At 30.2% G+C, this 230,686-nt stretch carries 185 protein-coding genes, 1 tRNA gene, 3 riboswitches and 1 other annotated feature (2 of these 190 running past the window's edge); of the genes, 150 read left to right on the forward strand and 36 right to left on the reverse strand.

Annotated elements, in window-relative coordinates:
• Positions 1-1,095 carry the 3' portion of a hemolysin family protein gene (locus L6653_RS06100; RefSeq protein WP_236785974.1) on the forward strand. Its footprint begins 273 nt before the window's first position, so only the last 1,095 of its 1,368 coding nucleotides appear in the window; the start codon falls outside the window, past its left edge; it ends in the stop codon at positions 1,093-1,095.
• A gap of 21 nt (positions 1,096-1,116) precedes the next feature.
• Here L6653_RS06100 and L6653_RS06105 read toward each other — a convergent pair whose 3' ends face one another.
• Positions 1,117-2,769, reverse strand: coding sequence for an FAD-dependent oxidoreductase (locus tag L6653_RS06105; protein ID WP_236785975.1), 1,653 nt, complete (start codon positions 2,767-2,769; stop codon positions 1,117-1,119).
• Between the two features lie 120 nt (positions 2,770-2,889).
• Here L6653_RS06105 and L6653_RS06110 point away from each other — a divergent pair, with 120 nt between their 5' ends.
• The 5 genes from L6653_RS06110 (at position 2,890) to L6653_RS06130 (ending at position 7,494) form a co-directional block, all read left to right on the forward strand.
• A complete protein-coding gene (locus L6653_RS06110; RefSeq protein WP_236785976.1) occupies positions 2,890-3,051 on the forward strand; it encodes an NAD-dependent epimerase/dehydratase family protein in 162 nt (53 codons plus the stop codon).
• 146 nt (positions 3,052-3,197) lie between these two features.
• Complete coding sequence (locus tag L6653_RS06115; RefSeq protein ID WP_236785977.1) at positions 3,198-4,118, forward strand: sugar phosphate nucleotidyltransferase; 921 nt, start codon at positions 3,198-3,200, stop codon at positions 4,116-4,118.
• 662 nt (positions 4,119-4,780) lie between these two features.
• Positions 4,781-5,506, forward strand: coding sequence for a putative ABC transporter permease (locus L6653_RS06120; RefSeq protein ID WP_236785978.1), 726 nt, complete (start codon positions 4,781-4,783; stop codon positions 5,504-5,506).
• Between the two features lie 50 nt (positions 5,507-5,556).
• Positions 5,557-6,684 carry an N-acetylglucosamine-6-phosphate deacetylase gene (gene nagA / locus L6653_RS06125; RefSeq protein WP_236785979.1) on the forward strand — a complete coding sequence of 376 codons (1,128 nt, stop codon included), beginning with the start codon at positions 5,557-5,559 and terminating at the stop codon, positions 6,682-6,684.
• A 183-nt stretch (positions 6,685-6,867) separates the two neighbouring features.
• Positions 6,868-7,494 carry a PepSY domain-containing protein gene (locus L6653_RS06130; protein WP_236785980.1) on the forward strand — a complete coding sequence of 209 codons (627 nt, stop codon included), beginning with the start codon at positions 6,868-6,870 and terminating at the stop codon, positions 7,492-7,494.
• Between the two features lie 322 nt (positions 7,495-7,816).
• Here L6653_RS06130 and L6653_RS06135 read toward each other — a convergent pair whose 3' ends face one another.
• The 6 genes from L6653_RS06135 to L6653_RS06160 form a co-directional block, all read right to left on the reverse strand.
• Positions 7,817-8,032 carry a DUF3784 domain-containing protein gene (locus L6653_RS06135; protein WP_236785981.1) on the reverse strand — a complete coding sequence of 72 codons (216 nt, stop codon included), beginning with the start codon at positions 8,030-8,032 and terminating at the stop codon, positions 7,817-7,819.
• A gap of 9 nt (positions 8,033-8,041) precedes the next feature.
• Positions 8,042-8,590, reverse strand: coding sequence for a folate family ECF transporter S component (locus L6653_RS06140; RefSeq protein WP_236785982.1), 549 nt, complete (start codon positions 8,588-8,590; stop codon positions 8,042-8,044).
• A gap of 40 nt (positions 8,591-8,630) precedes the next feature.
• Positions 8,631-8,711: riboswitch (THF riboswitch) on the reverse strand.
• Between the two features lie 53 nt (positions 8,712-8,764).
• Positions 8,765-9,694 carry a 2-keto-3-deoxygluconate permease gene (locus tag L6653_RS06145; protein ID WP_236785983.1) on the reverse strand — a complete coding sequence of 310 codons (930 nt, stop codon included), beginning with the start codon at positions 9,692-9,694 and terminating at the stop codon, positions 8,765-8,767.
• Between the two features lie 58 nt (positions 9,695-9,752).
• The gene (locus L6653_RS06150) at positions 9,753-10,013 is read right to left on the reverse strand and encodes a type II toxin-antitoxin system Phd/YefM family antitoxin (protein WP_236785984.1); all 261 of its coding nucleotides are present in this window, start codon (positions 10,011-10,013) and stop codon (positions 9,753-9,755) included.
• Positions 10,014-10,116: 103 nt separating this feature from the next.
• On the reverse strand, positions 10,117-11,667 hold the full coding sequence (locus L6653_RS06155) for an AbgT family transporter (protein ID WP_236785985.1): 1,551 nt from the start codon (positions 11,665-11,667) through the stop codon (positions 10,117-10,119).
• A 256-nt stretch (positions 11,668-11,923) separates the two neighbouring features.
• The gene (locus tag L6653_RS06160; protein ID WP_236785986.1) at positions 11,924-12,610 is read right to left on the reverse strand and encodes a GntR family transcriptional regulator; all 687 of its coding nucleotides are present in this window, start codon (positions 12,608-12,610) and stop codon (positions 11,924-11,926) included.
• Positions 12,611-12,814: 204 nt separating this feature from the next.
• Positions 12,815-13,001 (forward strand) — a binding site (T-box leader).
• Positions 13,002-13,085: 84 nt separating this feature from the next.
• On the opposite strand from L6653_RS06160, the gene thrS reads away from it, so the two are divergent.
• From thrS to L6653_RS06175, 3 genes are all read left to right on the forward strand, one after another.
• Complete coding sequence (thrS, locus tag L6653_RS06165) at positions 13,086-15,011, forward strand: threonine--tRNA ligase (protein WP_236785987.1); 1,926 nt, start codon at positions 13,086-13,088, stop codon at positions 15,009-15,011.
• 234 nt (positions 15,012-15,245) lie between these two features.
• Positions 15,246-16,430, forward strand: a complete 1,185-nt coding sequence (locus L6653_RS06170; protein ID WP_236785988.1) for a peptidoglycan bridge formation glycyltransferase FemA/FemB family protein — start codon at positions 15,246-15,248, stop codon at positions 16,428-16,430.
• A 124-nt stretch (positions 16,431-16,554) separates the two neighbouring features.
• A complete protein-coding gene (locus L6653_RS06175) occupies positions 16,555-17,913 on the forward strand; it encodes an MATE family efflux transporter (protein WP_236785989.1) in 1,359 nt (452 codons plus the stop codon).
• A gap of 10 nt (positions 17,914-17,923) precedes the next feature.
• Here the strand turns inward: L6653_RS06175 and L6653_RS06180 are convergent, their stop codons facing one another.
• Positions 17,924-18,781: a hypothetical protein gene (locus L6653_RS06180; RefSeq protein ID WP_236785990.1), complete on the reverse strand. Its 858-nt coding sequence runs from the start codon at positions 18,779-18,781 to the stop codon at positions 17,924-17,926.
• Positions 18,782-18,842: 61 nt separating this feature from the next.
• On the opposite strand from L6653_RS06180, the gene L6653_RS06185 reads away from it, so the two are divergent.
• Positions 18,843-19,499, forward strand: a complete 657-nt coding sequence (locus tag L6653_RS06185; protein WP_236785991.1) for a hypothetical protein — start codon at positions 18,843-18,845, stop codon at positions 19,497-19,499.
• Between the two features lie 67 nt (positions 19,500-19,566).
• Here the strand turns inward: L6653_RS06185 and L6653_RS06190 are convergent, their stop codons facing one another.
• Positions 19,567-20,841 (reverse strand): glucose-6-phosphate isomerase, encoded by a 1,275-nt coding sequence (locus L6653_RS06190; protein ID WP_236785992.1) that lies wholly within the window; start codon positions 20,839-20,841, stop codon positions 19,567-19,569.
• A 296-nt stretch (positions 20,842-21,137) separates the two neighbouring features.
• On the opposite strand from L6653_RS06190, the gene rbr reads away from it, so the two are divergent.
• The 4 genes from rbr to nagB all read left to right on the forward strand — a co-directional run bounded on the left by rbr (position 21,138) and on the right by nagB (position 24,314).
• Positions 21,138-21,731: a rubrerythrin gene (rbr, locus tag L6653_RS06195; protein WP_236785993.1), complete on the forward strand. Its 594-nt coding sequence runs from the start codon at positions 21,138-21,140 to the stop codon at positions 21,729-21,731.
• 161 nt (positions 21,732-21,892) lie between these two features.
• A complete protein-coding gene (locus L6653_RS06200) occupies positions 21,893-22,162 on the forward strand; it encodes an ACT domain-containing protein (RefSeq protein ID WP_236785994.1) in 270 nt (89 codons plus the stop codon).
• A 1-nt stretch (position 22,163) separates the two neighbouring features.
• Positions 22,164-23,519 (forward strand): PFL family protein, encoded by a 1,356-nt coding sequence (locus L6653_RS06205; RefSeq protein WP_236785995.1) that lies wholly within the window; start codon positions 22,164-22,166, stop codon positions 23,517-23,519.
• A gap of 72 nt (positions 23,520-23,591) precedes the next feature.
• On the forward strand, positions 23,592-24,314 hold the full coding sequence (nagB, locus tag L6653_RS06210; protein ID WP_236785996.1) for a glucosamine-6-phosphate deaminase: 723 nt from the start codon (positions 23,592-23,594) through the stop codon (positions 24,312-24,314).
• Positions 24,315-24,390: 76 nt separating this feature from the next.
• Here nagB and L6653_RS06215 read toward each other — a convergent pair whose 3' ends face one another.
• From L6653_RS06215 to L6653_RS06230, 4 genes are all read right to left on the reverse strand, one after another.
• Positions 24,391-24,867: a hypothetical protein gene (locus L6653_RS06215; RefSeq protein WP_236785997.1), complete on the reverse strand. Its 477-nt coding sequence runs from the start codon at positions 24,865-24,867 to the stop codon at positions 24,391-24,393.
• A 79-nt stretch (positions 24,868-24,946) separates the two neighbouring features.
• Positions 24,947-25,468, reverse strand: a complete 522-nt coding sequence (locus L6653_RS06220; protein ID WP_236785998.1) for a sigma-70 family RNA polymerase sigma factor — start codon at positions 25,466-25,468, stop codon at positions 24,947-24,949.
• Between the two features lie 503 nt (positions 25,469-25,971).
• The gene (locus tag L6653_RS06225) at positions 25,972-26,193 is read right to left on the reverse strand and encodes a DUF2922 domain-containing protein (RefSeq protein ID WP_236785999.1); all 222 of its coding nucleotides are present in this window, start codon (positions 26,191-26,193) and stop codon (positions 25,972-25,974) included.
• Between the two features lie 15 nt (positions 26,194-26,208).
• Complete coding sequence (locus tag L6653_RS06230; RefSeq protein ID WP_236786000.1) at positions 26,209-26,394, reverse strand: DUF1659 domain-containing protein; 186 nt, start codon at positions 26,392-26,394, stop codon at positions 26,209-26,211.
• A 207-nt stretch (positions 26,395-26,601) separates the two neighbouring features.
• Between L6653_RS06230 and L6653_RS06235 the strand changes: the two genes are divergently transcribed.
• The 9 genes from L6653_RS06235 (at position 26,602) to L6653_RS06275 (ending at position 51,579) form a co-directional block, all read left to right on the forward strand.
• A complete protein-coding gene (locus tag L6653_RS06235) occupies positions 26,602-27,453 on the forward strand; it encodes a class C sortase (RefSeq protein ID WP_369806170.1) in 852 nt (283 codons plus the stop codon).
• Positions 27,437-28,318, forward strand: a complete 882-nt coding sequence (locus L6653_RS06240) for a class C sortase (RefSeq protein ID WP_236786001.1) — start codon at positions 27,437-27,439, stop codon at positions 28,316-28,318. Before L6653_RS06235 ends, L6653_RS06240 begins: the two co-directional genes overlap by 17 nt.
• Positions 28,287-29,123, forward strand: a complete 837-nt coding sequence (locus L6653_RS06245) for a class C sortase (protein WP_236786002.1) — start codon at positions 28,287-28,289, stop codon at positions 29,121-29,123. Before L6653_RS06240 ends, L6653_RS06245 begins: the two co-directional genes overlap by 32 nt.
• A gap of 1,444 nt (positions 29,124-30,567) precedes the next feature.
• Positions 30,568-45,642, forward strand: a complete 15,075-nt coding sequence (locus L6653_RS06250) for a SpaA isopeptide-forming pilin-related protein (RefSeq protein ID WP_236786003.1) — start codon at positions 30,568-30,570, stop codon at positions 45,640-45,642.
• 192 nt (positions 45,643-45,834) lie between these two features.
• A complete protein-coding gene (locus tag L6653_RS06255; RefSeq protein WP_236786004.1) occupies positions 45,835-47,943 on the forward strand; it encodes an isopeptide-forming domain-containing fimbrial protein in 2,109 nt (702 codons plus the stop codon).
• Positions 47,944-47,966: 23 nt separating this feature from the next.
• The gene (locus L6653_RS06260; RefSeq protein WP_236786005.1) at positions 47,967-49,214 is read left to right on the forward strand and encodes an MSCRAMM family protein; all 1,248 of its coding nucleotides are present in this window, start codon (positions 47,967-47,969) and stop codon (positions 49,212-49,214) included.
• Positions 49,215-49,403: 189 nt separating this feature from the next.
• The gene (locus L6653_RS06265) at positions 49,404-49,991 is read left to right on the forward strand and encodes a hypothetical protein (RefSeq protein WP_236786006.1); all 588 of its coding nucleotides are present in this window, start codon (positions 49,404-49,406) and stop codon (positions 49,989-49,991) included.
• 126 nt (positions 49,992-50,117) lie between these two features.
• Positions 50,118-50,459 carry a hypothetical protein gene (locus L6653_RS06270; protein WP_236786007.1) on the forward strand — a complete coding sequence of 114 codons (342 nt, stop codon included), beginning with the start codon at positions 50,118-50,120 and terminating at the stop codon, positions 50,457-50,459.
• On the forward strand, positions 50,452-51,579 hold the full coding sequence (locus L6653_RS06275; protein WP_236786008.1) for a HigA family addiction module antitoxin: 1,128 nt from the start codon (positions 50,452-50,454) through the stop codon (positions 51,577-51,579). Before L6653_RS06270 ends, L6653_RS06275 begins: the two co-directional genes overlap by 8 nt.
• 84 nt (positions 51,580-51,663) lie before the next feature.
• Here the strand turns inward: L6653_RS06275 and L6653_RS06280 are convergent, their stop codons facing one another.
• Entirely contained in the window at positions 51,664-52,380 is a 717-nt protein-coding gene (locus tag L6653_RS06280) for a TraX family protein (protein WP_236786009.1), read from the reverse strand.
• A 408-nt stretch (positions 52,381-52,788) separates the two neighbouring features.
• Here L6653_RS06280 and L6653_RS06285 point away from each other — a divergent pair, with 408 nt between their 5' ends.
• From L6653_RS06285 to L6653_RS06295, 3 genes are all read left to right on the forward strand, one after another.
• On the forward strand, positions 52,789-53,448 hold the full coding sequence (locus L6653_RS06285) for a DUF6198 family protein (RefSeq protein WP_236786010.1): 660 nt from the start codon (positions 52,789-52,791) through the stop codon (positions 53,446-53,448).
• Positions 53,449-54,289: 841 nt separating this feature from the next.
• Positions 54,290-56,251, forward strand: a complete 1,962-nt coding sequence (locus L6653_RS06290) for a sodium-translocating pyrophosphatase (protein ID WP_236786011.1) — start codon at positions 54,290-54,292, stop codon at positions 56,249-56,251.
• An 885-nt stretch (positions 56,252-57,136) separates the two neighbouring features.
• On the forward strand, positions 57,137-57,478 hold the full coding sequence (locus tag L6653_RS06295) for a hypothetical protein (RefSeq protein ID WP_236786012.1): 342 nt from the start codon (positions 57,137-57,139) through the stop codon (positions 57,476-57,478).
• Positions 57,479-57,556: 78 nt separating this feature from the next.
• On the opposite strand, the gene L6653_RS06300 is transcribed toward L6653_RS06295, so the two are convergent.
• The gene (locus L6653_RS06300) at positions 57,557-57,718 is read right to left on the reverse strand and encodes a hypothetical protein (protein WP_236786013.1); all 162 of its coding nucleotides are present in this window, start codon (positions 57,716-57,718) and stop codon (positions 57,557-57,559) included.
• Between the two features lie 280 nt (positions 57,719-57,998).
• Here L6653_RS06300 and L6653_RS06305 point away from each other — a divergent pair, with 280 nt between their 5' ends.
• Positions 57,999-58,652 (forward strand): hypothetical protein, encoded by a 654-nt coding sequence (locus L6653_RS06305; protein WP_236786014.1) that lies wholly within the window; start codon positions 57,999-58,001, stop codon positions 58,650-58,652.
• 385 nt (positions 58,653-59,037) lie between these two features.
• Here L6653_RS06305 and L6653_RS06310 read toward each other — a convergent pair whose 3' ends face one another.
• Complete coding sequence (locus tag L6653_RS06310; RefSeq protein ID WP_256444850.1) at positions 59,038-59,523, reverse strand: type III toxin-antitoxin system ToxN/AbiQ family toxin; 486 nt, start codon at positions 59,521-59,523, stop codon at positions 59,038-59,040.
• 139 nt (positions 59,524-59,662) lie between these two features.
• Between L6653_RS06310 and L6653_RS06315 the strand changes: the two genes are divergently transcribed.
• Positions 59,663-59,986 (forward strand): hypothetical protein, encoded by a 324-nt coding sequence (locus L6653_RS06315; RefSeq protein ID WP_236786015.1) that lies wholly within the window; start codon positions 59,663-59,665, stop codon positions 59,984-59,986.
• Between the two features lie 907 nt (positions 59,987-60,893).
• Here the strand turns inward: L6653_RS06315 and L6653_RS06320 are convergent.
• The gene (locus tag L6653_RS06320; RefSeq protein WP_236786016.1) at positions 60,894-62,132 is read right to left on the reverse strand and encodes an aminopeptidase; all 1,239 of its coding nucleotides are present in this window, start codon (positions 62,130-62,132) and stop codon (positions 60,894-60,896) included.
• 68 nt (positions 62,133-62,200) lie between these two features.
• On the opposite strand from L6653_RS06320, the gene pepF reads away from it, so the two are divergent.
• Together pepF and L6653_RS06330 are read left to right on the forward strand one after the other, a co-directional pair.
• Positions 62,201-64,000 (forward strand): oligoendopeptidase F, encoded by a 1,800-nt coding sequence (gene pepF, locus L6653_RS06325; RefSeq protein ID WP_236786017.1) that lies wholly within the window; start codon positions 62,201-62,203, stop codon positions 63,998-64,000.
• Positions 64,001-64,436: 436 nt separating this feature from the next.
• Positions 64,437-65,114, forward strand: coding sequence for a CPBP family intramembrane glutamic endopeptidase (locus tag L6653_RS06330; RefSeq protein WP_236786018.1), 678 nt, complete (start codon positions 64,437-64,439; stop codon positions 65,112-65,114).
• A gap of 47 nt (positions 65,115-65,161) precedes the next feature.
• On the opposite strand, the gene L6653_RS06335 is transcribed toward L6653_RS06330, so the two are convergent.
• Positions 65,162-67,126 (reverse strand): hypothetical protein, encoded by a 1,965-nt coding sequence (locus tag L6653_RS06335; RefSeq protein ID WP_236786019.1) that lies wholly within the window; start codon positions 67,124-67,126, stop codon positions 65,162-65,164.
• Positions 67,127-67,480: 354 nt separating this feature from the next.
• Positions 67,481-69,484 carry a hypothetical protein gene (locus L6653_RS06340; RefSeq protein ID WP_236786020.1) on the reverse strand — a complete coding sequence of 668 codons (2,004 nt, stop codon included), beginning with the start codon at positions 69,482-69,484 and terminating at the stop codon, positions 67,481-67,483.
• A gap of 177 nt (positions 69,485-69,661) precedes the next feature.
• Between L6653_RS06340 and L6653_RS06345 the strand changes: the two genes are divergently transcribed.
• The 16 genes from L6653_RS06345 to hemL all read left to right on the forward strand — a co-directional run bounded on the left by L6653_RS06345 (position 69,662) and on the right by hemL (position 85,809).
• Positions 69,662-70,879 (forward strand): hypothetical protein, encoded by a 1,218-nt coding sequence (locus L6653_RS06345; protein ID WP_236786021.1) that lies wholly within the window; start codon positions 69,662-69,664, stop codon positions 70,877-70,879.
• Between the two features lie 88 nt (positions 70,880-70,967).
• Complete coding sequence (locus L6653_RS06350) at positions 70,968-71,798, forward strand: restriction endonuclease subunit S (RefSeq protein ID WP_236786022.1); 831 nt, start codon at positions 70,968-70,970, stop codon at positions 71,796-71,798.
• Between the two features lie 150 nt (positions 71,799-71,948).
• A complete protein-coding gene (locus tag L6653_RS06355) occupies positions 71,949-72,614 on the forward strand; it encodes a winged helix-turn-helix domain-containing protein (RefSeq protein WP_236786023.1) in 666 nt (221 codons plus the stop codon).
• Positions 72,615-72,672: 58 nt separating this feature from the next.
• Positions 72,673-72,785: riboswitch (FMN riboswitch) on the forward strand.
• 64 nt (positions 72,786-72,849) lie between these two features.
• Entirely contained in the window at positions 72,850-73,446 is a 597-nt protein-coding gene (locus L6653_RS06360) for an ECF transporter S component (RefSeq protein WP_236786024.1), read from the forward strand.
• A gap of 494 nt (positions 73,447-73,940) precedes the next feature.
• Entirely contained in the window at positions 73,941-74,366 is a 426-nt protein-coding gene (gene tsaE / locus L6653_RS06365) for a tRNA (adenosine(37)-N6)-threonylcarbamoyltransferase complex ATPase subunit type 1 TsaE (protein WP_236786025.1), read from the forward strand.
• Positions 74,367-74,374: 8 nt separating this feature from the next.
• Positions 74,375-75,043, forward strand: a complete 669-nt coding sequence (tsaB, locus tag L6653_RS06370) for a tRNA (adenosine(37)-N6)-threonylcarbamoyltransferase complex dimerization subunit type 1 TsaB (protein WP_236786026.1) — start codon at positions 74,375-74,377, stop codon at positions 75,041-75,043.
• The gene (gene rimI / locus L6653_RS06375; protein WP_236786027.1) at positions 75,036-75,473 is read left to right on the forward strand and encodes a ribosomal protein S18-alanine N-acetyltransferase; all 438 of its coding nucleotides are present in this window, start codon (positions 75,036-75,038) and stop codon (positions 75,471-75,473) included. Before tsaB ends, rimI begins: the two co-directional genes overlap by 8 nt.
• Positions 75,474-76,484, forward strand: a complete 1,011-nt coding sequence (gene tsaD / locus L6653_RS06380; protein WP_236786028.1) for a tRNA (adenosine(37)-N6)-threonylcarbamoyltransferase complex transferase subunit TsaD — start codon at positions 75,474-75,476, stop codon at positions 76,482-76,484. It begins immediately after the preceding gene.
• A gap of 15 nt (positions 76,485-76,499) precedes the next feature.
• Positions 76,500-76,847, forward strand: coding sequence for a hypothetical protein (locus tag L6653_RS06385; RefSeq protein ID WP_236786029.1), 348 nt, complete (start codon positions 76,500-76,502; stop codon positions 76,845-76,847).
• On the forward strand, positions 76,831-78,225 hold the full coding sequence (locus L6653_RS06390) for a S41 family peptidase (RefSeq protein ID WP_236786030.1): 1,395 nt from the start codon (positions 76,831-76,833) through the stop codon (positions 78,223-78,225). The genes L6653_RS06385 and L6653_RS06390 overlap by 17 nt, the downstream gene beginning before the upstream one ends.
• Position 78,226: 1 nt before the next feature.
• Positions 78,227-79,078 (forward strand): ROK family protein, encoded by an 852-nt coding sequence (locus tag L6653_RS06395; protein ID WP_236786031.1) that lies wholly within the window; start codon positions 78,227-78,229, stop codon positions 79,076-79,078.
• Between the two features lie 349 nt (positions 79,079-79,427).
• Positions 79,428-80,654: a glutamyl-tRNA reductase gene (gene hemA / locus L6653_RS06400; RefSeq protein ID WP_236786032.1), complete on the forward strand. Its 1,227-nt coding sequence runs from the start codon at positions 79,428-79,430 to the stop codon at positions 80,652-80,654.
• Positions 80,651-81,244 carry a precorrin-2 dehydrogenase/sirohydrochlorin ferrochelatase family protein gene (locus L6653_RS06405; protein WP_236786033.1) on the forward strand — a complete coding sequence of 198 codons (594 nt, stop codon included), beginning with the start codon at positions 80,651-80,653 and terminating at the stop codon, positions 81,242-81,244. The genes hemA and L6653_RS06405 overlap by 4 nt, the downstream gene beginning before the upstream one ends.
• Positions 81,244-83,583 carry a hydroxymethylbilane synthase gene (hemC, locus tag L6653_RS06410; protein WP_236786034.1) on the forward strand — a complete coding sequence of 780 codons (2,340 nt, stop codon included), beginning with the start codon at positions 81,244-81,246 and terminating at the stop codon, positions 83,581-83,583. The genes L6653_RS06405 and hemC overlap by 1 nt, the downstream gene beginning before the upstream one ends.
• A complete protein-coding gene (hemB, locus tag L6653_RS06415; RefSeq protein ID WP_256444848.1) occupies positions 83,570-84,529 on the forward strand; it encodes a porphobilinogen synthase in 960 nt (319 codons plus the stop codon). Before hemC ends, hemB begins: the two co-directional genes overlap by 14 nt.
• Complete coding sequence (gene hemL / locus L6653_RS06420) at positions 84,529-85,809, forward strand: glutamate-1-semialdehyde 2,1-aminomutase (RefSeq protein WP_236786036.1); 1,281 nt, start codon at positions 84,529-84,531, stop codon at positions 85,807-85,809. Before hemB ends, hemL begins: the two co-directional genes overlap by 1 nt.
• Positions 85,810-86,501: 692 nt before the next feature.
• Here hemL and L6653_RS06425 read toward each other — a convergent pair.
• On the reverse strand, positions 86,502-87,821 hold the full coding sequence (locus L6653_RS06425; RefSeq protein WP_236786037.1) for a C1 family peptidase: 1,320 nt from the start codon (positions 87,819-87,821) through the stop codon (positions 86,502-86,504).
• A gap of 168 nt (positions 87,822-87,989) precedes the next feature.
• Here L6653_RS06425 and L6653_RS06430 point away from each other — a divergent pair, with 168 nt between their 5' ends.
• From L6653_RS06430 to L6653_RS06510, 17 genes are all read left to right on the forward strand, one after another.
• Positions 87,990-88,682, forward strand: a complete 693-nt coding sequence (locus L6653_RS06430; RefSeq protein WP_236786038.1) for a YveK family protein — start codon at positions 87,990-87,992, stop codon at positions 88,680-88,682.
• A 1-nt stretch (position 88,683) separates the two neighbouring features.
• Positions 88,684-89,340, forward strand: coding sequence for a CpsD/CapB family tyrosine-protein kinase (locus tag L6653_RS06435; RefSeq protein ID WP_236786039.1), 657 nt, complete (start codon positions 88,684-88,686; stop codon positions 89,338-89,340).
• Complete coding sequence (locus L6653_RS06440) at positions 89,340-90,128, forward strand: tyrosine-protein phosphatase (RefSeq protein ID WP_236786040.1); 789 nt, start codon at positions 89,340-89,342, stop codon at positions 90,126-90,128. Before L6653_RS06435 ends, L6653_RS06440 begins: the two co-directional genes overlap by 1 nt.
• A complete protein-coding gene (locus L6653_RS06445; protein ID WP_236786041.1) occupies positions 90,125-90,544 on the forward strand; it encodes an SH3 domain-containing protein in 420 nt (139 codons plus the stop codon). Before L6653_RS06440 ends, L6653_RS06445 begins: the two co-directional genes overlap by 4 nt.
• A 278-nt stretch (positions 90,545-90,822) precedes the next feature.
• Positions 90,823-92,268 (forward strand): LCP family protein, encoded by a 1,446-nt coding sequence (locus L6653_RS06450; RefSeq protein WP_256444849.1) that lies wholly within the window; start codon positions 90,823-90,825, stop codon positions 92,266-92,268.
• Between the two features lie 192 nt (positions 92,269-92,460).
• The gene (locus L6653_RS06455) at positions 92,461-94,422 is read left to right on the forward strand and encodes a polysaccharide biosynthesis protein (protein WP_236786043.1); all 1,962 of its coding nucleotides are present in this window, start codon (positions 92,461-92,463) and stop codon (positions 94,420-94,422) included.
• 11 nt (positions 94,423-94,433) lie between these two features.
• Positions 94,434-95,636, forward strand: coding sequence for a DegT/DnrJ/EryC1/StrS family aminotransferase (locus tag L6653_RS06460; RefSeq protein ID WP_236786290.1), 1,203 nt, complete (start codon positions 94,434-94,436; stop codon positions 95,634-95,636).
• Between the two features lie 15 nt (positions 95,637-95,651).
• Positions 95,652-96,851 carry an ATP-grasp domain-containing protein gene (locus L6653_RS06465; protein WP_236786044.1) on the forward strand — a complete coding sequence of 400 codons (1,200 nt, stop codon included), beginning with the start codon at positions 95,652-95,654 and terminating at the stop codon, positions 96,849-96,851.
• An 8-nt stretch (positions 96,852-96,859) separates the two neighbouring features.
• A complete protein-coding gene (locus L6653_RS06470) occupies positions 96,860-97,453 on the forward strand; it encodes a sugar transferase (RefSeq protein WP_236786045.1) in 594 nt (197 codons plus the stop codon).
• 20 nt (positions 97,454-97,473) lie between these two features.
• Positions 97,474-98,748 carry an ATP-grasp domain-containing protein gene (locus L6653_RS06475; RefSeq protein ID WP_236786046.1) on the forward strand — a complete coding sequence of 425 codons (1,275 nt, stop codon included), beginning with the start codon at positions 97,474-97,476 and terminating at the stop codon, positions 98,746-98,748.
• An 18-nt stretch (positions 98,749-98,766) separates the two neighbouring features.
• On the forward strand, positions 98,767-99,756 hold the full coding sequence (locus L6653_RS06480) for an ornithine cyclodeaminase family protein (RefSeq protein ID WP_236786047.1): 990 nt from the start codon (positions 98,767-98,769) through the stop codon (positions 99,754-99,756).
• Positions 99,757-99,770: 14 nt separating this feature from the next.
• Entirely contained in the window at positions 99,771-100,802 is a 1,032-nt protein-coding gene (locus tag L6653_RS06485; protein WP_236786048.1) for a sugar-transfer associated ATP-grasp domain-containing protein, read from the forward strand.
• Positions 100,803-100,812: 10 nt separating this feature from the next.
• Positions 100,813-101,979, forward strand: a complete 1,167-nt coding sequence (locus L6653_RS06490; RefSeq protein ID WP_236786049.1) for a CapA family protein — start codon at positions 100,813-100,815, stop codon at positions 101,977-101,979.
• Positions 101,979-103,046 carry a glycosyltransferase gene (locus L6653_RS06495; RefSeq protein ID WP_236786050.1) on the forward strand — a complete coding sequence of 356 codons (1,068 nt, stop codon included), beginning with the start codon at positions 101,979-101,981 and terminating at the stop codon, positions 103,044-103,046. The genes L6653_RS06490 and L6653_RS06495 overlap by 1 nt, the downstream gene beginning before the upstream one ends.
• Positions 103,047-103,094: 48 nt before the next feature.
• Positions 103,095-104,312, forward strand: coding sequence for an O-antigen ligase family protein (locus L6653_RS06500; RefSeq protein WP_236786051.1), 1,218 nt, complete (start codon positions 103,095-103,097; stop codon positions 104,310-104,312).
• A gap of 14 nt (positions 104,313-104,326) precedes the next feature.
• Complete coding sequence (locus tag L6653_RS06505; RefSeq protein WP_236786053.1) at positions 104,327-105,844, forward strand: polysaccharide biosynthesis C-terminal domain-containing protein; 1,518 nt, start codon at positions 104,327-104,329, stop codon at positions 105,842-105,844.
• A 28-nt stretch (positions 105,845-105,872) separates the two neighbouring features.
• The gene (locus L6653_RS06510; RefSeq protein ID WP_236786055.1) at positions 105,873-106,889 is read left to right on the forward strand and encodes an ATP-grasp fold amidoligase family protein; all 1,017 of its coding nucleotides are present in this window, start codon (positions 105,873-105,875) and stop codon (positions 106,887-106,889) included.
• A 52-nt stretch (positions 106,890-106,941) separates the two neighbouring features.
• Here the strand turns inward: L6653_RS06510 and L6653_RS06515 are convergent, their stop codons facing one another.
• On the reverse strand, positions 106,942-108,420 hold the full coding sequence (locus tag L6653_RS06515) for a nucleotide sugar dehydrogenase (protein ID WP_236786057.1): 1,479 nt from the start codon (positions 108,418-108,420) through the stop codon (positions 106,942-106,944).
• 269 nt (positions 108,421-108,689) lie between these two features.
• Between L6653_RS06515 and L6653_RS06520 the strand changes: the two genes are divergently transcribed.
• The 14 genes from L6653_RS06520 (at position 108,690) to L6653_RS06585 (ending at position 120,219) form a co-directional block, all read left to right on the forward strand.
• On the forward strand, positions 108,690-109,328 hold the full coding sequence (locus tag L6653_RS06520) for a YveK family protein (RefSeq protein WP_236786058.1): 639 nt from the start codon (positions 108,690-108,692) through the stop codon (positions 109,326-109,328).
• Position 109,329: 1 nt separating this feature from the next.
• On the forward strand, positions 109,330-109,992 hold the full coding sequence (locus tag L6653_RS06525; RefSeq protein WP_236786060.1) for a CpsD/CapB family tyrosine-protein kinase: 663 nt from the start codon (positions 109,330-109,332) through the stop codon (positions 109,990-109,992).
• Positions 109,993-110,021: 29 nt separating this feature from the next.
• On the forward strand, positions 110,022-110,465 hold the full coding sequence (locus tag L6653_RS06530; RefSeq protein WP_236786062.1) for an SH3 domain-containing protein: 444 nt from the start codon (positions 110,022-110,024) through the stop codon (positions 110,463-110,465).
• A gap of 239 nt (positions 110,466-110,704) precedes the next feature.
• Positions 110,705-111,859 (forward strand): iron-containing alcohol dehydrogenase, encoded by a 1,155-nt coding sequence (locus L6653_RS06535; protein ID WP_305854536.1) that lies wholly within the window; start codon positions 110,705-110,707, stop codon positions 111,857-111,859.
• A gap of 535 nt (positions 111,860-112,394) precedes the next feature.
• Positions 112,395-112,598: a helix-turn-helix transcriptional regulator gene (locus L6653_RS06540; RefSeq protein WP_058991104.1), complete on the forward strand. Its 204-nt coding sequence runs from the start codon at positions 112,395-112,397 to the stop codon at positions 112,596-112,598.
• A 9-nt stretch (positions 112,599-112,607) separates the two neighbouring features.
• Positions 112,608-113,024, forward strand: coding sequence for a histidine kinase (locus L6653_RS06545; protein ID WP_236786064.1), 417 nt, complete (start codon positions 112,608-112,610; stop codon positions 113,022-113,024).
• Positions 113,025-113,257: 233 nt separating this feature from the next.
• Complete coding sequence (gene tyrS, locus L6653_RS06550) at positions 113,258-114,523, forward strand: tyrosine--tRNA ligase (protein WP_236786066.1); 1,266 nt, start codon at positions 113,258-113,260, stop codon at positions 114,521-114,523.
• A 138-nt stretch (positions 114,524-114,661) separates the two neighbouring features.
• Positions 114,662-114,871, forward strand: coding sequence for a TOBE domain-containing protein (locus L6653_RS06555; protein ID WP_004839451.1), 210 nt, complete (start codon positions 114,662-114,664; stop codon positions 114,869-114,871).
• 307 nt (positions 114,872-115,178) lie between these two features.
• On the forward strand, positions 115,179-117,119 hold the full coding sequence (gene metG, locus L6653_RS06560) for a methionine--tRNA ligase (RefSeq protein WP_236786068.1): 1,941 nt from the start codon (positions 115,179-115,181) through the stop codon (positions 117,117-117,119).
• Positions 117,119-117,883: a TatD family hydrolase gene (locus L6653_RS06565; protein WP_236786070.1), complete on the forward strand. Its 765-nt coding sequence runs from the start codon at positions 117,119-117,121 to the stop codon at positions 117,881-117,883. The genes metG and L6653_RS06565 overlap by 1 nt, the downstream gene beginning before the upstream one ends.
• Positions 117,884-117,888: 5 nt before the next feature.
• Positions 117,889-118,419, forward strand: a complete 531-nt coding sequence (gene rnmV, locus L6653_RS06570) for a ribonuclease M5 (protein ID WP_236786072.1) — start codon at positions 117,889-117,891, stop codon at positions 118,417-118,419.
• On the forward strand, positions 118,416-119,264 hold the full coding sequence (rsmA, locus tag L6653_RS06575) for a 16S rRNA (adenine(1518)-N(6)/adenine(1519)-N(6))-dimethyltransferase RsmA (RefSeq protein ID WP_236786074.1): 849 nt from the start codon (positions 118,416-118,418) through the stop codon (positions 119,262-119,264). The genes rnmV and rsmA overlap by 4 nt, the downstream gene beginning before the upstream one ends.
• A gap of 77 nt (positions 119,265-119,341) precedes the next feature.
• Positions 119,342-119,572, forward strand: coding sequence for a glutaredoxin family protein (locus L6653_RS06580; protein WP_049690234.1), 231 nt, complete (start codon positions 119,342-119,344; stop codon positions 119,570-119,572).
• 407 nt (positions 119,573-119,979) lie between these two features.
• Positions 119,980-120,219, forward strand: a complete 240-nt coding sequence (locus L6653_RS06585) for a hypothetical protein (protein ID WP_236786075.1) — start codon at positions 119,980-119,982, stop codon at positions 120,217-120,219.
• A gap of 24 nt (positions 120,220-120,243) precedes the next feature.
• Here the strand turns inward: L6653_RS06585 and L6653_RS06590 are convergent, their stop codons facing one another.
• Complete coding sequence (locus L6653_RS06590; protein WP_236786078.1) at positions 120,244-121,749, reverse strand: PTS transporter subunit EIIC; 1,506 nt, start codon at positions 121,747-121,749, stop codon at positions 120,244-120,246.
• 355 nt (positions 121,750-122,104) lie between these two features.
• Here L6653_RS06590 and ilvA point away from each other — a divergent pair, with 355 nt between their 5' ends.
• The 11 genes from ilvA (at position 122,105) to L6653_RS06645 (ending at position 135,964) form a co-directional block, all read left to right on the forward strand.
• Positions 122,105-123,289, forward strand: a complete 1,185-nt coding sequence (gene ilvA / locus L6653_RS06595; protein ID WP_236786079.1) for a threonine ammonia-lyase — start codon at positions 122,105-122,107, stop codon at positions 123,287-123,289.
• Positions 123,290-124,720 (forward strand): UDP-N-acetylmuramoyl-L-alanyl-D-glutamate--2,6-diaminopimelate ligase, encoded by a 1,431-nt coding sequence (locus tag L6653_RS06600; RefSeq protein ID WP_236786081.1) that lies wholly within the window; start codon positions 123,290-123,292, stop codon positions 124,718-124,720.
• A complete protein-coding gene (locus L6653_RS06605) occupies positions 124,717-125,919 on the forward strand; it encodes an aminoacetone oxidase family FAD-binding enzyme (protein ID WP_236786083.1) in 1,203 nt (400 codons plus the stop codon). The genes L6653_RS06600 and L6653_RS06605 overlap by 4 nt, the downstream gene beginning before the upstream one ends.
• Positions 125,912-127,204 carry an NAD(P)H-dependent oxidoreductase gene (locus tag L6653_RS06610; protein WP_236786085.1) on the forward strand — a complete coding sequence of 431 codons (1,293 nt, stop codon included), beginning with the start codon at positions 125,912-125,914 and terminating at the stop codon, positions 127,202-127,204. Before L6653_RS06605 ends, L6653_RS06610 begins: the two co-directional genes overlap by 8 nt.
• Before the next feature lie 446 nt (positions 127,205-127,650).
• Positions 127,651-128,727 (forward strand): NAD(P)-dependent alcohol dehydrogenase, encoded by a 1,077-nt coding sequence (locus L6653_RS06615; RefSeq protein WP_236786086.1) that lies wholly within the window; start codon positions 127,651-127,653, stop codon positions 128,725-128,727.
• Entirely contained in the window at positions 128,728-129,609 is an 882-nt protein-coding gene (locus L6653_RS06620; RefSeq protein WP_236786088.1) for a GTP-binding protein, read from the forward strand.
• Between the two features lie 261 nt (positions 129,610-129,870).
• The gene (locus L6653_RS06625; RefSeq protein WP_236786090.1) at positions 129,871-130,539 is read left to right on the forward strand and encodes a response regulator transcription factor; all 669 of its coding nucleotides are present in this window, start codon (positions 129,871-129,873) and stop codon (positions 130,537-130,539) included.
• A gap of 239 nt (positions 130,540-130,778) precedes the next feature.
• Entirely contained in the window at positions 130,779-131,480 is a 702-nt protein-coding gene (locus tag L6653_RS06630; protein ID WP_236786092.1) for a sensor histidine kinase, read from the forward strand.
• Positions 131,481-131,977: 497 nt separating this feature from the next.
• Entirely contained in the window at positions 131,978-132,751 is a 774-nt protein-coding gene (locus L6653_RS06635; protein WP_236786094.1) for an ABC transporter ATP-binding protein, read from the forward strand.
• A complete protein-coding gene (locus L6653_RS06640) occupies positions 132,729-134,741 on the forward strand; it encodes an ABC transporter permease (protein WP_236786096.1) in 2,013 nt (670 codons plus the stop codon). The genes L6653_RS06635 and L6653_RS06640 overlap by 23 nt, the downstream gene beginning before the upstream one ends.
• Before the next feature lie 2 nt (positions 134,742-134,743).
• Entirely contained in the window at positions 134,744-135,964 is a 1,221-nt protein-coding gene (locus L6653_RS06645) for an erythromycin esterase family protein (protein WP_236786098.1), read from the forward strand.
• A 57-nt stretch (positions 135,965-136,021) separates the two neighbouring features.
• Here the strand turns inward: L6653_RS06645 and L6653_RS06650 are convergent, their stop codons facing one another.
• Both L6653_RS06650 and L6653_RS06655 read right to left on the reverse strand, forming a co-directional pair.
• On the reverse strand, positions 136,022-137,041 hold the full coding sequence (locus L6653_RS06650; protein ID WP_236786100.1) for a DmpA family aminopeptidase: 1,020 nt from the start codon (positions 137,039-137,041) through the stop codon (positions 136,022-136,024).
• Positions 137,031-137,849, reverse strand: a complete 819-nt coding sequence (locus L6653_RS06655) for a MurR/RpiR family transcriptional regulator (protein WP_236786101.1) — start codon at positions 137,847-137,849, stop codon at positions 137,031-137,033. Before L6653_RS06655 ends, L6653_RS06650 begins: the two co-directional genes overlap by 11 nt.
• A 183-nt stretch (positions 137,850-138,032) precedes the next feature.
• Here L6653_RS06655 and nhaC point away from each other — a divergent pair, with 183 nt between their 5' ends.
• Both nhaC and L6653_RS06665 read left to right on the forward strand, forming a co-directional pair.
• Complete coding sequence (gene nhaC, locus L6653_RS06660) at positions 138,033-139,481, forward strand: Na+/H+ antiporter NhaC (RefSeq protein ID WP_236786103.1); 1,449 nt, start codon at positions 138,033-138,035, stop codon at positions 139,479-139,481.
• 2 nt (positions 139,482-139,483) lie between these two features.
• Positions 139,484-140,485 carry an asparaginase gene (locus L6653_RS06665; RefSeq protein WP_236786105.1) on the forward strand — a complete coding sequence of 334 codons (1,002 nt, stop codon included), beginning with the start codon at positions 139,484-139,486 and terminating at the stop codon, positions 140,483-140,485.
• A gap of 54 nt (positions 140,486-140,539) precedes the next feature.
• On the opposite strand, the gene L6653_RS06670 is transcribed toward L6653_RS06665, so the two are convergent.
• Positions 140,540-141,721: an NAD(P)/FAD-dependent oxidoreductase gene (locus L6653_RS06670; RefSeq protein ID WP_236786107.1), complete on the reverse strand. Its 1,182-nt coding sequence runs from the start codon at positions 141,719-141,721 to the stop codon at positions 140,540-140,542.
• Between the two features lie 128 nt (positions 141,722-141,849).
• Here L6653_RS06670 and L6653_RS06675 point away from each other — a divergent pair, with 128 nt between their 5' ends.
• The 10 genes from L6653_RS06675 (at position 141,850) to L6653_RS06720 (ending at position 152,455) form a co-directional block, all read left to right on the forward strand.
• On the forward strand, positions 141,850-142,320 hold the full coding sequence (locus L6653_RS06675) for a glutathione peroxidase (protein ID WP_236786109.1): 471 nt from the start codon (positions 141,850-141,852) through the stop codon (positions 142,318-142,320).
• Complete coding sequence (locus L6653_RS06680; RefSeq protein ID WP_236786110.1) at positions 142,320-142,811, forward strand: AMMECR1 domain-containing protein; 492 nt, start codon at positions 142,320-142,322, stop codon at positions 142,809-142,811. The genes L6653_RS06675 and L6653_RS06680 overlap by 1 nt, the downstream gene beginning before the upstream one ends.
• A gap of 10 nt (positions 142,812-142,821) precedes the next feature.
• Positions 142,822-143,235, forward strand: a complete 414-nt coding sequence (locus tag L6653_RS06685) for an EamA family transporter (RefSeq protein ID WP_236786112.1) — start codon at positions 142,822-142,824, stop codon at positions 143,233-143,235.
• Between the two features lie 375 nt (positions 143,236-143,610).
• The gene (gene ileS / locus L6653_RS06690; protein ID WP_236786114.1) at positions 143,611-146,721 is read left to right on the forward strand and encodes an isoleucine--tRNA ligase; all 3,111 of its coding nucleotides are present in this window, start codon (positions 143,611-143,613) and stop codon (positions 146,719-146,721) included.
• 53 nt (positions 146,722-146,774) lie between these two features.
• Positions 146,775-147,233: an NUDIX domain-containing protein gene (locus L6653_RS06695; protein WP_236786116.1), complete on the forward strand. Its 459-nt coding sequence runs from the start codon at positions 146,775-146,777 to the stop codon at positions 147,231-147,233.
• Between the two features lie 148 nt (positions 147,234-147,381).
• Positions 147,382-148,494, forward strand: a complete 1,113-nt coding sequence (locus L6653_RS06700) for an ABC transporter ATP-binding protein (RefSeq protein ID WP_236786118.1) — start codon at positions 147,382-147,384, stop codon at positions 148,492-148,494.
• Positions 148,487-149,284 carry an ABC transporter permease gene (locus L6653_RS06705; protein ID WP_236786120.1) on the forward strand — a complete coding sequence of 266 codons (798 nt, stop codon included), beginning with the start codon at positions 148,487-148,489 and terminating at the stop codon, positions 149,282-149,284. The genes L6653_RS06700 and L6653_RS06705 overlap by 8 nt, the downstream gene beginning before the upstream one ends.
• Positions 149,274-150,071 (forward strand): ABC transporter permease, encoded by a 798-nt coding sequence (locus L6653_RS06710; protein ID WP_236786122.1) that lies wholly within the window; start codon positions 149,274-149,276, stop codon positions 150,069-150,071. The genes L6653_RS06705 and L6653_RS06710 overlap by 11 nt, the downstream gene beginning before the upstream one ends.
• Positions 150,068-151,147: an ABC transporter substrate-binding protein gene (locus L6653_RS06715; RefSeq protein WP_236786124.1), complete on the forward strand. Its 1,080-nt coding sequence runs from the start codon at positions 150,068-150,070 to the stop codon at positions 151,145-151,147. Before L6653_RS06710 ends, L6653_RS06715 begins: the two co-directional genes overlap by 4 nt.
• A 126-nt stretch (positions 151,148-151,273) precedes the next feature.
• Positions 151,274-152,455 carry a diaminopimelate decarboxylase family protein gene (locus L6653_RS06720; RefSeq protein ID WP_236786126.1) on the forward strand — a complete coding sequence of 394 codons (1,182 nt, stop codon included), beginning with the start codon at positions 151,274-151,276 and terminating at the stop codon, positions 152,453-152,455.
• Between the two features lie 34 nt (positions 152,456-152,489).
• On the opposite strand, the gene L6653_RS06725 is transcribed toward L6653_RS06720, so the two are convergent.
• On the reverse strand, positions 152,490-153,203 hold the full coding sequence (locus L6653_RS06725; protein ID WP_236786128.1) for a GntR family transcriptional regulator: 714 nt from the start codon (positions 153,201-153,203) through the stop codon (positions 152,490-152,492).
• Positions 153,204-153,327: 124 nt separating this feature from the next.
• Between L6653_RS06725 and L6653_RS06730 the strand changes: the two genes are divergently transcribed.
• The 9 genes from L6653_RS06730 to L6653_RS06770 all read left to right on the forward strand — a co-directional run bounded on the left by L6653_RS06730 (position 153,328) and on the right by L6653_RS06770 (position 159,784).
• Complete coding sequence (locus L6653_RS06730) at positions 153,328-153,549, forward strand: putative Se/S carrier protein (RefSeq protein WP_236786130.1); 222 nt, start codon at positions 153,328-153,330, stop codon at positions 153,547-153,549.
• Between the two features lie 36 nt (positions 153,550-153,585).
• Positions 153,586-154,731: a double-cubane-cluster-containing anaerobic reductase gene (locus L6653_RS06735; RefSeq protein ID WP_236786132.1), complete on the forward strand. Its 1,146-nt coding sequence runs from the start codon at positions 153,586-153,588 to the stop codon at positions 154,729-154,731.
• Between the two features lie 172 nt (positions 154,732-154,903).
• A complete protein-coding gene (gene moaA, locus L6653_RS06740) occupies positions 154,904-155,851 on the forward strand; it encodes a GTP 3',8-cyclase MoaA (protein ID WP_236786134.1) in 948 nt (315 codons plus the stop codon).
• The gene (moaC, locus tag L6653_RS06745; RefSeq protein ID WP_236786136.1) at positions 155,852-156,322 is read left to right on the forward strand and encodes a cyclic pyranopterin monophosphate synthase MoaC; all 471 of its coding nucleotides are present in this window, start codon (positions 155,852-155,854) and stop codon (positions 156,320-156,322) included.
• Positions 156,303-156,794, forward strand: coding sequence for a MogA/MoaB family molybdenum cofactor biosynthesis protein (locus tag L6653_RS06750; protein ID WP_236786138.1), 492 nt, complete (start codon positions 156,303-156,305; stop codon positions 156,792-156,794). Before moaC ends, L6653_RS06750 begins: the two co-directional genes overlap by 20 nt.
• The gene (locus L6653_RS06755) at positions 156,781-157,239 is read left to right on the forward strand and encodes an MOSC domain-containing protein (RefSeq protein ID WP_369806172.1); all 459 of its coding nucleotides are present in this window, start codon (positions 156,781-156,783) and stop codon (positions 157,237-157,239) included. The genes L6653_RS06750 and L6653_RS06755 overlap by 14 nt, the downstream gene beginning before the upstream one ends.
• The gene (gene modA, locus L6653_RS06760) at positions 157,229-158,080 is read left to right on the forward strand and encodes a molybdate ABC transporter substrate-binding protein (RefSeq protein ID WP_236786140.1); all 852 of its coding nucleotides are present in this window, start codon (positions 157,229-157,231) and stop codon (positions 158,078-158,080) included. Before L6653_RS06755 ends, modA begins: the two co-directional genes overlap by 11 nt.
• 2 nt (positions 158,081-158,082) lie before the next feature.
• Complete coding sequence (gene modB / locus L6653_RS06765) at positions 158,083-158,757, forward strand: molybdate ABC transporter permease subunit (RefSeq protein ID WP_236786142.1); 675 nt, start codon at positions 158,083-158,085, stop codon at positions 158,755-158,757.
• The gene (locus tag L6653_RS06770) at positions 158,750-159,784 is read left to right on the forward strand and encodes a sulfate/molybdate ABC transporter ATP-binding protein (RefSeq protein ID WP_236786143.1); all 1,035 of its coding nucleotides are present in this window, start codon (positions 158,750-158,752) and stop codon (positions 159,782-159,784) included. Before modB ends, L6653_RS06770 begins: the two co-directional genes overlap by 8 nt.
• A gap of 528 nt (positions 159,785-160,312) precedes the next feature.
• Here L6653_RS06770 and L6653_RS06775 read toward each other — a convergent pair.
• From L6653_RS06775 to selD, 4 genes are read right to left on the reverse strand one after another with little or no spacing between them, the layout of a single operon-like run.
• The gene (locus tag L6653_RS06775) at positions 160,313-161,446 is read right to left on the reverse strand and encodes an aminotransferase class V-fold PLP-dependent enzyme (RefSeq protein ID WP_236786145.1); all 1,134 of its coding nucleotides are present in this window, start codon (positions 161,444-161,446) and stop codon (positions 160,313-160,315) included.
• Positions 161,433-161,702: a putative Se/S carrier protein gene (locus L6653_RS06780; protein ID WP_236786147.1), complete on the reverse strand. Its 270-nt coding sequence runs from the start codon at positions 161,700-161,702 to the stop codon at positions 161,433-161,435. The genes L6653_RS06775 and L6653_RS06780 overlap by 14 nt, the downstream gene beginning before the upstream one ends.
• Positions 161,702-162,286, reverse strand: a complete 585-nt coding sequence (gene yedF, locus L6653_RS06785) for a sulfurtransferase-like selenium metabolism protein YedF (RefSeq protein ID WP_236786149.1) — start codon at positions 162,284-162,286, stop codon at positions 161,702-161,704. Before yedF ends, L6653_RS06780 begins: the two co-directional genes overlap by 1 nt.
• Positions 162,287-162,298: 12 nt before the next feature.
• The gene (gene selD, locus L6653_RS06790) at positions 162,299-163,318 is read right to left on the reverse strand and encodes a selenide, water dikinase SelD (RefSeq protein ID WP_236786151.1); all 1,020 of its coding nucleotides are present in this window, start codon (positions 163,316-163,318) and stop codon (positions 162,299-162,301) included.
• 285 nt (positions 163,319-163,603) lie between these two features.
• Here selD and dpaL point away from each other — a divergent pair, with 285 nt between their 5' ends.
• The 18 genes from dpaL to L6653_RS06880 all read left to right on the forward strand — a co-directional run bounded on the left by dpaL (position 163,604) and on the right by L6653_RS06880 (position 188,645).
• Positions 163,604-164,848 carry a diaminopropionate ammonia-lyase gene (dpaL, locus tag L6653_RS06795; RefSeq protein ID WP_236786153.1) on the forward strand — a complete coding sequence of 415 codons (1,245 nt, stop codon included), beginning with the start codon at positions 163,604-163,606 and terminating at the stop codon, positions 164,846-164,848.
• Positions 164,849-164,868: 20 nt separating this feature from the next.
• Positions 164,869-166,080, forward strand: a complete 1,212-nt coding sequence (gene ygeW, locus L6653_RS06800; protein ID WP_236786155.1) for a knotted carbamoyltransferase YgeW — start codon at positions 164,869-164,871, stop codon at positions 166,078-166,080.
• A 28-nt stretch (positions 166,081-166,108) separates the two neighbouring features.
• Positions 166,109-167,428 (forward strand): YgeY family selenium metabolism-linked hydrolase, encoded by a 1,320-nt coding sequence (locus tag L6653_RS06805; protein WP_236786157.1) that lies wholly within the window; start codon positions 166,109-166,111, stop codon positions 167,426-167,428.
• Positions 167,429-167,703: 275 nt separating this feature from the next.
• The gene (gene ygfK, locus L6653_RS06810; protein WP_236786159.1) at positions 167,704-170,739 is read left to right on the forward strand and encodes a putative selenate reductase subunit YgfK; all 3,036 of its coding nucleotides are present in this window, start codon (positions 167,704-167,706) and stop codon (positions 170,737-170,739) included.
• 9 nt (positions 170,740-170,748) lie between these two features.
• A complete protein-coding gene (gene ssnA, locus L6653_RS06815) occupies positions 170,749-172,071 on the forward strand; it encodes a putative aminohydrolase SsnA (protein WP_236786161.1) in 1,323 nt (440 codons plus the stop codon).
• Between the two features lie 191 nt (positions 172,072-172,262).
• Entirely contained in the window at positions 172,263-173,633 is a 1,371-nt protein-coding gene (locus L6653_RS06820; RefSeq protein ID WP_236786162.1) for a uracil-xanthine permease family protein, read from the forward strand.
• 129 nt (positions 173,634-173,762) lie between these two features.
• On the forward strand, positions 173,763-175,169 hold the full coding sequence (locus L6653_RS06825) for a uracil-xanthine permease family protein (RefSeq protein ID WP_236786164.1): 1,407 nt from the start codon (positions 173,763-173,765) through the stop codon (positions 175,167-175,169).
• Between the two features lie 335 nt (positions 175,170-175,504).
• Positions 175,505-177,820, forward strand: a complete 2,316-nt coding sequence (xdhA, locus tag L6653_RS06830) for a xanthine dehydrogenase subunit XdhA (protein ID WP_236786167.1) — start codon at positions 175,505-175,507, stop codon at positions 177,818-177,820.
• 12 nt (positions 177,821-177,832) lie between these two features.
• On the forward strand, positions 177,833-178,717 hold the full coding sequence (gene xdhB, locus L6653_RS06835; protein WP_236786169.1) for a xanthine dehydrogenase subunit XdhB: 885 nt from the start codon (positions 177,833-177,835) through the stop codon (positions 178,715-178,717).
• Complete coding sequence (xdhC, locus tag L6653_RS06840) at positions 178,710-179,309, forward strand: xanthine dehydrogenase subunit XdhC (RefSeq protein WP_236786171.1); 600 nt, start codon at positions 178,710-178,712, stop codon at positions 179,307-179,309. Before xdhB ends, xdhC begins: the two co-directional genes overlap by 8 nt.
• Before the next feature lie 12 nt (positions 179,310-179,321).
• Positions 179,322-180,695 (forward strand): dihydropyrimidinase, encoded by a 1,374-nt coding sequence (gene hydA / locus L6653_RS06845; RefSeq protein WP_236786173.1) that lies wholly within the window; start codon positions 179,322-179,324, stop codon positions 180,693-180,695.
• 10 nt (positions 180,696-180,705) lie between these two features.
• Positions 180,706-183,342: a selenium-dependent xanthine dehydrogenase gene (gene xdh, locus L6653_RS06850; RefSeq protein ID WP_236786175.1), complete on the forward strand. Its 2,637-nt coding sequence runs from the start codon at positions 180,706-180,708 to the stop codon at positions 183,340-183,342.
• A gap of 254 nt (positions 183,343-183,596) precedes the next feature.
• Positions 183,597-184,304, forward strand: a complete 708-nt coding sequence (gene yqeC, locus L6653_RS06855) for a selenium cofactor biosynthesis protein YqeC (protein ID WP_236786177.1) — start codon at positions 183,597-183,599, stop codon at positions 184,302-184,304.
• On the forward strand, positions 184,294-184,866 hold the full coding sequence (locus L6653_RS06860; protein WP_058991042.1) for a nucleotidyltransferase family protein: 573 nt from the start codon (positions 184,294-184,296) through the stop codon (positions 184,864-184,866). The genes yqeC and L6653_RS06860 overlap by 11 nt, the downstream gene beginning before the upstream one ends.
• Positions 184,853-185,674: a selenium-dependent molybdenum cofactor biosynthesis protein YqeB gene (gene yqeB / locus L6653_RS06865; RefSeq protein ID WP_236786179.1), complete on the forward strand. Its 822-nt coding sequence runs from the start codon at positions 184,853-184,855 to the stop codon at positions 185,672-185,674. The genes L6653_RS06860 and yqeB overlap by 14 nt, the downstream gene beginning before the upstream one ends.
• On the forward strand, positions 185,655-186,431 hold the full coding sequence (locus L6653_RS06870) for an XdhC family protein (protein WP_236786181.1): 777 nt from the start codon (positions 185,655-185,657) through the stop codon (positions 186,429-186,431). Before yqeB ends, L6653_RS06870 begins: the two co-directional genes overlap by 20 nt.
• Positions 186,432-186,498: 67 nt before the next feature.
• Positions 186,499-187,485, forward strand: a complete 987-nt coding sequence (locus L6653_RS06875; protein ID WP_236786183.1) for a molybdopterin-binding protein — start codon at positions 186,499-186,501, stop codon at positions 187,483-187,485.
• Entirely contained in the window at positions 187,482-188,645 is a 1,164-nt protein-coding gene (locus L6653_RS06880; protein ID WP_236786185.1) for a M20 metallopeptidase family protein, read from the forward strand. The genes L6653_RS06875 and L6653_RS06880 overlap by 4 nt, the downstream gene beginning before the upstream one ends.
• A gap of 208 nt (positions 188,646-188,853) precedes the next feature.
• Here L6653_RS06880 and L6653_RS06885 read toward each other — a convergent pair whose 3' ends face one another.
• The 5 genes from L6653_RS06885 to L6653_RS06905 form a co-directional block, all read right to left on the reverse strand.
• Positions 188,854-189,600: a TRM11 family SAM-dependent methyltransferase gene (locus tag L6653_RS06885; RefSeq protein ID WP_236786186.1), complete on the reverse strand. Its 747-nt coding sequence runs from the start codon at positions 189,598-189,600 to the stop codon at positions 188,854-188,856.
• Positions 189,600-190,460: a type II restriction endonuclease gene (locus L6653_RS06890; RefSeq protein WP_236786188.1), complete on the reverse strand. Its 861-nt coding sequence runs from the start codon at positions 190,458-190,460 to the stop codon at positions 189,600-189,602. The genes L6653_RS06885 and L6653_RS06890 overlap by 1 nt, the downstream gene beginning before the upstream one ends.
• Before the next feature lie 3 nt (positions 190,461-190,463).
• Entirely contained in the window at positions 190,464-191,003 is a 540-nt protein-coding gene (locus L6653_RS06895; protein WP_236786190.1) for a PD-(D/E)XK nuclease superfamily protein, read from the reverse strand.
• Between the two features lie 15 nt (positions 191,004-191,018).
• Positions 191,019-192,089 (reverse strand): DNA adenine methylase, encoded by a 1,071-nt coding sequence (locus L6653_RS06900; RefSeq protein WP_236786193.1) that lies wholly within the window; start codon positions 192,087-192,089, stop codon positions 191,019-191,021.
• 93 nt (positions 192,090-192,182) lie between these two features.
• Positions 192,183-192,587, reverse strand: a complete 405-nt coding sequence (locus L6653_RS06905) for a hypothetical protein (RefSeq protein ID WP_236786195.1) — start codon at positions 192,585-192,587, stop codon at positions 192,183-192,185.
• Positions 192,588-192,683: 96 nt separating this feature from the next.
• Here L6653_RS06905 and L6653_RS06910 point away from each other — a divergent pair, with 96 nt between their 5' ends.
• Complete coding sequence (locus L6653_RS06910; protein WP_236786196.1) at positions 192,684-192,905, forward strand: hypothetical protein; 222 nt, start codon at positions 192,684-192,686, stop codon at positions 192,903-192,905.
• Positions 192,906-192,958: 53 nt separating this feature from the next.
• Positions 192,959-194,260 carry a pyrimidine-nucleoside phosphorylase gene (locus L6653_RS06915; RefSeq protein WP_236786198.1) on the forward strand — a complete coding sequence of 434 codons (1,302 nt, stop codon included), beginning with the start codon at positions 192,959-192,961 and terminating at the stop codon, positions 194,258-194,260.
• Positions 194,261-194,603: 343 nt separating this feature from the next.
• Here the strand turns inward: L6653_RS06915 and L6653_RS06920 are convergent, their stop codons facing one another.
• A complete protein-coding gene (locus L6653_RS06920) occupies positions 194,604-195,392 on the reverse strand; it encodes a TspO-related membrane protein (protein WP_236786199.1) in 789 nt (262 codons plus the stop codon).
• A 189-nt stretch (positions 195,393-195,581) separates the two neighbouring features.
• Positions 195,582-195,679, forward strand: a riboswitch (purine riboswitch).
• A 57-nt stretch (positions 195,680-195,736) separates the two neighbouring features.
• On the opposite strand from L6653_RS06920, the gene L6653_RS06925 reads away from it, so the two are divergent.
• The 21 genes from L6653_RS06925 to proC all read left to right on the forward strand — a co-directional run.
• Entirely contained in the window at positions 195,737-197,158 is a 1,422-nt protein-coding gene (locus tag L6653_RS06925; RefSeq protein ID WP_236786201.1) for an NCS2 family permease, read from the forward strand.
• Positions 197,159-197,166: 8 nt separating this feature from the next.
• Positions 197,167-198,441, forward strand: coding sequence for an amidohydrolase family protein (locus L6653_RS06930; protein WP_236786203.1), 1,275 nt, complete (start codon positions 197,167-197,169; stop codon positions 198,439-198,441).
• A 446-nt stretch (positions 198,442-198,887) separates the two neighbouring features.
• On the forward strand, positions 198,888-200,531 hold the full coding sequence (locus L6653_RS06935) for a tryptophanase (protein WP_236786205.1): 1,644 nt from the start codon (positions 198,888-198,890) through the stop codon (positions 200,529-200,531).
• Positions 200,532-200,590: 59 nt separating this feature from the next.
• Positions 200,591-201,931: a sodium-dependent transporter gene (locus L6653_RS06940; RefSeq protein ID WP_236786207.1), complete on the forward strand. Its 1,341-nt coding sequence runs from the start codon at positions 200,591-200,593 to the stop codon at positions 201,929-201,931.
• Between the two features lie 725 nt (positions 201,932-202,656).
• Positions 202,657-203,361, forward strand: a complete 705-nt coding sequence (locus L6653_RS06945; protein WP_236786208.1) for an N-acetylmannosamine-6-phosphate 2-epimerase — start codon at positions 202,657-202,659, stop codon at positions 203,359-203,361.
• Between the two features lie 29 nt (positions 203,362-203,390).
• Positions 203,391-204,311, forward strand: a complete 921-nt coding sequence (locus L6653_RS06950; RefSeq protein WP_236786210.1) for a dihydrodipicolinate synthase family protein — start codon at positions 203,391-203,393, stop codon at positions 204,309-204,311.
• A gap of 10 nt (positions 204,312-204,321) precedes the next feature.
• On the forward strand, positions 204,322-205,833 hold the full coding sequence (locus L6653_RS06955) for a sodium:solute symporter family protein (RefSeq protein WP_236786213.1): 1,512 nt from the start codon (positions 204,322-204,324) through the stop codon (positions 205,831-205,833).
• A gap of 8 nt (positions 205,834-205,841) precedes the next feature.
• Positions 205,842-206,291 (forward strand): NanQ anomerase/TabA/YiaL family protein, encoded by a 450-nt coding sequence (locus L6653_RS06960; RefSeq protein WP_236786215.1) that lies wholly within the window; start codon positions 205,842-205,844, stop codon positions 206,289-206,291.
• Between the two features lie 56 nt (positions 206,292-206,347).
• A complete protein-coding gene (locus L6653_RS06965) occupies positions 206,348-207,244 on the forward strand; it encodes an ROK family protein (protein ID WP_236786217.1) in 897 nt (298 codons plus the stop codon).
• Positions 207,245-207,253: 9 nt separating this feature from the next.
• Positions 207,254-208,069: a MurR/RpiR family transcriptional regulator gene (locus tag L6653_RS06970; RefSeq protein WP_236786218.1), complete on the forward strand. Its 816-nt coding sequence runs from the start codon at positions 207,254-207,256 to the stop codon at positions 208,067-208,069.
• 73 nt (positions 208,070-208,142) lie between these two features.
• Positions 208,143-209,201, forward strand: a complete 1,059-nt coding sequence (locus L6653_RS06975) for an enoyl-CoA hydratase/isomerase family protein (protein ID WP_236786220.1) — start codon at positions 208,143-208,145, stop codon at positions 209,199-209,201.
• A gap of 244 nt (positions 209,202-209,445) precedes the next feature.
• Positions 209,446-209,970, forward strand: coding sequence for a cysteine hydrolase family protein (locus L6653_RS06980; RefSeq protein WP_236786222.1), 525 nt, complete (start codon positions 209,446-209,448; stop codon positions 209,968-209,970).
• Positions 209,971-210,148: 178 nt separating this feature from the next.
• Positions 210,149-210,224 (forward strand) — tRNA-Ala (locus tag L6653_RS06985).
• A gap of 760 nt (positions 210,225-210,984) precedes the next feature.
• A complete protein-coding gene (locus L6653_RS06990) occupies positions 210,985-211,953 on the forward strand; it encodes an alpha/beta hydrolase (RefSeq protein ID WP_236786224.1) in 969 nt (322 codons plus the stop codon).
• A 311-nt stretch (positions 211,954-212,264) separates the two neighbouring features.
• Positions 212,265-225,605, forward strand: coding sequence for a SpaA isopeptide-forming pilin-related protein (locus L6653_RS06995; RefSeq protein ID WP_236786226.1), 13,341 nt, complete (start codon positions 212,265-212,267; stop codon positions 225,603-225,605).
• Between the two features lie 139 nt (positions 225,606-225,744).
• On the forward strand, positions 225,745-226,920 hold the full coding sequence (locus L6653_RS07000; protein ID WP_236786228.1) for an iron-containing alcohol dehydrogenase: 1,176 nt from the start codon (positions 225,745-225,747) through the stop codon (positions 226,918-226,920).
• A 102-nt stretch (positions 226,921-227,022) separates the two neighbouring features.
• Positions 227,023-227,295, forward strand: a complete 273-nt coding sequence (locus L6653_RS07005) for a type II toxin-antitoxin system RelB/DinJ family antitoxin (protein ID WP_236786230.1) — start codon at positions 227,023-227,025, stop codon at positions 227,293-227,295.
• Positions 227,292-227,570, forward strand: coding sequence for a type II toxin-antitoxin system YafQ family toxin (locus L6653_RS07010; RefSeq protein WP_019118594.1), 279 nt, complete (start codon positions 227,292-227,294; stop codon positions 227,568-227,570). The genes L6653_RS07005 and L6653_RS07010 overlap by 4 nt, the downstream gene beginning before the upstream one ends.
• Before the next feature lie 262 nt (positions 227,571-227,832).
• Complete coding sequence (gene proB, locus L6653_RS07015; protein ID WP_236786232.1) at positions 227,833-228,627, forward strand: glutamate 5-kinase; 795 nt, start codon at positions 227,833-227,835, stop codon at positions 228,625-228,627.
• The gene (locus tag L6653_RS07020; RefSeq protein WP_236786233.1) at positions 228,596-229,858 is read left to right on the forward strand and encodes a glutamate-5-semialdehyde dehydrogenase; all 1,263 of its coding nucleotides are present in this window, start codon (positions 228,596-228,598) and stop codon (positions 229,856-229,858) included. The genes proB and L6653_RS07020 overlap by 32 nt, the downstream gene beginning before the upstream one ends.
• 693 nt (positions 229,859-230,551) lie before the next feature.
• Positions 230,552-230,686: the beginning of a pyrroline-5-carboxylate reductase gene (gene proC, locus L6653_RS07025; RefSeq protein ID WP_236786234.1), read on the forward strand. Its footprint extends 633 nt past the window's final position; the window shows 135 of its 768 coding nt (coding positions 1-135); its start codon is at positions 230,552-230,554; the stop codon falls past the right edge of the window.

Consider the following 230,686-nt stretch of genomic DNA (forward strand, 5'->3'; position numbering starts at 1 on the left):
TTGGAAAAATTTCTAAACAGAGAATCCGATTTTATGCAAATGCTTATAATGATTTTTATGGTTGTAGTTTTTGTTGTAATCAAGAGGGTTTTTGCAAATATGATTCCTCAAAGAATAGGAATTAAAAATCCCTACACGATTTCCAAAAAAACTACAGGTTTTGCAAAAATTATATTATTTTTTACCAAGCCTTTTGTAAGTTTTGTAAATAAAGTTACCAATCTTATTATGAATATTTTTGGAATTGAGTCTAAGGCTATTGAAAAAGAAGTTACGGCAGAACAAATTAAATCCATAGTCCAAGTTGGAGAAGACCAAGGAGTTTTAAGGCCTTTGGAATCGAAAATGATTAGATCAATTATGGAATTTGATGACGTTTGGGCAGAAGAGATAATGACCGCAAGGCCTGAAGTATTTATGATTGATATAAAAGATAGGGAAAGAAAATATTTGGATGAATTTATTAAATTAAAACATTCAAGAATTCCAGTCTACGACGAGGAAGTTGATAATATCTTGGGAATTATCTATACAAAAGACTATCTTTTGGAGGCAATTGATGTTGGAATTGCAAGTGTTGATATTAGAAAATTAATAAAACCAGCATTTTTTGTTCCAGAAAAAATAGAAACCGACAAATTATTTTCTCAAATGCAAAAAGACCATATTCATATGGCAATTTTGATAGATGAATATGGTGGATTTTCGGGAATTGTTACCATGGAAGATCTGGTAGAAGAAATTGTTGGAGATATGGATGATACATTTGACAAGGACCTTCCAGACATTAGAACCTCAACCAAGGGATCATATATAGTAAAGGGTTCAACCTCAATAAAAGATTTAAATGATATTTTGGGTCTTGATATTGACGAAGAAAACGACCAATACGATACGGTTGCAGGCTTTATGATAGATAGGCTAGGATTTGTCCCAGACGAAGGCTTCGAAAAAGCGGTAGTTTACAAAGATTACGAATTTAAAATCCTCTATATAGAAGAAACCCGAATTAAAATTGTAAGAATAAAAAAGTTAAATAAAGCTCAAGAAGATTTGGGTGAAGAGATGGAAAAAGAAGAAAACACTACTAATTAACACATAGTAGTGTTTTCTTTTTTACTCTAAAATTTCAATCCCCATAGTTTTTTGGTATTTTTCTAGATAATTCATTGAGCCTTCTAGGTAGTAAATATTTTCTAGTCCTTGTTTTTGTAGGGTTTTTACTACGGATTTTGCCCTGTTGCCGCTTCGACAATATATTAGGTATTTATTTTTGTTTTTGAAATCTTCTGGATTAATTTTTCCTACTGGTATATTTATGGCGTTTTTTATGTGGGATTTTTCAAATTCTTCTTTTTCTCTTACGTCAACTATGATAAATTCATCTTTTCTTTCCCCAAGTTCTGGAATTTCTATATTTTTTATTTTTCCTTCAAAAATATCTATAGCTTGACTTGCAAGAGTATTTAGGGAATCTTCTGGGGTGGAATAAATTGGTTGGTAGGATATTTCTGTATCGTATAGGTCGTAAATATCTGCCCCCATGCCAATTAGTCCTGCCACTATGTCAACTCTTTTTACTACATCGCCTTTTCCAACCGCTTGGAAGCCATAAATTTGTCCGGTGTAGGGATCAAAGGAAATTTTCATATTCATAGGCTTTGAATAGGGAAGGATATTTACTGAATCGTTGTGGGTGATTAGGGTTGATTTGTAGGGGATTTTTGCCGCATCTAATTGTTTTTTGCTAAGTCCAGTTGCTGCCACGTTCATATCAAATGATCTTAGGGCAAAAGATCCTATAAAAGATGGGGATTTTTTTGCTTTTCCCATTATGTGATTTGCTACAAATTTTGCTTGTCTGTGGGCAGGCCAAGCTAGGTTTAATTTCCCCTTGGTTTTTGTAAGTGGATTATAGACTTCTATTACATCACCAATAGCGTAGATATCTGGATCATTTGTTAATAAATTTCTGTCGGTTTCTATGGCACCAGATTTTGTAATTTTAAGTCCTGCATCTTTTGCGATTTTTGAATTTGGCTTAACTCCAATGGCGTTTATCAAAAGATCATAGGAAATTTCTTTTCCGCTTTTTAAAAGTAGACTTTCATCTTTTACTTCAACTATCTCGTCGTTTTTTATTAAATTTATGTGGTCAGAAATATTTTCTTCAACAAAGCCAGCCAGTTCTTCGTCAATATTTCCCAAAACTCTGCTTCTTACAACAAGAGACACATCAAGGTCAAGCTCGTTTAGGTTTTCTGCACTTTCAATTCCTATAAAACCAGCCCCGTTTACTATAACTTTTTTTGCCTTGTTTTCTTTTATATATTTTCTAATATTTTCAACATCAACAACATTTTCAACCTTAAAGACATTTTTTCTTTCTTTTTCCAAACCCTTGATTGAATCTGGAACAAAAGGAGAAGCTCCTGTTGCTATTATTAATTTATCGTAAGTTTCTTTGTAGATTTTTCCTGTTTTTAGGTTTTTAATTTCAACATATTTTTCATGGCGATTGATTGAGACAGCCTCGCTAAAGTTTCTTGCATCTATATTATTTTTCTTTTTAAATTCATCTGGTCTTCTTGCAATTAAATCCTCTTTATCTTCTACCATATAGGAAAGATAATAGGGAATTTCACAATTTTTAAAAGATGTGTCCCTGCCTTTTTCAATTAAAATTATTTCATTTTCATCAGAAAGTTTTCTAAGATTTGTTGCACAAGTAGCACCTGCTGCAACGCCTCCAATTATTAGTATTTTCATAATTCACCTCTTTATACTTCTACCCAATTCTTGATTGAAGTTTATATTTTATATATAATGAAAGAAAGTACAGAAAAATTGTTTATGAAAAATAAAAATTCTTAAATTCGAGGAGAAAAAATGAAAAATATAATGATTACTGGTGGGGCGGGTTTTATTGGATCTCACATTGCAGTAGAGCTTTTGGATAAGGATTTCAATGTTATAATTTATGACAACTTATCAAACGCCTCAGTAGAATCTTTAAAAAGAGTAGAAAAAATTAAAATTTTAAGAGGCTGATGTTCTTGTTGGTGCAAAATTAAGGTGATTAAAATATAAGATTTTTAACCTTGCAACAGGATGTGGATATTCAGTTTTAGAAATGGTAAAGGCCTTTGAAAAGGCAAGTGGCAAAAAAACAATCCGAATGGATATGAGGGGGAATAATGACTACAAGTTTAGTAATTCTTGCAGCAGGAATTGGCTCAAGATATGGGGCAGGTGTTAAGCAACTTGCCAAAATGGACGAATATGGCCATACAATTATGGACTATTCAATTTATGATGCAAAAAAAGCTGGCTTTGACAAGGTGGTTTTTATAATTAGAGAAGAAATTGAAAAAGATTTTAAAGAAATTTTGGGAAAAAGAATTGAAAAAGTGATAGATGTGGAATATGCCTATCAAAAAAATGAACTTCCACAAGGCTTTACCGTTCCAAAAGAAAGAAAAAAACCTTGGGGCACAGTTCCAGCAATTCTTTCAGCCAAAAAATTTATAAATGAACCATTTTTAATAATTAATGCAGATGATTATTATGGTAGGGAAGTTTTTGAATTGATGTATAAATATTTAAATAATCCAGAAAATTTAAATAAAAATGAAATTCAAATAGCCATGGCAGGTTACAAATTAAAAAATACCCTATCAGACAATGGAGCTGTAAACAGGGGAGTTTGTCTTGAAAATGAAAAGCATGAACTTATAAGTATAAAAGAAACCCACGGAATTGAAAATAAGGATGGAAAAATACTATCAAAAGAAAACCATCCGGCAGATTTTCTAAATTTAGAATCCTTGGTTTCTATGAATGTTTGGGCATCTTTCCCAGAATTTGTGGAAATAAGCGAGAAATATTTTGAAAAATACCTAGAAAAAAACAAAGATGATTTGATGAGTGCTGAATATATTTTGGCAGATATGGTAGAAGAGTTGTTGGAAGATAAAAAAGCAAAAGTAAAAGTAATCCCAACCGACGATGAATGGATTGGAATCACTTACAAAGAAGACTTAAAACCTGCCCAAGAAGAATTCGAAAAAATGTTTGAAAAAGGAATCTATTCACCAAATTTGTGGGAAGAAAAATAAGATTTAGCAAATTAAAATTTTTTCTATTTTGAAAATTTACTTGTAAATATATTTAGGTAAATTTGAAAAATAATACCCATCTCGAGCCGATAAATATGCCTTGATTTGGTATATTTATCCCTAAAACTAGTGCAGATTTATAACCGTTGATTTCGGTTATAAATCCTGAAAACTAGTGCGAGAGCACGGAAAAATTTGCGAAGCGAATGAGTTTTCATAAGCACGGAAAAATTTGCGAAGTAAACGGGTTTTAGTGCCGAGAGATCTCAAGGTTTAAGTTTATATTTAAGATAAAGCAAATTAAAGAGATCCATCCACTGCGGTCGGGATGGGTATTTCTTTGTTTTGGTATTTTGTTTGTGCTAAGTTTTTGAGGAGATTTTATATTTTGATTAGTGTTCGATTGTTAGTACTATATATTTTAAATTTTAAAATATAAAAATTAAATATATGAATATATAACAACGTAGAGTCAAGTTAAGATAATAATCACCCATCTTGAGCTTGCCGAGAGATCTCTTTTATTAAATTTTGCTTTTCAAATATTATTTAAAACTTTACACCATTATATATATTTCAAAACATTTCTTTTATTTTATATTTTCCCAAAATCGCTTATAATATAAATAATAATACGAAAAGAAAGAAAAAATAGGTGGTTTATGGTAATCAATAGGTATATAATTTTTTATTTTTTATTTGCCCTTTTGGGCTGGGTTTGGGAGAGTATTTATTGTACAGCTCAAAATCAAAAATGGCAAAATAGGGGGTTTTTGTATGGGCCTCTTTGTCCGATTTATGGATTTGGTTCGATTTTTGCCCTTTTTGCCTATGATTTAATAAATGAGGGAATTTTGGAAAAACTTTCTCTTTTACAGATTTTTATTGTTGGATTTTTTGTTTCTATGGTTTTGGAATATCCAACTTCATATATTCTTGAAAAATTATTTCATGCCAGATGGTGGGATTATACGGATGTGCCTTTAAATTTAAATGGAAGAACTTCTGTGCCGACTTCTGTTGGATTTGGTCTTGCTGCAATTTTGGTTATGGATTATTTGATTCCAAAGGCTGAAGATTTTTATTATATTTTACCGGAAATTTTGGCTATAATTTTGCCCTTTATATTAATCGCTATCCATTCTTCAGACATAACCCTAACAGTTGTGAACTTAACCAACTTCCAAAAAGAACTTGATGAAATTGAAGAAAATTTCCAAGAAAGAATGACCCAAAGAGTTGATAATTTTTATAGGAAAAAGAAATCTTTCAATCCAAAGGCTTTAAAAAGGGTTGTTTCATTTAGGATGAGCGAGAAAAGAAATCAAATAGCTGAAAGAATTATAAAAAGTATAGAAAAAATCGAAGAGGAAAGACAAGAAAAATAAAATTGAAAAATCCTCCGATTTTAGTATCGTAAAAGTATAAAGGAGATTTTATGATTTATAAAGCAGATTATGTAATATTAGAAGACAAAATTGAAAAAGATTTATTTGTAGAAGTAGAAAATGGGAAAATAAAGTCCCTTTCCAAAAATGAGCCAGAAGAATTTGAATATTTAGAAGGAATTTTAGCTCCAGGACTTGTAGATACCCACATTCACGGATACAAAAACGAAGATATAATGAATGGGAAAAAAGGAGCCTTGGATATAATTTCAAAAGGCTTGCTTGAAACAGGAGTCACATCATTTTTGCCAACAACTTTGACCGACTCAACAGAAAAATTAAACCAAGCTGTAAAAGTTGTTGGAGAAGAATACAAGGATGTAAAGGGAGCAAAGGTTAGAGGAATATTTTTGGAAGGCCCATTTTTTACAGAAAAATATAAGGGCGCCCAAAATGAAAAATATATGTCAGATCCTGATATAGAAAAATTAAAAAAATGGAAAGAATTGTCAGATGGACTTGTAAATAAAATTGCCATTGCACCAGAAAGAGCTGGCACAGAAGAATTTATAAAAAAAGCAAATGCCATGGGAGTTTACGTTGCCCTTGGCCACTCCGATGCATCATATGATGAGGCGATGAAAGCGGTAGATGATGGGGCAAATATTTTTGTTCACACCTATAATGCCATGAGCGGCCTTCACCACAGAAATCCTGGTATGGTTGGAGCTGCCATGAATTCAGATGCAATTTCAGAATTAATTTGCGACGGCCACCATGTAAATCCAGCTGCAGCAGAAGTTTTAATAAACAAAAAAGGCTATGATAAAATCGCCCTAATCACAGATTGTATGATGGCAGGAGGCATGCCAGATGGATCATACAAGTTGGGAGAGTTTCCAGTAAAAGTAGAAAATGGAACAGCAAGGCTAGAATCAGGAAACCTTGCAGGATCAATTTTAAAACTAAAAGAAGCTGTTCAAAATGTGGTTGATTGGGATATAGTAGATATCTTTGAAGCAGTCCAAATGGCATCCTTAATCCCAGCAAAATCCGTAGGAATAGATGATGTTTGCGGAAAAATAAAAGTAGGCTACGATGCAGATTTTATCCTTTTAGATTATGAATTAAATTTAAAAGCTACTTATTTGAATGGGGAAGAAAAATATCATAGTTAAGTTAATAAAAATAAAGAAATATTTTAAAAAACAGGCTTTTTAAATTAGCTTGTTTTTTTTATTTTGTAAATTAAATATAAATATAATTTAAATTTTCAAATATTTATTTAGATAAATCTTAACACTTGATTAATTTATTTAAAGAAGTATATTAAAAACGTAAAAAGAAAGATGGAGGAAATTATGAAATTAAATAAAAATTTAAAATACGGTGCATCAGCTCTTGCATTAGCACTTTTACTTTCAGCTTGTTCTGGAGAAAATGCTAATAAGGCTAAAGAAGATGCAAAAGATGCAGCAAGCAATGCAGAAATTGCAATTTCACAAGAAGTGTCTTCAGCAAAAGATAAGGCTGAAGAAAAAGTCGATGAGGCTACAAAAGGAATTGAAGGAAAAGAATTTAAAGTTTCTCTTGATGATGCTGTTAATAAATTCAAAGAAGCTTTCAAAGTAGATGGAATTGAGGTTTCATCACTTGAATTTGATGAAGATGATGGAAAATATGTTTATGACATCAAAGGTTTCAAAGATGGTGAAGAGTTTGAAGCAAAAATCGATGCTGAAAGCGGAGAAGTTTTATCAAAAGAACAAGATAAAGACGATGATACAAAAGATGATATGGCAATTGACTTTACAAAGGTTAAAGCTCCAAAAGAAGCCATGGAAAAAGCTTTAGAAAATAACAAAGGCTATGTAAAATCATATGAATTAGATTTCAATGACCAAGGAAAATTAGTTTACGAAATTGATGTTGAAAACGGAGACGACGTAGAACTTGACGCTGAAACATTGGATATAATTCAAAAATAGGAAATTTATAATTTAAATTAAAGGCAGGATTTGTTCCTGCTTTTTATTTATTTTTTAAGTATATTGATTTTAAATTTTTAGCTTGTATAATGAAAGTGTAAAGAAACTAATGTATAAGATGCATTAAAAAAGACAGGAGTTGCAGCTCCTGTCTTTTTTTTCTTAATGTTTTGCATTATTCCCATCGTTTTTGCAAATAATATCATAGATAAAATTTGCTATTAAACTAAGAATAATAGAAACTAATATATTTCTAAGATGCATTTTTACCACCTCCCTACAAAAAGTATAGAGATGTTTGCAAAACATCAAGTATATTTTATCATAAAGAAATTTTTAAAAAAATTAGAAGAAATAAAATTCCTAGTATTAATTCTATTAATCCCACTTTTTTTGCATATTCTTCATCTTTTAATCCATTTTTATAATCTTTTTCAAAATTATTTATTAGACTATATTTTTTCTTAAAATATATATTGTATCCAAAAAATGTAAAAGCTAGAGCTAAAATTAAACTTATTATTTTTAATATTTTCATAAATTTCTCCTAATAAGGAGCATTTTCTGGTTGAGCTCCCAATTTTTTTATCTCTCCCCTCAAAATTTTTGCAAGCTTTGGCAAAATTATTAATAAAATTATGGTATGAAATACAAAATTTATTGCCATTGTTGGAATTCTCATTGCAAATTGGACTTTAAAAGGATTGCCAGTCAGTTGGCTTGTCCAAAGAGTGTTTAAAAATAAACTTGTGACTAGTGAATTTGAAATCGTACATAAGACTATGTTTTTCCTTGTTATTTCTTTTCTATAGAAAAAGAAAGTATAAATTAGGGCTGAGGAGATTTTTGTTGTCACAAAGGGCAAATAAAATCCTCCAGCTGTTGGGAAAATTAGGTTAGATATCAAATCAATTATTATTGATGCAAGAACAGCAAGAGATGGGTTAAAAATTGAGCACATAGCTGCTGTTACTATAAAACCTAGACCGATTTTTCGACTTACTGTAGTTATAGAAAAAAATCTTGAAACTACAATTGATAATGCTATAAAAAATGATAGCAAAATCAAGGTTCTGATGTTTTTTAAATTTTTCATTTTTTCCTCCTATTTGGTAGTCTGCCATCATAGGAAATGATGTAGCGGATGCGGACTAAAATCTTTCGTCTAGAAACAACATCCCATTTTCTAGCACTTAACGCCTTAGTCCTACTCTACCTATTTATTTTTCTCTATAATTATAACATTTCTCTATATAATATTGAAATTAAACTATTTATTTCTTTTTTTCATAAATTTTCCCACAAGAATAGGTGTAATTATACTGGTAATTAAAACTCCCATAGCAAGTTGGCTTGTGGCACTTTGTGAAAATCCTACAAGACTTTGGTCGCTAGATGCCAAAATTTCTGGTACAGATGTAGAAACACCAGCAATTGACGATATGCCCAAGCTGGTCATGCCATTTTCTTTAAGAATTTTTCTCTCATAAAAAAATAAAATGGGAAGGGTTAAGAGATAAAATAAAATGCTTAAAAAAATCCCTTGGAAACTCGCCTCAAAAGCATTAATTATATTTATCCCTGACCCAAAAGACCATCCCATGATTGGAGTTATGATTGTAATAGCTGGATAAAAAAATTCAGCAATTTGACGGTCAAGATTTCCAATTATAAGACCAAAAATTAAAGGAATTAAAATTGAAAAAAGGAGAGTCCAATCAATTGATGAGCTTTTTGAAAGAGAAAAAATTAAAATTGAAAAAGCAGGCATGCACAAGATTTCCGCAAGTCCAAAAGCAGCAACATCATCCTCATCCCCATAATCTTGGGCAAAAGCTAGGTAGAGGGCGGGGTTTAAAGAAGAAATACCTGTTATAAAGGAAAGTGCAGAAATTCCAAAAATCCCATCAAGGCCAAAAAATCTTACAAATAAAATTCCAAGGATAAGAGAAAGAGTAAATTTTATCAAAAGAATTGATCCTTGCTTTCTAATGATTTTTTTAATATTTCTCAAATCAAGAGAAGTTGCGGATAAAAAACAAATTAGGCCAAGCATATAATTTATCCCTTTTTTTGTAAAAAAAGCCCCAGAAACAGGACCAATATCAAAAAAGTTCGGTGAAAAAGTGTAAAAGATGGCGGAAATCAGCATAGGAATTAACAAAAGTCCACCTGGGATTTTTTTCATAAATTTTAACATAAAAGCTCCTTTTATAAAAAAAGAATTTTCCTAAAAACTTAAGAAAATTCTAATTTTTTCAGTTATTTTCAATATCAAGTTTTAACTGGATATTGTATTCATCCTTTATTTTCTCAATAAGCCTTTGGGCTATTTCTTCAACATTTTCATCAGAAAAAATTTCCTCTTTTTTGATCTTCTTGTAAGGAAGAAGGACATAAGAAATTTTGTTATTTTTTAAAATCACAGCCGAACCTTTTTTATCAGCAAGCCTTGCGATTTTTGAAAAATTTTCATTAGCCTTGGAAATAGAAACTATATTATCACCATTAATTTTCATACAAGCCTCCTATCCTATTTATAGCCATTTTACAAAAATTTAAAACAAAAAGACCCCAGAGGGTCTGATTGAATTTTAATATAAAATTATATATACATAAACTTTAGATTAAAAGTGGAGCTCCTGGTCCTAGTGGAAGTCCCAATAAATACCAAACAACCATAAGGCCTGACCAAGAAATCAAAAATGCAAAAGAATAAGGAAGCATCATTGAAGTCAAAGTTCCAAGGCCAGCGTCCTTGTCATATTTTTGCATGAAAACAACAATCATTGCAAAATAAGACATAAGAGGAGTGATAATATTTGTTGATGAATCGCCAATTCTGTAGGCAACTTGAGTAAGAGCAGGAGAAAGTCCAAGCTCTGCCATCATTGGAACAAAAATTGGGGCCATTATTGCCCATTTTGCTGAAGCAGATCCCATAAATAAATTTAAAAATGCAGTAAGCAAAATAAACATCAACAATAAAGGAAGTCCACTTAGGTGAATTGATTTCAAAAATTCCGCACCATTTTTTGCTAAAATCAAAGCTAAATTTGATTTTGAAAAATATTCAACAAATTGAGCCGCAAAAAATGCTAAAACCAAAAATCCACCCATACCAGCCATAGACTTACTCATAGCATCAATCAAATCATGGCTTGTTTTTATGACACCAACAGTTTTTCCATAAACAAGGCCAGGAATTAAAAACAAAAGCATCATAGCAGGAATAAGTCCGAAAGCTAAAAATTCATCCAAATTAACAAGGCCTGTCTTTTCATCAAAACTTTTTAAGGGAGCATTTTTAGGAAACATCAATAAAGCCATGATTATTACAAAGATAATCAAAGAAATTAGGGCGTTTTTAAGTCCTTTTTTTTCCAAAGCAGTCAAAGGTTTGTGATTTGCCTTATAAGATCCCTTGTATTCGCCCAAATTTTTTTCAACAATTTTTGTAGTAACCAAAGTTCCAACTAAAGTTATCAAAAATGTTGAAATAAATAGAAAATAAAGGTTACAAGTTGCAGAAATTTGAATATCCATCCCTACAGCTTTTAAGGCTTCATTTGTAATATTTGTCAAAAGAGGATCAGTTGTTCCCAAAAGTAAATTTGCAGAAAATCCTCCAGAAACTCCAGCAAATGCCGCCGCAATACCAGCCAAGGGATTTCTTCCTGCTGCTGCAAAAATCATAGCACCCAAAGGAACAACTACAACATAGCCCGCATCAGATGCAATATTTGACATAATTCCTGCAAAAATTACAGCAACTGTTAAGAGTGTTGGAGAAACATCAGAAAGTAAATTTTTCAAAGTAGCATCAAAAAGACCACTGTTTTCAGCAACCCCAACTCCAAGCATGGCAACCAAAACAGTTCCGATTGGAGCAAAATTCATGAAATTATCAGTAGCAGAATTGAAAATATATCTTAAACCTTCAAGATTTAGAAGAGAAATAGCTTTTTTTGTAACTTCCTCACCAGCCTTTGCATCAAAATAAGTAACGCTAAGACCAGCCTTGGCTGCAAAATGAGAAATAATTACAACAAAAATACTTAAAAATAAAAATATTATAGCAGGATGAGGCATCTTGTTACCAATTTTTTCAACGGATTTTAAAAATCCACCAACATCATTGGCATCCCTCATTTTTTTATCTTTTTTAGCCATAAAAACCTCCTTAGTAAAAAAATAAAAAATTGCCTTTCAATTTTATCAAAAAAAGAAAATAATTACAAATTTTAATAAAAAAATTAAAATAAAAAGAAAGATTGCAAATAAAAAACAAAAAAGACCCCTACAAAACCTATCACTTAAGAAAAGATTTCAAAAAATCGAATAGTAAATATCCAAACAAAATATTTAAAATCTTTAAAATATTGATAAGTTTAAAATTGTAGGAGCCTATAGAGATTAAAATTAAAATCTAGAAAAAATCTTCAATATCTTCACTTTGAAAGTCAATTTCTTCAAGACTTGACATAGTAGTAGCCCAATTTTTTTCAATAGCAAAAAGAGCCTTGTCCAAATTTCTTTCTTTCAAATATTTAATAATTTCACCATGTTCATCAAAACTTGACATTTTGTGACAGTCATTTTCAAAAAAATAAATATCAACCCTAGAAACTTTTCTTTTTAGGCCATCAAGGATAGATTCAATCTCCCCGTTATCACAAAGCCCAATTATTTCTTTGTGAAAAGCCTGGTCGAGTTCCAAAATTTTAATATGATTTTTTTTACTTTGAATTTTTTTGATTTTTCCGTTAATATATTCAAGATTTTCAATTACTTCATCATCAATATTTGAAAACCCAAGTTTTAAAGCAAGTTGTTCAAGACTAGAAATAATCGGATAAATATTTAAAGTTTCCTCAACATTTATAGGAGCAACCATAGTCCACCTATTAGCCTTAGACAAAATAAGCCCCTCATCTTCAAGCCTTAAAATCGCTTCCCTAACAGGAGTACGAGAAATTCCCAAGGCTTCAGACATTTCATTTATCCTAATTCTGGTTTTTGGTTTTAATTCGCCTGAAATAATTTTTGTAGAAATCAAATCATAAGCTTCATCTTTTATAAATTTCCTTTTAATTGGAGAAGGTGTAAAATCCATAATAAATCCTTTCGTGTTTCTTAATATGTATTATATCACATATTAAAAATTTTTTCCACTAAGAATTGAATAATAAATTTTTGAAATTATTTTTTAAAAATTTCAAATTGTGAAACAAAATATAATCAAAAATTTAAAAAAAATTTGCAAAAAAATATTTTGCTAGTAACATAGATTTATAAGAAAAAATAGATAGAAAGAAAAAATAGATAGATGATGGGAAGAGTAAGGATTTTACTTTTTTTACAGAGAAAAAGCATTTGCTGAGAGCTTTTGATTAAGTTTATCCCCAAGACCACCCCTGATATTTTCGGTAATACGGAAGGCATGACCTGCCTTAAAACATTAATGAGTATAAATTAAGGTGGAACCACGACACATCGTCCTTTGGGATGGTGTGTTTTTTTAATTTAAAATGTTACGAAATTTTCTTAATTTTTTAGGAAAGTGTGGATAAAATTATAAGGAGAGAAAAATGATAAAAATCAAATTACCTGATGAAAGTGTAAAGGAATATGAAAATGGTGTAAGTGTTGGAGATGTTACAAAAGACATTTCTGAAGGCCTATTTAGGTCAGCTCTTGGAGCTGTTGTTAATGGAAAAGTTATGGGTTATGCTGAACCTATAAATGAAGATTCAGATTTTAAAGTTGTAAAATTTGAAGACAAAGAAGGAAAAGAAATTTTCTGGCATACAACAAGTCATGTTATGGCTGCTGCTATTAAGGAAATTTGGCCTGATGCAAAATTTGCAATTGGACCTGCAATTGATGGCGGATTTTATTATGATATAGATCTTGAACACAGATTTGTTCCAGAAGACCTTCCAAAAATCGAAGAAAAAATGAAAGAAATTGCCAAAAAAGATTTGAAAATGGTAAGAAAAGAAATTTCAAGAAATGAAGCTTTGGAATATTTCAAAAAAGAAAATCAAGAATACAAGGTTGAATTAATTGAAGATCTTCCAGAAGATGAAATTATTACTATTTATGAAATGGGTGATAATGTATTTGTTGACCTATGCAAGGGACCTCATCTTCTTTCAACAAAAGCTATAAAAGCAATCAAATTAAATTCTATTGCTGGTGCTTATTGGAGAGGCGATTCTGATAGAAAAATGCTTCAAAGAATTTATGGTATAAGCTTTGAAAAGAAAAAACAATTAGATGAATACATTGAACTTCAAGAAGAAGCTAAAAGACGTGACCACAGAAAAATTGGTAAGGAAATGAACCTCTTCTCCTTCCACGAAGAAGCTCCAGGATTCCCATTCTTCAAAGAAAATGGAATGATTTTAAGACATGAGCTTTTAAATTGGTGGACCGATGTTTTGGCTGAAAATGGTTATGGTGAAATCCAAACTCCACTTATAATGAATGAAGAATTGTGGCATAGATCAGGTCACTGGGATCATTACAAGGAAAATATGTATTTTACAAAAATTGATGGGGAAAATTATGCTGTAAAACCAATGAACTGCCCTGGATCAGTTTTAGTTTATGGAGAAGAACCACATTCATACAGAGATCTTCCAATTAGACTTGCAGAATACGGTCAAGTTCATAGACACGAATTATCAGGAGCCCTTCACGGACTTTTCAGAGTAAGAACATTTACTCAAGATGATGCCCACGTTTATTGTTTGCCAAGTCAAGTAAAAGATGAAGTATTTAAAATGATCGACCTTGCAGACCTTTTATATTCAACATTTGGCTTTAAATATAAAATAGAATTATCAACAAGACCAGATGATTTTATGGGAAAAATTGAAGAATGGGATTTTGCAGAAAAAGCCCTAGAAGATGCTTTGATTGAAAGAGGAATTGATTATACAATAAATCCAAAAGACGGAGCATTCTACGGACCAAAAATAGACTTCCACTTGGAAGATGCAGCAAAAAGAACATGGCAATGTGGAACAATCCAACTAGATTTCCAATTACCACAAAACTTTGACCTAACATATATAGACGAAAACGGCGAAAAGAAAAGACCAGTAATGCTTCACAGAGCTTTACTTGGATCAATCGAAAGATTTATCGGTTCAGTTACAGAACAATTTGCAGGAAGATTCCCACTTTGGATTAATCCAAAACAAATTGCAATCATTCCAGTATCAGATAAATTCGCAGATTTCGCAGACGATTTAGCTAAAAAAATCAAAGAAGCAGGCTACAGAGTAGATGTTGATCACAGAAGTGAGGGAGTAGGATATAAGATCAGACAAGCTCAACTTATGAGAACAAATTACATGCTAGTAGTAGGCGAAAACGAAGAAAATTCTGGTAAATTAACAGTAAGAAATAGAGACGGAGAAGAAACAAAAGACGTATCTTTCGAAGAATTTATTGAAAAATTAAACCAAGAAAGAGATTCTAAGGCTTTAAAATCTATATTTTAAAAAATGTTAAAAAATTATTAAAAAAACTAAGATTAGTTAAAAATAAAATCTTTCAAATATTATAAAATAAAGCGTAATTAAGGGCTGGTGGCAATTATTATTCATAATTTGTACCAGCCCCTTATTTTATTAAAAATATAAAATTTTATAGAAAAGATTAATTAATTTATAAAATTTTCAAATAAATATCATATATGTGGTATGATAGTGTAAGAAAATAAAGGGAAGGTAATTATGGAAATCAAAGAAATTTCAAGAAAAGAATATGATAATTTTTTAGAAAAGATAGATTCTTATTCGTTTTTGCAAACAAGTAAAATGAATGAGGTTTTCAAAAGTGCAAATAGGGACACAAGGCTTTTTTCCTTAGTTGATAATAAAGAAGTCCTTGCAGTAGGCCTTGCTTTTTTTAGAAATATTTTTGGGGGGGGGAGAATAGATTTTATGGTCGGTGCAAATGCACTTGATGAAAAATATGAATATATATTTTATGATAAGCTAAAAGATTATGTAAAAAAGCTAGGCTGCTTAAAATTGGTAATAAAACTGGATTATACTTATTGTAAATATGATCAAGATGGTAATTTAATTTCTGAAAAAAATGATTATTTTCTTAATAAGATGAAAGAAGTAGGATATATGAAAAATGATGGCTCTATATCTACTTATGATGGTTTGCCAGATTATCAATTTGTTAAAGACTTAAATGAGTTTTCGCTTGATGATGATAGTCTTTTAAAATCTTTAAATAATAATGCCCAAAGAAAAATAAAAAAAGCTAAAGAATTGGGAATCAAGGTAAGAAGTATTGGCAAGGATGAATTGGAAGAATTTAAAACTTTGACTTTTGATGCTGCTAAAAGGCAAGGCTTTAATGATAAGTCTTTGGAATATTATAAAACTTTTTATGATGAATTTGACAAGGATTGTGATTTTTTAGTATCTGAAATAAATTTGGACGAATCAATTTCTAACTTGGAGGAGCTTCTTTCTTCTATAACAGAAAGTTCAAAAAACAAACAAAGAAGACAGTCATTAAAAAATGAAATAGACAGTTTGATAAAACTTAGAAAAAAGTCAAAATCTTCAAGCTTATCCCTAGCAAATATGATTCTTATTTATTCAAAAGACCAAGCCATATATTTTCTGGGAGGTTCATCAACAAAATATCAAAAACTTCCAGGTGCTTTTATTCTACAATACCAAGCTATGAGAAAAGTAATGGAAAAAAATATTCCAATTTATAATTTTTTTGGAGTAGATGGTTTGTTTGATGGTAGTGATGGAGTTTTGAGATTTAAACAAAATTTCAATGGGTACATTTTAAGAAAGACAGGAGCTTTTATATATTATCCAAATCCAGGCAAATATAAAAGACTTGAAATTATAAAAAAAATAAAGAAAAAACTTAATAAATAATTATTTTCAAAAAGATTTGATTTTTTAGAAAAAAGAATTAGAATAATTAAGTAAATAGTAGATTTTTAAAAAATAGCGGCTTTTGCCGTTATTTTTCTGTTCTTATATAAAGAAAGGAGTTTTGATGGCAGAAGTAAAATCAGAAAAACTTGGGACTATGCCTGAGGGGAAATTGTTGTTTCAAATGAGTCTTCCCATTATAATTTCAATGATGGTTCAAGCGATTTATAATATTGTTGACTCAATTTTTGTAGCGAGATTATCGGAAAAAGCCCTTACGGCCGTAACAATTTCCTTTCCTATTCAAAATATAATTATTGCCTTTAGTGTTGGCTTATCTATTGGTGTTTCGGCACTTTTGTCTAGGTATTTGGGAATGAAAAATGAGAAAAAGGCAAGTAGCGTTGCGGTTCATGGAATAATTCTTGCAGGGGTTTTATCATTTGTTTTTCTTCTTATTTCAATATTTTTTGTTGAACCTTTTATAAAAATGCAGACAGATGATCCGACAATTATCTCTTACGGAATTGATTATCTTCACATTGTTTGCTCATTATCCTTGGGGGTATTTTTCCAAATATTTTTTGAAAAACTTCTCCAATCAACAGGACTTACAGTTTATACCATGGTTACCCAAGTTATTGGGGCGGTTATAAATATAATTTTAGATCCAATATTTATCTTTGGACTTTTTGGATTTCCAAGACTTGAAGTGAAGGGTGCAGCAATTGCAACAGTTACTGGACAAATTTTGGGAGCTTTGATAGGACTTTTATTAAATTTAGTAAAAAATAAGGAAGTAAAACTATCTTTCAAAGGCTTTTCCATGTCCCATTTGATTTTTAAAGAAATTTTTTCAATTGGACTTCCAGCTGCTCTTATGAATGCAATTACATCCTTTGCAACATTTTTTATAAATACAATTCTAAGAGATTTTGGCCAATCAGCCATAGCTGTTTATGGAGTATTGTTTAAGCTCCAAAGTTTTGAATTTATGCCGGTTTTGGGTATTTCAAATGCTATAGTGCCAATAATTTCTTATAATTATGGGGCAAAAAACAAGGAAAGAATAAAAAAATCAATCAAATTGTCAATCACATGGGCAACTTTAATGATAATTTTTGGAATGATAATATTTATGGCATTTCCAGAGGCAATTTTAAATTTATTTTCAGCTACACCAAAAATGAAAGAAATAGGAATTCCAATGATAAGAATCGTTGCTATTTCATATTTGCCAGTAGGATTTTCTATTGTATGTGCATCAATTTTCCAATCCCTATCAAGTGCAGGAATAGCACTTTTTGAACCATTTTTAAGGCAATTTATAATATTGTTACCTTTGATGTATTTCATTGGACAAAAAACTGGGGATATTGATAAAATTTGGTATTCATTTATAATAGCAGAATTTTTGGCAGGACTTTACTGTGTGTATTTTTTAAGAAGAGATTACAAGGAAAAAATAGAAAAAGTTATGTAAAAAAAGGGAATCAGCCCTTTTTTTTGTCTTTATGGATGCCCAAAAATATATAATCCAAAAATCCTAGCCTTATTTGGAAAAATATTATTGCAAGGAAAAACACCACAAGCCCTGTTGCTACATATAAAATTGGCCTTGAAAGTTTTAAAAAATTCTCCAAAATTATTTTTACAAAAGGAAAGAGGTATAATAGTCCGCTTAAAAAATATTTTTCAAACTCTACCGGATATATATTTGTTTTTAAAATTAAATAAATTATCAAAATCACAGAAACGTGAAAGCCGATAAATATTTTGTACTTGTCTATAGCAAGAATTTCTATAAAAAATATTAAAACCGTGATTATGTAAAGGTAATTGTTTACTTCTTTTGCAGGCAAAATTCTTGCAAAGGAGAAATAAATAAAAATATAAAACAGGTAATTTTTGTATTCTTCAATTTCTTGCAAATATTTTGTATTGTAGATTACTAAATATAAGATTAGACAAATAATCCCAAGACCCATTGAAAAATAAGAACCAAAAACCTTTGTTGAAAATCTTTCTCCTATATATAAAAGGAAAATTCCCATTAAAAGTAAATAATTTTTAGAAATTATGGAAATAAAATTATCTTTTACTATATTTATATTGTAAATATCTACTTTATTTAATAAAATAAGTATAAGACTTAAAGATATAAGGGGAATAAAAAAATAAAAAACTTTTATATCCCTTTGATTTGAAAAAATTACCGCAAAATATGCACACAAATATACAAAATAAAATTTCGTAAGGGTTACTTTATTAGTAAATAAGGGTAAATATATTATAATCAGTGTAAATATTATTGCTAAAAAATCTGCTATTATTAATTTTTGTTTTTTCATAGTATCACCACTTTGATTATATAATAATATCAGTTTAAAATAAAATTATTTAGGGGAAATTATGGCAAGGAAAAAAAGAAGCGAGCGTTTTGCTGAAAAAAATCAAATACAAAGGCAAGAAAGAAAAGAAAATAGGGGCGAAAGAATAAAAAAATCAAAAAAACCACTTGCTAGGAAAAAGCGCAAGAAAATCAATATTTTTACTCTTGTTCTTATTGTACTAATAATTCTAAGTCCTCTACTAATCTATCAAAAATTTATAAATACACCACAAAGGACAATAAACAAAGCAGTTGAGTCAATACAAAAATTAGATTATGAAGAACAAGAAAAGTACTTTGACAAATTGGTCAAGGTAGAAGATGTATTGAAAGAATCATATTCAACAGATAAAAAAGAACAAGAAGAATTTTTGAAGGCGAATTTTTCTAATTTAAAAATTGACATAATAGATCAAAAAAAGACCAAGGACGGTCTAGAAGTAATTGTTGATGTGACAAATATTTGTTATGTAGATATTTACGATAAATTAGAACACAAAGACGAAGACATACACAAAGAATATGTAAAAAAATTAGAAAATCAAAATCAAGACAAGCTCACCACAACAGCCAAATTAATATTGGACAAAAAATTCACCTACTATAAAATCTACGAATCTAGAGATTTTGTAAATGGAATCTTAGGTGGAGCTTTGAAATATTCAGATAATGATTAAAAATAAAAAGCTGTAGCATCCCTACAGCTTTTTTTGTAAAACACATATATATTATAAAAATTTAATTTTAATATCCAGGTTTACCCAATAATTTAAACATTTGAGATTTATATTCTTCAACTCCAGGTTGGTTGAAAGGATTTACACCTTGCATGTATCCACTTACACCAACAACAATTTCAAAGAAATAGAATAATTCTCCCAAACTTTTTGCAGAAACATCATCAAGTGTTAATAAAATATTTGGAACATTTCCCTTAACGTGGGCAATAATTGTTCCCTCCATTGCCTTTTCATTGACAAAGGACATTTTTTTGCCAGCAAGATAATTCAAACCATCAAGATTTTCCTCATCTTCCATAATAGTAAGGTCCTTACAGGCATTTTCAACCTTTATAACAGTTTCAAATAAATTTCTCTTACCATCTTGAATCATTTGACCAACAGAGTGAAGGTCAGTTGTATTATTTACAGAAACTGGGAAAATTCCCTTACCATCTTTTCCTTCACTTTCAGCAAATAATTGCTTCCACCATTCAGAAACATATTTTAATTTTGGCTCATAATTTACCAAAACCTCAATATCTTTTCCACTTTCATTTAACATATTTCTAATAGCTGCATATTGAATTGCCACGTTTTCATCAAAAGAATCTTTAGTATAATTTTCAATACCATTTCTAAATCCTTGGACAAATTCATCAATATCAATTCCAGCAACACATAAAGGCAAAAGACCAACTGCAGAAATTACAGAAAATCTTCCCCCGATATCATCAGGAACAACAAAAGTTTCATAGCCTTCCTTTGTAGCCAAATCTTTTAAAGCTCCCTTTTTTCTATCAGTTGTAACAAATATCCTTTCCCTAGCTTCTTCTTTTCCATATTTTTCTTCTAATAATTCTTTTACAAATCTAAAGGCAATAGCAGGTTCAGTAGTAGTACCAGATTTTGAAATTACATTAATAGAAAATTCCTTTTCCTTTAGATAATCCAAAAGATCGTGCAAATATTCCCCAGAAATTTGATGACCAGCATAAACTAATTCAGTCTTATCATTTTTTGGAAAATATCCTTTCATAGCATAATCTACAGCTTTTGTACCAAGATAAGATCCACCAATTCCGATAGTAACTAAACAATCAGAATTATTTTGGATTTTTTTGCTAGCTTTTTTAATTCTTTCATATTCTTCAACGTCTAGGTTATTAGGCCTATCAATCCAACCCAAAAAGTCATTTCCTTCTCCATCTTTGTTCATCAAAGTAGAAAAAGCATCAAGACTTTTTTCTTTATAAGAGTCAAGATTTGATAAGTCAACATTATTAAAGTTAATTTTCATTACAAATCCTCCTTTGAATAAATTATACCCAAAAAAAATAATATGGGAAATTTATTTTGCTAATGCATTTTATAAATAAAGTAAAAAATCAAGTCTTATATAAGACAATTCAATAAATTTTTAACATAAAACAAGATATTTAAATAGAAAACATTTACAAATTGATAATGATAATAAAAATCACTATTTAGAATGATTAAAACTTTAGAATGATTCTTGACAAATAAAAAAAATAGTATATACTAATAATTGTAGAGATGACTACGGAAACATATTAAAACAGAAAGGACTTACATATGCCAGAATTAAAAGGAACAAAAACAGCTAGCAATTTAATTACATCTTTTGCAGGTGAATCTCAAGCAACAATGAGATACAACATTGCAGCAAAAATTGCTAAAAAAGAAGGATACGTTCAAATTCAAGAAATATTTGAAGAAACAGCAAGAAATGAACAAGAACACGCAAAAGTATTCTACAAATATTTAAAAGAAGAATTCAAATTAGATGCAATTGAATTAAATCCAGACTATACAGCTTTTCCAGTTGTATATCATGATACATTAACAAACCTTGAAGGTGCAATCGGCGGAGAAAATGAAGAAGCTGAAGATATGTATCCATCATTTGCAAAAGTTGCAAGAGAAGAAGGATTTGAAGAAATCGCAAGAAGCTGGGAACACATTGCTCATGTAGAAGCTGGTCACAGAGATAGATATCAAAAATTACATGACAATATCGAAGCTGGTAAAGTATTCGAAAAAGAAGAAACAATTACATGGAAATGTCTAAACTGTGGATACCTTTACGAAGGTAAAAAAGCTCCAAAGATTTGTCCAGCTTGTAAACATCCACAAGACTTCTTTGAAGTTGCAAACTTTAACTATTAATAAGTAAACATATACACGAAATAAAAAAATAAAAAATAAAAATTAGAATCTTTCAAAAAAAATCCTGCTTATTGCGGGATTTTTTTTGCTCAAAATTATAAAATATTTCAATATTTGCTCTAATGTGCTAAAATATTTGTAAGAAAACAAAAGGAGATAATATGAAAGCTATTTTAACAATAATTGGAAATGATAAACCGGGAATAGTTTATAAGGTGAGCGAATTACTTTATAAATTTAACATGAATATTTTAGATTTTAATCAAACTATAATGGAGAAAAATTTTGTTGGTATTATTAACGTTGATTTGACTAATGCCAATGAATCTTTTGAAACTATAAAAGATGAACTTACAAAATTGGGTGAAGAAATCGGTCTTGAACTAAGACTTCAAAATGAAGATCTTTTTGATAAGATGGCAAGGATTTAGTATGGATACAAAGCAAATTATTGAAACCATAAAAATGCTCGACCAAGAACACCTTGATATTAGAACTATAACCATGGGCATATCTCTTCTTGATTGTGCTGATAGCGATTATAAAAAATCTTGCCAAAAAATTTATGACAAGATGATGAAAGAAACTGAAAATTTTATTAAAACCACAAAACTTGTCCAAGAAATTTATGGGGTCCCTATAATCAATAATAGAATTTCTGTAACACCAATTTCTCTTGTTGCAGCAAGCTCAAAAATTGATGATTATACACCTTATGCAGAAGTTTTGGACAAGGTTGCAAAGGAAGTTGGCGTAGATTTTATAGGAGGATTTTCTGCCCTAGTTCATAAATCTATGACAAAATCTGATAAAATTTTGATAAATTCTATTCCTCATGCTCTTGCTACTACTGATTATGTTTGTTCATCTGTAAATGTTGGTTCAACAAGGTCAGGCATAAACCTTGATGCTGTAAAACTTTTGGGTGAAAAAATAAAAGAGTTGGCAAAATTAACCAAGGACCAAGACTCACTCGGTTGTGCAAAATTTGTTGCCTTTGCAAATGCAGTTGAAGATAATCCTTTTATGGCAGGATCTTTCCTTGGAGTAGGTGAAGGCGATACAGTTATAAACGTTGGAGTTTCAGGACCTGGAGTTGTAAAATCTGCCCTTGAAAAAGATAGGGGAAAACCAATCAACGAAGTTTATGAAACAATCAAAAAAACAGCCTTCAAAATCACAAGAATGGGTGATTTAATTGGACGTGATGTTGCAAAAAGACTTGGCAAAGAATTTGGAATTTTAGATCTTTCTCTTGCCCCAACACCTGCAATTGGCGATAGTGTTGGAAGAATTTTGGAAGAAATTGGAGTTGAAAATGTTGGAGGCCACGGAACAACTGCTGCCCTTGCAATGCTAAATGATGCAGTAAAAAAAGGAGGCCTTATGGCTTCATCATCAGTCGGAGGACTTTCTGGAGCATTTATCCCAGTAAGTGAAGACGAAGGCATGATAAAAGCGGCAGAAGCTGGACATTTAACTTTTGATAAACTTGAAGCCATGACTTCAGTTTGCTCGGTTGGACTTGATATGATTGCAATTCCTGGCGATACACCAGAATCAACAATTTCTGCCATGATTTTAGATGAAGCAGCAATTGGAGTTATAAATCAAAAAACAACAGCCGTTAGGGTTATACCAGTTTATGGCAAGAAAAAAGGAGAATTTGCAGAATTTGGTGGACTTTTGGGCTATGCACCAATTATGGAAATAAATAATTCAAGTGCAGAAAAATTTGTAAACAGGGGAGGAAGAATCCCAGCTCCAGTCCATTCATTTAAAAATTAAACTCTATAAATCTTTCAAAAAAATAAAATTCTAGTAAAATACTAGTATTAATAAAAAGATAAAGGAGAAAAAATGAAAGTAATAGTTTCAGATTCATACGAAGAATTATCAAAAAAAGCAGCTGACCTTTTTATAAGTATATTACAAGAAAAACCCCAATCAAAATTGGGACTTGCAACAGGTTCATCACCAATAGGTTTATATAAAAACCTAATCAAGGCTCAAAAAGAAGGAGAAATTTCCTTTCATTGGGCAAAAACAATAAATTTAGATGAATATGTAGGAATAGATCCAAAAGATGACCAATCATACCAAACATTTATGAACGAAAATTTATTTGACCATGTAAATATCAAAAAAGAAAATACCCACCTACCAAAAGCAGACACAAATGACGAAAAATTTGCAGAAGAATACAATAAATTATTAGATGATTTTGGAACAAGAGATCTACAAGTTCTAGGCCTTGGACCAAACGGACACATAGCCTTCAACGAACCAGGAGAATTTTTAAACAAAAGAACCTCAATAGTAAAACTTGCAGATGCAACAATCGAAGCAAACTCAAGATTTTTTGAAAAAAAAGAAGACGTTCCAAAATACGCCATATCAATGGGAATGGCAGATGCCTTCAATGCAAAAACATTAATAGTAATTGCAAGTGGTAAAAATAAAAAAGAAGTAGTAAAAAAATTAATAGAAGGAAAAGAAATCTCCCCAGATTTCCCAGCATCCTTCCTATCACTTCACCCAAATTGCTATCTCTTCGTAGATAAAGAAGCAATGGGAGAATAAAAAAATGCTCTTGTAGGAAATATTTTCTACAAGAGCATTTTTAATTCAATTTCCAAAAGGATTCAATTAAAAGAAATCACAGAGCAATTTCATCAAAAAAGTCCACAGACTTTCTCATTTTAGACAAATCTCTGGCAAATTTCATATACATAATCTTACTAGCATTGTTAAAATTGTTTTTAAGTGCCCTATCCCTGTTAAGACTTGAAAGAGTCATCCCATTTTTGAGGATAATTGTAGAATTTTCAATATTTTTCACATAATAACAATTTACAAAACCACGCCTTAAATCGTCAATTTCAGTTTGGTTGATTTTAAAAGGAAAAAACACATTAAAAGCATCAATACAATAAGGCAAATTTCTAGAAACTTTGAGAATTTCTCTCATATTTTTGTGCATGAGCTTAATAGAAATTGACCTTTTACCAGCCATATGTTTCAAAAAAACAGTGCAAGTTCTCCTATCAACGTAAACTTTCGAATTTGTATAAATTTCACATCCTATACCAAAACCTTTGATTTCAGTAGGAAGAATTGCTACAATCCTGTCCATAAATCCTCCTTTCCTTAAAGAAGAAAGACTTCTCTAGACATTAAGTGTATAATAAAATAGAAAATAAGTCAATAAAAGACTAAATCAAATCATTATTTTCAAAATATTTTCTAAGTTTTTTAACAATATTGTAATGATAATTAGTAATAGACTTTGTAGAAAGATTTAAAAGTCTGGCAATTTCCTTGTGAGGCAAATTTTTGTCATATTTTAAATACAAAATTTCCCTTTCCTGTTTTTTTAAAGTTTTTATAGCCTTAAAAAGTTCTTCAATTTCAATACTTTTAACAAAATCATTATCAAAAGAACTATCATCTTCGATTTTTTCAATAATTTCAACACCCTTCATATCCCTATCATTCAAAGAATCTACCCTTTCCTTTTTGCATTCATTCAAAAAATAAAAATAAAGCCTATACTTCAAATATCCACCAAAAGATCCCTTTTCAGAATCAAAATCCAAAACAATATCAAAAACCATATCCCTTGCCATAATATAAGCCTCATTTTTATCAAAAATCGGAAACCTATTAGCCATAGAAATCAAAAGAGGTTGGTATTTTTCAATAATCGCATTCAAATTTTCTATACATATCTTCATAAAATTTTCCTAACTGCGATCGCTTAAATTTGTCGACACCATAATTCTAGTAAAAATTTTAAAAAAAGTTTAATCAGATAAAAGCCAATAAAAAGGAAAAAATAAGGCTAAAAGGGTTTTGGCAAGGTGGAAAATAAAATAAATGAGATTTAAGGTGAAAACTTGATATTAAAAGTCACATAGAAAAAAGAAAGTAAAATTTACAAGAGATCTCTCGGCTAAGCTCGAGATGGGTAGCTGACTTATGTATTAAAAAGCTCCAAACAGATTTAATATTCTATTTATTAATTTTAAAGTTAGCAAATATGAAAATAAAAAATAAAAAAAATAAGCAGATTAAATAATTATAAGCTTTAGTAAAAAAATCAAGCATATCACAAACCCATCTCGAGCGTAGTCGAGAGATCTCATAGAAAAATTAAGTTAAAAAGAAAAATCTAAACGAAGCTATTAAAAATATTAAAAAATCACACAAAAAAACCGGGGATTTCCCCGGTTTTCCTTTATCCTATATTAAAATCTTCTCTTGATACACTTTCCATATAGGCCTTGTTTATTGTGCTTACTTTTCCTTCTTTTGTTTGGAGAACTTTTGAATTTATCATTTCCTCCATTTGTGCTTTTACTACTTGATCGTTTAAATCTGCCTTTGGATGGTCGATACTTACCATCTTTGTTTTTCCTTTTGCATCTTTAAATGATAATTTTAGGGTTTTAATTTGCATATTTTCTCCTTTCTATTAATTAATTTTCTCTTCTGTTATTTTTTCAAAACTGTATGATTCAACTTCGCTTAGGGCAATGTATGCACTGGCAAAGTTTTTTAGCTCTTCGTTTGTAAGAGCCTTGTCAAGGTTTGAAAAAGTTCTAGATAATTTTTTTACCTCTTGTCCATTGTTTACTTCAAATTTAATTTTTAGTTTCATATTATCGCTCCTTTCATATATAGATAAGGAAAATCCAGAAAATGTCCATAAAATTTTTATAATTTTTTCGTTTTTATAAAAAATCCTTTATTTATAAGTATTTTTGGTGTAAGATTAATTCTAGTAAGAAATATTAAATTATGGTGATAAAATGAAAAATAAAAGAAAAAATCAAAAAAATCTAATATTTTGTGGAAACTTATATTTTTGGTTGGAATTATCGTTCTTTTGTACCCAATAATATCAAGATTTTACTACAGAATTGATTCAAATAACCAAGTTGAAGTCTTCAACCAAGGTAAATCAAAACTTGATAAGGAAGAAATCCAAAGAAGAATGGGCCTTGCCAAAGCTTACAACGATTCTTTGTCAGGCGGACCTACAAATGATCCTTTTACTGAAAAAAGATATAAGGAAGGTAGGAAAGAATATGCGAGGATGCTTGAAGTTGAGGAAATGATTGGTCATATAGAAATTCCAAAAATAAACCAAGATTTGCCAATTTATGCAGGAACAAGCGAAGACGTTTTGCAAAAAGGCGTGGGCCATTTGGAAGGAACATCTCTTCCAATCGGTGGAAACAATACCCACACAGTTTTAACAGCCCACAGGGGTCTTCCAGAAAAAACCTTATTTACAAATTTGAACGAACTTGAAGTCGGAGATAAATTTTATATTCATAATATTGAAAAGACTTTGGCATATCAAGTTGATCAAATAAAAGTTATAGAACCAAGCAATTTTGAAGATTTGATGATTGCACCAGGTCACGACTATGCAACCCTTTTGACTTGCACACCTTTTATGATAAATTCTCACAGACTTTTAGTAAGAGGTCACAGGGTAGAATATGTAGAAAGTGTAGATGAAGAATTGATTAAAGAAAATAAAACAAATTGGATATTTAGAATATTATTCTTCCTAGCCTTGATTATAATTCTTATCCTTCTTTGGAGAATTAGAAAATTGAGGAAAGAAAACAAAAAAACATCAAGTAAAATTGATCAAATAAAAGAAAAACTAGATAAATTAGGTGAAAATAATGATAAAGAAGACTAATCTAAAGAAAAATCTTCCTTTTATCCTAATATTTTTAGTGGGATTTTTGATTTTTTCCTATCCTTTTATAAGCCAAAAATTTTACGAAATTAAGGCTAATGATGAAATAGTAGTTTTTAATAAAGAAAAAGAAAAAATTGATAAAAAAGAATTAGAAAGAAGGATGGAGCTTGCAAGAATTTATAATCAGACTCTTGACCCATCAAAACTTGTAGATCCATATGATAAAAAAGTAAAAGATGCCAGGGCAGAATATGCAAAAATGCTAGAAGTTCACGAAATGTTGGGTCATGTAGAAATTCCAAAAATTGCGGTCGATCTTCCGATTTATGCAGGAACAAGTGATGATGTTTTGGAAAAAGGAGCGGGCCATTTGGAAGGAACTTCCCTTCCAATTGGGGGCGAGTCAACCCATACGGTTATAACCGCCCACAGGGGACTTCCAAATGCTCTTTTGTTTAGAAACCTAAATCAAATGGTTGAAGGCGATATATTTTATATTCACAATATTAAAGAAACTTTGGCATATAAGGTAGATAAAATTCAGGTTGTAGAACCATCAAATTTTGAGCCGGTTTTGGTTGTAGAAAAAAAAGACTACGCAACCCTTTTGACCTGTACACCATATATGATAAATTCCCACAGACTTTTGGTAAGAGGATACAGGATTCCTTATACCCAAGCCATAGACGATGGAACAGCAAATACACCAAGACTAAAACCAAACTTTTTCCAATTGTTTTTAGTTCTATTGCCAATACTTTTATTTACAATAATGGTATATATAAGAGAAAAAAGAAATTCAAAAATAATGAAAATGGAGGTATTAAAAATTGAAAAGCAAATCCAAGAAAAAGAAATTTAAAATTTTAGGCTTCATTTTGATACTTTTTGGACTAATAACCTTAGCCTTTCCATTTTCAAAAAGAATTTACTCAAATATAGAAAATAAATACAAGATTCAAAGAGTTATAGAAGCCCAAAAAAAAGACGAAAAATTTGATCAAGTCGAAGAAAAAGCCAAAGAATATAACGAGTTAGTAAAAAAATCCGACATATCTATGGTAGATCCCTTTACAAGCAAAAATTTGGGTTCAGTAAATATACTAGAAAATCAAGACGATATATTTGCCTACTTGGTCATACCAAAAATAAACGTAAACTTACCAATATTTTTAGATGCAAGCTATGATCACATGCTAAAAGGAGTAGGACAAGTTTCAGGAACATCAATCCCCGTAGGAGGAAAATCAACTAGAAGTGTCTTGGCAGGACACAGAGGTTGGTGGACAGATATATTTTTACTCTACGCAAATGATTTGGTAGAAGGAGATAGGTTTTATATAAAAAGAGGAGAAAAAACCCTAACATATGAAGTTTTTTCAAAAGAAACAATAAGTCCATATGATTGGGAAAAATTAAGAGTAGTAGAAGGAGAAGATATAGTAACAATCTTAACCTGTACCCCATACCCAGCCTTCACCCACAGACTTTTGATAAATGCAAAAAGAGTAGAAGAAAAAGAAGAAGTCGCAACAAATAAAATCGAAACTACAGAAATAAGCAAAAACGTAAAAATCACAAACTATCTTTATATAGGATTTTTAATAATAGACTTTATTTTGATTATCTTTGTTATAGTAAAACTAATAAAAACAATAATAAAATAAGTGGAAATTATTTAAAAATACAAAAATAGCCTAGCTTAAATAAAGCTAGGTTTATTTTGTTTAAATATTAGTATTTTATATATTAGAAATCAACCCTCCTTATCAAAATAGAATTTTTAAACTTTAGAAATTAAACACCTACACTCACAACCCATCTCGACTAGATAAATATGCCTTGATTTGGCATATTTATCCCTAAAACTAGTGCGAGAGCACGGAGGAATTTGCGTAGCAAATGAGTTTTCATAAGCACGAAGAAGTTTGCGTAGCAAATATGTTTTAGTGTGAGCTAAGCGACTGCATGGAGAGATCTCATTGAAAAATTTGAGGAAAATAAAACAAAACGTAGAAATCACAATGAAAAGAAAAAACAAACATCCAAATAAAATCAGGAGATCTCTCGACAATCTCGAGATGGTATTAACTTCGCTTATTTAATTGTAAATATAACTTATAAAAAAATTATTAATAAAAACTTTATCAACTAAAATAAAGACACCCTAACCCATCCCGACCAGATAAATATGCCTTGATTTGGCATATTTATCCCTAAAACTAGTGCAGATTTATAACCGTTGATTTCGGTTATAAATCCTGAAAGCTAGTGCGAGAGCACGGAGGAATTTGCGTAGCAAATGAGTTTTCATAAGCACGGAAGAATTTACGTAGTAAATGAGTTTTAGTAGTGGAGGGATCTCCTTGGATTAGTAAGTAAAAAGAAAAAGTTTGGAATAAAAAAAAGCAGTATAAAACAAGGGAAGAATAAACTACTATACAAATTTAATAAAAGAGATCTCTCGATTCGCCTTGCTCACTCGAGATGGTATTGCTTTGTTTTCATATCTTGAAAATATTTTTTCTTTTAGAAAGTAAAAATTTAATAATAAAAACCTATAAAAACAAAACTTTAGCAATAAAAAAAGTCAACCATTACCCATCTCGACCTGATAAATATGCCTTGATTTGGCATATTTATCCCTAAAACTAGTGCGAGAGCATGGAAGAATTTTCAAAGCAAATAGATTTTAGTGTGGATAGATCTCTTACTATACTAAGAAAATATAAAATTCAATTTAAATTATCCTAATAAAAATTCAAAAAAAATTAAAAATTTGCAATATATTGAGATTATAAGAAATTTTAAATATATCTTAAAAACTTAAAAATATGTAAAAATTTTGTTGACGAAAAAATTTTTAGGTTATATAATTAAATAAACTTAGAATAAAAAAATTCTAAATAGATACTAATTTTTAAAGAAAACGATAATTTTTAGCCACGCACTTTAGCTGAGTATATGGAAAAAATATTAGGAAAAAATATTATACTTTTCCATACACCCATATATTTTCTAAAGAATGTACAAGTGCACACCAAAGGTCAGTGTTATTTAGTTAATTTTAAAAAAACCAAAATTAACTAAAACAATAATGAAGGAGTTATTATGAAAAAAACACTTAGAAAATTGATGTCATTTTTTATGGCACTTTTTATGGTTTTGCAGGTTATGTTACCAGCCTTTGCAACTAGGTCGAAGGCAGAAGAAGAAAATCCAAATTCAATAAAAAATATTGAAAATCTTAATCCAGATGATGAATCTTATTTTTCGATTACTGATTCCCAAAAAATTTTTGATAAAAAGAAAATAAAAAAGGATGATAACAAATTTTCAATAGCACTTGGTCTTCCTGATACAAGTTCTAATTTTAAACTTGTAAAAAGAAATGACCTAAAACTTTATGATGATGGAATCTTCCCTACAAATGAAGATGCAAGTAAGGAATATTGGCGCATAAAAGATATGCTAAATGATCAAGGCCTTGACCTAGATCTTGAAATAATCAAAGAAGATCAAGGATACAGAATCATCAATAAAGAAGATTTAGAAAATTTGGAAAATGAAAAAGAAGACGAAAAATACGGAAAAAATTATTCCTACATAAACTTTAAAATTTTGGATGATTTTGATTTTAATGAAAAAGGAAATCAAAAAATCCTAGACCAAGACAAATTAGTATTTAATTTAGAATTTATTACAAATATATCACCTGATCCAAACTACAACCTTTTCGAAAAAGACGAAGAAGGAAAATGGAAAGTAAAAAACGAGGGAGATATATTTGCGCTTGTTAATGGTGACAAGGTGAGTGTGTATGATACAAGCTTATTGAGAAATGACTTAAATAGCCTTGAATCATATGAAGAAGAAAAAACACAGGCCGAAGAAAAGGCAAAAAAAGAAGCCGAAGAGAAACAAAGGGCCGAAGAAGAAAAGAAGGCTCAAGAGGAAAAGGAAAAAGCAGAAGCAGCCAAAAAAGCTGAAGAAGAAAAAAAGGCTGAGGAAGAGAAAAAACTTCAAGAAGAAAAAGCTGAAGAAGAAAAAAAGGCTCAAGAGGAAAAAGAAAAGGCAGAAAAAAAGGCTGAAGAAGAGAAAGAAGCTCAAGAAAAATCTAAAGCCGAAAATAAAGAAAATCCAGAAGAAGAAAAATCTGTACTAGAAACAGACAAGAAAGAAAATAAAGACGAAAAATCTTCTGATCAAAAATCTATAATAGAGAAAAAACAAGATAAAAAGCCAGAAGAAAATTTAAACCTAACAAATCTTGAAAAAGCAGACAAAGAATTAAAAGAAGCTTTAAAAGATGAAAATAATTCAATAGGAGATATACAAAAACTTCTTACAGAACTTGGGGAAAAATATAAACTATCAAGATTAGACCAAGAAAAATTAATGTCAGACAACGACAAGGCAATAAAGGATCTTGTAGAAAAAGATAGGGAAGAAAATTTTAGACCAAATATGCTTAGAGCCCTTCAAGGAACTGAATCTAATTCATTTAAAGATAAAATTTTCCATTTACGAGCCAAAATGAACGTTAAGGCAACTGACATAAATCCTATACCAACAGGCTGGTATTTTGATGTAAAAGTTGGTCCATATTTATATTATAGCGAAAACCAACCCCTAAATGACCTTTACTTTACAGGTTTAGGCTTGGTAGCAACAGCTCAATATATCGAAGATGGAAAAGATCATTATATTAGATACACCTTTATAAAACCTGTAACTAAAGATATATCATTAGATATAGATCAAAACCTAAAATTTGATACAGTAAATATTGGTGAAAAACAATCAGTAGACATAAATATAAAAGTTGCACCAAAGAACAACCCTGTTCAATCTATGCCGACAAAAACTGTAAATATAAATGACCCATCACTAGTTGAGTCAAGCTTTACAGTAGAAGACCAAGGTGAAACCCAATCAGGAACTTACCCTTATCAATTAAATTGGAAAACAACATCTCAAAAACTAAGAAATTCAAACGGTAATATTATACAAGACCCAACAAGGGAAAACACCCTAGAAGGTGCCTATGTAGAATGGGATATAGAAGTTGATACATCTACCTTGGTCGATGAAAACAACAAATTAGATTTTGAAAAATTAAATCTAACAGTTTTTGGATCTTCTAAACAAGGACTTAAAAATATTTCTTATAGGTTTGCAAATAAAGAAACTGACCTTGCAACAAAACCATCCAATCCAACATCTGACATAGGCGAATTGCGTAGTGGTAATTCATCTATTGCTAAAAAAGATCTTGGGGAAAAACTATATATCAAAGTCAGAGGAGATATTGATCCTAACCAGCTTCACGAATCTTACTCAATTGGTTTTAGGATTAACCCAGATAAAAATTATATTGATAAGTTACTACAAGAATATAAGGATAAATTTGATAGGCTACCTACTCCAATCAAATGGATCAAGGGAATAGAAGATGCAAAAAGATTTGCAGAAGTTCCATTCAATTTGGTAGAAACAAATATACCCGCAACCTTCAACGGATTAAACGACAGGTTCAATAACGAAAGATTTTACTATGACAACACCAGAACTATTGTTGCAAAAAGAATTGACGATAAAAATGTAGATTGGTACGCCCTAGACCTTATAAGACGTGGCGAAACTCAAGATACAAGTCTTGACAATCCTACTTTCTACAAAAATAGAATAAACCTAGAACAAAAAAATGTTAATACAACCAAAGTTTATTATGTACCATTAAAAGACGGCGGCTACAGAAAAACTTACCAACCAACAGACGTTATTCTTTCAAATGGTCAGTATTATCCAGGAACAATAATTTCCTATGAATATAAAACTCAAAAGGCAGGCAGAAACGACACTTACTACCTAAGAGCAGACCTAAAAGATAAAAAGAAATATAACGTTGACGAGGCTTACCAAACTGAGGGTGGAAGAGTTGATCTTTTCACAGAAAAGATATCCGACCAAGCCTTAGCAAATGGATATCTTGCCTACACAGAAAATCCATATCCAATCATGCGTATTAATAGAAACTTTGATATGGTTTCATGTTTCAATGATAATGTAGCAGCTCCAGTCTATGAAGGAAACAAGGGAGTCTTCCTAGATATTCACGAAGACCCATCAGGTACCTACTTAATTTCCAGACTAAACGAATCTATAGCAAAAGATCATACTGGCTATAAATTAAAAACCTATTTAAATGGAAACAATCCTTATGACGGAGTAAACCTAAACCATGGTGGTTTGACTGAAAGCCAAGCCATGGAAGAATTAATGAAAAAAATCTATTTCTATGGTGAAGAAGTCAAAAAAGAATACGCTAACCAAAATAATGGAAAAGAAATGCATAGACTTATCGAATCATCTATGTACCAAAGAGTCATCCACCATTTCACAGACAATAAGCCTTTGACTAAAGATTACTTTGATGTTCCATCAGACTACAACGTAGATGAATGGAAGGTTGATTATACCCTAACAGGTTCAAGAATATCAACCACAGATGGTAGCGTTAAGTTCGAAGGGGCTTTTGATGGAACAAAAAGAAAACATCCTAGTGGAGCAAGATGGCTAAAAGATAATGAAACTAGGATAAAAGACTATCCACCAGTTCAAAGAACCCAACTTGAAATGGCGAACGAACTTTACAAGAAAGTAATAGATTCTTATAAAACTGGAAATGATTGGGACGAAAATAAGGCTGATTCAGTAAAATTAGTATTTTACTCTCACACCGATGAAGGAAAATACCAAGAGCTAATCGCAGGACGTGTAATGGCTCCAATCGAAATTGATAAATACAAAAAAGTTGGAGATAAGCTTGAAAAACTTCCAGGTGCAGAATTTACTTTCACAAATATCAACACAGGTCAAAGTAAAAAATGGAAATCAACCGATGGCACAGATAGCCACAAACTTTATCTAAGACCAGGTACCTACAGAGTTCAAGAAACAAAAACCCCAGCTGGCTACGAAAAAATCAAAGATTTTGACATCACAGTACAAAGAGAAGAAATAAATGGAGACGATGGATCATATAAGTTCAAAAAATTGCCAAAAATCCACGTCAATGATGGATTTAAAACAAAAGTAAAACTTGGCGAAAATCTTCCAAAGTCATCTGACCGCACAGATTTAGTAACCATCGATGATGGCAATATCAAAGTAAGCGTAACAAACCTCGAAGATAATCTTGGAAAATTAGAATTTACCAAGAAAAACAAGTTTGTAAAACTTTTTGATGCAGAATTTAGACTAAGAAAATTAAAAACCGAAAGCGTTGAAAAAGCTAAAAATAATATAAATAATCTAACAGATGATGACTACGACAAGACCTACGACCAAACATCAACTGGTCACTACGGAGATTACAAATTTGAACAAATCCCAGTAGGTTTCTATGTACTTGAAGAAACAAAAGTACCAGTTGGATACGAAAAAGCTCCTCTCTACCTACTTCATGCAGAAGAAAAAATAGATTCTAAGAATAAGAAAAAAGTTGAAGTAAACTTTGTTGGAGATAAGAAACCAGAAACAGAAAATGGCAAAACAATTGTCAGAAATAAAACCAAAAAAACAGAGATCAAATTTAGGAAAGTAAGAAGCGAACACGTTACTGATACAAAAAACGAACACCTAGGTCTAGCTGATGCAAGATTTAGGCTAATGTCTATAAAATTGTTAGATGGAGACTTCTACATCAAAGACGACTACACTGACAGGACTAAACCAACATCAGGTGATGATAAAGTTGATGGTCAAAACGCCAGAGGCGGCGGTTATATAACATTTGATAACCTAAAAGTCGGAGAATATTTGCTCCAAGAACTCCAAGCTCCAAAGGGCTACGCCAAGACAAAACTTTATGGTTGGAAGCTAATTGTAAGCGAGCTAGAAGCAGATGATGAAAAGACAGGAAAGAAAAAAGGCGACCTTATTTACAAACTTTATGAAATAGATAAAGAAAAAGACATCAATAAAATTGATCCAACTAAGGAAGTCCCTTTAGAGAAGATTATCAATGGAAGAGATAATAAGGTAGAAGCCTTCCAAATAGGAAACGAATCGAGAAAGATTTCAATTCCATTTGATAAGTACCTATCAGATGGTAAAACACCATCAGTAAAGCTGGATGGAACACCAAATCTTCCACTACCAGATAAAATCTTAACAAATGATGGTAAAGAATATAATGGTAACAATGCCATTTCATTCAACCTCTACAAGGCAGACTACTACGGTGCAATTTTAAAAGATAAAGAAGGAAACCCAATCAAGGTCAACAAGCACCCAATAGTTCAAAATGCGGCGAAAAAAAATGACAATCCAAAAGTATTCCCAGAGGATAAATATAAATACTCTTTTGAACTCCACGATTTGGAATTTGGTGGCTACTATGTCCTAGAAGAAGTTGCTCCACCAAAAGTAGATGGAGTTGAATACAAAAAGGCAAGCAGAATCTTATTAAAAGTTGAAGCAGAAGCCATTGCCAACGAAGGACACATGAAGGTAATAGTTAGAGACCCTAACCCTAACGCCATGACCAATGAGCACTCAGTATTTGGTGGTGTAATCAACTTTGAAAAGCAAGCTAAACTTGGAGAATTTTCAATCAAAAAAATTGGTAAAGCTATACCACCATATAAAGGAAATGTTGGTCTAAGACGTGCATACTTTAGACTCTATACTGCAGATGAAGACTTCAATATCTTATACAAGGATTCGGATAAAAAATATCCAAAAGAATATATCCAAAAGGTAACCCCTGGAGAACCAATCACAGAAGATGATGGCAAGGGAGGACAAAAAGGAAAAGATCCAAAAGATCTTCCAAAAAACCAAGGTATTGTAACTTTTGACCAACTAAAACCAGGCAACTATGTCCTAGAAGAATACAGAGGACCAGCAGGATACGAAAAAGATCCAAACCCTTGGTATATAACAGTTGACCCATATGGTAATGTTAAAAAATATAGGGAAAAACCAGGCACAAGCTCAAGGCAAGTCCTTTATTCAATGCAAAACCCAAGATATGAAATGGCAGATCTTGATATTTCAGAAAGACTACCACTAGATAGGGTGATGTCTCCACAAGCAATTGATCCAAAGCTTGGCGAGATTAAATATGATGTCGATTCATCAAATGCCAATATTACAGTAAGTGCTGGAGTGGTTGATACAAACGATGGATCTCGTGATATTACAGTTAAAATTACACCAAAAACTGAAAAAATTGGAAAAAACAAATCGCATTGGGTTCTTTTGCTTGATAGGTCAAGAGATTTTTCTGGAAAAAATAATTTAGATAACAATATAAATAAATTTATCACAGACCTTAGAGCAAAAGCAGATACACCAGGAGCGGAAGTTTATATTTCAATTATCGAGTATTCTGGAACTAAAAATATGAATAAGGTCTTACTATCAAAGACTAACATCAAAGACCTAGACGATGCCAATGCATATCAATATACTATGGGAACTTTATCAGATGCTGGAAATAGTCAATATAATCTTGATGAAACAAATGTAAGCGTTAAAGATTATTTGTCAAAAGTAGGTATTGATAAAAGAAATAATGATACCCAAGACGGTGCATTTAATTTAAAACCTATAGTTGATGCGAATTTAGCAAATTTAACAAGTGATAATTATGATAATAAATATATAATAAACTTTGCAAGCTTTAATGCTAATAATGCAAAAAGAAATTTCACCACTAGCCCTAAATTTTATCAATTTGAATCTATGTGGGCATTCTATGAAAAAGGATATAAGAGAGTTTATACCCATGTAGATCAAGAGAATACGTCATTGGCAAGTAATTCAACAGGAAATGCATATCAAACTTATTTAAGGAATAACTCTGATATAAATAGTTTCAACCTAACCAATTCCTACGTTCTTAAAAATCAAGGATTTAAAAAAGCCAGAGGATTTGGTCCTTATGTACAAAAAGGAATTTTAGATGGCATCTTAAACAATAAATCTAATTTTGAATCTGAAGGAAAAGACGAATCCTTACTAAAAAATGCAAGTGTAAATATAGTTACAAAAGACAGTATAAAAATAGATTCCTATACTATAAAGAAAAATGGAAATATTGAAGAAAATCAAACAAATCCTACAGGAAATTCTATAAATAAAGAAAATTTCAGCTTAGGAGTTGGAGATAATTTAGAAATAAATTATAAGATTTCTTTAAAAGCAACTGCAAGTAGTGATATGGATTATTATATCCATGAATTTATGGATTATATTCCAGTTGATAAAGGTATTTCAGTAAATCTTGATCCTAAGAGTTTAGTAACACAAAAAGAAAGCACAACACCTCAACCAAAAGGATACAATGTTATAGTTAATCCTACAACAAACGGAAGTGTAAGTGCGAATCCAAATAAAAATGTTCCTCAAGGAACAATTGTAAATTTAACACTCAAACCAAATGAGGGTTATAAATTTAAAAGCGTAGATGTTAAAAAAACAAATGGAGATTCAATACCTTTTAAAGAATCTTCCAAAGAAATGGCAAGTGTTCTATCAACAAGGGCTGCCAATGGAAATCCAGTATACAGAAGCTTTAAAATGCCAGCTTCTGATGTAACAGTAGATGCAAAATTTGAGCAGATTTCAAAAGGAGATATAGACCTTAAAACAGTCTTCACCTATTCTAACCAAGAAAATGGCGAAGATAACAGCGATCCTGCTCCAAATGGTAAAGCTGGTACAATAATGCTCCTTGAAAAAGATGAAACGGCTACAGACCCATTAAACCAATGGAAACAAGTAAGTGTTAAGGATGCTCCTTACCAAGGTGATTTAATTTTTGAAAATCTTGACTCAAGTAAAACTTACAAGCTTGAATACACAAGAGAAGACGGAAATGATAGCAAATGGGGAACTGAAACCACAAGCAGTATTGATGTTGATTTCTCAAATCTAGAAAAAATAGAAGGTCAAAACGACCAAAAAATTATTACTATAAAAAATGGTAACCTAATGGAAATCTTCAACAAGGATGAAACAGGATTTAGAATTCCTCTAAGAATTACCAAGGTTAACGAAAACAAGGGTGCTCTTACAGGTTCTCAATTCAAGGCTCGTAAAATCTTAAACGGTGACAAATCCCTATATAAAGAAATAAATAAAAAAATAGTAAAAACGGGAGAATCAAAAGATTATCCTATTTACCATGACGAAAAATTTGATGGAGTATCAGAGGCTACAGGAGAACCAGGAGATAACTACTTCAGAGAACTAACCCCTGGTATCTATGAACTTACTGAAATAAAAGCTCCAGATGGAACTTATAGGATTCCAAAAGATGAAAATGGCGATCCAATGAAGTGGTACTTCCAAGTATTTGTCTATGAAGGCAGAGACCCAAGAGGTGCTGACTACATGGGTATCAATTTCAACTTTACCCACAAATTTGTAGAAACCGATGACTTTAATAAAGAAAATGTAAATGATGCAGAAAAAGCAAAATTAATTGGTACTACAATCGAAGGACTTGGCTCATCTAATACTAAATTTAATAAGTATATAAAAGTTATCCCAGATGATGGACGTTCAAACCCAGCAAGGCCAGACGCTCCATACCAAGGAATTAACGATGCTCAAGTAACAAACTATAAGAGCAAAACAAGTCTAAGCTTTTTCAAAAAAGATTTTGAAACAAACAACAATCTAAAAGATGCTGAGTTTACTTTAAGAAAAGTTCAGACTGAAACTGTCACAGAAGCTGGCAAAAAAGTCGAAAAACCAAAAGTAGATAACAATAACAAACCAATCTACGCTGAGGTAAAAACCACAGATGATAAGGGCAATCCATATACTGATGAACAGTTGGATGAATTAATGGTTCAACCTTATAATAAGCAAAAGAATTATGCCCTAGCCAACTCAACTGAAAACCTAGGTGTAGAATTTACCAATATCGAAGAAGGAACCTATATCCTTGAAGAAACAAAACCAGCCGAAGGCTACAAACCGACAGATTCCTTCTTGACCATTACCTTTACCGAATCTGATAAGGGTGCTTGGAAACAAGTTATAAAAGCCTACAAGAGAGATTCAAATGGAAAATATGTAGAAATGGGAAATACCAATAATTTCTTCACCAAGGATGAGAATGGAAATTTAGCAAGTATTTCTAACCAAAAGAAATACATCAACCTCAAATTCCAAAAAATCAGAGCTAAAAAAGGTGCAAACAATGAGGAAATTCCTGTAAATACAGCAAGTTTCAAACTTACTCAAGTTGATGATAAAGGAAATCCAGTTCCTGGAGCCAAACAATGGGATGTTCAAAGTAACTTCTTAAGCAATGAATTTAACTTCAAAAATCTTGGTGTGGGTCGTTACAAACTCCAAGAAACCAAGGTAATAGAGGAATTTGAAAAGCCAGACCCATGGTACTTTAGGGTAAAGGATGATGAAAAAGAGCCGGGCAAGCTAAAGATAGAATTTGAAACACCAAAGGGACACCCTTACAATTCTATAAGCTTTACACCATATGACGATTCTGGTGTAAGACCTAAGATAGATGATGAAGGCAATCCAGAAAACTTGAAGGTTAAAAACTTCAGTAGGATTAAATTTAAATTCCAAAAATTATCAGATCAAAAAGAAGATGGAAAACAACTTCCACTAAAAGATGCAGGTTTTAGTCTTAAAAAATTGAGATATTCAATGAAAGACGACGCCAAAGCCTACGAATACTACGAAAATAATGAAAACGGAGAAGAAAACTTCAAATACGGAGCCTTGAAGAAATATTCTCACGGTGACCAAGTAACCGAATTCTATAATTCAGGTGTAAGGAAGAAATTCACAAAAGGCAGTAATGTTTATGAATTTGATGATAAGGGAGACTTAATTAAGGTTAATGGTCAAGCTGCTACTCAACAAGACAAGGATGACCTAACAAATAGAAAAGTCATACCAGATTCAGTATCAGCCGCTACTGGTAAGTATTATTCAAACATGCGTTCCCAATCTGACGGTGGTGTAACATTTGAGGAATTGGGAGAAGGTATCTACGAACTAAGAGAAACAAAAATCCCAGAAGGCTACCAAAGTGAAAATAAACAATTTAGCTGGATATTCGAAGTTAAAAAGACACCAGATGGTTTGGTAGTAGAACATAATAAAGATTTAGAAAAAGAATACTACCAAAAATTTGGAACAGAAGAGTCTAAAAAATATTATAAAGAAGACTACACTACAAATTCAAACGTTAAAGAGTCTACAGATAATGAATTCTCCTACGAGATAACAAATACCAAGACTACAACCGACCTTAAATGGAAGAAGATTACAAATTACGACAAAGGTACGTTGATTAATCAAAGAACTCAATTCTGGTTGTTCAAAGTTTCAGACGATCCTACAAATCCAAAAGTTGCAGAATCAGGGCAATCAAGCTTCGCTCCTTACCAGGTAGAAAGCTCAGAAGGTAACTTTAAAATCGAAGACCTATCAAAAGGTATCTACACCCTTGTAGAAACTGTCGCTCCAGATGGCTACAAAAAGATGGAAAGACAGATTGTAATTCAAATTTACGAAGATGCAAATGAAAATTACAAACTAAAACAAAACTTCTACGAGATGAAGAGGAAAAAGGTTGAGGGCAAAAACGAATATAAGAATGTCGTAATAGAAAAACCTCAACAATTCACAAACCTCTTAACCCGTAAGAATAAAACAGAAGTTGATGTAGATAAAGATACGGAAGGAAATAAAACCTTCTATGTAAATAACGAAGCCAAACCACAATTCTTCTACCTATCAAAAGGCTTTATGAAAAATGAAAAAGGTAAGGACGTATTTACAGATATCACCAAGGGCGAGCTAAAAATAAAAATTTACGCCGACCCTGCTGATGAAAATAATAAAGATACAAAAGTCTATGAGAGAACAATCAAACTCTCCGATGCTAAATCCTACAAGATTGACGTAGATGGAATTCAAACTGGCGTGAACTATCTCCTAGAAGAAGTTCAGTCTCCAGACGGTTTTGCAAAGACTAAGTATAAGTATAGACTTCAATTCAATGAAGATAGTGAAACTAACAAATTTGTTGCAATCCTAAAGGCAGTCCTAAAGGAAGGCGAAAAGGAAGTCGAAGAGGATGGCGTAAAGAAAGTCGTAAAGACCTGGACACCACTTACAAATTCTAATGGTAAAAATATCACAGACTCTGGTCAATTTCTAGGAGATGGGAAAGCTATAAACTCTGGATTCCAATTCCAAATCGTAAACAAGAAAACTGAAATCGAGTTTACAAAATATGGAAAAGATGGAAATACAGAAACCAAATTAGAAGGTGTAGAATTCTACCTAGAAAAACAAAATCCAGAAGATCAAAAATATTACAGTTTAACTAAAAATATGGAAATGATCTTGCCAGCTATAAATAAATTAGGCCAACAATATTGGTACTATATAAGCAATGAAACTGGCAAACCAGTAACTGCGAAAAATTCTGAACTAGTAACACCGGAAACATACAGAGGAATCTATAAATCTGATGTGAACGGTAAATTCAAAATCACCGACTTAACCGACGGCTACTACAGAATAATGGAACCAAAGGCACCAATTGACAAGGCTGATAACAAACCATACATGAAAGTAAACGGCCCAGTCAAAACCTTTAGGGTTGTAAACGGTGAGGTATTAATCGCAGACAAGGATGAAAAAACCGGAAAGATTTCCGAAACCCTAGTCACAGACGAAAACATTGGAAAACTAGGAAAAATCATCAACGAAAAACCAGGCAAGGGCGAATTTACTATAACCAAGGTTGACGAAAAAGACAATCCTATGGCAGATGTAAAATATACCCTTCACAAAACAGATGCTGATGAAACCCGAGTTGGAGATGAATACAAAACAAACTCTGAAGGTAAAATAGTATTCAAAGGTCTACCTTACGGCTACTACTGGCTCAAGGAAACAGAAACCAAAGACGGTTATATACTTGACACCAAGAAAAAACTAATAGCCCTAGGCGGTGGAGATTGGAAAGTTCCAGAAAAACAAAAAGATGATGTTTCAAAAGCAATAACCTTTGAAGAAAAACAAGATGAGCTTGTATCAACAGAAGACTCAAAGAGAAAATCCGTTGTTTATCCAAACAAGGCAGAAGGAATGTTTGCCAAATTCAAATTCAAGATTGATGAAAAAACAACTATAAAACCGGGAGATTATTTCACAATCAAATTCTCCGACAATGTCGACCTTGATGGTATCAATAAAGACAACGATGATTTTGGCAAAAAGATAGACGCTCAATATGACATCATAGGTCCAGCAGGAGTTCTTGCAAAGGCCAAGGTAAATGATGACAGAAGATCAATAACCTACACCTTTACCGACTATGTAGAAAACTACAAACCGGAAACCATGTCAATGTATCTTCAACTTTTCGCAAACAGAAGAAAAATTGACCATACACAAGACATCACGGTCACAGCAGATATAGGAAATAATATTGATACAAATAACAGAGCTTATCATTATTCAGACTCTATAAATATTAACTATAGAGGAGAAAACACACACAAGGATGGAGACAAAATCGTAAGATATGATGGTTACCAAAATCCAAATTCAGATGTATCATCCTACATGCTAAGACTTGATCCAGATGGCAAGACTTTCACAGCGATTTTATATCTAAACCCTTGGAACAGAAAAATGCTAGGCAAGACACTAACATTTACAACAGATGAAGATATCCTAGTAAATGAAAACCTAACAGTAAACACATATATCAAAACTGGCTTAGGAAGCCACCCAAGTGAAAATAATCAAGGATGGCAAGAAGGAGACCTACCAGATTCATATGATATATATGAAAAAGATTCAAATGGTGATCTCAAGGTACGTTCTGACTTAAGTTTAATAAGCGATAATGGTGATAAATACAACTGGTATCCAACCAAAACTTGGACAGAGGTAGAAGAAGTTAATCCAAATTATGGATATGACTATTACAAATATGATAACAATTCTGGTACTTATAAGTATTACAGATATGTTACCAAAAATAATAGTAGTGAAATGATCACCAGACAAATAGATATACCAACAAGATATCTAAATAGACAATCTGACTCAAGTACTTCAACCTATGTTATAGAAATTAAGGGTCAGTTGAAAGACAGTGCAAAATCTCTAAAAACTTGGTCAGAAGAAACTCATTACAATTACAGGACAGTAAATGGTATTACCTACAAAGATTCTTATAACTCTCATTTCGAAACTTGGTCACAATTCTTCAACCCAGGTGGAGAAGGAAATGTTAATAAGGAAATCAAACTTGTAAACTTCAAAAACAAAATCGAATTTGCAAAAGTAGATGGAGGTGTCCTATCAAATGTAGTCGATAAGGAAGCAGAAAATCCTAATACCATAAAAGATTTGGGAATAGGAAATCCTCTAAAGGGAGCAGAATTTAAACTTGTAAAAGATGGAACAGATGTAGCTGATTCAAAAAGAACATCAGACGACAATGGAATATTTTCTTGGGAAGAACTAGCAACTGGTAAGTACCAAGTCATAGAAACAAAAACACCAGATAATGACAAATACGACTTGCCAACCAAGCCACTTGCAAGCTTTGAAGTAGATGAAAATGGTAATATAGTCAACATCATACCAGAAAACTATATACTAGAAAACTACAGAAAAGCAGAAATCAAAGTAAGAAAGACTGACGAAAAAGGTAAGGCTTTAGCTGGAGCAGAATTCACTCTTACTCCAACAAGCGGACAAAAGAATCCAGAAAAACCAACCGATAACTTCCCAGTTAGAACATTGGCAACAGATGACAAGGGAATTGTTACATTCGATAAATTACCAGCAGGCAAGTACGACTTACAAGAAATGAAAGCCCCACAAGGCTACACCAAATCTGACACAGTTTGGAAACTTTTAGTCACAAGAGATGGTAAAGTCAAATGGCTAAACTCATTTGATGATTCAAATGATCAAATGAAGAAAGTTTCTGATATAACCTACACAGGTGAAGATAAAGACAATTTCAGATCAGAAATCCTAGGAATAAATACAGAAACAAAAACCTTCAGACAAAAAATAACCATCAAAGCTAAACCAAGCGAACTTGAAAAAGCAAGATTAGTTTTAGATTCAACAAATGCTGACCTAAAATTAAGCCAAGCTAATACAAAAGTAAGATTGGTACAAGCAAAAGGTTCTACTATAGAAAAACCAGATAACACATCTTACACAGTCGAAATCAACAACGGAGATTCTCCAAACTTGACCCTAAGAATTACTCCTCCATACAGAGAGGAAAAGAAAAACAATCCTGTAGGATCAAGCGAGGGTGGACAACAAACTGACCTCGACGCTGAAAGAGAATACCAATTTATAGTAGATATGCCATACAAAGACGATGCGAGAATTGGTGCCAAGGCAACCTATGATGTAGGCACAGTCGGAGCAGATGGTAAAGTCACATTTGGTGATAAAGACATCAAAACAGAAATAGATAAATATCTATCAAAAGGAAACTACACAATTGGAACAACCAAAGTAAATATGGATACCTATAAAGACAAATATCTAGCCCGTGACATCAACCTAATCACAACCGATATAGGCAACATCAAACAACCATCAATCTACTTCGAAAAGGTAGACGCAGATAATAATGCAACCAAGCTTAAAGATGCAGTCTTCGAACTACAAAAGAAATTCGATGAAGGATATGCACCAGTTAAAAAAGATGGTACAAAAGATACCTTATTAACTGCAAAATGGACAGAAACCTCTGACGAGAACGGTCATTTTGGATTTAGTGATATTCCTGATGGCAAATATCAAATTGTTGAAACAAAAGCTCCGGATGGATACGCACTTGTTCAAAATATAGTCTTCAAATTTGTTGTAGAAAATGGTAAAATAAAATATATAGTAGATAAACAAAATAACATTCCTAAAAATGGTTTGAAATTTGAAAATGAAAAAGAATACGGAAAAGTAAATTCAGAAGATAATAGAATTTTAATCACAAACAAAAAGGCCCAATATCCTTCTACAGGTGGACCGGGAGTTTGGATTGGATTTACAATCTTAGGACTTGTTTTAATGTTTATCGCAGTATTGACCTATTGGAAAAGAAAAGATAAACTAGTAGTATAGAAGGTCTGTAAATTTAGGTAATTAACTCAATATGACTTGCAAGAAAAATTAAATTTCTTGCAAGCTAGGGTTATTATATAAATGTAGGAACGTTTCTAGTATAAATCTTGAAATACAGATTATACATAATTGATAAGGCGAAAGCCAAAACATATCAAGGCAAATTGACAAAAAAATAAAAAGGAGAAAATTATGAAACACAAAATTTTGTCATTTTTAACAGCATTCGCAATGGTGTTCGGAATAGTTGCAGCACCTTTTGTAAATGCTAGTGCGGCTGGAGATGAAACAAATCCAGAAAACATTACTGTTAATGTTCACAAAATCTTAATGAACAAAACAGACTTAGATGCTTTCAAAGAGGCTAATGGTGATACTCCAAAAGAGTATAAACCTACTGAAGGAATCGAAAGTCTAAAAGAATTCTTTGGTAATTCTGCAGAAGAAATTGATAAAGTTTATTTTGTAGCTATCAAAGAAGGTGAAGATGGATATGACGATTTCAATACTAAAACAGTAGAAGAAAAAGATGCTATTATCAATGCATTACCTGAAACTCAAAAAGGTACAACTACTAAAAATGGTGTTGGATTAACATTAGCTAATGGTACAGTTGATAATCCTATAAGTTACAAAATTTATGAAGTTAAACATAAATCAAATTATAAGGGTGCAAAAGGAGAATTGTTAAGTGAAAGCATGGCAGTTCCAACAACAGTAACTTTACCAAATCATGCACAAACAGAAACAGGTGTTGCAGACACAATCAATATTTATCCAAAAAATACAGAAAATAAACCAAGGATAGATAAAAACTTTGATTCACAAGCTGAAAACAATGCTATAACAAAAAAAGACTTGATTGGTACTAACGATGATCTTACAGTTGATGTTACACCAGAAGCAAACAACAAAAGGGAAAAACCTACTGCTACAAAAAAAGTAGGAGATATAGTTCCTTATAGAGTTGAGAATATAATTCCTGTAGGCGCAGAATACAAAAAGTTAACTTGGAACGATAACATGTCAGAAGGATTGACATATCAAAAAGATTTGAAAATCGCATATAATGGCACTGCTTTAACTAAAGGTACTGACTATACTATTACAGAAACTGATAGAGGATTTACACTTGCTCTAACAAATGCTGGTTTAGGAAAAATTGAAACTGCAGCAAAAACTGCTGAAGTACAAATCAAATTAACTTATACAGCAAAAGTTAACAAAGATGCTGAAGTTGATACAGACCAAATCAATGATATCTCATTAAATTATTCTAACAAACCAGGAAATGATAGTGAACCAAAAGAATTTACACCTGGTAAAAAAGAAATCACAGTTAAGAAAACTTGGGACATTACAGGAGACCAAGAAATTACTGATGCAGATGAAGGTGTAACAGCTTACTTTACACTACAAAAGAAAGTTGGAGATGAATGGGAAGATGTAGAAACTCAAACAAGCACATCTAAAGAAGAATTTACATTAACATTTACTAATCTTGATGAAAATGAGACTTATAGAGTTGTAGAATCTGTTAAAGGATATGAAGCAGATTATCAAGAATATAACTCTGAAACAGGACAATTAGAAATCAAAAACCACAAAGATAAAGAAAATCCAGATAGAATAGATCCATCTGAACCAAAAGTTAGACTTGGTGGAAGAAAATTTGTAAAAGTTAACGATGAAGAAGAAAGACTTGAAGGTGCTGAATTCTACGTTAAAAACAGTGAAGGTAAATATTTAGTAATTGCACCTAAAAACACAAAGGCTGTAACTAAAGCTAAAGAAACATTAGATGAAAAACAAAAAGCTTACAATGATATGGATGCTGAACAACAAAAAAGCGAAGAAGGTAAAGCAGCTAAAAAAGCATTTGATGAAGCACAAGAAGCTTATAACAAAGCAGTTATTGAGAACGCAAGTGAATATACTTGGGGAAATAAAGATGATGCAATAACAATAAAATCTGATGAAGAAGGTAGACTTGAAATTAAAGGTTTAGCTTATGCAAAAGGTTACAAATTAGAAGAAAAAACTGCTCCAGAAGGATATGCAAAACTTACTTCAGAAGTAACATTTAACGTTGAAGATGGATCTTATGCTAGTAAAGCAGGTGAAACAGAACTTCAATACAATAAAGATAATACAGACAATGGATATGGTAAGAAAATTGTCAATAAGAAAGTAACAATCCCACAAACAGGTGGAATTGGTTCTATCATCTTTGTAATAGCTGGTCTTATGATTATGGGACTTGCAGCTTACAAAATGAAAGCTAACAAAGAACAAGCATAATATTAACTAACAGAGGAGTTACTATGAAAAAGTTCAATAAAAATTTAATATCTGTAGTAGTCCTTGCGATTTTTCTACAGCTAGTTACTCCTCTTTTAGCTTTCGCTAAAAGCGGAAATAATAGCCTAATAATTAATACAAATTACAATGATGAAGATTCTAAAAAAGAAATTGTAGTTGATTATGTAGATTATTGGAAAATCCCAGATGAAAAGACAGAAGATTTGAAAGATCCTCAAAGTCAACTTGATTTTGTTAATCTTTATAAAGAAAAGACAAACGAGGAAATTTCAAAAGATTTGGGAGAGATGAAATCTTCTAATAAGTCAGAAGAAAATAATGGTATGTATTTTGCAACAATTGAAGGCCTAGAAAAAGGGGCGTATTTGTTAAGATACAGATCAAATGATCAATCAAAACTATACATTCCTTTCCTTGCATTAATTGATGAAAATACAGAAAATCCCCTCATAATTTATCCAAAAAAAGCCCCAGATGAATTGACCCTAACCAAAAGGGACAAAAATTCTAATGAAGTTTTAAAAGACGTAGGCTTTGAAGTGGTAAATGAAAAAGGCGAAACTCTTACTTTTGAAAAAATAAAAGATGATCAAGGAAAAGAAAAATTAACCTACAAAAAAGACGGGGAAATCAAAGAAATTTTCACTGACGAAAAGGGACAAATTAAAATCTATGGTCTAGAAGAAAAGGTAAAGTTCAAAGAAACTAAACCTTTAAAAGGATACGAGTCACAAGTTGGAAAAGAAAGTGAACTAGCTCAAACTGGTAGCATCGAAATGCTAAATGAAAAAGATAATCCAGAAAATCACTTCTCTTTCCAAAAAATAGACGGAACCAACAACAATCCTCTAGAAAAAGCAGTCTTCAAAGTACAAGAAAAAACCAAAGACGGCTACAAAGACATGGAAGAAAACGGCAAAGTCTACACATTGACAAGTGAAAAAAACGGAGAATTTAAAACAAAAAATCTCCCATACGGTGACTACAGATTAATAGAAACCAAAGCCCCACAAGGCTACGTCCCAGAATTAGAATCAATAAATTTCACTATTTCAGAAAATTCCCACACCAAAAAAATAAAAGTAAAAAACTACAAACCAACAACCCCAGGCCCAAACGGAGGAAACAACAGATTAAGCAAAAGAGTAGACGCAATGGCGAAAACTGGCGATGCTACAATCTATTTAATCCTACTAATAGGACTTGTGATGATTGGATGTGGTGTGAAATTTGTAAGGGCTAAAGAATAAAATATAATAAGAAAAAAACAAAAGTGCGTAAAGATTAATTTCTTTAGGCACTTTTTTTTAAAAAAAAATTATTATAGATATAGAGAACATATAGTAATCAAATTATTTATTAAATGGATATCATTTTAAATGATTTAAAACTACTAATAAATTTAATTTGCTAAAAAAATTTTTATGTAGGTGAACAATATGAGATTTAATTTAGAGATAACAACTGATGATGTATTTAGGTTTCTTAGTATTATTTCTATTATTGTAAGTATAATTAGTGTAAAATATGCTAATGATGCTAATAAAATAGCTAAAGAGGCTAATGATACAAGCAAAAAAATAGCAATTGCAGAGATTGAGTCACAGAAATCAGAAGCTATGTTGGATAATTTAAAAACTTGTGTTATAAATTTAGAAAATATAAGATCTAAAATAAATATTATCAACAAAAAGAAAGATTTAAGTAGTAAGGATTATAGCAATGAAGACTATAAAAAAGATATTGAAAATCTAGATTTAATTTACAATAGCATAAGGACTAATCTTAATAATAAAAATAAATTTGCTAGTAAATTAGAAGAGAAATTCAATTCTGAAATAGATTTATTAAAATTGGAAATCAATAGTATTGATTTCAATATACGTAGTAAAGATAACGGTGGGCTAACAAAAAAAATAGATCGCATTGCAAATACAGGATCAATATCTAGTTTGGAAGATATTTTTAATGATTATAAAAAAGAAGAAAAAGATTTAATACTAAAAGAATTACAAAAAAATAAATAATTTTATATGATTAATTTGCCATATTAAAGTTATTCAAGTATTTAAAATTATATAGTTGACTAAGAAGCCTTATCATGTATAATATAATTATAAATTACCTTTAAGGTAATTTAAAAGGAGAGAGATTTGAATGTAGAATATTCTAGTAAAAAAGTAGAAAAATTATGCACTAATTTTAAACATGCTAGAAAAAAGATTGGTAATAAAGAGGCTATAAACCTACACAAGATGATTAACTTTATTTTAAATATTGATAGTATAAAAGATTTAAGAAATATGAGTAAGTACAGATTACATAAGCTTAGTGGAGAAAAAGGTATATATTCTCTGTCGCCGGGTGGTGCTAAGATGAGCATTAGGGTTGAAGTATTCTTTAAGGATATATCTTCTAATATAGTATATGATATTAGTAATATTGATATTATAAAAATTGTAAGTATTGAAGAGGTGAACAAACATTATGAGTAATAATTTAATAAGTTATGAGGAGTTGATAGCATTTCATCCTGGCTCTTATATTGAGGATATTATTGATGAATTAAACATTACTCAGGATGAATTTGCTAAGAGAATGGGAGTGTCATCTAAAACTATTTCTAAAATTGTAAATGGGAAGGCTAATATTACAGAAGTTTTAGCTGAAAAGTTGAGTAGGTTTACTGGTATTAGTTTTAAGACATGGATGAATTTACAAGCATCCTATAATAAAAAAGTTATTGAAATTAAAAACAAGATGGCATTAGATGAAGAGAAGGAAATAGCTAAAGAGATAGATTTTAACTATTTCAAAAAAGAATTGCAAATTATTGAAGATAAAACTTATAGAATTAATGAAAAAATAGAATTTCTTAGAAGATTTTTAAATATTTCTAGTTTATCTTATTTAAAAGATTTTAATTCTAATGTGAGTTATAGAAATAATAAGTTCTCTTCTGATATTAATGAAAAATCTATAATTAAATCTAATGTGATGCTTGAAATAGCTATAAATGAGGCTAGAAAAAAAGCTGATAAAAGTTTAGATATAAATAAATTAAAATCAAAATTAAATGATTTAAAGAGTTTAATTAATAGTAATGATACGGTATATGAAAAATTGGAAGAAATTTTGCTTGAATGTGGAATTATCTTAGTGACTTTACCATATTTTAAGGGTTCAAATTTAAATGGAGCAGTATATAAGTTTAATAATGGAAGTGTTTTAATACTTATAACTGATAAACAAAAAAGATCAGATATTTTCTGGTTTACTTTAATGCATGAAATAGGACATATTGTTAATAAGGATTTTAATTCCAACCTAGATAAAAATGAATATGATTGCAATGAGAATAAGGCAGATAAATTTGCACAAGATTTTCTTATAAATCCTATTTCTTACAAGAAGTTTGTAGAAGCTCACGAGTTTGATCGAGAGTCTTTAGAAAATTTTGCAAAAGACAACTTTATAACATCTGATATAGTTGTTGGTAGACTTAAAAATGATGGTTATATTAGACAAGAATTATACAATGATTATAATAAGTTTATGAAAATACCAAAGAAAAATATTGATATCTTAGAAGATATAGCTTACTATATAAATTAAATTGATAATGGCTATCTTAATTAAAATAATTAAGATAGCTATTTTTTTACAAGATATTATAAAAGATTTCTTAAATTTATTAATCTACAAGCCAAAAATAAACCTACAAATCCCAAGTATCAACAAATGCACCGGATAGAACAAATAATTGAACCATTTATTTTGTTTTCCTTTTTCTCCATTATAAAAATTAATTACAGCAAAGCCCAAAATTGCATAAACTTCTTTTATTATCACAAGGTATGACAATAAACTTCCTACAAGTCTTTTATCGTAAAAAAGATATAGGATAAAAATTATTATTATGGAATAATAATCGTAGTCGAAGGATAGAAGTGTTGCCACTCCTGCATTTATTGCAACTATTAGTATGGAAACAGCAAGCCATGCGTATTTGTTTTTGATTTTTTCTTTTAATTTATCAACAATAATTAGGGTCAAAAGTCCAAGGGCAAGTGCCCACATTATATTTTGGGACCTGTTGTTTATAAAAACTTTTGATTGGAACATATCGTATGGGATTTCTGAAATTATGGCGAAAACCAAAAGATTTCTTAGATATTTAAATCTTGATTTTGTTTTATAAAATCCTTCTACAATCATAAAGGCAAAAATCGGAAAGGCAATCCTGCCTAGTATATCGAAAATTGATGATATTGTAACTAGTGGTTGTTGATAATTTAGTTTTGGTGTAATGATTGCCTTGTTAAAATGGTCAATAAACATTGAAACAAAGGCAATATATTTTAATTCTGCTCCGTTTATTTGATATTTTTCTTGTATTTGTTTAAATTTTTCCATGTTTTCCTCTTTTGTTTTTTATTTATTATACTATATTTTGATTTTTGATATTTGTTTTTGTCTTTAATTTAGATTGACTTAATTGAAACTTAAAAAAACATTTACTTTATTAAAAAACTTTACAAATCACAAAAACAAGGTATCATAATATTCGAAGAACTGTTGTAAAACGGTGGTTGCCGATTTTTATCGGTAGTTTTTATCTGATTCGTGGAAGTTGAACCCGCCTAATAAGTGCCTGATGTGGGATTTATTTGGCCTTAAATTCTTCTATAAGCTCAGAGTTTTTACAAGAAAAAATAATCTAAACAAAAAAGCATCAACACCAGCCGAAGATTGCGCGATTAGTTATTACTAAGACAGCAGTCTTTTTTGTTTTGCTAATCGCCAGATTAGGAGTGAAAATTTATGCTCAGAAAATTTCTGAGAAGTTTAGAAGTTACGAAAAAAGAATTTTTGATTATTTCCCTTGGTTGTGCAATTATGGCATTTGGAGTAATAAACGTCCATGAACAAGCACAAATAACCGAGGGTGGAGTTTTGGGATTGGGCTTGTTTTTGAAAAAGGCCCTAAATATGAATCTTGCCTACACAACACCAATTTTGGATGGGCTATGCTATATTTTAGGATTTTCAATGCTTGGAAGAATATTTTTAAAAAAATCAATTGTAGCAACAATAATGTTTGCAGTATTTTATTGGATTTTTAATTTTATTGGACCAGTAATCCCAAGTCTTTACGATATGCCAATACTAGCAGCCATATTTGGTGGAATATTTATAGGATGCGGCTGTGGAATAGCAGTTACAGCCGGTGGATGTGCAGGAGGCGATGATGCCTTGGCAATGACAATTTCCAAAAAAACATCATGGCCAATATCAAGAGCCTACTTGTTTACAGATTATATTGTCCTAGGCTTATCATTAATTTATATCCCATTTGGCCACTTAATATATTCATTTTTAACCACAATTATCTCATCATTTTTGATAGGACAATTTGAATTAAAAATGGAAATACCAGCATGGCAAGTATGCCAAGGAAATTTAAATCACGCAAAATCTTAAATTTAAAAAGGATATTTCAAAGTATCAAGTATTTTGAAATATCCTTTTTTGTTTGTCATATTTTTGAATTTTTTAATTTATTTATTCTTAGATTATCTCGGAATATTTCTATAAATATTTACATTTTCTTTAGTTAAATTTAATCCATGAGATCTCTCCACACTAAAACCTATTTGCTTTGCAAATTTTCCATGATTATAAAAACTTATTTACTACGTAAATGCTTCTGTTCTCTCGCACTAGTTTTTAGGATTTATAACCGAAATCAACGTTTATAAAGCTGTACTAGTTTTAGGGATAAATATGCCAAATCAAGGCATATTTATCAGGTCGAGATGGGTGAGTATTTGAGTTTTTTTATTACTGAAGTTCTTATTTTTATATTTATTTTGATAAATGAAATTTTGCTTTTTATAATTAAATATATTTTCCAATTTTAAATAATTTATAAAAAAAATCGAGTAGCGCATAAATGCACTACTCGCAAAACATGTGTTTTCAATTCGTAATAATATTATAGTTCCTAGACTCTAAAATGTCAATTATTTCTTATAAAAATCTATAAGTCTGATTTAAAACTGGGAATGATTTATATAAATTACAATTTTTAATAATCCTTCCATCAAATAATTTCTTAATACTTTCTATATTTTTATACCTTAATTATATATATTTTTTTGAAAATAAATAACTAAATATACTTTTTTCCATAAAATTTGTAATTTTCCCAATTATTCCTATAATTTTCTTCATTTTTCCTAAGATTCTATCAAAAACAATTGTTTATATCTATATTATGTTATATAATAGTAAGAGTAAAAATTAAAAATAGGAGGAATATATGTTATCTGATTTACTACCTGTAATAGTAGCAATTATCGCAATTTGTTTTATGGCTTTGCAAATTAAAACAAATATACTTCCAGTTAGCGAAGGAAACGATAAAATGAGAACTATATCAGGAAATATTAAAGAAGGAGCAATGGCATTTATATCTCGTGAGTATAAATACGTTATTATCTTTGTAATTATTGTTTCAATTCTTATAGCAATTTTTATTAACGTAAATACCATGATTTGTTATATCCTTGGTTCCTTATTATCAATGGCAGCAGGTTATGTAGGTATGAGAATTTCTACAGCCTCAAATGCTAGATGTACAAACGAAGCTATGGAAAGTGGACTTCCATCTGCTCTTAAAGTTGCCTTTGCTGGTGGATCTGTAATGGGATTTGCAGTAACAGGATTTGGACTTTTGGGAGTTGGAATTGTTTACTTAATCTTTAGAGATCCAGCAATCCTTATGGGATATTCATTTGGAGCAAGTTCAGTAGCACTTTTTGCAAGAGTTGGTGGAGGAATCTACACAAAAGCAGCAGACGTTGGAGCTGACCTTGTAGGAAAAGTTGAAAAAGGAATTCCAGAAGATGACCCAAGAAACCCAGCAGTTATCGCTGATAACGTTGGAGATAACGTAGGTGACGTTGCAGGAATGGGAGCTGACCTTTTCGAATCATATGCAGGAGCAATCCTTTCATCAATGGTTCTAGGTTTTTCAATCTTTGGAGATGCAGGAATTAGATTTCCACTTGTACTTTCATCAATAGGAATCATCGCATCAATCCTTGCAGCTTTCTTGTTCTTAAGAAAAAAACAAAAATCACCACAATCAGCACTAATGATGACAATTTATTTATCAGGAGCAATTGTTCTTGTAGCATCATTTATCCTTTCACCAATATTCTTTGGAAATTTGAAAGCAGCAATCTGTATAGTTGTGGGAATACTTGTAGGAATTGCAATAGGATTTTTATCAGAAGTATTTACATCTGAAAAATATAGCCAAGTAAAAAGAATAGCTGAAGAAAGTCAAACAGGAGCAGCTACAAACATAATCGCAGGATTATCAAGCGGAATGCTTTCAACAGTTGGACCAATCATTCTTATAGCTATTGGAATTTTGGTTTCATTCCACACAATGCAAATGTACGGAATTGCCCTTGCAGCAGTAGGAATGCTATCAATCACAGCAACAACAGTAACAGTTGACGCTTACGGACCAATTTCAGACAATGCCGGTGGAATCGCAGAAATGAGTGGACTAGACGAATCAGTTCGTGAAATCACAGACAGCCTTGATTCAGTAGGAAACACAACAGCAGCAATCGGTAAAGGATTTGCAATTGGATCTGCAGCTCTAACAGCACTTTCATTGTTCGTAACTTATACTGACACATTAAACCTTGACAACCTTTCATTACTTGATTCAAAAGTAGTAGCAGGAATGTTCGTAGGAGGAATGTTACCATTTTTATTCTCAGCATTGACAATGAATTCAGTAGGAAAAGCTGCAACAGAAATGATCAATGAAGTAAGAAGACAATTTAAAGAAAAACCAGGAATCCTAGAAGGAACAGACGATCCAGACTATGCATCATGTGTAGATATCTCAACAAAAGCTTCCCTAAAAGAAATGGTAATACCAGGAGCATTAGCAATCGTAGTACCATTATTTATAGGAAAAGCATTTGGACCAGAAACTCTAGGAGGACTATTAGCAGGAGCCCTAGTTACAGGCGTATTAATGGCAATATTTATGTCAAACGCTGGAGGAGCTTGGGACAATGCTAAGAAATATATAGAATCTGGAGCAGAAGGTGGAAAGAATTCACCATCCCACCACGCTGCAGTAGTAGGTGATACAGTAGGAGATCCATTCAAAGATACATCCGGCCCATCACTAAATATCCTTGTAAAACTTATAACAGTAGTATCTGTTGTATGTGCAGGATTATTTATCTAATATAAAAATAAAAGCTATTACAAAATAATTGTTTTGTAATAGCTTATTTTTTTGATATTTTTATTAGATCTGATGGATTTTTGAATTTTAAATCTTTAATTTCTTAAGTTCCTAAAAATCGAAGAATTCCCCATCTAGAGTGAGCAAAGCGAGTCGAGAGATCTCTTTATTAAATTTATTAAATTTTGAATATAATTAAAAAATCCCCTTGTGAAATCTGTGACCGTTTTTAAATGCATACTTTTTATCTTGCTTCACTTCTTGCATGAGATCTCTCCACAATGTCGAGATGTGTTATTTTTGGATTTTTTTAATTATTAAAGTATCTGTTTTACTCTTTTATTATTCCATTTAATTTATATTTCTTTGTTGCTAAAGTTTTTATTTTTTTAATTTAAATATTAATTTTTAATGAATCACATTTTGCACTTTCTAATAAATTCAAACGAAGCAACACCCATCTCGAGCTTGTCGAGAGATCTCTTTATTAAATTCATCTAATAATTCTCTATTCCTTAAATTTTCTTCTAAATTAAAATCAAATTACCTGTACCAATCCAAAGATAAATCTCTCCACTTTGGATTTATTGAATTTATTAATCTATTTTTCTTTTTCATACTCCATCTTTTTAATTGTTTTTTCCTAGACAATGCCTCGTATCTATCGTCTAGATGTTCATATAATCTTTTTTCAAGATTATAAGTATAGCCCAAAGATCACATACTGAAAATAACACAGATATGGTTATGACAGAAAAATCGATATATTCTTATGAATAATCACTTAATTTACTAATAGCTAATATTTATAAGGATGGTGTAAAATTTGAAGTCACTTCTTTCTTTAGTGTTAAGAATCCTAATAGTATAGAAGATTATAAAAAATTGGGTTACACAAATATACAATATAGTGATTGGTCAGAAACACATATGGTTGTAAGTCGTACAAAGGCTGATAGAGTTGCAAAAGTAGTTGTTAGTAATGGAATTGGTTTTGCTGTAAAATCAAAATTTCTAAGTGGTTTAATTGCATTGTATGATGTAAGCCAAGCTCTTAAAGATCAAAAAGCTGATATTTTTCTTACTGTTAATGCTAGAAATATAATAGCTACAGCTCCTAATGGCGTAGAAACTTTAATTGGAGAAGAAAGTATAGTTAAGTATTATACTGATAATAAAAGAACTAATCTAATTAAAACAATTCATAGAACAAATTTTGTAGGATAAAATTAATAAATAAAATAACAATTAATATATAAATACCAGAGTTTAAATTAACTCTGGTATTTAAAAATTAAAAATAATTTAATCATTATTTTTAATTTTTAAAATTATGGAAATAAATATCATAATTGCAAAAGTTATATAAAAATATTTAGCATAAAGATATGAATTATCAACAGTTAATTCAAATATTATATATATTAATATTAAAGACACAATAACTATATTAATTTTTTTCTTCATATAACCTCTTTTCAAAATTCAAATAAATTAAAGTTGCTTCTATCTTAATAATTCCCAAAACAATTCTATCTAAACAGCTAACAAAAAAATCTTAGTATTTATGGTTTATTTATCCTTACAATAATTTGACTAAATAGAGTATACACTATTTAGTCATATATGTTATAATATGTAATTTATTTATGTACATATAAGTGTATAAGAATATAACGTTTATATATATAATTATCGGGTAACTAATTTAACGTCGATAGATAAATATTAATCTTTAGGAGGAAAAATGAAATTAAAAAATTTATTAATTATTGCATCAATAAGTATGAGTTTATTACAAATCTTTGGAGTTAGTAATTCTAAAGTAGATGATTCTAATAATTATGATCTTCAAAAAGAATATACGCAAACTGATGATACTTATAAGGAACAATATAATATAGTTGAAAATGAAAAAAGTAAAAAATTACAAAATGAAATAAAAACAATAAAAAAGGAGAAAGGAGAGTTATCACAAAAAGATTTTCAAAATCTTCTAGTTAAATATGATGGAGCAGAAAGAACGTTTACACCTAAAGTTAGTTTTAGGTCAGCTCAAAATAATTCGTATACCGAAAAAGTAGTAAAAGAAGGGTTAAATATATATGGATCCTCACCTCAAGCATTAATAAGTGCAAGAGATTACCTAAGTAGTTCTGATATGGGGCTTTTAGCTTCAGGTGTAATAATTGGTTCTATTGAAGGAGGACCTGCAGGAGCTATAGCAGGAGGAGCTATTGGTGCAAAAGTTTTAGGATCTAGAGTTAAAGAAGGATATAATGATATTAAAAAGTGGATTGATGTAGGTTCTAGTAGGGGTGGAGTTAGAATGACAGCTTCTGCTGAATTTCCAATAGATAGTTTAAATTCTATTAAGCAAACTAAGATTAGGAAATTGTAATTATGTTATTGATTATAATTGAAATAGGTCTTATAATAGCTACTATTAGAGGATTTTTAATAATAAAAGACAAAAAAAATGGAAAGGAAATAAAAAACTATAATTTTAAGAAAGTATTTACAATTATAGCTCTTATTTTTAGTATTGTAAATATATTTTTAATGATGAATTTAAATATAATATAAAATATATTAATTGTGTAATTTTTGAAAAATAAAAGTTAACATATTATAAAAAAAGGCGGGTTGTACTCATACCCCGTCTTTTTAAGATATAGCTGAAATTAATCTATCCCTAGTTATTAATGTTACAAAATGTTTTTTTAGATACTAACTATTATAAGGTAAAAATCAACATATCGTAAATCTAGTTTTAAATAGAAATATTAAAATTGAAAAGAAGCTTCTTCTAATTTTTTGAAATCACAAGAAAATCTGACGAAGCTATTTTGATTTATCTGATTATTATATAATTTCTCATACTTATCTATAATTAAATCCTTTTTAGATCTACAAAACAAATACTCTTTTTTTAATAAATCTACATATTCATCATCTTCTATTCTTTCAAAATCCATTTTTTCATAGAATCCATCTTTTAATGGAATCATTTTTTTTATTTCTAAAATTGAAAGTATATGATAATTTTTCTCTTCATCACCAGGAATTTCTTTTACAATCCAATCAGAGTCACAATTATCTGAAATATTTATTTTTTCTCTAATTAATAAATGTCCTATTCCAGTATTCTTAAAATTTAATCTTGCATGCTTTGGCTTTGCAGAAGATAAAGGTATTAAGTATTTAATATCATTGATAAAAATTAAAATACCTAAGAAAGGCTTAGGATGTTTAGATGAATTATACCTTATTTAGCCTATTAAGATATATATAAAACATAACTATTATTTTAATAATGTATTAAATCTAATTAAATTAAGTTTTAATAACATATAATTTCGGGTATATTTTTATTGAAAGGTGTTAAGTAAATAATAAATAAGGAGGGATATGGATAATAAAATTAGAGCAATAGCTGATGCTATATTAATAATTATATTTATTGCACAAGGTGTTTATTTAAGAGACAAATATAATATATTGTCAAAAAAAGTAGATAATTTAAGTAAATTAATATCAGAAATTGGTGGCAATGTCGATTATAAAATCTTAAAAAAATTACATTTATCAGATGAAGATATTGCAAAAGTAATAAAACTCGTTGATGATGGTAAAAAATTGGAAGCAATAAAGTATCTTAATAATTCAAAAAATTTAAACCATATCGAAGCGTACAATATTATTAATAAATTAATTGGAGGTCAAGATGAATAATTCTTTATCAAAATTGAAAGACAAGTTACTTAAAATAGTCTCTAGTATATTATTAATAGGGTTTATATTCTAATTTTCAAATCCAATGATTTCACAAGCTAAAGCTATGGACGAAATTGAAAAATGTACAAATGAATACTCCCAGATGGAAAATTTAAGTATAACCTATATAAATTGTAGAGTTGCTCTTGTTTGCTAATATGTAGATATAATAATCAGCCATGATTTCCTCCATTTTTGTATGAGATTTTATTTAGAATATACCTATGTATGTTAATAGAATCTTTATTTTTACTTTCTCCAAATGTGCTTAACTAAAGTTAAACCCATCTCGAGTGAGCAAATCGAATCGAGAGATCTCTGTTTATTTTTATATAATAATTTACTATTTTCTTTAGTTTTATTTATTTTTTCCGTTCATACTTTAATTCTAGCTATATTTAACAAATGAGATCTCCAGGCTTTGCTCGAGATGTGTTAATATTATATTAGAAAAATGACTAAAGTATTTATTTTAATTTTAAATATTATTATTAAATCCAAATTAATTAATTCATAAGTTTGCAATAAATCATTTATAGAAGTATTTGTCTAGAAATATTACTTCACGGAGTAAATATAAAAACGTGCATACAAGCACGTTTTTAAGCTATTTACACGTTAAAACTCATTTAATATGTAAAAAAATAACAAAACGAAATATTTATCGAAAATAATACATTGTTATATTCCACGGAGTAAATATAAAAACGTGCATACAAGCACGTTTTTAAGCTATTTACACGTTAAAACTCATTTAATATGTAAAAAAATAACAAAACGAAATATTTATCGAAAATAATACATTGTTATATTCCACGGAGTAAATATAAAAAACGTGCACACAGGCACGTTTTTAAGCTATTTACTAAGCCCAGTTGCCGTCTTTGAATATGTCGTATTCTTTTCCGTCTTTGTAGGCTTTTATATTTAAATCTTTTGCTCCTACCATAAAATCTTCGTGGATTAGGGAATCATTTAGGCCGATTTTGTGAAGATCTTTGTCTTCAACTTCTGTTCCGCCTTTTATAGTTGTTGGGTAGGCTTTTCCAAGGGCGAAGTGGCAGGATGCGTTTTCGTCAAATAGGGTGTTAAAAAATAGGATATTTGATTTTGAAATTGGAGATTCGTATGGAACTAGGGCGATTTCTCCTAAATATTTTGCATTTTCGTCTGATTCTAACATTTCTTTTAATGTATTGTAGCCTTCTTCTGCCTTAAAATCTACAACTTTTCCATTTTCAAATGTAAATTCAAAATTATTTATTATAACTCCATTATAAACAAGGGGTTTTACAGCAACAAGCCTTCCGTCAACTCCGTCAAATTGAGGTGAGGTGAAAACTTCTTCTGTTGGAATATTTGGCAAAAACAAATCGCCTTTTTCATTTTTTGATGAAGCTGACATCCAAATGTGATTTTTTGGCAATTTTACTCTCAAATCTGTTCCGTTTTTTGACTTGTAATGAACTTCATCGAATTGATGAGAATTTAAAAATTCTGCCTTTTCATTTAATAAGTTTATATGGTCATTCCAATTTTTCTTGGTTTTTTCCCAATCTTCATCAACACGACTTACATCAAAAATAACTTCCCATAATTTATCGATTGCTTTTTCTCCATCAAGGTCTGGGAAAATTTTCTTTGCCCATTTTTTGGTTGGATAGGCAACCACAAGCCATGAAACCATATCGTTCATTGTATATTTTACAAAATCTTTTAATTTCAAAGAATTTTCTCTAACAGCCTCGGCTATCTTTTTTTGGTCCAAATCTTTTAATAAATCCGGATCATCGCCAATTATTGAAATTCTGTTTGATCTGTGTTTTTCAAGTTGATAAATATTTTTTTCTATAATATAATCAGGAACTTCATTCAATGTTTCTTGGTCTTCGTAGGTATATTTTAATTTTGTTAGCTCTTCATCTTTCCAATTGATACTTACAAGTCTTGCGCCTTTTTCGTAGGCATATTTTGCAATAAGTCTTGCAAGAGTAGGATCTTCCAAGGAAGAATTAATTAATACGTCTTCATTTTTTTGTACATTCACACCAAATTCTACTGCAAGTTTGGCATAATTTTCTAATTTATTTTTGTTTACTGTCATATTTCCCTCCGTTTTTTTCATTATACTATATTCCAGTGGTATAATAAAATTTAGAAATGGAGGGAAAAATGCTAAAAAGAAATGAAGTTGATATAAAAGAAACATGGAAATTGGAAGATTTATTTGAAAATGATGAGAAATTTTATGAAGAACTTGATAAAACAATCAAGGCAAGTGAAAATTTCAAAAAAACTTACAAAGAAATAGATTCTTCTGAAAAATTATATAAGGCTTTAAAAGATTTGTCTGAAATTTATGGGGCCATGCACAGGTTGGGATCATTTGCAGGAATTTCTACAGAAGTTGATGCCAACGATCCACATCCACAAAAAAGATATGCAAATTTTGGGGCAAAGGCGAGCGAAATCTCTGCAAATTTAACTTTTTTTGATGGACTTTTGACAAAAATTGATGAAAAAATCATAAATGAAGTGAGAGAAAACCACAAAGATTATGATTATTTTCTAAAAAGAGCCTTGGACAAAAAAGACCATATTTTGGGAGATGATGCTGAGGAAGTTATTTCAAAATTATCTCCAACTTTTGATGCACCTTACGGAGAATACGCTTCTTTGCGTTATGGGGATATAAAAGTTGATGATATAGAAATTGATGGGAAAAATATTCCATTAAATCACAATACTTTTGAAGAATATTATGAAAGTGATAAAAACACAAAAATTAGAAGAGAAGCTTTTAAAAATTATCACAAGGCACTTTCTCGCTATGAATCAGGAAACGGGGCGATTTATAATACTCACATAAATAATGAAAAAATCCTTGCAAATCTAAGAGGATTCGATTCAGTAATTGATATGCTTTTGTCCTACCAAGATATTCCAAGAGAAATTTATGACAATCATATTGATACAATAATGAAAAAACTTCCACAACACATGAGAAAATATGCAAATATTTTGAAAAAAGTTTACAAACTTGACGAGATGACCTATGCAGATTTAAAACTTTCAATTGATTCTGGTTTTTCAAAAGAAATTGAAATTGAAGAGGCTAGAGATTATATAGTTGATGGGCTTAAAGTTTTGGGAGACGATTATGTAGAAATGCTCAAAAAATCCTTCAGCGAAAGATGGATTGACTATGCACAAAACGAAGGAAAAAGAACCGGAGCATTTTGTGATACACCTTATGGATCTCATTCCTATATAATGACAACCTACAACAAGGACATGAGCCAAGTTATGACCCTTGCTCACGAATTGGGTCACGCAGGACATTTTGAAAATACAAACAAAAATCAAGATGCAATAAACACAGTTGTTTCAATGTATTTTGTAGAAAGTCCATCAACAGCAAATGAAATCACCATGGAAAGATATTTATTAAAAAATGCCAAGGATGATAGGGAAAAATTGTGGGTTTTGGATACAATGATTTCAAAAACCTACTACCACAATTTCGTAACTCATTTTCTAGAGGCAGCTTTCCAAAGAGAAGTTTACCAAAGAATTGACAAGGGAGAAAGCTTTACAGCAGAAGATTTCAAAGAAATTTTTAATAAAAAATTGAAAGAATTCTGGGGAGAGGATGTAAAACTTGTAGAAGGAGCTGACCTAACATGGATGCGCCAACCACATTATTACATGGGACTTTATCCATACACCTATTCAGCAGGACTAACAATAGGAACAAAAGTTTCCGATAAAATAATAAACGGAAACGAAGAAGACATCAAAAATTGGAGAGAAGTTTTAAACCTAGGCTCAACCCTAAGCCCAATGGATCTTTCCAAAAAAGCTGGAGTAGATATGACAAATACAAAAGCTTTAGAAGAAACCATAGAATTTATTGGACAAATAGTTGACCAAATAGATGAGCTTTGTGAGAAGCTTGGTTTGTATGAATAAGAGGAAATTAAAATTAAAAATTAAACTTTAGCAGATAATATAAAAATTTACCCATCTAAGTCTAAGTAGGATCTTATGAATTTATTAAATTATTAGATAAATTTAATAAAAGAGATCTCTCGACTGTAGTTCGAGATGGGTTTATTATTGGCTTTACTTAAAAACTTCGAATTTTTTTAAAAAAATCCTGGAAAATTTCAAAGGAAAATAAGTGTAGAGAAAAACAAAAATTTAACTTTAGCAATTAAAAAGCAAAGACCATAACCCATCTCGAGCGGATAAACAACCGTTGATTTCGGTTGTTTATCCCGATTTATCGTATGCAATGAGTCGAGAGATCTCATAAAATTTTAAATCTAAAAATATAGCATATATTTCAAAATTTTCCTAGATTTTTGGGTAAAAATATTCATATATCGAAAAAGAAAGGAATTTTATGAAATATTTATCTAAACGATTTAATGGCAAATATGGATTTTTTAAGTTTTTAATTTTGCTGATTTTAATTATTCTTGGCCCTGTGCCTGCAAGTTATAGCATTTTAATTATGGGTGTGGACAAGTCAGTTTTGTATATTATGACGGCGGCTTATGTCCTTGTTGCTTTTTTGTTTTTTCTTATTTTTTATAGGAGATTTAAATTTTATGGGGGATTTTTTGAAAATTTGAGGGTGGTTATTCTTGCTCTTCTTGGAATTTATCTTTTATCTTTTCTTATAGAATTTGCTTTTGGAGAAAATATTACAAATCCAGAAAATCAAGAAACTATCGAATCAATGCTTAGGATGAATTTTTCTCCAGCTTTGATCGCCCATATTGTCCTTCTTGGACCTCTTGTTGAGGAATACACTTTTAGGGAATATCTTCCAGGTGTTTTTAGAAATATTTTCAAAAGACGTGACCAAGACATAAAGGATTTTCTTGCCCTTATAATGGCAAATATTTTGTTTTCTCTTGCCCACATGCCGACTGATATTTATAGCTTTTTGGTGTATTTTTCAATTGGTTTTGTTCTTGTGTTGGTGAGATTTTTTACAAATAATTTGAAATTATCCGCTCTTGTCCATATTTTTTGGAATTTATTGTCAAGCTTATTATTATATTTTGCTATATAGATTTAGAATAAAAAATTATCCCAAGCATAAGCTGGGATAATTTTTTATTATTCTTCAGTTTTTACCTCATTAAATCCGTCATATTTTATCTTGTTTAATGCATCTGCTTCATCAAGATCTGAATATAGAGAATTTATTTGATAGTTTATAGCACCATTTTTCTCTCTTATGTCATTTACTCCATAAACCACAACTGTTTCTTTAGGTTTTAATTTTTCGATTTCATTGTCATCATCGTCATATTCTTTGGTAACTTCATCATAATTTATCTTGTAAACATAAGCAAGTTGGAAGGAGTCATTAACATATTCATCATCAGCTCCTATACCGGCTATAACATCTTTTGGGACTTTCTTTTCATAAATTCCCAAAAGTTTTATATCGAGATTTTTAGTTTTTGTTGAAAAATAGCTTCCATCTGATAGGTATTGGTCAGATATTTGTTTTTGAATATCTACCTCAAATTTTTCAACATTATCTTCTTTTATATCTTTATAAGAATTTATAAATTTATCCAAGCCCTTAACCTTAAATTTCTTTTCGATTTTATCATCACTGAAGGCAATCTTGTATGGTGGAAGAGACTTGTATTCAACAGTAGCAGTTATTTCGTCACCGTTTTTTATATTTTTTTCTTTGTCTAAAGTTATTTTTTGATCATAAGCTTCTTCTATATCTTCTTTTAAGAATTTATTTTTATATTGACTCAAAATAGGGGCATCAGTTGTCTTTGCATAAGCTTTGGCATATCCACTGTATCCATCGATTATAAATTCAATATCAACACCTGATGTGTTAAACTCTGCATCTGGTTGTAGACCAAAGTAAACAAGTTTTCCTACAAAAAATAGAATAATTAGACTCAAAACTCCAAGGCTAATAAATAAAAATTTCTTTTGTCCTTTTTTGGAAACATTTATTTGTTCTTTTTTATTTTCTTGCTTAGGATTTTCTTTTCTAAAGTCACTTTCTTGATAATTTGTATTTGAATTATTCATTTGAGAATTTTCAAAGTCTTTAGATTTTTCGTTTTCATCATAATTATTAGATTTTTTATTTTCCTCTAAAGGCTCATTTTTTAAAAAGTTTTCGTCTTTAAGAGATTTTTCTACATTTTCTTCATTTTTATCTTCAAAAGAATTCTTTTTTAAGCCAGAAGAAAAATCATAAGCACTACGTTTGATTTCTACAGAATTTGATGGGTTATTCTTATTTTCTTTTCTTTCATAAGATTGTTTTATTATTTCATCTCTGTTTAGGATTTTAGTTTCTCCAAAATCTTCATTTCCTTGATCATTATTCCTGTCAAAAGAATTTTTACTATCTTCAAAAGATTTTGGATTTTTATTATAATTCGTTTTTTTATAAGGTTCATTATCACTTAAATTTTTATCCAAATTCCTATTAATATCAGAATCATTTTTGTTTGAGATATTAACTGGATTTACTACATTTTTCTTAGTAAGTTTAGATAAAAAATGTAATTGCTTATTATTTGTTATTGATACAATAAGTAAAATCATAGAAACGATTGTAAGTAAAATGCCAAATATTAGAAAATTTCCAGCTATTTTAGCAGAATTTTCAAAGTTATTAAAATTATATTCATACATGGCATTATATAAAGATTCAGGATTTGCTTGTGAAGGGCTTTTTAAAAGCGACAACAAGGTTGAAGTAAGTTTAATAAATTCTATTAAAAATATTACATAAACCAAATAAACAATCATAGAAATAATGTTTATAATATCATCTAAAATATTCTCCTTAAATAGGACATAAGATGTAGCTGTCAATAAAACATTTACTAATAAGAATATAATTATAAAAATATAAGATATTTTCATGCCGGTAAGAGAACTTTTCAAAAATTGAAAAATAATTGAAAAAGAATCATATTCGTTTATAGTAGAAAGTTTATAAGCATTATAAATGAAAATAAAAGATGATAAAATTAGTAGAATTTTTATAACTAATTGACTAATTTTCACTTGTCTGTATTTTAAAATCATACAAAACTCCTTATATTAAATTTTTTTGCAATAAGCAAAGCTTATTAAGAGAAACATTCCAACAAAATTTTACAAAATTTCTCAAAAGAACATACTATCAGAAATAAATCAAAATAAATTTCCAAAATTATTCCATGATAAAGGATTATAAAATATTTACAAAAATCTAAAAATAAAACATCCTCCTTTACTTAAAAAATTAGTAGAAAAATCCACATTTTATACATAATATTATAACATAATACAATAAATATTTCTGGTATTTTTCTATGAAAATAATTTATCAAAATAAATTAATAAAATTTATAAAAAAAAATATTCCCCAGCAAAAATGCTAGGGAATAGCTATTGAAATTACTTATTTTTCTTAGATAAAATAAAACCAAGAAAACTTGTAGCAAGTAGACTTAGAACACTAGAAAGGCTTGCAATGCCAGTTTCTACATTATTTGATTTAGCTTGTCTACTAGGTTTATTTTCTTTATTAATAATATTTTTATTATTATTTTTTTGAACATTGGCAGTTTTAACTTTATCATCATCTTTTTTGCTCAACTCAAAATGTTGTTTTTTATCATCAGTTGTTTTTGTTCCAAAATCACTGGATTTTTTGTCGTCTTTAGAGTCTTTATTCTCATTTTCAGTTGGTTTTTCATCATTTTCAGTTGGTTTTTCTTTTGTGTCAGTATTATTTTCTTGTGAGCTTGTGTTTGTATTTTCTGAACTATTTTTACTATCAACTATATTTATTATTATATTATCAGTAAATTCTTTTTCTCCTACACCTGGTATTAAATAAGTAAATTTAACCTTTAAAGTTTGTTTGCCTAATTTATTTGTGTCAATAGTTTCTGGGTCCCAATTGTAGTTTACATGTAAATTATCTTTTAAATCCTTAAAATCCACTAAATCTTTTATTATAGGAAGTTTATTACCCTTTTCAAGATCTGCGTTATAAATTGTAATGAAATTACGATCATTTAATTTTACTTTTTTATTTGCTTTTTTGTTTTTAAAATCATATTGAGCAAGTAGTTTAACCTTATTAGCAATAGAGTAATAGAAATTTTTATAGAAATTAACATTAGGTCCTACTAATTGGTAAGGAATTGATTTTTCAAATTCATCTCTTGTTAAGAAACCATATTTTGATGAAAATTTGGAGTCAAGGAAATGTCTAATCAAGGCTTGAGAATTTTCATCATATTTATTTAAATCTTGAAAACCATTTTTTTCAACATTTTCTAAAAAATCACGTGTTTCATTATAATCTTTATACCAACTATCTATTTCTTCTTTACTATCTTCACCAGGAGTATATTCCGGATCATCTTTTGAACTATCATAAGATAAAGTATAAAAATATTTAGAATTTTCAGGAGATTTTCTTACAGTAAATTCGTTTAGTCTATTTTCTTTTTTTAGAGCATCCTCTGCAGCTTTAAAAGTCTTATCAAAAGTATCATAGAAAACTCTGTCATTTCCATCATCAACAACTTTCACTCTTATAAAATTTTCAACCAAATGACCTAATCTTATATCAAATCCAGAATGCCTATAAGTATAAGATAGAACGCTTACCTTTATTTTATATTCTCCTGCCTTACTAGGGTCGAAGTTTTTTGTATCAAAAGAGATATTAAATCTTCTATTATTTAAATCATCAAAATAAGCTTTATCATTTTTATAATTAAATTTCACAAAATCTCTTAGCACAGAAGCTGAATTTTTTGTAATAGTACCATTTGCAAAGCCAATATTTAAATTTTCATCAAATTTTTCTATTCTTTTATTTTCTTCAATACTCTTGATATTTTGTACTTTAGAATAAGGTTCAGATCTTTGATATTCATCGCTTTTTTCATATTCCTTAGCTTTGTCATATTCTTCCTTGTTAAAATTTATATTACCATCTTCATTTATATCTTTGTAAGAATTTTCATCAACACGGCTGTATTGTTCGCTACTTTCATCTGATTTTTTAGACATTTTTACTAAGCTAGAATTTTCTTTAAGATCTGCATTATCATCAGTTTCAAGATTAGCTTCATCACTTGGATTATTTTCTTCAGCACTTAAAATTTGATCATTAGCTTCATCACTTGGATTATTTTTTTCATCATTTAAAATTTCATCATTAATTTTATTTTCTTCAGAAATTTCTTCAATATTTTCATTTTCTTTTTTTTCGTTTTCATCAATTAGCTTATCTTCATCTAGTTGATTTTCTTTTGTAACTTGTTCTGATTTTTTTTCTACATCTATGGCTTCATCAGCGTAGGAAATATTAGTAATAGTACTAACTGATAAGGCTAAAATTAATGCAGAACCTATCATAATTTTTTTAGAATTTTTCATAAATTTTCCTCCATAATCTGTTCATATTCTTACAAAGAATATATCATTTACAAATATAAATTTCCGAGTAACTTAACTCCCCAAAAATTTTATAAAAATATTAGAGTAATAATTTACTGTAATAAAATAAAAAGATATTGTATAATTATATTATATAAATATTTAATAGGTGATTTTATGAAATATGAATTATTAAAAAAAGAATTTTCTCATTTATCTTCATTTATGATTTGGGATGATTCTTTTATAAAAAATGCATTGCCAGATTCTATAGAAGATGAAAAGTTTAGGGATAAGTATTTAAATTCTGAATTCATTTATATAGCTTTAAATCTAATAACTGATAACGGAGATTTTTATAATATTTATAAAAATTTCACGGGAGATGTTTATAAGGATATTTTTGATAAAACAAATTTAAAGCCTTGGTGGGTTTTTCATAATTTAGAAAAAGGAATTTTTGCTTTTTCTGATCCAGCAATTTCAAAATTAAATAGGACTTTTACCTCTACAAGGCTTGAAGGATCATATATTACAGATTTTCTAAAATCATCAATAGGATGTCAATATTACAATGGCTTCGTAACAAAATCAGCTTATGAAACAAAAAAAATATTAAAATCTCTAAAAAAAGAAGATTTAGACAAATATTTAAAAAACCAATTAAAGGCTTTGGATAGGGAGATATATCTATTAGAAATTGAAAGACCAAAATTTATACTTATGTCCAGTGTTTTCGATGTTTTCTCTTACGCTTTTAATAATCTTGTAAATGAAAAAGAATTTCCTCATATTTTTAAGGGAGAAATTGTAGATAAACCTACATCCTATGGCGCTCCTTTAAATAACGCCCAATTTAATTTAATAAGTATATTCTTAAAAAACATTGACCAAAAATCTTATCCAAAATTCATGATAAATTATTTAGAAAAAAATTATAAAATAATTGAAAATTTAATTAAAATAGATAATAAAGCATTTGCAATGACTATTTTATATTCAAGTTTGGACTTATCCTACAATCTTTCTAAAGAAAGTTTTACCTATATAAAAAATGTTGAAATAAAACACAAAACTTTAATAAATAAAATAAAATCATCTTTTTCAAGAGATATTATAAGAGAGATTATAAAAAATTTACCCAATTTATTAACAAAAGATAAATGTAGGATAAATAAGAGGAATTTATATTTTTACGAAAAAATCTTTTCTCCAAAAGGAAGTCAGCTAATAAATGTTGATAATGATTTAGATTTATTAATTGATTTATTAAAGCTAGAAAATGTTAGGAAAGCATCTTTTTTAGCTGGAGATAGAAAAAGAATAGATTCATTTATTTTTTTGAATTTATTTGAAAAATCCCTAAAATTTTCGGGGGGGGGTAAGAGTACTTAATAACAGTTTAGCAAGCATTAAAGATTTAAAATTTGATAAATTTATTTCGAGAATTTGCAAAGAAAATATAAGTAGAGTAGAAAAAATCTTGTCAAACAACAAGTTTAATACATCAATTTTATTTGTTTCTTATCAAGAATTTATAAATGAAAAAAATAAAGGAACCTTTAGAAAATTAGCAAAAAAATATAATATATATGAAATTATAAATTGTAACAATAAAGAAGTTTTTTTAAAGTTAGGAAAAAAATCTAATGAAATAATATATAAATTTTATGACAAAGATTTCAAATTATTTGTAGAAAAGAAATTGCCACAAAACTTTATATATGATCTTAAATTTTTACAATTAAACCTATTAAAAACTGAAAAATTTTATAAATTTGAAGAATTTATTACCCTAATAAGAAGGGGCTACTCAATGGCTGAACTTTTAAACTCAGGAGCAAAATATTCAAAAGAAGGTATTTCTTATATAACAAATTCAAATATTTCAAGAGGATTTTTAGATAAATCTCAAGCAAAGCTTAGTTTTGTAAAAGCAAACCTCACCCTTGTCAAAAAAGATGACCTAGTAATTTCAAAATCACCGCCTTATAAAATAGCCTTAATTGAAGATGATAAACAATATTTAGCAAATGATAATTTGTTTATAATAAAAATAGATAAAAATAAAATAGACCCAGCCTATATTTGGTCATATCTTCAATCAAAAAAAGCACAAAAGATTATTATTAAAAACCAAAAAGACACAAAAAATTTATCGATAAAGATGTTAAAAAATATGGAAATAACAATTTATGATAGTGAAAAGATGGGAAAAATAAGATGTGAATTTTTAAAAAACATAAATATTTTAAAGAATTCTTACAAAAAAATAGAGGATATTTCGAAAACAAATGAAGAAATTTTTGAGTAAAAAAATAAAATTGAAAAGATTTTAAAACGTAAAATAAATTTCAAAAAATTTTGAATTTTCATCTTGCCATTGGGTGAAATTTTCTATATAATAAAATTGAGTGAGTTTGTCACGACTTAAAGTGATAATATTTTAAAGTTAGGAGAAGTTATGAAAATAGCATCTATGGAATATAAAAATGGAATTTCTAACTTGCTCAACTCTAAATTCGATGAAAATGAAGTTGTTGTCAAAAAATATGAAAATTTTGAAGACATAATCCTCGAGGACGATTTATCGGAATTTGATTTAATTCTAGTGGATATGACTCATACTAGGTGTATCGAGCTAATCCAGTACATAAAACAAACTACAAATATTCCGGTAATATATCTTACCGATAGGTACAAAAAAAGTCCTTATGAGGCAAAAATTGACGACAAGGATTTTGTAATTCATTCATATTCGAGAGACGAATTTGTAAAATACACCCTAAAAAAGGTCGATGAGATTAATAATTCCAAAATTATTTCTTTTGGTTTTTGCTCAATCGAAGTTGATAATGGGATTTTTAGAATTGGAAACGATATTCTAGATCTTACAAAATCTGAGATTAGCCTTTGTACAATTCTTATTAAAAATCTCAATAAGCCAGTTTCTAAAGAAATTATTGTAAAAGAAATGGCAAAAATGGGAATAGAAACAACAGATAGATCAGTTAGAGAACATGTTAGAAAAATCCGTAAAGAATTTAAAAAAGTTAAACTTGAACCAATAAAAACAGTAAGAGGCCAAGGCTACACTTGGGTTTTGGAATCTTGTGATGTGAAAAAATAAATTTTGGCCGGCGAAAGCTGGCTTTTCTTGTGCATGGAAAAATTTTGTGATAATATATAAATATCTTCAGGGTGAGGTTTGATTCCTAACCGGCGGTAAAGTCCGCGAGTTTTTACTGAATGGGTGAAATTCCCATACCGACAGTTATAGTCTGGATGAGAGAAGATATTCTTTTTATGAGAAATTATTTAAGCCCTGAAAGGGCATTTTTTTATGCCAAATTTTAGGAGGATTTATGAGTAACGATCAAAGAAAATTAAGAAATTTAGTAAAAGTTGGAATTCTTGCAGCCATGAGTTTTATTCTCATGTTTTTTCAATTTCCAATTCCAGTTGCACCACCTTTTATGAAAGTTGACCTTGCAGATGTGCCAGCCCTTATTGGTGGATTTTCAATGGGACCAGTTTATGGAATTTTGATTCAACTTATTAAAAATATTTTAAATTTAAGCAAGACTAGCACTTATGGAGTTGGAGAAATTTCAAATTTTGTTGTCGGAGGACTTTTTGTTTTTGTTTCTGCAAGTATATATAAAAGAAATAAAACCAAAAAAAATGCAACAATAGCTATGATTTGTGGAGTTTTGGTTATGTCACTTGCAGCAACCATATCAAATGCCTTTGTGATTTTCCCACTTTACGGAAAAGCAATGGGAGTTGATATGGGCGCTTTTGTAGCAATGGCAAACAAAACAAACGCCTTAGTAAAATCATATTTTACCATGATGATTTTTGCTATAGTTCCATTTAATTTAATCAAAGGATTTATTGAGATTTTGGTGACAAAATTATTGTACAAACACGTTTCAGGAATTTTACACGATAGAAAATAAATATTTCTGATTTTAATAGGACTCTTGTAAAAATGGATGTTTATCTATTTTGCAAGAGTTCTTTTTTTATGAATGTTAAAAAATCTAGGATAAATTAAATAAAAGAGATCTCTCGACTGCGCTCGAGATGGGTTTTAATTGTATGCACTTTAATTCTAAAGGATTTTTAATATTTCAAATATTTGAGAATTTTTATTTTAAATAAATTTTTAACTTTAAAATAGAACTTTAGTCTTTAAATAAATCGAGCCATAACCCATCTCGACCGACTACGAGGAGTGGAGAGATCTCTATTATTATTTTTGCAAATAGATTAAATTTATATTTATCTGAATTTAAACCAAGAAATCTCTCTCGAAAGGCTATGGATAGGTTTTAATAGGATTTATTTTTTCTTTAATAATCATTGGAATTTTTTTATTTTAGATTATAATATATCTTACAAAAAACCTTAAAATTAACTTTTGTAGTATAATAGATGATAAGGAGTTTTTATGAGAATTAATTCTTTGAAAGAAATGGAAGATTTTGCTTTTGATTTTTCTAAAAAATTGAAAAAAGGTCAAGTTATAAATTTAATTGGAGAGATGGGTAGTGGGAAGACTACTTTTGTTTCTTTTGTTTGTAAATATTTTGGTATTTCTAATACTTCATCTCCGACTTTTGCCCTTGTAAATATTTATGATGGTAAAAAGAACGGAGAAGATTTTCCGATTTATCATCTTGATCTTTATAGGTTTGAAGATTCTGATGAAATTTTGGATATTGATTATGAAAATTATTTTTATCCTGAAGACGCCATTACATTTTTGGAATGGGCAGATAAGGCAGAGGATTATCTTCCAGATGATATGATTGAAGTTAATATAGAAAAAATTGATGAAAACGCTAGGGAAATTAGCGTGAAATTTTTAGATTAGGAGATTTTATGAGGGTTTTAGGAATTGATACTTCCACAATGATTTCTACTGTAACTGTTGTTGAGGATGAAAAAGTCATTGGGGATTTTAATGTAAATCAAGAAAAAACTCATTCTGAATCGCTTGTTCCAATGATTGAAACTTTATTAAATCTTTTGGGACTTAAGCTTTCTGATATAGATATTTTTGCCATAAGCCAAGGACCTGGATCTTTTACGGGTTTAAGAATTGGAATGACTATTGCAAAGACTTTTGCCCAAGTTGGAAATAAAAAATTAATTCCAGTTTCAACTTTGAAGGCTCTTGCCCTAAATTCTTCTTCAAATTCAGCAAAAGCTGCTATGCTTGATGCGAGGGGAAAAAGAGTTTATGGGGTTATGTATGATGAAAATATGAATGAAATTGTAAAAGAGGACTTATACAATATTGATGATTTTTCAAAACTTTGCAATGAAAAAAATGTAGATTTTGATTTAGTTTCAGAAGTTGGTGAAAAATATAGGGATAAATTTGATAGGGCAAGAATTTTGGATTTTTCTTATACTTCTTGTATTGGGAAAAATTTATGCAAGCTTGCTCTTTTGAAAAAGGATGAAGATTTTGATCTTTACAAGCTTGTGCCAAATTATTTGAGAAAATCGCAAGCGGAAAGGGATAGAGAAAAGAAAAATGATTAGAACTATGACTGTAGGGGATACGGACAAGGTTTATAAAATCGAATCTAGGTCATTTTTTAGGCCTATGCCCAAAAAAGACCTCATAAATGATATTGAAAAAAATAAGCATAAAGATTTTTTTGTATATGAAAAAAACGGGGAAGCTGTTGGATTTTATATAATTTCAAAAATTTTGGATGAGATTGAAATTTATACTATTGCAGTTGATGAATTTTATCGTGGTCAAAATATTGGATCATTTATGCTTGAACATATGATTAATTTAGCAAGAAATTTAAAAGTTTCCAAAATTTGGCTTGAAGTTTCAACAAAAAACATTCCAGCTATTAATCTTTACCAAAAATTTGGTTTTGAAAAAATTAGACTTAGGGAAAATTATTATGCCAGAGTTCACGAAGATGCTTATATAATGTTAAAGGAATTGGATTAGATGAAAGATTTTTATACAATGGGAATTGAAACTTCCTGTGACGATTCTTCAGTTGCTATTTTGAAAAACGACAGGGAAGTTTTGATAAATTTAATATCATCACAAATTGATATACATAAAATTTTTGGAGGGGTTGTGCCAGAAATTGCCTCAAGAAAACACCTTGAAGCGATTAATCCTTTGATTGAAAAGGCACTTTTGGATACAAATTTATCTTACGAGGATATTGATTTGATTTCTGTTACCAAGGGTCCTGGCCTTATCGGTTCACTTTTGGTAGGAATTTCTGCGGCAAAGGCTCTTTCTTTGTCAGCAAATATTCCAATGATTGGAACAAATCACATGCAAGGACATATTTGTGCAAATTATTTGTCAAATAAAGACCTAGAACCACCATTTATTTCTTTGGTTGTAAGTGGAGGCCATACTTATCTTGTAAAAGTTAATGGCTATACCGATTATGAAATTATTGGAACAACAAGAGATGATGCGGCTGGAGAATCTTATGATAAAATTGCAAGATCAATTGGTCTTGGCTATCCAGGCGGACCAAAAATTGATAAACTTGCAAAAGAAGGAAGAAAGGATGCGATTAATTTTCCAAGAATTATGCTTGAAAAAAATTCTTACGATTTTTCATTTTCAGGACTTAAAACTTCGGTTTTAAATTACATGAATCACCAAAATCAAAAAAATATAGAAATAAATAAGGCTGACTTGGCAGCAAGCTTCCAAGAAGCTGTTGTTGATGTTTTGGTAGAAAAATCTATGAGATTAATTGATGAGACCGGTTTAAAAACCTTGGCGGTTTCCGGTGGAGTTGCAGCAAATTCAAGATTAAAAGAAAGATTAAAAGAAGAATGTGAAAAAAGAGGAGTCAAATTTTACTATCCAGATATAATTTTATGCACAGACAATGCAGCCATGATTGCTATGGCGGGATATTTAAATTACAAGGATGGAGCAAGGTCTGATAATTTTTTAAAAGTTTATCCGAATTTAGGACTTTAATTTGACAATAAGGCTATGAATAGAGAAAAAACAAAATTAAAAACATACAATACAAAAAATAAAATAACTTACTTTCTTTACTTTTTGTCAGCAATTTGTGTTTTTGCCTTTGGTCTTTATTATAAAGAAGGTTTTGAGCTTGGTGGGGGAATATTTTTATTTTTAAGAGGGATATACTTGATAAAAACCAACAACAAGTCTGCGGGATCAATAATTAGAAACGAAAAAAAGGGCTTAAGTATAAAACTTATTTTGATTTTGGCTTTTTCTTTGATAAATCCCCTAGGAACTCTTCCTTTTTTATATGAGATTAAAAAAAGAGATTGGGTTATAAATGGAGGGCTGGATGAAGAAAAAAAGTAAATTAAGCTTTCTTGTTTTGGCGATAATTATTCTATTTTCATCTTGTGCCCAAAGAAGAATAAACTATCTTGAGCAAAGAAGAGATATTTTAATTTCAGAAAAAAATAAAAAAGAAAAAAAGACTGTAAAGATAAATCCAGACAAAATAGATGAATTTAAGTCCATTGAAGATTATATGACTTGGTACAATGAACTCGATGGACCTTGTGAATTGATTTTTGAAGATAAAAAAGAAAAGGAAAATTTAAGTCAAGAAGAAATGGTTGAAGATTTCAATTATCTTTTCAATGAAATTCGAGATAATTATCCTTTTTTTGGGGTTTTAAAAAGAAAATATGGTATCGATTTTCTTTCTAATTATTCAAAATACTTAAGTGAAGTAAAATTTTGCAAAAATGACGAGGAATTTACAAGAACTATGGAAAAAATCATTGGCGATTTGCACAATGACCATGCAACAATTGCACAAAAGCCCTATGTAGAAGAAACCTTAGATTATTATTCACATTTTTGGAAAGATCCCTCCATGTATTACGAATTTTTGACCATGAACAAGGAAAGTGTCAGAGATAGGTACGGTGTAAAGGGGCTTCAATCAAAAGATTTAAAAAAGAAGAAATCATTGAAAAAAGCAAGGGATACAGAAAATTCTGGTGAAAATTTAGAAGTGAAATTGCTCGATAATGAGCTAGGACTTGTAAAAATAAATGAAATGCTTGCAGAATATGAGCTGGACGATGATATGGAAAAATTGGACAAATTTTTAGAAGAAAATGAAAATCTAAAGGCTCTTGTAATCGATATAAGAGGAAATTCTGGAGGAAATATAGAATATTGGCAAGAATATTTGCTACCAAGACTTATAGAAAAAAAGGTTTTTGTAAATAATCACATGTTTTTTAAAGATGGAATGAGGACAAGGCTTTTACTAAAAAGTGAAGGAATTTCTTGTGAAAATATTTCAAATGTGGACTTAGGGAAAATGGAACTTGAGCACAAAGAAGATTTAAAAGATTTTTCATATTATAGCAAGGATAAAATAGAAATCGCCCCAATTAAAGATAATAAATTCGAGGGGAATTTATATTTGTTAGTTGATGAGGGAGTATATTCAGCAGCAGAAGGAATGGCAAATTTTTGTAAAAATTCAAAAATTGCAAAATTACTAGGGCAAAAAACTGGAGGAGATGGAGTAACCCTTGGACTAATAAACGATGTTTGCCCAAATTCAGGTCTTGTTTTCACCTACACAAACACCCTTGGTTATAGCCAAGACGGTTTGATAAATGAAGAAGAAAAAACAAGCCCTGATATATATACAGAAAGTTTCAATGAATCGGTAGATACAATTAAAAAATTAGAAAAAATTGGAGGATAAGATGTACGGATCAATAGAATTTGGTGGAACAAAAATAAAATGTGCAAGCTTCGATGAAAATGGAAAAGTAATAGACGATTGTTGGATAGATACAGGCAAACCTCAAGAAAATTTGGAAAAAATCGGGGAATTTTATAAGAAAAATCCAGTTAAATCTCTTGGAGTTGGAGCCTTTGGTCCGATAGATTTAAATGAAAATTCAAAAACTTACGGCTTTATCCAAAACACACCAAAAAAACTCTGGGTAAACTATGATTTATTAGGAAATTTGAAAAAACAAGTTTGTCAAAATATTAAAATTGTAACCGACGTTGGGCTTTCATTAATAGGAGAAGCAAACAAGGGAGCAGGAGAAAATTTAAATTCAAGCCTATATCTTACAATAGGAACAGGAATTGGAGGAGCCTACATCCAAAACGGAAAACTATTAAATGGATTTTCCCATCCAGAAATGGGCCACATAAATATAAAAAGATTCAAAGATGATGATTTCAAATCAATTTGTACTTATCACGAAGATTGCCTAGAAGGCCTTGCTTGTGGACCAAGCATTCACAAAAGACTAGGCAAAAATCCAAAAGAAGCCGACATAAATGAAAAAGCTTTTAGAATCTCAGCAAATTATATAGCCCAAGGAATTTACACTTACACCTTGGTATTAAGACCAGAAATTGTAATTATAGGTGGAGGCCTAATAAATAAAGAAGGCTTTATCGAAATGATAAGAGAAGAATTTGACAAAATAAAAGGAGCTTATCTAGAAATCACCCCAAGCGAAAAATATATAGTAAAACCAAAACTAAAAAACGATTCAGCCCTAGTGGGAGGATACTTGTTGGCAAAATCTTTGTAGGAAAGAACAAAAATTATATATTAAAATAAACGATCTATTTAATTTTTAATTTTAAAAATAAGATAGGTCGTTTTTAATTTATCTTTAAAAAATTAAAGAAGAACACTTTAGAAATAAATGTTTTAAGTTTTATAAAAAAAATCGTTTTACCTTGCTTTTTCGATTTGCTGAGGTATAATTCTTTACAAGAAGAAGATATTATTTTTATTATAAAGTTGAACTTTGTTTAATCCCGGACTTATTATTCCATACCGTATTGTTCTTCTTTATTTTCCCAGCCTAGGCTGGGTTTTTTATTTTGTTTTTTTAAATAGTATAATGGTATTAGAAATTGTTAGGAGGATTTTTTTTGTTTTTTTATTCATTTGGTTTAAATCATCACAAGGCAGATATAAATATTCGTGAGAAAGTTCATTTTAAGGATTCAAACATTATTGAAGCTAGCGAAATTTTGGAAAATCATGGTTTTGAAGAGGTTGTGATTTTGTCTACTTGTAATAGGTCTGAAATTTTTGCTGTAGCTGATGAGGATATTTTTTCTGATGATTTTTTTGTGGAATTTTTTGAAAAATTTTTCTCCCTCAGTAATTTGTCTCCTTTTATTTTTGTAAAAAAAGATTTGGATGCTATAAATCATCTTTTTAGTTTGACTTCCGGTTTGGATTCTTTGATTGTAGGTGAAGATCAGATTTTAGGGCAGGTAAGTGATGCCTATCAAACTAGTCTTTCTCTTGGTTTTTGTAAAAAAATTTTGTCAGAGGCTTTTAAAAGGGCTATAAATCTTTCGAAAAAAATAAAATCTGACTCAAACATCTCCCATATCCCCCTTTCTCTTCCTTATATTGCAGTAAAAAAGGCCCAAGAATTTTCTACTTTATCAAATAAAAACACCCTTGTTATTGGAATTGGAAATATTGGAAAACTTTGCATAGAAAATCTTTTAGAAACTGGTGCAAATATTTTTATTTCTAATTGGAAGATGGATAATTCTATAAAAATTCAAAAAGATTATGGCAATGTAAATATTATTCCATATGAAAAAATCGTAGAAAGTCTGAGTAAGATGGACTTTATTTTTTCTGCTACATCCTCTCCTCATTTGATTTTAAAAAAAGAACAATTTTTAAATATTAAAGATAAAAAATATATTTTTGACCTTGCTCTTCCAAGAGACTGCGATCCTGAAATTTCAAAAATTTCCAATATAAAGCTAATGGATATTGATTCAATAAAGGATATTTCAAAGAAAAATCTTGATAAAAGATATAAGATTTTATCTTCTTATAGGTATGAGATTGATGAAAAATCTAGGGAGTTTTTTACTTGGATGAAGGAAGTAAAAATTGACTATATTTTAAAAGATTTAAATGATAGGTGTGATGATTTAGCTGATAAGACCATGGATTATATTTTCAGAAAGACTGATATGAGCAAAAGCCAAAAAAAGAAAGTTGACAAGGCCGTAAGAAATGCAATAAAAAAAATTGCCAGAGACCCAGTTTTAAATTTTAAAGAAAATCATGGGAAAGATTTTGATAAGAGTTTAAAAATTTTAACGAAGGTTTACAAAAAATGAGATATTTTCCAATTTCTATAGATTCAAAAGATAAAATTTGTCTTTTTCTTGGCGGAGGAAGGATTTGTAAAAGAAAAATAGAGTCTCTTTTGAGGGGAGATTTTTCTTTTCTTATCTATGGCAAGGAAATTGACAAGGAAGTTATAAAACTTTATAAGGAAAATCCACAAAGAATAAAAATTGTGGAAAAAAATATTGACCAAAATTTTATTTTTCCACCATGTGATTTTTTATTTTTGGCAACAGGGGACAGGAATTTAAACAAAATTTTAAGGAAAAAAGCAAAAAGCCAAGGACTTAGAACTTTGGATTTATCGGATTCTTTGGGGAGCGATTTTTATTTGAGAAAAAATATTTCCAATGAATTTATCGATATTTCCATATCAAGTAACGGTCAGATTCCAATTTTTTCTTCTATCATAGGAGATGATTTAGAAAAATATTTGGAAAACCTTGATATGGAAAAAATAAAATTAATGGTTAAAATACGCGATAAACTAAGGGAAAATGGAATTTATAATAAGGAACTTTTACTTGAATTATACAAAGAAGATAAGGAAATTTTGAAAAAATATTTGGAGAAGATTTGATGATAAAAATTGGAAGCAGGGCAAGCAAACTTGCCTTAATTCAGGCTGAATTAGTAAAAGAAATTTTGCAAGAAGAAGGTCTTGATGTAAAAATTATAAAAATTTCCACAAAAGGTGACAGGATCAGGGATAGGAAAATTGATCAAATAAATTCGAAGGGAGTTTTTGTAAAAGAGATTGAACAGGCGCTTTTGGAGAAAAAAATTGATATAGCCGTTCATTCCCTAAAAGATATGCCATCAAATATTGACGAAAAACTAATTTTTGCGCCGGCTTTAAAGGCTGAAGACCCAAGAGATGTTTTTGTTGGAAAAGAAATTTTTAAAAAAATGGATGATTTGAATAATGCTCTTGTTGGAACTGGATCAAACAGGAGAATATGCCAGGGGAGAAATTATTTCTCAAATATAAAATTTAGACCAATAAGGGGAAATGTTGAAACAAGGATTGGGAAAATTGAAAAAGAAAATCTTGATGGGGTGATTCTTGCAAAAGCTGGACTTATAAGGGCAGGCCTTGATAAAAAAATTAATTTTGACCTAGACCCTCATATTTTTACTCCTTCTCCATGTCAGGGGATTTTGGGAATAGAAATAAGAAAAGAAGATGAGAATTTATTTGAAATTTTCAAGAAACATTCTCACAGAAACAGCCAGATAAGAATGGAGGCTGAAAGGGCCTTTCAAAAAGAACTTGGAGCTGATTGTTCAACTCCTATGGGGATTTTTACAGAAATTTCTAATGAAAAAATCACCCTTACAGGTGCCTTTGCCTTTAATAAAAATGACAAAATGATTTATGAAAGAGTGAGTGGAAAAATTTCTGATAGGATAAAACTTGGAAAAAATCTTGCAAAAAAATTAAAAAGAAAATCCTATAAAAAAATTATTTTGGCAGGGGCAGGAATAGGGGCCGCTGATAATATAACTATTGCCGTAAAAAAAGCTTTGGACCAAGCTGATGCCATAATTTATGATAGATTATTAAATCAAGAAATTTTAGAGCCTTATAGAAATAAAGACCTATATTATGTGGGAAAATCCATGGGCGACCATGTTTTAAGTCAAGATGAGATAAACAAATTGATGGTGGACTTGGCAAAGACGGGGAAAAAAGTTGTGAGATTAAAAGGTGGCGATCCCTATGTTTTTGGAAGAGGATCAGAAGAGGCTATTTTTATAAAAGAAAATGGTTTGGAATTTGAAACTCTTTCAGGCCTTACATCGGGAATAGTTTGCCTAAATACAGCAGGAATTCCACCGACTCACAGGGATATAGCAACATCAGTTTCCTTTATTACAGGTCATAGGTCAAAAAACAAAAATGAAGATTTCAAAAAATATGCAAAACTTCCGGGAAGCCTAGTTTTTTATATGGGACTTAAAAATCTTCCAAATATAATAAAAGATTTAATAGACGGAGGGATGAAAAAAGATAAAAAAATCGCCATTATTTCAAATGGTTCAAGCCCAAAACAAAAAGTTTATACTTCAACTGTAGAAAAAGTTTTGGAAGAAATAGACCTAGAAAAAATAAAAAGGCCAGCAATAATCGTGATTTCCGATACAATCGGACTTAGGAAATATTTAAATTATTTTGAAAATAAAAATTTTTCAAGAAAAATTGCCCTCACTCGTGATTATGAATCGGGTATAAATGATAAGAAAAAACTTGAATCTATGGGCTTTGATGTGAAAATTATTCCTACAATAAAAATTGTTGAGAAAAATTTGGATATTTTGGAACAAAAATTCAAAGATTTTTCCTATGATTATTTGGTTTTTACATCCAAAAATGCTGTAAAAATATTTTTTGAGAAATTAATTGAAAATCACGATATAAGAGATATTGGAAAAGTGAAGATTGCAGCAATAGGCGAGAGGACAAAAAAAGAAATAGAAAAATATAATTTGAAAGTCGACATAGTGCCAAGAAATTTTGTTGGCGAAAATCTTCTTGATGAAATGGGTAAATTCGTAAAAAAAGATGATAAAATATTTTTCCCTCACTCAAATTTGTCTAGGAAAAAAATCATAGATGGCCTTGATAAAATGGGAAATCTGGATGAAATTGAAATTTATGACAATATAAAAGAAGAAAAATTAGACCAAGATTTAGATTTTGATGAAATTATTTTTACCTCATCATCTTGCGTTAATAATTTTGTAGAAATTTATGGAAAAGAAGCACTTTTAAATAAAAAAATTTATTCTATTGGACAAATAACTACAAGAACTATAAAAAATCATGGCCTAGAAGTTTATAAAGAATCAAAAAAGCAAAGCATGGATTCATTGATTGAAAAGATTGGAGAAAATTATGAGGATGAGAAGAATTAGAGAAAATAAAATTTTAAGAGAAATGACGAAAGAAACAAGTCTTGAAATTTCTGATTTTATTTATCCACTTTTTGTGGTTGAAGGTGAAAATATAAAAAAAGAAATTCCTTCAATGCCAGATTGCTATCATTTTTCAATAGATAAATTAGAAGATGAGATAAATGAAATTGTAGACCTTGGAATAAGAGCGGTGATTTTATTTGGAATTCCAAGTAAAAAAGACGACCACGGGTCAGAAGCTTATGCAGAAGATGGAATTATTCAAAAAGCTGTAAGAAAAATAAAAATAATAAATAAAGATTTGCTTGTAATAACTGATGTTTGTATGTGTGAATACACAGACCACGGTCATTGTGGAATTTTGGATGAAAATGGCCACGTTTTAAATGACGAAACTGTTTCATATATTGCAAAAATTGCCCTATCTCACGCAAAGTCAGGCGCAGATATTATCGCCCCATCAGATATGATGGATTTTAGGATTAAGGCAATTAGAAAAATTCTCGATGAAAATAATTTTAAAAATATTCCTATAATGGCATATTCAGCAAAATATGCATCAAATTTTTACGGACCATTTAGGGATGCAGCAGATTCTGCTCCATCATTTGGCGATAGAAAATCATATCAAATGGATTATCACAATTCAAACGAGGCCATGAGAGAAATTGCCCTCGACCTTGAAGAAGATGCAGATTTTATAATTGTAAAGCCAGCCCTATCATTTTTGGATATAATTCAAAGAACAAAGGATAATTTCAACACAAATATTGTTGCCTACAATGTCAGCGGAGAATATTCTATGGTAAAAAATGCCATAAAAATGGGACTTGTAAAGGAAGAAATAATTTATGAAATTTTAATTTCAATAAAAAGAGCCGGAGCAAAAATGATAATTACCTACCACGCAAAAGAAATGGCAAAAAAATTGAGGGGAGAGAAATAATGAATCTTTTTGACCAAGCAAAAAAATATATACCAGGCGGAGTAAATTCTCCAGTAAGGGCCTTTGGAGCTGTCGGCGGCAATCCACTTTTTGCAAAATATGGAAAAGGATCAACAATAGTTGACGAAAATAATGAAGCCTATATAGATTTTATTTCATCATGGGGGCCAATGATTTTGGGCCACGGAAAAAAAGAATTGATAGAAAAAGCAAAAAAATATTTAGAAGAAGGACTTACTTTTGGACTTCCTACAAAAGTAGAAATAGAAATGGCAAAATTTTTGGCAGAAGCTTTCAATACCGATATGATAAGAATGGTAAATTCTGGAACGGAAGCAACCATGTCAGCCATAAGATGTGCAAGAGGATTTACTAAAAAAGATAAAATAATAAAATTTGAAGGATGCTATCATGGCCACTCTGATGGACTTTTGGTAAAATCTGGATCGGGAGCCTTGACCTTTAACGTAGCCACATCAGCAGGAGTTCCAAAAGAAGTAATAAAAGATACCCTAGTTTGCAAATATAACGATATAGAATCTGTCAAAAAAACAATTGAAGAAAACAAAGATCAAATTGCAGCAGTAATCTTAGAACCAATAGCAGGAAATATGGGAGTAGTTCCGATAGATTTGGAATTTGTAAAAGAGCTTAGAAAAATTACACAAGAAAATAAAATAATTTTAATATTTGACGAAGTGATCACAGCTTTTAGATTAAAATTCGGATCAATTTCTACAGAATTTGGAGTAAAACCAGATATGTTTTGCTTTGGAAAAATTGTAGGAGGGGGAATGCCAGTAGGAGGCTTTGGAGGAAAACGAGAAATAATGGAAGTTTTATCGCCAATAGGTCCAGTCTACCAAGCAGGAACCCTATCAGGATCCCCATTTATAATGAAAATGGGCTTAGATGTTCTAACAATATTAAAAGAAAATCCAGATATTTATAAAAGACTAGAAAAATACGCAAAAATGCTAGAAGAAGGATTCAAAGATAATTTAAAACAAACGGGAGTAGACGGATTTGTAACAAGGTATAAATCAATGATGTCAATATTTTTTGGAGAGTTTGACCAAATAAAATCCTACGACGACGTTCAAAAAGCAGACCTTGAAACCTATTCAAAATATTTTAACTACATGAAAGATAAAAAAATTCTCCTACCACCAGCCCAATTTGAAGCCATGTTCATGTCAGACGCTTTAGATGAGGATATAATAAATTACACAATAGAGCAAAACAAAAAAGCCCTAGAATATATTAAAAAAACAAAATAAAAAGAAAACCCATCTTGAGCGAAGTCGAGAGATCTCATGATTAAGTTTATCAAGAAATAAAATTTATCCTTTGGAAAAATAAAAAAAGAGATCTCTCGACTCATTGCATTCGCTCGAGATGGGTTAATTTTTTATTTACTTAAATTCTTCGGATTATTTTAGAAATCAAGCTAAGATAATATTTAGATTTATATAAATAAAATATTGTATAAAGAAAAAATGAAAGATAAACAATTCTTAATAAAAAACTTTAACAATTAAAAATGAGGATAAGTACCCATCTAGAGCTAAGTCGAGAGATCTATTATTAAATTCAAATATAAAAAAAATCTATCCTTCAGAAATAAACTAAATAAAACCAACACTCATCTCGACCTGATAAATATGCCTTGATTTGGCATATTTATCCCTAAAACTAGTGCAGATTTATAACCGTTGATTTCGGTTATAAATCCTGAAAACTAGTGCGAGAGCACGGAGGAATTTACGTAGTAAATGAGTTTTCATAAGCACGGAAGAATTTGCAAAGCAAATGAGTTTTAGTGTGGAGAGATTTCATTTATTAAGTTTATCAAGAAATAAAATTTATCCCTTAGAAAAATATAAAAAGAGATCTCTTATGCACTTCACTACCTTACCTTTAGTCGAGATGGGCTATAGATATATCTTTATTAATTGATCAAAAAAATTTTCTACCTAACATTTTTAAGCATCTTATACATAGGATCAAATTCATCATAATAAATTTTCTCCTTATCAAATGCCTCCATAACTTTTTTTGTCAAAAATTTCTTGTCGATAATTACTTCAAAAGTATTTTCCCTAAACCACTCATCAGTCATAGAAAAATAACCATCTTTACCGTCGTCATCTCCCCAAGAATTTTCGATTTTCCAAAATCTAACATTCTTATCAATCTTATCAAAACCTGTAAGATTCATGGCGTGACAGGCTGTAGAAAATCTAGAATTTATTCTTTCTTCCTTGGTCATTTTTGGAAAATCTATAAAAGTTTGGTCGAAATTAAATAAATTTTCATCCAAAACTCCACTTTCCCTGTCCTCATTTATATCAACATCACAGGCAAACCACATGGTTTCATTATTTTTAATAGATTTTTGAGCGAATTTACTCATAGTATCCATATCCACATTAATCCCCACAAGATCTGGAAGATCAACCGCATTTTTTGCGACCTTATCGACCAAAATCCTGTTATAAGGATGTCTTGGATCATTTAATAATTTTACTTTTCCATCAAAAAAGTTCCCAACATACTTATCAAAAAAAGATTTTGGAGTCATATTTTTCTCAATATGGTATTTGTCGTCCTTGTCATAATATTTAAAATCAAAATTTTTCACAGGCTTTCCTATGGATTTAACAAAGATATTATAGGCATAAGAAAGACCTTTTTCCCTCAAAATTTCAATTTCATTTTCATCATCAGTCGCCCTTATTTCCATGGCGATTTTTTTTAAGGCATTTTCCAAAACATAAAACATAAATTGAGATACCTCAGTATGAAAAACTTCACCCATATTAGTTTTTGGAACAATACCATATTTTTTTATCAAATAATAGAAAAATTCAAAATATCCCCCGTCCTCAGGAGTAGAATAAAAAACATCCTCAACTTTTCTATCCTTAATATCCAAATTTTTTGTATCAATAACCCTTTGCAAAAACAAATTTGCCTTTTCCATATTGTCATAAAAATACAAAAAAGACTCAGAAAGCTCAAATTTTTCCATATTAAGTTTCTTGGCAATATGCATCCTAACCATATTAAGCCCTGCAAATATCCAACACCTGCCAGTCTTTTTTTGATTAGTCACATCCTTGGTTTCAACTTGATTTGAAAAAATAAAATCATGTTTATTGATAATATTTTTATTAAGCGAAGCCTCCCTAATCCCCATATTTGAAATAGCATTTTCAATAACCTTGTTTTTAGGTTCAAGCTCATAGGTTTTTTCTAATTTATCAAAAATTTTGTCATCTAATATCATAAGTCACCTCTTTGTTCTAAGATATTATACATTATTTATTTTAAATGTGTTAATTAAATTTTTTTGATATAAAAAATATTGAAATTTAGTGTGTTTTGTTATAAACTTATTATTAGCTATTATTTTATATTTATAAATCTAAAAATATTTTTACAAAAGGAGTAATAAATGGATGAGAGAGAAATTGATTTAGTTGAATTAGCTAAAAAGTTAAAAAAACATATTTTTTCAGTCTTGTGTATAGCTATTATATTTGCAACTTTATCTTATGCTGCTTCAATTTTTATTATCAAACCTAAATATGAAGCAGTAACTACTATGATTATAAATAATACAGATGGTGAGATAGATAAGCAATATGAAAATGTTAATATTGATCAAATTAATGCAAACAGGGCTTTGGTTTCTACTTATTCTGAGATAGTAAAGAGTAAGGGGATTGCTGATAAGGTAATTAATAAATTAAAACTTGACATGGATTTTGGAGATTTTTCTCAAAAGGTTTCAATTGAACCTGTAAAGGATACTCAAATTATTTCTGTTAAGGTTGTTGATACTGTTCCTGAAAGATGTATGGATATAGCAAATGCTACCTCTATGGTTTTTAAGGATTCAATAACAAAGATAATGAGTGTTGATAATGTTAAAATTCTTGACAAGGCAAATTTACCAGAAGAACCTAGCTATCCTGACATTAAGAAAAATATAAGTCTTGGATTTATGTTTGGACTTTTGTTGGGTTTTGTTATTAGCTTAATTAAAGAATTGAGTGATACAACTTTCAAGACCACTGATGATATTGCTGAGGCTTTTGATATTCCTGTTCTTGGAATAGTTCCTGATAAGAGTAAAGGAGAGTAAGATGGCAGAAAAACACGGTTATTATAAAACTACTTCTATTTTCAATGAGGCAATTCGTTCTGTCAGAACTAATATTCAATTTTCTGATATTGATAACAATAAAAGGGTCATTGCTATGACTTCTTCTAAACCTAATGAGGGCAAGACTACTGTCTTGTATTCTATAGCTAAATCTTTTGCTGAAAATGGAAATTCTGTTGTACTTTTGGATTTTGATTTGAGAATGCCAAAGGTTGGCAAGGTTGCTGGTATTGAAACTAATATGGGTATTACTAATGTTATTACTGGTAAGGTTGAACTTAATAGGGCTTTGATTAAAGATCAAAATGAGGATAATCTTTTTGTTTTGCTTTCAGGTCCAGTTCCTCCAAATCCTGCTGAAATTTTAGCTTCAAATCATGTAAAGGAATTAATAAAGGAACTTTCTCAAAGATTTGATTATGTATTTTTGGATACTCCTCCAGTAGGCCTATTTACTGATGCTTCTATCGTTTCAACTTATTGTGACGGGGTTATTTTTGCAATAAAGGCAAATGATACTAAGAAGGAAGAAGTAAGCCATGCTCTTGAAAATTTGAAAAAAGTTAATGGTAAAGTTTTGGGTGCTGTCCTTACTTTTGCTGACTTGAATGAATCTACTTACAAGGGTTATTATTAATGATTGACATTCACAATCATATAATTTATGGGGTGGATGATGGATCTAGGTCTTTGGATGAATCTTTAAAAATGGTTGAGCTTTTTATGGCGAATGGTTTTAATGAAATTATTGCTACAAGCCACTATGATCCATCAAGGTATATGGTAAAAAAGGAAGATATTTTGGAAAAATCTTCTATTTTAAATGATGAGATTAAAAAAAGGTCATGTGATTTTAAAATTTATCCAGGTCATGAGATTCAAGTTGACCTAAAAATTTTGAATAAAATTCGTGATGGCGAGCTTTTGACTTTGAATAATTCTAGATATGTTTTGTGCGAGCTTTCTTTTGTAAATAAGCCTTTATTTTTGAGGGATTTGTTTTATAATCTATCTCTTGAAGGTTACATTCCTATTATTGCTCATGCTGAAAGATATCCTTATGTTGAAGCTCATACTTCATTTTTAGATGAATTTATCAAAATGGGAGCTCTTGTTCAAATTAATTATTCTTCAATGAATTCTCATAGAAAAACTACAAAAAGACTATTAGAAAAAAATATGGTTCATTTTATTGGAACTGATTCTCACCAATCTGAGTGGAGAAGTCCAAATATTGAAAGTGAGAAAAGAGAAATTATTGACTTAATTGGACAAGATAAATTTGACGAATTGACTTTAACAAATCCTAAAAAAGTTATAAATGATGAATTTATATCAAGTCATTACGAAGATATTGTAAGAGATGAGGATAAGAAAAAGAAAAGTAAGAAGAAAAGCTTATTTAATTTTTGGAGAAAAAAATGAAGATAAAATATATTGTTTGCTCTTTTGCTCTTATTCTTGCCCTAAGCTCATGTGAAAAAAAGCAAGAAAAATACGAACAAAGAGATGTGAAGATTGATACTGTTTTTGATGATTCAAATTCTAATGTAGAAAATATTGCTCAAAACAACAATCCTGAAATAAATGCAAGTGAAGGGAATGTAGACTTAAATAATAATCAGAACGAGGAAACTTATAGGGTTACAACAAGTGTAAATTTAAGACAAACACCTACAGTTGACGAAGACAATTATATAGATGCAATTCCAGCAAATACCGAAGTTATTTTTATTGAAGAAGTAGAAAATAATGAAGGTGAAATTTGGTCTAAAATTATTTATAAAGGCAAGACTGGTTTTGTTGCAAGTAATTTCTTGGAAAAAATCGTTGAAAATTAGGCTTAAATTAATTTTTAAAAGAGCTTTTGTGAAATTTTGATTTTATGAATCATTATTTTACAAAAGCTTTTTTGTTTGAAGTAAATAAATTGAAAAAAATTTCATGTAAAAAATATTCAAAATTTAAATTTTTAAAATTTCGAAAACCACATAAAAAAACCAAAAAAAAGCTTATAAATATAAGGATTGATTTTCACAAAAAATTGACAAATGTTGCGAATTAGTATATTCTAATGTAAGAATAAATAAGACAAGTATAAGGGAGATTATGTTTAAAAATGTTTAAAAGCTTGATATCAAAAATCACTATTTTTTTAGCAGCCATTGTCTACATAGTGTTTTTTTATTTTTTGAATAAATACAATATTTTACCAATAAGGTACAGGTTTATATTATTAGGATTGATTTTGTTGATTCTTTTGATTTTTACTTTATTGATTTTCAAAAGGAAAAAAACAGGCAAGCCAGTCAAAGCCTTTTTTATAATTATACTTTTCTTGATAAGTATATTTGAAGGTTTATTTATGTCCTATGCCAACACATCAATTCAAACTGTGGAAAAAATTAACCAAAAAAAGGATGTTGATAAAACTAAGATGTCCTTTGTTGTTTTGAAAGATTCACCACTTGAAAGTGTGGCTGATTTGGAAGAAACTCAAGTTGGTATTGCAAAAAAAATGGATGGCGAAAATATAAAAGAAAGCTTGAAAAAATACAAGGAAAAAACCGATGAGGATTTAAACGCTGAAGATCTTGGTGATTATTTGACTTTGGGTCAAAGTTTAATAAATGGTAATGTTCAAGCGATTTTATTGAATGAAAATTTTAGGCAATTGCTCGATGATACAATCGGTGGCTTTAGTGATCAAACTAGGGTTTTAAAATCATTTTCTGTTAAGGGAAATGACAAATTAAATCAAAACAAAGAAGTAGAAAAAGACCAAAGTTTCAATGTTTATATTTCAGGAATAGATACATACGGCGATCTTTCAACCGTATCAAGATCAGATGTAAACCTAATCGTGAGTGTAAACCCTAAAAAAGGAAAAATTTTGATAACAACAATTCCAAGAGATACCTATGTAAATATAGCAGGCCTTGGAGATTACGCAAATGATAAACTAACCCATGCAGGTTTATTTGGAGTTGATACTTCAATAAAAACATTAGAAAATTTCCTTGATATTAATATAGACTATTATGCAAAAGTAAACTTCTCAACCCTAACCCAACTTATTGACTTATTAAATGGAGTTGACGTAGAAAATCCAGTTGCTTTTGAAACAAATGATGGGAAATATTTCCCACAAGGAACAGTCCACATGGACGGAGAAATGGCACTAAGCTTTTCAAGAGAAAGATATCACTTGGCAGAAGGTGATTTTGATAGAGGAAAAAATCAAGTAAGAGTAATGATAGGAATAATTAAAAAATTATTGTCAACAGAAACCCTTTTGAATTTCAATTCAATAGCAGAAGTTGCACTTGATTCGGTAAATACAAATATGCCATATGATAAAATGATAGAAATGGTAAACGGACAAATTGATAAGCCAAAAGAATGGAAAATCAAAAGCCAAGCCCTACGAGGCCAAGGCGAACCAGGTTTGCCATCATACCTAATGCCAGGAAGTGAATTATACATGATGAGAGCAGATGAAGAATCAATTGATCAAATTCATGATGGGATTTTGAAAAATAATAAAAATAAAATAGAAAATTAATACTATATAAGGTGAATATATATTTGATTTTTCAAATAATAAATCAAAATTTATAGCTTACCCTATGTATATTTTTAGATTTATTAATGATAAAATATAGAAGTGGCATTTTATCCATTTAAATTCATCTTGTGTAATTATATCTTGATATAATGCCGATAACAAATAAAGAATTAATAAAAAGGAATAAAAATGGAAACTAAAAAAATATTAAACAAAAAAACATATATACTTTTAGTTTTTGATATTATAATCATAAACTTGGCATATTTTTTAGCCTTGTATTTGAGATTTGATGGAAGTTTTATCCAAATACCAAAAATATATCTACAAGCATTTAAAAATTATGCCCTAATAAATACGATAATTACTTTGGCAATATATTCAGCATTTAAGCTTTACAGGATAATATTAGAATATGCATCTTATAACGAATTAATAAAAATAACACAAGCAGTAGTTCTCTCCTTATTAATTCATATATTTGGCATATCAGTATTATTTCAAAGGATGCCAATATCATATTTTGTCTATGGATTTTTGATTCAATATACCCTTACAGTGGGATTAAGATTTGCTAACAAAATGATTCTACAAAGTAAATACAACATAATAGATAGAAATCCAGAATTTAAAAAGGCAATAATAATTGGAGCAGGATCAGCTGGACAAACAATAAAAGAAGATATAAACAAATCAAATAGAAAAGAGAATATAGGGATAAAAGTAGTAGCCTTTATAGACGATAATCCAGAAAAAAAAGGTCAATATATAGATGGTACAAAAATATATGGTGACAGAAATTTAATAAAAGAACTTGTAAAAAAAGAAGATATAGACCTAATCTTGGTAGCCCTACCATCAGCCCAAGAAAATCAAAAAAGAGAAATCCTACAAATATGCAATGAAACAAATTGTGAAGTAAAAGTCCTACCAGGAATTTACCAATTAGTATCAGGAAGCATATCAATGTCAGGGATGAAAGATGTCCAAATAGAAGATTTACTAGGACGAGATCCAGTAAAAATATTTTCAAACGAAACTTTTGATTACCTAAACGACAAGGTAGTTCTTGTAACAGGAGGAGGCGGATCAATAGGGTCAGAACTATGTAGGCAAATTGCCCAATACGGACCAAAACTTTTGATAATATTTGATATATACGAAAATAATGCCTATGAAATAGAACAAGAGCTAAAAAGAAATAATAAAGATTTAAAATTTATCACCTTGATTGGTTCAGTAAGAGACTATGCAAGAGTAAAAAAAGTATTCGAAACCTACAAACCAGAAATAATATTTCACGCAGCAGCCCACAAACACGTACCATTAATGGAGGTAAGTCCAGTAGAAGCAATAAAAAATAACGTAAGAGGGACCTACATAGTAGCCCTACTTTCATTAATATATGATGCAAAAAGATTTGTTTTAATCTCAACCGATAAAGCAGTAAACCCAACATCAGTAATGGGAGCAACAAAAAGAGTTTGCGAGAAAATAATCCAAGGAATAAACGATATAAGACAAAACAAAGAATACGAAAAACTAGCAAAAGTAACAATCAACGATGGTGACAGAATAATCACCATAAATCCAAAAGATTATTTACAAGGAAAAACACCACAAACAGAATTTGTTGCAGTAAGATTTGGAAACGTCCTAGGTTCAAACGGATCAGTAATACCACTATTCAAAGAACAAATAGCATCGGGTGGGCCAGTAACAGTAACCCACCCAGAAATAATCCGCTACTTTATGACCATAAAAGAAGCAGTAAAATTAGTATTACAAGCAGGCTCAATGGCAAAAGGCGGAGAAATCTTTGTACTAGATATGGGAGAGCCAGTAAAAATAGACTATTTGGCAAGACAATTAATAAAACTATCAGGCTATAAACCAGATATAGATATGCCAATAATATACACAGGCCTAAGACCAGGAGAAAAACTATACGAAGAAAGACTAATGGACGAAGAACTTTTATCAGATACAAAAGTAGAAGGAATATCCGTAGGAAGACCATTAGAATTTTCAAGAGAAGAATTTTTCCAAAAATTAGATAAAGTAATAAACCAAGAAAATATAGACGAATTAGATATAGTTGTTACGATAAATACTTTGATAAGTACATTTATAGGAAAGGGTAATAAATAATGACAAAAAAAATGAATATACCATTCTCACCACCAGATATAAGCGAAGAAGAAATAAATGAAGTAATAGATGCTTTAAAATCAGGTTGGATAACAACAGGACCAAAAACAAAAAAATTAGAAAAAGAATTATTAAAATTTACAGGAACTAATATAGGAGTCTGCCTAAATTCTCAAACAGCGGCAGCGGAATTGACCCTTAGAGCTTTAGGAGTTGGAGAAGGTGATGAAGTTATCACAAGTGCCTACACCTATACAGCAACAGCTTCAGTAGTAGATCACGTTGGAGCAAAATTAGTTTTAGTAGATACCCAAGAAGAAAACTTGGAAATGGACTATGAAAAATTAAAAGATGCCATAAACGAAAAAACCAAGGTAATAATACCAGTAGATTTGGGCGGAGTGCCTTGCGATTACGATAAAATATTTGAAATTGTAGAAGATAAGAAAAATTTATTCAAAGCAGATAACGATATTCAAAAAGCTTACAATAGAGTAATAGTAATGGCAGATACAGCTCACGCTTTAGGAGCAGAATACAAAGGGGAAAAAGTAGGTTCAATAGCAGATTTTTCAAACTTCTCCTTCCATGCAGTAAAAAATTTCACAACAGCAGAAGGTGGATATGCAACATGGAAAGACAAAGAAGGAATAGACAACGAGAAACTCTACAAAAAATATCAATTATTATCCCTTCATGGTCAATCAAAAGATGCCCTAAACAAAACAAAACTAGGATCATGGGAATATGATGTAGTAGGACCTTGGTACAAATGCAATATGACAGATGTATTAGCAGGAATAGGACTTGCCCAAATAAAAAGATATCCAAGACTTTTAAAAAGAAGAAAAGAAATAATAGAAAAATACGACAAAGCCTTTAGACCATTAGGAATAAAAAGCCTAAACCACTTTGACCAAAACCACAAATCATCAGGACATCTTTATATAACACAAGTTCCAGGAATAGATACAGAACAAAGAAATAAAATAATAGAAGAAATGGCAGAAAAAGGAATAGCATGTAACGTCCATTATAAACCACTTCCATTATTAACAGCCTACAAAAATCTAGGATTTGATATAAAAGATTATCCAAACGCCTATAACCACTACAAAAACGAAATAACCTTACCTCTTCATACAAAATTAACAGATGAAGAAGTTGATTATATAATTGAAAGTTTTTGTGAGATTGTGAAAAAGTATAAATAAAGTAAAGAAGGTTTTATGAAAAAATTAATGATTTTAGGAGCGAGTGTCCTACAAATACCTGCTATTGTTGAAGCTAAAAAGATGGGAATATATGTTATAGCAGTTGACATGAATCCTAATGCAGAAGGTTTTTCATATGCAGATAAAAAAATAGTAGTAAGTACGACAGATACAAAAAAAGTCTTAGAAGCTGCAAAAGAAAATAAGATTGATGGGATAATAACCATAGCAAGTGATAGGCCAATGATAACTGTAGCAAAAGTTGCAGAAGAATTAAATTTAATAGCAATTGATGAAAAAACTGCAATGAATGCTACAAATAAATCAAAAATGAGAGATGCACTGAAAAAATCATCTGTACCAATACCAATGTATTTTTCAGTTGATGATTATGACCAATATAGAAAAGCTATAGAAAAAATTAAAAATAAAAACTACAAAGCTATAGTAAAACCTGCAGATAATTCGGGAAGCAGGGGAATAAGGCTTATAGAAAATTATGATGAAAAAGAATTAGAAAAGATATATAAGTATTGCAAAGAAAATTCGAATTCAGGTCTTCTAGTCGTAGAAGAATTTATGCAAGGTCCGGAAGTTAGTGTAGAGACAATTTCATACAAAGGAATTTGTCATGTAATACAAGTTACCGATAAAATCACTACTGGCCCACCATATTTTGTAGAAATGGGTCACAATCAACCATCATCATTAGACGAAGAGACAATAGAGAAAATAAAAAAAGTGGCAATAGATGCAAACAAAGCTATAGGAATTAAAAATGGTCCATCTCATACAGAAATAAAAGTAACTATTGATGGGCCAAAAGTTGTTGAATTAGGAGCAAGACTAGGAGGAGATAATATAACAACTCACCTAGTACCATATTCAACAGGAGTAAATATGGTAGAAGCCTGTATAAATATTGCGCTTGGACAAGAAATAGACGTTAGAAAAAAATTTGAAAAAGCATCAGCAACAAGATATAAAAAATGTGATATAGGTAAAATAATAAAAATAACTGGTGTTGACCAAGCAAAAAAAATCCAAGGAGTAAAAGATGTAAAAGTAGTCCATGGAGTTGGAGAAGAGTCAAGACAAATAAAAAGCTCAAACGATAGAGTTGCCTATGTTATATCACAAGCAGAGAATACTTCAAAAGCTACACTATCTAGTGAAAAAGCTTTGGAAAAAATAAAAATAGAAGTAGAAAAGTAAGGAAGATAATGATATACAGAAAGATTATAAAAAGAATACTAGACTTAATACTAGCAATAATTGCCTTGCCGTTTGTACTAATAATTTGTCTAATATTTGGAATTTTGATATACATCGAAGATAAAGGTGATATTTTTTATATAGCAAAAAGAAGGGGCTTAAACGGCTCCATTTTTGGAATGTATAAACTTCGTTCAATGAAAATGAATGCACCAGACATTAGAAACAAAGACAATTCTACTTTTAATAGTGCAAATGATCCAAGAGTTACAAAAATCGGAAAAATTTTGAGAAAAACTTCAATAGATGAGTTGCCACAAGTATTTAATATTTTAAAAGGTGATATGAGCTGGATTGGGCCTAGGCCAAATAATCCTAGTAAAGTATATGAAGATATGTCAGCTAATGAAAAGAAGAGATTGAGCATAAGACCGGGAGTAACAGGATATAGTCAAGCCTATTATAGAAATTCTATAAGTCAGTCTGAAAAACTAGAAAAAGACGTTTATTATGCTGAAAATTTAAATTTCATTTTTGATTTCAAAATAGTAATACAAACTGTTAAGTCTGTTTTACTTCAAAAAAATATAAATACTAATTAAATTATAAGGAAGTAATACCAATGAAAAATTTAGATGGAAAAAAAATTCTATTTTTAGGAGCTTCAACTTATTTCTATGAAGCTGCAAAATATGCAAAAGATCAAGGGGCTTATATAATAGCTATAGATAGAAGGTCAAAAGAAGAGTGCATAGTAAAACAAATTGCAGATGAAGAATATCTAATGGATACTACCGATATAGAATCTATAAAAAATTTGATTATAAAAGAAAAAATAGATGGTATTTATCCAGGAGCGAGTGAAGTTAATATTCCTATATCTATAGAATTAGCAGAAAATACAGGCATTCCAAAATACTGTGAGAAGAATCAATGGAAAATGGCAACTAACAAAGCTATTTTTAAAGATGTATGTAGGAAATATGATTTACCAGTTAGTCCTGTTTTTGATATTGCTGAACCAATAGATAAAAATCAAATTTCAAAATTAACATTTCCTTTAGTAACAAAGCCAGTTGATAATAATGGTTCTACTGGAATTACAATTTGTGAAAAACCAGATGATTTTATAAATGCCTATAATAAAGCTAAGAGTGCTTCAAAAACAGGAAATGTTTTAGTTGAAAAGAAAATGAATTTTGAACATAGTTTGATAGCACATTACACAGCACAAGATGGAGAAGTTATTTTTTGTGGATTAACAGATAAAGAATCTAAGAAAATAAATAAAGATAGTGCACCAGTGATGTCAATACAGTTTATGCCATCAAAATTAACAGAAGACTTCAAAGCTAATATAAATGATAAGATAATAAATATGCTTGAGGGAATTGGTATTAAGTATGGTCCAATATGGATAGAAGTATTTTATGATGAAAATAATTTTTATTTAAATGAAATAGGATACAGATATGGCGGATCTTTAACATACTATCCAGTAGATTATTTATTTGGTATAAACCAAATGCACTTATTAATTAATTATTTGGCAACATCTAATCCTCTATATAAAAATTTTAAAGATATAAAAGAAATAAAAGAGAGAAAAAATCATAAATATTGTATTTTACCAATACAACTAAAGCATGGAATTATTAAATCTATAGAAGGATTGGAAGAGTTAATAAATAAAGAATTTGTTTATGCATTTATCCAATCTCATATAGTAAATGATGTAATAGAGAAAACGGGTACAACGCATCAAGTTTTTGGTTATATTCACTTGGTTGCTGACAGTAAAGAACAAATGGAAGAATATATAAAATATGTAAATGATTCATTAAAAGTATTAGATGAGAATGGCGAAAATATGCTAGATATTTTATATTGTAGATAATGAGCGTAGAGGTTTAAAGTGACAAAAGTTAAAGTTATTTCAGAAAAACAAGTTATAAAAATAATGCAAAATCACTGGACAGATGGAATTAATCAGATAAAAAAATCCTTTATACATAGAGGAAAAAATAGAGTGATTTTGCCTGAAAAATCTTCTCAGATATTTGATTCTATATCACAAAATAGGATTAATTGTATGCCTTCTACTCTATTAGATGAAAATGTATGTGGTATCAAATGGGTTTCTGTATTTCCGACAAATGCTAGTAAAAACATTGAAAACGTGAATGGTATTACACTTTTATCTGAAATAGAGACAGGACAACCAATTGCTATAGTTAATAGTACTTGGCTTACCAAATTCAGAACGGCAGGAGTAGCAGCTTTGGCATCAGAATATTTGGCAAAAAAAGATAGTAAGACTATTGGTTTTATAGGTGCTGGAGAAGAAGCAAAAATGCATTTAGAAGTATTTAAACATATGCATCCAAGTATAAAAGAATGTAGAGTTTCATCAAGGACTCATAAATCATGCGTGAAATTTGTAGAAGCTCTTTCAAAAAAATATGAAGATATAAATTTTACTATATGTGATAATAACTTTGAAAAAGCTATTAGAGGATCAGATATTGTTGTAACTGCAATATCAGGTCAAGAAGCTGTTTTAAAAGCAGACTGGCTAGATAACGCTAATTTTTATGTTCATGTAGGTGGATTTGAAGATGAGTATGATGTTGCATTAAAGTCAGATAAAATAGTTTGTGATGAGTGGAATGCAGTTAAACACAGAGGAAGTCAAACTATAAGTAAAATGTATAAAGACGGCTTGCTTAAAGATGAAAATATATACGCTGAATTATCTGAAATTATTTTAGGTAAAAAAGAAGGAAGAAATAATAAAGATGGTCTAGTATATTTTAATTCTGTAGGTATGGCTTACGAAGATGTAATGCTAGCTAAATTTGTTTATGACAAATCAGAAAGTTTAGGAGAAATTTTAGAAGTCTAAATTGGAGATATATTTTGGATAATAATGAAAAAATAAGACTAACAGGTTACAATAACGAAAAAGGTATAAAAGCCTATATTAAAAATCATATAAGCAAATATTCTTTATTAAAAGATATGTTTATTGGAGAAACAACTAAACTAGAAAGTGTAAAAATATTTTTGGATTTTTGTATAACAGTAATAGTGTTAGGCGCAGGAATTAATGATTATTTTCAATATAATTTTTATAAAAAAGATTATTCAGAAAGAGAAAAATTTATAGTTGGTAGAAAATGGAAAAAAATATTAAATAAATGTAATGGTTCTACAAAAATTGATTTATTTGATGACAAATTAAAATTTAATAATAAATTCAATGATTTTCTAAAAAGAGATTGGCTTGATATTGATAATAGTAAGTACGAAGATTTTGTTGATTTTATTTCAAACCATGAAATTTTCTTCCTAAAACAAAATGTTGGAAGTGGCGGTAATGGAATTAGTAAACATAAATCTAAAGAAATTAAGAATCTAGAAGAATTTTATAAAAAAATAAAAGGAAAATCTTTTATGTTAGAAGAATCTATAGTTCAACATGAAAGTCTAGCAGAATTTAATCCATCATCAGTTAATACAATAAGAGTTGTAACTATAAGAGATAAAGATAAAGTTCATGTTATGGATGCAATACTTAGAATGGGAAATGGTGAAAAATCTACGGATAATTTTCATCAACATGGATTAGCTATGAAAATGGATGTAAAAACAGGAGAAGTTATAAGCAAGGCTATTGATAAAAGTAATAATAAGTATGTTGAGCATCCTATAAGCCATAAAAAATTATTGGGATATAAAGTTCCATATTGGGACAAAGTACTTGATGCAGTAACAAGAGCTAGCAAAATTTCTAATAAGGTTAGATATGTAGGATGGGATATAGCAATTTTAGAAAGTGGAGAAGTTTCAATTATAGAAGGTAATTGTTCAGCTGACCCAGATATAACTCAAATGCCTAAGCAAATTGGAAGATGGGAAGATTATAAAAAAGTTATTGATAATTTGTAGGAGTCATTAAATGAGAATAAGTTTTACTGGCGATATTATGTGTGAATTGCCAACTTTGAGAAAATCAAAAATAAAAAATCAATATAATTTTGACGGGATTTTATCGAGATCTGATATTTTTGGAAAAACAGATTATTTAGTTGGAAATCTAGAAACAGTACTAGCTGGTAAAAATGCAAAATATTCTAAAGATATTTACTCTTATAATACACCAGATTCATTTGCGGATGAGCTTTCTAAAGCGGGATTTAATCTTGTTTCAACTGCTAATAATCATTGTTTAGATAGAGGAAAATTGGGTCTTTTAAGGACAATGAAAGTACTTGATGAGAAAAATATTAATTATATAGGAACAAATATAGATAAAAATGATAAAAGGTATAGAATTGTAGATTTAGAAAATATAAAAGTTGGTTTTTTAGCTTATACTTATGGTTCAAATTACAGTATTAATAAAAATAAATTAGATGAAAATGATAAGTATTTGGTAAACTTTTTTGAAAAACAGGAATGGATTGACAATAGTAGGAAAGATAACTATTCAAAGCTAAAAGAAAAAATTTTATCTGCAGAAAATAGAGTTAAGTTAATGAAAGTTTTTAAAAAAGAATACAACAGGCCTAGAATAGATAATAATAATATTGGAAATCTAGATAAAAACTTGATTGAAGATATTTCTTTTTTAAAAAGTAAGGTAGATTATATTATTTTATTAATGCACTCAGGAGGACAATTTAATATTAAACCAGGTATTTATACTCGTGAATTAGTAAAAAAATTAAAGGAACTTGGTGTTGATTTGGTTATTGGTCATCATCCTCATATTGTGCAAGAATGTAAAATATATAAGGATTTTTTTGTAGCCTATTCACTGGGAAACTTTTTTATGTCCCCGGATACTATATATTTAATAAATGAAAATTTGCCAATGTATTCAATAGTTTTACACTTAGATATTATAAGTAACATTGATTATCAATTATCTTTTTCTATTGCTAAAATTGTAAAAACTAATGGATATGAAAGAGTAGTTAATGTTTATGATTTATTAAAATATGAAAATACAAATAAAGACAAACTATTAAATGATTGCGAAAAAATATACAAAATATTTACTGGTATAAAATCTGTAAACTTTGATATAAAAAAAGAATATAAATTAATGATGGAGAAATAATGACTAAGCTAAGTGTTGTTGTTGCAATATATAATGTTGAAAAGTATGTAAAAAAATGTGTAGAATCTTTAATAAATCAATCTAGTAATAACTATGAGATTATCTTGGTAGACGATGGAAGTACAGATTCATCAGGTAAAATAATTGATTCATACTTAAATTATGAAAATATAAGAATAATTCATCAAAAAAATAAAGGGGTTTCTGTAGCAAGAAATACAGGAATAGAAAATTGTAATGGAGAATGGTTAACTTTTGTTGATGGTGATGATTATGTAGAAAAAGACTTTATTAATAAAATATTAAAATCTATTGATGAATTTGATACTGACATGCTTGTATTTAATTACAATGCCTTTTTTGATGAAAATAATAAGATTAAATGTAGAACTGTACCTTTTGATCAAGATCAATATATATCAGATGATAAAGATTTATTTCAAAAAAGGATGATATCACAATATTATAAAGGCGGAGATAAAAACACTGTAGTTTCTTCAGGTACAACATGGTGCAAAGTTATTAGGAACAATATAATTGATAATAACAAAATAAGATTTAAACCTGGCTTACTAAAGGCTCAAGATACTGTATTTTGGCTAAATGCGACTGAACAAGTAAATAGAATATATTATTTAAATGCAAATTTATATAATTATAGACTGTCAGCTGGCTCTATTAGTTCTGGAAAGAAATATATAAAAAATAGTAAGGAAGAATTTAATAATCTGATAAATGAATATGAAAAATTTATTGATAATTATAAAAAAGATGATTCATTTATAGATGCCTTTAATTTAAGATGTATTCAAGTTTTAATGTGGAATATTGATCATAATTTTTTTAATAAGAATAATAATGAGGATTTTAATAAAAAAATAAAATTATTCAGAGATTTTATTCAAGTTAAAGAATATAAAAATGCAATAAATAGTGTTTCTTTAGATTATTTACCTAAAAGATTACAAGTAATGATGTATTTTGTTAAAAGAAAAAGATTGAAATTGTATTATTTTGTTTATATAATTTATAATTTTTTATCAGACATCAAAAATTCGAGGAAATAACTCTAATGACTATTATATGTAAAATGAGAAGATTAAATGGAGAAAATAATGCATAATTTTAAAATAAAGATAGATAATAGAATATTAGAATATTATATTTTTTACTCCTTAATGTGTTTAATGTTTTTATTACCGCCTGCAATATCTGAAAATTCTTCATATTATTTGACTAGTTTAATCAAAATTATTTCTTATGCTATGCTAATTCTAAATTTTTTTATTACAAGAAAAGCGTTTAATTATTCATTTTTATTAATAATAGCTTATAATTTAGTACTAGTTATATCTACTATAGTAAATAACGGACAAATTAGTGAATCTATAAAACATGCACTAGTTGTTTTACTAGTATGCTATGCACTTACAACTATTTTGAAGGATGAATTAAAAAGAGAAGTGTTTGTTTTTGTGGTTAGAGATATTACATTAGTTTTCTTCATAGTTAATATTGCTTTTTTCTTTATTTTTCCAAAAGGAATACCATCAATTACTACAGACCCTAAATTTCCGAATTTCTTATATATGAATGTTAATTCTACAATAAAATATATACTTCCAGGAATGTGTTGTTCCTCAATAATCGATATGAAAAGAAATAAGAAGATTTCTAAATTCACAGCAATTTTTTTATTTGGAATATTTTATCAAGCAATAATGATTTATTTTACTGCTACAGCTGTTATAGCATGTATGTTTGTTATCTTATGGATATTTTTCATTGTTAATAGCAAACTATTTAACTCAAAACAAATATATGCAACAATGATTGCTATTATTTTGTTGATGGAAATATTGATTTCTTTTAATTCTCCTATAATTTCAATTATATCTAGAGCATTAGGAAAAGATGGAACTTTAAGTGGAAGAACTGTATTATGGTCAAATATAATTAAGCTTGTTTATGATAAATTATTATTTGGATATGGAGCATTAAGCGATTTAGATCTAGTAAAGATTATTGGAAATTTTTATGGTGCTCACAATTATTTTCTAGATATTTTGTTTCAAAGAGGATTGCTTGGGTTATTAATTTTAATTCTAATAATATCATATCCAATTTACAATTATAATTACAAGAATAAAAATAAAGTTGTTGATATATTGATGGGGTATAGTTTAGCGTGCTTATTAATTTCATTATCAGAGCCTCTATATACAAAAGAACATTTGATTATAGCTGTATTTTATTCTTTAATTTATACATTAGATCAATGCAATATTTATAATAGAAAAGTTTGTAGAAAGTCACATTACGTATATTATTAAAAAGGAAAGTATAAATGAGAAGTAAAAAAGCATTTTTAAATGTATTAACAAATTTAATACTACAAGTTTTTATATTTGTTTATGGTTTTGTTTTGCCAAAAATTATAATGAGTAAGTATGGTTCGAATGTAAATGGATTAATTTCATCTGTAACTCAATTTTTGGCCTATATAAGCTTACTTGAATCTGGTGTTGGACCAGTTGTAAAGTCAATATTATATGATCCTATTTCAAAAAAAGACAATAAAAAAATTATAGATATTTTATATGCTACTGAAAAATTCTTTAGAACTATTGCCGGCATTTTTATAATATACATAATAGTTTTAACTTTTGCTTATCCTAATATTATAAAGACTTCAAAAAGTACTTTATATGTATCTTCGTTAATTATAATAATTTCGATAAGTATTTTTTCTGAGTATTTTTTTGGAATGATTTATACAATTTTTTTACAGGCTAATCAAGAAACTTATGTAATTTCAATTATTCAAATTGGTACATATATTCTTGCCATAATCGCTGCTATAATAATGGCAAAATTAAATGTATCAGTTCATATATTAAAACTAAGTATAAGTTTAATTTTTGTTTTAAGACCTATTGCTCAGAGTTTGTATGTTAAGAGAAGATTCAATTTAGATTTTAAAAAAGCTGACAAGAATTATGTTATAAAAAATAAGTGGGATGGACTTGCTCAACATATTGCTTATGTTGTTCACACTAATACAGATATCACTGTATTATCTATTTTTAGCACACTATCAGAAGTTTCTGTTTATTCTGTTTATATGTTAATTGTAAAAGGAATTAAGGCATTGATAACAGCTTTTTCATCTGGTTTAGATGCTTCTTTTGGTGATATGATAAGTAAAAAAGAAACAGAAAATTTACGAAATAAATTTGAACTTTATGAAATAATTTATTTTATGATTTGTACTGTTTTATTTGCTTGTTCTATAGTTTTAATTTTGCCTTTTGTAAAAATTTATACTTCAAATATTAATGACGCTAATTATATTAGGCCATTGTTTGGTATTTTGTTAGTTATTAGTGAGTGTTTGTGGGCGATTAGACTACCTTATTTAACCTTGGTTTATGCTGCTGGTCATTTTAAAGAAACTAGAAATGGAGCTTGGATTGAGTGTTTAACAAATATTATAATTTCTGTAATTTTAGTTAGAAGATATGGTATTGTTGGTGTAGCAATTGGGACAATTGTAGCTATGGTAATAAGGACATCTGAATTTATTTATTATGCTAATAAAAGAATATTAAAAGTTAATGTTATTAAAAGTTTAAGAAAAATTTTAGAATTGGCAGTTATAATATTTTTAACAGCTATTTTTGCAAATAAGATATTTATTTTCCAAAATACTTCTTATGTATATTGGTTTGTAAATGCAATAATTGTTTTTATTTTTACATCCTTATTAACATTTATTATAAATATGATTTTTTATCGTAATAAATTAATAGAAGTATTAAAAATATCTAAATCAATTTTAAAAAGAAAATCTATAAATAGTTAACTTATTTTTAATTAATTACGGGGGAAGTATGAATAAATTTGAATACTATGTAAGAAGGTTTGGTTTTATTGGAATTATAAAACAAGCTCTTAGTAAATTTGGCTTAATTAAATTTGATGTTTACAATTTTTTATATGAAAGATATTATTCAAAACTTAAAAAAGAAGATTTTGAAGATGAACTTATAGATTGGTATAAGTATAGAAGTTTAAGTGATAGAAATCCATTAGAAAATCCTAAAACTTTTAATGAAAAAATCCAATGGCTTAAAATTAATGATGCTACAAAATTAAAAACAATATGTGCGGATAAATATGCTGTTCGTGGTTTTGTTGAAGAAAAAATAAGAAAAGAATATCTAATTCCATTATTAGGATGTTGGAACAAATTTGAAGATATTGATTTTTCAAAATTACCAGATAAAATGATTTTCAAATCAACTACAGGTTCTGCAAGGTATAAAATAATTAAAGACAAAAAAAATATTGACTATGAAGATTTAAAAAAATCAATGGATTCTTGGCAAAAACTTCCATACGGATTTGCAGGAATGGAAATCCATTATTTGGATATAGAAAGAAAGATAATTTGCGAAAAACTTCTAGACATGGCTGGTCCAAGTGTAGCTGATTATAAAATTCATTGCTTCAATGGAAAGCCTCTTATTGTTGAGTATATATCTGATAGAAAAAATCACTCTTATCGTGAATCATGGTTTGATACGAAGTGGAATAAGTTAAATATTGTTATGGACTCTGACTCAGCTTTGAATCATGAAATAACCCCTAATTCACCTGAAAAATTAGAAAAAATGATTGAAATTTCCAAGATTTTGTCTGAAGATTTTATATATGTAAGAGTAGATTTATATGAAATTGATGGAAAAATTTATTTTGGTGAATTAACATTTACACCAGCAAATGGTTTTGATGAATGGAAGGGAAAAAAATCTCAACTTTTAGTAGGGAAATTGCTTAGATTGCCTTATGAAAAAAGATTGGATATTGAGGAAATAAATAAAATAATGAGTGATTTAAAAGAATAGGAAAAATATTAAAAAAGCTATTATTGAATTAACAATGATAGCTTTTTTGATTTTAATCTCTCTTAAAAATATCTCTAGTATAAACTTTATCTATTACATCATCCAAGCAGTTGTTATATCTATTTGCAATAATTGCTTGGCTCATTTTTTTGAATTTTTTTAAGTTATTTACAACTTCAGATCCAAAAAAAGTATCACCATCTTTTAATGTTGGTTCATATATTATTACTTTTGCACCCTTTGCTTTGATTCTTTTCATAACACCTTGGATTGAAGATTGTCGGAAGTTATCAGAATTTGACTTCATTGTAAGTCTGTAAACTCCAATCACGCATTCTTTTTCATTTTCTGGTTGATATTGATCAATACTATTATAATCATAATATCCAGCTATATTTAAAACTTGATCAGCAATAAAATCCTTTCTAGTCCTATTAGAATCAACAATAGCAGAAATCATATTTTGAGGAACCTTATCAAAATTTGCAAGAAGTTGTTTGGTATCTTTTGGAAGACAATAGCCACCATAACCAAAAGAAGGGTTGTTGTAATGAGAACCAATTCTTGGATCAAGACAAACACCATTGATAATCTCTTCAGTATTTAAATCTTTGCTTTCAGCATAAGTATCAAGCTCATTAAAATAAGAAACCCTAAGAGCAAGATAAGTATTAGCAAAAAGTTTTACAGCCTCAGCCTCAGTAAATCCCATAAACAAAGTATCAATATCTTCCTTAATAGCACCCTCTTGTAAAAGATGAGCAAAAATTTCAGCCTTATCACGACTTTCATCATCACAAGAAACAATAATTCTAGAAGGATAAAGATTATCATATAAGGCCTTAGATTCCCTCAAAAATTCAGGAGAAAAAATGATATTTTTAGTATTATATTTCTCCCTAATAGATTTAGTATAACCAACAGGAATAGTAGACTTAATAATCATAGTAGCAGAAGGATTAACTCTTAAAACCAATTCAATAACAGATTCAACAGCAGAACAATCAAAAAAGTTCTTCTTAGAATCATAATTAGTAGGAGCAGCAATAACAACAAAATCAGCATCCCTATAAGCAGCCTCACCATCAAGAGTAGCAGTCAAATCAAGATCTTTTTCCTCAAGATATTTTTCAATATATTCATCTTGGATAGGAGATTTTCTATCATTAATCAAATCAACCTTCTCATTAATAATATCAACAGCAGTGACATGGTTGTGTTGAGACAACAAAGTAGCAATAGAAAGCCCAACATAGCCCGTACCAGCAACAGCAATATTATATTTCTTATCCAAAAAATCCTTCCTAACTTCCCTTTTCTCCTCAACAAACAAATCAACAACATCAAAATCCAAAACCTCACCAAGCTTTTGAAGTTGATCAATAGAAGGAGTGTAGTCGAGGGATTCAAGACGACTAATCATAGTCCTGTTAATACCAGTAAGATCAGCAAGCTTAGTTTGAGTAATATTTTTTTCTTTTCTTTTATCAGCAACAGTCTTAGCCATTTTTTCAATAGATAATTTTTTCATACATTCTCCATTTTCTTTTTTATAAATTGTATAATAATATTATCAATTTTATCTTGTTATGTCAATTTAAATAACAAATAATTTAATTATGCCATAAAATGAGATAAAAAAGATATTTATAATAACATAGGTTCTCTCTAGTTCATTTCTATTATATTAATACTGGATAAATATATTGATATTAAGTCGAAATTATTATAAACTATAGAGTAGCGAGATTTTATAATAAGAATTATAATATTTTCATATATATTTTAAGGAGACGTTGAATGTACGAGAATGAAATAGATATATTAGAAGTTTTAAAAAATATCATAAAAAATATAAGAAAGGTAATTATATTTACTTTTGTTTTTGGAATTGTATTTTTTCTTTTAAGTAAATTTGTTATAGCACCTACTTACGAAGCGGATACAATGATTATGGTAGCAAAAAGTACAGATAGTAGTAGTAGCTCAACTTATGCAAAATTATCTAAGTCAAATGAATTTACAAGTGATATAATAAAAAAATTAGATTTAGATATAACAAGTGAAGAACTATCAAGTAAAATTTTAGTTGAGCCAGACTCAGGTTCTAGAATAATAAATATTAAAGTAACAGATTCTATACCAGAAAGAGCGGCTGATATTGCAAATCAAACCGCTGTAGAATTAACAAATTCTATTGGCAAGCTTAGTAAAAAGAAAGTCTTGATTTCTGATAAGGCAAAAGTGCCTAAAAAACCGACATCTCCAAATGTAAAAAAATATACAGGACTTGGTATGTTCCTTGGATTTTTTATTGGAGCCATATATGTATTGATTAATGAATTTAAGGATTCTAGAATAAAAAGTGCAAAAGAAATAGAAAGTTACTATGATTTACCAATAATTGGGATTATTCCAGAAGAATTAAAAGGAGAATAGGATGAAAGAAAAAAATGAATATTTAAGTAATTCATCTTTTTATGATGAGTCAATTTATTCTATAAAAACAAACTTAAAGTACAATAAAGAATATAAAAACTATAAGATTATTGGAATGACATCATCAAAGCCTAATGAGAAAAATACAAAGGCCTTATATGATATTGCAAAATCTTTTGCAAGTGATGGACTAAAAGTTGTACTATTAGATTTTGACTTAAGGATGCCAAAATTAGATAATTTGTTGAAACTTGATAAAAATATCGGCTTAACAGATTTCTTTTATGATAACAATAATATAAATGAAATCTTAATAAAAGATAAAAATCAAGAAAATCTTTCTATTTTGCTTTCAGGTCAAAAACCTAATAATCCAACAGAAATCTTAGATTCAAGTAAAGTAAAAAATATAATTAAAGATTTATCAGAAAAATTCGATTACATCTTTATAAATGTTCCTCCAGTTGACTTATTGGCTGATGGTGCAATTGTTTCAACTTATTGTGATGGCATAATTTTATCCTTTAAATACAATGATACAAAAAAAGAAGAGCTTGATAAGGCTGTTGAAAATTTAAAAAAGGTAAATGCGAATATAATTGGAATGATTATGACACATGCTAAGATAGATAAGAATATTTATAAAGGATATTTTAACAAATAATTCAAAAATCTTTGAATTTTGGAGGAAAAATGAAATTTAAAAAGATTATTTGCTTACTTGTAATCCTTATTAGCTTAAGTTCATGTAAGGCAAAAAAAGAAAAATATCAAAGTAAAAATGTTGAAGTAGATACAATTTTTGATAGTGATTTTTCTTATGATAATTCAGAAGAAGAGCAACTTGAAAATTTAACTAAGTTGCTTAAACAAGGTATTGATGAAATTCCTAATGTTGATGAAAAAGAAAAAAAAGATTCAAACCTAGAAATTTCCAAGGGATTTGCTACAAAAAAAGATATTGAATTTAGAAAAGATCCACTTGAAGATGAGGATAATATTATAGGAAAAATACCAAAAAACACAAAGGTTGAAATAATTAAAAACGTTAATGTTGATGGGAAAAAATGGTCTAAAATTTCTTATAATGGTAATAAAGGCTATGTAAAAAGAAGTTTTTTAAAAGAAATTGAATAAATTATTAGTTAAGTCAAATTCTTTGTGGATTTGGCTTTTTTATTATTTAGAATTTTATTGCAAGAATAAATTATTTTTGAAAAGTTTAACTTAAGTATCTAATTATTGTAATAAATACAAAAATGTTATTTATATAACAATAAAAGCCTTTATGATAAAAATAATGTTGACAAGGATAAACAAACTCATATAATAATAGTGACAAAAGATTAACAAATATAATTTAAAAGGAGAAAAAAATGACTATTACAACATTCCAAGTTCCTAGAACTATTGTTCACGGTGTGGACAGTCTTGAATATCTTAAAAATCTTGAGGGAAAAAAAGCTGTTCTTGTTACTGGTGGACATTCTATGAAAAAATTTGGTTTTTTGGACCAAGCTAAAAAATATTTGGAAGAAGCTGGTATGGAAGTTATGATTCTTGATGGGGTTGAACCTGATCCTTCTGTAAAAACTTGCCTTGAAGGCGGCAAGAAAATGGAAGAGTTTGGACCTGATTGGATAATTCCAATTGGTGGAGGTTCTGCAATGGATGCTGCAAAGGCTATGTGGATTTTCTATGAACATCCTGGATATAGTTTTGAAAAATTGGCAGCTTTTGACAATCCACCACTAAGAACAAAGGCAAAAATGGCTTGTATTCCATCAACATCAGGAACTGCTTCAGAAATAACAGCATTTTCTGTAATTACTGATACAGAAAAAGAAATCAAATATCCATTAGTTCACGCAGATTTTGTTCCAGATGTGGCAATTTGTGATCCAGTTATAGCAAGCAAAATGCCACCAAGAATTACAGCTCAAACAGGAATGGATGTTATGACTCACGCAGTTGAGGCTTTCGTTTCAACAGCAGCAGACGATTACACATCACCACTTGCAATCAGAGCAATCGAGCTTGTTTTTGGAAATCTTAAAAAAGCTTATGATAATGGAGAAGATATGGATGCAAGAGAAAAAATGCACGACGCATCAACCCTTGCAGGAATGGCATTTTCAAATGCTTCACTAGGAATAGTTCACTCAATGGCTCACAAAATTGGAGGAATTTTCCACCTAACACACGGAGAAGCAAATGCAATTATGCTTCCATATATCATTGATTACAATAGAAAATCAACAGATAGTTATGATAAATTAGAAAAAATTCTAGGAATTGATGATATAGCAGAAGAAATTAGAAAATTAAATGCGTCTGTAGGACTTACAGCTAATATTAAAGACGGTAAAAATACTGTAATAGAAGAAGATAAATTCTTAGAAGTTTTGGATAAAATGAGTGAAAATGCATTTAAAGATGCTTGTACACTTACAAACCCAAGAGAAACTTCACCAGAAGATATTAAGAAAATCTATGAAGCTGCATATTACGGTAAAAAAATAGATTTCTAAGAAAATAATTTTTAAAAATTATAATTACTAAAAAATATAAATCGATTAGCAAAAACAGGAGCGAAAGTTCCTGTTTTTTTCTTTAGTTTAGAATTTTTTCTAAAGGATTTGGTAAATAGTTGGATAAAATTAATAAAAGAGATCTCTCGACAGGCTCGAGATGGGTGATGATTGGATTATTTTAATTACTAAAGTTTCAAAAAAACTATAATATTATCCAAGATAATTTGTTTATTTTTGTAGAACTTTTATAGACTGAACTTTAAATAACACTATAATTTATATATAAAAATTTGATTTAAATTTATTCGGAGTATAAAAGTATAGAGTATAAATCCATCTCGACCAAGCGAAACGAAGTGGAGTGCGTGGAGAGATCTATTTTGTTTTTTTGGATATTATTTTACCTTATCAATGACCTATAATTTTTTTATCTATTAAAATTATATTTTTTTAAAAATTTTACAAAAATTTATTATTATGGTACTATAAATGTAACAAAAAATGTACTAAAAATGTAACTAAAGGTTTTTGTATGGAAGTGGAAATTGAAAATAAAATTAGGGAATTTAGGAAAGAAAAGGGGCTTTCTCAGCATAAACTTGCTAAAATGGTTGGACTTAAAAGAAGGTCGATTATGGCTTATGAAAATAACACCATAAGTCCAAGTCTTGAAACTGCCTACAAAATTTGCAAGGTTTTGGACAAGGATATTAAAGAGGTTTTTATTTTTAAATAAGGAGAGGAAATGGGATTTTTATTTAATGATGTGAATGAATTTAGGGAAAAAATAAATGAAAAATTCAAAAATACTGATTCGTATTTATTTGCTACTAAACATAATTCAACTGGCAAGGGATTTTTGAAATTACTTTTTAGTAATTTGTATAACACAGTAGATTCTTCAAGGACTTTTCTTTTGTATTTTAATGAAAAGGGAATTTATGAAAAGGAAGTTTCAAATTCTACTAAGGACGATTTTATTCTTATGCCTTGGGATGAAATTGAAGTTTTTGAAATCGTTGAAGAATATAGAAGAGCTTTTATAAAATTTCCTCATTTGGTCAAAAATATTTCTTATGAGATTACTTTTGATGGGAAAATGGATGTTGATAATAGGAAAAATTTTGAAAATTTAAAGGAAAAATCTTGGCATAGATTATAAATTTTTTGAAAAATTTGAAATAATCAAGCAATATTGTATAATTAATTTTAAGTAAATAGGACTTATAGGATTTACAGTAGGAAAAATTTGGGATAATTTTTTTGAAATTACAAAATTCTTTGTCCAAGGTTGGCTTTCTACTTAGTGAAAGCGTGGAGTATAAAAAGAAGTGGTACCGCATTAAGATGCCTTCTTATACTCTTTTTTTGTACTTAAAAATAAAGGAGAAAAAAATGAAATTTCAATACGAAAAAGAATATGATAATGTATTTGATGAGTTAAAAGATCGTGGATATTTTGAGGCTTCTACTGATGAGGAAGAATTAGCTGAAAAATTAAAAAATGAAAAATTAACTTTTTATTGTGGATTTGATGCAACTGCAGATTCTTTGACAGTTGGTCACCTTATCCAAATTATGGTTATGATGAGAATGCAAAATTATGGTCACAGACCAATTGCTCTTCTTGGTGGAGGAACTACAATGATTGGGGATCCTTCTGGAAGAAGTGACATGAGAATGGTAATGACCAAGGAAAGAATCGACCATAATGCCAATTGTTTTTACAAGCAATTTCAAAGATTTTTGGAATTTGAGAATGAAGGAGAAGATTCCGGCGACAAGGCTATAATGGTAAATAATGGAGATTGGTTATTAAATCTTCCTTTTGTAGATTTTTTAAGGGATGTTGGATCAAATTTCCTTGTAAATGAAATGCTAAAAAAAGATGCCTACAAAAATAGGATGGACAAGGGTCTTACATTTTTTGAATTTTCCTACATGCTTTTACAATCTTACGATTTTCTAGAATTATACAGAAGACACAACTGCACCCTTCAAATCGGAGGATCTGACCAATGGTCAAACATTATCGGTGGTTATGATTTAATTAGAAAAAAAGAAGATGAAAAAGTTTATGGAATGACTTTTAAACTTTTGACAACTGCTGATGGAGTGAAAATGGGCAAAAGTCAAAAGGGAGCTGTTTGGCTTGATGAAGAAAAAACTTCAGCCTACGAACTTTTCCAATACATGAGAAATGTTGACGACAGGGATGTAGAAAAATTCCTCTTGATGCTAACTTTCCTTCCAACAGAAGAATGTAGAAAACTCGGAAATGGAAAAGATGCAAAAGAAATAAATCATGCAAAAGAAGTTTTGGCATATGAAATTACAAAATTAATTCATGGTGAAGAAAAAGCAAAAGAAGCCCTAGAAGCTTCAAAAGCCCTATTTTCTGGTGCTGGAGATGAGTCAGCAATGCCAACAACAGAAATTGAAAAAGAAGAGCTTCCAATGGGAATTTTGACACTTTTGACAAAATTAGGCTTAACAAAATCAAATTCTCAAGCAAGAGATTCAGTAAAGGGCGGCGGAGTAAGTGTAAACGATGAAAAAATAACCGACCCAAGATTTGAAATCAATGAAGATTTGTTTGAAGATGGAAAAATAATAGTAAAAAAAGGCAAAAAAACCTTCCACAAAGTTACAATAAAATAAGAATAGAGCTTAGATGAATATAAGTTTATATAATATTTTATTTTAAAATAAAATTAAGCCAGTTGCATTTTTTGAAAAATTTTATATCAGGAAATTTTGGGTATAATATTTTGGAAAATAAAATTTAAGGAGAATATTATGAAAATTTCAGCTAGAAATACAATAAAAGGAAAAGTAGTAGAAGTTGTTGAAGGTGCAGTTAATGGAATTGTTAAAATCGATATAGGAAACGGAACCATAATCACATCATCTATTACAAACAACGCTATTAAGGAACTTGGTCTTGAAGAAGGCAAAGAAGCTTACGCAGTAATTAAAGCAAGCAATGTTATGGTAGCTGTTGACTAATAAATAATAAATAAGGATAAACTTGGTTTTCTAATAAGCAAACCAAATTTGATCTAATACCAGAGTGAGCATTAAAGCTTACTCTGTTTTTTTATTTTATAATTTTCTAATTGAATCCAATATTTTTTTCTAATTTTAAAGTTTATATTTTTTTATAAATTTTTTTACAATTTTAATTTCAAATTCTGTCCTATATTTTGCCAATTTTTTCTTATATATTTTAAATTGGAAAAAATGGACAAAAACGCTATAATATAGGTATATATAAAAAGAAATTTAGTTTTATTAATTTTAAAAAGGAGAATTTATGGATAAAAATGCTTATTATATAACAACGCCAATATATTATCCAAATAGCAACCTTCATATTGGTAATGTTTATACTTCAGTTATTGCTGATGTTTTGAAAAGATATAAGGCACTCAGGGGATTTGATGCTTATCTTACAACTGGAACTGACGAACACGGTCAAAAAATAATGAATGCAGCTCTTTCTCATGGATCTAAGCCTCAAGAATTTGTTGATAGAATTGCAGGAGAAACAAAAGTTTTGCTTAAAAAACTTGATATTGATTATGATTCATTTATTAGGTCAACCGATCCAAAACATGAAGAAAATGTAAAAAATATTTTCCAATATCTTTATGACAAGGGAGATATTTATAAGGGAAAATATGATGGATATTATTGCGAATCTTGCGAATCTTATTTTACTGAAAGCCAACTTGATGAGGGAAATTGTCCAGATTGTGGTAGGGCAGTTGATCATCATTTGGAAGAATCATATTTTTTCAGACTTTCAAAATATACTGATAAATTAAAAGAACTTTTCAAAGACCATACTGAATTTCTTGAGCCTAAATTTAGGCAAAATGAAATGTTGAATAACTTTATCAACAAGGGTCTTGATGATCTTTCTGTTTCTAGAAATACTTTTGATTGGGGAGTTGATGTTCCTTTTGACAACGAGCATGTTGTTTATGTTTGGATTGATGCCCTATCTTGTTATTTGACAGCTATTGGTTATGGTCATGACATGGAAAAATTCAATAAATATTGGCCAGCAGGTGTTCATTTAATTGGAAAAGATATTGTAAGATTTCATACAATAATTTGGCCAGCACTTTTGATGGCTTTAGATATTCCACTTCCTAGAAAAGTTTTTGCCCATGGTTGGATTTTGTTTGACAATGACAAGATGAGTAAATCCAAAGGTAATATTATGTATCCAGAACCACTTGTGGAATTATATGGAACTGATTCTTTGAAATATTTCCTACTTCGTGAATTTAATTTTGGAGCTGATGGAAACTTCCTTTCAAAGAAATTTATGGATAGGTACAATTCTGATTTGGTAAATGATTTGGGAAATTTACTTTCAAGAACTGTTTCAATGATTTCAAAATATAATGATGGAATAATTAAAAAAGGTACTGAAACTGACGAGTACGATGAAGATTTAATCAATCTTTGCCATAAAACTTATGATGATTTCACAAAATTAATGGATGAATTTAAATTTAATGAGGCATTGGAATCTTTGTGGAATCTTGTAAGAAGATCAAATAAGTATGTTGACCAAACTGAGCCATGGATTTTGGGTCGTGAAGAAAAATATGAAAGATTAAATACAGTTTTATACAATCTTGCTGAATCTTTAAGAATTGTTGCCCAAATGCTTGAAACTGTTATGAGAAATACAACAAAAGAAATTTTAAAACAATTGGGTGTAGAAAACCAAGGTTTTGAATCTGCAAAAGAATTTGGCCTAATTAAAGAAGGAACAAAAGTAAGTAAGGGTGAAAACTTATTTAATAGACTTGATACAGAAAAAGAACTTGAAAAACTTCATGCTTTAAATAATAAATTAATTGAAGAAAGACTTGGAGTTAAAAAGGAAGAAGAAAAAGAAGAGGAAATCCAATCAAAAGCACAAATTAAAATTGATGATTTTGACAAACTTGACCTTGTTGTAGGTAAAATTTTGGAAGTAAACGACCATCCAGATGCCGATAGACTTCTTGTTTTTAAAGTTGATATTGGAAGTGAAACTAGGACAATTGTTTCAAGTATAAAAGAATTCTACAATAAAGAAGACCTAGTTGGAAAAAATATCGTAATAATTAAAAACCTAAAACCTGTAAAAATGAGAGGGATTTTATCAGAAGGAATGCTTCTTGCTGCAGGAGACGATGCAGTTTTACTTACAACAATCAAAGACTGCAAACCAGGTACGGTGATTTCTTAATGAAATTAATAGATTCACACGCCCATTTAACGAGTGATGATTTTAATGAGGACAGATCTTTTCTTATAAAGGATCTGTCTAATTTTGCCGTAAAATATGTGATAATGTCAGCTTGCGATTTAGAAGATTCAAGAGATGTTTTAAATATTTCAAAAAAATATGACAATTTATTTGCCCAAGTTGGTTTTCATCCTCAAAATATAGATTCTTTTAAAGAGGGAGATATAGAAAAATTAGAAAATTTGGCAAAAGATCCTAAGGTTGTAGCTATTGGGGAAATTGGTCTTGATTATTATTGGCAAGATGACAACAAGGATGAGCAAAAAGAAATTTTTATTAAGCAATTAGATCTTGCAAGAAAATTAAATCTTCCAGTTGTAATTCATTCCAGAGATTCGATTGACGATTGTTTGGAAATTTTAAAAGATTATCCAGATTTAAAAGTCCAAATTCACTGTTTTGCCTATTCATATATTCATCTTATGGAATGTATGAAAAGAGGATATTACATTTCAATCGGGGGAGTTGTAACTTTTAAAAATGCAGAAAATGAGAAAAATGCAGCCATAAATGTAGATTTAGATAGGCTCATGCTTGAAACAGATTCCCCATACCTTTCCCCAGAACCTTACAGGGGGATGAGAAATGATCCGAGAAAAATTGTGGAAGTTGCAAGAGAAATTTCAAATCTTCGTGGGATGAAATTATCAAAACTTGCAAAAAGAACAAGCAAAAATGCCATGGAATTTTTTAATATAAAGTAGGTAGTATGATAAAAGAAACAATAGTAGTTGAAGGAAAAGACGATATAACAAATATTAAATCAGCAGTTGATTGCGAGCTTATAGCGACAAATGGCCTTGCTTTTGGAAAAGATTTAATTGAAAAATTAAAAGAAATTGACAAAAGATGTGGAATAATAATTTTTACTGATCCAGATTTTGCAGGAAAAAAAATCAGGGCAAAAATTTCCAAAGAAATTCCAAACGCCAAGCACGCCTATCTTGATAGGAAAAAAGCAATCAAAAAGGGAGATTTGGGAGTAGAAAACGCCTCAAAAGAAGATATAATCGAAGCTTTAAAAAATGCCCATGCAACAAAAAGTGAAAAAAGAGAAGAATTTACTATGAAAGACCTTTTGGACAATGATCTTACCCTTACAAATGACAGCAGAAACAGAAGAGAAAAACTTGGCGATATTCTATCCATAGGATATTTTAATTCCAAGCAACTTTTATCAAAACTAAATTCCTTTGGAATAAGCCGAGAAGAATTTGAAAGTGCGGTTGAAAAATTATGAAAAAATTATATTCACCAAAAACAATAAAATTAATCCAAGACCTTTATGGTTTTAAATTCACAAAATCTTTGGGTCAAAATTTTTTGGTAGACAAAAATTTTGTAGATAAAATTATAGATTTATCAGAAGTTTCTGGCGAAAATATTTTAGAAATTGGACCAGGAATTGGAACGATTAGCCAAGAAATGGCAAAAACTTGCAAAAAACTTGTTGTAATAGAAATAGATAGGACCCTTATTCCGATTTTAAATGACAATTTGGGAGAATTTCCAAATGTCGACATAATAAATGCAGATATTTTAAAAACTAATCTTAAAAAAATTGTAAAAGAAAATTTTTCTGGGGAAGATTTCAAGGTCGTTTCAAATTTGCCATACTATATAACAACCCCAATAATTGAAAAATTATTTGAAGAAGATCTTCCTTGTAAGGATATGACCATTATGGTTCAAAAAGAAGTGGCAGATAGGATGAAGGCAGATGAAAAAAGCAAAGATTATTCATCACTTTCAGTTTTTATTAAATATTATTCAGAAATTACAGGCCAATTTAAGGTTCCAAAATCAGTTTTTATGCCCCAACCAAAAATAGATTCCCAAGTTTTAAAATTAAATTTGAGACTTTATGATGAAAATGTTGATACAAATACCCTATTTAACATAGTAAGAGCAGGTTTTAATAAAAGAAGAAAAACTATCCTAAATTCCCTATCAAGCGTGATTGAAAAAGAAGATTTAAAAGAAATTTTTGAAATCTTGTCCCTAAAAGAAAATCTAAGAGCAGAAAATCTTTCCCTTGATGATTTTATAAAAATAGCAAATGAATATGAAAAAATAAAGGTATAAAATTGAAAGAGATTATCAATTGAGTATAATAATCTTGTTAGAAAAATAGATTTATAAGAAAAAAGATTGGAGAAAAAATGAAAAAAGTAACAGTTTACACATCAAATACATGCCCACACTGCAAGGCAGCAAAAAATTATTTGAAAGAAAATAATATAGATTTTGAAGAAAAAAACGTAGACGAAGATAGAAGTGCAATCGACTACCTAGTAGAAAAAGGCCACAGAGGAGTTCCAGTAATAAACATAGACGGAGAAGACATTGTAGGCTTTAATAAAGAAGTTGTAGACGAAAAATTAGGATTATAAAATAAAAAAGTAAAAACCCATCCGAGCAAGGAGAAATCTCAATATTACTTAAGTTATTAGAAATATTTAACCAAAGAGATCTCTCGACTAACGCTCGAGATGGGTTATTTTTTTTATTTTCTTAATTACTACGAAATTAATTATTACTTATTTAAATTTTTTTAAAATTAGCAAGTAGCAAGTTAAAATTAAAAAAATTTCAAGATTGAATAAAATATAAAGTTACAAGACCAAGTGATAGACAAATTGAAATTAAATAAAACTTTAGATAAAATCTAAATAAAATTATTTACCATCCCAATCTAGAGGGTAGATTTCATTGAAAAAATCAATCCAAAATCAAATAGAATCTTTAGCATTAAAATAAAGAAAGAAGATACCCACCTCGAGCGAAGTCGAGAGGTCTCATGGATAAAATTAGGCCAAAATTAAATAAAAACTTCAGGTATAAAAAGCACAGAAAAACCCACCTCGGCAAAAGAGAAATCTCAAAACTTATTAAATATATAGAAATATCTAACAAAATAGATCTCTCGACCACTAAAACCAGTTTTCTTCGAAAACTTTTCCGTGCTCTCCCACTAATTTTTAGGGATAATTATGCCAAGTCAAGGCATAATTATCTGCTCGAGATGGGTTATTTTTAAATTTTTATTTAAATTTACAAAAATTTAATCAACTACTCCAAGTATTTCATTAATTTCGTTTTTGTATAGCACTGCCTTTGCTCCATAGATTACTTGAACTCCTCCTGGAACATCAAGGACTCCGGTTGCTCCTGTTTGTTTTAAAATATTTTTATCAACAATTTTTGGATCTTTTAAATTTACCCTAAGTCTTGTTATACAAGCGTCAACATCAATTATATTTTCACTTCCGCCAAGGGCATCTAAGATTACAAGAGCTTCTTCGTGTATGTTTGAATCGGAATCTTTTTTAACTTCTTTTTCTTCAACAACTTCATCGTCGCCTCTTCCTGGTGTCATTATATTAAATTTCTTTATTAAGAAAGAGAATGAGAAGTAATAAAGGGCTGCCCAGATTAATCCAAATGGAATTTGTAACAACCAGTGAGTTTTTTCGTTTCCTTGTAAAACACCAAATAAAATAAAGTCAATTACACCACCTGAGAAGGTGTTTCCTATATTTATATTTAACAAATCAGCAATCATAAATGATAAACCATCCAAAAATGCGTGGAAAACATATAAGAGTGGTTGAACGAAAAGGAACATATATTCAAGAGGTTCAGTAATTCCAGTTATAAATGAAGTTAAAGCAACTCCCAAGAATAATCCTTTTAATTTTTTCTTATTTTCTTCTTTTGCATTTTTGTACATGGCAAGGGCTGCTGCAGGCAAACCAAACATCATTGTTGAAAATCTTCCTGCAAAAAATCTTGTTCCTTCTGTAAATAATCCAACGTGATTTGGATCAGCTAATTGAGCAAAAAATATTTTTTGAGCTCCAGCGATTTGTTGTCCTGCAACCATTTCTACTCCACCAAGTTCTGTATACCAAAACATTGGATAAATCATGTGGTGAAGTCCAACAGCTCCAGACAATCTCATAAGCATTCCATATAAAAATGTTCCGAAAACGCCAAGTTTTGCAATGGATTGTCCAGCAGAAATCAAAAGGCGTTGAAATGGTGGCCAAACTATAAAGAAAAATATACCAACAATAATTGCGACAAAAGATGTAATAATTGGAACAAATCTTGATCCACCAAAAAATCCTAGAACTTGTGGTAATTGGATATTGTAATAATTATTATGAAGATAAACTGCAATAAGTCCAATAACCAAAGCACCAACAACTCCTGTATCAATTGGATCTCCATCAGGATTAAAAATTGAAAGAAGAGTTTCTATAGTTGCATTCATTACCAAAAATCCAACAGCACCAGCAAGAGCTGCAACTCCCTTTTCTCTGTTTGCAAGACCAACCATAATACCAATACACAAAAGCATGGCAAGATTTGCAAAAACTACATTTCCAGCTCCAGCCATAACCTTAAAAATAGTTTGTAAAACACTATTTCCTAAAAAAGGATAGGCATCAATTGTTGCTTGTGATGAAAAAGCACCACCAATACCCAAAAGTAAACCTGCGGCAGGGAGCAATGCTATAGGAAGCATAAAGGCCTTGCCGACTTTTTGTAAATATTTAAACATAAGTCCTCCTTAACTAATTACTTTATTCAATTATATAAGAAGAAAAAAATGTTTTCAATATAAGCAAAAAAATGAACTTTCTTTCAAAAAAATCTAATAAAAATCATAAAATGATGAAAGTACTTTCAACAAAATTTTATTTTTAAAATATTAGAAAATAATTTTTTTTAAAAACGAATAAAAACGTTTTTTAATATTTTTTCTATAAAAAGATTAGAAATATATAAAAAATAAGTAAGACCAAACTTGAAAATTCAATATTGATTTTATTTGTCAAAATTTTCGATTTATTTTATAGAAAAACATTCTTATTTTATTTTGCTTGTGATATAATTTAAGCAAAAGGAGGCATTTTATGTTTGATTTTAAAAGTGCAAAAAAAAGAGTAGACGAAGCTATTAACCCAACACATTTATTTTATTCTGAAATTTTCTCAGATTTATCAAAAAACAATGTGTACATAAAACCAGAAAATTTACAAAAAACTGGTTCTTTTAAATTGAGGGGAGCTTATAACAAGATTTCAAAAATGGATGAAGAATCAAAATCCGTTGGAATCGTAACCGCATCTGCAGGAAACCACGCCCAAGGTGTAGCATTTTCTGCAAACCACCAAGGCATAAAGGCAATTGTTTGCATGCCTGAAACAACTCCAATGATTAAAGTTGATGGAACTTTAAAATATGGAGCAGAAGTTGACCTTCACGGACAAACTTTTGATGAAACAAATACATACGCTCAAAAACTTGCCAAAGAAAAAGGCTATACTTTCATTCCTCCATACGATGACGAAGATGTAATTGAAGGACAAGGAACAATAGCTCTTGAAATTTTGGAAAAATTAGAAGATGCTGATTATATTTTAGTTCCAATCGGAGGCGGTGGGCTTGTTTCTGGTATTGCAAAATGTGCAAAAGAAATAAAACCAGATATTAAAATTGTTGGAGTAGAACCAGCAAACGCTGCTTCAATGCAAGCTGCTATGGAAAACGGTGGTCCAATAACTTTGGATTCTGCTGATACAATTGCAGATGGAACTGCTGTTGCAAGAGTTGGAGATATTACTTACGAAATTTGCAAGGAAAATGTTGATGAATATATTTCTGTAACTGAAGAAGAAATCATGGTAGCCTTGACTACTTTGATGGAAAAACATAAACTAGTAGCAGAGCCTTCAGGAGCATTGAGTCTTGCTGCAAGTAAAAAACTTGGTTGCAAAAATAAAAATGTAGTTTGTGTAATCAGTGGTGGAAATATTGATATGTCATTTATTTCTCAACTAATCCACAAGGGACTTTATGAAGATGGAAGAATTGCAAGATTTACAGTAGAGCTTCAAAATGCACCTGGAAAACTTAGAGATCTTCTTGATGTGATAGCTTACACAAAGGCAAATATTGTTGAAGTACTTCACGATAGCCTTGCTGCAACTAGCAGATATAAAAATATCCAAGTTGAAATAACCCTTGAAACAAACGGAAAAGACCATATCAGGAAGATTAAAGATTTACTTACTGAGAAAGGATACAATGTTCATTAAATGAAAATAGAAAAGATACTAAAAGAAATCACCTACATTTCCAAAAATATTCAAAATGATAGAGAAATTGTAGGAATTTCTTCAGACTCAAGGCAAATCAAAAAAGATTATATATTTGTAGCTATCAAAGGATACGAGCTTGATGGTAATAAATATATAAATTCGGCAATCGAAAACGGGGCGAATACAATTGTATATACAAAAGATGATATAGAATTTGTAGATAAAATAAACTACATAAAAGTAGAAGATGAAAGACTAGCCCTTGCTCAAATTTCAAATTTGATTTCAAATTACCCATCAAAGTCTATGACTATGATTGGAGTTACTGGAACAAATGGAAAAACAACAACAGCAAATATGATTGCTTTTGTCTTGAATAAATTGGGATCATCATGTGCAAATATCGGAACAGATGGTGCAAATTTAATAAACAAAACCATGCCAACAGAGCATACAACTCCAGAAATTACTGATTTAAATAATATTTTGCTAGAAGCAAAAAAAGAAAATATCAAAAATGTAGTTATGGAAACCTCATCACATGGTTTGTGCTTGAAAAGAAATTATGGAATAGCTTATGAATACGGCGTATTTACAAATCTTTCTATGGAACATATGGATTTTCATAAGACTATGGATAATTATTTTGCTGCTAAGATGATCCTATTAAAAAATTCCCAAAAACAAGTTGTAAATTTAGATGATGATTATGGGAAAAAAGCTAAAGAAATTTTCAAAGACGCCATTACAATTTCTATAAATGAAGATTCAGCATATAGGGCTGAAAATATAAAAAGAATTGATTTGGGTCTTGAATTTTCTGTAAATGGTGTTAAATTTCACCTAAAAAGATTTGGATTCTATGATATTTATAACTCTCTTTGTGCAATAGCAATTGCAAATGACCTTGGTTTTGAATTGGAAGAAATTTCTAAAGCCTTGGAAGATTTTAAGGGAGTAAAATCAAGGTTTGAATTTATAGAAAATGACCTTGGAATAAATATAGTAGTAGATTTTGCCCATACACCAAAGGCTTTTGAAAATATTTATAAGGACCTACCAAAAGATAAAAATATATTTGCAGTTTATGGAATTACTGGAGATAGGACTTATGATATCAGAAAAGAAGTAGGAAAAATTTCTGCTAAATATGGTGTTTTTTCAGTAATAACAACAGACGATCCAAAATTTGATACTTTCGAAAATATTTCAAATAATATAAGAGAAGGTGTAGAAGAAAATAATGGAAAATATACTATTATTGAAAATCGAAAAGAAGCCATAAAATATGCTATAAGTCATGCTAAAGAAGGAGACTTTGTTCTCATGCTTGGAAAAGGCGAAGAAAAATTCATAAAATTAAAGGGAAACAAAAAAACCTACTACAGCGAAAAAGAAACCATAAGGGAAGTTCTAGAAGAGCTATGAAAATTTTTGTAATAGGAGCAGGGGTAAGCTCGCTTGCCTTCTGCTCTTTTTTAGATAAGAAAAATATAACAGTTTTAGATTCAAACAAAGACAGTGGAAGAAAACTCCTTGCAACAGGAAATGGCAGGTGTAATTTTACAAATTTAAAGCTTTCCTATGATAATTTTTATTCAAATAAAAAAGATTTTGTAAATTATTCCTTGGATAAATTTTCAAATAAAGATTTGATAAAATATTTTGAATATTTGGGAATAGAGTGGACAAATTTACCATCTGGAAGATGCTATCCAAAAACTATGAGCTCACAGACTGTAAAAGATGCTCTCATGATGAAGGCAAATGAAAATGCAAAATTTATTTTTGACCAAAAAGTTTTGGATATAGATTTTGACAAAAAATTAATCATAACAGAAAAAAATAAATACAAATATGACATTCTTGTTATTGGATCAGGAGGGATGACTTTAAAAAATTCTGGTTCAGATGGGTCAATTTTTAAAATTTTAGAAAAATATACAAAAATTGAAGAAATGACCTTTGGGATTACAAATTTTAAAGCTAAAAATCCCCTATCAAAAAAGTCCAAGGGAGTTAAGGTTAATGCTAAGGCGAGTTTAAAAGTAGATGGGAAATATATAAAATCATCAACTGATGATGTGATTTTTCAAACTTATGGCCTTACCGGAACTGCGATTTTGGATCTTTCGAATTTGATTTCTCTTGCCTTAAAAGATGGTAAAAAAGTTAATCTTGACATTGACTTTTATCCAGAGTATAAAAAAGATGGACTTTTAATGAAATTAGAAGAAAAATCAAAAAGATTTCCTCAAAGAAGTATTGAAGAATTATTGATTGGAAATTTAGATAAAAAACTCATAATTGATATACTTAAAAGGGTTAAAATAAATCCTGGTCAAAAAAATATAAAAAGAAAGGATTTGGAAAAACTTGTAAATATTTTGAAAAATCTTTCTTTTGATATAATAGACATAAACGACAAGAACAATGCCCAAGTTACTTTGGGAGGAGTATCTTGCGAGGAAATTGACAAAAAAACCATGAAATCTTTAAAAATTAAAGATTGTTATTTTATAGGTGAGGTTATGGATGTGGCTGGAGATTGTGGAGGATATAATATTCAATGGGCCTTCTCATCAGCAAAAACTGCCTCAGAGGATATAAGGAGATTAAATGTTTAAGATAAATAGAAAGCTAAAAGAATTAAAACACAACGGAGAAAGAATTTCTTTGGCAATAATTGGTTGTGGAAAAATGGGAGCAAGCTTAATTAACCAATTGGGAGATATAGATGCAATCGAAGTTGGCTTAGTAGTTGAGCATACAATGAGTAAAGCAAAAACAGCTCTAATAGAATCAGGAATTTCCGAAGATAAAATTATTAATACAGATTCCTATGACGAGGCCTATGAAGCTTTGAACAAGGGCTTTGTTGTAATAAGCTCAAATTATAGACTTGCATATAAACTTTTACAAATCACAGCCGTAATAGATGCAACAGGAAATCCACCATTTGGAGCGGAAATTGCATCAAAATCAATTCAATATCATAAACATTTTATAACCTTGAATGTAGAATGTGACGCAGCAGTTGGACCAATTCTTTACGATATGGCAAAAAAAGCTGGAGTAGTTTATACAGGAATTGCAGGAGATGAGCCAGGTTCAATAATTGAGCTTTGCGATTTTGCCTATGGAATTGGGCTTGAAATTTTAGTTGCAGCAAAAGGAAAAAATAATCCATTAGACAATTATGCGAATGCAGAGATTTTAAAAGAAAGTGCAAAAGAAAAAGGACTTTCACCAAGAATGCTAACAAGTTTTGTTGATGGAACAAACACCATGATAGAATTAAATTCAGTTTGCAACTGTCTAGGATTTTTGCCAGATACTTTTGGATGTCACGGAATTCCTACAAGCCCAGAAACAGCCGTAGAAGATTTTAAATTAAAAGAAGACGGTGGAGTTTTATCATCATATAAAACAGTAGAATTTTCACCAGGAATGGCACCAGGAGTATTTTTAATAGTAACAAGTGATAAAAAAGAAGTAAGAGATTTGATGAAATTTTTAGGCTTTGGAGATGGACCAAATTATTTATTAAATAGACCATACCACCTAACAAGTCTTGAAACACCAATTACAATTTACAATGCAGTAATAGAAAATGAGCCAACAATAGCTCCACTACACGGTCAAGTTGCAGATACAGTTTCAGTTGCAAAAAGAGATATCAAAAAAGGCGAATATCTTGATGGAATAGGATCAGATAAGGTATTTGGAAAATTAACAGATCACACAAGATCAATAAGAGAAGACCTACTTCCAATAGCCCTAATCACAGAAAAAACAAAAGCAATAGTAGATATTCCAAAAGATACAATAATAGATTTATCAATGATAGAACTTGATGAAGAAGCAACAATAACAAAATTAAGAAGAAGACAAAATTCAATGAAATTGTAAAATAAGTCTGAAAAATATTCTAAGAATTTTGATGAAAAAATTTTCCCTATTTCAACCTAGTGCAAGAGCCGAGAAATCTCAAGAGATCTCTCGACTAGGCTCGAGATGGGTTGTAGCGTAATTTTATTTTAAAATAGTTAATGAATTACAAAATCTATTTTGACAAAAATATGAGGCTGCAAATGCAGTCTTATTTTTTGTCTTTTTTTATTTGTAAATTTTTAAAAAATTTCAAAAATAATTAGAAATTTCAAAATAAAAATTTATTTTGAAAAATTTAAATTTTCTTATTTTACTAATCAACATTAGTTTGAAGTTATGGTTTTCATCGGAATTTAAAACATGAAAACAAAATGATAAAGTATTGACAATTATTGAGATATAAATTAAAATTAAAGCGTAGTAAAACAAAAATTTTTAAAAAAATAAAAAATAAGGAGGACTCTATGAAAGGGTTTGCGATGTTAGGAATTGGTAAGACAGGTTGGATTGAAAAACCGGAACCAGAAATGGGACCATTAGATGCTCTTGTTAAACCAATAGCTTTAGCTCCATGTAGTTCAGATATTCACACAGTTTGGGAAGGAGCTATCGGAGATAGACACAATATGATTTTAGGCCATGAAGCTGCAGGAGAAATTGTAAAAGTTGGAGAATTAGTTAAAGATTTTAAACCTGGTGATAGGGTTTTAGTTCCAGCTATTACTCCAGATTGGTCATCTCTTGAAAGTCAAGCAGGATTTCCAATGCATTCAGGCGGAATGCTTGCTGGATGGAAATTTTCAAACTTTAAAGACGGTGTATTTGGTGAAGTTTTCCATGTAAATGATGCTGATGCTAACCTTGCTTTAATTCCTGAAGGAGTAGATCCAGTTTTGGCTCCAATGTTATCAGACATGGTTACAACAGGATTCCACGGAGTTGAACAAGCAGACGTTCAATTTGGTGATGAAGTTTTGGTAATTGGAATTGGACCAGTTGGTTTGATGTCAGTTGCAGGAGCTAACCTAAGAGGAGCAAGTAGAATTTATGCAGTAGGAACTCGTCCAAACTGTGTAGAAGCTGCTAAATTTTATGGAGCAACAGATATAATTTCCTACAAAGACGGATCAATTTCTGAACAAGTTCTAGAACTTACAAATGGTAAGGGAGTTGATAGAGTTATAATTGCTGGTGGAACAGTTGATACATTTGAAGAAGCAATCAAGGCTATGAAACCAGGTGCAAAAATTGGTAATGTAAACTACCTTGATGGTGGAGATTATATTAAAATTCCTAGAGTTGAATGGGGAGTTGGAATGGGCCACAAGGCAATTAACGGAGGCCTAACACCAGGTGGAAGACTCAGAATGGAAAAACTAGCTAAACTTGTTTCTTGTGGAAAATTAGATCTTTCAAAACTTGTTACCCATAAATTTAACGGATTTGAAAAAGTTGAAGAAGCTTTATACTTGATGAAAGATAAACCAAAAGATTTAATTAAACCAGTAGTAATAGTAGCAGAAGATTTAATGGAAGATTAGATGAAAATAATAATAGTATCAGGATTTTTGGGAAGTGGAAAAACAACCTTTATAGAAAAATTGTCAAAAAAATTGGATGATGCAGTAATTTTAGAAAATGATTATGCCAAGGCAAATGTAGATAAGGATTTATTAAAAAATACTGGAAAAGAAATTTTGTCCTTGGAAGAAGGCTGCATTTGTTGTTCAAAACAAAAAGATTTTGCAACGACAGTTATGAGCATAGAAAATACAATAAATCCAGAATATTTGATAATAGAGCCAACAGGTTTGGGCTATCTTTCTAAAATAATTGAAAATATTAGTCCAATTGAATATGAAAAAATTAAAATTTTAAAACCAATAGCCATAGTTGACTACTATAGTATCGATAAGATTATGGGAGAATATAAAGAGCTTTTCCTAGATCAAATCCAAAATTCATCCTATATACTATTATCAAAAACTGAAAATATAAGTACAGAAAAAATCGAAAAAGAAGTAAAAAAACTTGAAAACTTAACAAAAGCAAAAGTTTTTACCACTCATTACAATGATTTTGATAAGAAAGAATGGGACTCTCTTATTGGGGAATATGATAAGGAATCTCTAATAAGAGGGGACTATAAACATTTACACCTTGATAATTTGGCATATGAAAATGTAGTTTTCAAAGATTTTAATGAACTTGGAACAAATTTCAATGCAGTTTGTCAAAATAGGTTTGGAAAATTAATCAGAGCCAAGGGTCTTGTAAATGTGGAAGATAAAAAAGTCAAGGTAGATGTTGTCGATAATAAATTTTCAGTAGAAAAATACGAAGGAGAATCTTTTACAAATTCTTTGATATTTATTGGGGAAAATCTAGAAGAAAAATCTTTTGATATACTTTTTAAAAAATAATTAAAAGAAGCCCAAAGGCTTCTCAGACTGTTGACAAAGTAAAAAATTTCCCATTTCGACCGAGTGCAACGAGCGGAGAAATCTCATGAGATCTCTCCATGCGTTCGTTTCACTCACTTAGTCGAGATGGGTTTTAGCGTAATTTTATTTTTTGAATTACTAAACTGATATTGTCTACAAACTGAGAAACTTAAGGGCTTCTTTTTTTGTGAAAATTTTCAAAAACTAAAAAATCTATTATAATAATTTTAAGGAGTTATTATGGATATATTTATTGTTGAGGATGATAAAAAAATTTGTGAGGAGCTTTGTTTTCAGCTTGAGCTTTTGGGATATAAGTGTTTTGTTCCAGATGATTTTTCTAATATTTTGGATGAATTTAAAAAAAGAAATTACAAGCTTGTTTTGATGGATTTGAAACTTCCTTTTGAAAATGGATTTTATTGGTGTGAGAAAATTAGGAAAATTTCAAATCTTCCTATAATTTTTCTAACAAGTGCGGCTGATGATATAAATTTAATTAATGCCATAAATTATGGGGCGGATGATTTTATTGCAAAGCCTTTTTCTATGCAGGTTTTAAATATGAAAATCAAGGCCCTTCTTAGAAGAACTTATGATTTTTCTGGGAAAAATTTAGACCTTTCTTATAAAAATATTTCTTTGATTAAAGATAAGATGATTTTAAAAATTAATGATAAAGAAATAAATCTTTCTAAAAATGAATTTTTGATTTTGGAAATTCTTATGGAAAATCCTCAAAAAATTATTTCAAGAGAGGCTATAATGGATAAACTGTGGGCGACAGATTCTTTTATTGATGATAATACTTTGACTGTAAACATCAACAGGCTTAGGAAAAAATTAAAAAATCTGGGTTTAGATGATTTTATTCAAACAAAAAAAGGAGTGGGATATTTTATAAAATGAAAAATTTGAAATTGTTTTTTAGCATTAATAGGGCATATATTTTATCATTTTTAATTTTTTCCTCCCTATCCTTTCTTTTCTCTTTTGCTTTTTCTATAGATTTTAGGGTGTTTTTCTACTGTCTTATAATTTTATTTTTTATAATTTTATCTATAGGAATTTTTAGGTTTTTTAAGGTAAAAAAATGTTTAGAAAAAAATTCCTTTTCTTATTTTGAGAAAAATATTTATGAAAAACATTTGAAAGAAATTTTTCAAAGAAAGGAAAAAGAAATAGAAGAACTTAAGATATCAAGCAAATTAAGGCAAAATGATTTGGAAAATCTTTTGACAATTTGGGCTCATCAAATAAAAACTCCCCTTTCAAGTATTTCTTTGATTAGTGAAAGGGAAGAAAATTATGATATAAAAAGAGAGCTAATAAGAATTGATGATTATATTGCATCAATTTTGTCCTTTATAAAATTGGGTCAGGACAGTCTGGATTATTCTTTTAAATCTTTTTCTATTGAAAAGCTTATTAAAGATATTGTAAAAAGATATAGGAGTTTTTTTATCCATAAAAACTTAAAATTAATTCTTGATATAGAAGATGAAAATATAGTTTCAGATCCAAAATGGTTGGGACTTGTCCTTGAGCAGGTTTTGTTTAATTCTATAAAATACACAGATAGGGGCTTTATCAAAATTTCCTACATTGATTCTATCTTAAAAATTGAAGATTCTGGAATTGGTATAAAAGCTAGTGATTTGAAAAATATTAATAAATTTGGTTTTAGTGGAGATAGTGATAAAAGAGATGCTAATTCAACAGGCATAGGACTTTTTTTGGTAAATGATATATTAAAAAAACTTGGATATGCTTATAAAATTGATTCTAAAGAAAAAAATGGAACTATATTTTCATTAAATTTGAAAAAATCTGATATTATTGAAAATTAATTGGGGTTCTATAATTCAAATCAATATAAATCAGTTTTGAATTTATTAATTATTTAAAAATTAAATTGAGATACAACCCATCTCGAGCGCAGTCGAGAGATCTCAAGAGATTTCTCCATGCGTTCGTTTCACTTACACTAAAACTCGTTTGCTTCGCAAACTTTTTTGTGCTTATGAAAACTCATTTGCTTTGCAAATTTTTTCCGTGCTTTCGCACTAGTTTTCAGGATTTATAACCGAAATCAACGGTTATAAATCTGCACTTAGTTTTAGGGATTATTGTGCCAAATCAAGGCACAATAATCTAGTCGAGATGGGTTCTAGCATAATTTTATTTTTAAAATTTTAATAAATAATTAAACTAACTTTGTCTACGCTCTAAATCGGCATTTGCCGATTTTTTTAATCTTACAAAATGTAAGTTTAAACGAAAAATTGTAAGTTTAGATTAGGGATTTTTTCTTTTATTTTTTGTAATATAAACTTAGGAGGAAGTTATGAATATATTAGAAGTTAAAAATTTAAGAAAAGTTTATAATAGTGAAGATAAAAATACAGAGGTTGTTGCCTTAAAAGATATTAATTTTGAGGTTGAAGAAGGAGAATTTGTTGCCATAATGGGCGAGAGTGGGTCTGGGAAATCTACACTTCTAAACTTGATTGCAACTTTGGATAAACAAACTTCTGGAGATGTGATTTTATCTAATGAAAATACAAAAAATAAAAGTGACAAGGAGAGGGCGATATTTAGGAGGGAAAAATTGGGTTTTGTTTACCAAGATTTTTCGCTTTTATCATCTTTAAATAACAGGGACAATATATTTTTGCCTTTGGTTTTATCAAATGAAAAATACAAAATTATGGAAGAAAAATTAGCTCCTATTGCAAAGGCATTGAAAATTTCTAATCTTTTGGACAAATTTCCCTATCAAATTTCTGGAGGACAAAAACAAAGAGTTGCCGTTGCAAGATCTCTTATTACAAATCCAAAAATTTTACTTGCTGATGAGCCAACAGGAGCTTTGGATTCAAATTCATCAATGGAGCTTTTAAATATTTTTGAAAATATAAACAAAAATGGGCAAACAATTTTAATGGTAACTCATTCGACTATGGCTGCTGCAAGGGCCTCTAGGGTTTTATTTATAAAAGATGGGAAAATTTTCTATGACCTTTATAAGGGAGATAGGACCAATGACCAAATGTATGAAAAATTGGTTAAATCTCAAATGATGATTTTATCTGGAGGTGAGGGATTTGAACAAGCTTAATTTTAAAATGGCTACAAGGGGAATAAAAAATAATAAATTTTTGTATTTTCCATACATTTTGGCATCAAGTTTTATGCTTTTTATTTTTAATCTTTTAATAGATTTAAAAAGTGAAAAATTCATTCTTGAAACTAGGGGAAGCGAAATTATAAAAACTCTTTTGGAAATGGGTTCATGGATTGTGGCTATTTTTTCTCTGATTTTTCTAGTTTATATGGCAAAAACCATTGTCAAAAATCGCTATAAGGAATTGGGACTTTTGTATGGACTTGGCATGGACAAAAAATCTTTGAGAAAAATTTTGATTATAGAAAATTTAATTCTTGGAATTTTAATTTTGATAATTGGAACATTTTTTACAATTCTTTTGGGACCTCTTTTTATAAATTTAGTGGCAAGAATTTTAAAAATTCAAACTCAAATCAAACTTTCTGTAAATTTTTCTAAGTTAGCTTTAGGACTTCTTGTTTTTGGAATAATCTTTATTTTAATAACTTTGATAAGTTTAAATTCAATTAGAAAAACAAATCCAATTGAGCTTTCAAAACTTTCCCAAAAAGGAGAAAGTGAACCAAAAGCGAATGTAATTTCTATGATTTTAGCCATAATTTTAATTGGCTATGGGTATTACACAGCCCTTTCAATTGATGGGGGAATATTTCAAGCTCTTCCAAAATTTTTACCAGCAAGTATAGCAGTAATAATTGGAACATATTTTTTCTTTAGGTCTCTTGTGATTTGGATTTTAAAACTTTTTAGAAAAAATAAAAAAATTTATTATAAGGGCACAAATATGACCTTTATAGGAGAACTTATCAAAAGAAGCAAGGAATCTGCCATGGCACTTTCATCAATTACCATTATTTCTTCACTTTTTCTTTTGAGTTTTGTTGTTATGAGTGCCATGTTTGTTGGGAAAAATGATCTATTAGATAGGATTGCTCCAAGTGATTTTTTGATCCAATACCAAGAAAATGATAAGAAAAGTGAAAAATATACAAAAAATTTACTTGAAAAAAATATAGGAAAAGAAAAAATAAAAAATCTTGGAGAATTTAAAAGAAAAGGTCTTGTAGTTAGTGAAAAATCACCTGGAAAATTTTCTATACTAGAAGATGATGATTTAAGAAAAACAATAATGGATGATAAAACAAAAATTATATCCATAACAGATATAAAATCATTTAATAAAGCAAATAAGACAAATATTTCTCTTAAAAAGGATGAAGCTATAGTCTTTGATTCAAAAGCAAAAAAATACGATGAAATTTCTATAGAAAATCAAAATTTGAAAGTAAAAGAAAATGCAAAAAATACATCCTATGTCTTGATGGATCCTACAACAAGTCTTTTTCATAATATTGTCCTAGTTGTAGATGATTTTGATAAATTTTCAAAAAAAATATCTGATGGTGAAAATATTAAGACTTTCCCAAGTGTGTCGGGAATATATTTTGACTTAAAAGAAAAAAATCAAAAAAATATTGATGAAATAGGAAATATTTTAAATAAAAATCTAGCAAATAAAAAAGAATTCGAGGATAAAATCTTTGTAAAAAATTCAATAGAAAATAGGATGGAATTTGACAAAATCCACACAGGAGCCTACATTGTTGTTCTTATTTTAGCCCTAGTATTTTTAATCTCAACCATAATTGTAATTTATTACAAACAAGCTGCAGAAGGTCTTGAAGATGGAAGAAATATAAAGATTCTACAAAAAGTTGGAATGAGTAATAAAGAAATAAAAAAATCAGTTAAAAAACAAAACCATTTCACGTTTTTTGGTCCTTTAATAATTTCAATAATCCATATTCTAATCGCATCAAAACTTGCCTTTGGCATGATTCAAATGTTTGCCATGCTTGAGCTTAGAAAATTTATAGAAATAGAGGCGATTTGTATAATAATTTTCTCATTAATTTATATAATGATATTTAGAATAACTCTTCCAATATATTTTGAGATGGGAAAATTAAATAAGGAGTAAAAATGAAAAAAATATTTAAAATTCTTCTATATATAATAATTTCAATTTCAGTATTAGGATTTTTGCTTATATTTTTGTGGACAAAAATTCCGGAATTTAAAGCCAAAAAAGAAATCTCAGATTTGGGAAAATATGCTCGAAAAATAGAAGATATAAAAATCGATGACCAAGTAGAAATTATCGGTCTTGGCGAGGCTACACATGGAAACAAAGAATTTCAGGAATTAAAATTAGACCTATTAAAAAAATTAGTAAAAGATGCAAATGTTAGAGCCTTTGCCTTGGAATGTGATTTTTCAGAAGGAATGGAGATAGATTCTTATGTAAAATCAGGAAAATTTCAAAAAAATCCATCAAAAATTTTCTCCTTTCCAATCTATCATACAAATGAGATGAATGATCTAATAAATTGGATAAAAAAATACAACCAAAATCACGACCAAAAAATTTCCTTTTACGGTTTTGATATGCAAAATCCAGAAAAATCCGTAAAACTTGTAAAAGATTTTGTAAAAAAAGAAAATATTGATTTTGATATAAAAAGTCTAGAAATTCTAGAAGAAGACAAAATTTCAATAAAAGATCCAAAGATGAAAATATTGGAAGAAAATTTAAAAAAATTAAATGAAAAACTTGATAAAAATACCAAAGAAAAAAGACTTATAGAAAATATTCTATCAAGTTTTCCATATTATAAAATGGTTGATGATTATGTAAAATCAAGTGAATATAGAGATAAAAAAATGGCAGAAAATATTTCTTGGATAAAAGATTATGAAAAAAATTCAAGAATAATGATAGCAGGTCACAATGGTCATATTGGAAAAAAAGAATCAATGTATAAAAATATGGGAGAAAATCTAAGTGAAAAATATAAAAAATCATATTTTCCAATAGGAACAGATTTTTATAAAACAAAGGTAAATATAAAAACTATGCAAAAAAATCAAAGGACAATACAAAAATTTATATCAGCAGATCCTTTTGCATACGCGGCAAAAAATTATAACAATTCCTATTATTTAGATTTTTCAAAAGTAGAAGACGGAGATAGCAAAAATCTCTTAGATTCAAAAATAAAAATGGGCTCATTAGGCGAAGGCTATACTCCGATAATGAAATTTATCCCATATTCATATAGAATAGAAAATTCTCCAAAAGAAATTTTTGATGCAATGATTTTTGTATATGAAACACATCCGATTAAAATTATAGAAAATTAAATTTAGTATAAAAATTGCCTAGAAATAAATTTTTCTAGGCAATTTTTTATTTTTATCTTATGAATTTTTCTTAATTACATCCTTTATAGAATAAACAGTAAAACCATTTTTGCCAACTACAGTCTCTGCGTGATACAAAGAGGACAAAACTGATTCACATACGCTATCTCCAACTGCTGTAAATAAAAGGTCAATTGCATCATCACTTATAGATTTTAAATTTAAAATTTCCTTTGAGTCGTGTTTAATTATATTAGCAGTTGAGAAGGCTATTACAATTTCACCACTGCCATTTGAAATATAGGAACCATTTCTACAAAGGCCTGCGACAGCTCTTTTGGCAAGTCTTTTAAGTTGTCTTGAACTTAAAGGAGCGTCAGTTGCAAGAATGGTTATTACAGATCCCTTGTCTTTTTCATTTAAAACCTTATGAGGATATTTATCTGAAAAATATTCTCCGTCAATAACTAATTCATTATATTTTCCGTGGTTAGTCATTACCAAAGATCCAAGTGTGTATTCTTTTCCATCAATTTCAAAAACTCTAGATGAAGAACCAATACCACCTTTTAATTCATAACATTTCATCCCTCTTCCAGCGCCAACAGCTCCTTCTTCAAAGATTGAATCGGCATCTTTTATAGCGTCAAAAATATCTTCTTCTTTAATATTTAAGGCTCTTATATCATTTAACCTCATGTCATTGCATTCCAAAACTAGAGGATTTACAGTTCCTGTGCTTTCTCCAATTTCAGGGTTATTTTTTAGCATATATTTTACAAGGGCTGTAAGAGCTGTTCCAACACTTAGTGTATTAGTTAATATTATCGGTGTTTCTAAAGTACCTAGTTCATCTATTTGAACTAAGCCTACGCTTTTACCAAAACCATTTATTACATAAGAGGCACAAAGAAATTTTTCCTTAAAAATATTATTTTCTGTAGGAATTATAGCAGTTACACCTGTTTGAATATTGCCATTTGCTAAAGTTTTATGACCGATCTTTATACCTTTAACATCTGTAATTAAATTTAATTTTCCTTTTTTAAGACGCCCAATTTTTTTCTCAATTCCCATTATTTTTCTCCTTTTTAGATTTTAATATTACTGCAATCATGCTGCTTATTATATTTACAAAGGATAGGGGGCTTACCCAAGAATTGTTAAATATATCGCTGTGAGTTTCACAAATTATTTTATTATTTGTATATTTTGCAGCTGGACTATTTTTTGAATCTGTAATAAGTAAAAAATTATCAGATTTTTTAGATAAGCCTTCCCCAATTTCTTGACTTCCACAAAAATATTTAGGAAAACTAAAAAATATTGGATAATCATTTTTATCGATTGACTTAATAATATAATCAGTATGAATAAGGTCATTAAGATTTACCAAAATTGAAGATAAATTTAAAGATCTTAACCTTTCATTTAAAAATTTTCCCATATTGTAGGACCAATCGTGGCCAAAAATAATTATATACCTACTTGATATAATATTTTTTGAAATAGAAATAATCTCGTCAACTTTTATTGAATTGTACAAATTATTTAAGTAACTAGCTTCCGATTCTAATATATTATTATAAAATTCTTCTTCCAAAACAGAATTATTATAATCTTTGGTTTTATAAGATATCTTTTTAGCATTTTCTTCTATGTATTTAATAAAAGTATTTTTAAAATCAGTAAAGCCATCAAAGCCGATTTTTTTACAAAAATTTAAAAAAGTGACCTCAGTACAACCACATTCCTCACAAATTGTAGCTAAACTAAGAAAGCAAATTCTAATATGGTTGTCAATTATATATTTGGCAAGTGATTTTTGTTTTTGCGTATAATTGTCATCATCTTTAATTTTATTTAATAAATCCAAAAGTTCCAAAATCACACCTCCATAAACTAAGTTCATTATAGCACAAATAAAATATAGTAAAAACTTTAAAAAATAAAATTATTTCAAATATTTATAAAAAAATAAAATAAATACTAGATTTATTTTTTAAAACGTGCTATATTTTAAATATAATGATAAGGTTATCCTTAAATAAAAATTTGGAGGCGAATTATGGAAGATTTAGTTTTAATGAAAAAAAGACCGACTTTTGGATATTCGGTACTTTTGTTAGTAACTTTGGCGGCTATGCTAATTTTAGGATTAACAATTTTGAAAGCACCGCTTGCTGTAGTGATGTTTTTGGCGTGGTTAGTTGTAAATTTATTTGCAATTAAATTAGGTTATACATACAAAGAGCTAGAAAAAATAGGAATAAAACAAGTTGGAAAATCCTTACAATCAGTTGTAATAATGCTTGCTGTTGGAGTTTTGATTTCATCATGGATAGCATCTGGAACTGTGCCAACAATTATTTATTATGGACTTAAAATTATTAATCCAAAATATTATTTAGCAACAACTTTGATTATTTGTGCTATAGTATCAATGTTTACAGGAACTTCATGGGGAACAATTGGTACTGTTGGAGTAGCTCTTTTAGGAATTGGAATTAGTATGGGCATTAATCCAGGAATGGTTGCTGGAGCATTAATTTCTGGATCATGGTTTGGTGATAAGCTTTCACCTTTGTCAGATACAACAAATTTTCAATCTGGTGTAATGGGAGTTCCATTAATGACCCACGTTAAACACATGTTGTATACAACAGTTCCTGCTTTCATAATATCTCTAATTTTATTTTTGATTTTAGGTAGCGGACAAACTGCTGATGCAGATATTCACGCGGTTGAAGTTGTTGGTGAAAGCTTAAAAAAATTTTTTACAATAAGTCCAATAACCCTAATTCCCTTAATTGTAGTTGTAATTTTATTGGTAAAACAACGTCCAGCATCTCAATCAATTCTTATTGGTGGAGTTTTAGGAATGATTTTAGCTGTTTTTTATCAAAAATTTGATGCAACTTTAGTTTTAAATTCTGCCCTTAAAGGTTTTGAATATGATTTTAAAGATGAATTTTTAAATACTCTTTTAAACCGTGGTGGAATGGATAGCATGACAAGAACTATACAAGCTCTTATTTTCACAACTGCTTTGGGTGGAATGATTAGAGATATGGATATATTAAATGTAATAATTGAACCGATAGGAAAAAAATTAAAATCAACTTTCTCTTTAATTTTTTCAGCTATGTTTGTAGACTACTTATCAATTGCTTTGACAGGTTCTCATATGTTTGGAGCAATTATGGTTCAATCTACTATGCTTGATTTATTTAAAAAGAATAAATTAAAACCAGAAAATGCTTCACGTATCAGTGAGGATTGTGGAACTTTGGGAGTAACATTGATTCCTTATGGAGTAACAGCTATGTTTATTGTTGATACCTTGGGCATAGATTTTGCAACTTTTGTACCTTTTGTATTTTTCTGCTACATAAGTCCACTTTTTAACTTAGTTTGTGCTGCAACTGGAATAGGAATAGCTAGATATACTGACGAAGAATTGGAAGAATTAGAAAGATTGGAAGAATTGGAAAAATTAGAAATGAAAGAAGAATAATTATGGAAGATAAAATGGATTTATTATTAAAAATTTATAGGGGAAAACTAGAAGATTTATATACATTTGGATCATTAGTAGTTGTAGATAAAGATGGAAAAATTATTTTTTCAAAAGGAAATCCTGATGAAATATGTTTTCCTCGTTCAAGCGCTAAACTTATGCAAGCTATGGTTCCACTTTCACTTGGAGCTGTTGAAAAGTTTAATCTTAGCCCAAAAGAAGTTGCACAAATCTGTGCATCTCATTCCGGGGAAGATTTTCATATAAAAACAGTCTCAGAAATGCTTGAAAAAATTGGCCTTGACGAATCTTATCTAAAATGTGGTCCTCATTATCCATTCAAAAAAGATGTTACAGAAAATATGATAAAAAATAACGAGAATCCAAGAGATATTCACAATAATTGCAGTGGAAAACATTCAGGCATGTTAATGTCGGCAATAATTTTAAATGAAAGTTTGGATGATTATTACAAAATTGACCATCCCGTTCAAAAACTAATTACTGAGATGATTTCAAATCTTTGTGAGTTTGATATTACTAGAGATTACATTTCTGTAGATGGTTGTGGAGTTCCAGTTCATGCCCTTCCTTTATATAATTTTGCACATGGAATGGCTAAGTTATCAGATTATGAGAATTTGCCAGAAAATCTTTCAAATTCTGCTAAAGAAATAATTGAAGATATTAGCGAAAATTCAATTTATACATCTGGTTCAGATAGGATTGACCACTTGTTAATAGAAAAACATAAGGGAGAGTTAATTGTAAAATCTGGTGCAAATGGATATTTTGGTGGCTTGTTGCCTGATAAAAAATATGGATTTGCCATAAAAACCTACGATGGAAATTCTGAAACAAGAAATGTCATATTGATTCATTTACTAAAAAAATTAGGAGTAATAAAAAAGGATGAATATGAGTACTATGATAAAATAGCTGACAAAACTATTAGAAATCATAGGGGAGAAAAAGTTGGAGAAATTGTTCCTCAATTTTAAAAATAAAAAACTGATCTTAAATTGAAATAAATCAATTTAAGATCAGTTTTATTTTTACATCCCAAAAATTTCTTTTCCAAGTTTTGTATTTTTTGGATTTTCTTTTTCAAATACTATTTTTTTAACATCATTTTGGAATTTTATGTCTTTGTAGAGGATGCCTCCTACAAAGTCTTCGCCTTTTTTGAATAATTTGTAGACTTTTTCTCCGTCTTCTTTTTTGATTTCTTCTATTCCTTCGCCTGAATTTAAGCCTGCTGAAAATAATTTTATATCTCCAAGAAGTAGGGATGAAAATGGTTTTGGTGTTTGGTAGGTTTTGTTATCTCCTGTCATATTGCTTCCTGCAATTTGTCCCATTTCCATTGATGCTGTCCAAAGGCCTATTGTAGCTTTTCCTAATTGCATACAGTCTCCTGCTGCATATACATTATCATCGCTTGTTTTTAAGTTTTCATCTACAAGGATTCCTCGTTCAATTTCAAGTCCAGATTTTTCTGCAATATCTAGATTATTTCTTACGCCTGTTTGAACCAAAATTGTATTTGCTTCGATTTCTTCTCCATCTTCAAGTTTTATTCCACAAACTTTACCGTCTTTTTCTAAAATTTCTGCAGTATTTTTTCCTGTAGAAGTTTTAATTCCTGCATCATTTAATTCTTTTTCTAACTTTTTGGAAAGTTCATTATCAAGTTGTTTTCCCAAAATATAGTCAAAAGTTTCAATAACTAGAACTTCACATCCTGTATTTTTTACAGAAAAAGCAGCTTCAAGTCCCAAAAGTCCTCCACCAATTACTACAACTTTCTTGTTTTCCTTGATGTGGTTTTTGAAAGAATTTAAATCTTCAACAGTTCTAATTGCAAAAACTCCATCGGCATCAATATTTTTTATTGGTGGCACAAATGGATGAGATCCTGTTGCTATTAGAGCCTTACCATATTCAATTTCTTCTCCGCTTTTTAAAATTGCCTTTTTGTTTTCAAGGTCAAGTTTTTCTACTTCACATTCAAGTTTTTCTTCTATATTATTTTTTTCATACCAATCTGGTTTTTTTACCAAAATTTCTTCATTAGTAAAATCTTTTGCTATTAGCTCAGATAATTTTGTTCTCCAATAAGTATGTTCATAAGATTTTGAAATTATAATTATAGAAGAGTCCTCTTCATTTTTTCTAATTGTTTCAGCAGCCTTTTGACCTGCTATTCCATTTCCAATAATTAAATAATCGTACATTTATTTTCTCCTTTGTTAACTTTTATACTAATCTCTATCTATTAATTTACCCAAATTTTCTAAATTTATCTATAAAGTGGGTAAATAATTAAAGTAAATAAAAATTTTAAAAATCAAAGGAGATTTATATGATATATGATTTTGTGGTAAAAAATAACAAGGGTGAAGATGTTAAACTTGAAAAATATAAGGGAAAAGTTTTATTAATTGTAAATACAGCAACAAGATGTGGATTTACTCCTCAATATGAGGGACTTGAAAAACTTTATGAAGAATATCATGAAAAAGGCTTTGAAATTTTAGATTTTCCATGTAATCAATTTAAAAACCAAGCTCCAGAAAATGACCAAGAAATTGATTCATTTTGCACACTTAATTTTGGGACAAAATTTGACAGATTTCAAAAAATTGATGTAAATGGAGAAAATGAAGATCCGCTTTATACATTTTTGAAAAAAGAAGAAGGCGGAATTCTTGGTGGAAAGATAAAATGGAATTTTACAAAATTTTTAGTTGATAGGGATGGAAAAGTTGTAAAAAGATTTGCCCCAACGACAAAACCCGAAAAAATTAAAGAGGATATAGAAAGTTTATTGTAATGGATTATTATGTAAAACTTGCTTATGATGCAATTAAATATTATTTAGAAAATAAAACTTATTTAAGGGATTTTGATGAAAAATTTAAAAAAAATTCGAATGGAATTAGAGTTGAAGTAAAAATTAATGGAGGGCTTAAGGGAATTTCTGGCTCAATTTTTCCAACTAGAAAAAATTTGGGTCTTGATATTATCCATGAAGCAGTAAACGCAGGATTTTTTGATTTTAAATTTAATCCAATTACAAAAGAAAATTTAAAAGATTTAGAGATAAAAGTTTTTGAATTTTTTGATGTAGAAAAACTTAGATTTATTGAAGATTTTAAAGATTATGATGGGATAATGCTAACTTTTATGGAAGAAAATTATTATGTCTATAGAAAAGATTTTGATTCTGATATAGAAATGTTAGAAAAAGCTTTAGAAATTTCAAATGTTGATAGCTGGGATAATTTTTCTATTGATAAATTTAGAATGAAAATACATAAATAAAGGAGATATTATGTGGATTTTACTTGCGATTTTTTCATCAATTTTTGCAGCTCTTACTTCAATTTTGGCAAAAGTTGGAATTGAAGGAGTAAATTCAAATCTTGCAACTGCAATTAGGACTTTTGTAGTTTTAATAATGAGCTGGGGCATGGTTTTTATTACTTCTTCATTTTCTGGAATTTATAATATTAGCAAAAAATCCTGGATTTTTTTAATTTTATCAGGTCTTGCGACTGGACTTAGTTGGCTTTGTTATTATGGAGCCTTAAAATATGGAAATGCCTCAAAGGTTGTTCCGATTGATAAAATGAGTGTGGTTTTAACTTTAATTCTTGCATTTTTATTTTTGGGCGAAGAATTTTCTACAAAATCTATTATTGGATGTATTTTAATTACAGCAGGCACGCTTTTAATGGTTTTATAAATATACTTTTTATAGTTTTATAAATATGCTTTTTAATGTTTATAAATATACTTTTTGTGATTTTATAAATATATATTTTTTTAGATAAAAATCAATTTGACTTTTTTCTTTAAAAATAGTAAATTAGTCAGTAGATATAAGCGATTAAAAGAAGAGTAATTTTAAAAAATAATTAACAGAGAGGCCTTTAGGTGAAAGTGGCTATGCATTTTTTATTATGAAGATCATCTTTTAGCTTAATAAATGAAAAAATTAGTTTATTACGTAAGATAGGCGTTAACTTCATACTCAATTTTTGGGTGGACCGTCCCTTCTGGGGGCGTTTTTTTATTATAATTTATTTTAAAAGAAAATTTATGAGAAAGAAAGGGAATTATGGCAAGTTTTAAATCATTAGATACAAAAAATACCAAACAAAGAGAACTTGATCTTTCCAAATATTGGGCAGATATAGACCTATTGGATAAGACTTTTACAACAAGAGAAGATGCTGAAGAATATATAATCTATGATGGACCTCCAACTGCAAATGGAAAACCAGGAATCCATCACGTTATAGCAAGAACCTTGAAGGATATGACTTCAAGATATAAAAATATGAGGGGCTTTAAGGTTTTAAAAAAAGCTGGATGGGATACACATGGACTTCCTGTTGAAATCGAAGTTGAAAAAGAATTAGGTTTTACAGAAAAAGATCAAATCGAAGCTTACGGCGTTGAAAAATTCAATCAAAAATGTAAGGACTCAGTTTTTAAATATTCAGACATGTGGAGAGATATGTCAGACAGAATGGCTTTTCTTTATGATATGGATAATCCTTATATAACTTTGGACAATGATTATATTGAAACTGAATGGTGGCTATTAAACCAAGCTTTTAAAAAAGGATTAATTTATGAAGGCGCAAAAGTTATGCCATATTGCCCAAGATGTGGTACAGGTCTTGCAAGTCACGAAGTTGCTCAAGGCTATCAAATGGATAAGGCCATAACTTTAATTTGTAAATTTAAGAAAAAAGATGCCGACAATGAATATTTCCTAGCTTGGACAACAACTCCATGGACTCTTCCATCAAACGTAGCTTTAACTGTTCATCCAGAACTTGACTATGTAAAAGTAAATGATAAAACTGATGGCTGCTATTATTATTTGGCAAAATCTTTGCTTGAAAAAGTTATGGCAGATCATGAGTATGAAGTTGTTGAAGAGATGAAGGGAAAAGATCTTGAGTATGTTGAATACGAACAATTACTTCCATATGTAAAGCCAGATGGCAAGGCATTTTTCTTAACTTGTGCTGATTATGTTTCAGCAGAAGACGGTACAGGAATTGTTCACACAGCTCCAGCTTTTGGTGAAGACGACTACCAACTTGGAAGAAAATATAATTTGCCATTTGTTCAACCAGTTGACCTTGAAGGATGTTTTACAGAAACTCCTTGGAAGGGCAAATTTATTTTTGATACAAACGAAGAAATTTTCCTACATTTAAGAGATGAGGGAAAAGTTTATAAAAAACAAACAATCGAACACAATTATCCTCACTGTTGGAGATGTAAAACTCCACTTGTTTATTATGCAAAACCATCTTGGTATATAGAAATGAGCAAACTTTCTGAAAAAATGGTTGAAAATAATAACGGAGTTAATTGGTATCCACAAACAATTGGTGATAAAAGATTTGGAAATTGGCTTGAAAATGTAAAAGATTGGGCAATTTCAAGATCAAGATATTGGGGAACTCCACTAAATCTTTGGAGATGTGACGATTGTGGTCATGTTGAATCAATCGGTTCAAGAAAAGAATTGGCTGAAAAAGCAAGAGAAAATATAAGTGAAGATATAGAACTTCACAGACCATATGTTGACGATGTAACAATAACTTGTCCGGATTGTGGAAAAGTAATGCATAGGGTTCCAGATGTAATTGACGTTTGGTTTGACTCAGGAGCAATGCCATTTTCACAAGTTCATTATCCATTTGCAAAGGGAGAAGATTTTGAAAATTATTTCCCAGCAGATTTCATTTGCGAAGGAATTGACCAAACAAGAGGATGGTTCTATTCATTAATGGCAATTTCAACAATTATTACAGGCAAAGCACCATACAAAAATGTTTTGGTAAATGACCTCGTTGTTGATAAAAACGGACAAAAAATGTCAAAATCAAAAGGAAATACATTAAATCCTTTCAAATTATTTGATAAATATGGGGCAGATGCAGTAAGATTTTATTCACTTTTTGTATCACCTTGCTGGGTTCCAACAAAATTTGACGAAAAAGGTCTAATCGAAGTTAAAAATAATTTCTTTAGGACAATCGAAAATGTTTATAACTTCTTTGTTCTTTATGCAAATACAGATAATATAAGTCTTGATCAGATTAAAAATTTCAAAAATGTAGAACTTGAAGAAATTGACAAGTGGTTATATTCAAGATTAAATTCACTATTAAAAGCCTATTATGAACAAATGGAATCTTTTGATTACAACAAGGTTGTTCATTTGGTAAATGATTTTGTTGTAGAAGATTTATCAAATTGGTATATAAGAAGAAATAGAAAGAGATTTTGGAGAGAAGATTTAACAGAATCTAAAAAAGCAGTTTATAAAACATGCTTTGATGTTTTGGTAAGTCTTTCAAAAATGACAGCTCCAATAGCTCCATTTATTTCAGAAGAAATCTACAGAAATTTGACCAATGGACTTTCAGTTCACGTTGAAAAACTTGATGAGGTTAATGAAGATTTAATTGACCAAAAATTAGAAGAGAAAATGGATCTTGTAAGAAAAATGGTAACTCTTGGTCGTGCATCAAGGGAAAAAGAATCAATCAAGGTTCGTCAACCTCTAGAAAAAATAATTGTAGATGGATCATTTAAAGAAAAAATCGGTGATTTGACAGGCTTAATCAAAGAAGAATTAAATATTAAAGAAGTTGAATTTGCAGATGATCTTTCAGACTTTATGGATTATTATCTAAAACCAAATTTCAGAAAAGTTGGACAAATTTTCGCTAAAAACGTAGGAGCTTTTGGAAAATTCTTGGCAGGCGTTGATGCAAAAGAATTTGTAGAAAAGGTTGAAAATTCTCCACAAGAAATAGAAATAAATGGAGAAAAATACACAGTTGAAAAAGATTATCTTGACGTAAGAATCCAAGCAAAAGAAGGATTTGATGTTGAGATGGACGGAAATGTATTTGTAGTTTTGGATACAGAAATTACAGAAGAACTTAAAAAAGAAGGATACGCAAGAGAGTTTGTATCAAAAATCCAAAATCTTAGAAAAGATAATGGCTATGAAGTTACAGACAGAATCGACATTTTCTTTAGTGCAGACGACGAATTGAAAAATGCCTTAAAAGATTTTGAAGAAGAAATCAAAAAAGAAACTTTAGCTGATACAATGGAAGTAAAAGACCTTGATACAGAAGAATTCGAATTAAATGATAAAAGTGTAAAAATCGAACTTGAAAGAAAATAAATTTAAGGGAAGTAAGGAAACTTGCTTCCTTTTTTTATGGATTGGAGAAAAAAATGAAAATTAGACTTATGAATATGGTTAAAATTTACGATGAAAAAAATAATAAGGTTCTAGTTTTGGATAAAAAGAAAAAATATGGCTGGGAGGGTCTAACCTTTCCTGGTGGAAAAGTTGAAAAAAACGAATCTTTTGAAAATTCTGTAATAAGAGAGGCAAAGGAAGAAACAAATTTAGATATAAAAAATCCTGAACTTCTTGGAATAATCACTTGGGCCTTTACAAACGATGAGGGTGAATTTCAAAAAGATGTGGGACTTTTATACCAAACAAGTGATTTTTCTGGAAAATTAATTGAAAATAACAGGGAAGGAAAATTGTTTTGGAAAGATTATGATGAATTTAAAAAAATGGAAAAAATGAGCGATTCTATGCCAGAAATTTTAAAAATTTATGATGGAAAATATAGAGAAATATATTGGGATGTGGATAAGGGTAGGAAAAAATTTTATTGATTTTAAATTTGAAACCAAATCAATTTTTTCCGTATGATATTCTTAGCGTGAGGATTTGTATACTTTGTCTACAGTCTGAGATGTTTGTCTACATCTTTTTTTCTATTTTTATGTTATACTTTTAAAAGAAACTAATGGGGGTGGTCTTGTGTGTGAAAATTTAGATAAATATTCTGTGGTTTTAAAAAATGTTTCTAAGTCTTTTGATGATGAAACCATTTTAAAATCTGTTGATTTAGAGCTTGAGAAGGGGAAATTTTATACGCTTTTGGGACCTTCTGGCTGTGGGAAAACTACAATTTTAAATCTTATTGCTGGATTTTTGGAAGCAAATTCGGGTGAGATTTATATTAATGGAGAAAATGTTTTAAATATTCCTGCAAGTAAGAGAAAGGTTAATACAGTTTTTCAAAATTATTCTCTTTTTCCTCATATGAATGTTTTTGATAATGTTGCATTTGGTCTTGAAATTAAAAAAACTGATAAAAAAATTATAAAAAAGGAAGTTGAAAAGGCTCTTGATATGGTAAATTTGTCTGGTTTTGAAAAACGTGAAGTTTCTCAAATGTCTGGTGGGCAAAAACAAAGGGTTGCCATAGCTCGTGCTCTTGTAAATAAACCTGATGTGCTTTTACTTGATGAGCCTTTGTCTGCTCTTGATATGAAACTTAGAAAATCTATGCAAGTTTTGCTTCGTGATTTGCAGTGGGAGTTGGGAATTACTTTTGTTTTTGTAACTCACGATCAAGAAGAGGCTCTTGCCATGAGCGATTGGATTTTTGTAATGGATAAGGGAGAAATTGTCCAACAAGGAAGCCCAAAAGATATTTATGATGAGCCAATCAATCGCTATGTTGCTCAGTTTATTGGGGAAAGCAATATTTTGAAGGCGAGAATGGTTGATGATTATAAGGTTGAATTTGCAAATAAAACTTTCGCCTGCTCTGATGCTGGAATTAATAAAAATGAAAGGGTTGAAGTTGTAATTAGACCTGAAGATATAAATGTTGTGTCAGTTGATGATGCTGATATTGTTGTAAATATCGACAATATTTTGTACAGGGGAGTTTTTAATGAATTGATTTGTTTTGATTCTTCTGAGTTTAGGTGGAAAATTCACACAACGAGAAATTTTGAAGAAGGCGATGATATTGGAATAAAAATTGATGCAGAAAACATTCACGTTATGCGTTATAACGAAAGCGAGGATGATTTTGATAAAAGAATTGAAAAATATGCGATTGGAGAAGATGATGGCTAAAAAATACCAAAAATTATCTGCGATTTATTATTTGTGGATTTTAATTTTTATAATTGCACCTATTCTTCTTTTAATTTACCAATCATTTTTTGATATTTATGGAAATTTCACCTTAGACAATTACATTTCATATTTCTCAAATAAAAATTATATGATTATGACCTTCAATTCTCTTTTGACTGCATTTTTAATAACGGCCTTCACACTTTTGTGGGCCTATCCATTTTCGTATTTTTTGTCAAAGGCTAAAAACAAGGATTTTATTTTGCTTTTGGTAATTCTTCCAACTTGGATAAATTTGGTTTTAAAGGCCTACGCTTTTATTGGACTTTTTAATAAAAATGGAAGTATTATGGGATTTTTGGGACTTGCAAGTGAGGGGATTTTGTTTACAAATCCTGCCTTTATTTTGGTTGCTTCCTACGTCGAACTTCCTTTTATGATAATTCCAATTTTTAGGGCGATTGATTCTATTCCAAATGAATATATAATTGCAAGCGAAGATTTGGGAGCAAATAAGTTTCAAACTTTTAGAAAAATAATTCTTCCTCTTTCCATGGATGGAGTAATGGCAGCAAGCCAGGCGGTTTTTATTCCTTCTCTTTCACTTTTTCTTATAACGAGAATTATTGGAGGAAATAAAATTATAACCTTGGGAACAGCTGTTGAAGAGCATTATTTGGTTACTCAAAATTGGGGCATGGGTTCAACCATCGGCCTTGTTTTAATTTTTATGATGTTTGCAGTTATTTCTATTTTAAATAAAAAGGCGGTCAAAAATGGAAAATAAAAAAAATAGGCTTGGAAATTTGTATTTATTTTTTATATTTATAATAATGTACTTGCCCTTGGGTTTTTTGATTTTTTATTCATTTAATAGCGGGGGAAATATGAATGTTTTTGAAAGCTTTACATTAAAATATTATAAAAAAGTTTTTGAAGACGAAAGACTTATAAATATTGTAATAAATACCCTAATAATTGGACTTTTGTCGTCATTAATTGCAACAATAATTGGAACACTTGGTGCAATTTCAATTTATTATATGAGAGATAAAAATTTAAAAAAGAAAGTTTTAGGTCTAAATTCAGTTTTGATGGTTTTGCCAGATGTAATGATGGGAGCATCATTTTTGATTTTATTTTCTTTTTTATTAAAAATTCCCATGGGTTTTTACTCAGTTTTGCTCTCACACATTGCCTTTTCAATTCCTATTGTGGTTTTGATGGTTCTTCCAAGGCTTTACGCCCTAAATTCTGATATGATGAAGGCTGCGGAAGACTTGGGAGCAAATGATATTACAATTTTAAATAAAATTATCCTTCCAAATATTGCAAGCGGAATATTTGCAGGATTTTTTATGGCCCTTACTTATTCTTTGGATGATTTTGCAGTTACATTTTTTGTTACAGGATCAGGATTTTCGACCCTTTCTGTAGAAATTTATTCCAGGGTTAGGACAGGAATTTCTCTAGAAATAAATGCCCTATCTTCAATGATTTTTATTTTGTCCTTGATTTTGGCAATAGGCTATTATGTTATACAAAGTAGAGAAGAAAAAAGGAGGGCAAGATGAACAAGGTTTATAAATTTTTCTTAGGAATTTTGACACTTTGCTTACTTTTATTTTTGGGACAAAAAAAATTAAATGCAAAAGAAAAAGACCAAGATTCAAAAAATATTTATTTTTACAATTGGGGCGATTATATTGACCCTGAAATTATAAAAGATTTTGAAAAAGAAACCGGCTATCACGTAATTTATGAAACTTTCGATTCAAATGAGGCAATGATGGCAAAAGTTGAGCAGGGAAAAACCTCCTATGATTTGGCTTTTCCTTCAGAATATACGGTTGAAATGATGGGGGATAAAAAACTTTTGAAAAAATTAGATCACAAAAAAATAAAGGGACTTGATAATATTGACCAAAGATTTTTAAATTTATCATATGATCCCAATAATGAGTATTCAATTCCATATTTTTGGGGATCTTTTGGTATAATTTATAACAATAAAAAATACAAAAAAGAAGATTTTTCATCTTGGAAAAATTTGTGGGATAAAAAATTTGAAGGAGAAATTTTATCTTTTGATGGGGCAAGAGAAACTTTGGGGATTGGACTTTTGGCAGAAGGAAGATCCTTAAACGAAAAGGACGAAAAAGTTTTAAGACAAACTAAGGATGAATTGGTTGGTTTTATGAAAAATGTAAAGGCAATTCTTGCCGATGAAATCAGAATGTATATGGTCCAAGAGGAAGCTGATATAGCAATTACATTTTCAGGAGAAGCCTCAATGGCTGAGTCTATAAATCCAAATCTTTCCTACACGATCCCAAAAGAAGGATCAAACATTTGGTTTGACACCATGGTTATTCCAAAAACCTCAAAAAATACCGAGGGAGCCTACGCCCTTATAAATTATCTTTTAAGACCAGAAGTTGCCGCAAAAAACGCTGATTATGTTTGGTATCCAACTCCAAACAAAAAGGCTATGAAATATATTGACAAGGAAGCAAGAGCTGATAAAACCTTGTATCCGGACGATGAAGATATAGAAAAATTAGAAGTTTTCAAAAATTTGGGAAAAGAAAGAACAATTTTATATAACGATTTGTTTTTGGATTTAAAAATATCACCTCAAGCAGATTAAAATTTTCCTTGGAAATTTGCTAGATAGTAAGTTTTCAAGGATTTTTTTAATTAATTTATTGTATAATAAATTAAAGAAGTAAATTTGAATTAATAAGAAAGGTTTTCACAAAAATAGGAGAAAAATATGGTAGAAAAAAATATTAATGAATTTGTAAGAGAAAATGCCCCTTGCTATATTTATCAAAAGGATGTGATTGATAAATCTTGCCAAATTTTAAAGGAAAAATTTAAAAATGTTGAATTTTTATATTCAATCAAGGCAAATCCCTTTATGCCAGTAATAAAAACTATAAGAGAAAATAAAATTGGATCAGATGCAGCATCAAGTAATGAAGTTTTATTGTCGATTGAAGCTGGTATGGAAAAAAATCAAATTTATTATTCTGCTCCAGGAAAAACAATGGAAGATTTAAAAAAAGCTTGGGGTAAGTGTGTTTTTATTGCAGATTCCTTCCACGAGCTTGATTTATTGGATGATTTGGCAAAAAAGCACGGAGAAATTTTGGAAGTTGGTTTGAGAATTAATCCAAATTATTCAATGAAGGACAAAAAAGCCCATCCAAGTAAATTTGGTGTTGATGAAGATAAAATTTTTGATTTTTCTTGGAAATATAAAAATTTAAAACTGGTTGGACTTCATGTTCACGTTCAAAGTCAAATTCTTGATACAAATCTTCTTTCAAACTACTACAAAAATACCTATGATTTGGCACTTAAATTTTCAAAATTAGACTTTGTGGATTTGAAATTTATAAATTTTGGGTCTGGGATTGGAGTTTCTTATGATAAGAAAAATGAAAAAGATGTGGACTTGGATATTTTGTCAAAAACTATGAAAGATTTGTACGAAAAAAATAAAAATGAGCTTGGAGCTAAATTTTTAATTGAAAGCGGAAGATTTTTAGTGATGAATTCAGGGACCTACTATACTCCAGTAATCGACAAGAAATATTCTCAAGGAAAAACCTATCTTGTCGTAAAAAATGCCATGAATGGTTTTGTTAAGGCTTCAATGAAAGAAATGTTGAAAGATGCCTTGGGAAAAGAGTGTGAAAAAGCCTTTGAGCCACTTTATACAGGAATTAATCAATGTGAATTTGAAATTATTGGAGATTCTTTGGAAAAAGAAAAAGTAGATATTGGTGGTCACTTGTGCACAAGCTTGGATTTATTGGCAAGAGATATTGAACTTAAAAAAGCTGAAATTGGAGATATTTTAAAAATTACCAATGCAGGAGCCTATTCATACAGTATTTCAATTTTAAATTTCGCAAGCCACAACTTGCCAAAAGAATTTTTGATTTAAATATAAAAAAATAAAGGACTTTTTCAAAAGTCCTTTATTTTATTTGATCTTCTATATCTTTAAATTCCATATCCTTGGAAAGATTTTCTATTGTATTTATGGTTGATCTCCAATTTTTTATAAGGGCAGCCCTTGCTTTTTCAAGATTTTTTTCTTTTAAGGCATCAATTATATCCATATGTTCCTTGTAAGTAGTAAAATTTTCTTCACCGGCTTCAAAAAAATGAATTTCCATTCTTTCAACTCTTCTTTTTAGCTTGTCGACAATTGGTTTTATTTCTACATTGCCTGAAAGTTCAATAAAAGCATTGTGAAATTCGTTGTCTTTTTTTATGGTTTTTAATTGATCATTTTTTCTGTGAAAATATTTAATGTCTTCATTTAAATCTTCGATTTTTTCTATAAATTTATCGTCAATCTTGTCAAAAGATTCAATAAGGGCAAGCTCTTCCAAACTATAAATTATTGGATAAATATCTTTTGCTTCGCCAGGATTAATTGGAGCAACAATGGTCCAGCGATTTGCCTTGGTCATAACAAGTCCCTCGCTTTCAAGTTGTAAGAGAGCTTCTCTAACTGGAGTTCTTGAAATTCCCAAATCATTTGAAAGTTCTTGAACCCTAAGCCTTTCGCAAGGTTTTAGTTCTCCATTTATAATTCTTTTTGCAAGCAAATTGTAAGCCTCATCTTTTACAAAAGTCCTGCTTATTTTTTTTATCTTAACTTTATTTTTATTATTTTCACTCATAAATTCCTCTTTTTTAAATTTTCCATACAAAAATATTATAACAGAAATACATTTTTAGACAAAGGTTTTATTGAAAAGCTTAAAGTGGTATGTTATACTCTACATATAAATAATGGAGGAAAATATGAAACTTGTTGCAGGATTTGACACGACCAGCGATGCTCTTTTGATGGAAAATTTTTGTAAAAATAAAAATATAAAGGGAGATATGATTCCCGTTCCCGAAGAATTTGGAGCAGGTTGTGGGTTAGCTTTTAGGTTTGAAAGTGAAAATTTTGAAAAAATAAAAAAAATCCTCGATGAGGAAAATGTTTTTTATAAAATTTTAAAAGTTTTAAATATATAATTAATCCTAGGAAATTTGATTTTTTAAGGAGAAATGATGAAAATAATAAAAGATTTACCAGAAGTTTTTGAGGAATTTGCTGATCAAAGAAAAAATTCTTTTTTGGAAGTAAAAAAAATAAAAGATAGTGGAAGCCCAGTTGTGGGTATGTATTGTACATATTTTCCAAGAGAAATTGCCCAAGCGGCAGGAGCAAGAACTGTTTCTCTTTGCTCAACTTCTGATGAAACAATAAGCGAAGCGGAAAAAGATTTGCCAATAAATCTTTGTCCCTTGATAAAATCTTCTTACGGCTTTGCCATAACTGATAAGTGCCCGTTTTTTCATTTTTCAGATTTGGTAATAGGCGAGACTACTTGTGATGGAAAGCAAAAAATGTATGAACTTATGGGAGAATTTAAACCAGTTCATGTTATGAACCTTCCTCACAGTCAAGGAGAAGATGCCCTTAATCTTTGGGAAAAAGAAGTTTTAAGGGTAAAGGAAAAAATTGAAGATACTTTTGAAGTAGAAATTTCTGATGAAAATTTGGAAAAAGAAATAAAACTTGAAAATGAAATCAGAAAAGCCTTCAAAAAACTTGCAGGAACAATGGCAAATGATCCAACCCCAATGTCAGGTTATGATTATTTTAAAGTTTTGTACGGATCAACTTTTAAATTTGATAGGGAAAATCTTCCAAATGAGCTTAATAAATTGGCAGAAAAAATCATGGAAGAATATGACGGAAATCGTCCGAAAAAACCAAGGATTTTAATAACAGGCTGCCCAATCGGTGGTGCAACTGAAAAAGTTATTCAAGCGGTTGAAGATAACGGGGGAATTGTTGTAAGTTATGAAAATTGTACTGGCGAGAAAAATTACGATAGGCTAGTTGAAGAAGATACAGAAAATCCATTAAAGGCCCTTGCAAAAAGATATATAGATATCGGCTGTTCTGTGATGAGCCCAAATGAAAACAGGTTTGATCTTCTTGATAGATTAATTGATAAGTACAAGGTTGATGGGGTTTTGGATGTAGAGCTTCAATCTTGCCATACTTATGCAATTGAAACAACTTCTATTAGAAAATTTGTAACAGATGAGAAAAATATTCCTTATATATCTTTGGAAACAGATTTTTCAAAGACGGATATAGGACAAATAAATACAAGAATTGCAGCTTTTATAGAAATGCTTTAGGCTAATTGTGAACTTGTTGTAAAAGGGCAAATTTTTATTTTTAATTATTTTGGGTAAAAATTTGTCTTTGACAAGTTCACTTTTTTTATAAAATTTTAGTTTTTTGCTTTAATTTATGAAAATGTTTTATTAAAAAAAGATAGTATATTAAATATAGAAAGTAGTTGATTATATGCTAGATAAATACGAAAGAAAAATAGATTATTTAAGAATTTCTCTTACAGATCGATGCAATTATAGGTGTAAATATTGTATGCCGGATGGTCTTTCTTGTAAAAAAAGCCATGATGATATGTTGACCCTTGAAGAGATAAATGAAATTAGCAAAATTTTTGTAAAAAAAGGAATCGAAAAAATTAGACTTACTGGTGGCGAGCCTTTGGTTAGAAAAAATGTAGAAAGTTTGGTAAAAATGCTTGCTGAAATTGATGGGCTTGAAGATTTGGCAATGACTACAAACGGATATTTTTTAAAAGAAAAGGCAGAAATTTTGTGGAAAAATGGACTAAAAAGATTAAATATTTCTCTTGATAGCCTAGACTTTCAAAAATATAAAATGATGAGCCAAGGCGGAGATTTAAAAAAAGTTCTTGATGCAATAAAATATGCCAAAAATTTTGGATATGTAATAAAAATAAATACAGTTTTAATCAAAGGATTTAATGATGGAGAAATTTATGATCTTATAAAATTTTCCAAAGAAAATGACTTGCAATTAAGATTTATTGAGCTAATGCCAATAGGAGATACGGCAGATTTTTCAAAAGATAAATTTATTTCAAGCGATGAGATTATAAAAAAATTAAATCTTATTCCAATAAAAAATCTGGATAAAAATTCGCCAACAAGTCTTTACCAAGTCCCAGATTTTGATTATACACTTGGGCTAATTGAGCCTTTAAGCCACAAATTTTGCAAGGATTGCAACAGACTAAGACTTACATCAGACGGGAAAATTAGACCTTGCCTTCATTCAGATTTACAAATTGATTTGAAAAAGGCCATAAGAGAAAATAAAAATATAGAAAAATTAATTGATGAGGTTTTAATGAAAAAACCTCAAAGACATCATTTGGAAAAAGAAGTTATAAAAGAATCTATGTATAGGATAGGAGGATAAATGTTTACGCATTTAGATAAAAACGGCAGGGGGCAAATGGTTGATATTTCAAAAAAAGAAATCAGCCAAAGAGAAGCCATAGCCAAGGGTTCAATTGAACTTAAAAAAGAAACGATAGAAGCAATAAAAAATGAAAAAATAAAAAAGGGAGACGTTCTTGCCATCGCCCAAGTTGCAGCAATCCAGGCTGTAAAAAATACTTCTTCAATAATTCCAATGGCCCATCCACTTTTGTTAAATGGAATAAATGTAGATTTTAATTTTGAGGGAAATTTATTATTCTGCGAAGTAAAAGTTAAGTGTCAAGGAAAAACTGGAGTTGAAATGGAAGCTTTGACGGGAGTTTCTGCTGGACTTTTGACAGTTTATGATATGTGCAAGGCTCTTGATAAGTCTATGACCATAAAAGATATATATTTAGTGAAAAAATCAGGAGGAAAATCAGGGCTTTATGAAAGAGAAAATTTATAAATACGCCTTTGTGGTAATTTCTGATACCAGATCTACTGGCGAAAATAAAGACGGCTGCATTGATGCTTGCCAAAAAATAATGCCAGAGAATTATAAGATGGTTTATAAATCTATAATTAATGATGATTTGGAAAATATTGAAAATGAATTAAATAAATTGGTTGGTGAAAATATCCAATTAATTTTAACATCTGGTGGGACCGGACTTTCAAAAAGGGACAACACACCAGAGGCAAGTTTAAAAGTAATTGAAAAACAAACGCCAGGCATAAGCGAGGCAATAAGATTAATTTCAAAAGAAAAAACTCATATGTGGGCCCTATCAAGGGCGGTTTCTGGAATAAAAAATAATTCTTTGATTATAAATTTGCCAGGATCTCCTAAGGCTGTCACAGAAAGTATCGAAGGGATTTTGCCATTTTTAGGCCATGGCTTAGATATATTAGAAGGAGATAATAGTGGACATAAATAAAGCAAAAGTTTTATCAATAAATATTTCAAAAACAAAAGGTGTGAGAAAGGAACAGATAGGTCAGGGTTTATTTAAAAAAGATTTTGGGCTAGAAAATGACGCTCACGCAGGAAAGTGGCACAGGCAAGTAAGCCTTTTGGCAGTAGAATCAATTAGAAAAATGGAAAATGAAAATCGTAAATTTGCTTTTGGGGATTTTGCAGAAAATATTACAACCCAAGGAATAATTTTGCATGAACTTCCAATAGGAGAAAAATTAAAAATTGGCGATTGTGTTTTGGAAGTTAGTCAAATTGGAAAAGAATGTCACAAGGGTTGCGCCATAAAACAAAGTGTTGGAAAGTGTATTATGCCTTATGAGGGAATATTTGCAAAAGTAATTGAAGAAGGCGTAATAAAAACTGGAGACGAAATTAAAATATTAGGAGAAAAAAATGAATTTTAAAAAAATCTCAATGGCAGCTCTAGCAGGAGCACTATTAATAGCAACAGCAGCTTGTGCTAACAATAATAAAAATGACAACAATTCAAATGAACTTATGTCAAATTCAAATGTAGCAAAATCAAATGAGGCTACAGACACAAAGGATAAAAAAGAACTTACAGTATTTGCAGCAGCTTCAATGACAGAAGCATTAGAAGAATTAAAAACAGAATTTGAAAAAGAAAATCCAAATCTTAGTTTGACCTTTAACTTTGATTCATCAGGAACATTAAAAACTCAAATTGATGAGGGAGCAGACTGTGATGTATTTGTTTCAGCAGCTCAAAAACAAATGGATGAACTTGAAGGCGAAGATAAAATAGACAAAGAAACAAGATTTGATTTACTTGAAAATGAAGTAACTCTTGCAGTAGCAGAAAGAAATGAAAAAGGTATCAAAGATTTTAAAGATCTTGAAAAAGATGAAGTAGAAAAAATTGCCCTAGGAAATTCTGATGTTCCAGTTGGACAATATTCAGAAGAAATTCTTAAAAATTTAGGAATTTGGGATAAAATCCAAGATAAGGTAACTTTTGGTTCAAATGTAAAAGAAGTTACCTCATGGGTAAGCGAAAAGGTCGCAGATTGTGGAATAGTTTATAAAACTGATGCAAAAACTGCAGGACTTGAAACAGTAGCAGTAGCTGACGATTCAATGCTTGAAAATAAAGTGGTTTATCCAGCAGCTCTTCTAAAAAATTCAAAAAATCCAGAAGAAGGCAAAAAATATCTAGAATTTTTAAAAGGCGAAAAAGCATCAGAAATTTTAGATAAATATGGATTTAAGCCATTAAGTAAATAGATATGGACCTTTATCCTTTATATAATTCAATAAGGATTGCAAGTATATCATCAGTAATAATATTTTTTCTTGGTATATTTGCAGCCTACTATATTAAAAAATTACCTGCAAAAGTAAAGGGGGCAATAGATGTGGTATTAACCCTACCCTTGGTCTTGCCTCCTACTGTTGTAGGATTTTTTCTAATTAAAATTTTAGGACCAAATTCAGGACTTGGGAAAATTTTTGTAGAATATTTTAAATTCCCTCTTATAATGAATTGGTATTCAGCAATTTTTGCAACAGTTATAGTGACCTTTCCCTTGATGTATAGGACAACAAGAGGAGCCTTTGAAGCTTACAACGAAAATTTAACCTACGCTGCTCAAACCTTGGGCAAGTCAAATACTTGGATTTTTTGGAAAGTTTTGATGCCAAATTGTAAAAAAGGAATAATGGCAGGTTTAGTTTTATCCTTTGCAAGAGCCCTAGGAGAATATGGAGCAACTTCAATGGTAAGCGGCTACACCCCAGGAAAAACTGCAACAATTTCAACAAGTGTCTATCAATTTTGGAGAATTGGTCAAGATGAAATCGCCTATAAATGGGTCATGATAAATGTTTTAATTTCATTTATAGTTCTTGTTGCCATAAATTTTTTGGAAGATACAATCCCAAAGGAGAAGGCTTATGCTTGAAGTTGATATCAAAAAAAATTTTGAAAATTTTAAGCTTGATGCAAAATTTACAAACGAAGAAGGAATTTTGGGAATTTTGGGAGCATCAGGTTCTGGCAAAAGTTTGACCCTAAAAGCAATAGCAGGAATAATAAAACCAGATTATGGAAAAATAATTTTAAATGGCAGAGTACTTTTTGATAAAGATAAAAAAATAAATGTACCAACAAAAGACAGAAAAGTTGCCTATCTTTTTCAAGATTACGCACTTTTTCCAAATATGACAGTTTATGAAAATATAAAAACTGGATTTAGGGGAAAAAATAAAAATTTTGAAAAAATAATAAATAAAAAATTAGAAGAGCTCCACATAGACCATATAAAAAATAAACGTCCAGATATGATTTCGGGTGGAGAAAAACAAAGGACGGCTCTTGCAAGAATTTTGGTAAATGAACCAGAAATTCTTTTGTTAGACGAGCCATATTCAGCAATAGATGGATATTTAAGATGGTCAATTGAGCTTGAAGTTAGAAAAATTATAGAAGAATACAAAATTCCAACCCTTTTTGTATCCCACGATAGGGATGAAATTTATAGGATGTGCTATGACATTGTAATAATGGCAAATGGAAAATCTGAGCCAAAAAAAAGAACCAAGGAACTTTTCCAAAATCCAGAAACAATGGCAGCAGCAGAGCTATCAGGTTGCAAAAATTTCTCAGAAATTGAAAAAATTGGAGAAAATACTTACAAGGCTAAGGCTTGGAATATTGACCTAAATTTAGAAAAAAATCACAAGGAAAAATTTATAGGCATAAGAGGCCATGACATAGAAATTTCCAAAAATAAAAAGGAAAAAAATTCATACGAAGTAGAAATATTAAAAGAAATAGAACAAACTTTTAATACCTGCCTAATAATAAGAAAAAAAGATGGTCAAGGTCAAATGACTGTATTTTTAGAAAAAGAAAAATGGAAAAATTTAAAAAATGAAAAAAAACTTTATTTCACTTTGGATGAAAAAAACATCATGTTTTTAAAATAAAAACAAAAAAATCAATCGAAAAAATACCAATAAAAAGAAAAATAAAGAGATCTCTCGACTCACTACCGTTCGCTCGAGATGGGTTATGTGGCTAGATTTTTATACTTCGAATAAGTTTTAGATAAATTTTAATAAATACAGAATTATATTTAAAAAATTCACCAATTCAACTCACAAAATTCAATCGACTATGGTGGATGTGTTTTTAATTATATGCTTTGAATAAGTTAAAATTAAATTTTAATAAATACAAACTCGTGTTTTTAGGAAACTTAGACATTAAAAGTAAAAATAAAACTTTAGCAATTAAAAATGGAAAAAACTTACCCATCTCGAGCAGATAATTATGCCTTGATTTGGCATAATTATCCCTAAAAATTAGTGTGAGAGCACGGAAAAGTTTTCGAAGAAAACTGGTTTTAGTAGTCGAGAGATCTCTTAGATTTTCTAAGCTTGTAATTTACATTAACCTAGATAAAAATCTAAGCAAAGAACTATTTTACAACAATCAAAAAGCTAGGACTAAGCCTAGCTTTTTTCTTTTGCTATATTTTTTACAGCATCTATTGTTTTTTCTATTTCTTCTTTTGTGTTATAAAATGACAGGCTCATTCTTACTATGCCTTGTTTTTTTGTTCCCATTTTTTCGTGAAAAAGTGGGGCGCAATGGCTGCCTGCTCTTACACAAATCTCATAATCATCCCAAAGTTTCATTGCTATATAATTTGCAGGAATATCTTTTATATTAAATGAAATTATTGGAACATGATTTAAATTTATATTTGAATAAAATTTTATTCCTTGTATATCTTTTAGGCCATCATACAAAATTTTTGTAAGCTCATTTATATTTTTGTGAGGACTTTTCTCCAAAAATTCTACGGCAGCTTTTAGTCCAGAAAAGGAATGAACATTTGCAGTCCCTGGTTCAAATAAATCTGGTAAGATATGTGGCTGAGTTTTTGAAAAAGAATCAAAACCTGATCCTCCAGAAAAAACTTGCCTAAAGTTAAAATCCCCATTTACAATAAATCCACCCGTTCCTTGGGGAGCGTGAAGACCCTTATGGCCTGTAAATAAAAATATCGAATTATCATATTTTTTTATATCAAAAGGCACATATCCTGCAACTTGGGCTCCGTCAATTATTAATTTTAAATCATTTTTCTTACAAATCTCATAAGTCCTATCAAGGTCTGTCAAAACTCCTGAAATATTTGATGCACCAGTTATGATAAGAGCCTTGGTGTTTTTTTTGACCAAATTTTCAATTTCTTCAAGATCAAGGCTAAAATCATCTTTTATATCAATAAAAGAAATTTCCATCCCGTCTTTTACCAAACTATAAAGGGGTCTTAAAACTGAATTGTGCTCTGATAAACTTGTTATTATATGGTCATTTTTATCAAATAAGGAATTTATAACAAAATTTAGGGCAAAAGTTATATTTTGGCACAAAACAACATTTAGGGGATTATCCATACCAAAATAAGATCCGACTTTTTTTCTTGTTTGCATCAATAAATCCAGGGCGTCAAGGCTAACCTTGTAGGCTCCTCTTGATGGGTTGCCAAAAGATTTTGAATTTATAGCATTATAAACTGCCCTTGCAACTGATTCGTCCTTATCGATTGTAGTTGCGGCATTGTCAAGATAAATCATAGGCTTTAACCTCTGGCTTTCTCTCGTTTTCTTTGTAAATAAGCATGTATTTTTCATCGAAATCTAACTTATTTTTTGAAAAAATTTCCCTTACCTTCTCATCAAATTTTTTCTCATACCTAAGGCAAAGTCCACAACCGGCATCAATTTCTGGCAAAAGAGGGACAAGCCTTGCCCTTATATTTTCACTTTCGACTTTACTTAGGGCAAGATAGGCAAAATTTGATGATTTGAAAGTATAAATCACATATTCCATCATGGTCTTATTGTATGGTGGGTTCTCATTAATGAAGAAATTTCATACATATTTGAAATTCTTCCAACCTTTAATTCTTCTTTTACTCCATAATGGTCAAGGCAAAGTCCACATGAAATTATATCTACACCGTTATCAGCAAGTTTTTTCAAATCTTCAATGGTATTTTCTCTTTGTGTTGTCAAAAATACTCCCTTGTTGTAGCAAATTACATATTTTGGAAGCACGTCTGCCTCAGTTATTGAAACTAAGAAACTTTCCAAAAGAGATTTTGAGAAATCTTCATCCCCATCACCAATTTTATCAGAATCAAAAACAACAACATATGAAGAAGATAGGCTTTCTCCCTTATCTTTTTTCTCTTTTTCTTCTTCATTTTTCTTAAATGTTAATTTGAAAACCTCGTCTTCTTTTTCTTCGATTTCAACATCAAAGCCTGTTTCCTTGGCAAGTTTTTTCAAATTTTCTACAGCAATATCTTCATTTACAAGTACATAAAAATTTTCTTCACCATTTTTAATTTCTCTTTTTGCCATAATTACAGGCATTGGACATTCGATTCCTCTAGCATCAATTTCTTTCATTTTTTTACTCCTTTATTCTACAAATATTGTTTTATCATATTTTTTACTAATTTGACCTACGATTTTTGCATCAATCTTATTTTTCTTTAATTCTTCCAAGGCATCTTTTGCATCATCTTTATTAATACTTACTAAAAGTCCTCCGGATGTTTGAGGATCATACAAAACTTCCTCAAGAGCAAAGTCATCGACAAGAAATTCCACTCTATCTTCCATGTGCATCCTATTTCTTTGACCTCCCTTGGTAAAGACAAATTCACTTGCAGCTTTTTTTGCCCCATCAAGGATTGGTATATTTTTAGAATCAATTATGGCGGAATATTTATCGCCAAGCATTTCTGATAAGTGACCCATAAAAGAAAAACCAGTAACATCAGTAGCTGAGCTTATCCTATATTTTTCCAAAATTTCCTTGGCATATTTATTTAAAAATATCATGGAAGAAATAGCCTTATCCATCTCTTTTTGACCAAGAATATCAATCCCATAAGCATTTGTAACTAAGGTCACTCCCAAAGGCTTGGTCAAAATCAAAAGATCTTTTTCATTTGGTGTATTATTTTTCCAAACCTTATCAAGATCAACTTTTCCCGTTACAGAAAGTCCATATTTTATTTTTGGATCATGAATTGAATGGCCACCAACAAGAGATGCGCCAGCTTCTATAACCTTACTAGCACCACCTTGAAGAATTTTTTTCAAAATATCTATATTTTCATCTTCAGGAAACAAAACAATATTTAGTCCACAAATTGGATCAGCTCCCATAGCATAAATATCTGATAGGGCATTTGTAGCTGCAATTTGCCCAAAAATATAGGGATCAGAAACCATAGGTGGAAAAAAATCTAGGGTGGTTACGATTCCATTATTTTTATCAACTCTTACCAAAGCAGAATCATCCATGGTATCGTATCCAATTAAAACATCATCTCTTTTAAAATTTTTAATAGAAGATAAGGTCTCGCCTAGACTTTCTTGGGGAATTTTTGCGTTGCAACCCCCGCAAACTTCTAGTTCTATATTTGACATATCTACCTACTTTCTATAATTATTGAATTTTAAGTATTATATCTAAATTATACTATAGGAAAAATTTTATAAAAGAAAAATTAAAAATTTTAAAAAAATTAAAAGGATAAAATTTTTTTACAAAAAAATAAAAAGTTTCTTAAAAATTTAATAAAATAAATTCGTAAAATATTTTAAAGTGCAAGTTTAAAAACTTTTTTTGAAAACATTTTTAAAAAAGCTTGCATTTTGATGTGTGATATGTTACTATAATACCAGAAGCAGTTCTAGAAAGGAGAAAAAAGATTGAAAGAGAGTTTTAATATAGTTTTAAACGAAAGAAATTTGGAAGATTTAGCTGATTTAAGTTTTATTAATGAGGAAGAATCTTCAAAAGCTCAAAAATTTCACGCGAGCTTTCCCCAATATTCTGTAACACCTTTAAAAAGATTAAGTAATCTTGCAGATTTATTTGGTGTTGAGGATATTTTTGTCAAAGATGAATCATTAAGATTTGGTCTCAATGCTTTTAAAGTTTTGGGAGGATCTTATGCTATGGCAAAATACATAGCCCAAAAACTTGATATGGACTTGGAAGATTTACCATACGAGAAATTGATTTCACCTGAAATCAAAGAAAAATTAGGCAAGGTAACTTTTATAACAGCAACAGACGGAAATCACGGTAGAGGAGTTGCTTGGACAAGTCAACAATTAGAACAAGATTGTGTAGTTTTGATGCCAGATGGATCAGCTCTTGAAAGAAGAGATAATATCAGAAAAACTGGAGCAAAATGTGATATCATGGAAGGCTTAAACTATGATGCTTGTGTAAGACTTGCCAACAAATATGCTGAAGAAAAAGGCTATATAATGGTACAAGATACAGCTTGGGAAGGATACGAGGAAATTCCAACATGGATAATCCAAGGTTATTCAACACTTGCTATGGAAGCTTATGACCAATTAAAAGAAGCAGGAAAAAAACCAACTCACATCTTTTTACAAGCAGGAGTAGGATCTTTTGCAACAGGAGTAACAGGATTTTTCTCAGATGAATACAAGGGAAGTGAAAAACCTTTTATAGGACTCATAGAACCAGAAAAAGCAAATTGTAACTATCTAACAGCAAAAATAAATGACGGTAAAATCCACAACGTTGAAGGTGAAATGAACACAATCATGGCAGGCCTTGCTTGTGGAGAACCAGTAACAGTAGGATATCCAATTTTAAAATCTTATGTTGATGCATTTTTATCAGTTCCAGACAGCTCAGCTGCAAGAGGAATGAGAATTTTAGGAAATCCAATCGGAGATGACGAAAGAGTTATTTCTGGAGAATCTGGAGCAGCTACACTTGGAGCTATTAGCGAAATCTTACAAAGAGAAGATTTAAAAGATATAAAAGAAAAATTACAATTAGATGAAAATTCAGTAATATTATTTATCTCAACAGAAGGTGATACAGACTTCGAACATTACAGAAAAGTAGTTTGGGATGGATACTATACAAACGATGAAAAATTTGAATATAAAAAAATAATAAGATAAAAATAAAAAAGGAGAAATAAATGACACAAGATATCAACAAATTATTAGAAAAATTAGAAAGCTTAGATTTTGAAAATCTTTACCAAGATGACTTTTTCCACACATGGGATAAATCACAAGACGAACTAGAAGCAATCTTTACAGTTGCTGATACATTAAGAGCTATGAGAGAAAAAAATATCTCTCCAAAAATCTTTGACTCAGGACTTGCTATTTCATTATTTAGAGATAACTCAACAAGAACAAGATTTTCATTTGCATCAGCTGCAAACATGTTAGGACTTGAAGTTCAAGACTTAGACGAAGCAAAATCACAACAAGCTCACGGTGAAACAGTAAAAGAAACAGCTAACATGATTTCATTTATGGCTGATACAGTTGGAATAAGAGATGACATGTATATCGGAAAAGGCTATAAATACATGAAAGATTTCTCAGAATATGTACAAGAAGGATACGATCATGGAATTCTTGAACAAAGACCACACCTTGTAAACCTACAATGTGATATCGACCACCCAACACAAGCTATGGCTGACTTACTTCACGTAATTCACGAATTTGGTGGAGTAGAAAACTTAAAGGGCAAAAAAGTTGCTATGACTTGGGCTTATTCACCATCATATGGTAAACCACTTTCAGTTCCTCAAGGAATTTCAGGCTTATTTACAAGATTTGGAATGGATGTAGTTCTAGCTCACCCAGAAGGATATGAAATAATGCCAGAAGTTGAAGAAATAGCAGAAGAAAATGCTAAAAAATACGGCGGAAGCTTTACAAAAACAAACTCAATGGAAGAAGCATTCAAAGATGCTGATATAGTTTATCCAAAATCATGGGCTCCATTTGCTGCTATGGAAGAAAGAACAGACCTATATGCTAAGGGAGATCAAGAAGGAATTGATGAACTTGAACAAAAACTTCTAGAACAAAATAAGAGCCACATGGATTGGGCTTGTACAGAAGAAATGATGAAACTTACAAAAGACGGAAAAGCTCTATACATGCACTGTCTACCAGCTGATATAACAGGACTTTCATGTGAAGATGGAGAAGTTGATGAGTCTGTATTTGATAGATATAGAGATCCACTTTACAAAGAAGCAAGCTACAAACCATATATAATTGCTGCAATGATCTTCTTACAAAAAGTTAAAGATCCAAAGGCTACAATCGAAAAATTATTAAAAGCTAATAAAGAAAGAGTAATTGACAAAGAAGAAAATAAATAAGAATTTTAAATTTTAAAAGGAGATTTAAATGACAGAAATTAATTATGATTTAGTAAAAGAAACTGCACAAAAATATTCAGAAGATATGAACGCTTTCTTGAGAGATTTAATCCTAAAACATGGTGAATCTTGTGAAGAAGGTCCAAAAGCAAAAAGAATCAAAGAAGAAATGGAAAAAGTAGGCTTTGATAAGGCTTGGATTGATGGTCAAGGAAACGTACTTGGAGAAATGGGTACAGGTGAAAAACAAATCGCTTTTGATGCTCACATTGATACAGTAGGAATCGGAAATAGAGAAAATTGGGACTTCGATCCATATGAAGGATTTGAAGATGAAAATCTTATAGGTGGACGTGGTGGTTCTGACCAATTAGGCGGAATTGTATCAGCAGTTTATGGTGCAAAAATCATGAAAGATTTAGGATTTTTAAACGATAAATTTAGAGTTTTAGTTACAGGAACAGTTCAAGAAGAAGACTGTGATGGAAACTGCTGGTTATATATGATTGAAGATGAAGGAATAAAACCTGACTTTGTAGTTTCAACAGAACCAACAGATGGTGGAATCTACAGAGGACAAAGAGGAAGAATGGAAATTCGTGTAGAAGTTGAAGGAGTTTCATGCCACGGTTCAGCTCCAGAAAGAGGAGACAACGCAATTTATAAAATGGCAAAAATCCTTAACGAAATCGAACAACTAAACGAAAACCCAGCAGATGATTCAGTAGAAATCAAGGGTCTTGTAAAAATGCTTGACGAAAAATACAACCCAGACTACAAAGAAGCAAACTTCTTAGGACGTGGAACAGTTACAACAAGTCAAATCTTCTTTACATCACCATCAAGATGTGCAGTTGCAGATTCATGTGCAATCTCACTTGATAGAAGAATGACAGCTGGAGAAACTTGGGAATCTTGTATAAAAGAAATTGAAGACCTACCATCAGCTAAAAAATTCGGTGCAAAAGTTACAATGTATGATTACGAAAGACCATCATGGACAGGCCTTAGCAAGAAACAAGAATGCTACTTCCCAACATGGGTAATTCCAGAAGATCACGAAGTAACAAAAGCATTAGAAAGAGCATACAAGGGTCTTTACGGTGATAAGAGAATTGCACCAAATGTAGAAAAAGAAATTGAAAAGAGAAAGAATTTACCATTAACAGATAAATGGACATTCTCAACAAACGGTGTTGCAATAATGGGAAGACACAATATCCCAGTTATAGGATTTGGACCAGGAGCAGAAGATCAAGCTCACGCACCAAACGAAGTTACATTCAAACAAGATTTAGTAACTTGTGCAGCAACATACGCAGTTCTTCCACTTGAATATATAAAATAATTTTAAATAATATCAAGAAAGGCTAGTCCTTTCTTGATATAAATTTATAACTTTATATAAATGATTTATAGCTTAAATTATTTTCTAAAATTTAATTTTAATGAGCCATTTGCACATTTGGCGGAAGGCTCAATATTTAAGAAAATATATTTAGATAAAAAAAGAGAGGGAAGTTCTCCTACCCTCATCTTTAAAATTTTTTATAAAAAAATTATAAGGCGAGAAAACGCTATTATAATCAATCGTTAAATAAAAAACCATAAAAGGAGTAAAAAATGAGTGAATTTATGAGACCTATACCTTTTAAAGACCTAATTGATTGGGCTTTGGAAGAATATAAGAACGAAGGTTCTATTTTTGGAATTAAAAAAGAAAAATTCTACAAAAATGAATCTGGAAAAATGCTAAAGACAGTTTTTGGCGATGAAATTTCATCAGCAGTTGGTCCTGCAGCAGGTCCTCAATCTCAACTAGCCCAAAATATTCTTGTTTCATACCTAACAGGAGCAAGATTTATTGAGCTAAAAACAGTTCAAAAACTAGACGGAGAAGATATACAAAAAGCCGTTGCAAAACCATGTATAAACTCTGAAGATGAGTGCTATAACTGTGAGTGGTCAACAGAACTTACCGTTAAAGAAGCTTATGAAGAATATGTAAAAGCATATTTTGCAATTATCGCCTTGGCAAAAGAGTTAAATCTTTCTGACAAAAAAGATTTTGCCTACAATATGTCAGTAGGTTATGACCTTGAAGGAATAAAATCTGAAAAAGTTGATACATACATTGAAAATTTAAGAAATGCTGGAGATACAGACGTATTTAAAGAATGTAAGTCTTATCTTGAAGAAAACATTGATAAATTTTCAAACTTCAATAAAGAAGACATAGAAAATATTAGCACAAATGTTTGTGACTCTATAACTCTTTCAACCCTCCACGGTTGTCCTGCAGAAGAAATTGAAAAAATTGCATCTTATTTAATAGACGATAAAAAAATGTCTACATTTATTAAATGTAACCCTACAATGTTAGGCTATGATTATGCAAGAAAAACCCTTGATGATATGGGCTTTGATTATATTTCTTTTACAGACCATCACTTTAAAAACGACCTTCAATATGAAGATGCGGTTGTTATGATTGAAAGATTATTAGATCTTGCAAAGAAAAATGACCTTGCTTTTGGTGTAAAACTTACAAATACTTTCCCAGTTGATGTAAAAAGAAATGAACTTCCAGCTGAGGAAATGTATATGTCAGGAAGATCTCTTCTTCCACTAACAGTTTCTATGGCAGCTATGCTTTCAGAAAAATTTGATGGAAAACTTCCGATGTCATATTCTGGTGGAGCTGATGCTAGAAATATTAAAGAAATTTTTGAAGCTTTGGGTCAACCAATCACAGTTGCAACAACAATCCTTAAGCCAGGTGGATATCTAAGATTTAACCAATTGGCAAAAGAAACTGAGGATTTATTAAGTGATAAAATCCACGATGTTGATGTTGAAAAAACTATAAAACTTAGAGATAAGACCATAAGTGAATGGGTTAATAATAAATTATATAGAGAAAAAGTTGGATCAAGAAAAACAGATTCACCTCTTCCACTTACAGACTGTTTTAAGGCTCCTTGTAAGGATGGAGGATGTCCAATTGAACAACAAATTCCTGAATATTTAAAATTAGTTGCAAATGGAGAATATGATAAGGCAATTGAAGTTATCGCTATGGATAATACTGCTCCAACAATCTTAGGAGAGCTTTGTGCTCACTATTGCCAAGATCATTGTACAAGAGTTGACTATGAAAAGAGTCTTCAAATAAGAGAAATGAAACTTATAGCAGCTAATAAGGCTCAAGATAAATATTTAGAAAATATAAAAGAAGTAGATTTAAAATCAGATAAAAAAGTTCTTGTTATAGGAGCAGGTCCTGGTGGAATTGCTGCAGCATCATATTTAAGAAGAAATGGTGTGGATGTTACAGTAAGAGAAAAATTATCAAAACCTTACGGAATTGTAAGCCACGTTATTCCAGAATTTAGAATTTCTGATGAACAAATCGAAAAAGATTACCAAATCGCTGTAAAACAAGGCGTAAAATTTGTTTTCGATTCTGAAGTAACAGAATCTTACGAAGAATTGAAAAAAGATTATGACTATATAATTGCTGCCACAGGTGCTTGGGAGAAAGGAAGATCTCCAGTAAAAGAAGGAGAGGAAAATATCCTTGATGCTCTTGATTTCTTATGGGATGTAAGAATGAATGGCAAGGCAAATGTTGGCAAAAAAGTTGCAGTTGTAGGTGCAGGAGATGTAGCTATGGATTGTACAAGAACTGCAGCAAGACTTGATGGAGTTGAAAGCGTAGCCTTAGTTTATAGAAGAACAGAAGCTTACATGCCAGCAACTCAAGAAGAAGTAAATGATGTAAAAGAAGAAGGCCACAAAATTTATGAATTAGTTGCCCCATATGCTTATGATGGAAAAGTTTTAAAATGTGAAAAAATGGAACTTGGAGAATTTGATGAGTCTGGAAGAAGATCAATAAATTCAACAGGAGAAAAACTTGACCTTGAATTTGATACAGTAATTGGAGCAACAGGTGCAAGAGTAGATACAAGTGCATTCAAAGAAAATAATATAAATCTAGATGATTGGGGCAATGTAAAAACTACAGAAAATTACGAAACAAATATAGACAATGTTTATGTAATTGGAGATTGTAGAGCTGGTGCAAGTACTATTGTAAAAGCAATGGGAGAAGCTAAAGCAGTTTGTCTTGACATTCTATCAAAAGAAAATCTAGAAAATGATTTCGAAAAATTTGAAGTAGAGGGAAACAAGGATATTATTTACGAAAAAAGAGGAAGACTTCAAGAAAAAATCGACAACGAAAATGAAGGTTATAGATGTCTAAAATGTGATCAAATCTGTGAAATGTGTACAGAAGTTTGTCCAAACAGAGCAAATGTAGCTATAAAGGCTGATGGATTTGATAATCTTCACCAAATAATCCACTTAGATGGAATGTGTAACGAATGTGGAAACTGTGGATTCTACTGTCCACACGCAGGACGTCCTTACAAAGATAAACTTACAGTATTTTGGACAAAAGAAGACTTTGATGATTCAACAAATACAGGCTTCCTAAAAGATGGTAATAAATATCTAGTTAGACTTGAAAACGGCAAAGTAATAGAAGTAGAAAACTTAGATGATTTGTCAGAAAATATGGCAAAATTAATAAAAGCAATCGAAGAAAACTATGCTTATTATATTAAGCCAACAGAAATTTTAAACTCATAAGGAGATAAGATGATATTATCAAATTGCCTAATAATTACAAACGATGAGAACAATAGTTTTTACGAAAATGGCGCAGTTTTTATAAAGGACAAATTAATAGAAGATGTTGGAGAAAATCAGGATATTTTAAATAAATATCCTGATGAAGAAGTAATTGATTTAAAAGGAAAACTTCTTATGCCAGGAATGATATGTGCTCACTCACACATTTATTCAGCTTATGCAAGAGGCGCAGCATTTTCAAAACCAACAGATAATTTCTTTAATGTTTTAGAAAATCAATGGTGGACTCTTGACAGGGAGCTTACAACAGAAGATGTAAGATTAAATGCATTGACAACTTATATGGAATCAATAGCAAACGGAGTGACAACAGTAGTTGACCATCATTCAGGACCAAATTCTGTAGAAAATTCACTCTTTACCCTAGCAGATGCAGCAAAAGAAGTAGGAATTAGAACAAATCTTTGCTACGAGCTTTCAGATCGTGATGGAGAAGAAATTAGAGATAGGGAAATAAAAGAAAACGTAGATTGGATTAAACATTCTCTTAAAGAAAATGACGATATGCTAAGAGGACTATTTGGACTTCACGCATCCTTTACCCTTTCAGATGAATCATTAGAAAAAGCTCTTGATGCAATGGATGGAGTTTATAATGGCTTCCATGTTCACATTGCAGAAGGAATCGAGGACCAATGGGATTGCCAAAGAAAATATGGCAAAAGAATTGTAGAAAGACTAAATGATTTTGGCATAATAAACGAAAATACCCTTGCTATCCACTGTGTTCATATAAACGGAAGAGAAATGGATATATTAAAGAAAAATAATACTCCAGTAATTTTCAATCCAGAATCAAATATGAACAATGCAGTAGGAGTTCCTCCAGTAAATAGATTTTTTGAAAAAGGATTAAAGGTAGGAATAGGAACAGATGCCTATACAAACGATATGTTTGAATCAATGAAGGTTGCAAATATAATCCAAGCTCACAACACCCAAGATCCTACAAAGGGATTTGGAGAAACTTTGGAAATGCAATTTAAAAACAACCCTGATATAGTTTCCCACTTCTTAAACAATGAAGTAGGAAGAATAAAAAAAGGAGCCTATGCAGATTTAATTACCATTAATTATGATCCATACACTCCAATAAATAAAGACAATTGGGGCGGACACAGCCTATTTGGTCTAACAGGAAGACTTGTAAATGATACAATAATCAACGGAAAATTTGTTATGAAAGATAAAGTAATAACAACAGTTGACCAAGCAAAAATCCACGCAGATTCAAGACAAAGAGCTGCAAAAATTTGGAAAAATCTTTAAAATTTATTAAGCTAGTTTATTTTTTTAAACTAGCTTAATAAAAAATATATTTAAAATAAAAAATTATTTTAAAAATCAAAAAATTTTTATGATATTATTTGTTTAATTTATAACAAAGTGTATTATAATGATAAGCTTAAAAATTTATCAAATGACACTTAGCAAATGTCAAAAAAACAAAAGGAGATGAAATGAAAAACAAAGAAAAAAATGCAAACACTTCCTTGTTTGACATGGATGCAAATCCTAGTTTTAAAAGGAGTTTGCCGATTGCCCTTCAACACTTGTTGGCAATGATTGTAGGAAATACCCTTCCGGCAATCGTTCTTACAGGACAATTAGCTAATACGGAATTTGCAATATCAGCCCAAGATGCAGTTTATTTAATTCAAGCGGGCATGTTTGTAGCAGCTATAGCAACATTTTTGCAATTATATCCAGTTTTTAAAGTTGGTGCAAAACTACCAGTAATTATGGGAATAAGTTTTGCTTACATTCCAGTTTTAACATCCATTGGTATAAAATATGGAATTGGAGCGGTCTATGGTGCTCAATTAGTCGGTGGTGTTGTTGCCTTTATAGTAGGTATGAATATAAAAAGAATTTATAAATATTTCCCACCAATGGTTTCAGGGACTGTAGTTTTGACTATTGGACTTTCTCTTTATTCTGTTGCCTTAAATTATATGGCAGGAGGAAATGGAAATCCTAACCAAGGAGATTTAGTTTATTGGGGTGTAGCATTTTTAACTTTAGCAGTAACCCTTTGCTGCAATATGTTTGGAAAAGGAATTATAAAACTTGCAGCAATTTTAATAGGAATTGGTGTAGGATATGTAGCATCAATATTTTTTGGAATAGTTCATTTTGATGGAGTAAAAGAAGCAGCTTGGATAACTTTACCAAGAATTATGCCATTTAAATTAGAATTTCCAATCGATGCAGTAATTACAATGTCAGTAATGTTTGTTGTAAATTCTATTCAAGCCGTAGGAGATTTATCTTCAACAACAGCTGGAGGTCTTAATAGAGTTCCAACAGGAGATGAGCTTGAAGGTGGAATAAAAGCAAATGGTCTTGCATCAGTAATTGGTGCTTTGATTGGTGGTATGCCAACAGCAACCTATAGCCAAAACGTAGGAATTGTTTCACTAACAAAAGTTGTTGCAAGAAAAGTTTTTGCAATAACAGCAAGCCTTATTCTTGTTGCAGGATTTATTCCAAAATTTGGTGCTTTGATGCTTTCAGTTCCACAAGCAGTAATTGGCGGAGCAACTATTACAGTTTTTGCACAAATTACAATGAGTGGAATGAAATTAATAATGTCAGATGAAATGAGTTCAAGAAATGTAACTATAGTAGGACTAGGAATAGCCCTTGGAATGGGAATTGTTCAATTAGGTGATCAAGCTTTGGCACAATTTCCAGGATGGTTTAGAATGGTATTTACATCCTCACCTGTAGTTTTAGCAACTTTAGTAGTTTTCTTACTAAATATAATAATGCCAAAGAAAACTTTAGAACAAGAAGAAAAAGAAAGAAAAGAAATGGACGAAAAATAATTTAAAATTTAGCCTTGTTTAATAAAATTATTTTAAATAAGGCTAAAATTATTTTTAAATTAGAATAAAAAAATATACTTACACAAAGTAAGCCTTATAATTTTATAAAAAAAGAAAAGGAAAATTTTTATGGAAAAAGAAAAAAAATTTACGGGCCTTTTTAGTTTTGAAGGAAACGCAACAACAAAAGAGGCGTTGCCACTTGCCTTTCAACACGTTGTAGCCATGATTGCAAGTTGTATTACACCACCAATAATGCTTGCAGGAGCAAGTGGTCTTTCACCTGAAGATACAATGATTTTAATTCAAATAGCTTTAATAGGATCAGCACTTACAACTTTATTGATGATTTATCCAATTAAAATTATAGGATCAAGACTTCCTGTGATATTTGGGGTTTCATTTGCTTATGTACCTACAATGATTGGTCTTGCCAATCAATTTGGAGCCCGAGGCCCCGTAGAAGTTGTTGCAATAGTTTTGGGAGCCCAAATTGTTGGAGGAATTTGTTCAATACTTTTTGGACTAGGATTAAAATACATAATGCCACTTTTCCCACCACTTGTTTCAGGAACAGTAGTTTTAGTAATAGGACTTTCACTTTATCCTGTAGCTATGAATTATATGGGAGGAGCAGGAAGCGTAGAAGTTGCTGGCTGGGGAGCTTGGCAAAATTGGTTAGTCGGAGGAATAACTTTAATATTAGGACTTGGATTTACACATTTTGGAAAAGGAATGTTTAAACTTGCAAATGTATTATTTGCTATGATTATTGGATTCATAATATCAATATTTTTTGGAATGGTAGATTTTTCTCCAGTAAAAGAAGCTGGTTGGATTTCAGTTGTAGAACCATTTCACTTTGGAATTTCTTTTGAGCCATCAGCAATAATTTCAATTACAATTATTTTTATAGTAACTGCAATAGAAGGAATAGGAGATATGACCTCTACAACCGTTGGTGGTATGGATAGGATTCCTACACCAAAAGAATTAAGAGGTGGAATTGTTGGATATGGTGCTGCAAACTTAGTTGGAGCGATTTTTGGATGTCTTCCAACGGCAACATTTTCACAAAATGCTGGAATTGTTTCAATAAATAAGGTAGTAAATAAAAAAGTATTTACCCTAGCATCTTTGATAATTTTAGTATCAGGACTTGTTCCAAAATTATCATCAATTCTTACAACAATTCCTTATCCAGTTTTGGGAGGAGCAACACTTTCAATTTTTGCTGCTATAACAATGAACGGAATTAGAATGATCACAAGCCAACCTCTAAGTGCAAGAAATACTTCAATAGTTGGAGTTTCTGTAGCTTTAGGTGTAGGATTTACTACAGTTGCAGCAAGCGCACAAAATGCTGGCGTTATGTTTATGCCAGAAGAATTAGCAGTAGCAATCGGGTCATCACCAGTTGTACTTGCAGCAATTTCTGCAGTATTAATGAATTTAATTATTCCAGAAAAAGAAGAAGACAAGGCGAAAGAAGATTCACTTGCAAATCTTGAAATTAAAGAATTAGAAGAAGAGTAAAAAATAAAAGCTTAAAATCTTCAAAAAAATAGATTTTTTATTGAATTATTTAAAAAGAATTATTTTAAATAAATTTCAAATAAAATTCACTATTTTTAAAAAAAAATGAAGATTTTAGGCTTATTTTTTTTGGTGAAATGAATAATAAATTATTTTTTCAAAAAAAGAGAAAAAATTGTAGAAAAACAAGTAAAAAATTTTAAAAAAAAGCTCTCAAAATCTTGAAAACGATTAGTAATTTGTGGTAATATATTATATACAATATACAATTAAAAGGGAAATTGTAGAGAGATTTAATATAAGGAAAATGCTTTAAAACATTTTAGGAGGTTAAAATGTATGTAGGAAAAAGTGTTAAAAGAGTTGATGCTTACGATAAAGTAACAGGACGTGCAAAATATACAGAAGATTTAATAATAAATGGTGCTTATGTTGCAAAAATTTTGCACTCAACAATTGGTCATGGAAAGGTTATCTCAGTTGATACAAAAAAGGCGGAAGAAGTTGAGGGAGTAGTTAAAATTATTACTTGTTTTGATGTTCCAAAACATTCATTCCCAACAGCAGGTCACCCTTGGTCAACTGATAAAAATCACCAAGACGTTGCTGATAGAAGATTATTAAATGAACACGTTAGATATTATGGTGATGATGTAGCTGTAGTTATTGCAGAAAATGAAGTTTCAGCAAGTCAGGCTTTAAAATTAATTGAAGTTGAATACGAAGAATATGATGTGGTTTTAGATCCTATTGAATCAATGAATAATGGATTAAGACCAATTCACGATGAATTTCCTGATAATATTTTGGGTCATACCAAAAATCACAGGGGAAATTATGACGAAGCGATAAAAGAAGAAGGACTTATAAAAGTTGAAGGTTGGTATGAAACTCCAATCGTTCAACATGCCCACATAGAAAATGGAATTGCTTGTGCTTATGAAGAGCAAGGAAAAATTGTAGTTATTGCTTCAACTCAAATTCCTCACATTGTAAGACGTGTTTGCGGTCAAGCTTTGGGAATTGGCTGGGGAAAAATTAGAATTGTAAAACCATATATAGGTGGAGGTTTTGGTAACAAGCAAGATGCTTTGTACGAGCCATTAGCAGCTTATCTTACAACTCAAGTTGGAGGTCATCCTGTAAAACTTGATACATCCAGAGAAGAAACTTTTGTTTCAACAAGAACCAGACACTCACAAAAACTTCATATAATTTCTTATGTAAGAGCTGACGGAACTTTTGCTGCTAGAAAATTAGAATTATTTTCTAATAATGGTGCTTATGCATCTCACGGTCACTCAATAGCTGCCAAGGGAACAAATTGTTTCCATCAATTATATCCTTGTGATAACACACAAGCTGATGGATATACAGTTTATACAAACCTACCAACAGCAGGAGCCATGAGAGGATATGGAATTCCACAAACTATGTTTGCTTTTGAATCTCACCTTGATGATGTTGCAAAAACTTTAGATATGGATCCATTAGAATTAAGAATGCAAAATATTATGCAAAAAGGTTTTATCGATGGATTTTCAAGAAATGAAAACTACTACGATTCTTTCAGAGAAGCAATTTCTGTTGGAAGAAAAGCAATTGATTATGATAAAAAGATAGAAGAATATAAAAATCAAACTGGAAATATAAGAAGAGGAATTGGTCTTGCTGCATTTTGGTATAACACAGCAGTTTATCCAATTTCACTAGAATCTTCTTCTTGTAGGATGGTTTTAAACCAAGACGGTTCAGTTCAATTGCAACTTGGAGAAACTGAAATCGGACAAGGTGGAGATACAGCATTTTCACAAATGGCAGCAGATGCTATAGGCGTAAAAATGGAAGATGTTCATATAGTTTCAACCCAAGATACGGATGTAACTCCATTTGGTTTGGGAGCTTACGCTTCAAGACAAACATTTGTATCAAGTTTTTCTATCACAAATACAGCTAGAGTATTTAAAGATAAAATATTAAATAGGGCAAGTAAAATTTTGGAATTTACTCCACACAATCTAGATCTTGTAGATAGTATGGTAATAAATAAAATAACTAAAAAACCATTATTATCTTTAGGAGAACTTGCAACAGAAGCCTTGTATGATACTCTTGATAGTGAACATATTTCTGCAGAAGAAACTTTTACAATAAGAAACAACGCTTTTTCATTTGGATGTACCTTTGCAGAAGTTGAAGTTGATATTTCTCTTGGAAAAGTTAAAATTTTAAGACTTGTAAATGTTCACGATTGTGGAAAACTTATAAATCCAAGACTTGCAGAAGCTCAAGTTCATGGAGGAATGAGTATGGCAGTAGGCTTTGGTCTTTCAGAAGAATTAAAATATAACGAAAAGGGAAAAATTTTAAATGACAACCTTCTTGATTATAAATTATCTACAACCATGGACCATCCACATTTTGAAGCATATTTTATAGAAAACCCATCACCAGTTTCACCATATAATACAAAATCACTTGGTGAGCCACCAACATGTTCACCAGCTCCAGCATTAAGAAATGCAATTTTAAATGCAACGGGAGTAGGAGTAAACAAATGTCCTATGACACCACACGTTTTGTTCCCACTTTTCAAAGAAGCTGGACTAATAGAAAATGACTATGAAAAAGACATGGAATATGATGCTTAAAGGAGAAAAATTATGTATGATGTAAAAAAAATTTATGAAGCCTATACAATTGATGAGGCTATAAAATTAAAAAAAGAACATCCTGAAGCAAGATATATAGCTGGTGGTTCTGATGTTTTGGTAAAAATCAGAGAAGGAAAAATGGCAGGACTTGAGCTTATCTCACTCTATCTTATAGATGAGCTTAGGGGAGTTAGTATGGAAGAAGATGGAACAATTAGAGTAGGATCTTTAACCAGCTTTACCCATATTACAAATGATCCAATAATTCAAAAACACTTAAAAACTTTGGGAGAAGCAGTTGATACTGCAGGTGGACCTCAACTTAGAAATATTGCTACAATCGGTGGAAATATTTGTAATGCTGCTCCATCAGCAGATTCATGTACAACAGTTATGGCATATGATGCTATAATTGAATTAAAAGGCGAAAATGGTTTTAGAGATGTTCCTGTAAAAGATTTTTATATAAAATATGCAACAGTTGACATAAGAGATACTGAAATTGTTACAGCAATTAAGTTTAAGAAAGAATCCTATGAAAATCATTACGGACATTATTTTAAATATGCAATGAGAAATGCTATGGATATAGCAACTTCAGCTGCATCAGCAAATGTAAAATTTGATGAAGATGGAAATGTAGAAGAAGTAAGGGTTGCATACGGAGTTGCAGCAGCTATTCCGGTTAGAGCCAATGAAGCTGAAAAATCTTTAGTAGGAAGAAAATTAACAGATAATAATATAAATGTTTTTGCAAAAAAAACCCTTGATGAACTATCACCAAGAGATTCTTGGAGAGCTTCAAAAGCCCTAAGAACACAAATACTTTATGAAATAACAACAAGATGTTTAAAAGAAATTAGAAAAGAACACGAGGAGGGATTAAATGCATAGCAGAGAATATGGACCATATGGCCCAAAACCAGAAGAAAAACTACATTATGAACCTCAATACAAAATTGTAAAATGTAGGATAAATGGAATAAGGGTTACAAAAATGGTTGATGTGAGAGCATCACTTACAGATTTTTTAAGAAATGAATTTGCCCTAACAAGTGTAAAAAAAGGATGCGAAGTTGGAGAATGTGGAGCTTGTGCAGTTTTAATTGATGGAGAAAGTTTTAACTCATGTATCTATCTTGCAATTTGGGCAGAAGGAAAAGATATTTGGACAACTGAAGGACTAACTGCATCTGACGGATCACTTTCAATTATCCAACAAGCCTTTGTAGATGAGGCAGCAGTTCAATGTGGTTTTTGTACACCAGGTTTTATAGTTTCAGCAACAGAAATAATTGCAAGAGGAAAATATTATACAATTGATGAGCTTAGAAAAGAATTGGCAAATCATATGTGTAGGTGTACAGGCTATGAAAATATCTTGCTTGCAGTTCAAAAAGCAAATAATATTGAAAATGGTTTTGAAGAACTAGAAGAACATGTAGTAAATCAAATCAAAGAAGAAGATAAAAAAGATTATATGTAATGAGGTAAAGGCGTGTCAATATTGATCAAAAACGGAACGGTAGTTCTAGATGAAAAAATAGAAAATCTTGATATTTATATAGAAGATGAAAAAATAAAAAAAATAGGCAAAAATTTAGACCTAAGTGCAGATAAAATAATTTATGCCAAGGATAAAATTGTTACGGCTGGTGGAGTAGACGTCCACACCCACATGTCCTTGGATTTGGGAAAATTTGTTGCTTGCGACGATTTTTATACGGGAACAGTAGCAGCAAGCCACGGAGCAACTACCACAATTTGCGATCATATTGGAGCTTTGGAAAAAGGAGCAAGCCTTCAAAAATTAATTGACCACTACCATGATATAGCAGATGGAAAAGCCGTAATAGATTATTCTTTCCACGGTGCCATGTATGAAGTCAATGATGAATTAATAGAAGAAATAGAAGATTTAATGGATGAGGGAATCCCATCCATTAAAATCTATTCTACTTATGCTGGAAAACTTGAAGATGATGAAATCTTACGAGTTTTAAAAAAGGCAAAAGAAGTTGGAACAATAATTTGTGTTCATTGTGAAAACGATGGGCTCATAAAAGAATTAAGAAAAGAGGCGATTGAAGCTGGTAATCTTTCCCCAAAATATCACGCCCTAACAAGACCTAATGAAAGCGAGGCAGAAACAATAAATAGACTCGCCTATCTTTCAAAAGTAGCAGGAGATCCAAAACTTTATATAGTTCACACTTCAACCAAAGAAGGACTTGATGAAATAAAAGCTGCAAGGGCCAGGGGACTTAAAAATATTTATTGTGAAACTTGCACCCAATATCTAGTCTATGATGAAAGTAAATATATGGATAATCCAAATGAGGAAGCGGTTAAATATATTTGTGCACCTCCCCTTAGAAAAAAATCAGATATTGAAGCTTTATGGGAGGGGATAAAAAATGGAGATGTTGATGTAATAGCAACTGACCATTGCCCATTTATCTATGAAAGTGAAAAAAAACCATACGCTGATGATTTTACAAAAGCACCAGGAGGAATTCCTGGAGTTGAAGAAAGAATGGAAGTAGTTTTAAGTGAAGGATTAAAAAGAAATATCTCCTTAAATGTATTGACAAAGCTTTTGTGTAAAAATCCAGCAAAAATTTTTGGATTTTCAAATAAAAAGGGAAGTTTAGAAGAAAAAAAAGACGCAGACATAGGAATATTTTCCAAAAATTCCTACACAATAACAGAAGAAAACAGACATTCCAAATGTGATTATACAAGTTATGAAGGATACAAAACTAAAGTAAAAGTTGATACTGTTATTTCAAAAGGGAAAATTATTTTGGATGAAAATGGATACTATGCCGAAGAAGGTATGGGTAAGTTTATAAAAAGAAAATTAAGATAAGGAAATACAAATGACAAATAATGAAACGATTTTAATAGGAAAAGAAATACAAGGACAGGACCCATTTATTGTAAAAGTAAATGGAAAAACTTATAAGACATATGAAGATAAATCTTTATTAAGATTTTTAAGAGATGATTTAAAATTATTTTCTGTTAAGGACGGTTGTAGCCAAGGAGCTTGTGGAACTTGTACAGTTATAGTTGGAAATATTCACAAAAAAGCTTGTATAGTTAGACTTTCAAAACTTAATGGAGAAGAAGTTATAACCAACGAAGGTCTATCTCAAAAAGAAAAAGATGCCTTTACATATGCCTTCACCAAGGCGGGAGCTGTTCAATGTGGATTTTGTATTCCTGGAATGGTTATGAGTGGAGCAAGTTTAATAAGAACAAATCCAGACCCAACAGAAAAAGAAATTAGAGAAGCTATCAAAGGAAATATTTGTAGATGTACAGGCTACAAAAAAATCGTTGATGGAATAATTTTGGCTGGAAAAATTTTAAGAGGCGAAGAAGAAATAAAGAATGAAGAAAGTGAATCTTTTGTTGGAGCAAGAGCCGACAGAATTGACGCTAAAGAAAAAATTCTTGGAACAGGAATTTATGCAGATGATATAGAACTTCCAAATATGGCCTATGGTTCTTGTGTAAGAAGTAAATTTCCAAGAGCAAGACTTTTAAGTTTAGATACAAGCGAAGCCGAAAAACTTGATGGAGTTGTTGGAGTTCTTACAGCAAAAGATTTACCAGTACAAAAAGTTGGTCACATCCAAAGAGATTGGCCAGTATTTATTGATGTTGGACAAACAACAGCCTCCCTTGCAGATGCTTTTTGCTTTGTTGTTGCTGAAGATGAAAAAACTTTGGAAAAGGCAAAAAAACTTGTAAAAGTTGAACTTGAAGAATTAGAACCAGTAAGTTCAATCAAAGAAGCAATGGCAGAAGATGCCCCACAAGTTCACGAAGGAGTTGACAATCTTTGCCAACAAAGACACGTTACTCGTGGAGATGCAAAAAAAGCTTTAGAAAATTCAAAATATACAGCAACCTTTACCTACAAAACTCCTCTCGGTGAACACGCATATCTTGAACCAGAATGTTGTGTGGCAGAACCATACAAGGATGGAGTAAGAGTTTATTCTTCTGACCAATCAGTTTATGATACAAGAAGAGAATTATCAATTATGTTTGATTGGGAAGATACTCCAGAAAGAATTGTTGTAGAAAATCCATTTGTCGGCGGAGGTTTTGGTGGAAAAGAAGACATGAGTGTTCAACCACCAGCAGCTCTAGCGGCTTATCTTTTCAAAAGACCTGTAAAACACAAATTTACAAGAGACGAATCATTAAGATGGCATCCAAAACGCCACCCAATGGAAGGAAGTTTTACAATTGGTTGTGATGAAAATGGAATTTTCCAAGGAATGGAATGTGAAATTTATTTTGATACAGGAGCCTATGCTTCACTTTGTGGACCAGTTTTGGAAAGAGCTTGTACTCACTCAGTAGGCCCTTATAATTATCAAAATACAGATATAAAAGGCTACGGATATTATACAAATAATCCTCCAGCAGGAGCCTTTAGAGGATTTGGAGTTTGCCAATCAAACTTTGCAATGGAGTCAAATATAAATATTTTGGCAGAAAAAGTTGGAATTTCTCCATGGGAAATCAGGTATAGAAATGCAATCAAACCAGGCGAAGTCCTTCCAAACGGACAAATTGCCGACAGATCAACTGCCCTTGTTGAATGTCTTGAGGCTGTGAAAGATATTTATGAAGAAAATAAAGACCACGCAGGAATAGCAGTTGCTATGAAAAACGCCGGAGTTGGTGTTGGACTAAAAGATATTGGTAGAGTTAAAATTGTTGTTGACGGCGACATGGTAAAAGTATTTTCTGGAGCAACTTGTATAGGCCAAGGTGTTGGTACAATTATTTTACAAATGATTGGAAAGGCGACAGGTCTTCCATATCACAAAATAAAAATCATGCCACCAAGCACTTTAACAAGTCCAGATTCTGGAACAACATCAGGTTCAAGACACACCCTAATAACAGGTGAAGCTGCCAAAAAATGTGCGGAACAACTTGCCAAAGATTTAGAAAACCATAGCCTTGAAGAGCTTGATAAAAAAGAATATTTTTACGAATATGATGACCCAACAGACCCACTTGGATCAGATAAACCAAATCCAAAATCACATATTGCCTACGGCTTTGCAGCTCATGTTGTAGTTTTAGATGATGATGGAAAGGTTACAGATGTTTATGCTGCTCACGATTCTGGAAAAGTTGTAAATCCTACAACAATTGAAGGACAAATCGAAGGTGGAGTTATAATGAGTCTTGGTTATGCTTTGACAGAAGATTTGAAAGTTCAAAATTCTGTTTTAAAAGCAAAATATGGAACAATGGGCTTGTGGAAAGCTCCAGATGCTCCAAATATTCATACGATTTTAATTGAAAAAGATGAATTATTAGATCTTGCCTATGGGGCAAAAGGAATTGGAGAAATTGCAACAATTCCAACAGCACCAGCAGTCCAAGGAGCATATTATGCAATGGACCATGATTTAAGATTAGAGCTTCCATTAAGAGATACAGCTTATAGCAAAAAGAAAAAGAACATTATAAAAAAATAGGAGAATAAAGGATTGTGAATTTCACACTTTAATTAAGTAGAAAATCGACATGCACGAATATCGGACTACAAAAATTGATGATTTCTAAATTTAAAACTTCTAAAATCGCAAACTCGGGCTACGCCCTCAGACAGTGCGATTTTGGACGAAGTTTTAAACTTGAAATCAAAACAATTTTTTTCGCATGATATTCTTAGCATTTCGATTTTCTGCTTTTTTAAAAATGTATTTCACAGTCCTTAATTTTTATTATTATGGAAAAAAATTTAGAAGAGATTTTAAAAATTAAAAAAAACGATGTGATTTCTATTACAGGATCTGGTGGTAAGACTTCTCTTATGTTTTATCTTGCAAATATTTTAAAGAAAAAGGGTTCGGTTTTAATTACTACTTCTACAAAAATAAAAGTTCCAGAAAAAGACCAAGTTGATGAGATTTTTTTGTCTTTTGATGATTATGTAAAAAAAGATTATAAAAATAAGATTGTAGGAATTGGTCAAAAGCTTGAAGGGATTAATAAATTAAAGTCTATTGGAGAAAATAATTTAAAAACTATAGCAAAAGACTTTGATTATATTATAATAGAAGCAGACGGTTGTAGAAATCTTCCCCTAAAATTTTGGAAGCAATATGAGCCAGTTATTTATGATTTTACAAAAAAAACAGTTGGAATTTTTTCTATAAAAGTTTATGGCAAAGAAATTTCTTCTGATTTTATTTATAATTTTGATGAATTTAGGGCAAATATTAAAAATGATTTTGTTGATGAAGAAGTTTTTGAAAAACTTATAAAATCTGGAATGTTTAAGAATTTTCATGGGGAAAAATTTGTTTTCTTTAACCAAGCAGATAGCCTTTTTGAGAAAAATCAGGCAAAAGGGGTAATAAGATACTTAAGAGAGAAAATAAATTTGAATTATTTTTACGGATCAATTTTAAAGGAGAAATATTATGAAAATTAGTGCAATTATTATGGCGTCAGGTCTTTCTAGGAGAATGGGAGAAAATAAGCTTTTACTTGATTTTAAGGGTGATAAACTTTATGAATGGACTTTTGATTTGGTAGAAGAAATTGATTTTGATGATGTTATCCTTGTTTCATCTTATGATGAAATTCTTGATGATGCTAAAAAAAGAGGATTTAAGGCGATTTTCAATGACAACAACGAGGTTGGAAAATCTGCGTCAATTAAGCTTGGAGTTTTAAATTGTGATAAGGATTCTGCTATGATGTTTTTTGTAGCTGACCAACCTTTATTAAAAGTTGAAACTGTAAATAAATTAATTGAAAAATATAAGGAAAATCAATTGATTACCTATCCAAGAACTGAAAAAAGAAGAGGAGCTCCTGTAATTTTCTCACCAGAATACAGGGAAGGGCTTTTGTCTTTAGATTTTGACCAAGGTGGAATGATTTTGGTTAAGGATGACAATAAAAATGAAGTTAAAATCGATGATGTCAAAGAACTTTGGGATATTGATACTTACAAAAACCTAGAGGAATTAGAAGATGCCTCTAAATAATATAGTTGTTTTTAGGGGTGGTGGTGACGTTGCGACTGGATCTATCCAAAAATTATTTAGGACTGGATTTAAGGTTTTGGTTTTGGAGATGGAAAAACCTCTTTGTATAAGAAGGTATGTTTCTGCTGCCCAAGCAATTTTTGATGGTGAGGTTAAAATTGAAGATTTTACAGCTAGAAAAGTAGAAAATCTTGATCAAATTAAAAAAGCCTGGGATGAAAATGTAGTTCCAGTTTATGTCGATCCAAAAGCTCATATTTTAAAAGAATTAAAACCTATGGCTGTGGTTGATGGAACTCTTGCCAAAAAAAATATTGGAACAAATAAAAATATGGCTGATATTACAGTGGCTCTTGGACCTGGATATGAGGCAGGAGTTGATGTTGATTATGTAATTGAAACAAACAGGGGTCATGACCTTGGCAGGTTAATTTTTGAAGGTTTTGCAGAAAAAAATACAGGAATTCCTGGAAATATTAAAGGCTTTACGACTGAAAGAATTTTAAGAGCAGTAGATGAGGGAGAAATCCAAGTTATAGAAGATATAGGATCGGTTGTAAAAAAAGACCAAGTTGTAGCTTTAGTAAATGGAAAAGAAATAAAATCAAAGCTTGATGGAATGGTTAGGGGGATGATTGGAGATGGATCTTTTGTCACAAAGGATTTAAAAATCGGAGATGTTGACCCAAGAGTTATTCCAAAAAATGCAAAAACTATTTCTGATAAGGCAAGACTTATTGGAGGGGGCTGCCTTGAGGCTATTCTTATAGGAAAAAGGAGAATTGAAAATGGATATACAAATTCTTAAAGATATTGTAGAAAAACTTGATGGGGGAGAAAATGTTGCCTTGGTAATTCTTACAGAAACCAAAGGTTCTGCTCCGGGCAAGGACAATTCTTCTATGGCGGTTTTTGAAAATGGAGAAATTTCTGGAACAATCGGCGGCGGTCCTATAGAATTTGACCTTATAAAACAAGCCAAAAAAGCCCTAGAAGAAGATGAAGAAAGATCTTTTGATTATACTTTAAATGAAAAACAAGAAGTGAAAATGTCTTGTGGGGGAAGAAACAAGGGTTATATCAAAATTTTTAGGGCAAATCCCAGTTTGATTATTTTTGGGGCAGGCCATGTTGGACAAAAGCTTGCAAGAGTTGCTGTAAATACAAATTTTGACGTGACCGTAGTTGACCAAAGAGAAGATTTCGAAGATAAAAAAGATTTGGAAAAGATAAAAGAATTTGTAATATCTAATCCAAAAGATTTTGCTTCAAACCATAAATTTAACAAAAACACCTATATTTTAATTTGCACACCAGATTATGATGAGGAAGTTTTGGAAAATGTAATCGATAAAGATTACAAATTCCTTGGTATGATTGGTTCAAAAAGAAAGGTAAAAAGAGTTTTTGATAGCTTAAAAGAAAAGGGGGTAAAAGAAGACCTAATCGAAAAAGTCCACGCCCCAGTAGGCTATGATATTGATGATGGAAGCGTTGAAGAAATTGCAATTTCAATTTTATCCTTGATGATCTCAATTAAAAACAATAAAGTAATAGAAAATTAAAAACATTCACAAACCATTATTATTTTATTGGTTTGTGATTTTTTTGAAAAATTTTACAGGAGAGTTTATGCTGAAAAAAATAAAAGTTGAAGATGCAGTGGGTCATGTGCTTTTTCATGATTTAACTGGGATAAAAGCTGATGGCTTTAAGGGGGTTCTTTTTAAAAGGGGCCATGTAATCCAAAAAGAAGATATAGAAAAATTAAAAGATATTGGCAAGGAAAATCTCTTTGTCGGTGAACTTGATAAAGGATATGTCCACGAAGAAGATGCAATAAGGGAAGTTTCTGATGATTTGATTGGAGAAAATATTTCCTATACCAATCCATCAGAAGGGAAAATTGGCTTTAAAAGTAAGACCTATGGACTTTTTCTTATAAACAGAAAGGGACTTTTTGACTTAAATATGGAAGGGGATTATACCTTTGCAACAATTCCTTCATATTCAATTGTAAACGAGGGAGATAATTTGGTTGGAGGAAGGATTGTTCCACTTTTTACCGAAGAAGATCAGGTTAAGAATATTAAAAAAATTGCCAAAAAATATGAGCCGATTTTTCAAGTGAAAAAATTTCAAAAATTAAAAGTTGGTGTAATTATTACTGGAAATGAAGTTTTTACAGGAAGAATAAAGGATATGTTTGAGCCTGTAATTAGGGAAAAATTATCCCACTTCGACCACGAATTACTGGGAATTGAAAAATGTCCAGATGACAGGGAATATATAGAAAAAGTTTGTAGAAAATATCTTGAAAAAGACGCCGATCTTGTTGTATTTTCTGGTGGAATGAGTGTAGATCCTGATGATATTACCCCATCAACCATAAAAGATTTATCCGATAAATTTATTATCCAAGGCATGCCAGTCCAACCTGGAAATATGCTTACAGTGGGTATGAAGGGAAAAACTTATTTGGTAGGAGTTCCAGGAGCAAGTATGCATGCAAAATTTACAAGTTTTGATATGTTTTTACCAAGAATTTTTGCAAAAATTGACCTTAAAAAAGAAGATTTTATAGAACTTGGAGAGGGAGGACTTTTAAACAGGAAATGATAAAAATTTCGAAGGAAGATTTAGAAGAAATAATAAAAATTAGACACGATATCCACATGCACCCAGAAGTTTCAGAAAATGAATTTAGGACAACAAAAACAATAAGGAACTTTCTGGAAAAAATCGATGGGATAGAAATTATAGATTTTCCAATAAAAACGGGCTTAATTGCAAGGCTTAAAACTGGAAAAAAGGGAGAAGTTATTGGAATAAGAGCGGATATTGATGCTCTTTTACAAAAAGAAGAAACTGAAATTTCCTACAAATCAAAAAACGACAAGGTCATGCATGCTTGTGGCCACGATTATCATACCTCAGTTGTCCTTGCTATCGCCAAACTCTTATCAAAAAATAAGGAAAAATTAAAGGGCGATGTGGTTTTTATTTTCCAAAAATCAGAGGAAATAACTACTGGAGCCAAGGAATATTTGGACAAGGGTCTTTTTGAAAAGGTAAAAATTGACAAGATTTTGGGTCTTCACAATTGGCCAGAAATTGACTATGGCAAGGTGGTTTTAAAAAAAGGTCCTCTTATGAGCACAAAGGTTAATTTTAAAATCGAAATTATTGGAAAAGGCCAACACGGTTCCATGCCACATTTAAACATTGACCCAATTGTTTGCGCATCAAATATAGTTATGGCTCTTCAAACAATTATATCAAGAAATACAAATCCTTTTGATTCCACAGTTTTATCCGTAAATTCTATAAATGGAGGTTCAGAAAATAATTTGGTTGTAGATAGGGCTCATCTATCTGCAACAATCAGATCACTTTCAAAAAAATCTTTAGAAAAATCAATAAAAAGGATGGAAGAGATTGTAAAAAATGTGGCTGATGCTTATGAATGTAAGTATGAGATAAAATACACAGAAAAAATTCCCCTAGTCTATAATCCAGAAGAAATGTACGAAAAAGTAATAAATTCAGCAGAAAAAATTTTGGGAGAAGAAAATATAATAAAAGAAGGACAAACCATGGCAAGCGAGGACTTTGCCTTTTATATGGAAAAAGTTCCAGGATTTTTCTATTGGTTTGGAAGCGGAGAAGAAAATCACAAAAAAGAAGCTCTCCACAGTAAAAATTTTTACTGCTCAGATTTGGCGATAAAGCCAGCAGTAGAAGTAATGGCAAATGCAGTTTTGGATTTGGGAAAATAATAAAAAAATATAGATGAAATATTCAAATATTTATGAAAAGAATGTGAGATAAAAAAATAATAATTTTGTTTTACTTGAGGTTTTTTATACTTTGAAAGCTAAGAGGCTATGACTTTTAATTGTTTATAGCCTTTTAGCTTATTTATAAATATATTTATAGCTAGAATCTGCTTATAGTATATTTTATAAAATATATTTTGAGTATTTCTCACTTTTTAAAAACAAACAAATATTCATGAGCAATAAGTAAAAAATTGTATTTCACGCTGTTAGTTTTCCAAAAACCGGTTGCTCTACAATTATGTTGTTCTTTTATAATTAACTCTTTTAGTTTAAATCCAGAATCTTGAAATATATTCATGACATCAAAAGACATAGGTATCATATGTCCCTTTTGACGAGTATCTCCCATAAGAATAGCACAAAACTTATTATTTTTTAAAACTCGGTAGCTTTCAGAAGCTACTTTTTTCATTTCTTCAAGAAAATCATTTACTTTTAAAAGAGATAAATCTTCCTCAATATCTTCGCTGTATTTTATAATATTTGAATAAGGTGGATGTGTACATATTAAATCAATGCTTTCATTGGCAACAAAATTTAAGTTTCTTGCATCGCCTTTATGTAAATATATTTTTCCATTAGCACCTTTATATTTGAAATTTGTTTTTTCTTTACACCTTTCAAGAGCAATATCATTTACATCAACGCCTATTATATTTCTATTAAGTAATTTTGCTTCTACAAGTGTAGTGCCACCACCAGCAAATTGATCTAGTACAAGATCATTTTCTTTAGAATATCTAAGTAAGATATTGCGTGGAATATAAGGCGACCAATTTCCACGCCATTTTGCATCATGTGTTGCCCAATTTCCACGCTTTGGAAAAGACCAATGTGTAGTCATTTCTAATTCAAAATCTTCAGGCTCCCATTTTATTATTTTTTTTGCCATTATTTAAAAACCTCATTAATTATGCCTTCCTCTAAATCTTTGATATTGTAAATATGATTCATAATATCAAATGTTTCTTCTAGATTATTACGTGCCTTTTTCCACCCTTTTCCATCAGTAAACCAAACAAATGTAAATCCATTAATTTCTTTAGATTCCAAAGCAAGTGTCTTATAACTTCGAGCTGTTTCATTTAATTTACTTCCGCTACTTCCATAAAAATTAGTTTCGATACCATAAATCATATATGGAGTTTTTATTACAAAATCAAAACGTTTTTCAGCTTTACCTTTATTAGAGATAGAGGAGAGATCAATTCCCCATTTATTTGTAATTTGATGAATGTACATTTCTTTAAAATAAGTATCATTTCTTTTAAATCCTGCTTTTTGAATAAAACTTTCAACTAAATTTTCCATTAAATGACCGCCACGATTTTTACGACCATTAGAATCAAGGCCAGTTTCAACACCAGTTGCATAATCTACAAGATTATTGATAATATGATTTTCAATCAAATCGAAAAGACCTGTTTTTTGCATAAATGTCTTATATTGTTCAAAAGGTAAATTAGGATTTTTAAAATTATAATTAAAATCTCCATCACTATCAATTGCATATATTTCGTTTGCTCTAACTGCTAATAGTAGTGGTATACATTTTAATGTTTCTGGATATTTTTTTACAAGATTTTCAAAATCTTCTTCAATATTTTTGGAACCAATAAGTGAATTTAAAATATTGAGTTCAACTTTGATGCTTTCAATATTTCTATAAACTTTTTCAAAATTAATATAGTATCCATAATCTGCAATACTGTAACGAAAATCATTTAACCATTCATTAAAATCTCTTGACATTTATTATTTCTCCTTTCTATTATGTGGCATGGGTAATCCAAACTTAGTAAGTGGTATATATTCAAAATAGTAGTGGCAGTGCACACTTATGATATAATCCAGAACATCTTTATATTTAGGATCTCTGAACCAATCTGAGAGCAAGTACACATACTCTACGTCAATATTGAGTGGTGCCATTAACTTTTGATATTGCTTTCTTTTGAAATCGCATGTTTGTAATTTTTCGTCAACAGACCCTGCAACTTGCTGATATTTACATTCAATAATAAATAGTTTATTTTTTACAATTACATAAATACTATTATCGGGTAGGAGTTTTTTGGAAATATACTTTGTCCAATCAACATCAACTTCTTTTAAATATTTATAAAACTCATGTTTTTTGAATATTCGAGCAACTTTTTCACCATTATAGAAAACACAATTATCCTCAGTTACACAATATCCATTTTGATTTTTCAAGAAGGTTTTTAAATCTGTTTCTCCCTCAAAGACAAGTCCTGTTTTGGTGTTTCCACCGCCTTTTCCATTCTTTATCATAATTTCAAATTCTCCTTAAAAATTACTAATAATTAATTCCTTAATTTTTCCTCTTGATTTGCTATTACGGCTAATCATTCTTGTAGCCTCAACTCGTTTTATTTTATGAGCTGAATAAATATTATCAAAGAAATTATCTTCTTCATTTGTATTTTTTGGATCCGAATTGCTAACTACAATCTTGGCACCTTTTTTATCCATATCATCAACAAATCGAGCTAGTTCAATCTGCTTTTCATCGTTAAACAAATTTTTGGTATAAGCTGTGAAATTTGCTGTATCGGTAATAGGTCTGTATGGAGGATCAAAGTAAACGAAGGTATTTATATCAATAAAATCAGATGAGTCCTTGTAATCTCCACATACTATAATAACTTTTTTCAGCTTCTCAGATACAGCTTTGAGATTTTTTTCATCACAGATCAAAGGATTTTTATATGCTCCCATAGGAACATTGAATAAGCCTTTTTTATTCACTCTAAACAAGCCATTAAAGCATGTTTTATTTAAGAAAATCATTAATGCTGCTTTTTCAATTTTGTCATTTTCGTTACCATTAATTTTCAATTCATTAAAACGCTCACGCTTTTTTAAGTAGTATATTTTTCGGTTTGGTGTATCTAATGGGATAAATTCATCTTGCATAAAACTCAATATTTTAATTAGATATTCTACATCATCTCTAATTATTTGATAAGTGTTTATAAGTTCTGAATTAATATCGTTAATATAAACTTCTTTCAAATCGTATTTTTCTAGTATATCAAACAAAACCGCACCCCCACCCACAAAAGGTTCAGCGTATTTTGTTATTTTACTGTCTTCAAAAGGATAATATTGTTCAATTTCTTTTAGGAGTTGTCCTTTTCCACCTGCCCATTTTAAAAAAGGCTTAACTGTTTTTTCTTCAATTTTTTTATATCTTGTGCTTCTTGCATCTATAGGTTTTTTTGCTGAAGAAGGGATAAGCCACATATTACCTAACATAGTTGCATTCTTAATTCTGTTTTCGGAGCAAAGAACAGCAACTCTTCTTTGTGAAATTCCCCACTTATTAGCTGCTTCTCTAGCAGAAATATATTCCATTTTAATACCTCCTTTTAAGATTGTTATATTATATTCTAAATCTCGAATAATAGCAATAATTTTTTAAACTATAAAAATAATTGATAAATCCTCTTATTTTTTTGCCCTTTTATCCAAAAAGTATCTAATTTCCTTGTAAAGTAAAGATAAAATATAAGCTCCAGTTAGCATATATAAATTAAAAGAAATAGATTTAAATCCTTTAAAATCATTTACATCCATATCCAAAGAAACCAAGACCATAGATAAAATTAATATTAAAATAATTGTAAAAACCACTGCTATCAAAAATTGGTTTTTGTATTTTTTTGACTTATACAAATCAAAATGATCAGAAAAAAGTAGGGTTACAAAAATAAAAACCAAATCTCCAATTAAAAGAAGTCCTCCACTCATATTTGTAGCCAAAAAACTTCCTCCCATAGCTAAAAACAAAACCAATAAAATTAAAACCCTAAAAAGATTAGGTTTAAAAATCTTAATTAATTTTTTAATCATAAAATCCTCCTATATAGATAATATCATAATAAAAAGAATTTTATCCATTTTTTGAATTTAAATTGGGTAAAAATATTTTATAGATTGGAGGAAAATATGGCGATTTTTGATAGGAAAAATGAAAAAGCATTTGAACAAATAGTTGATTATTATGACTTAAAAGATATAAAAAAAGAAGATTTAGAAATAATTTTTAATAATTCAAGTATGTTTGCAAGTGGTGGAATTAATGGATTATTTGCACAAAATTGGCTTATGATTAAACAGCTTGATAGGCTTAATAAAAATATAGAAAAATTATTGGAAAAAGATTTGTAAATATTTTCTAAAATCTTCCAGATGGGTATTTATTTACTAAGCGGAGGAGAAATATGAGATTTGTAGATATAATTGAAAAAAAGAAAAATAAATTAGAATTAAGTGATGAAGAAATAAAATTTTGGATTGATGGGATCACAGACGAATCAATTCCTGATTATCAAACATCAGCCCTTCTTATGGCTATTGTTTTAAATGGGATGAATGATCATGAAACTGCAAAACTTGCCGAGTGCATGATGAATAGCGGTGATGTGTTGGATTTATCGGATATAAAAGGAATAAAAGCTGACAAACATTCCACAGGTGGAGTTGGAGATAAGACTTCTCTTGCCCTTGGCCCAATAATTTCTGCTTGTGGCTTAAAACTTGCAAAAATGAGCGGACGTGGTTTGGGACACACTGGTGGAACTCTTGATAAATTAGAATCTATTGAAGGCTTTAATGTATTTTTAAAAGAAGAAGAATTTAAAAAACAAGTTAAAGAAATTGGCTTTGCAATAATGGGACAAACTGGAGAACTTGTTCCAGCTGATAAAAAACTCTACGCCCTAAGAGATGTGACGGCAACTGTCGATTCAATTCCTCTTATTGCTTCATCTATAATGAGTAAAAAATTAGCATCTGGCTCTGATACGATTTTACTTGATGTAAAATATGGCGAGGGTGCCTTTATGCACACAATCGATGATGCTAAAAAACTTGCAAGAGCCATGATAAATATTGGTAAAAAACTAGGAAAAGATACAAGGGCCATGATTACAGATATGAACCAACCTTTGGGAAATACAATTGGAAATGCCCTTGAAGTAAAAGAGGCGATTGAAACCGTAAAAGGAAATGGTCCAAAAGATTTTACTGAATTGGTTTTAACTGCTGGAGAAATTATGCTTATTCAAGGAAAAATTGCAAAAAATAAAAATGAGGCAAGAAAAATGCTTGAAGATGCAATAAATTCTGGCAAGGCCTTTGAAAAGTTAAAGAAAATGGTTGAGTACCAAGGTGGAAATGTAAGGCAAATTGAAGACCCAAGTCTTCTTCCACAAGCAAAATTCAAAACAGAGATGAAATCAAAAAATGAAGGCTACATTGACAACATTCATTCAATGAATCTTGGAATTTTATCAATGAAACTTGGGGGAGGACGTGAGAGAAAAGAAGATAAGATAAATTATGCAGTTGGTCTTGAAATGAAAGTAAAAAAAGGTGATAAGGTAGAAAAAGGCGATATCCTTGCAACAGTTTATCACGACGAAAAACTTACAGATGAATGGATAGAAAGCTTTTACCAAACTTTTACCTATTCAAAAGAAAAAACAAATCCAATTCCTATTGTAGAAGAAATTTTGGAATAATTTATAAAAGAAAAAATCCTAGTTCAGCTAGGATTTAAATTGTAGACAAAGTCAGTTAGTAATTTATCGATAATTTAAAAATAAAATTATGCGACAACCCATCTCGACCAGGTAAATATGCTTTGATTTGGCATATTTACCCCTAAAACAAAGTTAGATACAAATTTAAGTTTGTAGAGTAAACGAGTTTTAGTATGAAAGGAGTGGAGAGATCTCATGAGATTTCTTTGCTCCTTTTATACGCTAAATTTTGAGAAAAACCAAAATTGCGGTTTTTTATATGGTAGAAATGGTTTAAATTTTAGTTTTTCAAGAGTATAAATCCTAGCCTAAACTAGGATTTTTATTTTTCTTTAATAAATTTTAAAATATAAATAGAAATAAGGCTTACTAAAATAAATAAAATGCTTGCACCTATAAATATAAAAATATTTGCATTTGAAAAATTTGATTTTGGACTTTGTCTTATTATAATTCCTAAAATCCCCCATAAAAATCCAATGATTAAACCGGGATTTTTGTTTTCTTTAAAGACAAACAAAACCATAGCACTTGCAAGAATTAATAAAATCAAACTTATAACAAGGACAAATGTTTTATTATCCAAGCTTTTACTTTGAGAAAAAACAATCATAATATTTGGAAAAACTGAAAAAATAATCCATCCTCCATGAATTCCTGTAGGAAGTGTTACAAGAAGTTTATATTTTTTTGAAAAGTCCTTGTTTTGATCAATTGTTTTTACCAAAGTGATTAATATTAAAGCGTAGGCCATAATTCCAATAAGACCAGGCATGGGATAATTGTTGTTAATCATTACACAATAAATTCCATTTGCCATATTCCAAAAAATAAATAGTGGCATCAATTTTTCATAATATATTTCTTCATTTGTCATTGAAAGTTTTTTTATAAATGGCAAAAGCAAAAAAATACTAGAAAAAATATAGATAAAAATCCAAATATAAAAACTAGATCCAAGAGGGATCAATGGATTTTCGTACATTTTAAAAATTTCTTCTTGCTTGTGGAGAAAAAATACTCCCTTATAAGCAAAATAAGAAAAAATCAAGGTCATAATAAACATTATAAGTCCAATAAGATAATTTTTATTTTTTAATCTTTTTTTCATAATTCCTCCTAAAGTCTTAATATATTTACCCATTTTATAAAATAATTGGGTTTTAATTTTTATTTTCCAAAATTTTCAAAAATTTCAGAAAAATTTATCAAAATATCCCTTTATTTCACTAATTTGATATTGACAAAGAAATGTTGTATGTAGTATAATACAGAAAACGTTATCTTAATTGTCGACAAATGATAGGTTTTGAATAAAAGCGATATATTCTCATAATTTGGTTGAGAGTTTCTACCACTTACCGTAAATAAGTAGCTATGGCTTTTACAGATTGATAGTTAATCTTAAATAACTATAACTATTAAATTAGAAAAAAATTATGAAGGAGGATCCTTATGGACTCAAAAACAAATGGTTTTCTAAATAGGTTTTTTCATCTTGATGAAAATAATACTAATGTAAAAACTGAAATTATCGCTGGAATCACTACTTTTATCACTATTGCATATGTGTTGATAATTAACCCTCAAGTTCTATCAACTCCTTTTGAAATTATGGGAGATAGTCAAATGGCCCAAAAAATTTCAAATGGTGTATTTATAGGAACTTGTCTTGGTGCCTTTATTGGTACGATTTTAGTTGCTTTTTATGCAAAACTTCCTTTTGCCCAAGCTCCCGGCATGGGCCTAAGTGCATTTTTTGCTTATACCACTATGCTTGGTATGGGATATTCTTATTCTCAAGCTCTTGTAATTGTTTTTATCTCAGGAATATTATTTATTGTAATAACAGCCCTTGGAATTAGGGAGGCAATAATTCGTGCAATTCCCGATTCTATAAAACTTGCTATGACGCCCGGAATTGGTTTATTTATTACCATAATCGGCTTGAAAAATGCAGGACTTGTTGTAGGAAACGAAGCAACTTTGGTTGCTCTTGTGGATTTTGCAAAATGGAGAGGTCCTGATGCAAATGTAGAACTTGTTATGGGAGCACTTCTTTCACTTATAGGGCTTTCCCTTATAGCAATTTTAACCCACAAAAAAGTAAAAGGGGCTATTTTAATTTCAATTTTGGCCTCAACACTTTTAGGAATTCCAATGGGATTAACCCATGTTTCAAATTTAAGTTTAAATTTAAGTTCACAAGTTAATGACTTTTTTGAAGTTTCATTTTTTAACCTAGATTTTGCAGGACTTTTTGCAGGAGAAAATATTTGGTCATCAATCTTTACAGTGACCATGCTTGTATTGAGTTTCTCCCTTGTAAATATGTTTGACTCTCTTGGAACCTTGCTTGCAGCAGCCAAACAATCTGGTCTTGTTGATGAAAATGGTGAAGTAATTAATTTGAAAAAAGCTCTCATGAGTGATGCGATTTCTACAGCTGCTGGAGCCTTAGTTGGAACAAGTACAGTTACAACAGTAGTAGAATCATCAGCAGGAATTGCAGAAGGCGGAAGAACAGGACTTACAAGTCTTACAACAGCCCTATTATTTTTATTATCAATAATATTTGTACCGGTAATTTCAATAATACCAGCTCAAGCCACAGCACCAGCCCTAATTTTTGTAGGAGTATTGATGCTTGCTGGAGTAAAAGACATAGATTTTGAAGACGTATCAAATGCACTTCCAGCATTTTGTACAATAGTTTTTATGCCATTTACATACTCAATAGCAAATGGCATTGCCCTAGGTTTAATCACCTATTGTGTGGTAAAATTTTTCACAGGACAAAAAGATCAAATCAAACCACTTACCCTTATCATTGCCCTAACCTTTGTCTTTAGGTATGCCTTTATAACTTTAGGATAGGTGGAAATATGACAAGAACTTTTGCCCTAAAGGGAAATATAATTTATAGTAAAAATCAAAACGAAATAAATTTTTGTGAAAATTCTTATTTGATTTGTAAAGACGGACTTTCAATGGGAGTTTTTGAAAAATTAGATGAAAAATATAAAGACATAGAAGTCATAGATTTTGGAGAAAAAATAATTTGTCCAGGTCTTACAGATCTTCATATCCACGCCCCTCAGTATAATTTTAGGGGCATGGGCATGGATTTAGAACTCTTGGACTGGTTAAATACCTACACCTTTCCAAGTGAGGCGAAATTTAAAGAAGAAAATTATGCCAAAAAATCCTACCAAAGATTTGTAGATTATTTAAAATATGGACCAAATACAAGACATGTGATTTTTTCAAGTCTTCACGTGAAATCTACAATAATTTTGATGGATTTGATGGAAAAATCAAAAATGGTTTCTTTTGTCGGAAAAGTAAATATGGACAGAAATGGTGGAGTAGATCTTGAAGAAAAAGATGCAGTGGAATCAGAAAAAGCCACTCTTGATTGGCTTGAATCCATTAAAGGAAAATACAAAAACACCTATCCAATTTTAACACCAAGATTTATCCCATCATGTACTGACGAATTGCTTGAAAAATTGAGAAAAATAAAAGATGACTACAATCTTCCTATCCAATCCCACTTATCAGAAAATTTGGGTGAGATAGAATGGGTCAAGGAATTAGTTCCTAAGGCTAAATTTTATGGAGATGCCTACAATATTTTTGATTTATTTGGCAAAAATAACAAGACGGTGATGGCCCATTGTGTATATTCAAATGAAGACGAACAAAGTTTGATAAAAGAAAATGGAGTTTACATTGCCCACTGTCCGGATTCAAATACCAATCTTACATCAGGAATTGCTCCTGCAGGAAAATACCTAAGAGAAGGGCAAAAAATTGGGCTTGGATCAGATGTGGCAGGTGGAACTCACGCATCAATATTTAAGGCCATGGCAGATGCCATAAAAGTTTCAAAATTAAGATACAGATTATTAGACGAAAAAATAAAACCTTTAAGCCTTGAAGAAGCCTTTTATATGGGAACTTTGGGCGGAGGAGAGTTTTTTGGAAAAGTCGGATCATTTGAAAAAGGATACGAATTTGATGCAATAATAATTGACGATGAAAAATTATTAGAAGAAGATGAATTTAACTTAAAACAAAGATTAGAAAGAATAGTATATCTTTCAAAAGATGAAGATATAATTTCAAAATTTGTCAGAGGAGTAAAAATATTTTAATAGTAAAATAAATTTTTTAATTAAAATATAAAAAGAAAATTTAAAAAAAGTGGATGCAAGAAAAATCAAGCATCCACTTTTTTATTTCAAACTTTACAAAATCATTAAAAAACTTACATACGTTTTCAATAAAATTATTTTTCTATAAATATTTTTAATTCTTAAAATAAGTATAAGTCAAAACTTATTCTTGACAAAAATCAATAAGTAATGTAAACTATTTCATAGATAATTCTAGAATTTTTCGGAGTGCTGACCGCTCATCAATTTATTTTTGATATGTGGGAAATTTTAAATTTTAACCACTAATCTACAATCATTTTTGATAACCGGGGTTCTCAATTTGGATACTGTCCGCTAGTTAATTATTTTAAATTAATGACCGGGGTTCCTCTGTACAGTTTAACTTATAACTATTAACGTAGCTATTATATGGAGGCATTAAAATGAAAAAGTATCAATTGAATGTACCTACACCACATTCTTACACTTATGTAACAAAAAATATTCCAAACGTAACAATTGAACAAAGAGAAAGAGCATTAAAAGCAACTCACTACAATGAATTTGCATTCCCAGCAGGCATGCTTACAATCGATATGCTTTCAGATTCAGGTACAACTGCGATGACAGATGTGCAATGGTCTGCAATGTTTTTGGGAGATGAATCTTATGGTAGAAATAAGGGATATTATGTACTTTTAGATACATTTAGAGATGTATTTGAAAGAGGAAATGATCAAAAAAGAATAATTGACCTAGTAAGAACTGATTGCGAAGACGTAGAAAAAATGATGGATGAAGTTTATTTATGTGAATATGAAGGCGGATTATTTAATGGTGGATCTGCTCAAATGGAAAGACCAAACACATTTATCATCCAACAAGGTCGTGCAGCTGAATCAGTATTATTTGAACTTGTAAAAAATATATTAAATAGTAGAGAACCAGGAAAAACTTATACAATTCCTTCAAACGGACACTTTGATACAACAGAAGGAAATATCAAACAAATGGGTTCAATTCCAAGAAACCTTTATAATAAAGAATTATTATGGGAAGTTCCAGAAGGTGGTAAATACGAAAAGAATCCATTCAAAGGAAATATGGATACAGAAAAACTAGAAGAGTTAATTACAAAACTAGGACCAGAAAATGTACCATTAGTTTATACAACAATAACAAACAATACAGTTTGTGGACAACCAGTATCTATGGCAAACTTAAGAGAATGCTCAAGAATTGCTCATAAATACGATATTCCTTATATGTTTGATGCAGCTAGATGGGCAGAAAATGCTTATTTCATAAAAGTAAATGAAGAAGGCTACCAAGATAAATCTATAAATGAAATAGCTCAAGAAATGTTCTCATACTGTGATGGATTTACAGCATCTCTTAAAAAAGATGGACATGCAAATATGGGTGGAGTTTTAGCATTTAGAGATAAGGGATTATTCTGGAAGAAATTCTCAGACTTTAATGAAGATGGATCAGTTAAAACTGACGTAGGTATCCTACTAAAAGTAAAACAAATTTCATGCTATGGTAATGATTCATACGGTGGAATGAGTGGTAGAGATATTATGGCTCTTGCTGCAGGTCTTTATGAAGCATCAAAATTTGAATACTTAGATGCACGTACAAAACAATGTGAATACTTGGCTCAAGGATTCTATAAAGCAGGAGTAAAAGGTGTTGTACTTCCAGCAGGTGGACACGGTGTTTATATAAATATGGACGAGTTCTTTGACAACAAGAGAGCTCCAGAAACTTTTGCAGGCCAAGGTTTCTCAGTAGAACTTATTAGAAGATACGGAATAAGAACAGCTGAACTTGGAAACTATTCAATGGAATACGATCTAAAAACACCAGAACAACAAAAAGAAGTAGCTAACGTAGTTAGATTTGCAGTTAATAGAAGTCAACTTAGCAAAGAACATATGGACTATGTAATAGCAGCAGTTAAAGCATTGTATGAAGACAGAGCAACAATACCTAATATAAAAATTGTAAAAGGTCATAGTCTACCAATGCGTCACTTCCACGCATTCCTAGAACCATATGAACCAAGTGAAGAAGAAAAATAAAATTTTTAGCAGAATCCCAAATGGGATTCTGCTAAATTCATAATATTAGGGAGTATGTTATGGAAAATAAAATATCAAACAGAGACGGTTTTAAGTCTAAGTGGGGATTTATCCTTGCATGTATAGGATCTGCAGTTGGAATGGGAAATATTTGGAGATTTCCTATCCTTGTTTCTCAATATGGTGGAATGACATTTTTGATTCCTTATTTTATATTTGTAGTTTTGATAGCTACAACAGGAGTAATAACAGAAATGGCTCTAGGTCGTTCAACAGAATCTGGAACAGTAAGAGCTTTTGGTAAGTGTACTGAATTAAAATATGGAAATAAAAAAATAGGTGAAGGTCTTGGAGTAATACCAGTAGCAGGCTCACTTGCTCTTGCCATAGGCTATACTTGTGTTATGGCTTGGATATTTAAATATACATTCATGGCTTTTTCAGGAGAACTTAGTGGAATGGGTCAAGATATGGACCTAATTGGAAAAACGTTTTCTGAAACAGCAACAGCAATGGGAGCAAATCTTTGGATTGTAGTTGCAATAGTAGTAAGCTGTGTAATTATGATTCTTGGAGTTTCAAACGGAATTGAAAAATCAAATAAAATTATGATGCCAGCTTTATTCATTCTTTTTGTAGGTCTTGCAATTTATATTACAACAATACCAGGCTCAGAAAAAGGATATAAATATATATTTACAATAGATAATGAGTTAATAAAAAATCCAAAAGTTTGGATATATGCTTTTGGACAAGCATTTTTCTCACTTTCAGTAGCAGGATCAGGAACTGTAATTTATGGTTCTTATTTATCAAAAAAAGAAAACTTGATAACATCTGCAAGAAATGTAGCAGTTTTTGATACAATAGCAGCCTTGATGGCAGCATTTGTAATAATTCCAGCTATGGCTACAGCAAATACAGCCCTAGATACAGGCGGTCCTGGCTTAATGTTTATTTATTTAGTAAATGTATTAAACGGAATGCCTGGCGGCAGAATAGTAAGCATAATATTTTATGTTTGCGTATTATTTGCAGGAATAAGTTCAATAATAAATTTATATGAATCATCAGTAGCATATTTACAAGAAAAATTTAATTTTTCAAGAAAAAAATCAACCCTAATAATCCATATATTTGGCTGTGTAATTGCAATATTAATTCAACCAATAGTTTCACAATGGATGGATGTAATTTCAATTTATATCTGCCCACTTGGAGCAGCACTAGCAGCAATAATGCTTTTATGGGTTGCAGGAAAAGATTTCTCACTAAAAGCTGTAAACGAAGGTGCAAAAAAACCAATAGGATCTTGGTATTATCCACTTTCAAAATACGTTTACGTAGGAGCAGCAATAATAGCCTTAATCGCCGGAGCAGTTCTTGGAGGAATAGGCTGATAAAATAATGATAAGCTTATCAAATTAATTAATTTGATAAGCTTATTTTTTTATGAAGAAATAGAAAAATTTTTAAAAAGCAGGATTTATTTTTTCTCAAAGTGTAGGTAAATTAAGTTTAATAATTTATTAAAATTATAAAAATATAATTACGCAAAGAACCATCAGAACTTGTGGATAGATTTTATGATCATTTTTTTCTCGCACACGATAAATCGAAAAGAGCCAATACGGACTCTTGTTTATATTATCGCAATTGGAAATTCAGTTTGAAAAAAGCCTAAACTTAGATAATTAGGATTCAAATAATGGATAAACCAGCCTAGTAATTTATTAATAATTTAATATAAAATTATGCTAGAACCCATCTCGAGCGTAGTCGAGAGATCCCATGAGATTTCTCCGCTCGTTGCACACGATGAATCGTGATAAACAAGCAAAAGTGGCGGTTATTTATCTAATCGAAAGGGGAAATTTTTTAGTTTGTCAACAGTCTAAGCAGGATTTATCCTGCTTTTTTATTTACTGAGCATTTTCTTTTTTTGGTAATTAATTTTAAATAACACAAATTTAATGAAATTAATTTCTTTTGCCTTTCAAAATTTTTATTGGAAAACGGGAAAATGATTTTTTTATTTTGTTTTTATGAAAGTAATTTCAAATTTGATTAAAATCTTGAAAATAAATTTAAGATGGAATATACTTTAATCATCAAGGAGGTTTTTATGGCTGATAAAGTTAATGTAAGTGCTATTGAAAACAAATTAATAGTATCTTGTCAAGCTTTACCTGATGAGCCTTTGCATTCATCTTTTATTATGGGAAGAATGGCAAAAGCTGCTAAAGAAGGTGGAGCAAAAGGTATTAGGGCTAATACCAGTGAAGATATTAAAGAAATACAAAAAGAAGTTGACTTACCTATTATAGGTATTGTTAAAAAAGATTTTGAGGATTCTAAAGTCTACATAACACCAACTATGGATGAGGTTGATGAACTTGTTTCTTGTGGGGCTGATATTATAGCAATGGATGCTACAAAGGACTTCAGACCTGGAAATATTACAATTGATGAATTTTTCAAAAAAGTTAAGGAAAAATATCCAGATAAATTGTTTATGGCTGATTGTTCTACACTTGATGAGGCCATAAATGCAGATAGGCTTGGATTTGATTTTATTGGAACTACCTTGGTTGGGTATACTGACCAATCTAAAAATGATAAAATCGATGAAAATGATTTCGAGATTCTTAGAAATATTATTAAAAATGTAAAGAATAAAGTAATAGCTGAAGGAAATATTAATACACCTGAAAAAGCAAAAAGAGTTTTGGAACTTGGTGCTTATAGTGTCGTTGTTGGATCAATTATTACAAGACCACAAGTTATTACTAAAAATTTTACAGAAAAAATTGATGAATTAAAAAAATAAAAAATATTTAATAAAAGAAAGGGAAAATTATGAGAAATTTAGACAAATATAAGGGAGTTATTCCAGCATTTTATGCATGCTATGATGAAAACGGAGAAATTAGTCCTGAAAGGGTAAGAGAACTTACAAAATACCATATCAAAAAAGGTGTTAAAGGTGTTTATGTTAATGGTTCTTCTGGAGAATGTATTTACCAAAGTGTTGAGGATAAAAAAATTGTTCTTGAAAATGTAATGAAAGAAGCTAAGGGTAAGCTTACTGTTATAGCTCACGTAGCTTGCAACAATACAAAAGATTCTATGGAACTTGCAGCTCATGCTGAAAGTTTGGGTGTTGATGCTATCGCAGCTATTCCTCCAATTTATTTTAGACTTCCAGAATATTCTATTGCCTCTTATTGGAATGATATTTCTTCTGCTGCACCAAATACTGATTTTGTAATTTATAATATTCCACAACTTGCAGGAGTTGCTTTAACACAATCTTTATTTAGTGAAATGAGAAAAAATCCTAATGTAATTGGTGTTAAAAATTCTTCAATGCCAGTTCAAGATATTCAAATGTTTAAACAAAATGCCGGAGATGATTATATAATTTTTAACGGACCAGATGAACAATTTATTTCAGGAAGACTTATTGGAGCTGAAGGAGCAATCGGTGGAACATATGGAGTTATGCCAGAATTGATTTTGAAAATGGATGAATGTCTAAAAAATAAAGATTTAGAAAAGGCAAGAGAAATTCAATATGCTGTTGATTCTATAATTTATAAAATGTGCTCAGCTCGTGGAAATATGTATGCAGTAATTAAAGAAATATTAAGAATTAATGAAGATTTAGATATTGGTGGAGTTAGAAAACCTCTTGAAAACTTGATTGATTCTGATATGGATTTTGTAAAAGAAGCTGCTAAGATGATAAAAGATGCTAAAGAAAAGTATTTAGGTTAAGGTGAATAAAATGCAAGGTTTTACTAAAGTTGATTTAGTTATTTTAATTGTATATTTAGGAGCAGTATTATTTGCAGGCCTTCATTTCTCTAAAAAAGAAATGAAGGGCAAAGAGTATTTTAAGGGTGATGGAACAGTTCCTTGGTGGGTTACTTCAGTTTCTATTTTTGCAACACTTTTAAGTCCAATTTCATTTTTATCTCTTGCAGGAAATTCTTATGCAGGAACTTGGATTATGTGGTTTGCACAACTTGGAATGCTTGTAGCAATTCCTTTTACTATAAAATTTTTCCTACCAATTTATAGTAAACTTGACATAGATACAGCTTATCATTATCTTGAATTAAGATTTGACAGCAAGGGCCTAAGAATTCTTGGAGCAGTAATGTTTATAATCTACCAAGTTGGTAGAATGTCAATTATAATGTATCTTCCATGTATGGTTTTATCAAAACTTATGGGTATAAATGTAAACATTTTAATTATAATTATGGGAGTTATAGCAATTATTTATTCCTATACTGGTGGACTAAAATCAGTTTTGTGGACAGATTTTATCCAAGGATCAGTTTTACTTCTTGGAGTAACTTTTGGACTATTTTATTTAATGGCAAATATTAATGGTGGATTTGGAGCAGTAGCAAACGAACTTTTCACAAATCACAAATTTTTAGCAGTAAACGAACCAATATTTGATGCAAATATATTTAGGGATTCAATATTTTTACTAATAATTGGAGCTGGTTTAAATACAATAGGATCTTATGTTTCAAGTCAAGATATTGTACAAAGATTTACAACTACAACTGATACAAAAAAATTAAATAAAATGATGATAACAAACGGTTGTCTATCAATTTTTATTGCGACAGTATTTTATCTTATAGGAACAGGACTTTTCGTATTTTATAAAGTTCAAGGCAATCCTTTACCACCAGCAGCTCAACAAGATCAAATTTTTGCATCTTGGATAGCTTTTGAGCTTCCAGTAGGATTTACAGGAATATTACTTGCAGCAATTTATGCAGCAAGCCAATCAACTCTTTCAACAGGATTAAATTCAGTTGCATCAAGTTGGGCTTTAGATATTCAATCAAGCTTGAAAAAAGATTTAAGCTTTGAAAAACAAACAAAAATTGGTCAAAGAGTTTCATTAGTAGTAGGGATTTTTGCAATAATTGTTTCAATGATTTTGGCAAATGGAGATATAAAATCTGCCTACGAATGGTTTAATGGATTTATGGGTCTTGTTTTGGGAATACTTGTAGGAACATTTATCCTTGGAGCATTTACAAAAACTGCAAATAAATTTGGAGCAACACTTGCCTTTATCGCTGCAAGCGGCGTTATGATTTATATAAAATATTTCATAGATCCTGCAAAAATTTCTTTCTGGTCATACTCAATTATATCAATATTAGTTTCTTTAGTAGTTGGACTTATTGGATCAGCAATTTACAATAAAGTTAAGGGTAAAGAAACTGTATTACCAAAAAACACAACAATTTATAATCAAAATTAGGGGTAAAGATGATATTTGGAAATATAAAAAATTTAGAAGAATTTGATTATTTAAACGATCAAATAAAAGAATGTTTTGAGTTTTATAAAAACAATGATATGAAAAAAATGGAAAAAGGAAGTCATCCTATAAAGGGAGAAGATCTTTTTGTAAATATAGTAGAATATGAAACTACAAATCCTGAAAATAGATTTTGGGAAGCTCACAAAGATTATCTTGACCTTCACCTTATGCTTGATGGAATTGAACAAATTGATTTAAATTTTATCGATAATATGGACTTGGGCCCATATAAAAAAGAAGATGATTATCAAGCTATGGAAGGCGAAAAAAATTCATCAGTAATTTTAAATGAGGGAGATTTTCTAATTTGTTATCCAAATGATGGTCATATGACAGCCGTAAAAGTTAAAGATCCACAAAAAATTAAAAAAGCAATTTTTAAAATCAAATTATAGGATATAATAGAGGCAGTGTGATGAGCATTTGCCTCTTATTTTTTAAAGGAGATATTATGAAAAAATATATAAGCATAGATATAGGCGGAACTGCCATAAAATATGGACTTATCGATTGTGATGCAAATATTTTGGAAAAGTATGAAATCGATACAAATGCCCAAAAAGGCGGAGACCATATCTTAAATGAGGTTATAAAAATAGTTGGAAATTTTGTAAAAGAAAATCAAAATGACCAAATCATGGGAGTTTGCATTTCAACAGCAGGCGTGGTTGATACAAAAAAAGGCTCAATTTATCATGCATCAGACCTTATCCCAAATTATATTGGCATTAATTTTAAAAAGACCATTGAAGAAAAATTTTCCTTGCCTTGTCAGGTAGAAAATGATGTAAATTGTGCGGGTTTTGCTGAATATAAATCTGGAGCAGGAAAAGATAGTAAAGTTTGCCTTACTCTTACAATTGGAACAGGAATTGGTGGATGTGGAATAATTGATGGAAAAATAATCCATGGGGCAAATGGGTCAGCTTTTGAAGTAGGCTACATGAATATTAGAGATGATGAATTTGAAAAGCTTGGTTCAGCAAAAACTTTGGTAGAAAAGGTTGCAAGAGAAAAAAACGAAGACTTATCTTTGTGGGATGGAAAAAAAGTTTTTCAAAATGCAAAAAAAGGCGATGAAATTTGTATAAAAGCAATTGATGAAATGTGCGATGTTTTAGGTCTTGGTATAGCAAATTTATCCTATATGCTAAATCCTGATACTGTGGTTTTGGGAGGAGGCATAATGGCCCAAGAAGAATATTTGAAAGAAAAAATTGAAGAAAAATTATCTAAATATTTGCAAGAAAGATTTTACAAAAATATCAGCCTAAAATTTGCCAAACACAAAAATTCTGCAGGCATGCTTGGAGCCTATTATAATTTTAGAGAAATTGAAGAAAAGTAGGGGATTATTTTGGAATATTACAATAAATCTGTTGTAGAAATAATAGAATCAAATTATGAAAATTTTACAGAAGTAGAAAAAAATATAGCAGATTTTTTTATATACAACAATAAAAGAGATGATTTTTCAAGCAAAAGTATAGCAGAAAAACTATTTGTATCCCAAGCATCCCTTTCAAGATTTGCACAAAAATGTGGATTTAGAGGATATAGAGAATTTGTATACCAATATGGGCAAGATTTTGTAGAAAAAAAAGAAGATATAAACGGAAATGTTAGCCAAGTTTTAAACACCTACCAAGAACTTTTAAATAAAACCTATAGCCTTATAGATGAAAACCAAATAAAAAGAATAATAAATTATATAAACAAGGCCCACCGAGTTGTTGCTTGTGGGAAAGGCTCATCAGGACTTGCTGCAAATGAAATGGAATTAAGGTTTATGAGAATAGGAGTAAATATTGACTCAATTACAGATTCCGATCAAATGAAAATGAGAGGGGCATTTCACGATGAAAATTCCTTGATTTTTGGTTTGAGTATAAGCGGAAATACAAGCGAAGTTTTGCTCTTTTTATCACAAGCCTACAACAAAAATGCAAAAACAATCCTAATTACTTCTCAAAATAGAGATTTGTACAAGGATTATTGCGACGAAGTAATACTTGTTCCATCCTTAAAACATTTAAACTACGGTAATGCCATAAGTCCACAATTTCCAATTTCAGTAATGGTTGATATTTTATATTCTTATTTTGTAAAAGAAGACAAAAACACCAAGGAAAAACTTCACGGCGATACCCTAAAAGCCTTAGGGACGGAATAATTTATAAAATATTTATCGGTCAAATTTCTTGACAATTTCTACTTTTAAAATATCCTAAATATAGGTGATTAAAATGATTAAAGAAAAAATAGTTGAAAATATAGGAATAATTTATTTAGATAAAAAAGAAGTAATAAATGCCCTAAATTTAGAAATGGTTAAAGATATAGAAAAAACTCTCAAAAAATGGGAAGATGATGACAAAATAAAGGCAGTTTTGTTTGATTCACTTTGCAGGAAAGGATTTTGTGCAGGAGGAGATTTAAAAGAAATTTACAATGACTATCTTTTAAATGATTCTTGCCAAAATAAGGACGAATTTTATGAGGAAGAATTTATCCTCGATAAGTACGTGAAAAATTACAAAAAGCCAGTTATTAGCCATTATTTTGGAATAGTAATGGGAGGAGGAATTGGTCTTAGCATAAATTCTGATTTTATAATTGCAGACGAAAGCGTAAATTGGGCTATGCCAGAAACAAGACTTGGTTTTGTTCCAGACGTTGGAGTATGTAAGCACCTTTCAAAACTTCCCCAAGCCCTTGGTCAATATCTTGGACTTTGTGGAGAAAGTTTAGGGACAAAAGACTTGATTTCATATAATTTGGCAGATTTATCAATAAAATCTGATGATTATGAGAAAGTATTAAATCTTTTATTTGACCTATCTCAAAATTATGAGGGAGAAAAACTAATAAAAGAATTTAGAAAAGAAAGCGAAAAATTTAAAAATACAGAGGAAAATTCTAAAATTTCAAAAGATTTAGAAAAAATAGAAAAATATTTTTCTAAATCTTCCATAGAAGAAATTTTTAATAATTTAGAAGAAAATAAAGAAAAAGACGAATTTGCAAAAAATACTTTGGAAAATTTATACGAAAAATCTCCTTTCATGCTAAAAGTTCAATTTGAAAAATACTTTGTTTGCAAAAACCTAAGCAAAGATGAAGTCTTTGACCTTGATCTAAAAATTTTAAAATATTCAAGAAAAGAAGGCTTGATGGAAGAGGGGATAAGGTCTTTAATAATTGATAAAGAAAAAGCAAATTGGAAGGAAAAATCAGTAAAAGAAGTTTCAGATGAAAAAGTAAAAAAATTACTTGGAATTGAAAAAATGCATAGAGAAAGATAATTTTAAATTATCCCAGTGCGTAGACAAAGTATGAATGTAGGTAATATTTTATTTTAAAATAAAAATAAGCTACGTACCATCTCGACTAAGTGAGTGAAACGAACGCATGGAGAGATCTCATGAGATTTCTCCGCTCGTAGCACTCGGTCGAAATGGGCAAATTTTTAGCTTGTCAACATCCTGAGATAATTTTAAATTATCCTAATTTAAAAAACTCAATAAAATTGGAAAAAGGGAGAAAAAAATGGACGTATTATTAGTAATTGACTTACAAAATGATTTTATTGACGGGGCCTTGGGAAATGATGGAAATGAAAAAATAGTAAAACCAATTGAAAACTTAGTTAAAGACTTTACGGGAGAAGTTATTTTTACCAGAGATACCCACGACAATTCTTATTTAAAAACCCTAGAAGGAGAACACCTTCCAGTAGAACACTGCATAAAAAATTCCAAAGGCTGGCAAGTAAGAATTGATACAAAAAATCACAAAATAATAGACAAACCATCCTTTGGTTCCTACGAACTTGTAGGATATTTAGAAAAATTAAATCAAAAAGAAAAAATCGAAAATATATACATGGTAGGAATTTGCACCGATATTTGTGTCCTATCAAATGCAATTTTAATAAAAAACGCTCTTTTGGACACAGAAGTTTCAGTCATAGAAGACCTGTGCAAGGGAACAAACGAAAAAAATCACCAAATTGCCCTAGATGCAATGAGATCTTGTCAGGTGAATATTATTGATTCAAAAGAAAAATATTAAAATTATGAGAATAATTAAGAAAACGGTAAGAAACGGCAAGAAGTGGTAAGAAAACGGTAAGTAATTTTAAATTTGATAAGTCCCTACCTTATGTATAAATATATAAGCTTATTAAATTTAATATGGTATAATTAAATAAATGTTAGACTTTTTCTTTACTCTTAAGAAAAAGTCACTCGGGGAATTAGCTCAGTTGGGAGAGCGCTTGACTGGCAGTCAAGAGGCCAGGGGTTCAAGTCCCCTATTCTCCACCAATTTTTAAAAACTTGAAAAAATAGGCTTTTGTAATATACTTTAAGTAAGAGGAATTCTTTTATAATCCTTGATTTATTCAGGGAATATGGATGTGAAAAATGTGGAATCACCACAAAAAAAGACAGTAGGTGCGAACTATTGTCTTTTTCTTTGCTTGTTTTCGGAATAATACTTTTTTATAAAAAAAAGTATAAGTCCAACCAACAAGGGAAAAATAAAATTTTCCAATATGGATGTGATCAATGCAATCACCTCTTTTCACCTATTAAGTAATAGGCAAAATTATTATACCAATATTATAAAGAATATAAAAAAGGCAAATCTTGAAAAAATAGGCTTTTGTGATATAATTTAAGTAAGAGAAATTCTCTTGTAAATCCTTGATTAATTCAAGGTATTATGGTGAACAAACATGGCAACCGCCAAAAAAAGACAGTAGGTGTGAACTACTGTCTTTTTCTTTACTTGTTTTCGGAATAATACTTTTTTATAAAAAAAAGTATAAGTCCAACCAACAAGGGAAAAATAAAATTTTCCAATATTATGGTGAACAAACTTCTCACCACCTTTCACCTATTAAATAATAGGCAAAATTATTATATCACATAAAAACATAATGATTTAAAATCAAAAGTTAAATTTTTATTTAAATTCAACCTAGCTTGTAAAAGTCTGGGATTTTTTTGTGAAAAAATTTCTGGATTGAAGATTTTTTGCCCCTATTGTATAATAGAAACAATATTAAATTGAGGTGAATATATGATAAAAAACAGGATGAAATTAATGATAGGAGCCCTTAGTTTAGGACTTATTTTTGGTGGATGTAGCAAGAAAAATGATGGAAATAATCCTTCATCAGATCCTGCAATCCCATATTCTAACAAGGATTCAAATAAATCAAATGAAAAAAATAAAAAATCTGATATTTCCAAAAAAGATCAAGGAAAAATTGTTGATGGCTCAATAAATTCAGAAATTTTAAAACAAAATTGGAAGTACAAGGTATATCTACCAAATGGCTATGATGAAAAAAGTGATGAAAAATATCCAGTTTTATATATGCTACACGGATTTGGAGAAAATTCATCATCAATTCTTGAAAAATCAAATACAAAAGATGTCCTAGATAAAATCATGAAAGATAAAGAAAAGAAGATGATTGTGGTTTTTGTTGATGGCTTTACTTCATTTTTCATAGATAGCGATTATGACAAAAATATGGAAAGTGCAATAAAAGATGAGTTGATTAAAGAAATTGACAAAAATTATAAGACAGATGCAAACAAAATTTCAAGAGCAATCGGAGGAATTTCTGTAGGAGGATATGGGGCAGCAGGCCTTTCTCTAAGAAATCCTGACTTATTTACAAAAGCACTTTTGATTTCTCCAACTCTTTGGGACAAACTTGATGAAGATAGCCTCATTAGAAGAAATTATTTGGCATTTTCAGACGGAAGACAAAATTGGTCAGACGAAGTTTATAAGGAAAAATTTCCTACAAACTTTATAAACGCCCAGTCAAAAGATATTAATTTCTATATAAGATCAGCCGAAGGCGATACAAAAATAAAAATTAACGATATAGAAAAATTCAACAAAAAATTAGAAGAAGCCGAGGTAAACACAGAATTTAAAAAAGATGGCAAAGAATTTGATCATGATTATGATTATTGGAACAAAATAACAGAAGAATCCTACTTGTGGGTTCTAGAACAATTTGAAAAATAGATTACAAATATCCCTTTAATTTTGAAAAAAATTAAGGGGATTTTTTGTTAAAAAATTTTTTTAGAAAAAAATTTATATTTATAATTTATTTCAATAATATAACTAAAATCCGTTGACTAAAAATTTGTAAAGAGCTATAATTGTTATAAGTGAAAGTGTCTGAATTTCTAATAATTTAAGACAAAAAAAGAAAATTTATAATCGATTGCTTTAACAAAATACACAAGAAAAATAAATTAAATATTTTCAAATATTTAATAAAAAAGAAAATCAAAATTAGAAATTTATCAATATTAAATAAAGGAGTTATTATGAAAAAATTAGCAAGAAAAATGATGTCACTATTGATGGCAGTTTTTATGGTATTACAAGTAATCTTGCCAGCCTTTGCAACTAGCTCGAAGGCAGAAGATGAAAATCCAAATTCCATAAAATCGGTCGACAAGCTCGAAGATGATCCCGACCTAGACCTATCAATCAAAAAATCACAGGAAATTTACGACAAGAAGAAAGTCAAAAAAGACCAAGACAAATTCACCATAGCCGTAAGTATTCCGGATACAAACTCCAAATTTAGGCTTGTAAAAAGAAATGACCTAAAATTATTTGATGATAAGTATTTTGAAACTAATGAAAAGGCGAGCAAGGAATATTGGCGTGTTAAAGATATGCTAAATGACCAAGGACTTGACCTTGATTTAGAAATAATCGAAGATGAAAACGGCTTCAAATTAATAACAAAAGAAGAACTAGAAAATAAAGACACAGAAAAAGAAAAAGAAAATCCTTATGGAGAAAACTATTCATACATAGACTTTAAAATAATGGATGATTTTGATTTCAACGAAAAAGGAAATCAAAAATTATTAGACGAATATAAGCTAATATTTAACCTAGAACTCCTTCAATACGAATCATTAGATCCAGAATACAATCTTTATGAAAAAGACCAAGAAGGAAATTTGAAAATCAAAAACCAAGGGGATATCTTTGCCCTCTTAGTAAATGATAAAAAATCTTTGTATGATACAAAAAAACTAGAAGAAGATTATAACAATTTAAAATTATATAAAGAAGAAAAGTTACAAAAAGAAGCTGACCAAAAGGCACAAAAAGAGGCGGAAGAAAGGGCTAAAAAAGAGACGCAAGAAAAACAAAAAGAAGAAGAGGCAAAAAAAGCCCAAGAAGAAAAAGCCAAAGCAGAAAAATCTTCATCAAACAAAGAAGAACAATCAGAAAACTCCAAAGAAGATTCAAATAAAGAAAAAGAAAGCAAAACAGAAATAAAAGTAGAATCAAACGAAAGTTCAAATAAAGAAAAAGAAGAAAATACAGATTCAAACAAAGAAGAAAAAGATTCTACAAAAGAAGAAACAAAATCACAAGAGAAAAAAGAAGATACAAATAAACAAGAAAACAAAAAAGAAACTGAAACACAAACAAATAAAACAAAAGAAAATTCTCAAGCTAAAACACAAGAAAAGTCAGAAGAGAAAAAAGAAGAAAAACAAGGCTTGATGCCAAAATTAAGAATGCTATTTTTGGGACGATCAGAACCAGCAATGCCTGTTGGAGCAGGACAAGGCACTCCGTTAACTGAAGCAGAAAAGCAAAATCTAGCTAATAAGAAATTCCATGTAAAAACAATCTTCCAAACATCAAATGCAGGTGGAGCAATACAATCTTACCAATATTTCAAAATCCATTTGGACGACGAACTTATGGTAAAGGAAGGAACAGTACTTGAGCCAATCATCTACAATGGAAGAGTAATAGCAAAACCTACTTATAATAAAGATGACAATACTATTACCTATAATATAGAAGGAACTATTCCAGAAAATATTAGTATTGATTTGAATATCCCAGTAGACTATAATACAGAAAATATAACCCTTGATAAGGACGGAACGTTCACAGTAACTAACAAAGTATCAGGACTTGGAGTAAAAGCACCAAAAGATTTAGTTCCACAAAAAATCGATAAAAATGGTAATCCAGCAGGATCAATCATAGAACCAGGAAGGAAAGATGTAACCCAAATAGTTGACTCAAGCAGAAACTATAGATTGGATATTGACTCAGTAGGTAATCCAGTCATAAAAAATGGCGAAATGGTTGGAATAAACTGGGTGGTAAAAATTGAATCTGACAAAGATTTAAAAAATGATCTAGGTATGAAGATGAACTTCACTCTAGTAGAAGGTTCAGGACTTAAGGAAATCGAAAGCATTACTTCCAGTGATGCTACTGAAGATATCCAAAATAATGATGCCATAAAAGGCAAAACAGGAATAGTTGATTCAAAACACTCTACAATAAATCAATCAACAAAATCCTATATGTATACTATCTATACACCTATAAGCAATAGACAAGCTGACTATGTGTTAGATATTTCTACTATTCTTACTAAAGATTTGACTAATGGTCAGCCATATGTTGGTGCAGTTAGAAGTGTAATGGATAAGGGATATCCAAAGGACAAAGTAGAACAAGACACACCTACAAGAGTAGGTATAAACAATCGTACTACTATAGAAGGTAAATTTTTATCAAACACAAAGGCTCAATGGACTATAACAGACGGAGTATGTACATTAGATAATAATAATGGTCTACCTTTAGAAGATAGAACTCTTGAAGGAGCAAATATAAACTCCGGTAAGAGAGTAGTTTATGGTGTAGATAATAACACAAGCAGTCCTACTTATGGTCAAATGGTAGTAAAGGAAGCTGAAAAAACAGATTTAACTTCTATTCCAACTAAAGAAAAAGACCCAGAGGGAACTCAAGCTGTAGGTAACATAGGAGTATATCAATTTACACACGACGTAGATGAATCAAAAACTCCACATTCTTACACTATGTCAGGAGTTAAAATATCAAAATTCCAAGACCTATATATCGATCAAGAATGGAACTTGCCAGTAAATGGCATGAAAATGCCAGCTCAAAAATTCATTGCAAAAGATGATTCTGAAAAGCAAATAGCTGAGAAACACGTAGATGAAGGTGCAGATGGAGAAAATCAAAGACTTGTTGTATTACCTGATGCTAGATATTGGAATATCGCAGATGATGGAAAAGCCAATAAAGTTGGTCATAAAATAAGTCAAAAATTTGATAGTCCAACAGTAACACAAGGTGGTAAAACATATAAGTACAACGAAAATGCCAACTACTATCAAATAAATACAAATAGTCAATATATCCACAACTCTGCTATTCCACAATCAAGTCAAAATCCAGTAAGTTTTACAGTAGTTAAAGTTGATAGTAAAGACCCAAGTAAAAAGCTTGCTGGAGCAAGATTTAAATTACTAGGCGACAAACAGCCATCAATAATAACTGACTCCGAAGGTAAGGCTACATTTAGTAATGTGCTGCCTGGAACTTATACTTTAACAGAAGAAAAAGCTCCAGCAGGTTACAAGCTTGACCAATCACAAAAAACAATCACCATAGCAGAAGATGGTACTATCAGTGTAAATGGTAGCAATATCCAATCAAGTGGAAGTAATGAAACAAAACTAGTTCAACACGACAGTGCACCTAACTGGCCAGACTATATGAACGCTATGCACTATGGAAAGATAACAACTAATGAAACAACTAATCAAAACGAAGTTGAGTTCTACCTATACCTAAAACCACAAAGTGATAATGGGGGAAATGGTACAAATAGAGATACAAGACTTAACATTTCTATTCCAGGTGTAAACATTACAGATGTAACAGCATACGACGTATCTTCGGGCTATAGAAATAGCGTTAAATACAGCATGAAACAACAAAATGTAGATGGATACATTCCATTGCTTGGAGATAATGTAATAAATGCTGCAAATAATAACAAAATTACAGGCAAAGCAAATACTACAGATCCATACACAGGAAAAACTGGTTACCAAATCTACTTCCCAGAAGCAAGGTTTGCAAATGATTGGGGATTCTTAGTAAAAGTAAAAGCTAATATTGGAGATAAACAATCTGTAAGCTTAGACTATGATTGGTTGACAGATAAAGATACAGCTGGACAAACAAAACTTACTCAAAATGTTATTATTAACAAAGCAAGTGGAGAAGCTGGAGAAAATCAAATTTTAGTAACAAACGAAGAATTCACAAAAAGTCCAATTTCTGCAACCAAATTTGGCGACACATTTGATAACGATGGTAAAAGAAACAGACTTCAAGGAGCAGAATTTGTTCTAAAAGATAGCAAAGGAAATGTAATTGCCAATAAATTTACTGACGATAAAGGTACAGCTGACTTTGGACAATTTCAACCAGGAACATACAGACTAGAAGAAAAATCCGCACCAGATGGATACCAAAAAAATGGAGTATATTTTGAAGTCGTAGTAGATGACCAAGGTCAAGTAACCTATACCGCAAGATTTGAAGACGGAATCGGTACACCAGAAGCTGGTCGTGACTACTATATAGAAAAAGGTGAAGAAACTGGAGGTTCAAAGAAGGCAAAAGTAACAAATGTTAACCAAAGACTTGAATACCTAGAAAACGAACCAGGAGATATTGGTGTAATAACAGGTACTTGGGAAGCTTACAAATATGAATCTTTAAAATACCACGCTGACATCACTCTATCCAATTCAGCTCCAGGTACAAGATTTGAAATTCAATTTGATAGAAACCTTGACTTCACCCAATATTTTAGTGAATTCCCTAAGATAGTCATTAATGGAGTAGAAGTTGCAGATCCGTACTTTGATTACAATACTAACCTCTTGACCTATGTATTTAATGATAAGTCAAAGGGAGGACCGGCTACAGCATCAATAAACCTAAGAGGTATAATTCCAGATAAGTATTATGCTACACAATCAAAGACATATCCATTTACTATAACAGTAGCACCTGGAGTTGCGGGTGTCGGGGGAAATCAAGTATTACACCAAGATATAAACGCAGACTATGGACCATACGACTCAGGAACAAGTAATAGTAACCAATTCTACTACTTTAGAGATGTATACCAAAAAGAAGATGGCAAGTGGTATGTAACAGTCATGGCTTATCTAAATCCTATGGGATTTTCATATGGTTCAAAGACAACACAATTCAATTGGATAACAACAGACTTCCAAAGTGATAACCAAATTGCTAGATGGTCTGGTAAAGGTTATGATCCTCTTTATAAGTTAGAAGATGTAAAGGTATATGGAACTGATTTTGCAGCATATAGAGAAAATGGAGTTTGGAAAAACCCTTATATGCCAAAATCATTTGGTGTAAGACCAGAACAAGATCCTAATATTTATCACTTACTTGCACACCAAAGAATAAATCCTGATGAAAAACTTTATATAAGAGAAAATGACATAACAATAAACTATAATCCTAAAGAGATTAAAACAAGTGGAAGAATTGATTTAAATCATCCTTTAAAGGTAACAACACCAGCTCCAAGAGATAAAGGTGGCTATATAATAGAACAAACCTATAAGATTACTGATATAGATCAGTTTAACAAAAAATGGAGAGCCTTCCACATGACTGATGGTAATCTTGAATCAGCCTTTGCATCTAAAGCGAATGTCAACACAGCAATAGGTGACCAAGCTGGCGGAGAAATACCAAAGTATTACAAAGAAGTAATTGGTTTAATTAACAATAAATACAAACCAGGAAGCTTTAAACTTACAAAATATGATGAAACAAATCAAGAAAATAAACTTTCAAACGCAACATTTGTGTTAACAGATGAAAATGGAAAGAAAATTTATAGAACATCTAATGCTAAAGGTGAAGTTGATTTTACTAATATCGCACCAGGTAGATATTCATTAGAAGAAACTAAAGCGCCGGATGGTTATAGGCTTACTAACAAAAAATGGCAAGTTACAGTTTTAAGTGACGGTAGCGTTAGAATAAGAGAAACATCTATAACAGGCGAAAGTAAGCTTTACACTGGAAATAAAATCAATATCCCAGTTCAAAATAAACCAGTTGGACAAAAGTTCAGGGTTTATAAAAAAGACGGAAAAGGCCAACCACTTCCTGGAGCAAAATTCAAGATAACAGATCCAGATGATCCAAATTTCTCAGCTGAAGCTACATCAGGACCAAATGGTATTGTAGAATTTGATGCTACTCTAGAAGAAGGAAAGAATTATATACTTGAAGAAGTTGAGTCACCAACAGGATACAATCCGCTTAATAAAAAATGGGTTCTAAGAGTAGAAGATGGCAAGACAAAAGTCTACAACTATTCAGATCCAACAGAAGAGACAACTGTAGAAAAGTCACTTCTCACAGATGCTGATACAGAATGGGTTGATGTTAAAGGAAGAAATACTTCAGGCTGGTCAAACTTTGACAATAGATGGACTGGTTGGGTAGCTAACAGCCAAGACGCTGAACACTTAGGTACTAGAATTATTGCAATTAACAAAAAAGAGAAATATGTTGTACAAAGATATATTATAAACCCAGAAGCAAGACAGACTGTAGGAGTAGATGGTATAACAGCAGCCACAATCCACAGAGAAAAACCAGAATATCCAAATATGGATTGGTATAAGGGCGATGAAGAAATAAAAATATTTACCCTAGGACCTAAAGAAGGTGGCAATACTGATGGCAAGGTTACTGGTCTAATATCTGACCTAAGACTTGCATCTTATACAGTAACTGACATTACAAATGATGTAAAAAAATCTACCGACAATTCTCATCATGGAGAGACTAGACTAAAATTAGACCTACCAGCTACAAATAAGCCAATAGTAGTTGACGTCAAAGTACCTTACAAAGACGAAAATGGTGGAGTCGGTACAGGTATGGACTGGAGAGAAGGTAACACAACCTACTGGAAGTCCGACTACTACGAGAAAGTATCTGACATCAAAACTGCAGGTATTGTAAGTGAAACAGGTGGTACAATAGTCGGTTCATATGTATCAGAAGATTCACTAGATGTAACAAACGATCTAAAAACATATGGATTTAAGATCAAGAAAGTAAAAGAAGATAAAAATACTGCAATTCCAGGAGCAGTATTCAAACTAACAGGCCCAGGCGAAAGCAAAGATGAAAGATTTATGACCACAGGGTCTGACGGTATAGTTTCTTTCAAAGGTCTAAAACCAGGCACCTACAAACTAGAAGAAAGTAAACCAGCACCAGGTTATGAAAAGAAAACTACTACTTGGACAATAAGAGTAGCAAGTGATGGAAAAGTATATATAAAAGACAATAGCGAAAATCCTGATTCAAATAATCCAAGCTTTGAAGTCTCAACAACAGAAAAATCAGCCACAAATAATCTAATGAGAAGATTAAAAATGGCAGGAGCAAATACTGACCTTGAAATCAGCGGCAATTTAGTAGATACACTAAACCCACTAAGAGCTGGAAATGGTTGGGAAATTGTAGATAATGCAAGCTCAACTCAACCTAAAAAGAGAGAAGATACTTCCGATTCAGATTATGGACAACTAATTGAAACAAAAATAATTGAAATAGACAAAGAAAATAATAGATACAAACAAGTATTTATTTACAAACCAGGTGGAACTGCTAAACGTAATCGTAACATCAAATTCCACAGAGCTTATGATAATTACAATATAAGTCCAAGTGAAGTTACTACAAGAGTTTTCCAAGTACCTAGTGGTACTAGTCTAGCTAATATAAATCAAAGTTCGGATATAGATGCTATAGCTGGTAAAACTGATATAAGTAAAAATATTAAATTTACAGCAGAAGGTGCAAAGAAGATTCAAACTACAAATATTAACACTAGATACCCGGGAACTATCTTAATAGAAGTTGAAACAAATTATAATGAAAACTATCCAATTGGTTTGGGTTCAAACTATGATTTTAATACAAGTTCCCAATCTGCATATGGTCACAAATGTTGGTTAGAAAAATCCTATGCTAATGAAGTAGGTGTTCCAGTAGTAAAAACAACTGTTAACCACACAATCACATTTAATGGAAATGGTGGAAAGTGGAAAATGGATCCAGTAACAGTTGAAGATGGTATTCAATATGAACTTCCAGGATCTTCATTTATAGCTCCAGATGGAAAAGAATTTGATGGATGGCTTGTAAATGGAGAAAAGAGAAATCCTGGAGATAGAATAACTGTAACTGGTGATTTAACTGTAATTGCTCAATGGAGAAATAAAGCTCCAGAACAAGCAACGGTTTCATTTAGCCCTGGAGAAGGTTCTGGCACAATGGCAGAACGAAAAGTTAATGTCGGTTCAAATTATGAATTGCCAGCTAATGGCTTTACTGCACCAGAAGGAAGAGAATTTAAAGCTTGGTCAGTAAATGGAGTAGAATATCAACCAGGAGACTCAATAACAGTTAATAATGATACAAAAATAACAGCTCTTTGGAAAGAAAAAGATCCAGAAACTTATACTATTACAGCTAATAACCCAACAGAAGGTGGAAGCATTTCTGCTAATACATCTTCAGCAACAGCAGGAACACAAATCAACTTGACTGTTACACCAGATAAAGGTTATGAAATCGAAAGTGTAACAATGAATGGACAAACTTTAACAACAGGCGCTGATGGCACATACTCATTTACGATGCCAGCAGGAGATGTAACTGTTTCTGCTAAATTTAAGAAAACAGAAACGCCAGATCAACCAGGTCAAGGTGAAACTGAGATTAAACCAGGAGAATTTGCACAAATCACTAACAAGCAAACTGGTCTTGATCTTAAGATTTACAAGAAAGACAGATACGACAGGAAGCTTGAAGGTGCTATATTTACTATCAGAAAAACTGATGAAAATTATAAAAATATAGACCAAAACTTTGGAGTAAAAACAGGAACTTCAAATGACAAAGGACTTGTTGAGTTTAAGGATAAAGATGGCAATCCAATTAGATTACAGGTTGGATATTATATAATAGAAGAAACAGCAGCCCCACTAGGCTATAGAAAAGCAAACGCTCCTTGGAAAGTACAGGTTGTGGAAGAAAATGGACAGCTTGTAGCAAAATACAAAGGACCAGAAGAAACACCACAAAGCTTTATTGAAAAAAATGAAAATCTTGATATAAAAACAGCAAATGGTGTAAAATATGCAACAAAAATCACTCATATTGATACAGAATCAAGAACATATATCCAAAGAGTTTACATTGATACAAGAGGAAAAAATGGAACTGTCAATGTTCAAATCAAACCAAAACACAAAAGAGAAGAAATTGACAGACCGGGACTTCCACCAGTTACTATCAAAGAAGGTGTAAAGACAGCTTATAGATCAACTTATAAGATTACTGGATTAGATGGCGATCCTAACCAAGCTAAGATGATTAAAATCTTAAATGACTATGACGTTTCTTATCCAGATGTAACGGTTGTAAACACAGCAAGATGGAGACCATTTGACTGGGGCTTTGACGAAGACCAACTAAATCTTGAACCTGGAGTTTACTATATCGATATTGAAGGCTTCTATGATACTTCTATTATTGATAGAAATGTTACTAATGAAGTAGCAATAGATAAAAACTACAACTTTACTCAAAAAGATGAAGTCACTCCAAGTGATGAACCAGTACTAAAAGATCCTTACAAATTAACAGCAAATGATATACCAGATGAAGATTTAGGTAAGATCGACATTGATATTGAATTCTTCGATGGTGCAAGAGAGTTCCAACAATTAAAAAATTCAAATGGAAAAATAGTTTACGGTGTTGTTAAAGATGAAAATGGTAAAGATGAAGCATCTTACCAAGATGGTGTAGTAACATTAAGACAATGGTTAGAAGATAACTATGGCAAAGAATATGCTGATAATTGGTTTGCAACTAAGCTACCTGGTCAAAAATATGTAAATCAACTAAGTAAAATAGTTAAGATTGGAAAAAAAGACGTTTATCAATCAGGTAGAATAATACCACCTGTTACACCAGGACAACAAGGTTACAAAGCACCATTTAGTACAATAAGTACAAGCATGGATATCAGCCCTCTATACTCTTCCAACGCAACAAATACAGTTCCTCAAGAAGGACTAAGTATAGAAAATGATGCAGAAAGATACAACATCACATTCTCTAAACACGGTAAGGAAACTGACAAAGATAGTGTAGAAGAAATCACTAAGAGAAGACTTGAAGGTGCGGTATTTAAACTTGAAAAGAGAGTAAGAGAAGGAATCTATGAAGAAGTAGAAGGATCTTACGTATCATCAGCCTTTAACGGTTACTTTGGTTTCAGAGGACTTGAACCAGGTCGTTATAGGCTAATAGAAGTCCAAGCTCCAAAGGGATACAAGCCAATTGATGGACCACTTCTACATTTCTCAGTTGAAACAGTAAGTATAGTTTCACAAAGGATAACTGACCCAAGAACTGGTGAAAACATTAATGTTAAACAAGTTAGCTTCTATTTCCCAGGAAATGATAAAGCTTACAAGTTTGAAGACTTAGAAATGCGCGATCCGACAGATAATACTAAGATTATTAAATTTAAAGATGCTAAGAATGCTGATTTGGAAACAACTAAGATAATAGATCCTACAGATTCTACAAAGAAAACAGAAGTTTCCTTAAGAGAATTGAGCATCAAGTTCCCTGGAGAAATAAAAGATAAAGATGGAGAAGTTATAAAGGATACTTATAAAATAAGTGAAATCCAAATCACACCAACTTCTAACGGCTATATTTCCCTAGAATACGATAAGGCAAATGGTGTATACCAATATATTCCAGAAAAATCATCTACTGAAAAAGATGGATTGTTGGTAGACTATGTAACAAGCGCTACTGCCAAGAACATGGGTAAAATCGTAAACGAAAAACCAGGCGAAGGTGAAATCACAGTTAGGAAAATTGACCAAAATGGTAATGAAATAAAAGCTACAGGTCAATTAGCAGGTGCAAAATTCTTGTTAACTAACAAATCAACTGGAAAAACAGAAGAAAAAACAGTTGGCGAAGATGGTACTATTAAATTTACAGGCTTAAAAATTGGTCAATACAGGCTTGAAGAAGTAAAATCGCCTGATGGATATATCAACAACAAGCAAGTTTGGAACTTCACAGTAGGTGGAGAGGGACTTGACCCATATTCAGGGGATGCACCAGAAAAAACAAGAGATGTATCAAGTAGCATAAAATTATCTGAATCTAAACTAAGTGTGTTAAATCCAGATAGTAAAAATGATGGTTTACTATCTGATACTCAAAAAGAAATGCACCCTCACCTTGGAGAGGTATTTGAATTTGACAATAAGTATACTATTGATTCTAACCTAAAAATTAATCCTGGAGATTATTTTGTACTAAAATTAAGTGAAAACATCGACCTCCACGGAATAATGGAAACAGATATTTCTAACCTTGATATAATTGCAGATGGAGTAGGTACAATTGCTAAGGCAGATTATAATAGAGAAAAAGGTACAATAACTTATACTTTCACAAGGTTTGCTGAAACTTATAACCTAGTAGAATTTTCTAATAAGCTAAAAGCCTATATCAACTTAAACAAAGTCCCAAAAGAAGGATCACAAAGCATTGAACGTGGAGTTGTTGGACATGAAATGAAGACTGATAATATAAATGTCGTATATGATTCAATGACTGCAAGAGAAAAATATCAAGCTACTGACGGGAATATGTATGAAATGACCCAAAATCACCTAAATCTTGGATCAAAGATTATTAAATATAATCCTGATACAGGTGAGTTTGTTCATTACTACTATGTAAATAGGGATAGAAGCTATACTCCAAGATCAACATTCTATTACTCATCTGACAAAAATATTGAAAACATGAATATCGAATACTACAAACTTGATGGTAGTGCAAACCTTGATGAGCTGATGCCGTTATCATTTGGTGTAAACGAAAATGACCCTAGACTTCCTGCACCTGTACAAATAAGATCTAGATCATATCTCGGTGCTGGTGAAAAAGAAAGCATTAGCTTTACCAATGGTTTAAATTCAAATTCATCATATATCTTCAAAGTTACAGGAAGGGTAATGGGAGAAGATAAATCGTCCTATGTTGCCAATGGAAAGCTTCAAATGATAGATTATCCTGGACGTTATGTAACAAGATGGGATAAACAATACTTCTTTGCAAATGAAGCTGATGCAAAAGCAGACCTAGAAATCCAAGCTGTAAACCCTGCTAATAAGATTAAGTTCAAGAAGATAAATGATAGAAATGAAGCACTAGAAAATGCAGAGTTTATAATTCAAAGTAAAGATAGTGAAGGAAAATGGAACAATTATGGTCAACCAGCAATATCAGATGAGGATGGACTCTTTGAATTTACTAAACTTCCAAAAGGTGAATATAGACTATTAGAAACAAAAGCACCAGAAGGTTATGAAAAACCTACAGAAGCTTTAGTAGAATTTAAGGTAGATGACAAAGGCGTAATCTACAGACTAATACCAATAAGAGATGAAGATGGTAAGATTAAAAAAGATGAAAATGGTAAGGTCATTACAACAGAAGTTGAAGAGCCAGGTATTATTCCAATTGACATTGTAAATACTATTACAAAGGAAATTGAATTTAAGAAAGTCGACGGAGAAGATAAAAAAGTTCTAGCTGGAGCAGAATTCGAAATCTGGTTTAAGAAAGCTAAAGATGGAGAATACTCTAAGGATAATTTAAAACTTTATGAGAAGACTAATGCAGATGGAACTACCGAAAGACTTGTTCTAAAAGCCGAGGAAACTCCACCTGAAGGATTTACTGAAGTTACTAAATTTGTAACTGGAGAAGATGGAAAAATTAAATTCAAGTTCAAAGAACCAGGATACTACGCACTTAAAGAAGTTAAGGCACCAGCAGGATATATCAATCCAAGAGGAATTGTAAAAGAATTTGCATTCATAGACGGCAAAATTCAAACAGATAAATACAAGACTGAGATGGATGTAGATAAGAAAACTGGTGGGTTCTATGCTAATGGAATGCATGAGGTTTATAACACTGATATAACAATAAAAATTAACCCTAATCATGAAAAGATAACTTATGAACAAGGTAAGTCAAAAATAACATTATCAGGCTTGCCTTTGAATAATGAATATTATGAAAATAATATTTCACCTAGAACAGGCATAACTATAAATGCAAGACTAGTAAATACTAGTGGCAGATCTTCTGCTAAGAGTTACACTGTTCCTCTTAGTCAATATGGTACTGACAATAGGGGAAATATAACTGTCGACCTTTATAAATTAGTAAAGGAATTGGAAAAGAAAACTGGTGATTCAATGACATCAGAAAATACAATTGAATTATCAATGTCTTCAACTCTAGCCTTAAGTACAGTATTAGATATTAATTCTAAGATAGAAATAGGCGATGGCGAAGATAAGATAAGTGAAGAGAGAACATTCCACATAGGAACTAAGGGAGACGAAAAAGTCAACCACTCTTATTCATTCACAACAATGGGAGAAATGGAAAAGTATAATGACAGCGGTAATTATAAGCCTATTGAGATTGCAAATAGAAAATTATCTCTACCATTTACAAGAGGAATAAGAGCTTGGATTGGATTTACAATCATAGGACTTATCCTAATGATTCTTGCAGCTTATTATTACAATAAGAAAAAGAACAAGGGATTAGATCTTAAAAAAATTAATAGTAAAAATTAAAATTTAATTTATAAATTTTAAAAGTTTTAACTGACTTTATTTTGAGTTTTTCTCAAATTAGAGTCAGTTTTTTTGTCTAAAATTTAAATTAATTTAAGAGTTTTTTGGGTAAGAATTTATTAGGAAAAAAGGAGGATTTATGTTAGATTTTACTTATAATATTCCAACAAAAATACATTTTGGTAAAGACGCTCTTGATTTTGTGGGCGAGGAAGTTAAAAAATATTCTAATAAGGTGCTTATCACTTATGGTGGTGGATCTATCAAGAAAAACGGAGTTTATGACAAGGTAGTAAACGAGCTTAAAAATTCTGGAGTTGAAATTTTTGAGCTTTCTGGAATTGAACCAAATCCTAGGATTGATTCTGTAAGAGAAGGGGTCAAAATAATTAAGGAAAATAATATCGGTGCAATTCTTGCAGTTGGTGGCGGATCTACAATTGATGCATCAAAATTTATGGCATCAGGGGCTTGTGCTGATTTTGATCCTTGGGAATTTATTTCAAAAGGAAAACCAATGAGCCCTGCAATTCCACTTTTGTCAGTTCTTACCATGGCTGCAACTGGATCTGAGATGGATAATGGTGGGGTTATTACAAATCCTGAAACAAAAGAAAAACTTTCATCAGGCCATCCTGATACCAGACCAAAAGTTTCATTTTTAAATCCAGAAATCACATATTCTGTAAGTGAATTCCAAACAGCTTGTGGTTCTAGTGATATTTTATCTCACATTTTTGAATCCTATTTTAATGTTGATGATTCTATGTTTATGCTTGATAGAATTATGGAATCTTTGATGAAAACTGTAATAAAATATGGTCCAATTGCCATGAAAGATCCAGAAAATTATGAGGCAAGGGCAAATCTTATGTGGGCATCTTCTTGGGCAATCAATGATTTTATTGCAAATTCCTCAAAGGCTACTTGGACAGTTCACCCAATCGAACACGAACTTTCAGCCTTTTATGATATAACCCACGGACTTGGACTTGCAATTTTAACACCAAGATGGATGGAATATGTTTTGAGCGAAAAAACTGTTCATAAATTCTATGATTTGGGTGTAAATGTTTTTGATATTGACAAAAACCTCGACCAAATGGAAGTTGCAAAAAAAGCTATAGAAAAAACAAAAGAATTTTTCTTTGAAAGCCTTGGACTTGATTCAAATCTTAAAGATATTGATATTGATGAAAAATATTTTGACCAAATGAGCAAAAAGGCTTGTGGCAAAAATGGAAAAATAAATGGTTTTGTTGAACTTCGCCCTGAAGATGTGAAAAAAATTTACCAAATGTGCCTTGAGGATTAATTTTATTTTTTAAATAAAAAAATATGATATTGCCTAGGCAATGTAAAGATTTGTATTGACAAGTCATATAAAAATGCTAAAATCTTAGTAAGAGGTGATAGTATGGCAAATGCAAATCTAAATATTAGAACAGAAAAAGACATTAAGGAAAAAGCAGAAAAATTGTATGCTGAGCTTGGCTTAAATATGTCAACTGCTATCAATATGTTTTTGAGGGCAAGCATAAGGGAAAATGGAATTCCCTTTGATTTAAAACTTGATAATCTAAATAGACAAAGCCAAAATGCAATCGAAGAAGGAAGAAAAATAGCCTATGATAAAAATTATCCTTCATATAGCAATATGGATGATTTGAAAAAGGCTTTGGAATTATGATTTATAAAATTAAATTTACAAGTAAATTTAAAAAAGATTTAAAACTTGCAAAAAAACAAAATAGAGATATTGAAAAGTTAATGGATGTAATTGAAAAACTTGCTAATGATGAAAAATTGGATGAAAAATATAAGGACCATCCATTAAAAGGAAAATATTATTCAACCAGAGAATGTCATATTGAGCCAGATTTTTTGCTGATATATGAAAAATTTAATGATGTAATGGTTCTATCTTTACTAAGATTAGGAACACATTCTGATTTATTTATTTAAACCACCCTACAAAAGGGTATCAGAGCGTAGACAAAGTATGAATGTAGATAATATTTTATTTTAAAATAAAAATTAAGCTATGTACCATCTCGACTAAGTGAGTGAAACGAACGCATGGAGAGATCTCATGAGATTTCTCCGCTCACTACGTTCGGTCGAAATGGGAATTTCTTTAGTTTATCAACAGTCACCACCCTGCAAAAGGGTGTTTTAAATTGCTTATTTTTGTGTTTTCTTATAAAATATAATATGGTGAAAAAATATGAGAGAATTTAGTAATGAATTAAAAAAAATAGTTATAAAAGTCGGATCTTCTTCTGTAAGCCATGAAAATGGTGGGGTTGATATTGAAAGAATTGAGGATTTGGCGAAAGAAATTGTAAATTTAGAAAACAAGGGCATTAAGGTGATTTTGGTTTCATCTGGTGCGATTGCAACTGGGGCTAATAGGCTTTCTATTAAAAGGCCTAGAAATGATATTAGCAAAAAACAAGCCACAGCTGCCGTTGGTCAGGTTACTTTGATGAATACTTTCCTCAAAGCTTTTGCGGAATATGGGTATTCTATTGGTCAAATTCTTCTTACAAGAATGGTTGAAACTAACGAGGTTATGAATTTTAATGCCAAAAATACTATAAATGATTTGTTGGAAATGGGTGTTGTGCCAATTGTAAATGAAAACGACACGATTTCTACTTATGAAATTGATTTTGGGGACAATGATACCTTGTCATCGGTTGTTGCAAAATTGGTTGATGCTGATTTGCTTATGCTTTTGTCAGATATTGATGGACTCTACACTGATGATCCAAGAATTAATAAGGATGCAAAATTAATCAAAGAAGTTAATATAATTGACGAAAAATTAAGGTCAATGGGTAAGGATTCTTATTCAAAACTTGGAACAGGTGGGATGGCAACAAAAATCAATGCAGCTAACCTTTGTATGGAAAAGGGAATTGATACAGTTATTGCAAATTCAAAAGATTTGAAAAATATTAGAAGAATAGTGAAAGGTGAAGAAATTGGAACAATCTTTAAAAGAAAAATTGATTAAAATGGGTGAGCTTTCCAAAAAAGCTAAGAAAGATTTTGTAAAGCTTTCAACAAAAGATAAAAATAAAATTTTGGAAAATATAAAAATTTCCATGGAAAAAAACAGGAAAAATATTCTTGATGCTAACAAAAAAGACTATGACAAGGGACTTTCCAATAATATGGCAGAAGGTCTTCTTGATAGGCTTAAACTTGATGACCAAAGAATTGATTCTATGATTTTTTCAATTGATCAAATGATAAAACTTCCTGATCCAATTGGAAAAATGACTGATGTCAGAACTCTTGAAAATGGACTTTTGATTGGGAAAAAATCTGTTGCAATCGGAGTTTTGGCAATGATATATGAAGCAAGACCAAATGTAACCTTGGATGCGTCAATTCTTGCTATAAAATCTTCAAATTCTATAATTTTAAGAAGTGGAAAAGAGGCAATAAATTCTTCTCTTGCAATAGCAAAATCAATCAGAGAAGGAATAAAAAATACAGGCTTTGATGAAAATATTGTCCAAATAATTGACGATACTACGAGAGATTCATCAACTGAACTTATGAAATTAAGTGGATATGTGGATTTATTAATTCCAAGAGGATCAGCGTCTTTGATAAATGCAGTTGTAAAAAATGCAAGTGTGCCAACCCTTGAAACAGGTGTAGGAAATTGCCATTTGTATGTTGATAAATATGCAGATATTGAAAAAGCATTGAAGATTTTTGAAAACGGCAAAACTCAAAGAATAGGCGTTTGCAATGCTATTGAAAGTTTAGTAGTTCATAAGGATGTTGATGAAAAATTTTATGATGGATTAAATAAAATCGTAGAAAAATATAAATTAAAAGTTCACGCTTGTGAGAACACTATAGGAAAAATTAAAGGGGCGGTTTCTGCAAGTGAGAAAGATTATGGGAAAGAATATTTGGATTACGAATTTTCAGTAAAAGAAGTTGAGAATATAGACGAGGCGATTGATCACATCTACAAATATTCCACAGGCCATTCAGATGCAATAATCACAGAAAAAATAGAAGCAGCAAATAAATTTGTAGAAGAAGTAGACTCAGCCTGCGTTTACGTAAATGCATCAACAAGGTTTACAGACGGATCAGAATTTGGCTTTGGAGCAGAAATAGGAATCTCAACCCAAAGACTCCACGCAAGAGGACCAGTAGGATTAAATGAGCTTACAACTTATAAATATGTGATTTTGGGAGAAGGGCAAGTTAGGGAATAATCTTTTTAAAGATTATTTTTAGAAATTTAAACTTTATTTTAATATAAATTATTTTATTAAATTAATCCTTCGTAGACTTAGGGCGGAAGGAACAGGGGACTTCCGATTGTCCCCTTTTTCCACGCTAACTTGCTTTTAAAATTAAAAAAAATCTTAAATCAAAATTCAGTTTCAAATTAAAACTACGAATAAAGTCCGCGGTATAATTATTGAAATTGTGCCACTGGCACAATTTCAAGCTAATTATATCCCCTAAAACCCATTTCAACGAACCCCCTTAACCGGCCCTTGCAAGGAGCAAAATTAGAAAGAAACTTACGTTTCTTTCGTTTTTTAAAATGATTATCCTAATTTAATTAGAATAAAAGCCCAAAATAAATAAATTCAAAGTTCATTAAAAGAGAAAAAATAACTCACTAACGTTCAAAAAATTTTTTCTCTAATAATTCACTTGAATTTATAATTATTTTTAAACAGCAATTAAACTTTAAAAACTTTAAAGAAGCGAAGCTTCTTACAAGAAAAGCTCCATGCAATGGTCGGTTGCAGGGGGGTAAAAAAGAGGGGTTGTTAGGGGAGAAAAAAGGGGGAGAATCGAAACTCCCCCATTTTCTCCCCTAACATAACGAAGAATAAAATTGATACATTAATAAATTTTAAGATAAATAATATATTTTTCTATAAGGAGGAAATATGAAAATTGGTATTATCGGCATTGGAAACATGGGTTCTGCTATTGCCAAAGGTCTTTTGGGTAAAAATGAACTTTTTTTATCTAACAGAGGATCAAATTTAGAATTTTTTAAAGACAAAGAAGTTTCTATAATG

Source organism: Anaerococcus ihuae (assembly GCF_928368155.1).
Lineage (GTDB): Bacteria > Bacillota > Clostridia > Tissierellales > Peptoniphilaceae > Anaerococcus > Anaerococcus ihuae.

What these genes read in the sequence shown, in the direction of transcription:
- ygeW (WP_236786155.1), top strand. Translation starts at nt 164,869, where the DNA reads ATGACACAAGATATCAACAAATTATTAGAAAAATTAGAAAGCTTAGAT.
- L6653_RS06145 (WP_236785983.1), bottom strand. Translation starts at nt 9,694, where the DNA reads ATGTTAAAATTTATGAAAAAAATCCCAGGTGGACTTTTGTTAATTCCT.
- L6653_RS06935 (WP_236786205.1), top strand. Translation starts at nt 198,888, where the DNA reads ATGAAAAAGTATCAATTGAATGTACCTACACCACATTCTTACACTTAT.
- nagB (WP_236785996.1), top strand. Translation starts at nt 23,592, where the DNA reads ATGAAAGTAATAGTTTCAGATTCATACGAAGAATTATCAAAAAAAGCA.
- L6653_RS06780 (WP_236786147.1), bottom strand. Translation starts at nt 161,702, where the DNA reads ATGGAATATGTGATTTATACTTTCAAATCATCAAATTTTGCCTATCTT.
- L6653_RS06475 (WP_236786046.1), top strand. Translation starts at nt 97,474, where the DNA reads ATGAAAAATTTAGATGGAAAAAAAATTCTATTTTTAGGAGCTTCAACT.
- L6653_RS06255 (WP_236786004.1), top strand. Translation starts at nt 45,835, where the DNA reads ATGAAACACAAAATTTTGTCATTTTTAACAGCATTCGCAATGGTGTTC.
- L6653_RS06490 (WP_236786049.1), top strand. Translation starts at nt 100,813, where the DNA reads ATGAGAATAAGTTTTACTGGCGATATTATGTGTGAATTGCCAACTTTG.
- rsmA (WP_236786074.1), top strand. Translation starts at nt 118,416, where the DNA reads ATGAAAAAATTATATTCACCAAAAACAATAAAATTAATCCAAGACCTT.
- L6653_RS06610 (WP_236786085.1), top strand. Translation starts at nt 125,912, where the DNA reads ATGTTTAAGATAAATAGAAAGCTAAAAGAATTAAAACACAACGGAGAA.
- L6653_RS06565 (WP_236786070.1), top strand. Translation starts at nt 117,119, where the DNA reads ATGAAATTAATAGATTCACACGCCCATTTAACGAGTGATGATTTTAAT.
- L6653_RS06290 (WP_236786011.1), top strand. Translation starts at nt 54,290, where the DNA reads ATGTTATCTGATTTACTACCTGTAATAGTAGCAATTATCGCAATTTGT.
- L6653_RS06880 (WP_236786185.1), top strand. Translation starts at nt 187,482, where the DNA reads ATGATAAAAATTTCGAAGGAAGATTTAGAAGAAATAATAAAAATTAGA.
- L6653_RS06285 (WP_236786010.1), top strand. Translation starts at nt 52,789, where the DNA reads ATGCTCAGAAAATTTCTGAGAAGTTTAGAAGTTACGAAAAAAGAATTT.
- L6653_RS06705 (WP_236786120.1), top strand. Translation starts at nt 148,487, where the DNA reads ATGGCTAAAAAATACCAAAAATTATCTGCGATTTATTATTTGTGGATT.
- L6653_RS06555 (WP_004839451.1), top strand. Translation starts at nt 114,662, where the DNA reads ATGAAAATTTCAGCTAGAAATACAATAAAAGGAAAAGTAGTAGAAGTT.
- L6653_RS06440 (WP_236786040.1), top strand. Translation starts at nt 89,340, where the DNA reads ATGATTGACATTCACAATCATATAATTTATGGGGTGGATGATGGATCT.
- L6653_RS06715 (WP_236786124.1), top strand. Translation starts at nt 150,068, where the DNA reads ATGAACAAGGTTTATAAATTTTTCTTAGGAATTTTGACACTTTGCTTA.
- L6653_RS06395 (WP_236786031.1), top strand. Translation starts at nt 78,227, where the DNA reads ATGTACGGATCAATAGAATTTGGTGGAACAAAAATAAAATGTGCAAGC.
- L6653_RS06335 (WP_236786019.1), bottom strand. Translation starts at nt 67,126, where the DNA reads ATGATTTTAAAATACAGACAAGTGAAAATTAGTCAATTAGTTATAAAA.
- ileS (WP_236786114.1), top strand. Translation starts at nt 143,611, where the DNA reads ATGGCAAGTTTTAAATCATTAGATACAAAAAATACCAAACAAAGAGAA.
- L6653_RS06320 (WP_236786016.1), bottom strand. Translation starts at nt 62,132, where the DNA reads ATGACAGTAAACAAAAATAAATTAGAAAATTATGCCAAACTTGCAGTA.
- L6653_RS06900 (WP_236786193.1), bottom strand. Translation starts at nt 192,089, where the DNA reads ATGGAATATATTTCTGCTAGAGAAGCAGCTAATAAGTGGGGAATTTCA.
- nagA (WP_236785979.1), top strand. Translation starts at nt 5,557, where the DNA reads ATGATTTATAAAGCAGATTATGTAATATTAGAAGACAAAATTGAAAAA.
- L6653_RS06885 (WP_236786186.1), bottom strand. Translation starts at nt 189,600, where the DNA reads ATGGCAAAAAAAATAATAAAATGGGAGCCTGAAGATTTTGAATTAGAA.
- L6653_RS06965 (WP_236786217.1), top strand. Translation starts at nt 206,348, where the DNA reads ATGAAAAAATATATAAGCATAGATATAGGCGGAACTGCCATAAAATAT.
- L6653_RS06450 (WP_256444849.1), top strand. Translation starts at nt 90,823, where the DNA reads ATGTTTAAAAGCTTGATATCAAAAATCACTATTTTTTTAGCAGCCATT.
- L6653_RS06645 (WP_236786098.1), top strand. Translation starts at nt 134,744, where the DNA reads ATGAAAAAAATATTTAAAATTCTTCTATATATAATAATTTCAATTTCA.
- L6653_RS06215 (WP_236785997.1), bottom strand. Translation starts at nt 24,867, where the DNA reads ATGGACAGGATTGTAGCAATTCTTCCTACTGAAATCAAAGGTTTTGGT.
- L6653_RS06330 (WP_236786018.1), top strand. Translation starts at nt 64,437, where the DNA reads ATGAAATATTTATCTAAACGATTTAATGGCAAATATGGATTTTTTAAG.
- L6653_RS06230 (WP_236786000.1), bottom strand. Translation starts at nt 26,394, where the DNA reads ATGAAACTAAAAATTAAATTTGAAGTAAACAATGGACAAGAGGTAAAA.
- L6653_RS06685 (WP_236786112.1), top strand. Translation starts at nt 142,822, where the DNA reads ATGTGGATTTTACTTGCGATTTTTTCATCAATTTTTGCAGCTCTTACT.
- L6653_RS06355 (WP_236786023.1), top strand. Translation starts at nt 71,949, where the DNA reads ATGAAAATAGCATCTATGGAATATAAAAATGGAATTTCTAACTTGCTC.
- L6653_RS06445 (WP_236786041.1), top strand. Translation starts at nt 90,125, where the DNA reads ATGAAGATAAAATATATTGTTTGCTCTTTTGCTCTTATTCTTGCCCTA.
- L6653_RS06725 (WP_236786128.1), bottom strand. Translation starts at nt 153,203, where the DNA reads ATGAGTGAAAATAATAAAAATAAAGTTAAGATAAAAAAAATAAGCAGG.
- L6653_RS06135 (WP_236785981.1), bottom strand. Translation starts at nt 8,032, where the DNA reads ATGAAAATATTAAAAATAATAAGTTTAATTTTAGCTCTAGCTTTTACA.
- L6653_RS06250 (WP_236786003.1), top strand. Translation starts at nt 30,568, where the DNA reads ATGAAAAAAACACTTAGAAAATTGATGTCATTTTTTATGGCACTTTTT.
- L6653_RS06510 (WP_236786055.1), top strand. Translation starts at nt 105,873, where the DNA reads ATGAATAAATTTGAATACTATGTAAGAAGGTTTGGTTTTATTGGAATT.
- L6653_RS06500 (WP_236786051.1), top strand. Translation starts at nt 103,095, where the DNA reads ATGCATAATTTTAAAATAAAGATAGATAATAGAATATTAGAATATTAT.
- L6653_RS06930 (WP_236786203.1), top strand. Translation starts at nt 197,167, where the DNA reads ATGACAAGAACTTTTGCCCTAAAGGGAAATATAATTTATAGTAAAAAT.
- L6653_RS06105 (WP_236785975.1), bottom strand. Translation starts at nt 2,769, where the DNA reads ATGAAAATACTAATAATTGGAGGCGTTGCAGCAGGTGCTACTTGTGCA.
- L6653_RS06960 (WP_236786215.1), top strand. Translation starts at nt 205,842, where the DNA reads ATGATATTTGGAAATATAAAAAATTTAGAAGAATTTGATTATTTAAAC.
- hemC (WP_236786034.1), top strand. Translation starts at nt 81,244, where the DNA reads ATGATAAAAATTGGAAGCAGGGCAAGCAAACTTGCCTTAATTCAGGCT.
- L6653_RS06360 (WP_236786024.1), top strand. Translation starts at nt 72,850, where the DNA reads ATGAGTAACGATCAAAGAAAATTAAGAAATTTAGTAAAAGTTGGAATT.
- L6653_RS06185 (WP_236785991.1), top strand. Translation starts at nt 18,843, where the DNA reads ATGGCAAGGAAAAAAAGAAGCGAGCGTTTTGCTGAAAAAAATCAAATA.
- L6653_RS07005 (WP_236786230.1), top strand. Translation starts at nt 227,023, where the DNA reads ATGGCAAATGCAAATCTAAATATTAGAACAGAAAAAGACATTAAGGAA.
- L6653_RS06695 (WP_236786116.1), top strand. Translation starts at nt 146,775, where the DNA reads ATGAAAATTAGACTTATGAATATGGTTAAAATTTACGATGAAAAAAAT.
- L6653_RS06890 (WP_236786188.1), bottom strand. Translation starts at nt 190,460, where the DNA reads ATGTCAAGAGATTTTAATGAATGGTTAAATGATTTTCGTTACAGTATT.
- L6653_RS06870 (WP_236786181.1), top strand. Translation starts at nt 185,655, where the DNA reads ATGGATATACAAATTCTTAAAGATATTGTAGAAAAACTTGATGGGGGA.
- modB (WP_236786142.1), top strand. Translation starts at nt 158,083, where the DNA reads ATGGACCTTTATCCTTTATATAATTCAATAAGGATTGCAAGTATATCA.
- L6653_RS06515 (WP_236786057.1), bottom strand. Translation starts at nt 108,420, where the DNA reads ATGAAAAAATTATCTATTGAAAAAATGGCTAAGACTGTTGCTGATAAA.
- L6653_RS06915 (WP_236786198.1), top strand. Translation starts at nt 192,959, where the DNA reads ATGAGATTTGTAGATATAATTGAAAAAAAGAAAAATAAATTAGAATTA.
- L6653_RS06585 (WP_236786075.1), top strand. Translation starts at nt 119,980, where the DNA reads ATGGATAAAATTAGGCCAAAATTAAATAAAAACTTCAGGTATAAAAAG.
- L6653_RS06460 (WP_236786290.1), top strand. Translation starts at nt 94,434, where the DNA reads ATGAATATACCATTCTCACCACCAGATATAAGCGAAGAAGAAATAAAT.
- L6653_RS06205 (WP_236785995.1), top strand. Translation starts at nt 22,164, where the DNA reads ATGGATACAAAGCAAATTATTGAAACCATAAAAATGCTCGACCAAGAA.
- xdh (WP_236786175.1), top strand. Translation starts at nt 180,706, where the DNA reads ATGACAAATAATGAAACGATTTTAATAGGAAAAGAAATACAAGGACAG.
- L6653_RS06925 (WP_236786201.1), top strand. Translation starts at nt 195,737, where the DNA reads ATGGACTCAAAAACAAATGGTTTTCTAAATAGGTTTTTTCATCTTGAT.
- L6653_RS06920 (WP_236786199.1), bottom strand. Translation starts at nt 195,392, where the DNA reads ATGAAAAAAAGATTAAAAAATAAAAATTATCTTATTGGACTTATAATG.
- L6653_RS06770 (WP_236786143.1), top strand. Translation starts at nt 158,750, where the DNA reads ATGCTTGAAGTTGATATCAAAAAAAATTTTGAAAATTTTAAGCTTGAT.
- L6653_RS06495 (WP_236786050.1), top strand. Translation starts at nt 101,979, where the DNA reads ATGACTAAGCTAAGTGTTGTTGTTGCAATATATAATGTTGAAAAGTAT.
- L6653_RS06430 (WP_236786038.1), top strand. Translation starts at nt 87,990, where the DNA reads ATGGATGAGAGAGAAATTGATTTAGTTGAATTAGCTAAAAAGTTAAAA.
- L6653_RS06820 (WP_236786162.1), top strand. Translation starts at nt 172,263, where the DNA reads ATGAAAAACAAAGAAAAAAATGCAAACACTTCCTTGTTTGACATGGAT.
- L6653_RS06505 (WP_236786053.1), top strand. Translation starts at nt 104,327, where the DNA reads ATGAGAAGTAAAAAAGCATTTTTAAATGTATTAACAAATTTAATACTA.
- L6653_RS06620 (WP_236786088.1), top strand. Translation starts at nt 128,728, where the DNA reads ATGAAAATAATAATAGTATCAGGATTTTTGGGAAGTGGAAAAACAACC.
- xdhC (WP_236786171.1), top strand. Translation starts at nt 178,710, where the DNA reads ATGCATAGCAGAGAATATGGACCATATGGCCCAAAACCAGAAGAAAAA.
- rnmV (WP_236786072.1), top strand. Translation starts at nt 117,889, where the DNA reads ATGATAAAAGAAACAATAGTAGTTGAAGGAAAAGACGATATAACAAAT.
- L6653_RS06825 (WP_236786164.1), top strand. Translation starts at nt 173,763, where the DNA reads ATGGAAAAAGAAAAAAAATTTACGGGCCTTTTTAGTTTTGAAGGAAAC.
- L6653_RS06635 (WP_236786094.1), top strand. Translation starts at nt 131,978, where the DNA reads ATGAATATATTAGAAGTTAAAAATTTAAGAAAAGTTTATAATAGTGAA.
- L6653_RS06170 (WP_236785988.1), top strand. Translation starts at nt 15,246, where the DNA reads ATGGAAATCAAAGAAATTTCAAGAAAAGAATATGATAATTTTTTAGAA.
- modA (WP_236786140.1), top strand. Translation starts at nt 157,229, where the DNA reads ATGAATTTTAAAAAAATCTCAATGGCAGCTCTAGCAGGAGCACTATTA.
- ssnA (WP_236786161.1), top strand. Translation starts at nt 170,749, where the DNA reads ATGATATTATCAAATTGCCTAATAATTACAAACGATGAGAACAATAGT.
- L6653_RS06905 (WP_236786195.1), bottom strand. Translation starts at nt 192,587, where the DNA reads ATGATTAAAAAATTAATTAAGATTTTTAAACCTAATCTTTTTAGGGTT.
- L6653_RS06990 (WP_236786224.1), top strand. Translation starts at nt 210,985, where the DNA reads ATGATAAAAAACAGGATGAAATTAATGATAGGAGCCCTTAGTTTAGGA.
- L6653_RS06605 (WP_236786083.1), top strand. Translation starts at nt 124,717, where the DNA reads ATGAAAATTTTTGTAATAGGAGCAGGGGTAAGCTCGCTTGCCTTCTGC.
- thrS (WP_236785987.1), top strand. Translation starts at nt 13,086, where the DNA reads ATGATAAAAATCAAATTACCTGATGAAAGTGTAAAGGAATATGAAAAT.
- L6653_RS06975 (WP_236786220.1), top strand. Translation starts at nt 208,143, where the DNA reads ATGATTAAAGAAAAAATAGTTGAAAATATAGGAATAATTTATTTAGAT.
- L6653_RS06200 (WP_236785994.1), top strand. Translation starts at nt 21,893, where the DNA reads ATGAAAGCTATTTTAACAATAATTGGAAATGATAAACCGGGAATAGTT.
- rimI (WP_236786027.1), top strand. Translation starts at nt 75,036, where the DNA reads ATGATTAGAACTATGACTGTAGGGGATACGGACAAGGTTTATAAAATC.
- L6653_RS06995 (WP_236786226.1), top strand. Translation starts at nt 212,265, where the DNA reads ATGAAAAAATTAGCAAGAAAAATGATGTCACTATTGATGGCAGTTTTT.
- yedF (WP_236786149.1), bottom strand. Translation starts at nt 162,286, where the DNA reads ATGAAAGAAATTGATGCTAGAGGAATCGAATGTCCAATGCCTGTAATT.
- hemL (WP_236786036.1), top strand. Translation starts at nt 84,529, where the DNA reads ATGAATCTTTTTGACCAAGCAAAAAAATATATACCAGGCGGAGTAAAT.
- L6653_RS06180 (WP_236785990.1), bottom strand. Translation starts at nt 18,781, where the DNA reads ATGAAAAAACAAAAATTAATAATAGCAGATTTTTTAGCAATAATATTT.
- L6653_RS06390 (WP_236786030.1), top strand. Translation starts at nt 76,831, where the DNA reads ATGAAGAAAAAAAGTAAATTAAGCTTTCTTGTTTTGGCGATAATTATT.
- nhaC (WP_236786103.1), top strand. Translation starts at nt 138,033, where the DNA reads ATGGAAGATTTAGTTTTAATGAAAAAAAGACCGACTTTTGGATATTCG.
- tyrS (WP_236786066.1), top strand. Translation starts at nt 113,258, where the DNA reads ATGAAATTTCAATACGAAAAAGAATATGATAATGTATTTGATGAGTTA.
- L6653_RS06470 (WP_236786045.1), top strand. Translation starts at nt 96,860, where the DNA reads ATGATATACAGAAAGATTATAAAAAGAATACTAGACTTAATACTAGCA.
- L6653_RS06680 (WP_236786110.1), top strand. Translation starts at nt 142,320, where the DNA reads ATGGATTATTATGTAAAACTTGCTTATGATGCAATTAAATATTATTTA.
- L6653_RS06665 (WP_236786105.1), top strand. Translation starts at nt 139,484, where the DNA reads ATGGAAGATAAAATGGATTTATTATTAAAAATTTATAGGGGAAAACTA.
- L6653_RS06980 (WP_236786222.1), top strand. Translation starts at nt 209,446, where the DNA reads ATGGACGTATTATTAGTAATTGACTTACAAAATGATTTTATTGACGGG.
- L6653_RS06750 (WP_236786138.1), top strand. Translation starts at nt 156,303, where the DNA reads ATGAAAGAGAAAATTTATAAATACGCCTTTGTGGTAATTTCTGATACC.
- L6653_RS06615 (WP_236786086.1), top strand. Translation starts at nt 127,651, where the DNA reads ATGAAAGGGTTTGCGATGTTAGGAATTGGTAAGACAGGTTGGATTGAA.
- hemB (WP_256444848.1), top strand. Translation starts at nt 83,570, where the DNA reads ATGAGAAGAATTAGAGAAAATAAAATTTTAAGAGAAATGACGAAAGAA.
- tsaD (WP_236786028.1), top strand. Translation starts at nt 75,474, where the DNA reads ATGAAAGATTTTTATACAATGGGAATTGAAACTTCCTGTGACGATTCT.
- L6653_RS06425 (WP_236786037.1), bottom strand. Translation starts at nt 87,821, where the DNA reads ATGATATTAGATGACAAAATTTTTGATAAATTAGAAAAAACCTATGAG.
- L6653_RS06710 (WP_236786122.1), top strand. Translation starts at nt 149,274, where the DNA reads ATGGAAAATAAAAAAAATAGGCTTGGAAATTTGTATTTATTTTTTATA.
- L6653_RS06580 (WP_049690234.1), top strand. Translation starts at nt 119,342, where the DNA reads ATGAAAAAAGTAACAGTTTACACATCAAATACATGCCCACACTGCAAG.
- xdhA (WP_236786167.1), top strand. Translation starts at nt 175,505, where the DNA reads ATGTATGTAGGAAAAAGTGTTAAAAGAGTTGATGCTTACGATAAAGTA.
- L6653_RS06120 (WP_236785978.1), top strand. Translation starts at nt 4,781, where the DNA reads ATGGTAATCAATAGGTATATAATTTTTTATTTTTTATTTGCCCTTTTG.
- L6653_RS06625 (WP_236786090.1), top strand. Translation starts at nt 129,871, where the DNA reads ATGGATATATTTATTGTTGAGGATGATAAAAAAATTTGTGAGGAGCTT.
- L6653_RS06535 (WP_305854536.1), top strand. Translation starts at nt 110,705, where the DNA reads ATGACTATTACAACATTCCAAGTTCCTAGAACTATTGTTCACGGTGTG.
- ilvA (WP_236786079.1), top strand. Translation starts at nt 122,105, where the DNA reads ATGTTTGATTTTAAAAGTGCAAAAAAAAGAGTAGACGAAGCTATTAAC.
- L6653_RS06115 (WP_236785977.1), top strand. Translation starts at nt 3,198, where the DNA reads ATGACTACAAGTTTAGTAATTCTTGCAGCAGGAATTGGCTCAAGATAT.
- L6653_RS06910 (WP_236786196.1), top strand. Translation starts at nt 192,684, where the DNA reads ATGGCGATTTTTGATAGGAAAAATGAAAAAGCATTTGAACAAATAGTT.
- L6653_RS06265 (WP_236786006.1), top strand. Translation starts at nt 49,404, where the DNA reads ATGAGATTTAATTTAGAGATAACAACTGATGATGTATTTAGGTTTCTT.
- L6653_RS06520 (WP_236786058.1), top strand. Translation starts at nt 108,690, where the DNA reads ATGTACGAGAATGAAATAGATATATTAGAAGTTTTAAAAAATATCATA.
- L6653_RS06150 (WP_236785984.1), bottom strand. Translation starts at nt 10,013, where the DNA reads ATGAAAATTAATGGTGATAATATAGTTTCTATTTCCAAGGCTAATGAA.
- L6653_RS06405 (WP_236786033.1), top strand. Translation starts at nt 80,651, where the DNA reads ATGAGATATTTTCCAATTTCTATAGATTCAAAAGATAAAATTTGTCTT.
- L6653_RS06130 (WP_236785980.1), top strand. Translation starts at nt 6,868, where the DNA reads ATGAAATTAAATAAAAATTTAAAATACGGTGCATCAGCTCTTGCATTA.
- L6653_RS06540 (WP_058991104.1), top strand. Translation starts at nt 112,395, where the DNA reads ATGGAAGTGGAAATTGAAAATAAAATTAGGGAATTTAGGAAAGAAAAG.
- L6653_RS06465 (WP_236786044.1), top strand. Translation starts at nt 95,652, where the DNA reads ATGAAAAAATTAATGATTTTAGGAGCGAGTGTCCTACAAATACCTGCT.
- L6653_RS06525 (WP_236786060.1), top strand. Translation starts at nt 109,330, where the DNA reads ATGAAAGAAAAAAATGAATATTTAAGTAATTCATCTTTTTATGATGAG.
- L6653_RS06345 (WP_236786021.1), top strand. Translation starts at nt 69,662, where the DNA reads ATGAAATATGAATTATTAAAAAAAGAATTTTCTCATTTATCTTCATTT.
- L6653_RS07010 (WP_019118594.1), top strand. Translation starts at nt 227,292, where the DNA reads ATGATTTATAAAATTAAATTTACAAGTAAATTTAAAAAAGATTTAAAA.
- L6653_RS06600 (WP_236786081.1), top strand. Translation starts at nt 123,290, where the DNA reads ATGAAAATAGAAAAGATACTAAAAGAAATCACCTACATTTCCAAAAAT.
- L6653_RS06950 (WP_236786210.1), top strand. Translation starts at nt 203,391, where the DNA reads ATGAGAAATTTAGACAAATATAAGGGAGTTATTCCAGCATTTTATGCA.
- moaA (WP_236786134.1), top strand. Translation starts at nt 154,904, where the DNA reads ATGCTAGATAAATACGAAAGAAAAATAGATTATTTAAGAATTTCTCTT.
- tsaE (WP_236786025.1), top strand. Translation starts at nt 73,941, where the DNA reads ATGAGAATTAATTCTTTGAAAGAAATGGAAGATTTTGCTTTTGATTTT.
- L6653_RS06340 (WP_236786020.1), bottom strand. Translation starts at nt 69,484, where the DNA reads ATGAAAAATTCTAAAAAAATTATGATAGGTTCTGCATTAATTTTAGCC.
- L6653_RS06875 (WP_236786183.1), top strand. Translation starts at nt 186,499, where the DNA reads ATGCTGAAAAAAATAAAAGTTGAAGATGCAGTGGGTCATGTGCTTTTT.
- L6653_RS06305 (WP_236786014.1), top strand. Translation starts at nt 57,999, where the DNA reads ATGAAATTAAAAAATTTATTAATTATTGCATCAATAAGTATGAGTTTA.
- L6653_RS06955 (WP_236786213.1), top strand. Translation starts at nt 204,322, where the DNA reads ATGCAAGGTTTTACTAAAGTTGATTTAGTTATTTTAATTGTATATTTA.
- L6653_RS06455 (WP_236786043.1), top strand. Translation starts at nt 92,461, where the DNA reads ATGGAAACTAAAAAAATATTAAACAAAAAAACATATATACTTTTAGTT.
- L6653_RS06315 (WP_236786015.1), top strand. Translation starts at nt 59,663, where the DNA reads ATGGATAATAAAATTAGAGCAATAGCTGATGCTATATTAATAATTATA.
- L6653_RS06775 (WP_236786145.1), bottom strand. Translation starts at nt 161,446, where the DNA reads ATGATTTATCTTGACAATGCCGCAACTACAATCGATAAGGACGAATCA.
- L6653_RS06945 (WP_236786208.1), top strand. Translation starts at nt 202,657, where the DNA reads ATGGCTGATAAAGTTAATGTAAGTGCTATTGAAAACAAATTAATAGTA.
- moaC (WP_236786136.1), top strand. Translation starts at nt 155,852, where the DNA reads ATGTTTACGCATTTAGATAAAAACGGCAGGGGGCAAATGGTTGATATT.
- L6653_RS06280 (WP_236786009.1), bottom strand. Translation starts at nt 52,380, where the DNA reads ATGGAAAAATTTAAACAAATACAAGAAAAATATCAAATAAACGGAGCA.
- yqeB (WP_236786179.1), top strand. Translation starts at nt 184,853, where the DNA reads ATGCCTCTAAATAATATAGTTGTTTTTAGGGGTGGTGGTGACGTTGCG.
- pepF (WP_236786017.1), top strand. Translation starts at nt 62,201, where the DNA reads ATGCTAAAAAGAAATGAAGTTGATATAAAAGAAACATGGAAATTGGAA.
- L6653_RS06670 (WP_236786107.1), bottom strand. Translation starts at nt 141,721, where the DNA reads ATGTACGATTATTTAATTATTGGAAATGGAATAGCAGGTCAAAAGGCT.
- L6653_RS06675 (WP_236786109.1), top strand. Translation starts at nt 141,850, where the DNA reads ATGATATATGATTTTGTGGTAAAAAATAACAAGGGTGAAGATGTTAAA.
- L6653_RS06940 (WP_236786207.1), top strand. Translation starts at nt 200,591, where the DNA reads ATGGAAAATAAAATATCAAACAGAGACGGTTTTAAGTCTAAGTGGGGA.
- proB (WP_236786232.1), top strand. Translation starts at nt 227,833, where the DNA reads ATGAGAGAATTTAGTAATGAATTAAAAAAAATAGTTATAAAAGTCGGA.
- L6653_RS06110 (WP_236785976.1), top strand. Translation starts at nt 2,890, where the DNA reads ATGAAAAATATAATGATTACTGGTGGGGCGGGTTTTATTGGATCTCAC.
- L6653_RS06435 (WP_236786039.1), top strand. Translation starts at nt 88,684, where the DNA reads ATGGCAGAAAAACACGGTTATTATAAAACTACTTCTATTTTCAATGAG.
- L6653_RS06240 (WP_236786001.1), top strand. Translation starts at nt 27,437, where the DNA reads ATGATAAAGAAGACTAATCTAAAGAAAAATCTTCCTTTTATCCTAATA.
- L6653_RS06805 (WP_236786157.1), top strand. Translation starts at nt 166,109, where the DNA reads ATGACAGAAATTAATTATGATTTAGTAAAAGAAACTGCACAAAAATAT.
- L6653_RS06220 (WP_236785998.1), bottom strand. Translation starts at nt 25,468, where the DNA reads ATGAAGATATGTATAGAAAATTTGAATGCGATTATTGAAAAATACCAA.
- L6653_RS06160 (WP_236785986.1), bottom strand. Translation starts at nt 12,610, where the DNA reads ATGGATTTTACACCTTCTCCAATTAAAAGGAAATTTATAAAAGATGAA.
- L6653_RS06175 (WP_236785989.1), top strand. Translation starts at nt 16,555, where the DNA reads ATGGCAGAAGTAAAATCAGAAAAACTTGGGACTATGCCTGAGGGGAAA.
- rbr (WP_236785993.1), top strand. Translation starts at nt 21,138, where the DNA reads ATGCCAGAATTAAAAGGAACAAAAACAGCTAGCAATTTAATTACATCT.
- L6653_RS07000 (WP_236786228.1), top strand. Translation starts at nt 225,745, where the DNA reads ATGTTAGATTTTACTTATAATATTCCAACAAAAATACATTTTGGTAAA.
- yqeC (WP_236786177.1), top strand. Translation starts at nt 183,597, where the DNA reads ATGGAAAAAAATTTAGAAGAGATTTTAAAAATTAAAAAAAACGATGTG.
- L6653_RS06545 (WP_236786064.1), top strand. Translation starts at nt 112,608, where the DNA reads ATGGGATTTTTATTTAATGATGTGAATGAATTTAGGGAAAAAATAAAT.
- L6653_RS06225 (WP_236785999.1), bottom strand. Translation starts at nt 26,193, where the DNA reads ATGCAAATTAAAACCCTAAAATTATCATTTAAAGATGCAAAAGGAAAA.
- L6653_RS06530 (WP_236786062.1), top strand. Translation starts at nt 110,022, where the DNA reads ATGAAATTTAAAAAGATTATTTGCTTACTTGTAATCCTTATTAGCTTA.
- L6653_RS06300 (WP_236786013.1), bottom strand. Translation starts at nt 57,718, where the DNA reads ATGAAGAAAAAAATTAATATAGTTATTGTGTCTTTAATATTAATATAT.
- L6653_RS06155 (WP_236785985.1), bottom strand. Translation starts at nt 11,667, where the DNA reads ATGGCTAAAAAAGATAAAAAAATGAGGGATGCCAATGATGTTGGTGGA.
- L6653_RS06650 (WP_236786100.1), bottom strand. Translation starts at nt 137,041, where the DNA reads ATGGGAATTGAGAAAAAAATTGGGCGTCTTAAAAAAGGAAAATTAAAT.
- tsaB (WP_236786026.1), top strand. Translation starts at nt 74,375, where the DNA reads ATGAGGGTTTTAGGAATTGATACTTCCACAATGATTTCTACTGTAACT.
- L6653_RS06735 (WP_236786132.1), top strand. Translation starts at nt 153,586, where the DNA reads ATGAAAATAATAAAAGATTTACCAGAAGTTTTTGAGGAATTTGCTGAT.
- L6653_RS06275 (WP_236786008.1), top strand. Translation starts at nt 50,452, where the DNA reads ATGAGTAATAATTTAATAAGTTATGAGGAGTTGATAGCATTTCATCCT.
- selD (WP_236786151.1), bottom strand. Translation starts at nt 163,318, where the DNA reads ATGTCAAATATAGAACTAGAAGTTTGCGGGGGTTGCAACGCAAAAATT.
- L6653_RS06590 (WP_236786078.1), bottom strand. Translation starts at nt 121,749, where the DNA reads ATGTTTAAATATTTACAAAAAGTCGGCAAGGCCTTTATGCTTCCTATA.
- L6653_RS06385 (WP_236786029.1), top strand. Translation starts at nt 76,500, where the DNA reads ATGAATAGAGAAAAAACAAAATTAAAAACATACAATACAAAAAATAAA.
- L6653_RS06860 (WP_058991042.1), top strand. Translation starts at nt 184,294, where the DNA reads ATGAAAATTAGTGCAATTATTATGGCGTCAGGTCTTTCTAGGAGAATG.
- metG (WP_236786068.1), top strand. Translation starts at nt 115,179, where the DNA reads ATGGATAAAAATGCTTATTATATAACAACGCCAATATATTATCCAAAT.
- L6653_RS06140 (WP_236785982.1), bottom strand. Translation starts at nt 8,590, where the DNA reads ATGAAAAATTTAAAAAACATCAGAACCTTGATTTTGCTATCATTTTTT.
- L6653_RS06260 (WP_236786005.1), top strand. Translation starts at nt 47,967, where the DNA reads ATGAAAAAGTTCAATAAAAATTTAATATCTGTAGTAGTCCTTGCGATT.
- ygfK (WP_236786159.1), top strand. Translation starts at nt 167,704, where the DNA reads ATGAGTGAATTTATGAGACCTATACCTTTTAAAGACCTAATTGATTGG.
- L6653_RS06190 (WP_236785992.1), bottom strand. Translation starts at nt 20,841, where the DNA reads ATGAAAATTAACTTTAATAATGTTGACTTATCAAATCTTGACTCTTAT.
- L6653_RS06730 (WP_236786130.1), top strand. Translation starts at nt 153,328, where the DNA reads ATGAAACTTGTTGCAGGATTTGACACGACCAGCGATGCTCTTTTGATG.
- xdhB (WP_236786169.1), top strand. Translation starts at nt 177,833, where the DNA reads ATGTATGATGTAAAAAAAATTTATGAAGCCTATACAATTGATGAGGCT.
- L6653_RS06895 (WP_236786190.1), bottom strand. Translation starts at nt 191,003, where the DNA reads ATGATAAAGAATGGAAAAGGCGGTGGAAACACCAAAACAGGACTTGTC.
- L6653_RS06720 (WP_236786126.1), top strand. Translation starts at nt 151,274, where the DNA reads ATGGTAGAAAAAAATATTAATGAATTTGTAAGAGAAAATGCCCCTTGC.